We start from the raw sequence: 216,932 nt of genomic DNA, 5'->3' as shown, positions 1-216,932 counted from the left end.
ACCAGCACAACACCAAGATCAACTTAAGCTACGCGGCATTGGGTCTGGGGCCGGAGCCCCAGAAAGCAACAGGACCATCCGCCCGCAACGCGCCACCTACGGACAACAAACCGGCGCCCGCCAACGCAACAGGGGGACGACAACGGCAACCGGCGCGAATCAGTCTTCGTCTTCATCCTCACGAGGAGCCTTGTAAGGATCCGCCTCCCCAGCAGGAGAAGCCCCAGCCGCCAACCGAGCCACCTCAGCATCAGCAGCCTGAGCCTGCGCCAACAGCTCATCCATCTTCCGAGCCGTATCCGGCACGGTGTCAGTCATGAACGTCAACGTAGGCGTGAACCGAACCCCGGTCTGCGCCCCGACCATGGACCGCAGCACACCCTTGGCCTTCTCCAAAGCCGCAGCAGCCCCGGCGTAGTCGGGGTCGGAATCCAACCGCTCCCCGAGCACCGTGTAGTAAACGGTCGCATCGTGCAGATCGCCGGTCACCTTGGTGTCCGTGATGGTGACCCGAGCCAACCGAGGATCTTTGACCTCGTGCTCCAAAGCCGAAGCCACGATCTGCGAGATCCGCTTGGCGAGCTTGCGGGCACGTGCCGTGTCGGCCACGAGCCTCCCCTTCCTAGTCGTCCTCCGGCCCGACGAAACGCGTGCGGGCGGAGAGCAGTTCCAGTTCGGGTCGTCCGGCCACCAGCCTTTCACAGCCGGCCAGGACTTCCCTGACATGCGAAGCGTCAGCAGCCACCGCGGCGACGCCGATCAGCGCGCGCCGATGCAGATCCTGATGACCGGCTTCGGATGCGGCAACTTCGAAACGCCGGCGCAGTTCGGCCACCACGGGCCGGACCACCGAGCGCTTCTCCTTCAACGAGTGGACGTCGCCCAAAAGCACGTCCAGTTCCAGAGCCCCCACGTACATGCGCAAGATCCTCCAGAGAAAAAGGGTGCGGAGCCATCGATTAAATGGCTCCGCACCCCCATCAAGCCACTAGGCGCGCGGCTTCTCGCGCATCTCGTAGGTCTCGATGATGTCTTCCAGCTTGAGGTCGCTGTAGTTGCCGAGCGTGAGACCACACTCGAAACCTTCGCGGACCTCGGTGGCGTCGTCCTTGAACCGCTTGAGCGAGCTGATCGGGAGGTTCTCCGCGATCACCTTGCCGTCACGGAGCAGGCGCGCCCTGGCGTTGCGGCGGATCTCGCCCGACAGGACCATGCAACCCGCGATCGTGCCGACCTTGGAGGACTTGAAGACGTCGCGGATCTCGGCGCGGCCGAGCTGGACCTCTTCGTACTCCGGCTTGAGGAGACCCTTGAGGGCCGCCTCGATCTCGTCGATCGCCTGGTAGATGACCGTGTAGTAGCGGACGTCGATGCCCTCGCGGTTCGCGAGCTCGGTCGCCTTGCCCTCGGCCCGGACGTTGAAGCCCAGGACGATGGCGGAGCTGGCCACGGCGAGGTTGATGTCGCCTTCGGTGATGCCACCGACACCGCGGTGGACCACGCGCAGTTCGACGTCGTCGCCGACCTCGATCTTCATGAGCGCGTCCTCGAGGGCCTCGACGGTACCCGAGTTGTCACCCTTGATGATCAAGGTGAGCTGGCTGGTTTCCTTGAGCGCGGCGTCCAGGTCTTCCAGGCTGACGCGCTTGCGCTTCGCCGCGTTGGCGGCGTTGCGGGTGCGGGCCTGACGACGCTCGGCGATCTGGCGGGCCACGCGGTCCTCGTCGACGACGAGGAACGAGTCACCTGCACGCGGCACCGAGGTCAGACCGATGACCTGCACCGGACGCGACGGGGTCGCGTCGTGCACGTCCTCGCCGTGCTCGTCCACCATGCGGCGGACGCGGCCGTAGGCGTCGCCCGCGACGATCGAGTCGCCGACGCGGAGCGTGCCTCGCTGGACCAGCACCGTGGCGACCGGACCGCGACCGCGGTCGAGGTGCGCCTCGATCGCGACACCCTGGGCCTCCATGGCCGGGTTGGCCCGGAGGTCCAGCGACGCGTCGGCCGTCAACAGGATGGCCTCGAGGAGGCTGTCGATGTTGATGCCCTGCTTCGCGGAGATGTCGACGAACATCGTGTCGCCGCCGTACTCCTCGGCGACCAGGCCGTACTCCGTCAGCTGCTGACGGATCTTGGCCGGGTTGGCGCCTTCCTTGTCGATCTTGTTGACCGCGACCACGATCGGCGCCTCGGCGGCCTGGGCGTGGTTGATCGCCTCGACCGTCTGCGGCATCACGCCGTCGTCAGCGGCGACGACGATGACCGCGATGTCGGTCGCGTTCGCACCACGGGCACGCATGGCGGTGAACGCCTCGTGACCCGGGGTGTCGATGAAGGTGATGAGACGCGGGTTGCCCTCGAGCTCGGTCTGCACCTGGTACGCACCGATGTGCTGCGTGATGCCGCCGGCCTCGCCCTCGTGCACCTTCGCCTTGCGGATGGTGTCGAGGAGTCGCGTCTTACCGTGGTCGACGTGACCCATGACGGTGACGACCGGCGGGCGAACCTGCAGGTCACCCTCATCGCCGGCGTCCTCGCCGTAGGTGATGTCGAACGTCTCGAGCAGCTCGCGGTCCTCCTCCTCGGGGGACACGACCTGCACGACGTAGTTCATCTCGGAGCCGAGCAGCTCCAGGATCTCGTCGGACACCGACTGGGTCGCCGTGACCATCTCGCCCAGGTGGAACAGCACCTGCACGAGCGACGCCGGGTTGGCGTTGATCTTGTCGGCGAAGTCGGTCAGCGAGGCACCGCGCGGCAGGCGGATCGTCTCGCCCTGCCCCTTGGGCAGGCGGACGCCACCGACCGAAGGCGCCTGCATGTTGTCCATGTACTCCTGGCGCTTCTGCCGCTTGGACTTGCGTCCACGACGCGCCGGACCACCCGGACGACCGAAGGCACCAGCGGTACCACCGCGACCAGCGCCACCGCCGCCACCGGGACGACCGCGGAAACCGCCGCCGCCACCGCCGGCCGGGGCGCCGCCACCGGCACCGCCGCCACCGCCGGGACGGAAGCCACCGCCACCGCCACCGCCGCCACCGGGACGGAAGCCGCCGCCACCGCCGCCGCCTCCGCCACCGCGGAAGCCGCCACCGCCGCCGCCACCGCCGCCACCGCCGCGGAAGCCGCCACCGCCGCCGCCCCCACCGGGACGACCGCCACCGCCGCCACCGCCACCGGGACGGCCACCGCCGCCACCAGGGCCAGGACGGTTACCGGCCGGACGACCCGGCATCATGCCGGGGTTCGGGCGCGGGGGCATGTTGCCCGGGCTGGGGCGAGGACCGCCCTGACCGGGCGCGGGACGCGGGCCACCCTGGCCGGGGCCGGGACGGCCACCACCCTGAGCGGCAGCCGGGCGCTGACCACCCTGACCGGGCGCGCCACCGGGACGGGGGCTCGCCGGACGCGGGTCGCCGGGCTTCGGGCCGGAGGGGCGCTCGCCCTGCTCCTGGCGCGGGCCGGGACGAGGCCCAGGACGCGGGCCGGGAGCGTTGCCGCCACCGACGCCGAAGGGGTTGTTGCCCGGACGCGGGGCACGCGGACCAGCAGGCTTGGGAGCCTGCGTGCGCGGCGGCACCACGGACGGGGACTGCGTTCCACCCTGCGCACCAGCGGACGCGGCCGGAGCCTGCGGCTGCTGGGGCTGGGACTGCTGCTGCGGAGCCGGGCGCGGGCCCGGACGCGGACCGCCACCCGGCTTGGAGCCGGGAGCCGGGGCAGCCTTCGGAGCGGCCGGAGCCGACGCGGCGGGTGCCGGTGCGGCGGCGGCCGGAGCCTGGGGCTGTTCAGGTGCGGGCGCGGCAGGAGCCGGAGCCTGCGCGGCAGGAGCTGCCGGAGCGGGCTTGGGCGCCGGCGGGCGCGGCGCCGCGGGCTTCGGGCCGGGCATGGCCTTCGGCGCGGCGGGCTTGCTGTCGGTCGCGGCCGGGGCGGGCGCCGAAGCGGCGGGCGCGGCGGCTGCGGGGGCGGGTGCCTTGGGCTTCGGAGCGGCCGGCTTGGGCGCCGACGGCTTCGAGGACTTGGCTTCGTAGGCGTCACGAAGCCGCCGGGCCACGGGGGCCTCGACGGTCGAAGACGCGGACTTCACGTACTCGCCTTGCTCGGCGAGCTTGTTGAGAACTTCCTTGCTCGTGACTCCGAGCTCTTTCGCGAGCTCGTGCACGCGGGCCTTGCCTGCCACTGCTCTCCTCTGTTGTGAGGCCGGCGGGCAAGTCCCATCGACCTCGTCTTAACGTCGCGCGTTCATGTCTTCAGCTTCACGGCTGACTCATGACGGGTCGACCTGCTTCCTTGTTTCTTGCTGACCGCGGGGCTGTCCCGAAGTCGTGTTCCTGTGCTGCTGCTCCAGGTGCTCGCGCAACAGAGCGACGTCGAGTGATCCCTGGACCCGGAGGGCCCGCGAGAACGCCCGTCGCCGCTCGGCGTTGCGCAGACATTCGAGATCGAAATGCAACCAAGCACCCCGACCAGGAAGTCGCCTGCGGACGTCCGGAACCACCGAACCGTCCACCGCGACCACACGCAGCAGCTCAGAGGGCAACGTCCGGGTGCGGCATCCGATGCACGTACGAACAGGGCCGATGGCTTGGGTCACCGAACCCGACGTTGAACCGTTGATAAGTCTATCCCCTGGAACTCATTCGGCCGAACTGGATGTGACCGCACCGGCGGCCGGAGTCTCCGCGTCGCTGCGGATGTCGATGCGCCAGCCGGTCAGGCGGGCGGCCAGGCGGGCGTTCTGGCCCTCCTTGCCGATCGCCAGCGACAGCTGGAAGTCCGGCACCACGACGCGCGCCGTCTTGGCACGCTCGTCGAGCACCCGTACGGACACAACCTTCGCTGGTGACAATGCATTCCCGACGAAAGTGGCCGGGTCGTCGGAGAAGTCGATGATGTCGATCTTCTCGCCGCCGAGCTCGTGCATCACGTTGCGCACACGGGCACCCATCGGGCCGATGCAGGCGCCCTTGGCGTTCACTCCGGCAACCGTTGATTTCACCGCGATCTTGGAACGGTGACCTGCCTCACGTGCCACCGCGGGGATCTCCACGGTGCCGTCCGCGATCTCCGGGACCTCGAGGGCGAACAGCCGCCGCACGAGGTTCGGGTGCGTGCGCGAGAGAGCGATCTGCGGTCCGCGCGCACCGCGGGACACGCTCACGACGTAGCACTTGATGCGCTCGCCGTGGTTGTACTGCTCGCCCGGCACCTGCTCGGCCGGCGGCAGCACGCCCTCGGTGTCACCCACCTGGACGACGACCATGCCGCGGGCGTTCGCGCGGGCGTCGCGCTGCACGACACCGGCGATGATCTCGCCCTCCTTGGCGGCGAACTCGCCGAAGGTGCGCTCGTGCTCGGCGTCGCGCAGGCGCTGCAGGATGACCTGCCGCGCCGTGGTGGCCGCGATGCGGCCGAAGCCTTCAGGAGTGTCGTCCCACTCCTCCTGGACCGCGCCGTCCGGACCCAGGTCCTGCGCGAGCACGCGCACGACGCCGGTCTTGCGGTCGATCTCCACGCGCGAGTGCGCGTGGTGCCCTTCGGTGTGCTTGTAGGCGGTCAGCAGTGCTGACTCGATCGCCTCCAGGACCGTCTCGAAGGGGATGTCCTTTTCACGTTCGATCGCCCTCAGGGCGGCGATGTCGACGTTCACCTCGGCTCCTCCTTCGGTGCTTTCCGAGTGAGCCGAGCCAGTTCCTCGACCGGCGGCTGCTTGAACTCGATCTCCATGACCGCGCGTTCGATGTGGCGGTACTCCACGCGCTTCAGCTCGCCCTTGTGCAGCAGCTCGACCCCGGTCTCGTCGCACTCGCCGACCCGGCCGAACCACTCGGCCTGCTCGGCCTGCTTGACCTTCACGAGACGGAGGTGTGCGCGCTTCCAGTGGCGCGGGTGCGTGAGGGGCCGGTCGACACCCGGCGAGGTGACCTCGAGGGTGTACGGCCCGTTGATCAGGTGCTCGTGCGCGTCCAGCGCGGCGGAGACCACGCGGCTCGCCTCGGCGACCTCGTCGAGCCCGATGCCGTCCTCGCCGTCCACCACGACCTTGACCAGCCGGCGGCGCCCAGCCTGATTCACGTCGAGCGCGTCGAGGTCGAAGCCGATGGCTTCGAGAGCTTCCCGCACAACGGGTGCTAGCTGCGCGGCAAGCTCTCCGCGCGGCGGGCTGGACACGTGGTGTCTCCTTCAGTTCGAACGCATGGAAACCCCGGCCGACGGTGTTTCGGCGGCCGTGGACGACAAGACTATCTCCTTTGCCCGCCTCCCACCGCGCCGCACGGCTGCTGGCAATATGGGTTCACGTGATCTCCGAATCGGTCAGCCGCCGCCGCGTGCTGTTCGCGGTGGCCGCCGCACCGCTCGCCGTTGCGTGCACCACAGAGCCTCCGACACCACCGCCGCCGGACCCGTTGTCCGCGCTGGCGGCCCAGGCCCGTGCGGACGCCGCGCTGGCCAAGACGCTCTCGCAGGTGCCCGCGGCCGAGGAGATCGCGACGGCCCGCGAGACCCATGCCCGCCTGCTGCAGGCCGAGGTCGACCGCGAACGGCCCCCGCTGTCCTCCACCGCCCCGCCCGCGCCGACCGCCCCGCCGACGCCTCCAGACCCGTTGGCGGCGTTGCGGACGTCGCTCGACGACGCGGTGCGCGACGCTTCGATGATCGTCGCCTCGCTGCCGTCGTACCGGGCGGGGCTCGTCGGTTCGGTGGCCGCAGGCTGCGCGTCGCTGCGGGAGGTGCTCTCGTGAACGTGGACGCGGTGCAGACCGCGCTCGGCACCGAGCACGCGGCGTTGTGGACGTACGGACTGGTGTCGGCGTTCCTGGGCAACCAGGCCGCGGCCGTCGCGGAGGGTTCGAACGCGCACCGGGCGCGCAGGGACACGACCGAGCGCTGGCTGAAGGACCACGGCGCGACGCCGAACCCGCCCGCGGCCGCCTACCTGCCGCCGGCACCCGTGTCGGACGGACCTTCGGCACTGGCCGCTTTGGTGGCCGTCGAGCAGGACACCTGTGCCGCGTGGCGAGGTGTTCTGGAGCGCACGGACGACAGCGGGCTGCGGACGTCGGCGCTGGAGGCGTTGACGACGGCGGCGGTGCGGGCGACGCGCTGGCGCAAGGCCGCCGGCACGAACCCGGCATCGATCACGATGCCGGGTGTGGCGTCCGGCTGAAGGCTCAGGCGAAGGAGGAGGCCAGGCGGATCGCGTCCGCGGAGACCTTCTTCATCTCCTTGTTGTGGGACAACGCGTCGGCGCCCTTGACCGGCGAGTCCGACTCGACGATCACGACCTCCTGGTCGCGTTGCTCGGAGGCGTACCCGCCGTTGGCCAGCGTGGTCAGCGGCGGCACGCTGATGACCTTGTCCAGCACCAGGTCCTTGATGTTGCCGGTGCCGTCCTTCTGCGTGAGCTCACGCAACTGCCTGGCCTCGTCCGCGGTCCGCATCTTCACCACGGACACCGACGAGTACACGGTCCGGCCGTCGGGCATCTTGGCCGTGTAGAACGCCCGCGTCAGCTGCAGGCACGGGGTCGTCTTGAGGAAGGCCTGCGTCTGGCCCGTCGCGTGGGCCGCGCAGTCGCTGTCCTTCACCGGTTCCGGCAGCTGGTCCGCGGAGGTGAACTCGAACTCGCCCGCCGTCTTCTCCGGCTGCGACACCGGCTTGTCCACCGGATCCGTCGGCTGCAACACCCACCACACGAACCCCGACACCACCGCGACGGCGACGAGCGCCAGCGCTTTGCCCAGCCACGTCGTCTTCCGCGGGGGCGGAGGAGGCGGCGGCGCCTGGCGGTTGTCCATGATCGACTGGAGCTTCATCAGCTCGTCGGCCGGGTAGAGCGGTGCGGTGCCGGACGGCCTCGGTGGGAAGCGAGGCAGGTTCTGGGTCACCTCTTCAGGTGACTGGCGTGGTTCCGACACAAGGACCCACGGTAACGGACGGCGGTCAGCCAAGCGCTTTGAGCACCCGATCAACGTCCTCGATCGTGTTGTAGAGGTGACAGGCGAACCGCGTCCGACCTGCGCGAACCGATGACACGACGCCCGAAATGTGCGGTACGTCTACTGAGACGATCGCCGAACCAGTGGGCGCGAGTCCGAGGCCGGTCAGCAGGTGATCCGTCAGGTTCACGTTGTGCGCGCGCACGGCGTCGAGGTCCAAACTCGCCACCCACGGCACCGACACCGCCGCACCGACGTGCGCGAACCACGTCGGCGAGAGGTCGAACCGCCGTGCGTCCGAACGGAGCAGGAGCTTGGTCCCGTAGTTCTCCTCGGTGCTGTACCAGTTCGGTGCCGGCGCGCGGAGGAACTCCATCCGGTCGGGCCGGACCGCCATCCAGGCCGCGCCTTTCGGTGCCATCAGCCACTTGTAGCCGACTCCGACGACGAAATCGGCCCACGCCAACGACAACGGCATCCACCCGGCCGCCTGCGAGACGTCCAGCAGCACCGGTTTGCCGGACGCCTTCAGCGCTTCGAGATCCGCGATCGCGCCGTCCGCCGACTGCACGACGCTCACCGCGACGAGATCGGCTTCGTCCAGTGTGGACACGATCTCGTGGCCGGCGGCGACGAACGGCAGCGTGACGCTGGTGAACTCGCCCGGCTGGAGGTGGACCTTCGAGCCGGCCGGCAACGCCTGCGCCACCAGCGACACGAACTGCGAGACCGTGGCGCCGCACGCCACCGACGTCGCGGGCACCCCGATCAGCCGCCCCCACGCCTCCCGGGACGTCTCGACCGCCTCGTTGAACGTCGAGGAGGTGTCCCGGCCGCGCTCCCACCGTCCGACAGCGGCCGCGACCGCGTCGGCGACGTGTCGTGGCGGCACCCCGATGGACGCCGTGTTCAGGTACCCCGGCTCGACATCGAAGACCGCCCCGAACGCCTCACGCATGGGCGAGCTGCTTGTCGCGCTTGCGCCGCGCGTACACCTGCTTCTTCACCTTCGCGATCACGGTCCCATCCTGCCCGACGACGTCGGTGGTGAACCAGATCAACGCCTTCTCACCATCGCTGGTCTCCGACAGCACCTGCTCGACGTGCTCGTCGGTGAGCCGGAACTCGGCGAAGACGGTGCCGCGGCCGGGCGCCACGAACTCGATCTCACCGGCCTGGTCCCACACCACGTGCTCGCCCTTGAGCTGGTTGAACAGCAGGAGCACCCAGAACGGGTCGGTCATCGCGAACAGCGAACCTCCGAAGTGGGTGCCGAAGACGTTGCGGTTCCACGGGCGCAGACGCATCTTGACGCGCGCGTACCGGTAGTCCGGCGAGATCTCTTGCACTCTGATCCCGGCGAACAGGAACGGCGGCCACAGGTTCATCCCGAAGCGCAGGCGGCTTGCCTTCATAAAAAACAGTGTTACACAACGTCCTGCAGGCTGTCCGCAACTTCCTTCGGTGAAGGCATGTGACGTATCTCTTCTGCCACCTGACCTGCGGCTTCTCGGTACGAACCGTCCACGAGCAACAGTCGTGCGCTCTCCGCGATCGCCTCGGCACTCACCGCTCGCACTCCGGCGCCTTTCGCGACGAGCGCCGTCGCGTTGCCGAACTGGTCCGCGCCCTGCGGCAGCACGACCTGCGGGACGCCGTTGGCCAGCGCGGTCAGCATCGTGCCGCTGCCACCGTGATGGACGACGACGTCCGCCTGTTTGATCACTTCGGCCTGTGGGAGCCACTTCTGCGGTGTGGCGACGACGACCTGAGCGTCGAGCCGCACGAGCCCGGCCGCGGCTTTCGTGAGCAGGTCCTCGGAGCCGAACACGGTTCCGAACGTGAGGTAGATCAGCTTTTCGTGGGTGCGCTCCGGAACCTCACCGGGCGCCGAGTGCGGCACGGGCCGCAGCAGGATTCGTTCATCCAGGAAGTCCTTGTCCTGCAACGACGGCGGGCAGATGTCGAGGTGCCGGCCGACCGGCCGGGCCAGCCCGATGCCGTCCGGGAACATCCGCCCGAACCCGTGCCACAGCACCGGGAACGCCCGCCGGCGCGCCTCCCTGAACACCTCCGGCACGGCCCACCCGCTGATCACCAGGTCGGGCAGGACGCGTTCGAGTTCCGGCGCGATGTCCTCGGCGAAGATCTCGCCGAACACCAGCCCAGGACGGAACGGCCGCAGCCCCAACCGGTTCAGCTCGGGGTGCATCTCGTCGCCGACCGCGAAGTGCACCTCGTGCCCGGCGTCGCGCAGTGCGAGCGCCAGCGGGATCAACGGGTAGGTGTGGCCGACCGTGGCCATACCGGCGAAGAGCACGCGCATGGCGGCGAATCTACGCGTGCCACTGCCACTGGACGCGCCGCGGCACGTCCGGCAGTTCGCCCCGCCCGGTGCACCACAGCAGCAGCTCGAACGGGTCGGAATGCGTTGGGGCGTCAGGGAACAGCCGCTCGACGACGGGAGCGCACCGCTCCGGCCGCCAGTCCACGCCGTGCGCCCGGGTGATGTCGTGGGTGTGCATCATCAGCTCGGTGATGCCCATCGCCGCGAACCCGGACGCGTCCGAGGTGCCCCACGGGTGCCACGCCCGTGCGCCCGGATCAGCGGCGGTCACGTGGGACAGCAACGTGGCGGCGGTCGTGACACCTTCCAGGCAGTGTTCGATCGGCAGGCCCGGCCGCAACGAGCCGAGCAAGCTGGTCCAGCGGTGTTGAGCGCGGGTGGCCACCAGGGCGGTGTAGCCGAGCAGACCCTCGACGACGTGGTCGAGAGTCTCGCGGCACGACCACTCCAGGCCGTGGGCACGTCGGGAGAAGTCCGGCAGTTCGCCGAGCACCTGCACGCAGTCGCGGGCCGTTGAGTCGAGCAACTTCGACCAGTTCACGCCTTCGCTCGCAGCAGTTCGACGATCCGCGCCCAGCCGTCCGCACCGTGGCCGGCTTCGACCGCCCGGCGCGCGTAGTCGTGCAGCAGCCGCGGCAGCGTCGAGTCGATCTTGCGCACGTCGCTGGCGTGCACGAGGTGGTTCAACGTGGCCAGGTGGACGTCGATGGTGGCGTCCGAACCGGGGTAGCTGCCGGCGTCGACCTGCGAGGCGTAGGTGCTGATGAACCCGGCGATCGGGCCCAGCCAGCGGGTGGCCAGCGGCGTGAAGTGCGCTGCGGTGGCGCCGTCGGCGGTGACGAGTGCGCTGGCGTGCAGCCAGCCGGTGAGCGTCGCCCACATGATGCCCAGCAGTGCGGTGTCGTACAGCGCGGCCAGGCCGGGGTCCGCGCCGAGGTTGATCGGCTCGGCCAGTGCGGAGAGCAGCTTTTCCGTTTCGGCGAAGGCTTTCTGGTCGCCGCTGTAGAGGATCATCGAGCGTTCGTCGCCGACACCGGGCGGTGTCGTCATGATGCCGCCGTCGAGGTAGCGGACGCCGCGGGTGGCCATCTCGCGGGCCTGTTCCGGTGAGCCGGAGGTGAGGTTGACCAGGATGCCGTCAGGCATGTCCAGGATCTCGGTCAGCGCCGGGTAGTCGAGCACGCAGGCCACCACCACGGGTGCGGAGCGCTGGGCTTCCGCTGCCGTGGCTGCCGCCGTTGCGCCCTCGGCGACCAGCGGCGTGGCCTTGGCCGCGGTGCGGTTCCAGACGGTCACGCGGTATCCGGCGCGCAGGAACGCCGAGGCGAGTGCCGAGCCCATCTGACCGAGGCCGAGCACAGCTACGTCGGACTGCATTGTGTTGTCTCCCAAGGGTTGTTGATCGATGAACACAACCCTCGCAACCGCTGGCGTGAACCGACAGTGGCAGAAATGCCGACTGTCGAACGATTGCTGCCAGCTAACCTGATCACCATGAGCACGGTGGCGATCTTGGTGACGGACGACGACGCACCAGCGCTCTGGGACGTGTACGAAGCCGGGCTGGCGTGCGTGGTGTTCGGCATCGCCCACTTCGACCCCTGGTACGAGATGCGGCTGTGCGGCCTGAACCCGGCAAAGCCACGGGCACAGAGTGGTTGGGTGCTCAGCCCGGAGCACGGGCTGGAAGGCCTGCACGGCGCGGACACGATCATCGTCCCGTCCGTTCCACAGGCCGTGCTCGACGGCACCGAGCCGCTGGATCTGTTGCTGGTCAAGGAACTCCAGGACGCCGCGGAGAACGGCGTGCGCATCGCCGCGTTGTGCAACGGCGCGTTCGTGCTCGCCGAGGCCGGGCTGCTCAACGGCCGCCGCGCCACCGCGCACTGGTCCTACACCGACCGCCTGGCCCGCCGCTTTCCGGAGGTCGATGTCGACGACTCGGTGCTCTACATCGACGACGGCAACGTGCTGACCAGCGCGGGTGCCGCCGCCGGGCTCGACCTGTGCCTGCATCTGGTGCGCCAGGACCTCGGCGCGCACATCGCGAACCAGCTGGCCCGCAAGCTGTGCGTGCCCGCCCACCGCACGGGCGGGCAGGCCCAGTTCGTCACACGGCACGTGCCGGAGACCGACGACGACAGCATCGCGCCGGTGCTGGAGTGGGCGACCGAGCATCTGGACCGGCCGCTCACAGTCGCGCAGCTCGCCCGCCGTGCCGGGATGAGCCAGCGGACGTTCTTCCGCCGCCTGCACGACGCGACGGGCAGCACCCCGTTGCAGTGGCTGCTCGCCCAACGGGTCGCGCACGCCCAGGCGTTGCTGGAGACGACCTCGCTGTCCGTCGAGCAGGTCGCCGAGCGCTGTGGCCTGGGCACCGGCGCGAACCTGCGCCGCCACTTCACCGCTCATGTCGGCGTGCCGCCCACCGACTACCGTCGCGCGTATACCGCCTGAAGGGATCGCTTTGCTGACCAACCGCGAGAAGATGATCATCGGCGAGCCCTACCTGCCCGCGGACCCCGAACTGGACGCGGACCGGCGGCGCGCGTGGCGTGAGATGGCCCGTTTCAACGCGCACGACCCGGAGGACCTCGACGGGCAGTACGCCATCCTCAAGGGATTCGTCGCGGAGATCGGCGAGAACACAACGCTGATGCAGCGCCTGCAGATCGAGTACGGCTACAACACCCGCATCGGCGCGAACAGCTTCATGAACTACGACTGCATCATCCTCGACTGCGGCCCGGTCACCATCGGCGACAACACGATGATGGGCCCGCGCGTGCAGCTGCTGACGGCACAGCACCCGGTCGAGGACCACGAGGCGCGCATCGCGGGCTGGGAGACCACCGCGCCGATCGTCATCGGCGACCGGGTGTGGTTCGGCGGCGGCGTCATCGTCTGTCCCGGCGTGACGATCGGCAACAACACCGTCGTGGGCGCGGGCAGTGTCGTCACGCGCGATTTGCCTGATCACGTGCTCGCGGTCGGCAACCCCGCACGGATCGTTCGTAAGATCTGAAGCCATGCGCAGCGAGGAGATCCAGGTCCACACCGGTGCCGACGAGGTCGTGCACGACCTCACGCGTTCGTGCGAGGAGTTTCTCAACGGCCTCGACGGCGACGGCCTGCTGCACGTGTGGGTGCCGCACGCGACCGCCGGTGTCGCCATCATCGAGACCGGTGCGGGCAGCGACGACGACCTGCTGACCGCGTTGGAACGGATCCTGCCGCGCGACGTGAAGTGGCGGCACCGCCACGGAACCCCCGGCCACGGCCGTGACCACGTGATGCCCGCGCTGGTGCCGCCGTACGCGACGATTCCTGTTCTAGGCGGTGTGCTGGCGCTCGGGACGTGGCAGTCCATCTGCCTGGTCGACACCAACGTCGACAACCCCGTCCGGACGGTCCGCCTGAGCTTCCTTGCCGGCTAGCACCAGCACGAGCCCGACGAGTGCGATCCCGCCGAACACCCACCACTCGGTCGTGAGCGATCCGTCGTACATGAGGCTGCGCAGCCCTTCCGTGGAGAAGCGGAACGGCGTCCACGACCACAGCACCGCGCGATAGGCCGGGTTGAGCAGCTCCGGCACCTGCCCCGCGACGGCCGGCGCCATCAGGTAGAGCAGGCCGAGCACCCCCATCGCCCGGATCCCGAGGTGCTTGAACAGCCCGGCCTGCAGCAGCCCGAACGACACCGCGACCGCCAGCAGGAACCCGAGTGCGGACGCACTGAACGTGACACCCCACCAGGCCAGCAACCCGACCACGGAGCTCACGACGAGCACGGAAGCCGTGAGCGACGACAGCAACCGGAACCGCCGGCCCTTCAACACGACGAACAGCAGCCCGGCGACCATCCCACCGACCCACAACAGCGCGGAGGCGGCAAGGGGCGCGGTGCGTTCGGCGGCGGACACGGCCTGGGTCTCGACCTTCACCGGCAGCCCGGCACCCTGCGCGACGCCGGTCAGCACCTGCTGCGCGACCTGCGTGCCGGACGGGTTGACCGCCGGGTTGAGCCGGATCGTCGCGGCACCCGGTGCGATCTCCAGGACGCCGTAGACCTCCTTGTCCGCCAACAACGTCCTGGCCTCGTCGGCGGACACGACTCTGACGTCGACCTCGGCCGAGTCAGCGGCGGCGACGCGTTCGGCGATCGGCGGCGGCGCGACGACCGCGAGCGGGACGTCGTGCGGGTGCACGGTCGCCTGCACGCCGAAAGTCAGCAATCCCAACAGGAACGCCACCACCGCACCTGCGACGGCGGTGACCAGCGCGGTGCGCATCACGGGCCTCCAGAAGTTCATCATGCGTTGAATTCGATGAACAGCACCGTACGTCCGACACGCACCCGAAGTCAACGCTTGATGAATTAAGGACTGTCAGACCCACCAGGTACCGTTCAGCGCGTGACTTACCCAGGTGGCGGCGGACAGGGCGGCTGGAACGACCAGCAGGGCTGGGGCCAGCAGCAGGGTGACTACCAGAGCGGTGGCTACCAGGTCGGCGGCTACCCGCAGACTGGTGGCTTCCCCCAGCAGGGCGGTTTCCCCGAATCCGGCGGTTTCCCGCAGCAGGGCTACGGCCAGTACGGCGGTCTCGGCGTGTACGGCGGGTTCGGTGACGAGCCGCCGAAGAAGAGCAAGAAGACGCTGTGGCTCGTGATCAGCGCGGTCGTGGTCGTGCTGCTGATCGGCGGCGGCGTGACGTGGTTCGTGGCCTCGCGCGACTCCAACGCGCAGAACACCACCACTCCGACGAGCGCCTCGTCCGAGCCGACGGACAAGGCATGCCCCAAGAACGAGGGCATGCAGTGCGTCGAGACGTCGCTCGGGTTCACCTACGAGGTCCCGAAGACCTGGGACATCGTCGAGGACAAGATCCCGGTCGAGAAGTACCAGGGCATCTCGCTGTCCGGCGTCACCTCGTACGGCGACTACAGGTGTGAGAACAAGGCGTACACCAAGGGCACGAACGGTGGCGCGTTGCTGCCCAAGGGCGACATCAACCAGACCGCGACCGACTTCACCAAGGCCATCGCGACGCAGTACTACTCGTCGGGCGGCGAGCCGCAGGTCGCGCTGACGCAGCCGAAGCCGGTGAAGATCCAGCACACGCAGAAGGACGGCAAGAAGGTCGTCGTCGAGGGTGTGCAGGTCGACGCGACGGTCACCCAGACCGCCAACAAGTGCCTGGCGAGCAAGGGCATCGTGAAGGTGCTCATGCTCAACGGCAGCAACAAGCTGCACGTGTTCGTCGTGAACGGCGACCTGGAAGGTGGCGGAGGCGGCACCACCCCGCCGTTGCCCAAGGAGGCCGAGCTGCAGAAGATGATCGACTCGCTGGTGCCGACTACCTAGCCCCACCGTTGGAGGGCACGGCGGCGGGCAGCGGGTTCTCCGCCGTGATCTTCTCCAGCACGGCCAGGGCCTTGCTCTCCCACAGCGCGAGCCGGAGCTCCTGGAACGTCATCATCGCCTGCTCCACGATGGCGATCGCGTGGAACGTCTCACCGCGCTGCGACACCAGCTGCGCCAGGTCGAGCCGGATCCGCGCGGCACCGACCCGGTCGAGGTTCTCCTCGCACAACCGAATAGCGCGCCGCAGCAACCGGCCGGCCTCGGCGAACATCCGCATCCTGCCGTGGATCAGGCCGAGCGAGTGCAGCGCGTAGCTCTCGCCGACGGTGTCGCCGGAGCGTTGGACCATGCCCAGCACCGAAGTGATGAGCTGCTGCGCCTGTTCGTAACGGCCCTGCACGAGCATCGCGCCACCGAGCCGGTACAGCACCTGGGCCTCGACGCGCGGGCTGGAGATCTCCCGGCACATGCCCAGTGCGCCCCGCAGCTGCCCGACTGCGAGCTCGTGTTCGCCGCGGTCCAGGGAGAGCTGCGCGAGCTGGGACACCACGTACGCCTGGCCGACGACGTCGCCGACGCGTTTGAAGCCGGCCAGCGACTGCTCGAAGATCCGCAACGCCAGCTCGGAGCGGCCCTCGTAGTACTCCATCATGCCGATGGTGCGGCGGGCCAACGCCATCCCGTGCACGTCGTCGAGTTCGAGGAACAGCTCGAGCGCGGGCTCCAGCGACGCGCGCGTGACCTCCATCCGCCGTTGGCTCAGGTGCAGCGATCCGAGCGAACACAGCAGCGCAGCCGTGCCGCGCTTGTTGCCCGCCTTGCGCACCGCGTCCAACGCGCGTTCGTGCGTCTGCTGCCACTCGTCGAGGTAGCTGCGGGTCTCGAACAACGTCACCAGCGAGACCGCGAGGTCCCAGCTCAGCTCGTCCAGACCCGCGTCGGCGGCCTGCAGCACCGCCGCGCAGATGTTCGGCCGCTCGCTTTCCAGCCACCCCAACGGGTCCTGCAGCACCTGGTCCAGGTACTGCTGCTGCGGCTGCCAACGTTGACCACTGCCGTGCAGGACCGTGAAGTCACCGCCGTAGAGCCGTTGGTGAGCCTGCTCGGCCATCGCGAGCCAGCCGCCGGCGACGCGTTCCACGGCGGCGAGCTGGGTGGCCGGCGACTCGTGGACCGCGAGCTGTTCCTTGGCGAACAAGCGGATCAGGTCGTGGAAGCGGTAGCGCGGCAAACCCGTGACGTCACTGCCGACCACGTCGAGGAGCTGGGCGTCGACGAGGCGTTCCAGGAGGTCGAAGCCGCGGTGGCGGTCGTCGTCGGTGAGCGCGCTGGCCGTCCACACGGGCAGGCTTTCCGCTTCCAGCAACGACATCAGCCGCATCACCCGGCAGGTGTCGGGTTCCAGGCCGTCGTAGGTCAGCGACAGGCTGGCGCGCACGACCATGTCGCCGTGCACCAGCTCGTCGAGGCGGTGCCGTTCGTCGGCGAGGCGGCCGACCATCGAGGCCAGCGTCCAGTGCGGGCGGGCGGCGAGCCGGGCGCCGATGATGCGCAACGCCAGCGGTAAGCCGCCGACGACGTCCACCAGTGCCGATGCCGCGACGGGTTCGCTCGCCAGGCGTTGGGTGCCGATGATCCGGCCGAGGAGCTCCAGCGCGTCGTCGGAGTCCATGAAGTCGACGTCGACCAGATGAGACCCGGCGAGACCGGTCAGCCGCGTCCGGCTGGTGACGACGACACCGCACGTCGGCGAACCCGGAAGCAACTGGTGCACCTGCGACTCGCTGCCCGCGTCGTCGAGCACGACGAGGACGCGTCGGTTCGCGAGCATGCTGCGGTACATGTCCGCGCGCTCGTCGACACCGTCCGGCAACGTCGACCCGACCGCACCCAGGGCGGACAGGAACCGGCCGAGGACCTCGGCGGGAGTGGCCGGTTGGGCCTGGGTGCCGCGCAGGTCGCAGTAGAGCTGGCCGTCCGGGTAGGTCTCGGCCGCGACGCGGTGCGCCACGTGCACCGCGAGAGCGCTCTTACCGATGCCCGCCTTGCCGGAGATGTTCACCACCGGCATGGTCATGTGATCACCGGACAGCACGGTCTCCGCACGTGCGACGACGTCCTGGCGGCCGATGAAGTCCGAGATGGTCGCCGGGAGCTGGTGCGGTGACACGACGTTCTGGACGGTGACCGGGACCGACTTCTCCTGGTCGAGGCGCAGCACCTCGTCGTCGGTGAGGATCGCCGTCTCGAGTTTGCGCAACTGGTCACTCGGCTCCAGGCCGAGGTGTTCGATGAAGAGGTCGCGGCCGCTGCGGTAGACGTCGAGCGCCTCGGACTGCCGGCCGGACCGGTAGAGCGCGAGCATGAGCTGGCCGCGCGGGCGTTCCCGCAGCGGGTGTTCGGTCACCATGCTCTGCAATTCACCGATGAGAGCGTGATGCCTGCCGAGCAACAACTCGATGTCGATGCAGTTCTCCAGCACCGACAAGCGTTTCTCGTCCAGACGTAATGCTTTGTTCTGCAAGGTCGCCGCGGCGCCGCCGAGCGCGGGTCCGCGCCACAGGCCGAGCGCCCCTCGCAGGGTCGCGGACGCCTCCTCCATGCGGCCCTGGCGGACGGCGGCGTCGGAGTCGGCCACACGACGTTCGAAGAGGAAGGTGTCGATCTTGTCGCCGGCCACGCGCAGCAGGTAGCCGGGCTGGCGGGTCTCGATCTGGGCGTCGACGTCGACGCGCGCGAACTCCCGCCGGAGCGCTGACACGCAGATCTGGATCTGCGCCCGAGCGGTCGACGGCGGGGTGTGCTCCCAGACCAGGTCGATGAGCTGGTCCATGCTGACGACGCGGTTGGCCTCGAGCAGCAGAGCGCCCAGGATCGTCTGCTGACGTCCTGGCGGTACCTGTACCTGCTCCTCGGCGCCGATGACCTCGATCGGGCCGAGCAGCTTGAAAATCAGCTTCTCATCGGGGGCGGAGCTCATGACGGACGACCCCTCGCGCCTTTATCTCTCGCAAAGCCCCAACACCTCACGCTCCGGACGGCATCCGCTACGGAATTTCCGTGACGGAATTGCATTTACGATGCGGCTCACTCGCGTTCTTGCAATCCGGCCGAAGACGCGGAAAAAGGCACTCCCAGGGCGTCACCTCAAGATCGGGTTACAATATGAAGATGTTTCACTTCGCGTGCCTGACCTCCCGCTCAGATCAACTGGAGACGGTCACTCGGATGGGTGATGATCTCCAAAGTTAGTACCGGCCGGTAAAACTGTCAAGATCCTTCTTGTGTATCAGGCAACGATCCACCATAATGCGCCCGATCTCAATAGGCATCTCATTTGGAGATGATCCTGCCCGGAACAACGGCGCAGATCAAGCGGTACATGTGCCCGAGAATTCGGGTTGCGGCGGCCCGCTTCACGACGATCGTACGTCATACCGCCAAGCAGCCTGAACGTCTAGTCAGGACTACTCCGAGCGGCACAGGCCGTTCGTTCGGATTGCTAACCGCACCCAACCATTGCGGTACACCGCACCTAATTCTGCGGATAAGCCACCACCCTGCGTAGTAACACCTGTTTGCTGACCGGCCGATCAGCTATTCCAGCGTCTCAATTGGCAGGTTCGGTCCCGCCATCGTGGCCGATTGATACGCGGTGGGTGCGCGATAGAGCGGCGATGGGCGGCGCTCCTAACTTCGTTCCCAGACGCCGAACGAAGACGTCGACAGCAACTCAAGCCAAGGTCCGACCAAGCAATGAGGAGGCCGACATGATCCGCAAGACGACCGCTGCCGCTCTGGTTCTCTCCGCCGTCCCCGCTGCCCTGGCTCTCACACTCTTCGCCGGCACCGCGCAGGCCGAGGACACCCCCTGGGGCAGGTCGATCTCGTCCGACACCTCGTGGAGCGCGAGCATCGCCAACGACGACACCCCCTGGCCGCAGCGCATCAACTCCGATGACACCCCTTGGGGCCGTGAGATCACCGCGATCCCGCTGATCGACACCCCGTGGGACGACAAGCACGACACCCCCTGGGGCTGATCACTCCCCCTCCGTCCGGATTCACCCCTAATGGAGGCCAGAACCATGCGATTCCACCTGCTGGGCTCACTCGAAGTCCTCGACGACGACCTGCCCGTCCCACTGGGCGGCGTCAAGCAGCGCGCGGCTCTGGGTTTCCTCCTGCTGCACGCCAACCGGGTGGTGGCGACCAGCAAGCTGCTGCAGGCGCTGTGGTCGCGGGACGTCCCGCCCACCGCCCGCAAGATGCTCCAGAACGCGGTCTCCGGACTGCGTGGCGTGCTCACTCCCCACGGCAGCGGTCCTGAGGGATCCGCGCTGCTGCTCACCCACGCACCGGGCTACCTGCTGCGCGTGGACCCGAACTCCCTCGACCTGTCGCGCTTCCAGCAGCTGACCGAACAGGGTCGAGGTGAACTGTCCGCCGGCAACTGGCCCGCAGCCGCGAAGGTGCTCCGCAAGGCACTGAGCTTGTGGCGCGGACCGGTGCTCGCGGATCTTGCGGAGACCGGCATCAACTGGCCGGAGCTGACCGCCATCAAGGACTGGCGGCTGGCCACGCAGGAGGACTGCTTCGAAGCGGAACTGGCCTGCGGCAGGCACTACGAGATCATCGGCGAGCTGGAGTCGTTGATCGAGGTGGAGCCGTATCGCGAACGGCTCAACGGGCAGCTGATGCTCGCGCTGTACCGGTGTGGCCGGCAGGTGGACGCGCTGAGCGTCTACCGCCGAACGAGGGCGGCGCTGGTGGAGGAACTCGGTCTCGAACCGGGCCGCGAGCTCCAGGAGCTGGAGCGCGCGATCCTCGACCACGCCCCCGCGCTGGACCTCCCGCCGTCGGTGCAACGCAGGCACCTGCTCGCCGTCGGCCAGGCGTCTCCCCCTCCCGTTGTCATCCCGCCCGCTCCTCCGGTCGCTCCGATCGAAGTGCCGGCCGCAGACGTGGCGACCGTGGAGCGCAAGCTCGTGAGCGTCGTGATGGTGTCCGCTCAGCTCGGCCTCGCGGCACGCGACCCCGAAGACGTGGACGAGGTGCACCAGGAAGTCGCTTCTGCCGTGGCCGCTGAGGTTTCACGTCTTGGTGGCGTGGTCGGTGGCAACGTCGGCTCTGTTTTCCTCGCTCTGTTCGGTGTGCCGCGTACTTCTGAAGACGACGCCGACCGCGCCGTGCGTGCCGCGCTGGCGATCCGCTCGCGGTTGGCTTCCGTCGACGTGCAGATCGGCGTGGCCACCGGTGACGCTCTCGTGCGCCTGCCTGGTGCCGGTGTGCCGTCGGCGACGGGTGTGCTGCTCGACGAGTGCCGTCAGCTGATGACGCTGGCTCCCTTCGGTGCCGTCCGTGCGTGCACTTCTACCCGTGACGCTGCTGTCTCCGTGACGTGGTCCGCCGACCCCGCGCCCACCGGCGGATGGCAGGCGGTCTCCTGCGTGTCTCCGCGCGGCGCGACCCGCCGCGCGCAAGCCGCCGTGCCGTTCGTCGAGCGAGAGCGCGAACTCTCTGTGCTGCAAGGACTTCTGGACGACGTCGCAGCTCGCCGCCGTCCGCACTTCGTGACCGTGCTGGGCGAGGCGGGCGTCGGCAAGACCCGTCTCGTGTCCGAACTGGCCGCGTCCTGCTCTTCTTCTGTCCTGCACGGCACCGCAACCCCCTTCGGCGACGACCACGGCTACGGCCCGCTCTCCGACGTGGTGCGCGGCTTCGCGCCTCCCGCTCGTTTGCGCGCTGCTCTCGACTCGCTGGTCGCCGGGCTCGCGGATCGGCTGCACGCGAGCCTGGCCGGCTTGGCGTCACCGTCGCCGGAGGTCGTCGCGGACTTCCCGGCGTGGCGCCGTTTCCTGGAGGAGATCGCCGAAGCCGGCCCGTTGGTCGTGTTCCTGGAGGACGTGCACTGGGCCAACGACGTGGTGCTCGACTTCGTGGAGGAGCTCAGCGAACAGGCCGGCTCCGTGCCACTCCTGGTCATCGCCACCGCCCGCCCCGAACTGCTGCAGCGCCGCCCGTCGTGGTTCGGCGGCAAGCGCCACGCCACCACGATCAGCCTGGAACCGTTGTCCCACAACGGCACCCGCAGCCTGCTGAACTCGCTGCTGGAAACCCGCGAGCTGTCCGCCGACCTGTGGCAGGCCCTCGTCTCGTGCGTCGGCGGCAACCCGCTGTTCGCCACCGAGTACGCCCGCATGGTCGCCGACCCCCGCATGCCGTGCCTGCACAACGACGGCGGCGCGTTGCCGGTGCCGCCCTCGGTCCGCAGCGTGATCACGACCCAGCTCGACTCGCTGCCGTTCCCGGTGAAGGCCGTGCTCGGTGACGCTGCCGTCGTGGGCGATCTCGTCTCGCCCGGTGCGGTGGCGGCCACCGGTCAGCGCGACCTTCCGGACGTGTCCAAGGCGCTGGAGTTGTTGGAACAGCGTGATTTCCTGCGTCGGCAGGGGCGCAACAGCGAGACCGGTGAGATCGAGTACGGGTTCCGGCACGCGCTCGTCCGCGACGTCGTGGCCGACCAGCTACCGCGCGCCGAGCGTTCGCTCAAGCAGGAACGCGCCGCCGCTTGGTTCGCCGAGCCCGCGCTGGACCTGATGCTGGACCGCAGGGCGGGCTGACCCAGCCGATCTTGTCGGTGGTGCTGAGTACGTTGAGATGTAGGGGTTCCCAGCTCGGGGGGACCCCTGCGTCAGCGCGCCCAACGGCGAAGAGCCACTATCGTGCAGCGGTGACGGTAACCGCTGACGATCTTGACGCGGCCCTCTCCTGCCTTGCCGACACACTCGGCCCCGCGACCGGCCGGGACTGGGTGATCGCGCCCGGCACAGGAGAGTGGAACTGCTGGCACACCGCCGAACACATCGGCGACTGCCTGCTGTCCTACGCGGCACAGCTCGTCGCCCGGCCCGATGCCCGCTACGTGCGCTTCCTAGCCGTCGCGGACAAGGAGGCGAGCCCGGCCGAAGTGCTGGAGTTCGCGGTGACCGGTGGCGGGATCCTGGCCGCAGTCGTGCGGACAACGGCACCGTCCGTTCGCGCCTACCACCCCACCGGCATGGCCGACCCGGCGCACTTCGCCGGCATGGGCTGTGTCGAAGCACTGGTGCACGGCGAGGACATCGCCCGCGGCCTCGGCCTGAGGCTCGACCCGCCACGCGACGTCTGCGCTCGCGTTCTCGCGAGGATGTTCCCCCACGACGATCTCGATGTGGATCCCTGGACCGGCCTGCTCTGGGCCACCAACCGCGCCAGCCTGCCCGGGCGTGAGCCGCAGACCGGCTGGCGCTGGCAGGGCCCGCCAGACTGAGCCCGCCAGACTGAGCCCGCCAGGCAGAGCCCGCCACGCAGAGCCGAGGCCTGTCAGACCAGCTGAGGTACCTGCAGACACCACTGCCCCGCAGCGCCGGGTCAGGCGGAGCGGATTGTCGGTGGTGCTGAGTACGTTGAAATGCAGGGGTTCCCGGTTCGAGGAGACCCCTGCGCCAGCGCGCCCGACTGCCCCCGGACACGGCGAAGGCCGCCTCCCCCTGTGTGGAAGAGGCGGCCTTCGCCGTTGATCAGATCAGTGCTGCGGCGCCCGACGCGGACGACCGGGACGGTCGGTCCGGCCGAAGCCGCGACCACCTTCGGTGCGCTCCGAGCGACGCGGACCGCCGCCACCCTCGGACGAGCGACGCGGACCACCGCGGAACTCGCCGCCCTCGGAGCGACGACCGGAGCCGCCGCGGTACTCGCCGCGGCCGCCGGTGGCCGGGGCGCCGAAACGACGGCCGTTGCCGCCGCTGCGACGGGCCGGCTTCTCGCGTTCGACGATCGGCTCGCCGCTCGGGGTGCGAGCACCCGTGATGCGGATCAGGTCGTCGTCGCCGGGGCGCACCTTCGTGCTCTCCGGGCGGATGCCTGCGCGGGCGGCCATGCCCTGGACGGCGCGGCGCTGGTCGTGCGTGACCAGCGTGACGACCGTGCCGGACTGGCCTGCGCGAGCCGTGCGGCCCGCTCGGTGCAGGTAGTCCTTCGGGTCGGCCGGCGGGTCCACGTGGACGACCAGCGAGACGTCGTCGACGTGAATGCCGCGGGCAGCGACGTCCGTGGCGATCAGCACCGGGGTGGTGCCCTCGCGGAACTCGCCGAGCACGCGGGTGCGCGCGCTTTGAGCCTTGCCGCCGTGCAGGGCGCCGGCGTGGACGCCGACCGAGCGGAGCTTCTTGGCCAGGCGGTCGACGTGGTGCTTGGTGCGCACGAACATGATCGTGCGGCCCTCGCGCGCGGCCACCTCGGTCACCACGTTCTGCTTGTCCTCGGCGGACACGAACAGCAGGTGGTGCTCCATGGTCGTGACGCTCGCCGTGGCCGGGGCCACCGAGTGCGTCACCGGGTTGTGCAGGTACTGGCGGACCAGCTTGTCCACGTCGCCGTCGAGCGTCGCGGAGAACAGCAGGCGCTGGCCGTCCTGCGGGGTCAGGTCGAGGATCGCGCGGACCTGGGGCATGAAGCCCATGTCCGCCATCTGGTCGGCCTCGTCCAGCGCGGTGATCTCGACGGAGCCGAGGTCGCACGTGCCCTGGCGGACGTGGTCGGACAGACGACCCGGCGTGGCGATCAGCAGGTCGACGCCGCGGCGCAGGTGGTCGATCTGGCGCGGGAACGACGTGCCGCCCACGACCACGCGGCACCAGAGGCCCAGCGCGCGGGCGTGCGGCATGAGTGCCGTCTCCACCTGCATCGCGAGCTCACGGGTCGGGACGAGGATGAGGCCACGCGGCTTGTGCGGCACCGAGCGGCCGCTCGCGAGACGGGTAAGCATGGCGAGACCGAACGCGAGCGTCTTGCCCGAGCCCGTCTGGCCGCGGCCGAGGATGTCCCGCCCGGACATCGAGTCGGGCAGGGTGGCCGCCTGGATCGGGAACGGCTCGTTGATCTCGTTCGCGGCGAGCGAGCGGATCAGCGCGTCGGACAGGCCGATTTCAGCGAACGAGGGCAGCGGGCCTTCCGGCAGCGTGCTCTCGAACGGCTCGGCGACGATCGGTTCCTCGACCCGCTGCTGCGGACGCGAGGAGCTGCCCTGGCGACCCGAGCGACGCCGCGGTGACCTGCGGCTTTGTGCGCGCTCGGAACGACCTTCGGACATTGATGGCAAAACAAACCTCCGAGACATGGCACGTCTCAAGGCTGCCCCGCGCTTACCGCGGTGCCAGTTCACAAGGACGAGCCCGGCGTGGTGGTCACGCCTGAATGAGTGGGTGGACGCACCGGTCAACGGCGGTCAGGCCTTCATCGGTGCACTTAACAGTCTAGCTGATCATTGACAACGTGATGCGCGCCCGGCCGTGTCGTTGGACACGGCCGGGCACGTGGCTCACGACATACCGGCCGCGTCCAGCAGCGTTGCCACCAGCGCGGACGGGTCGCCGATCTCCGGCGGGAGCCCGCGCGCGGCGAACCACGCGCTGATGTTGCGGACGTCGCGGTCGAGGAACTCCACGCCACGAGGGTTCGCGACGAGGTCTACCACCTGCGGCAGGTCGATCACGACCAGCCTGCCGTCGTGGACCATGAGGTTGAACGCGGACAGGTCGCCGTGGGTGAGGCCCGCTTCCGCGAGCGTCCACAAAGTGCTGACCAGCTGACGCCACAGGTCGAGCAGCTCGTCCTCGTTCGGACGCAGCTGCGCGAGCCGCGGTGCCGCGTTGCCCTCGTCGTCCCCGATGAACTCCAGCAGGAGCTCGGTACCGCTGCGCTGCACCGGATACGGCACGGGTGCGCCGATCTGCCACAGCCTGGCGAGCGCGGCGAACTCCGCGACCGCCCACTGCTCCGCGATCAGGTTGCGTCCGAACGCGGTGCGGTTCTGGATCGCCCGCATCTCACGGGACTTCTTCATCCGGCGACCTTCGAGATAGCCCGCGTCGCGGTGGAACATCCGGTGATCACCGCTGCGGTAGCGCTTGGCGGCGAGCAGGCACGCCTTCTCGCCCATCGCGCGTTCCAGCAGGAAGACGTCCGCCTCCTTGCCGGTCTTCACGATGCCCAGCTCGCGGTCCACCGCGGCCAGCTCGGTGACGAGCCAGCTCGGGTGGGGCTTGGGGCCCTGGTCGGCGTCGCCCCACGTGGACCAGCGATCGCCGTCCTCGGGGGTGTCCTCCGTGCTGAGCTGGTCCTCACGCAGTCGTGCGACCCGCAGCTTTTCTTCTTCGGTCATGCGGCCGCGACGCGTCGGTTCCGCGTCGTCGGCGGTGCGCTTGCCGCGCTTTCCCATGCGCTGCTTGGTGTCAGCGCCGTCGAAAGAGGATTCGTAACGGTCGTAAAGATCGTGCTCGCGCACGGTGGGGTCTCCCGAAAAGATGAGGTGACCGCCCCACTGGCGCTCTGCGATCAAACGGTGCTGATCAGGCGCGAAGGGCGGAGGGACGGGTCCTGCGGCCACGTCCGAAGACAGGCTCTGACATGACGCACCTCCTCGTTCCTCACGCCGCGTATCGGCTGCGGTGAAGCTTGCCCGGTCGGCTTCCGGGCCCGCAACCGAATTAATCCGTGATCAGGTCCGCGGTCTTCGCACCGGTCGGCACGAGCTTGAGCCCGGCCTTCTGCGCGACCTTGACCAGGCCTTTCAGGTCACTCGGCTCCGCGCTGGTGGTCACGATGGCGCGGGCGAGCAGCCCCTTGTGCGCCTTGTTGAAGTGGCTGACGACCTTGCCCTCGCTGGTGATCACCCGGACCACGACGGCGTGCGGGATCTTCGCGAGGCTCGAGTACGCACCGCTGCGCAGGTCGACGACGAACTCGTCGGCCTCCCTGAGCACCGGCTCCAGCGACGGCTTCCACAACGTGCGCAGGCTGCCGTGCGACGGGAGCGTGCTGCCGCCGGACAGCCGGTACGCGGGCACCGGATCGCCGCCGCGGACCGCCCCGAACAGCGCCGACGCGACCGCGAGCCGCCTGTAGGCGCGTTCCTTCTCGGCCTTCTTGAGGCTGCCGAAGTCCAGGTTGTCGTACAGGACGCCGGTGTAGCGCAGGAGCGCGGGCGTCGTCTCGGACGTGCGCAGAGCGGCGTTGCGGTGCACTTCGTCTATTTGGCGCTCGGAGATGTCGAGGGCCTTGAGGCTCGCCGGGACGTCCTTCGCGAGGTCGGCCAGCGCGGACACGAGCTTGTCGCGCATCGGGTTGAGCTCGGGGAACGACAGCGCGTCGAGTTCGAGCGGCGCACCCTCGCCGCCGATCGCCTTGGTCTCCGACGGGGGAAGCAGCACCAGCACGGTTGGCAAGCGTAGGGCAACGGCCGAAAACCGCTGGACCTGCGTGGTGCTCTGGAGGACGTGGACGCCTTGGACCGCTTGTACGACTCGCTCGACGCACGGCTGCGCCCGGAGGACGTGGCCACCCTCGTGCTGGAGGCGCGGCCGTCGCTGCCCAATCGCGTGCATTTCCTGCTCCGTGACGTGGCCATGCACGGAAACCGCTGGCACGGCTTCTCCGGGATGAGCGCCGACTACGCCCGCCCGGTCGGTGCCGCACGCCAGGTCGCCGCGGCCCGTTTCCTGTTCGGAGTGGACGGCGGGGTTGTCGACGTGGACGACCCGATCTCCGTGCTGGAGTTCGCGGCGCTCGTCGGCTCCGAGATCAACTGGGACCCGGCGCGCACCGACTTCCTCGCCGACCGGCTGAACCGCGACGCCCGTGCCGCTGCGGGCATCGAGCTGTCGAAGCGCCAGTACAACCGGCGCTTCCGCATGCTGCGCAGGCTGTCCGCGAAGGCCGCGCGGCTGGAGCGCGTGCGGAAGATGCGCGGCATGACGCTGCTCGCGGCGGCCGGGTTCGTCGACGCGATCGACCGCGAGCGGTTCCGCGCCGATCCGGACGCGGCCTGCTTCATCGCCTACTTCACGGCACGGCGCAAGCTGCGCCGCGAGTTCACGCTCTCGGGCCGACAGAACCCGTTCGACCAGGTCGCGGACGCGCTGTTCGCGCACTGCACGGCGCGCGACGGCACCGACTGGCCGATGATCGCGCTGGCCTGCCCGACGTGGGACGTCCTGCGCCGGCTGCGGCCCGAGCAGGTCGGCGAACTGCTCGGCCGGTGGTCCGCGGCGACCAGGTCGGTGGCCGTGTCGCTGGGTGAGCTGTGGAGCTCGTCCGACATCGACCAGGCGACCATGGTGGTGCGGCGCGGCGTCGACTCGTCGACCTGGAACGCACTGGCCGGCGCCTACAACGCCGCCCGTGCCGGGTGGATCGCCTGCCTGCACGCCTCGGGCCTCACCTCGCTGGTCGAGGACGCGTGGCCGGGCAAGGTCATGCGGGTGGTGGCCGCCGACCTCGCCGGCTGGCACCAGATGTCGGGCGGTGGCCTGCACCCGGACACCTCGGTGTGGTCGCGCCTGCCGTTGCCGTGGAACGTGCTCGAAGGCACGGCTCCCTGCTCGCGCGCCGACATCGAGGCGGCCTGCCGCGAGCACCTCGTCGACCCTTCGAAGTCCGGCTGGACCGCACCGCGGACGCACGGCGCGATCGCACGCTTCCGTCCGACGCCGGAGCTCGTGCACGGTGTCGCCGTGTCCGATCCGTTGTGGGCCATGGCGTTGCGCCGCGCGCATGCGTTCAGCGGCAAGCCGGTGCGCACCGAGGTATTCGGTGGACAGGACACGCTCGACTGAGCAACGCTGGCCCCGTTCGAGTCCTTCGGCCGAACGCGTGGAACACGTAGCTCAGTGGTAGAGCGCCCGGCTCTTAATCCGGGGGGACGCCGGTTCGAGCCCGGTCGTGTTCTCTAGGGAGCTTGCAGCGTCAGGTACGCGAGGCCCATCGTGGCGCGCCACCCGTGCAAGCGCCATGTGCGCTGCCGGTCGGCCTTCGCCCGGATCTCGTCGGCGTGCGGCGAGTCCGGGTTGTCGACCAGCCAGCGTTCCCAGGCCTGGGCGTGCCCGTTCTCGAACACGTCCCACTCGTCCTGGCTCGCCTGCTCCGCCGCGAGCAGCCGGTAGCCGTGCTCGAGCGCGAGGTCCACCAGGCCGGCGAGCGACCGGTACTGGTCACGTGGGACCGGCATGGCGTCGAGTTGCTCGCTCGTGGGCTCGCGTTCCCAGAAACCCTCACCCAGCAACAACTTCCCGTGCGGGTTGAGCAGCTTCCTGGCTTCCCTCAGCGCGTTCTCCGTGTGCACCAACGGATCCCCGCCCCACACCTGGCTGGCGCCGTTGACGATCACGACGTCGGCCAGCTTCTCCGGTTGCCACTGCTGGACATCCGTTGCGATGAGCTCGACGCGGTCCGCGAGACCTCGTTTCTCCGCGTTGGCCTGTGCGTGCGCGATGTCTTCCGCTTTCAGGTCGACACCGGTGCCCGTGGCCGTTGGCGCGGCTTCGAGTGTGCGGAGGAGGAACTCCGCCCAGCCGCAACCGAGGTCGACCACGTGTTTTTCGTCGAGCGGGCCGAGCGAGCGGATCAGTCGGGCGGCCCGTTCCTCGGACAGAGGCCCGTGGAAGGTGACGTCCTCGTGCAGCGGGGTGATCTCTGGTTTCGTCATCGCACGCAGGATGGCTTGACCGGCCTGTTGCGGACAACGCGTTATTCGGTTGTTGGCCCCATCACCTCCCCGTAGCTTCGATTTCGTGGAACTCGTGTGGCGCCCGCTGACGACAGCGGACATCCCGGCGGTGACCGCGCTGTACACCGCGGCCGAGGCTGTCGACGACACCGGCGAACCGCTGTCCGAAGAGGACTTCGCCCAGTCGTTCGGCAAGGCGAACCTGCCCGAGGGCTCGATCGCCTGCTTTACCGACGGCATGCTCGCCGCCTACGGACTGGTGGAGCCACGCGAGGACCCGTCCGACGTGCACCGCGTACGCCTCGACGGCGCGGTGCACCCTGCGTTCCGCCGCCGAGGTGTCGGCACCGCGCTGATGCGCGAGCTGGTGACGCGGGCGCAGTCGCTGCACCTGGCCGCGCACCCGAGCTTGCCTTTGGTGGCGAGCACCATGGTCGAGAGTCGCGCGGCCGGACACATCGCACTCGTCTCGTCGCTCGGCTTCACGGCCGACCGCCACTTCTACGAGATGGAGGTGTCCCTGGGCGAGTCACTCGCCCAGGTCCCGATGCCTGCCGGCTACGAGATCGTGCCGTTCTCCGTTGCTCGCTCGGACGAGGTCCGCCAGGTGCTGAACGCGGCTTTCGCCGAGCACTGGGGTTCGACCGCGCGCACGCCGGAGGAGTTCGCGGCGTCCTTCACGGACAACAAGCGGTTCGTGCCTTCTGCCTCCTATCTCGCGCTGGATCGCGCGTCCGGTGCCGTGATCGGCTTCGTGCTGTCGCGGTACTACCCGGTGATCTTCGAGCAGACCGGCGTCCGTGAGCTTTGGATCGGGGATGTCGGCACGCTTTCCGAGCACCGCGGGCGTGGTGTGGGGTCGGCGTTGCTCGGCTGGACGCTGGCTCGGGGGCGGGAGCAGGGGTACCACCGGGCGGGGTTGTCCGTGGACTCGGCCAATTCGACTCGGGCGCTTGGGGTTTATGAGCGGGCTGGGTTCAAGGTGGGCCGGACTTGGGTCGACTACGGGTTGCCGGTCGAGCTGGGCTGACTCTGGGTTGGGCTCCGCTTCGCGCGCGGGTATCGCGGGCCGTGCGGGTATCGCGGGCCATGCGGGGTCTCGCAGGCCATGCGGGGTCTCGTGGGCTGCCCGAGGGTTCTTGCGGTGTGCGGGCTGCTCGCGGTGCGCGGGCTGCTCGCGGTATGCGCGCTGCTCGGCTGACTCTGGGTTGCGCCTGCTTCGCAGGCCGTGCGGGGTCCCGCAGGCCGTGCGGGTATCGCGGGCCGTTGGGGTTCTCGCAGGCCATGCGGGGTGCTCGCCGGTGTGCGGGGTGCTCGCGAGCGTGTGGCTTGCTCGCGAGCGTGCCGAGGTTGCGAGGGTTCGCTCTGCGATGCAGGCACGGCTTGTGGACGGTGCGCAGTGCGCGGTGTTCCGAGGCTCGCGGGGCGTGTTCGGCCACGGGAACTCGGACGACGACGCGCTGGGCCGCACCGGTACGCCGTGGTCGCGGAGGCGTTGTGTCCCAAGGGTTCGTGGGGACGCGCAATGCCCACGAGGGCTTGGGAAAGCTCGCCGTGCGCGGGGTCCTGAGGGCTCGTGGGATGCGCAACGCCACGAAGGCTCGGGGGGCGCGCTGTTCCGCGGGTTCACCACGGTGCCCGGTGCCACAGGTCAGGCCACGACGGGTGCGGCCGTGCAGGGTCGGCGGTGTCAGCCGTGGTCGTGCCGGTTCGGGGTGCGCGGGTCCGGACGTGGTCGCGCCTCGGGTGCCAAGTGCAGTGGCCAAGTGGTGCGCCTGGGCGTGGGCTGCGTGGGTTCCGGTGCTGTCGCGCTCGAACGAGCCGAGGGCGGGTCCTGTGGCGGTGCGGGTTTCAGGTGGTGGCCGGTGTGGCTCCCAACGGTTGGTGGTGCCGAACTCGGGGTGCGGGCTCAGGTAGCGACCAAAGCGGCTCCCGACGGTTAGCGGGTCGAGCTCGCGGTGCGGGCTCAGGCGCCGACCAAGGCGGCTCCCGAACGGGTTCGTGGGTCGGGCTCGCGGTGCGGTTCGGTGTTGGTCAGGGGCGGCTCCTCCGAGTGGTTGGCGGAGGGCCGAGGTGGCGGTGATCAGGCGCCATCCCCGGCCCTGGGCGCGCGGGCGAGGGCTTAGAGCTCCTCGTCTGCCTGGCCCACGCAGAACTGGTTGCCGTCCGGGTCGGCGAGGATCGACCAGACCAGGCCCGGGATGCTGTGCACGGCCACCTCGGTGGCGCCCAGCGACTCCAGCCTGGAGACCTCGGCCTTGCGGTCGGGCACGTGGGAGTCGAAGTGGATGCGGTTCTTGCCCGGCGTGGCGTCCGGCACCTGCTGGAAGCCCAGCGTCAGCCCGTGCTCAGTGTTCGGCGCGAGGATGATGAACTCGCCCCAGTCGTTCTGGATGGTCGTGTTCAGCGCGGCCGCCCAGAAGGTCGCGAGCTTGCGGGCGTCGCCCGTGTCGATGGTGATCATGGCGATGGTCAGGGACATGGGAGGGACGCTACTCAGGGGGTCTGACAATTTTGGTTCGCGCAGGTCAGGCACTACAAAACGGCAAATGCACGAAGCAAGAGACCGGCCAAATTCGTCAGCAGTGCAACCAGTAGGCTGCTCCAACAGCCCGTGAACGAGGAGTACCCACCGTGATCACCAGGATGTCGTCGCTGTTCCTCCGCACGCTTCGCGAGGACCCGGCCGACGCCGAAGTGCCCAGCCACAAGCTGCTGGTGCGTGCCGGCTACGTCCGCCGCGTCGCGCCGGGCGGGTACTCCTGGCTGCCGCTGGGACTCAAGGTTCTGCGCAACATCGAGGCCGTCGTCCGCGAGGAGATGGACGCGTTCGGTGCGCAGGAGATCCAGTTCCCCGCCCTGCTGCCCAAGGAGCCCTACGAGGCGACCAACCGGTGGGAGGAGTACGGGCCCAACATCTTCCGGCTCAAGGACCGCAAGGGTGCCGACTACCTGCTCGGGCCCACGCACGAGGAGCTGTTCACGCTCACCGTGAAGGGTGAGTACAGCTCGTACAAGGACTACCCCGTCACGCTGTACCAGATCCAGACCAAGTACCGCGACGAGGCGCGTCCCCGTGCGGGCATCCTGCGCGGGCGCGAGTTCCTCATGAAGGACTCGTACTCGTTCGACCTCACCGACGAGGGTCTGAGCAAGTCGTACCAGGACCACCGCGACGCCTACATCCGCATCTTCGACCGGCTCGGCCTCGAGTACGTGGTCGTGTCCGCGACGTCCGGTGCGATGGGCGGTTCCGCGTCCGAGGAGTTCCTCGCCGTCGCGGAGACCGGTGAGGACACGTTCGTGCGCAGCACCGAGTCCGGTTACGCGGCGAACGTCGAGGCCGTCACGACGCCCGCGCCCGCCGCGCAGTCGATCGACGACAAGCCCGCGGCGCAGGTGCACCACACGCCGAACACGCCCACCATCGAGACGTTGGTCGACTTCCTCAACGCGAACACCGACCGCAAGTTCACCGCGGCCGACACGTTGAAGAACGTCCTGGTCAAGACCAAGGTGCCCGGCAAGGAGTGGGAGCTGCTCGCCGTCGCCGTCCCCGGTGACCGCGAGGTCGACTTCAAGCGCCTCGAGGCCGCTCTGGAGCCCGCCGAGGTCGCGATGGTCGAGGAGTCGGACTTCGCCAAGAACTCGTTCCTGGTCAAGGGTTACATCGGCCCGGCTGCGATCCAGGCGAACGGCATCCGTTTCCTGGCCGACCCCCGCGTCGTCACGGGCACCGCGTGGGTCACCGGCGCGGACAAGGCCGACCACCACGTCGTCGACCTCGTGGCCGGCCGCGACTTCACGCCCGACGGCGTCATCGACGTCGCGGAGGTCCGCGAGGGCGACCCCTCGCCCGACGGCAAGGGTGTGCTGGTCGCCGCGCGCGGCATCGAGATCGGCCACATCTTCCAGCTCGGCCGCAAGTACGCGGACGCGTTCTCGCTCGACGCCCTCGGCCCGGACTCCAAGCCCGTCCGCATCACCATGGGTTCGTACGGCATCGGCGTCTCGCGTCTGGTCGCGGCCATCGCCGAGCAGTCGCACGACGACCGCGGCCTGATCTGGCCCCGCAACGTCGCCCCCGCCGACGTGCACGTGGTCATCGCGGGCAAGGACGAGACGCTGACCCAGGCGGGCGAGGACTTCGCGAAGCAGCTCAGCGCCAAGGGCCTCAAGGTCCTGCTGGACGACCGCAAGGCCAGCCCCGGCGTGAAGTTCGCGGACGCCGAGCTCGTCGGCATCCCGACGATCCTGGTGATCGGCCGTGGCCTGCAGAACGGCGTCGTCGAGGTCAAGGACCGCAAGTCCGGCGACCGCGTCGAGGTGCCGGTGGCCGAGGCCGTCGACCACCTGGTCGCCGTCGTCAACAGCTGAGAGCTCGCTGACACGCCCGGCCGGGTCTCCTGGCCGGGCGTTTATGCTGCGGCATGGGGCGGAACTGGTACCTGCTGTGGAGCGGAAGCGCCGTCTCGGCGTTGGGTGACGGGATCTTCCTGGCCGCACTTCCCCTGCTCGCCGCCACGCTCACGCAGGATCCCAAGCTCATCGCGGGCGTCAGCTTCTTCGGCGCGCTCCCCTGGCTGCTCGCCGCACTTCCTGCAGGCGCCGCCGCCGACCGCTACGACGGCCGCAAACTGCTCCTGGCAGCCCTGTGGGTCCAATGCGGGCTCATGGCCGCCCTCGCCGCCTTCCACAGCGCGCACATCGCGTTCATCTACGGCATGGCGTTCCTGATCGGCACTGCGGAGAACATCCCACGCGCCGTAGGACAGCCACTGATCAAAGCGACCGTGGAGAACCATCTGCTGGAGCGCGCGAACGGCAGGTTGTTCGCCTCTCAGGCCGTAGCGCTGCAGTTCGTGGGACCACCGTTGGGCGGCCTGCTGTTCGCGCTCGCCACACCAGCACCGTTCTGGGTCAACGCACTGACGTTCGCCATCGCAGCCGTACTGGTCACCAAGATGCGGACACAACGCCAACCACGACCAGCCCGGCCGAAGATCGCCGAAGGTCTCAAGTGGCTGATGAAGCACAAGGCACTAAGGACAGTCACGGTCGTGTCCGCGACCACAAACCTGTGCATAGCAATGACAATGGCGACCCTCGTGCTGTTCGCCCAACACAGGCTCGGGCTCACGAACGCAGGCTTCGGCGCGTTCCTGGCCACGCTCGCGTGCGGCGGTGTCGCAGGCGGACTGCTCGCCGAACGACTGCTCGCCAAGTACCGCAACACAGTCACCGCAACAGTCGTGCTGATTCCGTTGATGTGGCTGGGAATCGCAACGATCGCCCACGACCTGATAACGGTCGCGGCGTTCGCGGTGGTCAGTTCGTTCTGCACCGCGGTGTGGGGTGTGGCGACATCGGCACTACGACAACGAGCAGTGCCGACAGAACTGCTGGGCCGCGTCAGCAGCGCGCAGACCCTGATCACCTGGGGTGTTCAACCGGTCGGCGCGCTGCTGGGCGGGCTCATCGCGGACTACTTCGGGCTACTGGCACCGTGGTTCGTGGCGGTGGGACTGCGCACGATCGTCGGTTTGCTCAGCCTCAAGCCACTACGCGCTCACTGGCCGGGTGCGGCCTTGAACGTCCACTTGGCCGCGGCACCCGAGCACGACGCCGCTGTCACCTTGCCGGACGCATCGCGGTAGCACTTGGTGTTGTGCTGCATGTCCGAGATGGTCTTGTTCGGGTTGATGGACCACTGCTGAGCCGGACCACCGTCGCACTTCTTCAGCACGACCTTGCCCGAGGACAGCGTGGTGCACTGCTGGGGCGAACCCTGCTCCATGAACGCACCGTGGAACTTGAACTGCTGGTTCGCAGCACCGGTACAAGCAGCCGTCGTCAGCTGCGCACCAGGCGCACCCTGCAGGCACTTACCGGTCTGGTCGTTCTTGTACTCACCGTTGGTGGTCTTGGGCTTCGCACCGCCGTAGCACTCACCGGTCTGCGTGTTGAAGATCGGCGTCGGGTCCACGGTCAGGTTCGACGGCGGGTTGATGATGGTCTCCTCCATCACCGGCTTGCCGTTGTCGTGGTACTGCGTCAGGGCGTCCTCGCAGTCGATGGCGTTCATGGCGTTGCCGCCCTTGCCACCGATCCACGCGTCGAAGTGCCACAGCTTCGGGCCACCGTTGGGGCCCTCACCGACCCAGTCCTGCTCACAGGAGGAACACGAGTCCTCCATGATGAAGTACTTCTTCACGCGCGGGAAATAGATCTTCGTGCCCGGCTTGGCTTCCTTGCTGGACGTCGCGAACGTGATCGGGTCCGCGTACGTGCCCTTTCCGCCGGCCGTCTTGTGCAGGCCGGGGTAGGCGATGTTGCCGCCGGGCGGGGTGTTGTCCCACCAGCCGTAGAACGTCCAGAAGACCTGCTGCGGTGCCGGAGCGGCGCTCACAGGCGACGAAGCGAACAAACCGGACATCACAAGCAAAATGCCTGCCGCCACAGACAGGGCGCGTTTCATGCGTGCCTCCGCAAGAACCGGTGGACTTTGGCGGCGTGAATGCAGAGTCCACCGGCCTGGCGGTATTTGTAAAGAAACTTATCTAACTATTTGCGGACGCAATGTCGGCGACAGGACCCACCACGATGATCGCCGGCGGGCGAACTTCCCAGCGCTTCACGTCCGCGCCCAGCGAGTCCAAAGTGGACCGGAAAACGCGCTGAGAAGCCGTGCTGCCTTCCTGGATCACCGCGACCGGCGTCGAACCAGGGCGGCCTTCCATCAACGCCGTGGCGAACGCACCAGCGCGTTCGACGGCCATCATCAGCACGACGGTGCCCTGCAGGCGTGCGATCGCGGACCAGTCCACGAGCGAACGAGGGTCATCGGGTGCAACGTGACCGGAGACGACGACCACCTCGTGCGCCACACCTCGGTGCGTCACCGGCACACCGGCCAGAGCCGGCACACCGAACGCCGACGTCACGCCCGGCACGACGGTCACGGGAATCCCGGCCTCCGCACACGCCAGCAGCTCCTCGAAGCCGCGCCCGAAGACGTACGGATCGCCGCCCTTCAACCGGACGACGAACTTCCCCTCCTTGGCGCGGTCGATCAACGTCTTGTTGATGAACTCCTGCGTCGCGGCCCGCCCGTACGGGATCTTCGCCGCGTCCACGACCTCGACGTGCGCCGGCAGTTCCTCCAGCAGCTCACGCGGCGCCAACCGGTCGGCGACGACCACGTCCGCGTGCGCCAACAAACGCTTGCCCTTCACGGTGATCAGCTCCGCATCACCGGGACCGCCACCCACCAGCGCCACGCCGACAGGGCGAGCGGCCTGGTCCGCGATCCGCCCGTCGCGCAACGCCGCCACGAGCCCGTCCCGCACGGCGGCGGAACGCCGGTGCTCACCACCGGCCAGCACGCCCAGAACCAGCCCGTCGTGCGTGCCAACGGCCGGAGTCACGGCCGTGCCCTCGACGGCGATGTCCGCGCGCACGCAGAACACACGGTTAGCCAGCGCTTCGTCGCCGATCTGCGTGTTCACCTCGACGTTCGATGTGCACGCCACCACGTACCAGGCGCCCTCGACGTCGCCCGGCTGGAACCGCCGCTGGTGCCACGTCACCTCACCCGCGTCGACCATGCCCTGCACAGCGGGCGTGACGGACGGCGACACGAGCTCGACGGCGGCGCCACTGGCGATCAGACGAGGCAGGCGACGCTGGGCGACCGTGCCTCCGCCGACCACGAGGACGCGCCGGCCCCGCAGGTCGAGGCCGGCCAGGTAGTGCTGTTCAAAGGGCATGCGTAGAAGCATCCACACCGGACACGCCGTGTCCAGCCGAAGGGAACATGGTCACAGGCGCAGCAACTCGAAAGAGGTGGCGAGCACCCCGCCGAACCGCTGTCCGACCGCCTCTGCCATCGAGCGCAGGAACGGCTCCGGCTCGGCCATGTCGCCGCTCAGCGCAGCCAGATAGGCCTTGTGCGCGCGCAGCGACTCCACCGAAGCGTCGAACGAGTCGGTGATGTCGACCGCGTGCGTCGCCATCGGCGTGGACGCCGCCGCCACGTACCGAACACCGTTCCACGGCTCCAGCCCGAGGTCCTGGAAGACCCACCGGTTGCCGGCGTCGCGAACGGCGTCGACGGTCGCACGACCGACCGCGATGTGGTCGGCCATGTTCAGCCCGCCACCGGGCCACGTCTCGCGGAAGTTGCCGGTGATCACGACCTCCGGCTTGTGCCGCCGGATCGCCGCCGCGATGTCGCGCCGCAGCGGCACGCCGTACTCGATCACGCCGTCCGGGTGGTCCAGGAACTCGACGACGGACACTCCCACCGCCGCGCACGACGCGATCTGCTCTTCGACCCGCAACGGCGCGGCAACCGACGGTTCGAGAGAGTCGATGCCCGCCTCACCACGGCACGCCAGCACGTACGCGATGTTCTTGCCCTGAGCGGTCCAACGCGCGATAGCGCCCGCACCGCCGTACTCCATGTCATCGGGGTGAGCGACGACGACCAGCGCGCTCGACCAGTCTTCCGGCATCGCCTCTAGATCAGCCATGCCCCGCAGGATGCGCGTGAACGTGCGCGCGCTGCAACCGATGTACCGAGTGACGCAGCCGGTGCTCCACGTCGTGCGCGATCCGATGCGCCTCCGCAAGAGAGGTCTCCGGCGCCACCACCACCGTCAACTCCGCCAGCTGACCATGCCCGGACCAGCGCATCCGCAGATCCTCAACGGCCAGCACACCCGGCGTGGCACCCGCGACCTCCGACGCCTCCCCCACGGCTGACGGGTCCGCTGCGTCGAGCAACCGCCCGAACACCTGCCGCCCCGCGTCGACCAGCACGAGGCCGATCATCACCGCGACCACGAGCCCGACCAGCGGATCGACCCACCACCAGCCCATCCACGAACCGCCGGCCGCCGCCAACACGGCCAACGACGTGTATCCGTCCGTGCNCCCGAACACCTGCCGCCCCGCGTCGACCAGCACGAGGCCGATCATCACCGCGACCACGAGCCCGACCAGCGGATCGACCCACCACCAGCCCATCCACGAACCGCCGGCCGCCGCCAACACGGCCAACGACGTGTATCCGTCCGTGCGCGCGTGCAGCCCGTCCGCGACCAACGCCGCCGAACCGATCCGACGACCAACCCTGATCCGCCAACGCGCCACGAACTCGTTGCCCGCGAAACCCACGACCGCAGCCACCGCCACGGCCGGAAGAGCCGAGACAGCGCGGGGTTCGACCAGCCGCGAGACCGACTCGACGGCCGCGAACACGGCGGAGAACGCGATCAGCAGCACCACGATCACACCGGCGAGGTCCTCGACCCGCCCGTAGCCGTACGGGAAACGCGCCGACGCGGCCCGCCGGCTCAGCCAGAACGCGATGCCCAGCGGCACGGCCGTCAGCGCGTCCGCGAAGTTGTGCACGGTGTCGGCGAGCAACGCCACCGACCCGCTGAACACCACGACCACGGCCTGGATCAGCGCCGTCGTCATCAGAACGGCGAACGACCACCACACCGTTTGTTGAGGATCGGTGTGGTGGCCGTGCCCGTGCCCGTGTCCATGCCCGAAGCCCATGACAGGAGACGCTACCGTGAAATCGTCCACTGTGGACTAATGCACTGCTTTACCTACTGCCAAAGGCTAGTTACAACTAGAGCTGGGCGGTGATGACCGAGTAGTACGGCGCGATCCGGCCGTACACACCGGGGTAGCCGGCGGCCGCACAACCACGGCCCCACGACGTGTCACCGATGAGCTTGCCACCGAACACCAGCGGGCCACCGGAGTCGCCCTGGCAGGTGTCCACGCCACCCTGCGGGAAGCCCGCGCACACCATCGAGGTGTTGCTGTACTGCGGGTACGCGGTCTTGCAGGTCGCGTCCGAGGTCAGCGGCACGTTGGCCTTCAGCAGGTACCGGGACGCGGAACCGCCGGAGGACGTGGTGCCCCAGCCGAGGATCAGCGCGGAGTTGCCGGCCTGGTAGAGCGCGGTGTCGGCCGGGGTGGCGAGCGGCAGGGTGGCCGAGTTGAGGTTGCTGGCGAGAGTCAGCACCGCAACGTCGTAGCCGGAGGTCGCGGTCCGGTAGCTCGGGTGCACCCAGATGCGCGACACGTTGACCACGGTGCCCGCGGTGCTCTGCTTGTCGTCACGACCGTGCACGACGCGCGTGTTGGAGGGAGAGCGGCCAGAGACGCAGTGGGCGGCGGTGACGACCTTGTTGGCCTTCACCAGCGTTCCACCGCAGAACTGGCCACCAGAGGAGGACGCCAGGTAGACGACCCACGGGTACGTCGCAGTGCTGGCCCTCGTTCCACCGACGATCATCGGCGAAACGTCGTCGGCCGTGGCCGCGGGGGCTGTCATGAAGATGCTCGCGAGAGCGGACACCACGACGGACAAGATCAGGCGATGCAGGGTTTTCGCCATAGCTGCCAGTCCTTCCCGATGACGCTGTGTGTGCAGGGTGTCGAGCGGCGGCACACACAGCGTCACGGGCGGAGATTCAGCAGCACAACCGCCAGTTGTCTGTTACGGGCAGTTTGACTTTTGACTCAGAGGATTCCACGTGCCTTGAACGCGTCCGCGACCACAGCCGCGTCTGCGTCTCCGTACAGCTTCTTGGCTGCAGCGACGGTCGCCGTGGCGGCTGCCGCGAACGTGGTCGACGGCGAGTACGAGAACTGACCCTCGAGCACGATCTTCGCGGCCTTGTCCCGGCCGAACGCCTTGAAGACGTCGAACAGCGCCCGCGACCAGATCTGGCCGTCGTGGTGCACCGAGTTGTTCCGGTCCGCGTACTTCAGGTCGGTGTCGGTGCGACGCAGGCAGTGCGGCGTCTCCGTCGTGTACGACACCGCGTCCCAGTCCGCGATGCACGCCAGCGGCGTCGTGGCCGTGTCCTGCGAGTCGCGCGAGGACATGATCAACGCCCACCAGTCGCCGAAGCCCTCACCGATCGCACCGGCCTCCGTGGTGCTGCCGAATCCGGGCACCTGCGCGTCCTGGATCGCGTGGCCCAGCTCGTGCCACACCACCTCGACGTCCTCGGCGTCGTCCACGCCGCCGGTGCCGAACGTGATCAGGTCCTTGCGCGGGTTGTAGTTCGAGTTGTCCGCCGTCAGACCGATCGTCGTGAGGTCCTGCTGCTCGTTGTTCACGTTCGTGAAACCGAGGCTCTGGATGTACTTCTGCGACTCGGTCACACCCCAGTAGGCGTTGACCTGTTCGAAGAGATCGTTGGTGCGGGTGTACTCGAACTTGTTGTCCTTGTTGAACGCCAGCTTGTTCTTGGTGCCGGTCAGCTGGGCGTACTTGCCCTTCAGGTACCCGGATCCGTCCAGATCGGACAGCGTGACGGACCGGTAGGCCGCGGCGGGCACGGCCGAGTCCGCGTCGTTCGCGTCGACCAGGCCCTGGTTCTGCTGCGACGACACGGGATTCGGGCTGAACACCTTGCCCGTTCCGTCCACGTGCACCAGAAGGCTCTCGTTGCGCACGACCGCGCCGGTTTCCGCGTGCACGAGCGTGCGTTCGGTCGTGTCGTCGGAGATCACCTCGTAGACGAGGCCGGTGCCGGGCAACACGGAGAGCTTGGCGTCCTCCGGAGCGGTCGCCTTGCTCTTGGCGTGATCCGCGGTGACGGCGGGCGTGAGGTCGACCGCGCCGACCGCGATCCTGCCGTCGTCCACGGTCTTCGCGCCGGTCGCCTTGTCGACGTGCTCGACGTAGTAGGCGCCGAGCACGGGCTTGCCGTCGAAGGTCTGCTCGTACCAGGTGTGTGTGGCCGTTAGGGAGTCACGAACGGCGAGCAGGCGCAGGCCCTCCTTCGGGGCCGCGGCCTGGGCGTTGATCGCCAGCAGGGACAGGGCTACGCCGGCGGTGCAGGCGACAGCGACGAGACGACGCGCTCTCATGTCGGTCTCCAGTGCTTCGGGCCCGGGGCAGGGGGTGGGCCGTGTGCATGGCGACGCTAATCAACAAATCTTCGCTGAAGACCCTGCGAAAGTAGGAAAACCGTCAGTGGTCCCAGACTCCGGGAACAACAATTACGTCGGCTTCGACCGGATTGTCCAGTGTCGGGCCGGTGCCGAACGCGACGAAAGCGACGGCCGCACCCTGCGCCGCGAGGTCGCAGGCGCCCTCGTAACGGACCTCCGTGCCCGAACGCAACAGCGGCGACACCGCGTCGATCGCCTCGGGCGTGCCGACCACGAACGCCGCCCGCCGGATCTCCGCCTCGGCGCGGGGCGTGCGCTGCTCGGCCGCACCCGGACCGAGTCCGACGAGCGCCAGCCGGCCGCGCGGCAGCACCCGTGCCGCGGCCACGGTCACGTTGTCCCGCTTGAACTTCTCGGCCGCCAGCTCGACCAGCGCACCGTGCCCCAACGTCTGGGCGCCACGCAACGCCGCCGCTTCCGCCACGCTCGCGGTACCCATCGAGTTGCGCACCACCGAGCTCGGGTTCGGCACCCCGATCTCGGCGAGTTCCTCGGTCGGGAACGTCAGCAGCTCGGCCGTGTCGCCGTGCCAGAAACCCCAGTCCTCCACGGCATCCACGATGCCGGGTTCGTCCGCCTTGGCGTCCGCGGTCGCGAAAGCCTTGATGGCACGCAGATCCAGCCCGCCCTGCGCGTCCAGTTCCGCCAAAGCGGCACCCACGCTCGTCGCCGACGAACCGCGCGTCGAGCCCACACCGACGACGAGCGTGCGCGGCACGATCCGCAGCACGTTGTCCTTCGCACCGGCCGCACGGTCGTCGATGATGATCATCCACGCCGCGTCCTCGCCCGCCGCGATCACGTTGGGCGGTAAGGCGGGCAACGGGAAGCCCAACGGGTTGCGCAGCACGACCTTCTCGCCCGCCTCGATGGCGGCGGCACACCTCTCGACGTCGCCGTCCGCCGTGGCGTCGAGCTGTTCGACGAGCTCGTCGAGCACCGAGTCGATCGACGGGCCACCGGTGACGACGGCCGTGCGGTTCAGCGAGTCCGCGACGTGCCGGGCGAACGCGTCCGCATCACCGGCCAGCGCCACCACGAAATGCGCGTCCACGCACACCACTGCGGGATCGGATCGCCTGTCCCGCAACAGAGGCGCGATCAACCGGACCGCGGAGCCCGCGTCCAGGAACAGCACCACCGCGCCGAGCCGCGGCCACAACTGCTGCACGGCGGCCTTGACGGGACCGTCCGGCACGACCGCGTCCGCACCCAGCAGACCGGCGAGGTCGGCAGCGTCACCGCGCTGCGCCGCACCGGCGAAAACGCCGATCACTTCTTGGTTCCCCACAACACAGTCACCGGAACCGCGGGAGCGAACCCCGTGTCGAGCAGGCGCGAGGCGGTCCAGTGCACGCCCTCCACCTCGTACCCCGCGGCCACCAGCGCATCCCGCGCCGGCACGATCTCGTCCACGCTCTCTGTCACGACGACCAGGCGCCGGGCGTTCACCGCCGCGCACGCCTTCACCTCGGCCAGCTGGCCACGGCCGACGAACACCGCGTCCGGACGTGGCAACAAAGCCGTGTCCAGCTCGGCCTCCTCCACGCGGACGTCGACTCCGTGCGCAGACGCGTTCGCGATGATCCGCACGCACTGCACAGGGTCGGGCTCGACTGCCAGCACCGCGGCACCCAGCCGTGCGCACTCCACGGCCACCGCGCCGGAACCGGCCAGCACGTCCCACACCAGGACACCGGGCCGGGGCGCGAGCCTGGCCAGCACGAACGCGCGAACCTCGGCACCGAGGACGTGCGTGCGGCTCGCGAACGAGTCGTCCGGCAGCGCCCAGCCGTCGTTCGAGTGGAGAAACTCGTTGTCCGCCAAGCACAACACCGCGTCCGGCGCCGTCCAGCGACGGGTCACCGCGTCACGCGGGTCCACAGTGGACAGCTCGCCGGAGTCCGACACGACGAGCGAACGGCGCCAGCCCGCGAGGCCCGCCCCGATCTCGGCCGGGCCGATGCCCTCGGCCAGCTTGACGATCACCGCTGAGCGGGCACGGCACACGTTCAGCGCCGGGCGCAGGCCGTCCGCGGCGTCGACGATCTCGACGGGACGGCCCGCTGCCTCCAGCAGCTTCTCGACTGTCATCAGTTCGCGGGCCGCTTGGGCTTACGAGCCGCGGGCTTCTTCTTGGCCGTCGCCGTCGACGCGCGGACCGTCGGCGGCTTCGGCTTCTCGGCCGCGACCACGGTCAGCTTCGGCTTCGGCGCCGGCTCCTCGGCCGGCTTGCGCACCGACTGCTGTATTTCCTCGACCGCGGTCCACGCCGGGTTCGACTCGGCGGTCGCGGTGGCGGGAATCGGCTCGTCGGTGCGCGTCGCGATACGCGAGGCGGCACGGCGTGACCAGCGAGTCGGGCGGGCGGCTCGGATCGGCTCGTCCACCGAGGTGGTGGCCGAGGTCGAAACGCGCCGCGTCGGAGCCTTCACCGCAGTGCCGACCAGGAACAACGTCGGGCGGTACAGCTTGTGCTGCTTCACCACCGACTCCAGCTCGCCGATCGTGGTGTGCACGACCAGCTCGTCGGCCTGGCTCACCTTGTACGCGACGACGACCGGGGTCTCGGCCGAATACCCGCCCTGCAGCAGCTTCTCGACGAACTGCCCGGTGCGCGCACCCGAGACCGTCGCGGCCATCGTGGTCTGCAGCTGGGCGAACTCGGCGACCAGCTCGCTGCTCTCCGGCGAGATCAGCACGGTCGACGACGCCTCGGTCAGCGTGATCTCACGGCCGATCTTGGCGGCAGCGGCGGCAACGACCGACACACCCGGCACGACCTCGACCTCAAGGCCGAGACGCACGCACAGGTCGTGCTGCTCCTGCACACCACCACCGGTCGCGGCGTCGCCCGAGTGCAGACGCACGACCGTCTGACGTGACGCGGCGGCACGGCGGTAGATGTCCGTGATCTCCTCGGGCGTCACGCGCGAGAAGTCGACGAGGTCGGCATCGGCACGTGCGTGCTCACGAACGCACTCGGCGTCGACCGCCGTAGGAGCCCAGATGACGACGTCGGCTTCCGCGATGCGGCGCGCGCCTCGGAGAGTGATGAGGTCGGCGGCGCCCGGACCGGCGCCGACGAAGGAAACCCGACCGGTCGTCGTCACGACAGCTCCACAGGGGTTTGAACGAAGGCTTGAGCGAAGACCGTACCGCCTGCCGCCCCGGCCACGAACGGGTGGCAGGCCCGCACGAACCTGGCTACGGCTTCCGGATCACCCGCGGGGTGCGTGTGGAGGTACGACGCGTGCACTCCTCCGGCGACGAATCCTTCGGCGACAGGCCGGGAATCGACGCCGCGCCAGTGCCACGCGGGCGGCGTCGAGTGCGGTGTGGACAGCTGGGTCCGGTGGAACTCGTGGCCGGTCACGCGGCTGCCGGGCGGGTGCAGCGGCGAGCTCGTCGACGCGACCGCGTCGCGGTAGCCCAAGGTCAACTTCGGTGTCATGAACCCGTCGGCGTCGAGCACGCCGCACATCGGGTGCCCGTCAAGTGATCTTGCGAGGTACAGCAGCCCGCCGCACTCCGCGTGGACCGGCGCACCCGATCGAGCGAACCGCGCCACGGCGTCGCGCAACTTCGCGTTGGCCGACAGGGCTTCCGCGTGCTGTTCGGGGAATCCGCCGGGCAGCACAAGGCCGGCGGTGCCCTCCGGCAGCTCCTCGTCGTTGAGCGGATCGACGACGGCAACGGCCGCGCCTGCGGCTTTGAGGATCTCGACGTGTTCCGCGTAGCCGAACGTGAAAGCCGCTCCACCCGCGACCGCGACCAGCGGTTCGCCGGTCACGGGTTCGACCTGCGGTTCCCACCCGGCGACGGCCATCGCGGGCACGGACGACGCCAGTGCGCGCACCGCGTCAAGATCAACGTGCTGCGCCACGGCGGCGGCGATCGCGTCGACGGCCTGCACCGCCTCCTGGCCGTGCTCCGCTGCCGTCACGAGACCCAGATGCCTTGAGGGCAAAGAGAACTGCGGATCTCGCGGCAACACTCCGAGCACGTCGAGGCCGACCTCGTCGCAGGCCGACCGGAGGACCTGCTCGTGCCGTTCCGAGCCGACCTGGTTGAGGATCACGCCGCCGAGCCGGACCGTGGGGTCGTAGCCGCGGAAGCCGTGCAGCAGCGCGGCCAGTGATCGACTCTGGCCCCGCGCGTCCACGACGAACAGCACGGGCGCGTTGATCAGCTTGGCGACGTGCGCGGTCGAGCCCACGCCCGCGGTGTCGACGCGGCCGTCGAACAGGCCCATCACGCCTTCGACGACGGCGATGTCGCAGCCCTTGGAACCGTGCGCGAACAGGCCGGGGATCCGGTGCTCGCCGACGAGCACCGGATCGAGGTTGCGGCCCGGGCGACCGGTGGCGAGCGAGTGGTAGCCGGGGTCGATGTAGTCAGGTCCCACCTTGAACGGCGCGACCCGCGACCCGGCCCGGCGCAACGCGGCCATCAGGCCCGTCGCCACCGTGGTCTTGCCGCTGCCCGAGGCCGGGGCGGCGACGACCAGCCTGTTCACCACTCGATCCCCCGCTGGCCCTTCTGGCCCGCGTCCATCGGGTGCTTGACCTTGGTCATCTCCACCACGAGGTCGGCGGCGTCGATCAGCTTCTGCGGCGCGTACCGGCCGGTGATCACGACGTGCTGGTGGCCGGGGCGGCCGGCCAGCGTCTCGACCACTTCGTCCACGTCGATCCAGCCCCAGTGCAGCGGGTACGTGAACTCGTCGAGCACGTAGAAGCCGTGGCGTTCAGCCTGCAAACGCCTTGCGATCTCCTGCCAGCCCTCCAAAGCCGCGGTGGCGTGATCTTCCTCGGTGCCCTGCTTGCGGGTCCAGGACCAGCCTTCGCCCATCTTGTGCCACTCGACCGCGCCGCCCTCGCCGGTCTCGTCGTGCAGCCGACCGAGCGCCTTGAACGCGGACTCCTCGCCGACCTTCCACTTGGCGGACTTCACGAACTGGAACACGCCGATGTCCCAGCCCTGGTTCCAGCCGCGCAGCGCCATGCCGAACGCCGACGTCGACTTCCCCTTCATCTCACCGGTGTGCAGCATGAGCAACGGCCGGTTGCGGCGCTGGCGCGTCGTCAGGCCGTCCTTCGGCACCTCGGTGGGCTGTCCCTGTGGCACTTGGGTTTCTCCTTACGCGGCGCGGACGACGCCGGCGAGGTGGTCGGCGCTGAGCTGGTCGAGACGGACACAGGTGCCTTGCAACGCCTCGGCGATCTTCTGCGCGAGACCGAGCCGGATGTGGCCCTGTTCGCAGTCGACGACCACCACCGCGGTCTGTTCGAGCAGGCCGGCCGCCTTGATCGCGTCCTTGGTCGGGTCGCCGCCGAGTCCTGACGACGTCGCCCTGCCGTCCGTCAGCAGCACCACCAGCGGGCGCTTCTGCGGGTCGCGCAGCCGTTCGATCTCCAGGACCCGGTGGGCCTTCAGCAATCCGTCGGCCAGTGGCGTGCGGCCACCCGTGCGCATCTTCTTGAGCCGGGTAGCAGCCGCGTCGACGGAAGTCGTTGGGGGCAAAGCGACTTCGGCCTGGTTGCCGCGGAAGGTGATGACACCCACCTTGTCCCGGCGCTGGTACGCGTCACGCAGCAGCGACACCACCGCGCCACTCACCGCCGACATCCGCTGCCGGGCCGCCATCGAACCCGAGGCGTCGACGACGAACAGGATGAGGTTGGACTCCTTGCCCTCCCGAACCGCCTTGCGCAGATCCGCCGCCGTCAGAACGAGACCGGCACCCGTCCGCCCGCGCGCCGCCTGATGCGGCGCCGCGTTGGTGAGAGTGTCGACGAGGTGCAGTCCACTTCCATCCACTTTGGACGAACGGATGATCCGGCCGGTGCGGGCGCGGGCCCTGGAACGCTTGCCCGGCGCGCCTTCGCCGACTCCGGGGACCTCCAGCAGCCGCGCCTTGAACGCAGGCGCGGGCTCGGGCGCCGGACGGTCGTTGGGCGCGTTCCCGTTGCCCGCCGGGCCTTCCTGCGGTTCGGGCAGCTCGCCGCCGCCGGGGCCGTCGTCGTCAGGACCTTGGTCGTCGTCCGCGTGCTCGGCCGCCTGGCGCATCGCGTCCTCGAGCTGCTGCTCCTCGATGCCCGGCTCGTCGAACGGGTCACGCCGGCGCCGGTGCGGCAGGGCGAGCCGGACCGCGACCTCGACGTCCGACTCCTCGACGCGGTCGGCCCCTCGCCACGCGGCGTGCGCGGTGGCGGCACGGGCGACCACGAGGTCCGCGCGCATGCCGTCGACCTCGAAAGCCGCGCAGACAGCGGCGATCCGACGCAGCTCACCGTCCGGAAGGGACACCGCCTTGAGGTTCTCGCGCGCCTGCGTGATCTGTTGCTTCAACGCGGCGTCGTCGTCGGCCCACGCGGCGGCGAACCCGGCAGGATCGGCCTCGTACGCGAGCCGGCGCCGGATCACCTCGGTGCGGATGTTGACGTCCCGCGCCGCCTTCACCGCCACCGTCAGCCCGAACCGGTCGAGCAGCTGCGGCCGCAGCTCGCCCTCCTCCGGGTTCATGGTGCCGACCAGCAGGAACTGCGACGGGTGCGACACCGAGACGCCTTCGCGTTCCACGTGCGCCCGCCCCATCGCGGCGGCGTCCAGCAGCAGGTCGACCAGGTGGTCGTGCAGGAGGTTGACCTCGTCGACGTAGAGCACGCCCCGGTGCGCCGCGGCGAGCAGCCCGGGCTGGAACGCCCGCACGCCCTCGGTCAGCGCCTTCTCCAGGTCGAGCGACCCGACCAGCCGGTCCTCGGTGGCACCGACCGGCAGTTCGACGAGCCGGGCCGGACGCGTTTCGGTCCCGTCGTGCGGCGCGTCGGGGCAGTCGGTGGTGCCGGGAACGCAACCGAAGCGGCAGTGCGCGGAAACCTCGAGCTCGGGCAGCAGCGCGGCCAGGGCGCGCACGATGGTCGACTTCGCGGTCCCCTTCTCGCCGCGCACGAGTACGCCGCCGATCCCGGGGTGCACCGCGTTCAGCAGCAGGGCAAGCCGGAGGTCGTCATGTCCGACGACAGCCGAAAAGGGGAACATGCTCGGTGAAGTCCTTCCTCGGGTGTCCACGCCCGTGGCCGGTGATCAAGAGAGGGGCGAGTTCCTGACTCCCGGTCTCTCCAAGGACCGGTCACAGTCGCGGGACGGCGCCGGATTCGCACCGGCTTCCTCGCACTCCCCTCACAGCCCCGGCATCGTCGCATTTCGCCGCGAAGGGACCAACACCCAGGTGAGCGACGTCGCTATGGTTTCGGGCGGGGGTGAGGCGATTGCGGTTCGGAGACGTCGACCTGGGTGACTGGCACGCACTGCCACCGGAGGAGCTGGCCAAGAGGCCGGATCTGGTGCACGGCCAACCGGCGGGGGACGCGGCGGCGAAGGCGTTGACGTACGCCCGGCTCACCGGGCAGGTCGGCTACGACGAGATCGGGTTCCGCTCGATGGCGGCGAGTCCGGTCAAGGGCTACTTCCCGTTGCAGACGTTCGCCCAGGCACGGCTGGACGCGGAACGCGAACGCCGCCGCCGTGCTCCCGCCGACCTGGACCTGCTGCTGACGCAGACGCGCAAGCTGCGGCACCGCCCGATCGGTCTGCCCGAGGGGAGGATCAGCTTCACCATCCAGGACGACCTGCTCAACCTCACCCCGGTGGCGGAGCCGGGCGAGACCGGCGACGGGCTCGTGTGGTCGTACTCGCGGGGCGCACCGCCAGAGGCGTTCCTCGGCATGACGGACGACCGCGACGAGCCGTTGATCATGACCCAGTACTCCCCGCAGAACGTGCCGGCCACGTACTGGCTGCCGTTGCCCGCGCTGATCGCGCACGGGCGGTTCGGCCGGATGCAGGACATCTCCGCGGACCTCGTCCCGCGCACGTCGCCCGGCAACCACTACTGCTTCGTCTCGCACCGCTGGCTCACGCCGACCGCACCCGACCCCGACGGCGACCAGGCCAGACTGCTGGGCTGGCAGCTGGCCGCGGCGATGTGCGAGGCGGTGTACGTCGCCCACGAACGCGGCCTGCACACGCCGCGCAAGATCAGCAAGCTCGGCCAGCAGGCCTTCGGCGCCTACGGTTCGGACCTCGCCGAGTCCCTGATCGTCAACGTGCTGCGGTACGCGCTGGACCCGGCGGGTCTGGACGCGGTGCGGGCCGAGATCGACTCGTTGCAGAAGGAGACCGGCGACCGAGGCGTGCCCGCCGGTCTCACCGACACCGGCCTGCGCAGGCTGAGGGAGATCGTCGACGCGCATCCGCTGCTGCGGTCCCTGCTCACGCGCGTGCACGTCTGGTACGACTACAGCTGCATGCCGCAGGAACCGCGCACGCCAGAAGAGCAGGCGGTGTTCGAGGAAGGCCTGACCCACCTCGAGATCCACCAGTTGCTCAGCCGGACCGCGATCCTGCTGGACGACGCCGACGACTACCTCACGCGCGCCTGGTGCACGCTCGAAGCGCTGACCGCCGACGCCGCCAGGAGCTTCGACCTGCTCGTCGGCGCCGACCGCTCGACGGTGCACGCGGGACGCACGGAACAGCACCTGGGCAACCTCCTGCAGGACCGGCCGCACGTCGTGTGGCGTGGCCTGCTCGACACCGAGGTCTTCGGCGTGCAGACCCCGCTGGAGTGCCTGCGCAGGCTGGACCTCGCCGCGACGGACGGCCACGACCTCCCGGCCATCTACCGGGCGCTGTGCCGGCTCGGCATGCCGACCAAGATCCACATCGACGACAGCGAGATCCTCACCGGCGTCTTCCCCCTTCCTCTCGCCGAGGCCGGTCGCACGGTGTTCGTGCCCACGTCCGGCGACAAGGTGAGGACCGGGGCGCATCGCGGTTTCGGCACGACCACGCTGGACTGGACGGGCGTGCTGCGACTGGACGAACGACGTGGCGGAAACGTCCCGGCGTCGTTCGTGGAGACCGGCAGCGGCGGACTCGGCCACGCCGTGGTCGTCGGCTCCTGCGAGGGAGAGGCGGCACTGATCGCCGACTGGACGCTCGCACGCCTGGACGAGCTCGGACGCGCCGTTGGATCACCGGTCGGGTCGCTGTCGTGGCTCGCGACAGACATCGCGCCGGTCGGCCACTTCGCCGACGGCGACCTGCGCACCAAGGGGATCGACGCACGCACCTGGGCGGTGATCGCGAGCAGCGCCCGCTTCGCCAACTGCCCGATGACAACGGCGATCATCAACGCGATCACCGCCGCCGGCGTGCCCTACGTGACGATCGCCGTGGACGAGTCCGCGGACAACGTCGCCCGCTACGCACGTCCGGAACAGGTGAACTCCGACCAGGCCCGCCGCGCGGACGCTCGGGCCGGGGCGGCGCGCTGGCGAGGCGGCCTGTTCCGCGCGCACCTGTTCGCCGAGCTGAGCCGGGTGGAGCGAGCATGAGCGACCTGTGGCAGCGGCTGTACGCGGCCTTTCACAACGGCGACCAGCAGACGTTCATCGGGCTGTGCCAGGGCAACACCGAGCACGTCCTGCGGGTCTTCGACGACTGGGCCGTCGCACCCGTCGAGATCAGGCACGACCCGCAGGCGGTCAACGACTACCTGCGGCCGTTGCTCGCGGTCGCCCAGGTCATGGAGGCGCTCGGCCACCCCGGGCCGTTGCACCGGCTGTCCCCACCTGGCGCCGAGAGCCCGTTCAACCGCTGGATGTACGCCTACCAGCGAGCCCAGCAGCTCAGCGACGCCGGCGAACACACCGCGAGCACGGCGGAGCTGCGGACCCTGCTCGAGGACATGCGCGGGGCGACCGGCACCGGTGTCGACGAGATCCTCGCCAAGGTCGCCGGGCTGCTCGGCACCAACGCGCTGCGGCTCGGCCAGATCGACGACGCTCTGGCCCACACCGGGGAAGCGCTCCAGCGCTGCCGCGCGATGGACGATCTCGAAGGCGTGTGGATCTACACGGAGAACCTCGACACGCTGACCGTCGCCAAGGAGATCGCCGGCGGCACCCCGGCTGGCCGGGAGCTCACCGACACCCGCGACCGGCTCGCGTTCGCGCAGGACCTGAGCGACGCCAGGCGGTACTCGGCGAGCAACGAGGTGCTGCACGAGCTGCTCGGCACGGTCATCGGCACCGCGGGCGCCCGCTACCTGGGCAAGATCCACGGACTGCTCGGCCTGAACCACTTCCGGCTGGGCGACCGGGCCGAGGCGTTGCGGCGCACCGAGTTGGCGCTGGCCGAGTGCCGGGCCCGGCAGGACTACGCGGGCGAACGGATCTACACCGCGAACATCGCCGAGCTCCGGCGGTGATCAGCTCACCGGGACCCGTCGTTCCGCCGAGGCGCTGACAGCGATGATCACCGCCGTGATCGCGACCCCGATCAGGATCGCGGTCGAGGCGCTCGACAGCTCCAGCGCCACGGCGGAGATCGACGCGGACCCGCCGTACCCGATGCCGGCGAACGCGTACATGACCGAGTACGCGGCGGCGTGGGTGTGTGACGGCAGGCGTTCGCGCAGGGAGAGGCTGCGGGACACCATCGCGCCCGCCTGGAAGAGCCCCGCGACCAGCAGACCGGCTGCGATGCCCGGCAGACCCGGCAGGAAGACCGTGACGCCGATGCACGCGGTCATGCCGACCAGCAGCACGAGGCTGTGCTGCCGCGCCGTGCCGGGCCAGGTGCGCAGGCCGTAGATCACCGCGCCGGCCGCGCAGGCCAGTGCGAACCAGGTCAGCATCGGGCCGGACCACCCGTAGGCGATGTGCCGTTGTTCGAGCAGCGCGGGCAGCATCAGTTCGGTCGCCGCGAACAGGGCGTTCGACGCGGAGCTGGTGAGGAAGATCGGCCACGCGCTGAGCAGCGAGCGGCTGATCGGCGCGGTGACCCGTTCGGGTTCCGGCAGCCACCGCAGCAAGACCGCCGCCACCAGCAGGAACGCGGCCGCCACCAGCATCGGGGCGCCGGGGTGGATCAGCAACGACAGCGCCGTCGCCAGCGCGGGCGCCGCCGCCCAGACGATCTGCGACAGCACCGCCTCTGCGCTCAACGCCCGCGCGACCTGCGATTCGGGCACGAGCGCGGTCAGCATCGCGCGGGTGCCGCCGGGAGCCGCCGCGGGTGCCGCACCGGCGAGGAACACCAGCGCGAACAGTGCCGGTCCGTCCGCGAACGGCGTCACGGCGAAGGCGAGTGCACCAGCTGCCTGCCCCCACGGCAGCTGCCACCTGCCGCGGCCCAGTCGGGCGCCGAGCACGGAAGCGCCGACGATCTCGCCGATCACGTACACCGCTGTCGCGACGGCGCCGAACGAGTAGCCGCCGGTGCCCGCCCGACCGAAGAACACAAGCGCCATCGGGGCCATCGCGACCGGCAGCCGGGTGGCCACCGCGACGAGACCCCACAGCCAGAGCTGACGGGTCACAGCAGGCCCTGGAAATGTGCCCAGGCGTCGTGCACCTCGTCGAACGTCCACTCCAGCGCGGGTTCGGCGATGGTGATCTCGGTCTTGGCCAGGCGGCCGTCGCGCCAGAACTTGCCGAGGAACTTGCCGCTCAGCTCGGTCAGCCTGGCCGGATCTCCCGGCAGGTGCAGCGAGAACTGGTGGGTGTGCGGTTCGGGCAGGCCCATCGCGGCAGCCACGACCTTCGCGTGCTGCACGTAGGTGCCGAGCCGGGGCAGCACGGTGTCCAGGCCGTGCAACGCCGACAGAGCCGCGGGCCACTGCTGGAACAGCATGCCGCCGTAGCGGTGCCGCCAGACGCGCGCCTGGTCGACGAAGTCGGCGGAGCCGGCCAGTGCCGCGCCGGAGATTCCCTCCAGGGACTTGTAGAACGACACGTAGATCGAGTCGAACAAGCCGGCGATCTCGTCCAGCGGCTTGCCCAGCCCGTGCGTGCTCTCCCACAGCCGCGCGCCGTCGAGGTGCACGACCGCGTCCCGTTCACGAGCGGCGTCGACGACGGCACCGAGCTCGTCCCACGTCGGCAGGACGAACCCGGACTCGCGGTCCGGAACCTCGACCAGCAGCGTCCCGAACGGCTCGGGGCACGACGCGACCTCGTCGTTGGCGACCCTGATCGGGCGGAGACCGGTCAGCACGGTCAGCGCGTCGTCCTCGTGATGCAACGGGTGCGCCTGCGGGTGCATCGCCACGATCGGGTTGTGCGTGCGGTCCGCCCAGCACCTCAGCGCGATCTGCTGCGCCATCGTCCCCGTCGGCACGAACAGCGCCGCCTCGGTGCCCAGCAGCTGCGCGACCCGCGCCTCCAGGGCGGCTACCGGGCCACCCTCGCCGTAGCGGTCGGGGTCGACGTCCGGCACCGGGCCGAGCATCTCCAGCAATGACTTCTTCCGGACGCCCGAGAGCTGACGGTTCAACACCCCGGCATCAAACCTCAGCCGCGAGCGTGTCCGCGAGCGAGATAACGCCTGCCCTGATGTCGTACGCGGTCATGCCCTGGTCGAGCAGGAAGGCGATGTGCTCCCCGCGCAGCACGGCCAGCACGGTGTGCGCCTTGAAGGTCGACCCGACCAATGCGGCCAGGCGCTCGACGGTGATCCGGAAGTTGCCCTCACAGCTGCGGGTCGTGGTCCGCTCGACCGCGATGACCAGCGGCAGCGACGCCAGCACGTGGTCGAACAGCTTTCCGGCGAACTCCCCTGCGGTGCGGCACTCCAGCGACGCGACCTGGATCCACGACGCGGCGGTGGAGTCCACGACGGCCTGGATCAGCCCGGCCTTGTCGCCGAACCGGCGGAACACCGTGCCCTTGCCGACGCCCGCCGCCGTCGCGACGTCCTCGACCGACACCGCCTCGATGCCGCGCTCGCGGATCAGCTCGGTGGCCGCCGCCAGCACCGCGGCGTGGTTGCGGGCCGCGTCTGCTCGCACCATCGAAGCCTCCCTTGACGCAAGCGGACCGTTGGTCCGTATAGTAGCAACCGGACCGACGGTCCGCTTATTGGGGAGGAAGACGATGAAGGCAGTGCGGTTCCACGAGTTCGGCGGTCCCGAGGTGCTCCGGGTCGAGGAGGTGCCGGATCCGGTCGGCGACACGCTGGTCGACGTCACCGCGATCGGCCTCAACTACGGCGAGACCGTCATCCGCCGCGGCAAGGGGCGCGAGCTGTTCCCGTGGTACCCGGGACCTTCGTTCCCGGCGACCATCGGCTCGGAGGTCGTCGGCACGACAGCGGACGGCCGCCGGGTGATGGGTGTTCCCCGCGACGGCGCGTACGCCACGAAGGCCGTCGTCGAGAACCCGATCGACGTGCCCGGCGACGTGAGCGACCACGAAGCACTGGCACTGCTCCTGCAGGGCACCACCGCGGTCGCCGCGGCCAAGGCGGCCCGGATCCAGCCGGGTGACCGGGTGCTCGTCGAAGCCGCGTCCGGAGGTGTCGGCACCCTGCTCGTGCAGCTCGCGGAACGGGCGGGCGCGACCGTGCTCGCGGCGTCCAGCAAGGGCGGCATCGGCTACGACTGGGACGATCTGGAACCGGTCGACGTGGTCTTCGAGTCGATCGGCGGCGAGGTCGGGAAACGCGCGTTCGAGCTGCTCAGGAACGGCGTGGGCCGGATGGTCGTGTTCGGGTACGCGAGCGGCGAACCGCTGGACGTGACGGCGAGCGACATCTTCCGCAAGGGCGTCGCGGTCATGGGCCTGCCCCAGAACACCACGCCGGAGGAGGTGCTCGGCCTGAACCTGAAGCCCGTGCTCGGCGAGGTCTACCGGCTGGACGAGATCGCCGAGGCGCACCGCGCGCTCGAGGCCCGCACCACGAAGGGCAAGCTCATCGCCCGACCGTGACCGACTTCGGTGCGCGGAACGACAGCAGGTTGAGCCACTCCGGATCTGGACCGACCAGGTGCAGCGACGGTTCGTTCGCTGCGACGGTCTGCAGGACGACGGCGGCTTCGAGCCGGGCCAGTCCGGCGCCGAGGCAGAAGTGCCTGCCGTATCCGAAGGCCAGGTGCCGGGGGTCGTTCTCCTTGCCGCTCAACAACAACACGAGCTCCGCACCGGCGGGAACCGTTGTGCCGGACAGCACCACTTCACGAGCGGTCAGCCGCCGCCAGGTCACCACGGGCGTGTCGGTCCGCAGCACGTCCTCGACGAACGATTCAGCGACCTCGCGCTCACCGAGACGAGCCCACAACTGGCGGTCCTGCAAGGCACGGCGCAACGCCGTGGACAACAACTGAGTCGTCGTCTCCTGGCCGGCGATGAGCAGGAAGTAGCAAAGGCCCGCGGAGTCCTCTGCGGACACACCGGCGTCGTTGAGCGCGCAGAACAGCTCGCCGTCCCGGGCGTGGTAGCGCTTGATCAACCACTGGTGGAACTCTCCGACGTCGTCGACCAGCTCCATCTGGCGTTCGCGCGAGATGTTGCCCCAGAAGAACTCCAGCGACCCGGAGCTCCACCGCTTCAACATCGGGATGTCGACGTTGTCCAGCCCGAGCAGCTCCATCAGCACGATGGCCGGCAGGTCCCACGCCAGCGAGCGCACGAGATCCGCACCACCAAGGCGTTCCAAAACGAGCGAACGGATGCGAGGCTCAGCCGCCGCGACCCGCGCGGGTGTGAAGAACGACGCGACCAGGCGCCGCAACGCGGCGTGCGACTCCGAGCCGTTGTTCGCGAGGGTCGGCGGTAGCGAGAACCGGGCCCTGACCAGGGCACGGAGCGCAGCAGGTGCGACCGGCGTGACGGCGGTCAGGGCGTTGTCGGGCAGGTAAGTCACGGGATCCGCGAGGATCGCGCGCACGTCGTCGTAGTCCGACACCACCCAGCGGCCGTCGACGAACTGCACCGGCGAGGTGAGTTCGGCACGCGTGAAGGTGAACAGGTCCACGAGCGGCACGCTAGTCGGCGGATGGGAGACTCAGTCGGTGACCGTGAGCACAACTGAGGCGATTTCCAGTGGTGGTGAGTCGACGTTCGACTGGATCGACGTCCGCTCTGAAGCGCGCGCCAAGGCGGGTCTGACCCGGCGGGTGCGGCCGCGCCAGAGCGACTCCACGGACCTCGACCTCGCCAGCAACGACTACCTCGGGCTCGCGAAGGACAAGCGCGTCGCGGGTGCCGCGGCGGCGGCCACTCTCAAGTGGGGCGCCGGTTCCACGGGATCGCGCCTGGTCACGGGCTCGACGGAGCTGCACGCCGAGCTGGAGTACGAGCTCGCGAACTTCTGCGGCGCGCAGTCCGCACTGGTGTTCAGCAGCGGTTACATGGCGAACCTCGGCGCGCTCGTGGCACTCACGGGCCCCGGCACGGCGATCGTCGCGGACCAGCACATCCACGCGTCGCTCATCGACGGCACGCGCCTGTCCAAGGCCGACGTCGTCGTCGCGGACCACTGCGACGTCGGCAAGGTCCGGCACGCGCTGGAGACCCGCGGCAAGCGGCGCGCGATCGTCGTCACGGACTCGGTCTTCAGCGTCGACGGCGACATCGCCCCGCTCAACGAACTCCACGAGGTCTGCCGCTCCAATGGCGCCGCGCTGGTGGTCGACGACGCGCACGGCCTCGGTGTCGTCGGCCCCGGCGGCCGCGGTGCCGTGGCGGAGGCGGGCATCATCAGGGCGCCGGACGTGATCACCACGCTGACGCTCAGCAAGTCCCTCGGCGCGCAGGGCGGCGCGGTCCTCGGCCCGAGCCGCGTGATCAAGCACCTGATCGACACCGCGCGCACGTTCATCTTCGACACCGGCCTCGCCCCGAGCAGCGCCGCCGCGGCACTGACCGCGATCAAGATCCTGCGCGAGGAGCCGGACCGCCCCGAGCGCGCCCTGGCCGTCGCCCACGACCTGAGCAACCGCTTGAAGGAAGCCGGTTTCCAGGTGAGCACGCCGACCGCCGCGGTGGTCAGCGTGCGGGCGCCGTCGCCGGAGCAGGCGTTCCAGTGGGCCGAGAACTGCCGCACGAACGGCGTGATCGTCGGCTGCTTCCGCCCGCCGTCGGTGCCGGACCAGATCAGCAGGCTGCGGCTCACCGCGCGCGCTGATCTGACCGAGGCCGACATCGAGCGCGCGGTGCGCGTGATCAAGGAGTGCGCCGCATCCGCAGGTGTGGAATCCCGCCCTCGATGAACTCGTCGCCCTCGACGGTCAGCTGTGTCTCGGCGGCGCGGGCCGGTTCGAGCTGAGCCCGCGCGCCCATCGACGTCCTGCGGTGTCGTGGCGGAGCAATGCAGTCGGATACCGCCGTCGACGTTAGCCAGCGCCGCCCGCACGACAACCGAGACCAAACCGAGCGCGCGGTGCGCGTGATCAGGGAGTGCGCCGCATCCGCAGGTGTGGAATCCCGTCCTCGATGAACTCGTCGCCCTCGACGACGAAACCGAACGACCCGTAGAAGTCCGCCACGTAGGTCTGCGCGTCCAACACACACGGCGTGCTGCCGACGTCGGCCAGAGCCGCCTGCATGAGGCGACGGCTGAAGCCACGGCCACGGGCCATGCGTGCCGTGACGACGCGTCCGATGCGGAGCGTGCCGTCGGGTTCTTCGAGCAACCGCAGATAGGCCAGCGGGTCGTGCGATCCGTCGGCCTCCAGCCAGAAGTGCCGGGTCCCCTGTTCGAGGTCGCGGCCGTCCACGTCGCAGTAGACGGCGTTCTGCTCGACGACGAACACGTCCTGACGCAGCCGCAGGATCGCGTACAGCTGGGCTGGGCTCAGGTCGAGGCCCCACTGCCGACGCAGGGTGGCGGGAAACGGTGTGGTTCGCACCGCACCTTGGATATCAGAAGCCCAGCGTCGACCGGTAGTGCGCGAGCCGGGTGTAGACACCCGGTTCATCTGCCCGCGCGCACCCGCGGCCGAACGACACGACGCCCGCCAGCCGCCCACGCACCACCAAGGGGCCACCTGAGTCGCCCGTGCACGCGTCACGACCGCCACGTCCCGCGCACAACATCGAACCCGGCCGGAAATCCGGCTCCTTCAGCATGCACTCCTGGTCCGACAAGATCGGCACCGTCACCTTGCGCAGCGTCATCGCGGGCGGGGTGTTCTCCGCCGTGCGGCCCCAGCCGAGCACCACGCCGTCGTCGCCCGCGTCGCCGAGCGAGATCGTCCGGAACGGCAGCGAGCGGGCCAGCGTCAGCACCGCCACGTCGTCACCCCTGGTGACCTCGACGTAGTCCGGGTGCCGCCACACACCGGCGACGGCGGTCACGGTCCCCTCGCCGGAGTTCCGCAGGTCGGTGCGGCCTGCGACCACGCGCATCTGCTCGACCGGGCGCTGGTTCTTGCCCAGCACGCCCTTCAGCGTGGCGCAGTGCGCGGCGGTCACGACCTTGTCGGGAGCGACGAGCGCGCCACCGCAGATCAGCTGGCCGTCCGGGGTGGTGATCGCCACAACCCACGGGGTGTCCGCCACCCGCGCGGGTGTCCCACCAACGATCGCATCGGCCGGCGAACTACCGCTGACCAGCGCGATCACCGCGGCGAGCACGGCAAACCGCTTACCCCTCACGGACCACTCCCAGTTGCTCCAGGTGGACGATTGGTCACCAACGGTAGCGATCGCGCTAGGACGGCGTCAAAACCGAAGATTCTCGTGTTAGTGTCGCGTCAGGCCGGAGATTTTGCGGTCAGTGGCACAGATCACGGGGGTATGTACGGTGTTGTTCGACTTCGGCCAGGTTCCGGCCTTTCTCATCGCGTGCGCGGTTGTCATCGTGACCCCCGGTGTTGACGCGTTCTTGTTGTTGCGCACGTCGTTGCGCTCCGGCACCCGCGCCGGACTGCTGGCTCTGGCGGGCATCCACTCGGCCGCGGCGGTCCAGGTCGCACTGGTGATCTCGGGCCTCGGCGTGGTGCTCGCGCAGTACCCGATGGTGCTCACGGCACTGCGCTGGATCGGTGCCGGCTACCTGCTCTACCTGGCGATTTCCATCACGCGAGGCCTGCTCAAGCGCTCCGCGGACGAGCCGGAGGCGGTCATGAGCAACCGCCCGTTCCGGCAGGGCTTCCTGACCAACATCACGAACCCGAAGATGATCCTGTTCTCGCTGGCGTTCCTGCCGCAGTTCATCGGATCGGGTGAACCGGCTCCGCAGCTCGCGATGCTCGCCGTGCTGTTCCTCGGCCTCGCCGCGATCTGGGAGCTGATGATCGTGCTCGCGGCCTCCCGCGTCGCCGGCCGGCTCAAGCGGCCTGGCGTGACGACCGCGCTCGACGCGGTGTGCGCGGCCGTCTTCCTCACCATGTCCGTGGGCCTGGTGCTCTAGAAGATCTTGGGAGCGGCGCGCATCCCGATGTAGCAGTAGCCGTTCTCGAAGACGACCGGCATGAAGTCGTCCTGGAACGACGAACCCGCGCCGGTGGCCGCGAAGACGTTGCGGGACACGGGAACCAGCTCCATGTCCATGGACGGGTAGATCGCCATGTCGTCCACGAACTCGTACCGCGCCTTCGAGCCGTTGATGGTGATGACCACGCCCTCGCGCCGGTAGACACCGTTGTACGGCGCCATGTCGACCTCGATCGGGGTCACCGGCGGCGCGAACGGCGGCGGCGTCTGCACCCCGAACTCCCCGAGCAACGAGCGCAAGAGCGCTGACGACAACGGACGCGCGCCGCCGCCGTTGGTCAGCAGTGCGACGGCGATGCCCTTCTCCGGGATCACGCGGAGGTAGGCGTACTGGCCCGTGGCGGCGCCGTCGTGGCCGACACCGGGCGTGCCGGTGAAGTCGTAGAGCGTCCAGCCCAGGCCCCAGCCGTCCGCGTTGACGGTCCACTTGTCCGGCACGTCGACCTGGCGTTCCTGCATCAGGGCAACGGTTTCCGGCTTCAGGACGGTCTTCTCCAGGTGCGCCTGGGCCAGCCGGACCAGGTCGCCCGCGCTGGCGCAGACGGCAGCGGCCGGACCGGCGGCGCGCGGCATCAGGTCCCACACCGGTGCCGGCTCGCCGTTGAAGTGACCCATCGCGGCACGGAACCGCAGCACGTCCTCCGGCAGCGTCACGGTGTGCGTGAGGCCGAGCGGCGTGAGCACCCGGTCGGCGAGCGCCTGGTTCCAGGTCGTACCGGTGAGCACCTCGACGATGCGGCCGAGCACGACGTAGCCGGCGCCGCTGTAGGAGACGGTCGAACCGGGCGGGACGTCCTGGCCGAGCTTCTCGCACGCTTCGACGTACCGCTCGAGGCAGTCGTCGCCACGCCCGGTGTCGGGTTGGAAGTCGCCGCTGAGGCCGCTGGTGTGGCTGAGCAGCTGTCGCACGGTGATCCGGGCGGACGCCTCCGAGTCGGCGACCCGGAAGTCCGGCAGCACGTCGGCCACGCGGGCGTCGAGGTCGAGCAGGTCGTCCTCGACCAGCGACATCACCAGCGTCGCGGTGTAGATCTTCGCGATCGAGCCCAGCTGGAAGACGGAGTCGGTGGTCGCCTCGACGCCGGTGCCGGTGTGCAGCACGCCGCTGGCGAACTCGTGGATCTCGCCGTCGACCAGCACGGCGAGGGTGGCGCCGGGGACGTCGTGCTCCGCGCGGAGGGTGTCGAGGAGGTTCTGTGCGTACAGTGTTCGCGTCATGCGAACACTGTACGCAGATCGCGAAGCTGTACGCAAGTGCGTACGGTGGACGCATGGTTTCCTCGGTGTGGACGCGGCAACGCCCGCGCGCAGGCCTCAGCCAGGACCGGATCGTGACCGCGGCCGTGGCGCTGCTGGACGCGGACGGACTGGAGGCGTTGTCGATGCGCACGCTCGCGGCGCGCATGGACACGAAGGCGACCTCGCTCTACCGGCACGTGGCGAACAAGGACGAGCTGATCGAACTCGTCGTCGACGAGGTGTACGGCGAGATGGAGGTGCCACAGCAGGGGCCGTGGCGTTCCTCCGTCGCCGACGCGGCACGAAGCTTGCGGGCCATGGTGTTGCGGCATCCGTGGGTGGCGTCGGTGCTCGGCCAGGTCGGGTTGGCGGAGCTCGGGCCGAACCTGTCGGACCGGTCGGCGCGGCTGCTCACGCTGTTCACCGATGGCGGTTTTCCCGGCGAGGAAGCCGATCTGGCGATGAAGACCGTGCTCGGGTACGTGGTCGGGATGACCGTGAGCGAGGCCGCGTACGTGCAGATGCTCGCGCGCAGCGGCCAGTCCGAGGACGAGCTGACCGTGCGGGGCGTGAGCTCGAAGGCGTTGCGGGACAAGACTTTCGAGTACGGCCTGGAACGCGTGCTCGCGGGGCTGAGCCTCGGTGGCTGATCGGCTGCAGGCCCTGCGCGACGCACTGGCCGCACGCCCCGGCGAGCCCGTCCCGTTCGACGAGCTGGTCGCCGCGGTGTGGCCGGACGAGCCGCCGATGCACCCGCGCGGGGCGTTGCGCACGCTGGTCAGCAGGCTGCGGGCGACCGACCAGGTGATCACCGAGCCGACCGGCTACCGGCTCGTGCCGCGCCCGCCCGCGCCCTGCCAGCTGCCCGCCGACCTCCCGGATTTCGTCGGCAGGAAAGAAGAGATCACCAGGCTGGAGCTGATCAACTCGCCGGTGCGGGCGATCACCGGGCTTCCCGGTGTCGGCAAGACCGTGCTCGCGGTCAGGGAGGCGCATCGCCTGCGCGAGCGGTTCCCGGACGGGCAGCTGTACGTGAACCTGCGCGGATACTCCTCCGGGCCGTCGATGACGGTCGAGCAGGCGCTCGCGCGGTTCGTGAAAGCCCTCGGCGGCGGACCGGACGACGACTACCGCGAACTGCTCCGCAACCGCCGGGTGCTGGTGGTCCTCGACAACGCGACCGCAGAGGTGATCACGCCGCTGCTGCCGAACACACCGGGCTGCGCCGCGTTGATCACCAGCCGCTCGGACCTGCCGAAGTTCGCGCAGGTCAAGCTCGGTGTGCTGAACGACCAGGAGGCCCGCGAACTGCTCAAGGGCATGCGCGTCGACGGCGACACGACCGAGCTGATCGAGCTGTGCGCGAGGTTGCCGCTGGCGTTGCGGATCGCCGGCGCCAACCTCGCCGGGCGGCACCTGCCGGACTACGTCGAGGAGCTGCGCGAACACCGGCTCGCGGCGTTGGAGATCGAGGACGACGACACGGCCGTGCAGGCCACGTTCGACCTCTCCTACCGGAAGCTGTCACCGCAGGCGCGGCGGACGTTCGACTTCCTCGGCGCGGTGCCGGGCCCGGACATCCCCCGTGGCCTTGTCGACAAAGCGATCGATGAACTTGTCGTCGCGAACCTGGTGCAGCGCAACGACGACCGCTTCCAGCTGCACGACCTCCTGCGCCTGTACGCGCGGGCACGGGCGACGGACGAGGACCGGCGCGCGGTCTTCGACTGGTACGTGCGCAGGGCAGATGGCGCCGACGCCCAGTTGGGGATCGGCTTCACCCGAGTGCTGCCGCCGGTGGAGCACCCCGTGCCGTTCGCCTCCCGTGACGAGGCCGTGGCGTGGTTCGAGGCGGAACGGGCAAACCTCGTCGCGCTCGCCCAGGAACACCCGGACGCCGGGCTGGTCGCGGGCGTGCGCGGACACCTGTTGCTCACCGGGCACTTCGCCGACCTGCGCACGATCGCCCGCGCCGCGCTCGCCGTGGAGCGCACCGGGCAGCGGATGGCGGCGATGCGGGTGTGCCTGGGTTACCTCGACTACCGCTTCGGCGAGCACAGGTCCGCCATCCGGCACTGCGAGCAGGCGATCGCCGAGTTCCACGCGGCCGGGCGGCAGGCGGAGGAGTCGGTGGCGCTCAACATCCTCGCCGGCGCCTACCACGACCTCGGCGAGCTCGACCGCGCCCGCGAGCACCTGACCGCCGCGATCGACCTGTACATCGCGAACGACCTGCGCTCGCACCTGCCCGGCGGGCTCGGCAACCTCGGGCTGCTGGAGCTGGAGCTCGGGCGGCTGTCCTCCAGCGAGGACGCACTGCGCCGGTCGCTCGCGCTCGCGGAGGAGATCGGCGACCAGCATCGCGTCGCGCTCGGGCTCGGCAACCTCGGCACGGTGCTGGCGGCCCGCGGCAAGGACCCGGAGGCGGAGGAGGCGTTCCTCCAGTCGCTGGAACTGGCCCAGCGGCATGGTTTCCGGCCGACCGAGATGTCCGCGCGGGTCGAGTACGCGGAGTTCCTGACCGGAGTCGGCCGGCTGGAAGAAGCACGCGAGAACGCCGACCGCGCCCTCGAGCTCGCCGGCGACGACGACCTCTTCATCACCGTCGACGCCCAGCTCGTGCTCGCCGGCCTGAACCGGTCGCTCGCCGAGTTCGACGAGGTCGTGCACCGCGCCACCGAGGCCGAGTTCCGCATCATCGAGGTCCGCGCGCTCGCCGGCAAAGCCGCTCTGCTGCACGAGAATGGCGACACAGAGGCAGCGAAGGCGTTGTGTGACAAGGCGATCGAACGTGCCGAGGCGGCAGGACTCAGCTATCGCGCGGACCTCGTGCGAGAACTCAGGTCAGGAATGTCTTGACCCGCGTGTAAACGCCCGGCGCGTTCGGCCGTGCACAACCGATGCCCCACGACACGATGCCCGCGAGCCGGCCGCCGACCACGTACGGGCCGCCGGAGTCGTCGATGCACGCGTCGATCCCGCCCTCGGGATAACCCGCGCAGAACATGGACTTCGCGTCATAACGGGCGTACGCCGCCGCACACTGCTCGTCCGCCATCACCGGGATGGAAGCCTTGTGCAGCAAGGGACTCTTGGTCGTGTCGTGTTCGGACAGCCGGCCCCAGCCGTAGACGACACCGACGTTGCCCGCCGCGTACACCGCGGTCGTCTCCGCGATCGGCAACGTCTCGTACGGCATGCCCTCCACGAGCGTCAGCAACGCGATGTCGTTGCCACGCGAGGGAGTGGAGTACCCCTCCGCGACCTGGTGCTGCTTCACGACCGACGTGCTGCCGCCGTCCGTGCGCAGGTCGAGCTTGCCGCCGACCACGGTGATCGAGCTGGGCGCACGACCGTAGACGCAGTGCGCGGCCGTGGCGACGAGGTCGGGGCCGACGAGCGCTCCGCCGCAGAACTGGTAGCCCGACGACGTCGTCAACGCGACCATCCACGGCACCTCGGCGGGGTTGTCGACCACCACCCCGCCGACGACTCTGGGCTCGGCGTGAGCCGGGGTCACCGTGATCACGATCAGAGCCAGCACCACTGCCAGTAGCCGCATGCACCCCACTGAACCCAGGGGTCTACGGGTCGACAACTCCAGGCGGCAAAGCGTCCACGACCGAGTGAAGATCCTTCGCATAGCGGGAGATCCGGACGTAGACGCCCGGCTTGCCCTTCCGTGCGCAGCCCTCGCCCCACGACGTGACGCCCACGAGCTTGCCCTCGACGACGATCGGGCCGCCCGAGTCGCCCTGGCAGGTGTCGATCTTGCCGCCCTCGTAGCCGGCGCAGAACATGTCCGTCTTCACGAACTGCGGGTACGAGTCCGCGCAGTACGCGTCCGGCAGCACCGGCAAGGTCGCCTGCAGGAGATAGCGCGACGTCTTGCCGTTCTCGCTGGTGCGACCCCAGCCGAGCGCCCGGAGCTGGGTGCCGGGCTGGTAGAGCGCCCGGTCGGTCAGTTCCGCCATGGGCAGCGGGGTGTACGGCAGCGCCTTCTTCAGCGTCAGGACGGCCACGTCCTCACCCTCGTCGGCGGAGACGTACTGCTTGTGGATCCAGATGTCCTCAGGCGTCACGGACATCCCGGAGTCGCGGTCCTGCTTGTCCTCGCGACCGGCGATGACCCGCAGCTCACGGGGTGAGCGACCCAGGGCGCAGTGCGCCGCGGTGAGCACCTTCGTCGGCGCGACGATGGTGCCGCCGCAGAACTGGGCGCCGTGGTCGTCGGTCAGGTAGACGGCCCACGGGTTGGCCTCGATCGAGGCCCGCTCGCCGCCGATGATCTGCTCACCGGCGGCGGCGGTGCCCGTCGAAACCAGCCCACTCGAGGTCAGCACCGCGCAGAGAACCAACACCAGGAGTCGTCTCATGACTCCAGATGGTAGCTACTCCGATGCTCCGTTCGGAGCAACCTTGCTCCAGACCTTGCCCGCAGCGCCCATGACGGCCTCGCCGATGTCGTTGATCGTCTTGATCAACGGGTCGCCGGAGTTGCTCATGGACTCCTTGTACGAGCGGGCGGCGGCCTTCACGTCGTCCGTGAGGTTGGTCGTCGGCCGGTCGTCCTCGCGGCGCGCGTACGTGCCGGTCAGGATCTCGCGGTACTCCTCAGTCGCCGACCAGCGCTGCAGCTCGGCGGCCCGCACCACGACCAGCGGGTGCGTGCGCTCCTCGGTGTGCAGGAGCTTGAGGATGCTGTCGCGGATGTCCTCGACCTCCTCGTACTCCTTCGCCTGGGCGAGGAACTCGGCGATGTCGACCTGGCCGCCGAGGTCGCCGGCGAGCGCGACGTGCGCCCGCAGCGCCGCCTGCGGGTCCTGGCAAGCCAGCAGGCCCGCCCGGTCGCAGGACAGCTCGGTCTTGCGCTGCCACTCGCGCAACGCGGCGATGACCGCGCGCATCGCGAGCGCGCCCGCGGGCACCCACGCGAAGGACTGCTGGATGCCGATGAGGCGCCTGAGCAGCGTGTTGTAGAGCGCGTGGCCCGACATCACGTGGCCCATCTCGTGGCCGATGACGAACCGCAGGCTCTCGTTGTCCAGCAGGTTCACCAGGCCGGTGGTGAGCACGATGAACGGCGTGTCGATGCCGCTCGTCCAGGCCGCCTCGACCGGGTGACGTTGCACGTAGAGCTCGGGCACCGTGTCGAGGTCGAACGTGGCGGCGACCTCGTTGCGGATGCGGTCGAGCTGCGGGTACTGCTTCGGGCCGACTCGCACGGAGGAAGCCACCTGCAGCAGGCGCTCACCCCGTTCGGAGAAGGCCGCCGCGACCGCCTTGAGGATCGGTGCCACAGCGGGCACCGCCCTCAGCACCGCAAGGGCGCCTCGGTCGGCAGGATGTTCATAGGCGCGCGGGCTGATGCCCATGAAACGCACCCTCGATGACTGCTCGATATCCCCCGTCACACCACCCAGGTTAGACACGATCCGGACAAGGCTGCACGGAATCGGCGCCGAGTGGTTGCAAACTGGCGCGGTGAGCGACGAAGACACCACCGTTCTGCCGTTGCGCGGCGGGGCCACAGCGACCCTGGTCCGCCGCCGTGCCGTGGCCAACGACCGCGGCGCGATCCTCTACGTGCACGGATTCGCCGACTACTTCTTCCAGGAGCACGTCGCCGAGCACTACACCGCCCAGGGCTACGACTTCTACGCCGTGGACCTGCGCGGATACGGCCGGTCGTTGCGCGACGGCGAGGTGCCGAACTACACGACCGACATGGCGGTGTACTACGAGGAGATCGACGCCGCGGTCGCCGCCATCCGTGAAGAACACTCGCGGGTCGTGCTGATGGGCCACTCGACCGGTGGCCTCACCACGTCGTTGTGGGCGCACGAGCGGCGGGCCGACGAGTTGATCAGCGCGCTGGTGCTGAACAGCCCGTGGCTGGACGTGGTCGAGCCGCCTCTCGTGCAGCGGTTGGTGCGGCTGATCGGCAAGGTCGCGCCGAAGGCGAAGATCCGCGCGAACCTCGGCGAGGCCTACGGGTCGGCGATCCACAGCTCGCGCAACGGCGAGTGGGACTTCGACCTCACCTGGAAGCCGCTGGCCGGGTTCCCGGTGCTCGCGGGGTGGATCCGGGCGATCCTGCTCGCCCAGGAGAAGGTCCACAACGGTCTGGACGTGCGCGTGCCGGTGCTGTTGATGCACTCGGACCGCAGCGTGCTCAACGCCAAGGAGTGGAGCGAGGACGTGTCGAAGGCCGACGCGGTTCTCGACGTCGAGGGCATGAAGAAGTGGGGTCCGAAAATCGGACCGTCCGTCAAGGTCGTGGAGATCAAGGCGGGCATGCACGACCTCTTCCTGTCGGCTGAGCCAGTGCGTGCGGCGGCCTTGGCTGAGGTCGACGAGTTCTTGAAAACAGCTTGACCTTCACATAGGTCGAAGTTCGAGACTGGTCGTCATGAACATCGACTTCAACGCCTGGTACGCGCTCGAAAGCGCGATGCAGGACGAGAAAAATCGCCGAGTGAGCCGGGCGACGTTGAAGCGCGTCGCCCGGTTCGCCCACCCGCAGCGGCACGCGGTCTACGTGCTGCTGGCCATCAGTTCGGTGGCGGCCGTGCTCGCGGTGGCGTCGCCGGTGCTGGCCGGCCGGGTGGTCGACACGATCATCGCCGGACACGACGTGTCGCTCGTGGTGTGGCTGGCGCTCGCGATCGCGGGCGTCGCCGTGCTGGAGGCCGGCTTCTCACTGGCCGAGCGCTGGAAGTCGTCCAGCGTCGGCGAGGACCTGATCCTGCGGCTGCGCCAAGCCGTCTTCGACCACGTGCAGCGGATGCCGATCGCTTTCTTCACCCGCACGCGCACGGGCGCACTGGTCTCGCGGCTGAACAACGACGTGATCGCGGCGCAGCGCGCGTTCTCCGAGACGATCTCCGGTGTCGTCACGAACATCATCGCCCTGGTCCTGACGCTGGCGGTGATGCTGACGCTGTCGTGGCAGGTCACCGTGCTCGCGATGGCGCTGCTGCCGATCTTCCTGATCCCGGCGCGGCGAATGGGCAAGCGCCTGGCGGGCATGCACCGCGAGGCGGCGAACCTCGACTCCGCGATGACGACCCAGATGACCGAGCGGTTCTCCGCGCCGGGCGCGACGTTGATCAAGCTGTTCGGCCGCCCTCGGCTGGAGAGCCTGGAGTTCGGGACGCGGGCGAAGCGGGTGCGCGACATCGGCGTGCGCACGGCGGTCGCGCAGTGGTTGTTCCTGGTGGCACTGACCCTGGTGTCGTCGCTGGCGTTGGCGCTGGTCTACGGGCTGGGTGGGTACTTCGCGATCGCCGGGCAGATGGCACCGGGCACGATCGTGACGCTGGCGCTGCTGCTGACCCGGTTGTACGCGCCGTTGACGGCGTTGGCCGGCGCACGAGTCGACGTGATGACCGCGCTGGTGTCGTTCGAGCGGGTCTTCGAGGTGCTGGACCTGCCGCCGTTGATCAAGGAGAAGCCGGACGCCGTGGCGGTGCCGGACGGTCCGGTGCGGATCGAGTTCTCCGACGTGCGGTTCGCCTACCCGTCCGCGGACAAGGTGTCGCTGGCGTCGCTGGAAGAGGTCGCCGCACTCGACACTCGTGGTGGCGAGGAGATCCTCGGCGGAGTCTCCTTCGTGGCCGAGCCGGGTTCGCTGATCGCGCTGGTCGGTGCGTCGGGTGCCGGCAAGTCGACCATCGCGTCCCTGGTCCCCCGGTTGTACGACGCGGACTCCGGGTCGGTGCGACTGTCCGGTGTGGACGTGCGAGACCTGTCGTTCGACTCGATCCGCGACACCGTGGGCATGGTGACGCAGGACGGGCACCTGTTCCACGAGTCGATCGGCGCGAACCTGCGGCTGGCCGCACCGGACGCGACGGACGAGGAGATCTGGGACGCACTCTCCAAGGCTCGGCTCGCGGACCTGGTGTCGTCGTTGCCCGAGCAGCTGGACACCGTTGTGGGAGAACGGGGTTACCGGCTTTCCGGCGGTGAGCGGCAACGGTTGACGATCGCGCGTCTGCTGCTGGCCAAGCCACGCGTGGTGATCCTGGACGAGGCGACGGCGCACCTCGACTCGCGCTCGGAGGCGGCGGTGCAGGAGGCGTTCGTCGAGGCACTCGCCGGACGGACGTCGCTGGTGATCGCGCACCGGCTCTCCACGATCCGGGCAGCGGACCAGATCCTGGTCGTGGACAAGGGTCAGATCGTCGAGCGTGGTACGCATGAAGCGTTGCTGGCCCTGGAAGGCCACTACGCCAAGCTGTACCGCACGCAGTTCAGCGAAGAACCGATCGGAGCACCGTGACCATCCCCTCGCCCGACAACCTCTACCCGTTGCCGGACATCGCCCGCACGGTGCTGCTCAAGCCGTTGGTGAAGAACCCGCAGATCGAGATCGGCGAGTACACCTACTACGACGATCCGCACCACGCCGAGGAGTTCGAGCAGCGCAACGTGCTCTACAACTTCGGCGCCGAGAAGCTGGTGATCGGCCGCTACTGCGCGTTGGCTGCGGAAGTTCGGTTCATCATGTCCGGCGCGAACCACCGCGTTGACGGCGTCTCCACGTTCCCGTTCACGATCTTCGGCGGGCTGTGGGGCGAGAAGACCCTCGACATCGCGCTGGGGGCGCCTTCTCGCGGGGACACGGTGGTCGGCAACGACGTGTGGATCGGGTATCAGGCGTTGATCATGCCGGGCGTGCGCATCGGCAACGGGGCGATCATCGCGTCCGGCTCGGTGGTGGTGTCGGACGTGCCGGCGTACGGCGTGGTCGGCGGGAATCCGGCTCGGTTGTTGAAGAAGCGGTACAGCGACGAGGAGATCGAGCTGCTGGAGCGCGTCGCGTGGTGGGACTGGCCGGTGGAGAAGGTGACCGAGCACGTTCGCGTGATCATGCAGGGCACGCCGGCCGAGCTGGCCGAACTCGCCTGAGCGCGGCAACCAAATGACGCTCTCATGCCGTCCAACCATCGGGAGGCGGCATGAGACGCTCGATCGTGGTGGGTGCGGCGGTGACGATTGCCGCCGCCGGGGTGCTCCTGGTCGTCCTGCACGACGAGCCGGTCGTACCCGACGGCGCCGTGCGGGTCACGATGTCCGTCGACCGGTCCGCACTCGGTGGGCGGACCGAGACCTCCGCCCTCAACAGGGGCATCCCCGAAATCATCGCGGCGCTGAACTCGTTGCCGGGGAAAGCGCGTGGCGAAGGCTGCTTCCTGGCGCTGCGGCCCAGCTACCGGATGCGGTTCGAGTACCCGGACGGCTCCGACCGCACGGTCGTGTTCGACCTGAACTGCGCGTCGGTCAAGAGCCCCGACGCCGTGCGGTACGGGGACATCACCAAGGCGTTGGACGCCTACGCCCAGAACTACCGCGCTCAGGGTGGCACTCCGCCCGGCCCGCCGTGGTGATCAGAACAGGTGGAGATCGGTTCGGTGGCGTCCGAGTGAACTTTCCCGACGGACGGTGCTGATCGCGTCACCATGAGCACATGGAGTACGACCGCTACTGCGACCTGACGATGCGCGGCGGCACGACCAGCGGTGTCGTCTATCCGCTCGCTGTCGCATCGCTCGCGCGGCACTACGAGTTCAAGCAGATCGGTGGAGCGTCCGCGGGGGCGATCGCCGCGGCGTTCACGGCGGCCGCTGAGCGCGGTCGTGCTTCGGGTGGCTTCGAGAAGCTGGTCAAGCTGATCGACTGGTTCACGTCCGGCTCGGGTGCGGACCGGTGGCGGCTGGCGCAGCTGTTCCAGCCCACCGAGAAGACCCGTGCGCTGTACCGGTTCGTCGTGGCGACCATGCAGAAGCGGGAGACCACGGGCCGGACTGCCTTCTCGTGCCTGTTCTTCGCGTTGACCGGCGCCGTCGGGATGCGGGCGAAGTCCGTGCTGGCGCTGATGGCGTTGCTGTGGCTGGGCGGGCCTGTGCTGTTCTCGGCCTGGCTGGCGCCGTCGACGTATCCGGGGTGGATCGCGGCGCTGGTCGTGGTGCTCGCAATCGCTTGCCTGGTGATCGTGCTGTGGCCGTTGCGGTCGAGTTTGCCGTGGCCTGCCTGGGTGTTCGTCGCGGTACCACTTGTGCTGGGGTTGGCGTTCTCCCGGCACTACGCGACGGCGGCGATCGTGTTGCTGATCTGGCTGGTGCTCACCCTCGCCGCCGTCAGCGCGTTGACCATCACCTACGGGTATGCCATGCAGCAGTATCTGAAGCACAACGCGCGGTCCATCCACTTCGGACTCGTGCCGGGCACCGGTGACTTCACGCCGTCATGGCTCGATCGCCTCGCCGGTATTCCGAAGCCGACCGGGGTGCCGCCGTTGGCCGACTGGATCGCGGACCAGCTCGACGACCTGGCCGGGACCGAGCACGCGCTGACGTTCGGCGATCTCGGCGACATCAACCTGGTGCTGATGACGACCGACCTGTCCGAGGGACGGCCGTACCGGTTGCCGTTCAAGGAGAGTTGGCAGTACTGCGAGGAGTGTCTCGGGTACGTGTTGCCACGCCGGGTCGTCGAGCAGATGAACGGCCCCGAGACCGCGCAGAAGTGCCCGCAGCACGAGCACATGCCGTTGCGCTCACTGCCTCCGCGTGAGCAGCTTCCGGTCGTGCTCGCCGTGCGGATGAGCCTGTCGTTCCCCGGCCTGATCGCCGCCGTGCCGCTGTGCCGGGACGGGCGCGTGCACTGGTTCTCCGACGGTGGCATCACCAGCAACTTCCCGATCCACTTCTTCGACTCGCTGCTCCCCCGCTGGCCCACGTTCGGCCTGAGCCTGCAGCCGTACCCCAACGGCGACACCAACGAGGTCTGGCTGCCCGAGCAGGACGCCTCCGCAGAAGGCACGCCGTACTCGTCGCTGACCACCATGCCGCGGTTCCTGGTGTCCATTTTGAACACCTTCCTGGACTGGCGGGACACCATGCAGTCCGCGCTGCCCGGCTACCGCGGCCGCATCGCGCACGTGCGGCAGGCCGACGACGAGGGCGGCACGAACCTGTTCATGCCCCCGGCCACGATCAAGAAGCTGGCGTTGCGCGGTCAGCGAGCCGGAGACCTGTTGCGCGAACGGTTCGAGCAGCAGCAGAACACCGACCGCTACCGCTGGATCCGGCTGCGCATGGCGCTGCGCGAGTACCAGGAGCTCGGTGTGCAGGCGAGCGAGCGGGACGCGATGTACGAGGAGCTGCTCGACCGCTTCCAGATCCCCGAAGCGCTGCACGACTGGTTCCGCACGCCGCCCACGAACGGTGATCCGCACCAGGCCGAGATCGAGGTCGCACTGGACCACGTCGGTCGGCTGAAGGACGACGGGCCGTTCGACGGTGTGCCGCCGGTGGACCCGGATTTGCGGCTGACGCCACCGGAGTAAGAGAGCTAACCTGGGTTCATGACGCGATTTAGCCACCCCCGACCTGCGTGGGTGGCGCGCGCCTAGAACCTTCCCGTCGGTCGGGGGACTCCGCAATCAGGAACCCAGACCAGAAACGGGAAACCCCATGTACCGCACCGAAGAACTCGTGCACGCCCTGAACGTCCGCGACCTCACCGACCCCGCGCAGGGTCCGCACGCGATGCAACTCCTGATCGCCGACCTCAAAACAGCACTCGACAACCCGCAAGAGGTCCGCCACCACCCTCTCGTGCCGGTGGAGCACAACTACGAGCACCTCGGTTATCCCGCGGACGCGATCACCAGGGACGCCCGCTACACCAGGTACGTCAGCGAGACGTGCATGCTGCGCAGCCACACCACGGCGATGATCCCGCCTGCTCTCAAACACGCGACCCCGGACGTGACGCTGCTCTGCCCCGGCCTCGTCTACCGCCGCGACACGGTCGACCGCCTGCACACCGGCACCCCGCACCAGCTGGACCTCTGGCGGATCTCCGAACACCCGGAAGACCTCAACGACCTCATAGGCCGAGTCACGAACACCTTGCTCCCAGGCATGACCTACCGCACGATCGACGCGCAACACCCGTACACCACGCACGGCAAGCAGATCGACGTGTGGCACGACGGCCAGTGGGTCGAGATCGGCGAATGCGGACTAGCCGCGCGTCACGTCCTGAAACACCACCCGCACGGCCTCGCGATGGGTCTCGGGCTCGACCGAATCCTCATGCTGCGCAAGGGAATCCCGGACATTCGCCTGCTGCGCAACGATGATCCGCGCATCAAGCGCCAGATGCAGGACCTGAACCCGTACCGCGCGATCTCAAGGCACCCAGCCGCGATCAGGGACATCTCGATCATGGCGAACCGTCACGAGGACGCCGAGACGTTGGGCGATCAGATCCGCGCACTGGTACCGGAAGACGTGATCGAAGAGATCACGATCCTGAGCGAGACACCGGCAGAACACCTGCCGGAGCACGTTCAGCAACGGCTGGAAGCCAAGCCGGGCCAGAAGAACGTGCTCATCCGCGTGACGATGAGGGCGCCGGAACGCACCCTCACCGACCGCGAGACGAACGAGATCAGGGACCGCCTGCTTCAGGGCTTGCGGGCGACCGCGCCGTAGATGCCGGTGTGGTCCTCGGAGGAGTCCGGGCGCCAGTCGTTGACCGCGACCACGCCCGGCTCCAGCATCTCCAAGCCTTCGAAGAACCTGCTCACCTCGGCGTGTGAGCGCGCGGTGATCTGGTTGTCGGCGTTGCGGTAGACCTGCAGGATCCGATCCGCTTCCGCCTTCTGCTCCTCCGTGATGCCGTCCCTGGTGGCGTGCGTGATCACCAGGTACGAACCGGACGGAAGCGCCGCCACGTACTCGGCGACCGCCCCGTACGGGTTGTCGGAGTCGGGGACGAAGTGCAGGGCCGCGATGATCAGCACCGCGACCGGGCGGGAGAAGTCGAGGAGCTCGCGGGCGCCCGCCAGCACGGTGGAGGTCGCCCGCAGGTCGGCCAGCAGGGCGTGGGCGTGGTCGTTCTCGGCCAGCAGCGCGTTGCTGTGCGACACCGCGACCGGCTCCACGTCGACGTAGACCACGCGGGCGGACGGGTTGTCGTGCTGGGCGATCTCGTGGACGTTGCCCACGGTCGGGATGCCCGAGCCCAGGTCGAGGAACTGGTCGACGCCCTCGGCCACCAGGTGGCGGACGACGCGGCGCAGGAAGGAGCGGTTGGCCTGGGCGCTCTGCGCGACGCCGGGGAAGATCTGCTCCACCTGCTTGGCGGCAGCGCGGTCGGCTTCGAAGTTGTGCGAGCCGCCCAGGTAGTAGTCGTACATGCGCGCGACGCTCGGACGCGTGACGTCGACCGTGGCCGGCACCCACTTCAGCTCTTCCATCACGCGCGCATCCTTACTTGTGCGCCACACGGGTGTCCACCGCCACATGTGCGAACCGCCGTCGTGTCGCTCACGTGTCGGGACCATGCCCTCCACCACCGCGGAACGCCACGCCACGTTCCGCTTCCTCAGGGAACGCTCGCCGGTGCACTACGACGCCGACCTCGGCGGTTGGTGCATCACCCGTTACGACGACGTCCGCAAGGTCCTCGACATCGATCCAGGACATCTCGATCCACCACCCAGACGGGTGAGCCTCGCCGCCGCCGAAGCCGCCCGGCCCGCGATCTCGCGCCGCGCAGACGAACTGATCGACGCCGACGACGACACATTCGCGCAATCGCTTGCGGTCACGGCCGCCGAGGCGTTCGGCCTCCCCGACTTCACGGCCGCGGCGCTCGACGCCACGCGAGCGTTCCTGATCAACGCGTTGCAGGCGTTGCGAGAACACCCCGACCAGGCCGAGCTGCTCCGCAACGACCCGGCGCTCGCCCCGGACGCCGTCGAGGAGCTGCTGCGGTTCGACGCACCCGTCCCCATCGCGCTGCCCCGCCGGACGCACCGCCCGGTCGTGCTCAGCGGGCGTACGGTCGAGGCAGGTGAGGTGCTGCTGCCGGTCGTTGGCGCTGCCAACAGGTGCGCCGTCCGGTACCCCGGCGCGGACCGGCTGGACCTCCGCCGCAAGCCCGAGGGCGTGCTGGTCGCGTGCGAGACGAGCACTGCGATCGTGCGGGTCACCGGCGAGATCGCGCTGGTCGAACGCCTGAAGGCACCTGCTCGCTGACAGCGAACAGCAGAGGGGAACACCACCACGCTCCAGTTGGTTGAGCGGTAAAGACTCAACTTTGGAGGGTGACGAGATGGGCGAGACTCTGGCCCTGCCGGTACTGCCGCTGGACGACGTCGTGGTGCTGCCCGGCATGGTGGTGCCGATCCGCATCTCCGGTGCGGACGCGAGCGCCGAGGCCCGCGCGGCCGTAGACGCGGCCACGACCGCGGCAAATCATCAAGTGCTCCTGGTCCCACGGCTGGACGGGAAGTACGCAGCCGTGGGCACGTTGGCCGAGATCGAACAGGTCGGCCGTCTGCCCGGCGGCGAGCGCGCCGCCGTCGTGCGCGGCACCAAGCGCGTGCGCATCGGCACGGGCACCACGGGGCCGGGCGCGGCGCTGTGGGTGAACGCGACCGTCGCGGACGAGTCGCCGGTCACCGAGCGGACGCGGGAGCTCGCGAAGCAGTACCGCGCTCTCGTGACGAACATCCTGCAGACGCGCGGCGCGTGGCAGATGGTCGACTCGGTGCAGCAGATCAGCGACCCGTCGGCACTGGCCGACCTCGCCGGTTACGCCTCCTACCTCGACGAGAAGCAGAAGATCTGGCTGCTGGAGACGAGCGACGTCACCACCCGGCTGGAGAAACTGCTGGAGTGGGGCCAGGCGCACCTGACCGAGCTCGACGTCAACGAGACGATCGCCAAGGACGTCAAGGAAGGCGTCGAGAAGCAGCAGCGGGAGTTCCTGCTGCGCCAGCAGATGGCCGCGATCCGCAAGGAACTGGCCGAGCTCGACGGCAAGCCCGCCACCGAGCAGGAGGACTACCGGGCCCGCGTCGAAGCGGCCGAGCTGCCGGAGAAGGTCCTCAAGGCCGCGCTGGCCGAGGTCGACAAGCTGGAGCGCACCTCCGAGCAGTCGCCGGAGGTGGGCTGGATCCGGACGTGGCTCGACACCGTGCTCGAAATCCCGTGGAACGAGCGGACCGAGGACTCCTACGACATCAAGGCCGCGCGCGAGATCCTCGACGCGGACCACGCCGGCCTGGACGACGTGAAGCAGCGCATCACCGAGTACCTGGCCGTGCGCAAGCGCCGTGCCGACCGTGGCATGGGCGTTGTTGGTGGACGGCGTTCTGGCGCCGTGCTGGCACTGACGGGCCCTCCCGGCGTCGGCAAAACGTCGCTCGGTGAGTCCGTGGCGCGCGCGATGGGCCGCAAGTTCGTTCGTGTGGCGCTGGGTGGCGTGCGGGACGAGGCCGAGATCCGCGGTCACCGCCGCACGTACGTCGGCGCGCTGCCGGGCCGGATCGTCCGCGCGATCAGCGAGGCCGGTTCGATGAACCCGGTCGTGCTGCTCGACGAGATCGACAAGGTGGGCTCCGACTACCGCGGCGACCCCACGGCGGCGTTGCTCGAAGTACTCGACCCTGCGCAGAACCACACGTTCCGCGACCACTACCTGGAGGTCGAGCTCGACCTCTCGGACGTGGTGTTCCTCGCGACGGCGAACGTGCTGGAGTCGATCCCGGCGCCGCTGCTCGACCGCATGGAACTCGTGCAGCTCGACGGCTACACCGAGGACGAGAAGGTCACGATCGCCAGCGACCACCTGCTGCCGCGCCAGATCGAACGCGCCGGCCTCACCCCAGAGGACGTCACGTTCGACAAGCCCGCCCTGCACCAGCTGGCAGGCGAGTACACGCGGGAAGCCGGTGTGCGGCAACTGGAACGGGCCATCTCGCGCATCCTGCGCAAGGTGACCGCGAAGGTCGCCCTGGGTGACTCGGAGCTGCCGATCACGGTCGACCAGCCGTCGCTGAAGTCGTACCTGGGCAGTCCGAAGAACACGCCGGAGTCGGCCGAGCGCACCTCGGTTCCCGGTGTGGCAACGGGTCTGGCCGTCACGGGCGTCGGCGGCGACGTGCTGTTCATCGAAGCCTCGTTGGCCCCCAAGGACACCGGCGCGTCCGGCGTCACGCTGACGGGCCAGCTGGGTGACGTGATGAAGGAGTCCGCGCAGATCGCGTTGTCGTACCTGCGTTCGCACGACGACAAGGCGGCCACGCTGGAAGGCCGAGGCGTGCACATCCACGTCCCGGCGGGCGCGGTGCCGAAGGACGGCCCGTCCGCGGGCGTCACGATGACGACGGCACTGGCGTCGCTGCTGTCCGGCCGCCCGGTGCGCTCGGACGTGGCGATGACGGGCGAGATCTCGTTGACCGGCCGGGTTCTCCCGATCGGCGGCGTGAAGCAGAAGCTGCTCGCCGCGCACCGTGCGGGCATCACGACGGTGCTGCTGCCCCAGCGCAACGAGCCGGACCTGGACGACGTGCCGGAGTCGGTGCGCGAGCAGCTGACCGTGCACCTGGTCTCGGACGTGGCCGAGGTGCTGGAGCACGCGCTGTCGAAGGAGACCGCCGCAGTCGTTGCGGCGTAACGAAAAGACCCCTCGTGGGGGCGGTAGCGGCGACTACTGCCCCCACGAGGCTTTCCGTCTACTGGCCGACGTCGATGACGAGCCGGTTCGGACCCGTCAGCGTGAACACCCGGTGCCACGAGCTGGTGTTGCCGTAACCGACGGCAATCCCCAGCGTGGCCTCGAAGTCGCACGTGAGCGCGACCCCGCGGACGCTGGTCAGGCCAGGCGTCGGGAAGTTCCGCGACCCGGTGTAGGTCGGGTTCCCGGCGTCGTCGTGCGCGGCGGCGCCGATCAGCACGACCTCGAGAATCTCGTTGCCCGGCACGGCGATCGGGTTGCCGGAGCCGCAGTTCGCGACCCCGGTGACCTCTCTGACCCGGTGCTCGGTCGGCAGGCCGGACAAGTCCAGCACCACCCGGTCGAACCCGGCGTGCCGCCCGGTCCTGATGTCCGCCAGCGTCGGTGTGCTCTGCGCCGAAGCCACCGGCATGAACGTGAAGACCGTCAGCAACGCCAACAGCACTGCGGCAAGGCGCTTGTTCATCATTGCCCCCTCTCAGGGCGACTAGATGAACCTGTAGACGTGTGACCCAGGCCACAGTTGCTCGTTCTCAGTGACCGATGTCGATGACGACCCGATCCGGGTTGGTCAGCGTGAACACCCGATGCCACGAGTAGGTGTCGTCATAGCCGACCGCAACATCCAGCGTGCCTTCCCAGTCACACGTGATCGCGACACCCCGAACGTTCGCAAGCCCGGGCGTCTCGAAGAGCCGAGGCCCGGTGTACGTCGGGTTGCCGTTCTCATCGTGCGCGGCCGCCCCGATCAGCACGGTCAAGAGCACCTGGTTGCCCTTCACCGGAATCGGTTCGCCGGACGCGCAGTGCGACACGTCGGGACGCACCATCACCCGGTGCTCGGCAGGCTGGCCGGACATGTCCAGCACCACCCGGTCGAAATCGGCGTGCCGGCCGGTCCTGATGTCCGACAACGTGGGCGTGCTCTGCGCCGAAGCCGCCGGAGCCAGCGTGAAGACCGCCAACACCGCGAGCAGCACAGCCGCAATACGTCTGTTCATCCTGCTTCCCCCTCCTGAACTCCCCTTCAGTGCCCGATAAGACGCGTGACCGGGCTCACAGTTGCCTCAGCCCTGCCACACGTCGATGACAACCCGGTCGGGGTTCGTCAGCGTGTAGACCCGGTGCCACGAGTTCGGGTTGGTGTAACCGACCGCGATCCCGAGCGTCGCCTCGAAGTCACACGTGAGGGCAACACCCTTCACGTTGCTCAGGTTCGGCGTCGTGAAGTTCCGCGGTCCCTTGTACGTCGGCTGGTAGTTCTCGTCGTGCGCCGCAGCACCGTGGAACACCGACTCCAGGATCTCGTTGCCGGGCACGTTGATCGGGTTGCCAGGCCCGCAGTCCGTCACACCGGTGACCTCGCGAGACTGGAAGTCGCGCGGCAACCCGGTCATGTCGAGCACGATCCGCTCGAACCGGTCGTGCTTGCCGGTCCGGATGTCGTTGAGCTCAGCGGTCCCCTGCGCCGACGCGGCCGGGACATACGTGAACACCGCGAGCGCTGCGAACAGCACCGCGGCCAGACGCTTCTTCATTTGTCGCTCCCCAGTGAGCTTTCAGTGGTTGATCTCGACCACAACACGAGTCGGGTTGTCCTGCACCGAGACCCGGTACGGCGACCCCAACTTGGCGACCCCGATCCCGAACGCCAGGTGCGCCTCGAAGTCACACGTGTTCGTGACGCTCCGAACGTTCCCCAACCCAGGCGTCTCAAAGGCACGCGGCCCGGTGTAGCTGTGCGCGTTCGCACCCCACATGTTGACCTCGACGAACTCGGCCCCGGTGGCATCGATCGGCTTCCCGGACCCACAGCCCTCAAGCCCAGCAGCCCGCCCGTCCGTAACGGTCGGCCGCGCCCCCGCCAACTGGAACGTCACCCGGTCGAACCCGGCAAGCCGCTCAGTGGTGATGCCCGTGAGCTCCGTGCCTTCAGCAGCCTGAGCCACCGGCACCACGCTCACGGCCATGACCACCGCAGCGAGCACAGCAAGAAAACGCTTCATGTTCGGTCGTCCCCTCTCCGGCCGACCGGCCCCCACTACCCCAGAAAGTCCTCAAGCGGGACCGGCGTGAGTCCATCTTGCTTGGCCCGGTTCAAGAACGCCGTGAAATCCTCAACGAACGTTGTCCGGAAGTGCATCAGGACAACGTCCCCGGCCTTCAACTTGTCCCCCACCTGGAACTGCACCCGCCCGTCGTTGACCGCAGCAGTCCAGTTGACCAGCGCCTTGAACCCACAGCTGGCAGCAGCCTTGCGCGTGGTGGCGTCGTAGTTCCCGAACGGCGGCCGGAACAACGTCGGCCGCTTGCCGTAGTCCCCGGCCAGGAAATCCGCGTTGCCGCAGATCTCCTGCTTCTGGAACTCGAACCCCTTGCCGCTCAGGTTCGGGTGGTTCGTCGTGTGGCTGTGCACTGTCACCGGCAGCTGCTTGAAGTAGTCCTTGTGCCCCTCGGCGTACTTCGTGTTGAGGAACACCGACGGCCACACCCCGGCCTCGATCATCAGGTCACGAGCCTTCGGATGCTGCACCGCACCGTCATCGATCGTGATGAACACGTACGGCTTGTCCGTCGGAATGTGCGTCACAACCGGCACCATCCCGTCCACAACAGGCGGCGCCATCTGCTGCACGGTCCCGTACGTGTACGCAGGCTCGAACATCCGCTTGGGCCGTTCAGCAGTCGTCGTCGTAGGCACCGGCGACGAGGTCGTGAGAACGGGCCCACCGGGCTGCGCAGCAGGCGTCTCTCCGCACGAGACAACCCCGGCAACCAGCAAAAACGCAGCAAAAAGCCGCAACCTGGACATCGTATTTCCCCCTCTACGCGGAAGACGCCGCGCAGGCCTCCATGGTTGCACAGAGATAGGGTCGAACTGATCACAAAAAGGAGGAGTTCCATGAGCCTCGAGCGCCCAGTCGCTCCCGACCCCTACCAGCTGCTACCGCAGGTCGGCACGTTCACCGTCACCTCCACCGACGTGCGCGACGGCGAACAACTCCCCGACGCCCAGGTCTTCGAGGGCGGCAACACCTCACCCCAACTCTCCTGGTCAGGCTTCCCACCAGAAACCCGCAGTTTCGTGGTCACCTGCTACGACCCCGACGCCCCCACCCCCTCCGGCTTCTGGCACTGGCTGGCAGTGAACCTCCCCGCCGACATCACCTCATTGGACACCGGCGCAGGCACCTCCGACGCCACACTTCCGGGTGATGCCTTCCACGTCCGCTCCGACTTCGGCTCCAAAGCCTTCGGCGGCGCAGCCCCACCCAAGGGCGACCAGGTCCACCGCTACTACTTCGTCGTGCACGCGGTTGACGTCGACAAACTCGACGTGGACGGCGACGCCTCCCCCGCAGTGGTCAGCTTCAACCTCGCCTTCCACACCCTGGCCAGGGCAATCATCACCCCGACCTACCAGCACTGAGGCACGAGCGAGCTCACTCGAACGCGATGCCGAAGGCGAGCCGTCCTTCCCGAGCGGTCCCGGCGGTGGGGGTCCCGTCACGAGTCGCATGGATGCTGTCGCCATCCCTTGCGGCTCGTGACGGGACCCCCACCGCCCACACACCAACCAACGGACGCAAGCGCCTGCGGAACCGGCGGCCGCCCAACGCAACAGGCGTGCCATCAACCCCTACGGACCAGGCGCAATCCTCGTAAGCCCTCCGTAACAGCCACGACGGGAACACCACCCACCCTGAAATGGTTGGATCGAACCGTGAGGCACTTCGACCTGGTCATCATCGGCACCGGCTCCGGCAACTCCATCCCCAACGAGGCGATGGCAGGCTGGCAAATCGCCATCCTCGAAAAGGGAACCTTCGGCGGAACCTGCCTGAACGTGGGCTGCATCCCCACCAAGATGTTCGTCCACACGGCAGACCAAGCAGCCGCCCCGGCCAACGCCAAAAAACTAGGCGTAGACGCTCACCTGGACGCAGTCCACTGGCCAGCAATCAGGGACCGAATCTTCAACAGGATCGACCCGATCGCCGAAGGCGGCCGCAACTGGCGCGCCAACGAGAACGCGAACGTCACGGTCTACGAGGGCACCGCACGGTTCATCGACGCCCACACCATCGACACGGGAACCGGCGAAACGATCACCGCCGACCGAATCGTCGTCGCGGCCGGCAGCAGGCCGACGATCCCCGAGATCGCCGACATCGAGACCACCGGTTACCACACCAGCGACAGCATCATGCGCCTCGACCAACTCCCCGAGAGCCTGATCATCCTCGGCAGCGGCTTCATCGCCTCCGAGTTCGCTCACGTGTTCAGCAGCTTCGGCGTCAAGGTCACGATGATCGCCCGCTCGAACCTGTTGCTGCGGCACGAGGACCTGGAAATCGCCGAACGCTTCACCGAAATCGCCAAAACCAAGTGGGACGTCCGCCTCCAACGCAAAACGATCCGCGCGGAGAAGACCACCACCGGCGTCCGCCTGCACATGGAAGGCCCAGACGGCGCAGAAACCGTTGAGGCAGACCAACTCCTGATCGCTGTAGGCCGCCAGCCGAACACCGACCTGCTGGACGCCAAGAACGCCGACATCGACCTCCACGACGACGGCCGGATCAAGGTGGACGAGTACCAACGCACCAGCCAGAACCACATCCTGGCCCTGGGCGACATCAGCTCGGACTACCAGCTGAAGCACGTGGCCAACCACGAGGCAGAGATCGTCCAGCACAACCTGCTCAACCCGGACGCCCCCAAGCCCAGCGACCACCGCTTCGTCCCAGCAGCAGTCTTCTCCAGCCCCCAGATCGCCAGCGTCGGCCTGACCGAAGAAGAGGCCAAGGCACAAGGAATCCGCTACGTGACCGCGAGCCAGGCCTACGCCTCGATCGCCTACGGCTGGGCCATGGAAGACACCACGGGTTTCGCCAAGCTGATCGCCGACCCGGCAACGGGCCAACTCCTGGGAGCCCACATCATCGGCCCTCAAGCATCAACGGTGATCCAGCCCCTGATCCAGGCGATGAGCTTCGGCCTGGACGCGAAGTCCATGGCACAGGGCCAGTACTGGATCCACCCGGCGATGCCCGAGCTCGTGGAGAACGCTCTGCTGAACCTGCCGCTGGACTGAAGGCCTTAAACGACAGGGACTTCCGCCGCTGCCCAAATACAGGCCAACCGACAACGATGCAGCGATGACTGACAGAGTCCTCGTCGCGTACACCTCGAAAATCGCCGCCACCGACGAGATCGCCCAGATCATCGGCACCGAACTGGCCGGCTGCGGCCTGAGAGTCACGGTTCTCTCAGTGGCCGCCGCCGAGACGTTGCACGGGTTCGGTGCCGTGATCATGGGCGACGCCGCTGCGCGTGACGCGCATCGGTTTGTCAGGCGGCACAAGGCTTCCCTGAAACAGACGCCCATGTGGTTGTTCCACCGCGGCGCTCCGCCGGTGCCGAACGACGTCACCCGCATGGTGCGCAGGCTCGGCGCCAGCGGGCCGGTGAGTTTCGCCGGCGCGGCACCGGACTGGGATCGGGCGAAGGCATGGGCCCGCTACCTCGCCGATCAGCTCACGGTGCTGCACCGGGGGTTCGTCTCGAACTGAAACCGTCTCGACCCGAAACCGGGGCCTGAAACCTAGGCCTGCTGGATGCGGACGTTGTTCCCGGCCGGGTCGCGGAAGACGCAGTCACGCGACCCCCACGGCTGCGCGGTCGGCTCCTGCACGACGTCGGCGCCTCCGGCCTGAAGCTTGTCGAACACGCCGTCGAGATCCGGCGTCGACAGCTGGATGTACCCGTACGAGCCGGCCTCGATCATCTCGGTGATGGCGGTGCGCTGACCATCCGTCAGCCCCTCGCCCATGGCGGGCGGCTCCAGCACGACCGAGGAGCTCGACCCCACCGGTGCAACGGTGATCCAGCGCATCGTGCCCTGGCCGACGTCGAGGCGGACCTCCCAGCCGAGCAGGTCGCGGTAGAACGCCAGCGACGCCTCGGGGTCGGTGTGCGGGAGGAACGTGGCGTGAATGTCGATGTCCATGACGACAACGCTAGAAGCGCCGCAACGCGATCGCTTCTTGATTCCTGACCACCTCACCACACGCCGCTGACCAGGCGTTCCAGTGCCGTCCCAGCGCAGAACAGATCTTCCCCAGAGCCCCCGTGTCGACTTCGCCCCAGCGGTGTCCGAGCCGGGCACCGCACGACATGCGAGGGGCGAAGAAGAACGTGCGATCCATCAAGAAAGCCTTCACCGTGGGCGTGCTGTCCGCCGTTGTCAGCGCGCTGCTGCTGGGGTCATCCGCTGCCACCGCCGCGACCGAAGAGGTGGAGATCGCGGCCGCGGCCGACGTGGTCCGCGTCGCGACCGCCGAGGTGGGCTACAAGGAGCGGGCGAACAACTGCAACAAGTACAGCTCGGACTGCGCTGCCTGGTGCGGCATGTTCGCCAGGTGGGTGTGGAACAAGGCGGGCGTGAAGAAGCTCCCGCCGGCCGGTTACGGCAAGGCGTGGGTGGCGACGTACTGGGCAAAGTGGGGCGACGACAACAACCTGCTCAAGCGCCGCCCGGCGGGCACCCGCGGCGGCAGCCCGAAGGCCGGTGACGCGATCGTCTACGGCAACCCGGGCAGCCTCAACGGCCACGTCGGCATCGTGGTCAAGGTCCACGCGGACGGCAAGCTGACCACGATCGACGGCAACATCTCCGACAAGGTCACCAAGCGCACCATCGACCCGAAGACGGCCACCAGCAACGGCGGTGCGGTCTACGGGTACGTGAAGCCCACGTTCTAAATCCGTTCGACGGTGAACTCCTGATCGGCACCGCCGGTGCACTTCTCCAGCACCACCTCGGCACCCGGTGCCAGCGGCTCCTGCACCCCGACGCACAGGTCGGCGTGCAGGGGCCGCAGCCGGTACCGGTCCTCACCCACGCGCTCGAACCGGAACTGCTGGAACGTCATGTCGTCCCGGCACTTGTCCCACGGCTCCAGCCGCGCGCCCTCCTGGGCCGAACCACCCATCGCGCTGAGGCAGCCCAGCCCGTTCACCGGGTGGTCCCACCAGATCCTGTCGTTCTCGCCGCCCAGCGGTTCGATCAACGTCTGCGGCGGCTCGCCCGAACAAGCGCCCTGCACCGCGATCGGCGGCCCGTCGTGCGTCTGCCGGTCACGGCCCTCGGTCACGCACAACTCGCCCGACTTCAACCGGGCCGCGTACTTGCCCGTCGGCGCCGACGACGACGGCGTGGTGGGCATGCCCTGGTTGACCAGCACCGCGACCACGACAACAACCAGCGCGACCACCCCGGCCGCCGCGAACACCACCGCGTTCCGGCGCTTCAAAGGCTGTTCAGGCAACGAGACCCCGGACGGCTCGGCCTCGGTGAGGATCCGGTGGTGCAGGTCCCGCAGCACCACGCCGGGATCCGTCCCCAGCTCGTCAGCCAACGTGCGCCGCAACCGTTCGAACGACTCCAGCGCCTCCGCCGACCGCCCACTCCGGTGCAACGCGAGCATCAGCTGCCCCGCGACCCGCTCGTCCAACGGATGCTCAGCAGCACGAACGATCAACCCGGCGAGCACCTCACCGTGCCGCCCCTCCCGCAACGCGACCTCGGCCAGTTCGGTCTCGGCGACGTGCTTCTCCTGCACCAGCCGATCCCGCACGGAATCGAGCCGAGGTGACGACAACCCGGCAAAGGGCTCCCCACGCCACAACGCCAGCGCCTCCGCGTACCGGCCGGCACCCACGAACTCCGAGAACCGGTGCAGATCAACGATCGCGCCGACCAGCGTGTACCCGCCGGACGTCCGCACGATCGCGTCGTCCCCGAGCACCTGCCGCAAGCGGTAGAGGTACCCGTGCAGCGCGTCACGCGGCTTGGCGGGCGGATCGTCACCCCAGACCCGTTCGGTGAGCTGGTCCAGCGAAACCGGCCGACCGGCCTCGACCGCCAGCACGGCCAGCACGCACTGCTGACGCGCGTGCCCGACCTTCAGCTCCTGCCCGTCCAGCGAAACGACGACATCGCCGAGAAACCCGATCCCCAGTGCCACACGATCAAACGTAGCGGGGACGACCGGCGATCATGCCCAGAGCAGTGAGAGCGGCCAACAGGACCAGCTGCAGCACGAGCGACACCGTCCAGTCGCCGGTCGAGTCCCGCAGGATGCCGAACGCGAACGGCCCGGTCGCCGCGATCAGGTAGCCGAGGCTCTGCGCCATCGCCGAGAGTCGCGCGGTGTCCGAAGTGGACTTCGTGCGCAGCGACATGACCAGCAGCGCCAGCGGGAACATGCCCATGCCGAACCCGATCAGCACCACCCACAGCCCAGGCGCGGCGGCAGGCGCCACCAGCATGCCCAGGATGCCCGCGAACGACAGCACGCCCAGCGCCAGCACCATCGGCCCCTGGTTGGAGAACCGGGCGGCGATCGGCGGCACGAACAACGAGACCGGCACGCTGAGCAGCATCGAGACGGCGAGCAGCATGCCGGCGGTGTTCCGGTCGACGCCGGAGTCGACGAGCATCGCGGGCAGCCAGCCCATGACGGTGTAGGCGAACAGCGACTGCAGGCCGAAGAACACCGTGATCACCCACGCCAGCGGGCTGCGCAGCAACGACCGCTTCTCCAGCGGAGCGGCCGAGCGGACCACAGATGCTTCCGAACCGTGCCGTGCGCCGGCGAACCACACGATCACCGCACCGGCCGACAGCAGCGCCCACGCACCGACGGCGAGGCGCCACGAGCCGAGGTACTCCTCCAGCTGCGGCGTCAACGCAGCAGCGAGCGCGGCACCCGCGGAGAGCGTTCCCGTGTAGACACCGGTGATCAGGCCGACCTTCTTCGGGAAGGACGCCTTCACCACCACCGGGATCAGCACGTTGGACACCGCGATGCCCGCACACGCGATGAAAGTGCCGCCCAGCACGACCCACGGACCATCGATCACGCGCAGCACCAGGCCGAGCGTGAGCACCCCCAGAGAAAGTCCGATCGCACGGGCCATGCCGAGGCGGCGGCCCAGCCACGGCGCTGCGAACGCCGCGAAGCCGAAACAAAGCGCCGGAACGGCGGTCAGCGCACTGGTCCAAGCGGCCGAAACCCCAAGGGCGGCGCGGACATCGCCGAGCACCGAGGCCAGACTGGTGACCGCAGGGCGGAGATTCGCCGCCGCGAGGGCGACCCCGATCGCGAGCAGCGTGGACCCGACCAGCGGAACGTGACGATTCTTGACGACCGTCACCCTGCGACCCCGATCGGTGGCAGTCTGTGCGGCACTAGTCGTCTGCTGAATCGTCACGAGCAACACTATCGCAGACATGGGATGTTCGGATGAAAGGATGACGCTGTGCCGTTGGCCACTACCCGACGTGCTGGCCTCGTCGACCAGGTGATCGACCAGATGCGTGCTGCGATCACCAGCGGCGAATGGCCCGTCGGGCAGCGCATCCCGCCAGAGCCCGAGCTGGTCACCGCGCTCGGGGTGGGCAGGAACACGGTTCGCGAGGCGGTGCGCGCTCTTTCCCACGCCGGCCTGCTGGAGGTGCGCCAGGGGGACGGCACGTTCGTCCGCGCGACCAGCGAGATCTCCGGCGCGGTCCGCCGCATGTGCGGGACCGAGCTGAAGGAGGTGCTCGAGGTCCGCCGCACCCTTGAGATGGAGGGCGCGCGCCTGGCCGCCAAGCACCGCACCGACGCCGAACTGGCGCGCCTCACCGAGTTGCTGCGCAAGCGCGACGCGGCGATGGAGGCGGAGCAGTGGGCCGAGGTGATCGAGCACGACACCGCGTTCCACGTGCTGCTCGTCCAGTGCTCGCACAACACGCTTCTAGCGGAGCTCTACCAGGGCTTGACCGAAGCTGTTAAAGCTTCGGTGGCGGCATCTGTCGACACCACCCAGCCTGGTCAGGACCAGGTGTCGCACACCGGGCTGCTGCACGCGGTCCGGGACGGCGACCAGGAGAAGGCGGCGATCGAGGCAGGCGGGTTCTTCGAGGAGCTGATCGAGAAGTTCTGTTAGGGATTGCGGACCGAAAGTGTCCGCATCGGGTCATAGCGTGGGGGCCATGGAGATCACGCCGTTCCGCATCGAGATCCCGCAGGCCGAGGTCGACGACCTCCGTTCCCGCCTGGCCAACACGCGCTGGCCCGAGGAGGACCTGCCGGGTGTCGGCTGGTCCTACGGCATCCCGCTGAGCTACCTCCGCCCGCTCGCCGAGTACTGGGGCACCGGGTTCGACTGGCGCGCCCAGGAGGCGCGGATCAACTCCTACCCGCAGTTCACGACCGAGATCAGCGGGCAACGCATCCACTTCCTGCACATCAAGTCGAAGAAGCCGGACGCGTTGCCGTTGCTGCTGATCCACGGCTGGCCCGGCTCGTTCGTCGAGTTCCTCAACGTGATCGAGCCGCTGTCCGAGGACTACCACCTGGTCATCCCGTCGATCCCCGGTTTCGGGTTCTCGGGACCTGTGCGCAAGCCCGGCTGGAACGTCCTGCGCATCTCGTGGGCGTTCGCGAAGCTGATGGAGGGCCTCGGTTACGACCGCTACGGCACGCAGGGCGGCGACTGGGGTTCGGGCATCGCGCAGGAGATCGGCCGGGTGTTCCCCGAGCAGGTCGTCGGCGTGCACGTGAACATGCTGCAGACGTTCCGGCCGTCCGGGGTCAACGACCTCTCGCCCGAGGAACTGCGCGCGCTGGAGTCGCTGGACCACTACCAGAAGGAACTCTCCGGCTACATGCACATCCAGCGCACCCGGCCGCGCACGCTCGGGTACGGGCTGACCGACTCGCCGGTCGGGCAGCTGGCGTGGGTAGCGGAGAAGTTCCACGACTGGACGGACAACGAGGGCGCGCCCGAGGACGCGGTGGACCGCGACCACATGCTGACCAACGTGTCCGTCTACTGGTTCACCGGCACGGCGGGTTCCTCGGCGGCGCTCTACAAGGAGCAGTCGGCGTCGTGGGGCCAGCAGCAGCCGTCGACGGTGCCGACCGGCGTGGCGATCTTCCCGCACGACATCAGCGCGCCGGTGCGGTCGCTGGCGGAGAAGATGATCCCGTCGATCGTGCACTGGACGGAGTTCGACCGCGGCGGTCACTTCGCCGCGATGGAGGAACCGGACCTGCTGGTCCAAGACATCAGGAAGTTCTTCGGATCACTGTGAGCACAACGCTTTCGAACCGCACTCTCAACCGGACCCTCCTGGCGCGGCAGATGCTCCTGGAGCGGACGGACATGCCGATCGTGCAGGCCGTCGAACACCTCGGCGGCCTGCAGGCCCAGGCCCCGATCCCGCCGTACCTGGCGCTGTGGACGCGGCTCAAGCCGTACAAGGTCGACGCGCTCTCGAAACTGATCATCGACCGTTCGCTGGTCAGGATGACGTTGTGGCGCGGCACGTTGCACCTGATCTCGGCAAACGACGTCTACCTGATGCGCACGGCGTTGCAGCCGGAGCTGAACAAGTGGGCCCGCATCGTGATGCCACCGGCCCACCGGGTCGAGATCGACCTGGACAAGCTGGCGCGCATCACGCGTGAGTACATCGACACCGAACCGCGCACGGTGGCGGAGATCGGCACGTTCCTGGAGGAGCACTTCCCGGAGGCCAAGGCACGCGACCTGTCGACGCAGGCGCAGATGCTCGTGCCGATGATCCAGGTGCCGCCGCGCGGGATCTGGGGCGTCGGCGGGGTGCCGCAGAACGTCGCGATGGCGACGTGGCTGGGGCGTGAGCTGCCTTCGGAAGCCGCGGTGCCGGAGCTGATCCAGCGGTACCTGCGGGCGTTCGGGCCGGCGACGTTGGCGGACATGCAGGCCTGGTCCCGGTTGATCGGGTTGAAGGCGCACGCGGCCGATCTCGATCTGGTGCGGTACAAGAACGAGGACGGCAAGGAGCTGCTGGACGTCCCGGACGGCGTGATCGTGTCCGAGGACGTGCCGGCGCCCGCACGGCTGCTGCCCGCGTTCGACAACGTGTTGCTGGGACACGCGGACCGGACCCGGATCATGAGCGAGGACGCGCGGTCGCGGTGGGGTGCGGTGCGCAACGGCGTGTTCCCGCCGACGTTCCTCGTGGACGGGTTCCTGCGCGGCACCTGGAACGTCGTGGAGACGAAGGACACCGCGACGCTGACGATCGAGCCGTACTTCAAGACCACGAAGAAGGACCTGGCCGGTGTGGTCCGCGAGGCCAAGGCCGTGCTGAAGGTGCTGGCGCCCAAGAAGGCACACGTGGTCGCTGCCCCTTAGTGCGGACTTTCCTGCCCTTGCGGGTGTTCGGCGGTCGTGTTCTGAGTCTTCGCGCTCGCCCAGGCTCGTTCCATGGTCGCCGCACGCCGGTCTGCCGAGGTCACGGGCGCCCTTGAAGAGGGCAAACGCAAGGCCGGGCCTGCCGTTGGCATGCACGCCCTGCTCGCGCTGCAACGCGACGCGGGCAACGCCGCCGTGGGCGCGTTGATGGCGGCCAAGCAGAAGCAACCGGACTCGTCCGCGATCGACGCCGCGTTGAAGGAAGTCCGCCAGGGCGAGCCCGACGTCGACACCGTCGAAAAGGGCCTCAAGGCGGCCCAGTCGGCCGGTGTGCCGGTGACGTTGGAGGGGCCGAAACCACCGGCGTCCGCCCTCGCCGTGACGACGACCGGGTTCGGCCCGAACGCCGTGCCCGCCAAGAAACCCACGCCGCCAGCCAAGCCGGTGCCGGCGAAGTCGAAGCTCGCCAAGGCGGGTGCGAAACCGCCGGCTGTCGGCGGGAAGGCTGGTCCGAAAGCCGAACCGGCGCCCGCTGTTCCACCGGTGGCCGCGGCGGACCCGGCGTTCGCGCAGGTCGTCGCGAAGGTCAAGGGGTTCGCGGCGGCCAAGAAGGCGCACCCGCCCGCCTCCGCGAAGGCCAAGGAGGCGCAGAACGCGGCCCTCGCGCCCGCCGACGACCTGGCCGGGCAGGCGAAGGCGTCGAAGGTCGACTCGATGGACGCGCAGCAGGCGGGTTCGTTCGACAAGAAGGCGTTCATCGCGGCCGTGAAGACCGCGATCGAGGCCAAGTCGCCCAAGACGTTGCAGGAGGCGACCTCACCGCAGGGCAAGGCAGACGGCGTCGCGGCCGAGGTGAAGGGCATGGTCTCCCAGGGCGCCCAGGGCCAGGCCAAGGACATCGAGGCGGCCAGCGACGCGCCACCGGACCAGTCGAAGGCGGTGCCGAAGCCGGTCACGCCGATGGCACAGGAGAACCCCGGTGCGGCCGCGACGATCCCGGCCGCAGGTGCCGCGCCGAAACCCGTGCCGGCCGAGAAGACCGACCTGCAGGGCGGCAAGCAACAGGTCGCGCAGGAGCAGGGCGACGTCACCGACCAGCAGTTGCGCGAGTCGAACGAACCGCAGTTCCAGCAAGCGTTGGACGCCAAGCAGACCGCGGCCGCGCACGCCGACACCGCGCCCGGCCAGTTCCGCGCCCAGGAACAGCAGGTGATCGGCCAGGCCAAGGCCGACGCCGGCGCGGCCACGGCCTCCGGCGTCGCGTCGATGCAGAGCGCCAAGGGCTCGGCCCTCGCGAAACTGGTGGGGGACAAGGGCAAGACGAAGACCAAGGACGAGACCAAACGCGCCGAGGTGACGACTCGCGTCCAAAGCATCTTCGCGGCCACCGAGGCCGAGGTGAAGAAGCTCCTCGACGGCATCGATCCCAAGGTGGAAGCGGCGTTCGCAAAGGGCGAGGCTGACGCGCGGCGAGCGTTCGAGTCCTTTGTGGCCGCGAAGGTCGGCGCCTACAAGCAGGACCGCTACAGCGGCTGGCTCGGCGGATACCGCTGGGCCAAGGACAAGCTGCTCGGCATGCCGGACAAGGTGAACGAGTTCTACACCGCCGGCCGCGAGCTGTACCTGAAGCAGATGGACGGCGTGATCTCCCAGGTCGCCGACATCGTGGGCACCGACCTCTCCCTGGCCAAACAGAAGATCGCGGCCGGCAAGGCCGAGATCGCCGCCTACGTCAAGACTCTGTCCCCGGACCTGCAGAAGATCGGCGCCGAGGCGTCCGAGGAGATCAACTCCAAGTTCGAACAGCTCGAAAGCGACGTCACCGACAAGCAGAACGCCGTCGTCGAAACGCTGGCCACCAAGTACACCGAGGCGCGCCAGGGCTTGGACGAACGCATCGAAGCGTTGCAGGCCGAGAACAAGGGCCTCGTCGACGCCGCGATCGACGCCGTCAAGGGCGTGATCAACACGATCCGCGAGCTGGCCGCGATGCTGCGCGACGTCCTCTCGCGCGCCGCCGCGGTCGTCGGCGACATCATCAAGAAACCGGTGCAGTTCCTCGGCAACCTGATCGAGGGCGTGAAGGGCGGCATCCTCAAGTTCAAGGACAACATCCTCGACCACCTGCGCAAGGGCCTGATGGGCTGGCTGTTCGGCGCACTGGCCGAGGCGGGCATCGAGCTGCCCGAGAAGTTCGACCTGCGCGGCATCATCAAGCTGCTCGCGTCGATCTTCGGCCTGACGTGGTCGAACATCCGCAACCGCCTGGTCCGCCAGATCGGCGAGAAGGCCATGGCCGCGGCCGAGAAGGGCGTCGAGATCTTCCAGGTGCTGACCACCCAGGGCGTCGCGGGCCTGTGGCAGATGCTGATGGAGAAGCTCGGCGACATCAAGGAGATGATCCTGGAGCAGGTGAAGGACTTCGTGATCACGAAGATCATCACCGCCGGCATCACCTGGCTGATCGGCCTGCTGAACCCCGCGGCCGCGTTCATCAAGGCCTGCAAGCTGATCTACGACGTGATCATGTTCTTCGTCAACAACGCCGGCCGCATCATGAAGTTCGTCAACACCGTCATCGACTCGGTGGCGGACATCGTGCGCGGCAACGTGAGCGGCGTCGTCAACAAGATCAACGACGTGCTCGGCCAGATGGTCCCGATCATCATCGGCTTCCTCGCCAGTGCGATCGGACTGGGCGGGATCGGCGCGAAGATCCGGGCGATCATCGAGAAGCTGCAGAAGCCGGTGAACAAGGCGCTGGACTGGGTCATCAAGAAGGGGCTGCAGCTGGCGGGGCCGATCATCAAGGCCGCCAAGGGCATCAGCGGCAAGGTGAAGGCGAAGGTGGCCGCGGGCAAGGCCTGGGTGAAGGGCAAGGTCGAGGCCGGCAAGAAGTGGGTCAAGGGCAAAGCGGCCGCGGTCAAGGCGAAGGTCACCGGCGAACCCGCCGACCCGAAGGAGGCCGCGATCAAGGCCGCAGGAAAGGCGTTGCGCGCCAGCAAGTCCCACGCCGATGCCGACAAGCGCCTCGCGAGCATCCGCGACAAGTACAACGTGCCGCTCAACCTCGTGGTGGAACGCAAGGACGCCGCCTCCGAGCACGTGCACGTCCAGGCCATGAAGACCGACAGCTACGACATCCCCGCCGAGGAAGAAGACTCGGAGGCCGCGGCCACGCTGTTCGAGAGCGTGGCCGAGGAGACGACGAACGACTACCTCAACAACTTCGCGAACTGGCGGACACCACGTCGAGGCGCGGAGCTGGGCCAGACCAGGGCGGTGCCGACCCGTCTGTCCATGCACGCGGTCAAGTACAACAACAAGGCCGTGAAGAGCTTCGCGAACCAGAGCCCTGCCACGAGAGCCGAGAAGGCCGCCGCCGTCACCACGGCCAAGGCGCATATCGCAAGAGCCCGCGTGTCTCAGGCGGAGACCTCGATCTACTCGGCACTGCGGGCAGCGGCCTCGGCGATCCAGAACCTCTACGGCGGGCGCGAGGAGTTCGGCCTGGACGTCGAGCACCTCGACGAGGTGGCGAAGAACCCGGAGACGTACATCCGCACCAAGATCCGCCGCCGATACGGCTCAGTCGTCGAGCGCATCCGCAAGAAGACAGCCAAGGCCGGCAGCCCCGAGCAGCAGATCGCCGACATGAAGGTGCCGTTGGCACGCAAACGTGAGATCGCCCGCCTCTACGCGGAACAGAAGATCGACGACAAGGATCTCGGAGACGTCGGCGCGACCAGCCGCAGCACCGAGGCGGTCGAGATCGAGCTGCTCATCATCACGACGACCGCGCACAAGGCGGCCACCGCCCGCAGGGCCGGAGAGGAGGACGACGAGTGATCAAGCGTGCTGCTTGATCACATCCAAAGCCGCCGTGATCGCCGGTCGGCGCGAGGCTTGCGTGCGCCACACCGCGTAGAGCTGCCGCGTCGGCGTCGGCCGCAACGGCACGACCCGAACGTTGTCCGGCACGACTCCTCTGCCGAGCCGCGGGATCAGCGCGACCCCGATCCCCTTGGCCAGCAACGCGAACTGCGTGCGGTACTCGCTGATCCGGTACGCCAGCGTCGGCTGGATGCCCGCGCCGTGGAACGTCCGCACCAGCCAGTCGAAGCAGATCGACCCCTCCGGCTGGCACATCCACCGCTCCCCCGCCAGGTCGGCGGGTTCGAGGAAGGCCCGTTCCGACAACGGGTTCGTCGCCGGGATCAGCACCTCCGCGACGTCCGTGCAGATCTCCATGCGGGACAACGACTCCGGCACCGGCAGCGGTGTGTTCTGCCAGTCGTGCACGATCGCCATGTCGAGCTCGCCGCGGGCTACGGCCTCGGTGGCCTGGGGTGGGTCGATCTCCCTGATCCGGACGTCCAGGGCGGGGTGCTGCGAGGTCAGGCCGACCAGCACGTCCGGCAGGAGGCCGCGGGCCGCCGTGGCGAACGAGCCGATGCACAGCCGGCCGATCGCCGCGCCGCGCTGTTCCTCCAGGGCGACCTCGGCCTCTTCGACGAGCTTCAGGACCTGGCCCGCGGTGTCGGCGAGCAACCGGGCGGCATCGGTGAGGCGGACGCCGCGGCCTCGGCGTTCCAGCAGCGTGGTGCGGGTTTCGCGTTCGAGCTTGGCGATCTGCTGTGAGACCGCGGACGGCGTGTAGCCGAGCACCTCCGCTGCGGCGCCGACCGTGCCGTGCACGGCGACGGCGTGCAGTGCCTTCAGTCTTCCCAGATCGAGCATGTAGCGATGCTAAACCCATAACCTTAGGAAGCGGAACTAGTGCTAAATAGTTAGCGCCTGCAAGCTTAGAGCCATGAGTCCCCGACACATCCTGCTCGCCGTGCTGGTCGCCGCCATCTGGGGCTTCAACTTCGTCGTGCTCAAGGTCGGGCTGGACGAGTTCCCGCCGATTCTGCTGTCGGCGCTCCGGTTCCTCGCGGCGGCGGTGCCGGCGATCTTCTTCGTGGGACGGCCGCGAGTGGCGTGGCGCTGGATCCTCGCGGTCGGGCTGGTGCTGGGCGTCGCGAAGTTCAGCTTTCTGTTCATCGGCCTCAAGGTGGGCATGCCGGCCGGGCTCGCCTCGCTGGTGCTGCAGAGCCAGGTGATCTTCACGACCGTGTTCGCCGCCGTCGTCCTGCGCGAACGGCCGCGGCCCGTGCAGGTCACCGGGATCGCGCTCGCGGTCGTGGGCATCGGGGTGATCGCGTGGGACTACGGGCTGAGCTCGCCGCTGCTCGGCTTCCTGCTGCTGGTCGGGGCGGCGGCGTGCTGGGGCGTGTCGAACGTGATCATGCGGTACGCGCGGCCTGCGGACACGTTGCGGTTCATGGTGTGGGTGAGCGCTGTGGCGGTGCTGCCGTTGTTCGCGCTGTCGTTCCTGACCGAGGACGTCTCCGCGCTCGGGCGGCTCGACTGGGCCGGAGTGGGCGTGATCGGGTACGTCGCGTGGATCTCGACGCTGCTCGGGTTCGGCATCTGGGGGTTCCTGCTGCGCAAGTACGAGTCTTCGGTCGTGGCGCCGTTCTCGTTGCTGGTGCCGGTGTTCGGGATGTTCTCGGCGTGGGCGTTCCTCGGCGAGGACCTCACCGCATTGCAGGCGGCGGCCGGTGGCCTCGTGCTCGCCGGGCTGGCTGTCCCGCAGCTGGTGGGGCGCCGGGCGGCACGAACGGAAGTCCGGCCGGAGCCCCTCGTTCCAGCAGGTCGATGACGGCCTTGGTGTCGAGGTTCTCCGCCACCAGGTCGCCCAGCAGGTCCAGCTGGGCCTCGCGGGCGGCCTGGAAGCTCACCTCACCCGGCTCGAAGTCCCGTCCCGAACGCTCCGCCGCCCACCGCAGGAACTTGCGGCGGAACGTGTCGTTCTCCAGCAGGCCGTGCCAGTGCGTGCCCAGGACCCGGTCGGTCTGCGCGCCTTCGTCGGCGATGAGCGGGCTCTCGGCGCTGCGGACGACCTGGCCGTGGTGGATCTCGTAGCCGGTGACGGACTCGCCCCAGGCCGTGCTTTCCGGGTTTGCGAGGGTCTTCTGCTGCTGGAAGCGGATGTCGACGTCGAGCAGGCCGAGACCTTCGGTGATCCCGTGCTTGGACTCCACGTCGTCCTCGATGCGCTTCGACAGCATCTGGAAGCCGCCGCAGATGCCGAGAACCGGGCCGTCGAACCGTTGGATCGCTTGTGCCAGACCGGTTTCGCGCAACCACGCGAGGTCCGAGACGGTCGCCTTCGAACCCGGCAGCACCACCAGGTCCGCATCCGCCAGCCGTGATGGCTCGGTCACGAACCGCACGGAGACACCCGGCTCACAGGCCAACGCCTCGACATCGGTGGCGTTGGAGATGCGCGGCAACCGGATCACGGCGACTCGCAGCCAGTCCTTCAGCGGTGGCTGCGGCCGGCCGATCACACCGTCCGCGTTGTAGGACAACGAATCCTCGGCGTCGAGCCAGAGCTCCTCACGCCACGGCAGCACGCCGAGCACGGGCCGTCCGGTCAACGCCTTGATCTGATGCAGACCCGGTTCGAGCAGGCGCTGGTCACCGCGGAACTTGTTGACGACAAAGCCTGAGATCAACGCCTGGTCGGCCGCGTCGAGCACCGCCACCGTGCCGAAGAGGTGCGCGAACACACCACCGCGGTCGATGTCGCCGACGACGAGCACCGGGAGGTTCGCTCTTGTCGCCAGCCCCATGTTCGCGATGTCGTTGGGGCGCAGGTTGATCTCGGCCGGCGAGCCCGCGCCCTCGCAGATGACGACTTCGTGGTCCTTGCGCAGTCCATCCAAAGTGGACAGAACGGTGTCGAGCAGCTGCTGCTTGCGTTCGCGGTAGCTGAGCGCGGACACCTCGCCGACCGCCTGGCCGAGCACCACGACCTGCGACGTGCGGTCGCTCCCGGGCTTCAGCAGCACCGGGTTGAACCGGACGCTGGGCTCCTTGAACGCCGCCCGCGCCTGCAACGCCTGGGCGCGGCCGATCTCGCCTCCGTCAAGCGTGACGAACGAGTTGTTGGACATGTTCTGCGCCTTGAACGGCACGACGTCGACGCCCTGGCGTGCCAGAAAGCGGCAAAGTCCGGCGACCAGGACGCTCTTGCCCGCGTCCGAGGTCGTCCCACAGATCAACATCGCGCCCCGCATGGACGCCAATGCTGCCATCATCACCCCCATGGTCACCGTCGTGCTCATGCACAGCCCGTTCCTCGGCCCGTCGAGCATGCGTCCGCTCGCCGACGAACTGGCCTCCGACGGACTGGCCGTGCTGCTGGTCGACCTGCAGATGACCGTCAACGAGGCCCCGGTGCACCAGCGGCTGATCGGCGCGTTCGCCGACGCCTTGGAAGACGCCGGGGTCGGCGGCCCGCTGGTCCTGGTGGGCCACAGCGGTGCCGGGCCGTTGCTGCCGGGCTTCGCGGACGCCCTGGAACTGGACGTGGCCGGCCTGGTGTTCCTGGACTCGGACCTGCCGACGCCGGGCAAGGCGTGGCGCGACACCGTCGACCCCGTGCTCGTGCGCCAGGTCAAGGGCTCGGTGCGCGACGGCAGGCTGCCGCGCTGGGACCGGTGGTTCTCCGAGGACCCGTTGCGGCTGGTGCCCGCGGAGCTGCGCGAGGAGATGCGCGACGAGGCACCCGAGGTGCCGTGGGAGTTCCTGAAGGAGCAGCGCCCGGTCGTCGAGTGGTCCGGGGCGTGCGGGTACGTGCTGCTGTCCGCGGTCTACGAGGAGGCGGCGGCGAAGGCTGAGGAGCTGGGCTGGCCGGTGGAGCGGGTCGAGTCGCACCACCTGGCGGCCGCGACGTCACCCTCGGCGGTCGCGGCCGCGCTGAAGTCCGTGATCAGCAGGCTCTGACTTCCTTCGCCGCTAACCTGGCTCCATGTGCACGTACGCCACGACCACCTACAAGGTCCACTACGTGTGCGTGCCGTGCCGCAGAAGCAGCAAGCACCCGTGGGACGGCGCGGATCACCTCTGCCCGTACTGCCGAACGCCGATGGTCTTCGCCGGGCACGACTTCGCCGCACCCAGACGTCGGGACACCTCCGGCTGGACCGCCGTCGCCGCCGTGCTCACCGCCGGACTGCGCTACGAGGGTTTCGAGACGTGCGGCTGCTCGCGCAAGCCCGAGTTCCGCCCCCGCACCAGTGCGCAGGTGCGGGAACGACGCCGCCTCGCCGCCCGCAACGGGGTCACGGACGCACAGGCGCTTGCGGCACACGACCCCTACGAGACCACCTGATCCGAGGTCAGCAGACCGTGAGGATCTCCGCACCGTCGTTCGTCACGACGATGGTGTGCTCGAACTGAGCGGTCCAGCTCTTGTCCTTCGTGGTGACGGTCCAGTTGTCGGCCCACATGTCGTGCTCGTAGTCCCCGAGCGTGATCATCGGCTCGATCGTGAACGTCATGCCGGGCTCCAGCACGGTCTTCACCGACGGCTCGTCGTAGTGCAGGACCACGAGGCCGCTGTGGAACGAGCGGCCGATGCCGTGGCCGGTGAAGTCGCGCACGACGCCGTAGCCGAAGCGCTTGGCGTACGCCTCGATGACGCGGCCGATGACGTTGATCTCGCGGCCGGGTTTCACGGCCTTGATCGCGCGCATGGTCGCCTCGTGCGTGCGCTCGACCAGCAGGCGGTTCTCCTCGGCGACGTTGCCCGCGAGGAACGTCGCGTTCGTGTCGCCGTGCACGCCGCCGATGAACGCCGTCACGTCGATGTTCACGATGTCGCCGTCCTCGACGACCGTGGAGTCCGGGATGCCGTGGCAGATGACCTCGTTCAGCGAGGTGCAGCACGACTTCGGGAAGCCGCGGTAGCCCAGCGTCGACGGGTACGCGCCGTTGTCGCACAGGAACTCGTGCGCCACCGCGTCGATCTCGTCGGTCGTGACGCCGGGTACGACGACCTTGCCGGCCTCCTGCAGCGCCTGGGCGGCGAGGCGGCCCGCGATCCGCATGGCCTCGATGATCTCCGGCGTCTGCACCCACGGGTCGGTGCCGCGCTGCGGCGCGGGCTTGTCCACGTACTCGGGACGCACGATGCGCGAGGGCACCTGACGTCGCGGGGACTGGACACCGGGTTGCAACGGGGCACGAACAGCCATGCGGCCCAGCCTACTTGGCGACGACCGAACCGCCTCGGACCTGGTCCTTGCCGCGCATCCAGGGCGGCTCGGCGGGAATGTCCCATTCGCGCGACTCGCGGGGCGCGGGGAGCAGTACGCCCGCGCGAAGCAGGCGCTCCCGCAAGGTGAGCAGGTCGGGTTGAGTCATCACGGCACCGCCTTGAGGAACCTCGCCGCCACCTCCACGGCTGGAGTAGAAGTTTCTCCGCTCAGGACCAGCGTCGCGAACGCGAGATCGCCTCGATAGCCCATGAACCACCCGTGTGAGTGCACGCCGTCACCGAACTGTGCGGTACCAGTCTTGCCGCGCACGTCTCCGTACGGCTTGAGCTGTGGTGCAGTGCCGTAGTCGACGACCTCGCGCATCATCTGCCGCACCGGGTCGAGCGCCGTGGGCGCGGCAGGCTGTTTGTCTGCCTTGGTCTCCTTGCCGCGCACCAGCTGCGGCACCGGCATGGAGCCCTTGGCGATGGACGCTGAGACGAGCGCCATGCCGAACGGCGAGGCCAGCACCTTGCCCTGGCCGAACGCGTCCTCCGCTCGTTCCACCACGTCGGTCGCGGGCGGCACGGAGCCGGTGATCGTCGTCAGGCCCGGGATGTCGAAGTCGACGCCGAGGCCGAGCGACTGCCCGGCGTTCGTCAGCAGGTCGGCCGGCATGTCGACGGCGAGCTGGGCGAACGTGGTGTTGCAGGAGAACGCGAAGGCGCTGCGCAACGGAATGGTGCCCTTGTCGAACTCGCTGGAGTTCGGCACGATCCGGCGGCCGTCGATCGTGGTCTTGCCGGGGCACGGCAGCGGGGTGTCGGCGTTGACCTTGCCGGACTGGATCGCGGCGAGCGCTGAGACGGCCTTCATCGTGGAGCCCGGCGGGAAGCGGCCGGTCAACGAGATGGCGCCCTGGGCGTCGGCGGGGTCGTTCTGCGCCACGGCCAGGATGTCGCCTGTGGACGGCTGGATCGCGACCAGCACCGTGGGTTGCTGGACGGGCTCGACGGCGTCCTCAGCGGCGGCCTGGATGGCACGGGAGAGGGCGATGTTGACGGCCTTGGCGGGCTCTGGGGCCTTCGAGTGCAGTTCGTCGATCTCGGTGCCCTGCGCGTCGATGGAGGCCACGCGGAAGCCCGCGTTGCCCGCGATGTCGTTCTCGACGAGCTTGCGGACAGCCGGGAGCACCTGGGAGCCGAAGGTGCGGCTCGGGGCGAGCAGCGACGTCTGGGCGGTGAAGCGGACGCCGGGGAGTTCGTAGATCTTGGGCTTCACGGACTGGTAGTCGGGGTCCCGCAGCGCCGCGACCTGGTACGCCTGGCCTTCGGGGGTCTTGCCGACGCCCTCGGTGATCGTCTGCTGGGTGATGGCCTTGTCCAGCGGATTCAGCGCGTCCGCGAGCGCCTTGGTGACGGCGGCGACGTCACCGGCCTCCTTCGGGATGAGGAGCACCGAGACGACGCGTTCGGGGGCCAGCAGCGGCGTGCCGTCGCGGTCCAGCACCGGCGCCGGGTCGGGCTTGAGCTCGGTGACCTTGATGGACTGCTGCGGGGCGAGCTTCGGATGGACCACGGACGAGGCCCAGTGCACCTTCCAGGCGTCGCCCTCCTGCCTGACGTCGAACTTGGTCGAGTACGTCCAGTGGCGGTTCTTGTCGAGGTCCCAGTCCAGGCTGACGCTCGCCTCGGAGGCGGTCTCGCCGTTCTTGCGGATCTGGTCGACCTTGCTGGTCATGCCCTTGGGCTGCAGCGCGCCCCGGAACTTCTCCAGGGTCTCCTTGGCCTCGGCCGGGTTGTCGGTCAGGCCGGCCGCACCCTGCACGTCACCGGAGGCGAGCTTGGCCAGGAAGTCGTTGGTGATCTCCGGTGCTCCTGGCTCGGACTTGAACAGGCCGCAGCCGCTCAGCGTCACTGTCAGTACCGTGATCGTCGCGAGAAGGCGCACCCGCGCGAGTATGCCCGTTCAGAAGAGGACAGTGGCGTATTGCCCGACTTGTTCGAAGCCGATTTTGCGGTAGGACGCTTGGGCCACGTGGTTGTAGCCGTTGACGTAGAGGCTGGCGGTCCTGTTCAGAACCCTGGTCAGGCGGTCGGCTACGGCTGCTGTTCCTGCGGTGCCGATGCCTTCGCCTCTGCGGTCCGGGCGGACCCAGACGCCCTGGATCTGGCCGACCCGGCTCGACATGGCGCCGATTTCGGCTTTGAAGACGACTTCGCCGTGTTCGAACCTGGCGAAGGCTCGTCCGGCGGCGATCAACTCGCTGACCCTGGCTCGGTAGCCGGCTCCGCCGTCTTCTGCGCAGGGGTCTATGCCCACCTCCTCGATGAACATCGAGATGGCGGCGGGGAGGTATCTGGGGAGTTCGCTGGGGCGGACCTGGCGGACCAGGGGGTCCGGGGTGATTTTCGGGGCGGTGGAGATGGCCATCAACGGCTGGTCGCCGCGGACCTCTCGTGCTGGGCCCCAGTCTTGCTGGAGTTCGTCCCAGAGGGTTAAGACCTGTTCAGCCGGGCCCACCAGGCTGGAGCACATGCGGCCGCGGCGTCTCGCGCGGTCGGCGAACATGCGCATGGCTGACTGGGAGCCTTTCAGGGGGATGAGATTGGGGCCGGAGAAGCAGAGTCCGTCTACTCGGCCTCTCACCGGGCGGCTGTCCGAGCCCCACATTTCGCCGCCCAGGCGCCAGGGGTCCAGGCCGGCGTGTTCCACCCTCGCTGCGACCATGCACGCGGCTACGGGGTCGTTGTCCAGGACCCCGCGTACGTCGATCAGGTCGCGTTCGTCCAGGACGCGCGCTCCGGCCAGCCTCAGCACGCTGCCTAGCGTGCCAGATGAGACGTGTGTGTGGCATCAGCCAACGGTGGGGAGGGATCGTGACGGTCCGCACCGGTTGCCAAGACCGGCCGTCGCGAGAGATGGCGTCTGCAAGTACTGCCAACTCATGATCGAAACGCCTCTGACCACCACCAGCATGGACGAAGCCCCGGCGATGGCGCGCCGGGGCCTCGTGTCCACGTGTGTCAGCCGACGGTGACGGCTGGAGCGCCGCCTTCGACCGGCTCCATCTCCTCGGCGATTCGCATCGCCTCTTCGATGAGGGTCTCCACGATCGCGTGCTCGGGGACGGTCTTGATGACCTTGCCCTTCACGAAGATCTGGCCCTTGCCGTTGCCGGACGCGACGCCCAGGTCGGCCTCGCGGGCCTCGCCGGGGCCGTTCACGACGCAGCCCATGACTGCGACGCGCAGCGGGACCTCCATGCCCTCAAGACCGGCCGTGACCTGCTCGGCGAGCGTGTACACGTCGACCTGGGCGCGGCCGCAGGACGGGCAGGACACGATCTCCAGCTTGCGCGGGCGCAGGTTCAGGGACTGGAGGATCTGGTGGCCGACCTTGATCTCCTCGACCGGCGGGGCGGACAAGGAGACGCGGATCGTGTCGCCGATGCCCTGCCGGAGAAGGGCGCCGAAGGCCACTGCGGACTTGATGGTGCCCTGGAAGGCGGGGCCCGCCTCCGTGACGCCCAGGTGGAGCGGGTAGTCGCACTGCTCGGCGAGCAGTTCGTAGGCGCGGACCATGACCACGGGGTCGTTGTGCTTCACCGAGATCTTGATGTCGTGGAAGTCGTGCTCCGCGAAGAGCGAGGCTTCCCACATCGCCGACTCGGCGAGGGCCTCCGGGGTGGCCTTGCCGTACTTCTTGAGCAGGCGGGGGTCGAGGGAACCGGCGTTGACGCCGATGCGGATCGGGGTGCCGTGATCGCGAGCGGCGGCCGCGATTTCCTTGACCTGGTCGTCGAACTTGCGGATGTTGCCGGGGTTCACGCGGACGGCTGCGCAGCCAGCTTCGATGGCGGCGAAGACGTACTTCGGCTGGAAGTGGATGTCCGCGATCACCGGGATCTGCGATTTGCGAGCGATCGCCGGCAGGGCGTCCGCGTCGTCCTGCGAGGGGCAGGCGACTCGGACGATGTCGCAGCCGGACGCGGTCAGTTCCGCGATCTGCTGCAGCGTCGCGTTGACGTCCGACGTCAGGGTCGTCGTCATCGACTGGACGGAGACGGGGAACTCGCTGCCGACACCGACGCTGCCCACCATCAGCTGCCTGGTCTTGCGTCGTTCGGACAGCACCGGCGGCGGCAGTGCCGGCATTCCGAGCATCACGCCGTCACTCATGGGTTGTGCACCTTTCCGTTTTTCACTACTGCAACCTGATCGGGTTGACGATGTCGGCGGTCACGGTCAGCAGCGTGATGGCGCCGCCGATGAAGATGACCACGTAGGTGAGCGGCAACAGGCGCATGTAGTTGACCGGGGCGCCGGCGGGCTTCCCGCGCAGCTTCCTGATCCAGTCTCGCACCCGTTCGTAGAGGTTGACGGCGATGTGACCACCGTCTAGCGGGAGAAGCGGCAGGAGGTTGAACACACCCACGAAGAAGTTCAGGCCCGCCAGCATCAGGATGAAGAACGCCCAGAGGCCGCGCTCTGCCGCGTCGCCGCCCAGGCGGGAGGCGCCCACGACCGAGATCGGGGTGTCGAGGTCACGTTCGCCGCCGCCGATTGCCTTGACCACGGCCGGGATGCGCTCCGGGAAGCGCATGAGGCCCTTCCAGGTGTTCACGAACATCTCGCCGGTGAAGGAGATGGTGGCCGGGATCGCGTCGATCGGGCCGTAGGTGAAGGCCTGCTTGACGATCACGCCGATCGCGCCGACCTCCTTGACCTCCACGCCGCCCTTGCCGTCCGAGATCTGACGGGTGACCTTCAGCACGTCGACGGTGAGGGTGACCTCCTTGCCGTCGCGCAGCACCTTGAACTCGTTGGGGCCGCTGAGGTCGCGGGTCACCTTCTGCATGTCCGTCCACGTCGCGATCTGCTTGCCCGCGATCGACGTGATCTGGTCACCTGGCTGCAGGCCCGCGTTCTTCGCCGGGGCCGGGGCACCCGCCGCGCACGGGGCGTCGTAGGCAACGGTGTGGTTCTGCACGCAGTTCGAGACCTCGCCGAGCACCGGCAGGTCCTTGTTGTTCGGCAGACCCAGCGACACCGCGAGGATCAGCAGGATGAGGATGCCGAGCAGGAAGTGCGTGATCGAGCCCGCGGACAGCACGACGACGCGCTTCCACACCTTCTGGTTGTAGAAGGCGCGCTTGCGGTCGTCCGGGTGCACGTCCTCCAGCGCCGTCATGCCGGTGATCTCGCAGAAACCGCCGGCCGGGATCGCCTTCAGGCCGTACTCGGTCTCACCGCGGCGGAACGAGAAGATCTTCGGCCCGAAGCCGATGAAGTACCGCGTGACCTTCATGCCGAAGGCCTTGGCGGTCGCGAGGTGCCCCAGCTCGTGCAGCGCGATGGAGGCCGCGATGCCGAACGCGAACAACAGCACGCCGAGAATGTTGATGAATGTGTCCACCGGGGCTTCAGTTCCTTCCAACAAGCTCGCGGGCGCGTGCGCGTGCCCAATCCTCGGCGGCGAGGACCTCCGCGACGTCCGCGGGGTCACTGCGCCAGTCATTCGCCTCGCCGAGCACCTGGCCGATGGTGTCCACGATCGACAGGAACGACGTGTCGCCGGCGACGAAGGCGGCGAGTGCCTCCTCGTTCGCGGCGTTGTAGATCGCGGGCAGGCAACCGCCCGCGCTCCCTGCCTGCCTCGCGAGCTCGACCGCGGGGAACGTGACGTTGTCCAGCGGTTCGAACGTCCACGAGGTGGCGGTGTCAAAGGTACAGGCGGCCGCGGCACCGGCGACGCGCTCGGGCCACCCGAGACCCAGCGAGATCGGCAGCCGCATGTCCGGCGGCGACGCCTGCGCGAGCGTCGAGCCGTCGGTGAAGGTCACCATCGAGTGGATGATCGACTGCGGGTGCACCACCACGTCGACGCGGTCGTACGGCACCCCGAACAGCAGATGCGCCTCGATCAGCTCCAGGCCCTTGTTCACCAGGTTCGCCGAGTTGATCGTGACGACCTGGCCCATCGACCACGTCGGGTGCGCCATGGCCTGCTGCACGGTGACGTCCTGGAGTTCCTGGCGCGTCTTGCCGCGGAACGGCCCGCCGGACGCCGTCAGCACCAGCTTGTGCACCTCGTGCGCCGCCCCACCGCGCAGACACTGCGCGAGCGCCGAGTGCTCCGAGTCGACCGGCACGATCTGGTCCGGCTTGGCCGCCTTCAGCACGAGCGGCCCGCCCGCGATGAGCGACTCCTTGTTCGCGAGGGCGAGCGTGGCGCCGGTCTCCAGCGCCTTCAGCGACGGCTCCAGCCCCCTGGACCCGTCCATGCCGTTGAGGACCACGTCCGCGGGGCACGCCTCGATCAGGTCGACCATGCTGGTCAACGTCCGGACACCGGGCACCTCGGCGCCGTTGGCCACGGCCACGACGGGCACGTCGAACTCGGCTGCCTGCTGCTTGAGCAGGTCCAGCTGACGTCCACCCGCGCCGAGCCCGACGACCTGGAAGCGGTCGCGGTTGCGCCGGATGACGTCGAGCGCCTGGGTGCCGACAGAGCCGGTCGATCCCAGGATCAGGACAGTGCGTGGAGTACTCATCGCCCCTCATTGTTCCGGAGAGTGCCTGAGAGCCCGGCACAGCCCGTAACTTTGATAACGGACCGGTTTCGCCGCCGTGAAGTCGCCCCTTCGGGGCCAATCAATCCACGGTCGCCGCGTGATCAAAACTCTCCGTGGGCGTTACACAACAATTGGTGGCCGGGCCAGGAAACCACCGCCAGCTCACAGCACCAAATCGTGCCGAGACAGGCAGGGCCGTCCGGGTGACACCCGAACGACGAGCTAGTCCGCGAAGAACGCCGCGATGGCCTGCCGCGCGGTGTCGTCGACAGGACCTTCGATCGTCAGCCTCCTCTCCCCGTCCTTCACCACGACCTTGCGTCGACCGTGGTCCGCGAAGTCGCCCAGCACCCGGCCGAGGTCGGCCAGCACCGACGAGGTGGCGTCGGTGACGACGATCGTGTGGGACAGCTTCGGGTCGCCCTTGGCGTTCGCGGGGACGGGCGGAGCTGGTTCGAAGTCGACGTCGACGTCCAGGCCCCGGAGGTCGTCGCGGAGCAGACGCACCTGCCGTTCCAGCACCTCGGGATCTTCGTCGAGCAGTGTCACCGAGATCGTCGTCACGGGCCGAACGATAGCTGTACGGTCCGTCCGGTGGCCCGCAGAATCGCGCTGCTCATCGCGACCGACACCTACGCCGATGGCGAGTTCCCGAACCTGCGCACGCCCTGCACGGACGCCGCGGCTTTGGCTTCGTTGCTCGGTGACCCGGCGATCGGCGCGTTCGAGGTCACGACGCTGCAGAACCGGCCGGCCCAGGAAATCCGGCAGGTGCTCGACGAGACCTTCACCGACGCCCACCGCGACGACCTGGTGCTGCTGCACGTGTCCGGGCACGGGATCAAGGACGAGGCAGGGCGGCTGCACCTCGTCATGTCGGACACGCGCCGCAAGCTCTTACGTGCCTCCGCGATCGCCGCGACATGGGTGCGCGAGCTGATCGACCACAGCGCCGCGCGCCGGGTCGTCGTCTGGCTGGACTGCTGCTTCAGCGGTGCGTTCCCACCTGGCTTCACCCCGAAAGCGGCGGAGACCGTCGACGCGATCGACCAGCTGACCGGTCGCGGGTGTGCGGTGATGACCGCGTCGACGAGGATCCAGTACGCCTTCGAGCACGGTCAGATGTCGCTCTTCACACAGGCGATCGTGGAGGGGCTGCGCCACGGTGAGGCCGACCTCAACAAGGACGGCCGCGTCGATGTGAGCGAGCTGTACTCGTACGTCTTCGACTGGGTGCGTGAGCGCACGCCGGACCAGACACCGACGCGCAACGACATGCTCACCGGTGACATCTACATCGCGTACAGCCGGAACAACACTCTGCCTGAGCCGCCCCCGGCCCCCGTGGTGAACAAGCCGCTGCCGTTCCCAGCCTTCGAGCACATCTGCTCAGCCAGGGCGTTCACGAAGTTGTGGGGAGCCCTCACAGAGCCCTACATCACCGGGATGGCCATCGACCCGTCCAGTCCGCGCTACGTCTGCATCAGCAGGAACAGCGTCCTCGACTACCTCAACGTGGAAGACGGGAGGAAGGTCAGGATGCCGGTGCGCGGCACTTCCGGGGACCACATCCACGCCGTCGCGTTCAGCCCGGACGGACAGCTCCTGGCGATCGCGACCGATGCCATCAGCGAAGTGTGGTTCCTCGAGCCGGAGCCGGAACGGGCCATCATCACGTCGACCGGAGCAAGGGCCGTGGCTTTCAGCCCTGACGGGACGTTGTTCGCGACCGGGGATTCCACCATTCACGTGTGGGCGATGACGACGCGCCGGAAGGTCGGAACGATCTTCACCGCGGGGCACGTTCCCCTCAGGACGATCGCGATCAGTCCGGACAACAGACTGCTGGCGAGCGGCGGCTCGCGGGACCGGACTGCCCAGCTCTGGGATCGCCGCAACGGAACTCTGATCAGAGAACTGCAAGATCACGACGGCGAGGTGCGGTCGGTCAGGTTCAGCCCCGACGGCAGGTTGATCGCCACAGCGGGGTTCGGTGGCGCGGTGCACCTGTGGGACGTGGTTTCCGGACGACTGGTCCGGAAACTGTTCGGCCACCGGCAGACCGTGTCGTCGCTGGCTTTCAGTCCGGATGGCCGGGTCCTCGTCAGCGGCAGCGTGGATCGGACGGTCCGGGTCTGGAATCCGAGCGACGTCGAGCCGGCCGCCGTGCTCACCGAAGGCACCGATGCAGTGGTGGCGGTCGACTTCAACCCGGCCGGCGACACACTTGCCGCCGCCTGTTCAGACGGGCAGGTCCTCTTCTGGCAGCGGGTCTAGCTCGCCAGGCCCGCGTCTCGGGCGAGGAGCGCCGCCTGCACCCGGTTCGTCAGCCCCAGCTTGGCGAGCAACCGCGACACGTACGTCTTCACCGTCGCCTCGGACATGTGGAGCTTCGCGCCGACGTCCGCGTTCGACATCCCCTGCCCGAGCAACGCCAGCACCTCGACCTCGCGCTCGGTCAGCCCCGCAACGGCCTTCTGCGCCTCCTGCCGCTTCGGCTGCCCGGAAGTCGCGACCATGCCGACCACGCGCGAGGTGACCATCGGCGAGAGGTACGCCTCGCCGTTGTTGACGGCGCGCACGGCACGAAGGAGTTCCTCGGGCGCGGAGTCCTTGAGCAAGAACCCGGCAGCGCCGTCGGACAACGCGCGCACGATGTTCTCGTCCTCGCCGAACGTCGTCAGCATGACGACGCGCACGGACGGTGCGACGGTACGCAGCTCACGAGCGCATGCCAGGCCGTCCATGCGGGGCATGCGGATGTCCAGCACGGCCACGTCGACGCGGCGCTCGCGGACGATCTGCAGCGCCTCGCGGCCGTCGCCCGCCTCCGCCACGAGCTCGATGTCGTCGGCGGTGCCGAGGATGGCCTTGATGCCGGCGCGCATCAGCGGCTCGTCGTCGGCGATGAGCACCCGGATCATTGACCTGCCCTCTGCACGTGGATCTTCTTTTCGACCAGCTTGCCGTCCCGGAAGCAGAAACGCACCACCCGTGTGCCGTTGTCGCGGTAAGACTGCTCGTCGGTGACGTGATACACGCAGCGGGCGCCGGGTGGTTCCGGGGAGGCGTCGGACGTGCGGTCGCCGTCGCCGATCACCAGTTCGTCACCGGACGGCAGCAGGCGCAGCACGTCGGCCTCCAGCTGGCCCTCCTGGATCTTGTCGAGGTTCTCCTGCATCACGACGTCGGTCACCGGCTGCGCGCCGAGGTACGTGAAGCCGCCGATGATGATCGCCAGCACGACCGACGCGCCCGCGATCGAGCCGACGCCCGCCCACTTGCGGATGCGCCGGGGTGACTCGGACTCGTCCTGCTCGTCCTCGGGTTCGTCCGGCAGCGCGGTCTCCTCGTACGGCAGCACGGCCGCGATCCGGAAGCCACCCGACGGCAACGCGCCGACGTGCAGGATGCCGCCCGCCACGCGCACGCGTTCCGTCAGCCCGATGAGGCCGACACCGGGCTCACGGACCGATGAGCCGTTACGAGCGGGGTTGTTGCGCACCTCCACGACCAGGGCGTCCGGCTCGTACTTCACGGTGACCTGTACGGCCGCCCCCGGCGCGTGCTTGGCCGCGTTCGTGAGGCCCTCCTGCGCGACTCGATAGGCCGCGTGCGACACACGTGACGGCAACGGATGTGCCTGCCCGCCACGCACCAACGACACCAACACGCCGGCCTTGCGCGCGTCGCCCACCAACGAGTCGATGGACTCCACGGTCCGTGTCGCTGGGTCGTCGTCAGGACCGTCCTCGGCCCGCAACACGCCGATGATCGCCCGTAGCTCCTCCATGCCGGTCAACGCCGCCGAGCGCAGCACCCCGATCGCCTCGCGCTGCTTGTCCCCCAGCGACGGGTCCAAAGCCAGCGCGCCGGCGTGCACGGAGATCAACGAGAGCCGGTGGCCGAGGCTGTCGTGCATGTCCTGAGCGATGCGGCTGCGTTCGCGCAGGCGCACCTGCCGTGACACCAGCTTCTGCTCGCCCCGCATCCGCGCCTCGCGGTCCTGCATCGCCCGCACCAGCGCCTCGCGTTGCGCCAGGTACCGGCCGACGAGGAACGGCAGCGCCACGCCCACGCCGAAGATGGTGATCAGGATGAGCATCGCGTAGACCGGGTCGACGTCGATCGGCCTGGCGTCCCAGTCCCACAGCAGCACCACGACGACGAATGTGATCGTGGTCGACACCACCGCCTTGACCCACGACTCGATCCGGCGCCCGGCCGTGTAGCTCAGCACGACCATCGCCGCCGGCCCGCCGAACGGAATCGCCGCGCCGGCGACCATGGCCGTCGCCGGCAGCGCGTGCCGCACCGGCAACAGAACCAGGTAGACAGCGATGAACGCGACGAGCGCCCAGCCTGACGCCTTGTTCTCGGCCCATGGTCCCGGCCACAGGTCCAGCAGGATCGCGCCGACGATGACGATCACGTCACCGACGACGCGCACCGGCGTCAGCGCCTTGAGCCGGGCCAGGTTGTCGGCGCGGAACGCCTCGGCCCTGGCCCGCACAGCAGTAATCACACCGCTCAAGCTACGAGACGTCCCACCTCTCGCGCGGCACGCTGGAGTATCGAATCAACGCGACGAAAGTTGACTCTCAAACCAGCTGGGCGGTGGACCCAGCCTTGCGCGCGCGCCAGGACGCGATCACCACGCCGATGATCAGCAGCAGCGCGGTCGCCGTCACCATCAACGTCGACAACGCCACGATCTCCGGCGAAATCCCTCGCTTCGACGCCTGCGCGTAGACGAAGACCGGCAGCGTCGTCGACCCGACACCGGTCAGGTACGACGAGATCACCACGTCGTCGAACGACAGCAGGAACGCGAACGCCGCACCGGCCACCACCGCGGGGGCCACCAACGGCAGCGTCACGGTCCGGAAGGCGACGAACGGCGACGCCCCGAGATCGGCGGCGGCCTCCTCCATCCGGACGTCCATTCCGGACACCCTCGACCGCACCACGACGACCACGAAGCTCAGCGAGAACGCCACGTGCGCGAACAGCAGCGCCCCGAACCCGAGCGGGATGCCGGCGATCTTCACGAAGAACCCCAGCATCGCCACACCCATGACGACCTCGGGAATCACCAGCGGCAACGACAGCAGCACGGTCCACAGCCCGCGACCGGGGAACGCCCGCCGCAGCCCGAACGCCGCCAGCGTCCCGATCACCGTCGAGATCACCGCGGACGCCAGCGCGAGCTGCAGGGTCAGCTGCAACGACTCCAGCACCCGCGTGTCCTCGAACAGCTCGGCGTACCACTGCGTCGAGAACCCGCTGATGCGCGACAAAGACCGCGAGGAGTTGAAAGAGGCGATCGCCAGCCACGCGATCGGCGCGTACAGGAACACGAACACCAGGAAGGCGACGAGCCCGAGCGCCCACGGACGACGGTTCACAGCACGTCCTCCCCACGCCGCCCGCGCAACACGAGCACCAGCACCACCAGCACGAGCAGCAACACGGCCATCGCCGACCCCAAAGGCCAGTTGTTGCCGCCGCGGAACTGGTCGTCGATCACCGATCCGAACGTCGACTGGTCGACCCCACCGAGCAGGCGAGGCGTCACGAAGTCACCCGCCGACGGCACCAGGACCAGCAACGACCCGGCCAGCACGCCCGTGAACACACCCGGCAGCACCACCCGGAAGAACGTCGACGTACGCCCGTGCCCGAGGTCGTAGGACGCCTCCACGAGCCGGAAGTCGAACCGCTCGCACGCCACATAAAGCGGCAACACCATGAACGGCAGGAAGCCGTACGTCAGACCGAGGATCACCGCGCCGTGCGTGAGCAGAAAGCCGCCATCACGGTCGAGGCCAACCCATCCCAGAACCGAGTTCACCAGGCCTTCGCCGTCCAAGAGCGCCTTCCACGCGTAGATCCGCGCGAGATAGCTCGACCAGAACGGGATGAGCACCGCCGCGAGCAGCACGGTCCGGTACCTGCCGCCGTACCGCGCGATGAACCACGCCAGCGGAAACCCGAGCAACAGACAGGCGGCCGTCGTCGCCACCGCGTAGACCAGGGTCCGGCCGAAGATCGGCAGGAACGCCGGATCGAGCGCCGTCAGATAGGCCTGCGTCGTCCACGGCAGCACCGCGCGGGCGACACCCGTGTCGCGCGTGGCGAAGCTGAACTGGACCACCAGGGCCAACGGCGCGATCAGGAAAATCCCCAGCCACAGCCCGGTGGGCGTGAGCAGGGCGTTGGCCTTCAGCCAGCGTCGTGACACGGATGCACATCATGCCAGCTGAACATTCGTGTACCGTTGTGAACATGAGTGTTCACATCCTGCAAACGGCCACGTCGGTGCTGCTCAAGGACCCGACGGCCTCACTCGCCGACGTCGCGCATGCGGCCGGTGTCGGCAGGACCACACTCCACAAGCGCTTTCCCACCCGGACGGACCTGATCAGGGCACTCGCGAACGACGCGCTGGACCTCGTCGACGCGGTGATGTCCGAAGTGGACTTCACCGCCGACGACGCGATCGAGGACATCCTCACGCGGCTCGTCGCGCTGGGCCCCCGGATCGAGTTCCTGCTCCGCTTCCCCGGGCTGGACCAGGACGAGCAGCTGGCCGCGCGGATCCTCGCGATGGACCAGCCCGTGCTCGACCTGATCACCCGGCTGCAGGGCACGCGCCTGCGCAACGACCTGCCCGCGTGGTGGATCTTGAACACCCTCTACGCCGGGCTCTTCAACGCCTGGGAGGCGATCGTCGCCGGCCGACTGGCGCCGCTCGACGCTCCCCGGTTCGTCCTGACCACGGTGTTCGAGGGGGTAGGCAGTCGTGTTTGACAAGTTGAGCGGCAACGCGGATCCGAATCCCGTCTACGAGGCGATCCGGGCGAAGGGGCCGATCGCCGACCTGGACGGCACGTTCGTCACGACGTCGCACGTGGTGTGCAACAAGATCCTGCGCGACCGCCGGTTCGGCGTGCGGTTCAGCGACGGCTCGATCCCCGCGATGACGAGCGTCGGCCTGGCGCCACCGTCGTTCCTCGAGTCGGACCCGCCCGACCACACCCGGCTGCGCAGGCTGGCCGCGCCCGCGTTCAGCCCGAAGATGATCGACTCCTACCGGCCGCGGGTCGAGAAGCTCGCGGAGTCGTTGCTGGACAACGACTCCATGGATCTCATCCAGGGGCTCGCCACGCCGTTGCCGATCATGGTGATCAGCGACCTGCTCGGGATTCCGGACAAGGACACGAGGTCGTTCGCGGAGTACGGGATGCTCGTCGCGAGCAGCGACACCGCGCAGTCGCTGGGGCCGCTCAACGCCGCGACCGAGCGGATCATGGCGCTGTTCGAGCGGCTGATCGACGAACGCAGGCGCAGGCCGGGCGACGACGTGATCAGTCAGCTGGTCGCGGCCGAGGGCGAGCAGAAGCTCACCGTGCGGGAGTTGATGGGCACGCTGTTGTTGCTGCTGGTCGCCGGGTTCGAGACGACGGTGAACCTGATCGGCAACGGCACCATGGCGTTCCTCGACCACCCGGACCAGTGGGACCTGCTCAAGCGCAACCCCGACCTCGCACCCGCGGCGGTCGAGGAGGTGCTGCGCTGGGCACCACCGGTGCACTACACCGGCCGCGTGGCGCACCAGCACGTGCCGGACGTCCACCGCAGGTTGAAGCGGGACAACGGCATCTACCTCGTCCTGGCGGCCGGCAACCGCGATCCGGAGGTGTACCCGGACCCGAACCGGTTCGACATCACCAGGACCGGGCAGCCCGAGCACCTGGCGTTCTCCAGCGGCGTCCACTACTGCCTGGGCGCCTCGCTGGCCAGGATGGAGGGGGACGTCGTGTTCCGCGCGCTGGCGCGGAAGTGGCCGCACATCACGCAAACGGCGGCGGCCACGTTCCGCGACTCCACGACGATCAGAGGCTTCGCGTCGCTGCCGGTCAGCCGGTCTTGACCTTCGTCCAGGCGTCGGCGTAGCGCGCCTCGACGTCGCCGCCGAGGTCCTTGGTGAAGGGGAGCTTCTTCAGCTGGTCCTCCGAGGGGTAGACCAGCGGGTCGTTCAGCAGCTCCTTGTCGATCAACGGCTTGGCGGCGGCGTTGGGGCTGCCGTACCGCACCGCGTTGGACAGCGCCGCACCCGTTTCCGCGCCCAGGATGTAGTCGATGAACTTGTGGGCGTTCTCGGCGTGCGGCGCGTCCTTCGGGATGACCAGAAGGTCCACGTAGGACAGTCCGCCCTCGGTCGGGATGGCGTAGGCGACGTCGTCGTTGGTCTCGCGCGCCTGGAACGCGTCACCGGAGTACGCCTGCGCCAGCCGGACCTGGCCCGAGGTCAGCGGCTCGATCACGTCGGAGGTGATCTGCCCGAGCTTCTTCTTCAACGACAGCAGGAAGTTCGCCGCGTCGTCGATCTGCTTCGGGTCGGTGGTGTTCGGGTCGTGGCCGAGCTTCAGCAACCCCAGCGCCATGCCGTCGCGCGCCTCGTCCAGGATCGAGCTGCGGCCCTGGGCGTTCGGCAGGTCGTAGGCGGAGAACCCGGTGACCTCGCCGCCGATCTGCGACTTCGAGTACGCGAGGCCCGTGGTGCCCCAGGCCCACGGCACGGAGTACTTGTTGCCGGCGTCGTAGTCCGCCTCGACGAACCGCTTTTCGAGGTTCTTGAGGTTCGGCAGCAGCGAGTGGTCCAGCGGCTGCACCAGACCGCTGCGCAGGAACCGGCGCAGGAAGTTGTCGCTCGGCACCACCAGGTCGTAGCCCGCCGAGCCGGAAGCGATCTTGGCTTCCATCTCGTCGTTGGTGGAGAAGTTGTCGTACGTGACCTCGATGCCGGTCGCGGTCTTGAAGCCCGGCAACGTCTCCGGCGCGATGTAGTCGGTCCAGTTGTAGAAGTTGAGCTTGGGCTCGTTCTTCAGGTTCGTGGCCTTCGCGGCGGACGTCGGGCCGCTCGACGTGGGCGCCTCACCGACACCGCAGGCGGCGAGCGCGAAGAACGTCATCGAGCCCAGCATCGTGCGGCGGGTCACCCGCGGGCTGTCGACGTCCCACAACCGGGCGATCCGAACTTTCTCAGTCATCAGCCTTCTCCAGCAGCACGGTGAACTCGGGATCCCACGCCATCCGCACCGGCTGTCCCGGCGCGCCCGCGTCGTCGATGCGCTGGGCGTTCTGCACGAACGCGACCAGCTCGCCACCAGGGGTGTCCACGACGAACTGGGTCGACACGCCCGTGTAGACGACGTCGTGCACAACGCCCTGAAGCACGCACCAGCCCGTCGGCGGCTCGGCGGTCTCGTTGAAGAGGTGCACCTTCTCCGGGCGCACGGTCGCGGCGACCTTCTGGCCGTGGCTGACGCTGCCGGAGAACTTCGCGCGCAGGTTCGTCGCACCGGGTGCGGTCAGAGCGGCGAACTCACCGTCCACACCGGACACCTCGGCGTCCAGGATGTTCGACGTGCCGATGAAGCCGGCGACGAACCGGCTCGCGGGCCGCTCGTAGACGTCCTCGGGGTAGCCGACCTGTTCGATCTTGCCCGCGTTCATCACGGCGATGCGGTGCGAGAGGACCAGCGCCTCTTCCTGGTCGTGCGTGACGTAGAGGAACGTCGTGCCGACCTCGCGCTGGATGCGCATCAGCTCGATCTGCAGCTCTTTGCGCAGCTTGGCGTCGAGCGCACCCAGTGGTTCGTCGAGCAGAAGCAGCTGTGGGCCTGCAGCGAGCGCACGGGCGATGGCGACGCGCTGCTGCTGACCACCTGACAGCTGAGCGGGCCTGCGCTTCGCGAACTGGGAGAGCCTGACCAGTTCGAGGTGCTCGCCGACGCGATTCTTCAGCTCGTCACCACGGAACTTCTTGCGCTTGAGGCCGTAGGCGACGTTGTCCCACACCGACATGTGCGGGAACAGCGCGTACGACTGGAAGACGGTGTTGACGTCCCGCCGGTACGGAGGGACGCCCACCATGTCGTTGCCGTCGAGCTCGATGCGGCCCTCGTCGGGGTCGACGAACCCGGCGATCATGCGCAGGACCGTGGTCTTGCCGCAGCCGGACGGGCCGAGAACCGAGAAGAACTCGCCTTCGTGGACGTTCAGCGAGATGCCGTCGACCGCCACCTGGTCGGAGAAGCGCTTGCGCACCCCGTGGAGACCGATCTCGACGGGGGCGAACGTGTCCGGGGTGGAGGCCTCAGCGGGAGAGAAGCCGGTCAAGTCGAGGCGCCTTCAGAGATCGGATGGGTGTGGCCGCGCTGAGCGTAGACGCCGCACGACCTCGCCGGTAAGTCGTGCGCGCGCGACCTCACACCTCCGTGCTCACTCCGATGTGCGACGATGACCCCGTAATCCGGATGAGCAGTGGAGGAAACCGTGGCTTCGTCCTCGGAACTGGACAAGCGTCCTGCCGTCGACCCTCACGAGGAGCCGTCGCACGAGTGGGGCTGGCACGGCCAGCTGCCCAAGGCGACCCGCATCGCCGGCTGGGCCTCCGCGGTCTTCTGCTTCCTGATGCTGATCGGCAACCACCACGGTCAGACCGAGAACATCTGGCTCGTCGCCTCCGGCGTGACGATCATCGCTCTGCTCGTGTGGGACGCGGCCCGTCGCCGCACTTCCTGGCGCCGCTAGAGCGTCTCCAGCACGATCTTGCCCTGGGTGCGACCCGTCTCGCCCAGGGCATGTGCTTTTTCGGCGTCTTCCAGCGGGAACGTCGCGTCGACGTGGACCTTGAGCTCGCCGGACTCGACGAGCGCGGTGATCGCCTCCAGCCCCGCGCGGTCGGGCTCGACCAGGATCGGGCTGATCCTGATGTCCTCGCGCGTCACGCTGTCCACTCCGGACGGAACGCCGACGAACAGCCCGCCGCTCTTGACCGGCTGCGGTGACGCACCTCCGACCAGGTCGACGAGCACGTCGATGTCGTTGCGGTCGTAGTCGGCCTGCGTGTAGTCGACCACCTCGTCGGCGCCGAGGTCCTTGAGGAACGCGTGCTTGGGCTCGCGTGCGGTTCCGATCACGTACGCGCCGTGGGCCTTCGCGATCTGCACGGCGAGGTGGCCGACACCACCCGCAGCTGCCGTGACCAGCACCTTCTGCCCCGGCTGGACATCTGCCGTGTCGATCAGGATCTGCCACGCGGTGAGCGCCGCCAACGGCAGGGCTGCCGCCTCGACGTGGGTGAGGCTCTTCGGCTTCTTCGCGAAGTGGCGCGACGGTGCCGTGACGTACTCGGCGTAGGCGCTCGCGGCGTGCGGGAACCTGGGCATGCCGTAGACCTCGTCGCCGGGCTTGAGCGTCGTGACGCCGAAGCCGACCTCCTCGACGACACCCGAGACGTCCCAGCCGTTGATGAACGGGTAGGTCTGCATCCCCGCCATGCCGCTGCCCGCGCGGGTCTTCCAGTCGACCGGGTTCACGCCGGCCGCGTGCACCTTGACCAGCACCTCCGTCGGCAGTGGCGCGGGCTTGGGGACGTCGGTGAGGGTCAGAGGGCCGCCGAACTCGTTCTGGGTGATCGCTCGCATGCGTACAAGCTTCGGAGACCTGGTCTCTGTTGGCAATCAGGCACTACACAGTGCACTAGGTACCTGGTAGAAACTATGGCGTGATCAGGGACGTTTATCTGAAGATGTGCCCGTGCCGCGACCTGCTGGACATGGTCGCGTCGAAGTGGACGGCTTTGGCGATCGGAGCGTTGGAGGACGGACCCAAGCGGTTCGGCGAGCTGAAGCGACGGTTGGACGGTGTCAGCCAGAAGATGCTCACCCAGACGTTGCGCACGTTGGAGCGCGATGGGCTCGTCACGCGCACGGTCTACCCAACGGTGCCGTTGCGCGTCGAGTACGAGCTGACCGCGTTGGGGCGCAGTGTCACCGAGCCGCTGGCCGCGCTGCGGTCGTGGGCGCAGCGGAACTACGAGTCCGTTGCCGAGGCGCGCGAGATCTTCGACAACGCCGAGCCCCTGGAGCCCGTCACGGCCCGGTGAGCACCCAACCGAGCGGGAACTCGTTGACCTCACCCTCACAGGCCGCGTCGAGCGCGTCGAAGTGGCGGCCCATCTGGTCGCGGGCGCAGCGGAAGAGCTGGGTGACCTCGCCCTCGGCGGGCTTGTGGATGAAGATGTAGCCGAGCAGACCGTGCTTGGGGTTGCCCTCGCAGTCGGGTTCCGTCGAGGTGAAGTAGTCGCCGGAGCCGCTGCTGTTCTTGCAGGCGAACAACGGACGGGTGCCGGGCTCCTGCGTTTCGGCGAGCCAGCCCGCCGGGCCGTCCAGCGCGGTGAACTGCGGCGGGCGGCTCACCAACGGCGAGGCGGTGAAGTACCACTTGCCGTCGTTCCACCTGGCCAGCGCCACCGTCTTGCGCTTGGGCTTCGGGGCCGGCTGCTGTGCCTGCGGGGTGGACTTCGGCGTGCTGGCCTGGCTGGACGGAGCCGAACTGGACGAGCTCGGAGCTGCCGAGCTGCTGCTCGTGGTCTCGCTGGGCGACGTCGTGGTGGTGGTCGTCGCGGCCGCGCCCTGCTGGGCGGCGGGGGTGACGGGTTGGTCGCTCGGCCGCACGACCAGGAACGTGACCAGCCCGATCACCGCGACGGCTGCGATGGCGGCGCTCGCGATCAGGCCGGTGCGGCGTCTCTTCGGCTCTTCGAAGTCGTCGCGGGTCGGCTGGGGCGTCACGTAGGTGGTGACGGGCTCGATGACGACCGTGCGTTCGGACGGAGACCCGAGCTGGGCCCTCATCTGGGCGGCGGTGAGGCGCTGGGCCGGGTTCTGGTGCAGCAGCCCCATGATCACAGTCGCGAGCGGGCCCCTCGCACGCCTGATGACCGGCTCTTCGTACATGATCGCGTGCATGGTCGCCGCGGTCGTCTCGCGCTGGAACGGCGAGTGGCCCTCGATCGCGTGGAACATTGTGGCGCCCAACGCCCACAGGTCGCTGGCGGGCGACGGTGGCTGGCCCGCGAAGAGCTCCGGGGCCATGTAGCCGGGCGAGCCCATGATGCCGCCGGTGGCCGTGAGACCGGGGTCGTCCATCACGCGGGCGATGCCGAAGTCGGTCAGCTTCACCGTGCCGTCCGCGGCGACCATGATGTTGCTGGGCTTGACGTCCCGGTGCACGATCCCGGCCGCGTGCGCCGCTTCGAGCGCGTTGAGGGTCTGCAGGCCGATGGCCGCGACCTCATCCTCGGTGAACGTCCTGCGCGCCATCAGGTCGGTCAGCGTCGGCGCCTCGACCAGTTCCATCACGATGTACGTGACGCCGTTGTCGGTGATCACGTCGTGGATCGCGACGACGTTCGGGCTGTTCAGGCGGCCTGCGGTGCGGGCCTCGCTGAGCACCCGTTCTGTTTCGGTGGTCCGCAGCTCCTTCAGCGCGACCCTGCGGCCGATGACCTGGTCCTCGGCCAGCCAGACCACGCCCATGCCACCGCGGCCGAGCTCGCGGATCGTGCGGTAGCGACCGGCGATCACGCGACGACCCACCCGTGCTGGAACTCCTTGGTGTACTGGGAACCCTCGCAGTTGGTGTGCACCGAGTCGAAGTGGTGGCCGCCCGCGTTGCAGCGGAAGAGCGGCAGCACGTTCACGTCCGCCGGCTTCGCGGTGAAGATGTAGCCGAGCGGGTTGGCGTCGTAGACGATCTGGCCTTCGCAGTTGGACGACGACGAGGTCATCCGGTCTTCCGAGTTCGGGATTTTGCAGCTGTACAACGGCTTCGTGTTCGGCTCCTGCTTCGCGAGGAGCTTGCCGAGGCCGCCGGTGTTCTCCTTGTTGAAGCCCGCCGGCACCGGCACGCGCGAGGTGCCGCTGTAGTGCCAGCCGCCGCCGTTGAGGTAGCGGGACAACGCGACGGTCTCCAGTGGTGGCTTGGGTTGCGTCGTGGTCGGCTGCGGCTGGTTCGGCTTCGTCTGGCTCTGACTGGGCTTCTGGCTGCTGCTCGCGGCCTGACTGGACGACGGCGCTGCGCTGCTGCTGGACGCCGCACTGCTCGAAGGCGCGCTGGAGGAGGTCTGCGACGTCGTCTCCGCGCTGGAACCCGGCCCCTGCTGCGCCGAGGCCGTGCCCGGAGTCTGCGGCTTGATCAGGAAGACGGCGGCGAGCGCGATCACGACGACGGCTGCCGCAGCGCCGGCGAAGACGCCGATCTTCTTGCGGGACTTGGGTTTCTCGTCGTCCCAGTCGTCACGAGTCGTCTGGGGCGCCACGTAGGTCGTGACAGGTTCGATGACCACGGTCCGTTCGGACTGCGTGGGCGTGACGACCTGGGTGCGTTCGGTCAGCCGTTCACGCAGCTGAGCGGCCGTGGGGCGCTGCAACTCGTCGTGCGTGAGCAACGCCATGATCGTGGCGGCGAGCGGCCCGCGACACCGGTCGAGAACCGGCTGGTCGTACATGATCGCGTGCATCGTCGCCGCGGTCGTGTCGCGCTGGAACGGCGAGCGCCCCTCGACGGCGTGGAACATGGTGGCGCCCAACGCCCACAGGTCGCTCGCCGGTGAAGGCTGCTTACCTGCGAACAGTTCCGGCGCCATGTACCCGGGCGAGCCCATGATCCCGCCGGTGGCCGTCAGCCCGGGGTCGTCCATAGCGCGGGCGATGCCGAAGTCGGCGAGCTTCACCCGTCCGTCGGCCGCGACCATGATGTTGCTGGGCTTGACGTCCCGGTGCACGATCCCCGCGGCGTGGGCGGCTTCGAGGGCGTTGAGGACCTGCAGGCCGATGTCGGAGACCTCGTCCTCGGTGAGCTGCCTGCGGGTCATGACCTCGGAGAGCGTCGGGGCCTCGACGAGCTCCATGACCAGGTACGTGACGCCGTCCTCGACGATGACGTCGTAGAGGCCGACGACGTTCGGGCTGTTCAGCCTCCCGGCCGTGCGCGCTTCGCGGAGCACGCGCTCGGTCTCGGTGGTCCGCAGCTCCTTGAGCGCGACCTGCCGCCCGATGACCCGGTCCTCGGCGAGCCAGACGACCCCCATGCCGCCCCGGCCGAGTTCTCTGATCGTCGCGTATCTGCCCGCGACCAGCCTCGTCGGTTCCCCCACGACGCCGCATGGTAGCCGCACGCGCGTATCGGCTGGTTTCCTGTCCGGTTCTGTCCGCTGACAGCGCGTGTCCGCTTCGCTACCGTTTCTATTGGTCTAGACCGCTTACCCTGTCTTCACGTCAGAGGCGGTCCTGTCATGTCCTTTGGTGTCTTGCTGGTGGCGTTGTCCCTGCTCAGCCCGATCGTGGACGACCTGCCCTCCGAGTTCCGCGCGCCTTCTTCTTCGATGTCCGTCCAGTCCGTCGTGTGCGACGGCGACGGCGTCAGCGGCAAACGCGTCCAGGCGGTCTACGTGCGCGGCGACCAGTCCGCAGACCGATACCCGCAGTTGGTCGGCCAGTTCCAGACGTTCGCCGACCAGATCGACAACACGTTCGTCGAGGCCGCTTCTCGCCTGGGCGGCGGCGTCCGGCACGTGCGCTTCGTGACACAGACCGACTGTCGCGCGAAGGTCGACAACGTTGTCGTACCGCAGTCCGCGATGTCCTCCCCTTCCTCGATCGCAGACCAGCTCGCCGCGCGCGGCTACAACCGAACCGACCGCAAGTACCTGTTCTGGCACGACTCCGGCGGCTGCGGCCTGGCGTGGGGCGCGCCGGGCGACGACCGCCCAGGCGCCGACAACGGCTACAACTCCGGACCTTCTTACGCCGCAGTGGGCACAGGCTGCTGGACGTGGCAGGCCAGCGCCCACGAACTGCTGCACACGCTGGGCGCCGTGCAACGTTCGGCGCCGCACGCCACCGCGTACGGCCACTGCTGGGACGACCAGGACATCATGTGTTACGACGACGGCGGCATTCCTTCTCCGCCGGGTGGCCTGGTGAACGTGTGCCCCGGCGCGCCGGAGAACCAGATCGACTGCGGCGGCGACGACTACTTCCACACCAATCCCGCTGCCGGCTCCTATCTGGCCACGCACTGGAACGTCGCGCGCAGCCAGTACCTGATCGGTTCGCCGGCCGGCGGCGGCGCGATCGTGGGAATCGGCGGGAAGTGCGTTGATGTCAACGGTTCCTCCACCGCCGACGGCACCGCCGTGCAGCTGTGGTCCTGCAACGCGAGCGGTGCACAGCAGTGGACGCGCGTCGGCGACACGTTGCGCGCCTTGGGGAAGTGCATGGACGTCAACGGCTCCGGCACCGCGAACGGAACCCTGGTGCAGCTGTGGGGTTGCAACGGCACGGGCGCCCAAGTGTGGTCCCGCGTCGGCACCACGCTGCGCAATCCCCAGTCCGGCAAGTGCCTCGACGCGTCCGGCAACTCCTCCGCCGACGGCACCCGGCTCGTGATCTGGACGTGCACGGGCGGCGCGAACCAGAACTGGCAGCTCTAGTTGTTCCGGCCCCCGCTCGCACCTGAGCGGGGGCCATTCTCGCCCTGTGAGGAACGCACCACTCCAGTAGCATCTGCCGGGACTCGACTGGGGGCGAAGAACAATGGCGACACCGAATTGGCCGGTACCGGTCGCGCCCCGAAAAGGACTCAGCGCAGGCTGGATCGTGGCCATCGTCCTCACCGCGATCGCACTCCTGGCCGGCGCGGCAATCGGTACAACCGCCTTCGTCCTGCACAAACGCGACGCCGGAACCTACACCGCCGACAAGCTTCCAACCTGCGACGACATCGCAGCCAAGGACAAGACCCTGCCGGCCACACGCTCGGACGAGGCCATCCCGACCGGCCACCGCTGCAGGTTCACCAACACCGCGACCGGCAAAGTCGTCGAGTTCCAACTCGCCATCAGCACCATCTCGGAACAACGCGCCGAATTCGACAAGTACCTCGAATCCGGCTATGTCCGGGCAAACGAAGGTCGCCCCGGCGAAGCATCGGCGTGGAAGCGCCACTACGGCTATTGCTCGCTCGTCGTCCTCGACAGCAACGCGACGTTCAAAATCGACCTCCGAGATCCCGCACTGGTGGACGATCCCGAAAGCCCCGTCGACCCCGAGTGGCTGTGCGAGACCTCGGTCCGCCTGATGTGGCTGGACTACTTCCTGCTCGCCAAGGGAGCCTGACAGCTCACCGCGTGCTCACCCGATGCTCGTCGCAGTACACGACATGCAGCCACTCCCAGTGCTGCCGCCCTTCGGTGATCTCGGCACAACAGTGCGTCCCGGGGCTCTCGTGCATGTGCCGCGGACACTCCTCAACGAGCTCCCGCAACTTGACTCCCCCGAACTCGAACGCGGGCCTGCTCCCGACCACGAACACGGTGTCCGCCACAACACTGCCCCGAAGCCGATCCCGGTTGTCCTTCCAGTGCAAGCGCTCGTAATCAAGCTCTCGCGAAAACCCTTGGCACACAACGGTGTGCGGCCTGGAGTCCCGAAGCTTGGCGCGCACTTCCTTCCACCGCGACAGCCGAAACCCGAGACTGTGGTGCAACAGCACCAGATCCAACGGCGGCCCTTCACCGCGGCGGCACTCGCAATCGCTCTGCCGCAACGGCAGGTACACCAACGTGCGCGGCGACCGCATCGCAAACGCCCAGGCCATGGCGATCTCCCGCGCGGCAGCCTTGTCCACGCACACTTCAACACCCAGGAAGCCCTCCTGGAGCGGCGCGTGCGCCAACGGCCGTGCAGGCTGCACGACCCGGTACTCGTCACGGCCGAGCCGCACGGTGCTGACGAGCGTGCGCCAGCGTTCCCCCTCAAGTCTCATCGCGGGGAACGCTAGTGGCCCGGCGTGGCTCCGGCGACAGATTTCAGCGCCGAGACCCACTCACAACGAATCCACACACCGTCCACAGCGGTACCGAACCATCCGCACATGGCACCCAGCAGACCATTCTCGATCTACCTGCTCAAACCGCAGTTCAACGCCACGAATGCGCTCGATACCGAGCACTCGCTCAAGCAGGTGGCGGCGGACAACCTGCCTGCCGGGGCGACTCTGCTGGTGCACGACGGTGCCCGACACTCCCCGTGGTGGAAGGAGTACTTCGGAGTCCGACGCGAGCTCAGCCAGTCGAGCAAGGGAGCGCTGGTGTTCCTCCCGGTCGGCGAACGCGACTTCGCGCTCTGCTTCGGTCATGTGTCGCACAACCTGAAAGACGAGGCGTACGAGTACGACTTCGGCATCAGGACCACGCTGAACTGCGCGGATCCGCACAAGCTCAAGAACACGGACACTTTGGAACCCGGTTCCGCACGTCGGCGACGTACCCAGCACGCGATCGAGACCGCACTCACCGACTTCGACTTCGACGCGGACAGCGCCGTCCTCAAGAGCATCACCGGCAAGGTGAAGGACGAACACGCGGACATCGTGAGGAACGCGACCGGCGCGAGCAACCTCAGGATCACCACACCCGTCCCGCCAGACGAGCTGACCAAACTCTGCGCCCGGCTGCTGGAGCTCTACGAAGACGACTCGTACCTGACCAGCTTCCCGGACGTTCAGAAGATCACGCCCGTCCGCGAGCCCGGTCAGATCACCGCCCTCAACGAGGCGCTCATGGCCGAGATCCACGCGCAAAGCGACAGCGTGCGCCTCGCGGTGCCCGACATGGTCGACTACGAGCACGACAACGACAGCCTGTACGCCGGCTTCAGCGAGGCGAGACGAAGCCTGCTCTACGCGGACGTGTCGATCGAGCACTACTACCAGCACCTGGCCGGAGCGAATCTCCGCGTGAACGATCTGACCGTCGAGCGGCTGAAAGCACAGCGGCTGCTGCTCATGAACGACCGTGGCGAGGTTCGGCGCAGCTACAGCATCTTCAAGTCACTTCTCTTCGACACGACGCTCGCGAAAGGCGGGGCGACCTACTACCTCAACGAGGGCAACTGGTACGAGGTCGACCGCTCGTACGTCGAGAGCCTGCAGAGCAGACTCGACCCGTACTGGTCGGACCTGCGGTTCTTGGACGACTGCCCCCATCACCTCGAGGGCGACTACAACGCCGCGGTGGGGACCAAAGCCGGCTTCGTCTGCCTCGACAAGACGAACGTGAGCCCAAAAGGACAGACCGGCATCGAGCCGTGTGACATCTACACCATCAACAACGGCCGCGCGACGCTGATCCACGTCAAGATCTCCACCGGGTCAAGCCTGCTGAGCCACCTGTTCAACCAGGGCGCCAACGCGGTCGAGCTGCTCAAGAGCGAGGACGACGCACCGGAACGCCTGATCTCCCGCATCAGGGAACGAGCCAACGACAAAAGCGACGTCGAGTCACTGGTGTCGGCTGTCCGAACCGGAAACTACGAGGTCGTCTTCGCGATCATCACCGGCAAGGACCCCACCAGGAAGTCGCTCAACCTGCCACTCTTCTCGCGCATCAGCCTGGCGCGCAACGTCAAGGCACTGGACCGCGTGATGAACGTTCCCGTCAGTTTCGGGTTCATCAAACACACAGCGCCGCCCAAGCCACCTAAGCCGAAAACCTGACAGTCGTCTGCCATGGTTCAACTGGCTGAGGTGATCAGCCCTCGGCCGCGAGCTGCCCACAGGCCGCCGCGATCTCCTGCCCACGAGTGTCACGCACGGTGCACTCGACACCCTGCTCACGGACCCGCCGCACGAACTCCCGCTCGACGGGCTTCGGCGACGCGTCCCACTTGCTGCCCGGAGTCGGGTTCAGCGGGATCAGGTTCACGTGCACGAGCTGCCCAAGATGCTTGCGCAGCTTCTTCCCGAGCAGATCCGCACGCCATCCCTGGTCGTTGATGTCCCGGATCAACGCGTACTCGATAGACACCCGCCGCCCGGTCTGGTCCGCGTACCCACGCGCGGCCTCCAACACCTCAGCGACGTCCCACCGCGTGTTCACCGGCACCAGGGTGTTGCGCAGCTCGTCGTCCGGCGTGTGCAACGACACCGCCAACCGAACCTGCAGCTTCTCCTCGGTCAGCTTCCGGATCGCCGGCACCAACCCCACCGTCGACACGGTGACCGTGCGCTGCGAGATGCCCAGCCCGTCCGGCGCGGGTGCCGTGATGCGGTGCACCGCCTCGATCACGCGCTTGTAGTTCGCGAGCGGCTCGCCCATGCCCATGAAGACGATGTTCGACAACCGGCCGGGGCCGCCCGGCAGCTCGCCGTCGCGCATCGCCGCGGCACCCAGCCGCACCTGGTCCACGATCTCCGCGGTCGACAGGTTGCGCTGCAGGCCGCCCTGGCCGGTCGCGCAGAACGGGCACGCCATGCCGCAGCCCGCCTGCGACGAGATGCACAGCGTCGCGCGGTCCGGGTAGCGCATCAGCACGGACTCGATGAGCGTGCCGTCGTGGGCGCGCAGCAGCGTCTTCGACGTCGTCCCCTCGTCACACGTGACCTTGCGCACGACCGAGAAGAGCGGCGGCATCAGGTCGGCCACGAGCTTGTCGCGCGAGTCGGCCGGGATGTCGGTCATCTCGGCCGGGTCGACGGTCAGGCGGCCGAAGTAGTGGTTCGACAGCTGCTTGGCGCGGAACGGCTTTTCACCGAGGGCCACAACGGCTTCGGCACGTTCAACAGGCGACAGGTCGACGAGGTGGCGCGGCGGCAGGCCGCGCTTGGGCGCGTCGAAGACAAGGGGGAGGGAGGTCATAGCACATCTAGTGTGCCACGAACTTCACCGACACATGACCGTTGCATCGCGATAGATTCCGATATATCGTTAGCGACATGATGATGAGACCACACCACAGAGAGCACCACCACAGGCATCGCCACGGGCCCTTCGGGGGCGGTGGCAGGGGCGGCCGCCAGAGGCGCGGCAACGTCCGGGCGGCGGTTCTGTCCTTGCTGGCAGAACGGCCGATGCACGGTTACGAGATCATTCAGGAGATCGCCAGGCGCACCGGCGGCGCGTGGAGCCCGAGCCCCGGCTCGGTCTACCCGACGCTGCAGATGCTCGCCGACGAAGGCCTCATCTCCTCGGCCGAGGAAGGAGGCAAGAAGCTGTTCACAGTCACCGATCACGGCAGGACGGAGCACACGGCCCCGCCCTGGCGCGACATCGACATCCAGCTCGACCCGGTCGACGGCGAGCTGCGGTCGGCGGTCCGGCTGCTCGGCAGCGCGATGGAGCAGATCTCCCACGCGGGCACGCCCGAGCAGAAGGCACGCGCCGTCGAGCTCTACAACGAGCTGCGGCGCAAGCTGTACGCCATCCTCGCCGAGGAGTGACCTACCACCGGTCGTGCACGTGCGGCCGGATCAGTTCGTCGTAAACAGCCGCGACCGCCTCGCCGTCCACCGGCTCCAGGGCTGCCGCACCCGAGTTCGCCGCGGCCTGGGAAACGTTGCGCGCACCGGGAATCACGACCGTGACCCCGGGCTGGTCGACGATCCACCTGAGCGCGAACTGCGCCATCGTCGCACCCTCCGGCACCAGCGGCCGGAGCCGTTCAACGGCCTCCAGCCCGACCTCGTACGGGACCCCGGAGAAGGTCTCGCCGACGTCGAACGCCTCACCGTTGCGGTTGTAGTTGCGGTGATCGTCCGCGCCGAAAGTCGTTGCCTTGTCGTACTTCCCGGTCAACAGACCGGATGCGAGCGGCACCCGCGCGATGATCGCCACCCCGGCCTCGGCAGCCGCGGGCAGCACCTCCTCGAGGGGCTTGAGCCGGAACGCGTTCAGGATGATCTGCACGCTGGCCACGTGCGGACGCCTGATCGCCGCCAGCGCCTCCTCCACCTTCTCCACCGACACGCCGTAGGCAGCAATCCGTTGCTGCTCAACCATTTCGTCCAAGGTGTCGAACACCTCGTCCCGGCTGTAGACCGGCGTGGGCGGACAGTGCAGCTGCACGAGGTCCAACGTGTCGACACCCAGATTGCGGCGGCTCCGGTCGTTCCACGCGAGGAAGTTCTCCCGGTTGTACCCCTCCGTGGTCTGCGCCGGCAGCCGCCGCCCCATCTTCGTGGCGACGAACACGTCGTCCTCACGCTCCTTGAGGAACTTCCCGACGAGCGTCTCACTGCGACCGTCGCCGTAGACGTCCGCGGTGTCGAGGAAGTCGACACCCGTGTCGGCGGCGGCGTGCAGCAGCGCGAGCGCCTCGCTCTCGTCCACCTCGCCCCAGTCCGCACCGAGCTGCCAGCAGCCCAGCCCCACGACGCCGACCTGGCGGTTCAACCTGCCTGCGATTCGCTTCTCCACGAACCAGAGCCTAGTCCCGATTCACACGATCAACCCTTTGGGCTTGCGCCGCACGTGCAACCGGTACCCGACGGGAAAGCTCAGCCCGTCAACGGAAGCAATGGCCCGTTCTGCCACCTTCTCCGAGAACTCGATGCGCAGCACGGATTCCAGGTCCGCTCGGCTGGCGAACCGCCACTCCGCCGTGACTCGGGTGAGCGAAAACCCGTTGTCCGCGAAGAACTTTTCCACCGCCGCCGGGTCGTAACGCGGTTCGTCGGCACACAACCACGGCCCGTACAGCGAAGCCGCCCCGTCGAGATCAACGATCGCCAGCGCGCCGCCCGGCCGCAGCACGCGGTCCGCCTCGCGCAGGCCCGGTTCACAGCCCGGCCCGAAGAAGTAGGCGGTGCGGGCGTGCACGAGGTCTGCGGAGGCGTCGTCGAGCGGCAGCCGTTGTGCGGGACCGGAAATGACGCGAACGTTCGACAACGAAGCCGTGCGGTTCTTGGCGCGCACGACGAGCGGCGGGTGCGGTTCGACGCCGGTGACGGACTTCGCGGTGCGCGCGAAGATCGGCAGGTGGAAGCCGTCGCCACAACCGATGTCCACAACGTCCAGATCGCTAAACGGACATTCTTCGCTTAACGCCGCCCAAATCGCGCCGTGGACGTCCTGCGCGCGGTTCTCGACCTCGTAGATGTCGGGCCAGTGCCAGATGTTCGGGCTGGGCACGACGTCGACTGGGCGCACCGCGTTCAACGCCGCCCGCACGAATCCCCTCACGAAGACACTGTAGGGCCTCGATTTGCCCGTGACCGTTCGAATTCGTCCAACTACGGCGTAGCGTGACCGCATCTTCCCCCTGCAGGAGGCGGCAGTGTCGATCGCACCCAACACGCCCCAGCTCGCACCGTTGCTCGCAGGAAGTCCGTGCTGGGTCGAGCGCACCGTCGACGACCTCAAGGGCGCGATCGAGTTCTACACCGGCCTGTTCGGCTGGCACTACGCCGACGACGCCGGCTACACCGTGGCGATGGTCGACGGCATCCCCGTCGCCGGACTACCGCAGGGCGAACCGGAAGCGTGGCGGTTGTACCTGGTCACGCCACACGCGCGGGCCACCGCGGAGAAGGCTTTCCACCTCGGCGGGTCGGTGCTGCGCAACCCCGAGGACGGCGCCGACCACACGCAGACCACCCTGATCAGCGACCCGACCGGGGCCGTCGTCGGGTTCCGGCACGTGCCGCCGGACTGGCGGTTCGGGACGGGCGGGCACGGCGCGTACGCGTGGGCCGAGCTGAACACCCGCGACGGCGCGGCGTCCGACGAGTTCTTCGGTGAGCTGTGCCACTACGACATCACGCAGATCGGCGACGGGCACCGGCTGGACTACGCGTCGTGGTCCGTCGAGGGCACCGAGGTGATCGGGCGGCAGAAGATGGGGCGCGAGTTCCCGTACGCCGAACGGTCGCACTGGATGGTCTACTTCAACGCCGCGCCGGAGATCGGCACGGACTCGGTGGCGTACCGGGTGCTGGAACTCGGCGGACGGGTGACCGTCGAGCCCTACGACACCCCGTTCGGACGCATCACCGTCGTCGAGGACCACGCGGGAATGGCGTTCTCGGTGATCGACCAGTCCCGCGTGATCGAGGCCGAACCGCGCATCGAGGCGGACGACCCGTACGACGACTAACGCGGCCAGTCGGTGGGGATGCAGCTGGGTAGCCGGTCGCTCGGGTAGAAACCGCTGTACCCCATGACAGTGTTCGGTTCTGGTTCCGCGAGCACCCAGGTAGTACCCGGCGGGAAGCGGTCCGGCCTGATCTTGACCCGGAGCTCCAGCGTAGAACCGGGAGCGGTGCCGGAGACCTGGAACAGGAACTGGATCGGGTCGTTCTCCATGTCCTGCAAGAGGACCGGCTCGCGAGAAACCTTGGGCGGGATGTCCGGGCAGCCGTCCCGCCGCGGCACCGCGATCACCGGGATCCCCCGCTCCCGGAGCGCGGCCGCGGCCGCGTAGACCTGCTCCACCTCCTTGATGGTCAGTGTCACGGAGCCGTCCGGGTTGTCGACCACGCCGTACGCGGGTGGAGTGCCGCCGAAGTAGGAAGGTGCGACCACCGCGCCGGTTCCCAACACTGCAGCAACTGCTGCTGCAGCCATCCAACGACCGGCATTCCTGCGTCGGTGCGTGACAACGTTCTTCACCAGCGCAGGGCCGTGGTCGCGTTCCAACTGGACCCAGAGGTTGTCCTCAAACTTGCTCATCAGCTCGTGCCTCCTGTTCGTCGTCGACGACCGCGCGGAGACGTGCCATGGCGCGATACAGCCGGGTGCGCATCGCTCCCTTGGGCACGCCGAGCGCTTCGGCCGCTTCCTTGGGCGCGAGACCACTGAGGTGGACGAGCTCGACGGCTTCCCGTTCGAGCTCCGGCAACTCCGCGAGCCGTTCCAGGAGCGCGCGACCGGGCCGTTCGGCGTCGATGCGGGCCTCCAGCTCGGCCAGTTCGTCGCGGCCCAGCTCACGCCGGCCACCCGCCTTGAGCACCAGAACACGGTTGCGCGCCTTGGTTTCGAGGTGCGCGGCGAACGTGTGCCTGGCGATGCCGAAGAGCCAGCTCGTGGGCGAGCCTCTGGAGGCGTTGAAGGTGTGGAACGACGTCATCGCACGGACGAAGGTGTCCGCGGTCAGGTCGGCCACGACCTGCGGTTCTGTGCAACGGCGCGCGAAGAACCGGGTGATCGCGCCGACGTGGTCGCGGTAGATCCGCTCGAACGCCGCCAGTGCCTCGTGGTCTCTCACAACCACTACTTGCGGCGTAGCGCGGAAACCGTCACACGAACAGGTGTAGCAGCAGCCACGAGGCGACGGCAGACGGCAGGAGCGAGTCCATGCGGTCCATGATCCCGCCGTGGCCGGGCAGCAGCGTGCCCATGTCCTTGATGCCGAGGTCGCGCTTGATCAGCGACTCGACCAGGTCGCCCGCCGTGGCCGTGACGACGAGTGCGGCGCCGAACAGCACGCCGTGCCACCACTGGCCGTCCAGCAGCGTGGTGACCGTGATCGCGCCACCGACCATGCCGGCGATCAGCGAACCTGCGAAGCCCTCCCAGGACTTCTTCGGGCTGATCGTCGGCGCCATCGGGTGCTTGCCGAGGAAGACACCGGCCGCGTAGCCGCCGACGTCGGACAGCACCACGCCGATGAGGAACGCGAACGCGCGGCCCGCACCGTCCTCGGGGACGACGAGCATGGCCGCGAACGCCGCCATCAGCGGCACGTACGCGACCGTGAACACGGAAGCGCTGAGGTCGCGCAGATAGCCGTCGGAACCGGCGCGGAACCGCCAGGCCATGCACACCAGGATGGTGATCACGAACGCCGTCGTGATGCCCGCGCGTTCCCACGGCCAGGACAACCAGATGATCGCCTGGCCACCGATCAACGCGGGCCACAACGCGACGTTGTAGTCCTTCTTCTTCAGCTCGGTCGCGAGTTCCCACGTCGCCACCGCCGCGGCTGCCGCGACGATGGCGATGAAGGTCTGCCGCACGGTCAGCAGCGACACGATGATCACGGCGCCGAGCCCGACGCCGACCAGGATCGCCGCGCGCAGGTCACGTCCCGCGCGCGACGGCTTCGACGCGGGCACCTCCGCGGGTCCGCCTGCCACCTGTGCTCCCATCACGACCTCCGCCCGGCCAGGGCAATCACGCCTGCGGCGCGACTCGGCCGGGCGAAACCATCAGGAACATCAGACTTCGAGAAGCTCGGCTTCCTTGTGCTTCACGAGCTCGTCGACCTGCGCGGTGTACTTGTGGGTCAGAGCGTCGAGCTCCTTCTCACCACGCGCGCCGTCGTCCTCGCCGACCTCGCCGTCCTTGACGAGGCGGTCGATCTCTTCCTTCGCCTTGCGGCGGACACCCCGGACGGAGACGCGCGCGTCCTCGCCCTTCTGCTTCGCGACCTTCACCATCTCCCGGCGGCGCTCCTCGGAGAGCTGCGGGATGACGACGCGGATGATGTTGCCGTCGTTGCCGGGGTTGACGCCCAGGTCGGAGTCGCGGATCGCCTTCTCGATGGCGTTCAGCTGGCTCGCGTCGTACGGCTTGACGACCGCCATGCGCGCCTCGGGAACCGAGATGCTCGCCATCTGGTTCAGCGGCGTCGGCGCTCCGTAGTAGTCGACGTGGATGCGGTTGAACATCGAGGGAGTCGCACGACCGGTCCGAACGGAGGCGAGGTTCTCCTTCGCCACCGAAACCGCCTTTTCCATCTTCTCCTCGGCGTCGAGGAGGGTCTCGTCGATCACGACTGCTCCTTGCTCTGCGTGTGCTTCTTCCCGGTTCCGGTCAGATCCCAGCAGGTCTAGAAGGCCGGGCGGCCACCGGGGGTGCTGACCAGAGTTCCGATCTTCTCACCACGCACCGCGCGCGCGATGTTCCCCTCGGTGAGGAGGTTGAAGACGAGGATCGGCATGTTGTTGTCCATGCAGAGGCTGAAGGCCGTGGCATCGGCGACGTTGAGGCCGCGCTCCAGCACCTCGCGGTGGGTGATGTTGTCGAACATCAACGCGTCGGGGTCGATCTTGGGGTCGGCCGTGTAGACGCCGTCGACGGCCTTGGCCATCAGGACGATCTCGCAGCCGATCTCCAACGCGCGCTGGGCGGCGGTCGTGTCGGTGGAGAAGTACGGCAGGCCGGCGCCGCCACCGAAGATCACGACGCGCTCCTTCTCGAGGTGGCGCATCGCCCGGCGGGGGATGTAGGACTCGGCGACCTGCGTCATCTGGATGGAGGTCTGCACGCGCGTGTCGATGCCGTGCTCCCGCTCGAGGAAGTCCTGCAGCGCCAGGCAGTTCATGACCGTGCCGAGCATGCCCATGTAGTCGGCACGCGAGCGGTCCATGCCGCGTTGCTGCAGCTCCGACCCGCGGAAGAAGTTGCCACCACCGATCACGACGGCCACCTGCACGCCGGACTTGTGGACGGCCGCGATCTGCCGGGCGACTGTCTGGACCACGTCGGGATCAACGCCGACGCCACCGCCGCCGAACATCTCGCCACCGAGCTTGAGCATCACCCGGTTGTAGCCGTGGCTACCTTCTTCGCTCACAGGTCCTCTCCTCGCGCCTTTGGGAGCAGTCGTGGTCCGAACATGCTGAGGGCGGGGTCGCCGTTGTGCCGCAACCCCGCCCTCACCGCAATCAGCTCTGGCCGACCTCGAACCGGGCGAAACGGGTGACCGTCACGCCGGCCTCGTCCAGCAGGGCCTTGACCGTCTTCTTGCTGTCCGTCACGGAAGCCTGCTCCAGGAGCACGACGTCCTTGAAGAAGCCGTTGACGCGACCCTCGACGATCTTGGGGAGCGCGCCCTCGGGCTTGCCCTCCTCGCGAGCGGTCTCCTCGGCGATGCGGCGCTCGTTCGCGACGAGCTCCTCCGGGACGTCGTCACGGGTGACGAACTTCGGACGCATCGCGGCGATCTGCATCGCGGCGCCCTTGGCGGCCTCGGCGTTGTCACCGGTGTACTCGACCAGCACGCCGACGGCGGGCGGCAGGTCAGCGGCGCGCTTGTGCAGGTAGACCGAGACGGTGCCGTCGTAGTCGACGGCCTTCGCCAGCTCCAGCTTCTCGCCGATCTTGGCGGAGAACTCCTGGACCAGCGCGTCCACGGTCTTGCCGTCGACCTCGACGGCCTTGAGGGCCTCGACGTCGGCGACCTTGTTGGCCTTGGCGAGCGCGACGATGTCGTCGGCCAGGGCGATGAAGTCGGCGTTCTTGGCCACGAAGTCGGTCTCGCAGCGCAGCTCGACCATCGCGCCGTCCTTGACGGCGACGAGGCCGTTGGACGTGGTGCGCTCGGCGCGCTTGCCGACGTCCTTGGCGCCCTTGATGCGCAGGATCTCGACGGCCTTGTCGAAGTCGCCGTCAGCCTCGTCCAGCGCCTTCTTGCAGTCCATCATGCCGGCGGCGGTCAGCTCGCGGAGCTTCTTGACGTCCGCGGTGGTGTAGTTCGCCATCGTGTTCCTTCTGCGATGTACGCGCTTGAGTCACGCGGCGCCCGCTGGTGTGCGGGCGCCGCGTGGGGGAGATCAGGACTGGACGGGCTGCTCGGCCGGGGCCTCGGCCGTGGTGTTGGTCAGGAGCTCCTGCTCCCACTCCGCCAGCGGCTCGTCAGCGGCGACCTCGGGCTTGTCCTGGCCCTCGGCGGCGTCGCGGCGGGCACCGGAGCGCTGCATGAGACCGGCGGCGGCGGCCTCGGCCACGACCTTGGTCAGCAGGGCGGCGGAACGGATCGCGTCGTCGTTGCCCGGAATCGGGTAGTCGACCTCGTCCGGGTCGCAGTTCGTGTCGAGGATCGCCACGATCGGGATGTTCAGCTTGCGAGCCTCACCGACCGCGATGTGCTCCTTCTTGGTGTCCACGATCCACACGGCGCTGGGCACCTTGGACATGTCGCGGATACCGCCGAGCGTGCGCTCCAGCTTGTCCTTCTCGCGGTTCATCATCAGGATTTCCTTCTTGGTGAAACCCTGGAAGCCGCCGGTCTGCTCCATCGACTCCAGCTCCTTGAGCCGCTGAAGCCTCTTGTGGACCGTCGAGAAGTTGGTGAGCATGCCGCCCAGCCAGCGCTGGTTCACGTAGGGCATGCCGACGCGGAGCGCCTCGTTGGCGATGGCCTCCTGCGCCTGCTTCTTGGTGCCGATGAACAGGATCGACCCGCCGTGCGCGACCGTCTCCTTGACGAACTCGAAAGCCCTGTCAATGTAGGTCAGCGTCTGCTGCAGGTCGATGATGTAGATGCCGTTGCGCTCGGTGAAGATGTAGCGCTTCATCTTCGGGTTCCAGCGCCGCGTCTGGTGCCCGAAGTGCACGCCGCTGTCGAGCAGCTGCTTCATGGTTACGACGGCCATGGCCGGTTCGCACCTCATCTGTAGGACGCTTTGGGGGCGTCGTTCGGTTGACGCTCCGAGCCGGTGGCCCGAAGCCCTGGTGCCTATGCCGCCGCCCGCACCCGCGGAGGACTTCTCCACCGTCAGGACCGTCAGACGTCGTGACTCGACCTGGCTGGGATCAGCTGGTCGGATCTGCGTTGGCACGCGAAGTCGCCCCGCGATAGACGGGACGCGCCCAAAAGTCTACCCCCCACCCCCGACAAACCCCGAATCGCCCTCGCCCCACGCCCGGCAGTTGTCCACAACCGGCGAGTAATCCACAGCTCCACCATCACCGCTGGTCCCCGGGGTACCCCTTACCCGACCGTATGACCCATGCCCCTCCTCCCCACAGCCCTGCTGCTCACAACCCTGCTGGCTCCCTCACCCGCCCGCTTCTCCTGGCCGCTGCCGCCTCCGCACCCGGTAGTGCGCGCGTTCCAGGCCCCGGCCTCCCCGTTCGGTCCAGGCCATCGCGGCGTGGACCTGTCAGCAGCCGCCGGCACCACAGTCCTGGCCGCCCGCGACGGCGTGGTCGTCTACGCAGGCGCCGTAGCCGCTCGCACGCTGGTGTCCGTCCAGCACAGCAACGGCCTGCGAACGACCTACGAACCAGTGACACCCACCGTCACGCCCGGCCACGCCGTACGCCGCGGCGAAGTGCTCGGCCACCTCCAACCGGGCCACTGCCCCTCCCCGTGCCTGCACTGGGGCGTCCGCCGAGGCCACGAGTACCTCGACCCGCTACGCCTCGTCTCGTGGGGCCGAGTCCGCCTGCTACCGCTGCCCTCCACAGCACCCTCACGCGGCGGCTAGCCACCCGCCCCAGCGCCGTCTCGCGGGCAACTAGCCACCCATCCCTGCGCGCCGTCTCGCGGCCAGTGCCCAACCGTCTCTGCGCCGTCTCGCGGCCAGTAGCCACCCATCCCTGCGCCGCCTCGCGGCGGCTAACCACCGGTTCCTCCGCTGCGCCGCCCAGCAGCGGCTAGCGACGAACTCTTCTCCTGTGCCGTCTCCCAGCGGCCAGCGACCCACACCCCAGCTAGGTCGACCTCCCAGCGGCCAGCGACCCACACCTCCGCCGGACCCGCCTCCAGCGCCCCACACCTCCGCTAGGCCCGCCTCGCAGCAACCAGCGCCCCACACTCCCGTTGCGCCGCCTCACCGCAGCCAGCGGCTCACACACCCGCTGCGCCGCCTCACCGCGGCCAGCCATTCACACCTCCGCTGCGCCGGCGGACTTCCGGCCCGCCCGCAGCGGCTCGATCGGGCGTCCTTCCCGCCGCTCCCCTCACGGCGGTTGACGGCGACGCGTCCCCGTTGCGCGTCGCGGGCGCCCGACAGGCGCCGGGAGGCGGTAGTGCCCGCCAGCCACCGCCTCCCGGCCCACCTGTCCCCAGCCGACCCCCAGCCGACCCCCAGCCCACCTGACCTCAGCCGACCGCCGCACTACCCCTGCTGACCACCAGCGGCCGCGTCCTGCCCTTCCAGCCCACGACCTCCCGGCCCACCTGTCCTCAGCCGACCGCGACCACGCCCGCAGTTTCCCGACGAGCGACCTGGTTCCCGCCCAGCCCGCGCGCCAACGGCCGCCTGCTGCCTCTCCGGCCGCCTCGCCGCCCACATCCATCCCGGAGTCGGTGATTCGTCGGCACGGGCAGGCGGCGTCCTTGAAGCAGCTCCGACACCCCACGCCCCGCCCTCCAGCCGCCCACGCCCATCCCAGAGTCACTGACTCGACGACACGAGCACGCGCGGCGTCCTTGAAGCAGCTCCAACACCCACGCCCCGCCCTGCCGACCGCCCACGTCCACCCCCGAATCGCTGACCCAACGGCACGGGCACGCGATGTGCTTGGAGCGGCCCCAACACCCCACTTCCCTGGCTCCCGCCGTCCACATCCATCCCGGAGTCGGCGACTCGACAGGACGGGTACGCGGCGTGCTTGGAGCGGCTCCAACACCCACCCGTTCGAGTGAATTAGCCCTGGCAAGCGACGGAAAGAGGTTTGACGGCCATGTTCCGGAGGCTCGACGGCCTCGGCAGCGCACCGCGGCGGCGTGGCGGTGCGGGCGTGCGGCAGCCCGGCGCTCGCCGGGTTGCGGGTGAGGGAGGAGGCGCGGTCAGGCCTCGGACTGCTCGTTGAGCTTGGTGCGCAGGCGCAGGACGGCGCGGGTGTGCAGCTGGCAGACCCTGGACTCGGTGACGCCGAGGACCTTGCCGATCTCGGCGAGGGTCAGGTTCTCGAAGTAGTAGAGGGTCACGACCACACGGTCGCGTTCTGCCAGCTGGGCTATCGCGTCGGCCAGCTGACGGCGGCTGTCCTGGTCGACGAGTGATGCCACCGGGTCTTCGGCGGCGTCGTCGGGCAGCGACTCGGCCAGGGAGGAGCCGCCCTTGTTCGGGGCGATCAGCTCGTCCAGGGCTACGACGCTGGTGAGCTGGAGCTGGCCGTAGAGCTCGCGGAGCTCGGCCAGGCCGATCTTGAGCTCTGCGGCGAGCTCGCGGTCGGTGGGCGTGCGCTGCAGCTTGGCGCCGAGGCGTTCCAGGGCTCGCTCGACGTCGCGGGCGCGGCTGCGGACCGAGCGCGGCACCCAGTCCTGAGAGCGCAGGTCGTCGAGGATCGCGCCGCGGATGCGCTGCATGGCGTAGGTCTCGAACTTGAGGCCGCGTTCCGGCTCGAACTTCTCGATCGCGTCGACCAGGCCGAAGATGCCGGACTGGATCAGGTCGGCCACGTCCACGTGGGCGGGCAGGCCCGTGCCGACGCGGCCGGCGACGTACTTGACCAGCGGTGCGTAGTGCAGCACCAGGCGGTCGCGCTGGCCCTGGTCGTGGGACTCGCCGTAGCTGCGCCACAACGCGACGATGCCGGCCTCGACGTCGTCACCGGACCTGGCGTCCGCGCGCGTCACCGCGGCCTGGACGGCAGTCGGAACGGCCGCGGGCGTGCCGTTGACATGCGTGTCCACACCGGGCTCGGAGGTCGACCCGGTGCTCGCCTCGGCGTGCGGCGCGCCGTTCTGACGGTGCCCGTTGCTCGCCTGCTTCGAAGCTGGTGCGGGCACGACGGGATCAGGGGGCACGGTCGCCGTACGCGATCCTCCCCCTGCGGCGTCAGGAACGGGGGTGGGTTCGGTCATGGATCGCCTTCAGCCGTTCGACAGTGACGTGTGTGTAAAGCTGAGTCGTTGCGAGCGTAGCGTGACCAAGCAGTTCTTGGACGGTGCGCAGGTCCGCTCCTCCTTCCAGCAAATGGGTCGCAGCGGAGTGGCGCAACCCGTGCGGCCCGATGTCCGGCGCATCCGGTACCACGGCGACGACCTCGTGCACCAGCCTGCGAACGGCCCGCTGGTTCAGCCGGCCGCCACGGGCACCGAGGAACAGCGCCGCTGGCGAATCCGGTGCTACCAGGGCGTTTCGCCCCTCGTCCAGCCACCGCCGCAGCGCTCGCTCGGCCGGCACGCCGAACGGCGTGCTGCGCTCGCGTCCACCTTTGCCCAGAACTCGAATCACCCTTAGGGAGTAGTCCACGTCGTCGAGATCAAGACCACAGAGTTCGGCCACGCGGATACCTGTGGCGTACAGCAACTCCACCACGGCCTGATCACGCAGCGCAACCGGATCGCCCTGGGACGCGCCAGAGGATACGGCGTCCATCGCGTCCTTCGCCTGGTCCGCGCGCAACACGGACGGCAACGTCCGGTGCGGTCGCGGAGCAGCCAGCCGCGGCCCCGGATCTGCGGCCAAATGGCTCGCACGGTGCGCCCAAGCGGTGAACGTGCGCGCAGCCGCAGCCCTTCTCGCAAGTGTTGTGCGACTGGCACCTGCGGTGCGTTGCGCGGCAAGCCACGACCGCAAACTCGTCAGGTCGATACCGCTCACGTCGGCGTTTTCCGGGTTATTCCCCGCGACATGTCCAAGTAGCGCAACCGCATCTCCGATGTAAGCGCGCACGGTGTGCGGAGAGAGATCGCGCTCCAACTTCAGGTGCCGTTCGTACTGCCGCAACACGTCTTCAACGCACGCCGGCAGTTTTTCGCGCAGGCGAACGAGATCGACACGGCGTGTCCGACCATGCGGCGGCGGGGACATAGGCCAAGACGCTGCGCCAGTCGGGGCGTTTGGTCAAGTATCGCCACACCCTCGCGCCAGTTGAGAGCGCTCTCATGATCGCAAACGCGATAACGTTTCAACTCCCTGTGACGACCAGGGGTTTGGTGGCACGCACAGATCACCTTTCGGAGTAGCGATGGCAGCCAGCACCACCGTCCGAACAGCCGATGAGTTGGCCCGCCGGGTCGTGCGGAAGATCGCTCCCGAGGAGCTTCCTTCGTTCGACATCGTCGCAGCTCCCTACCTGGAGAGCCCCGAACCGGCCGAGCGCAGGCTGCGCCAGGCCCACGACGACCCGCTGGGCTTCGGCCTGGGCGACATCATCGCGATGGCCACCCCCGTGATCGCCCTCGTGTCCGGCAGCGTGATCACCGCGGTCTCCGACAGCCTGGGCAAGGCGGTGCACGACAGCACCGCGGGGGCCGTGCGCAAGGCGTGGCGCAAGATCCGCCGCAAGCCCCAGGAACCGCTCGAACTGCCCTCGACGCCGCTCACCAGGGAACAACTGGCCGAAGTGCGCCAGATCGCCCTGGAACGCGCGCTCTCCCTCGGCATGAAGCAGCAGAAGGCCGAAGCGCTCGCCGACGCGGTGGTCGCCGCCCTCGTGCTGCGCGACAACAACCCGGACACCGACGACGACATCAGACGCGAGGCCGGTGACACACCCAGATGACGGAAGCGAAGCCGCAGGTCAACCCCAGGGCACTACCGTCCGAGATGATCCTCCTGCTTCTCCTCCTCGCAGCGGCGGTGCTGCTGAACGCCTTCTTTCTCGCGAACTGGCTGGCCACGCTCGAAGGCGGCGGTTTCCTGAACCTGGTGCCGAAGCTGCAGATGCTCCTCGCGCCAGGCCTCGTCGCGTACTTCGTCATCACGCGGGTGCGCACCCGCGGCTCGGTACCACTCGCCACCACCGGGCTGCGCGACGCCAGCAAGGCGGTCACCGATCTCATCCTCGAGGTGCACCCACCACGCCGCACCGACATCCGGCTCGGCAAACACCTCGGCGCTCGCGCCTACGTCACCGGCATGCCGGCCAAACCTGTCATCGCGCTCGGCCCGGAACTGCTCGCCCTGCACGCAATGCCTGGCGAGCGCAGGGCCGTGTTCGACGCCGTGGTGCGCCACGAACTCGCCCACGTGCACGCGGGTGACCTGTGGTGGTACCAACTCGCCACGGTCTTGCGCGCGTGCAACGTCACCACAGGGCTCTTCGCGCTGTTCATCCTGTGGCTCGATCTCTCGGTCGACAAGAGCACGCCCGCCGTCTTCGCCGTGAGCACGCTTCGCCTGGTCGCCCTGGTACTTCTCGCCGAGCTGATCGCGCGCGCGTTCCTGCGCGCCCGTGAGCACGCCGCCGACCTGCACGCCGCCCAGTTCGGAGTGGAAGGCCTGTTGGCGGCCGTCCGGTCCCACGAGACCGAGCAGACCCGCTCGGTCGTGCGCGCCTGGCTGCGCCGCCATCCCGGGTCGGACGAACGTTCCCAGGCACTCACGAATCCCGTGCGACTGCTGGCCTCACCTATCGGTCAGGTCTTCCTCGGCGCCACGGCAGCGGGCATCGGTCTGGTGACGTTGCAGGACCTCCTTCTCAGCGGCGGCCCTGGCGACAGGTCGACCCCGGTCATCACAGCCGTGCTGATCGGCATTCCACTGACCCTGTTCACGGCGTTCGGACTGTGGCGCGGCACCTGGCAGGAAGACCGCAACCGCTTGCGCCCACTGCTGACCGCGGCCGCGTTGTTCGGCGGGCTGGTGATCGGTAGCCACCTGCCGCTCTACACCCGCATCTTCAACGAGTCCCCGATCGGCATCCCGATCACGCCGTCCACGCTCCTCGCACTCGCCCTGGGCAGCGCCGGCCTGTGCTGGTGGCTCGACGCGTTGGGCACCTCGTGGCGCCACACCGACCCGACCGCGGACCGCGTACCGACGTTCCTGAAGTACGCCGTGCCGTCGGCCGCCCTGGTCGGCGGCTGGCTGTTCGCCGTGCTCTGGACCTGGTCAGCCCGCCTGCGCGGCGTCTACCTCGCCTGCCCGACCGAGGAAGCCCAGGGCGTTCCGATCTGCCAGTCGTCGACCCAGCAGTCCGACATCGCCCTCGCCGTCGCCAAGGACTTCGGCTTCACCTTCTGGTCGATCGTCACGGTGCTGACGGTCGCGGCAACCCTCGCCATCCCGCACCACCTCCGCACCCGAACGCTCCGGCCGGCAGCGCTCACGGCGGTGGCGGCACTTGTGGTGCTGGCAGGACTGTGGACAACCGGCTCGTCCGCGCCACGCGATCGAGCCCGCGCCGAGTTCCGTCCGGTGCTGGACACCTCCTCTCCTGAAGCACTGGGAATCGCGAAGCGAGAACGACAGAGCACCAACCGCACCACACAACAGGAAGCCCTGGCAGCACACGACTGCACGGAACCAGACCCGTTGCGCGGCAAGGCAGACCCAGCTCTTCCGCTGGTGACGTGCGCCGCCGACGCCAGCGAGAAGTTCGTACTGGCCCCAACCGTCATGTCCACAGTGGACATCGCCGACGCCGAGGCTTCCCGAACCGCGACGGGCTACGCGATCCGGATCGAGCTCACCGCCGAGGGCCGGCAACGCTGGGAAGACCTCACCAAGGCGAACGTGGGCAAGCGAATCGCGTTCCTGGTCAACGACGAACTGCTCACGGCCCCCGAGATCATGCAACCCCTGACCGGCAAGTCGATAGAGCTACCGGCACCGTTCACCAGCCTCGACCAGGCGGAGGCGGTCGCGGAGTCCATCCGAGGCACCTGATCACCGCACCTCCAGCCGCTGCCAGCCCTCGTCGACCGCCAAAGCGAGCCCAGCCAGCTCCAACTCGGGCAACAACGCCCGCACCCGCTCCAACGGCACCCCGGACTCGACCGACACGACCTCGTCACTGACCCCGCACCGCAGGCCCAACGCCTCGTAGACCCGCATGGCCTCCCCCTGCGGCGCCCCGAGCGCGCTCTCCTTCTCGGCCGGCTCGGTGGCGAGGTCGTCGCCGAACCGCCCGACCGACTCCACGATCTCGGCCACCGAACTGACCGAAACCGCCTGCCCGTCCCGCAACAACTCGTGACACCCGACCGAACTGACCGACGTCACCGGCCCAGGCACCACCATCAACTGCCGCCCCAAGGCCAACGTGATCGCGGCCGTGTTCTTGGCCCCACTGCGCCGCCCGGCTTCCACAACAACAGTGCCCATCCCCAACGCCGCGATGAGCCGGTTGCGAGTGAGAAACCGATGCCGTGCCGGCGTGCCCTGGGGCGGATATTCGCTGACTACCAACCCTTCCCGCGCGATCTTGCCCAGCAACCCCTGGTGGCCGGCGGGATAGGCGATGTCGGCCCCACAGGCCAAAACCGCGATCGTCAAGCCGCCGGCCCCGAGCGCACCCCGGTGAGCAGCGCCGTCAATCCCATACGCCGCACCGGAAACGACAGTCACCCCAGCCGCCGCAAGCCCATACGCGAACTCAGCCGCAACGTGCTCGCCGTACCCGCTGGCGGCCCGGGACCCCACGATCGCCACCGCCTTCTCCGTGACCTCAGCCAGGTCGTGCGGCCCACGCACCCACAGCGCCAACGGCTCACAACCACCGCACCGCCGCCCGTGCTGGTCCAGCGCGACGAACGGCCACCGCGGCCACTCGTCGTCCTCCGGAATCACCAACCGCCCACCGCGCTGCGCAATCAGCGCGAGGTCTTCCTCAGCCCGCTCCGTCGCTCGCCGCGCCGAGGTCTGGCTCGCAACGTCGTTCGAGACCTCGCCTGTGCGCACGAGTTCCGCCGCCTGCACGGGCCCGAGCTGTGCGACCAGGCCCGCGAGCGCGAACGGGTAGGGCTCCGCGACTCGGGACAGGTACGCCCTGGCCAGGCGTACCTCGTCCGTTGGGGCGGCGGTCATCGGAACCACCACCAGGGCAGCCATCGGTGCCAGGGATTGGGCGGCCACGCGTTCGGAGGGCTGATTCCTGGCGACGGTCGGCGGACTGTGCAGGGCAGGCGGAGCAGCGCCGGAACCGTTGCGGCTGCGGCGAAGTCGGGGATGAGGAGTGGGGTCATGGTTGGCTCCTGAGGGTGGGGTTGAGGTGAGCGGGGCGCCCGCTGGGGATTTGGCGGGCGGCCCGCTCGGTGGCCGTTCACGGAGGTGGGAGTGGGGCCTCCGCGAACGGCGGTTCTGGGACGGCCGGGATTGGCCGTCGAAGGTGTCGCGGGTGGGCGGACACCGAAATTTCGCCGGGTGGGCCGGGGGCTGCCGGTGCGGACGTTGTCTGTCGGGTGAGCGGGCACCCGCGGGGGTGTGGCGGGTGCCCGCTCGGTGCGCCGGACGCGGAGCCGGGGCTCGAACGCTCTGCGTCCGGCGGTCTGGGGGCGGCTGTCGGCGATTTCGCGTGAGCTGCCGAGGGGGTAGCGGTGGTGGGGCCGGGCGTGGAGGAGGGGGTGGGCTCCGTGCCCGGCTGTTTGTGGGCGGTCTGGTTCTGCCGCGATGGGATGTGGCCATCGCCAGCGCCAACTGGGACCGCGGGGTCTGCGGCGACGGGGCTTAGGTGCTCCGTGCCCGGTTGGTTGCAGGCAGACGAGGCCGGCTGCAGTGGCAGGGCTTGGTGGTGAGCGGGTGCGGGGGCCGGGCGCGGAGGAGGGGGGCGGGCTCCTTGTCTGGCTGCTTGTGGGTCGCTGCCAGTGATTTCACGTGAGCAGCAGCGAGGGGTCGCGGGTGGTGGGGACGGGTGTGGAGGAGGGCTGGGCTCCACACCTGGCTGCTTGTGGGCGGCCTGGTTCTGCCGCGGTGGGGTGTAGGTCATCGCTGACTCCAACCAGGACCGCGAAGGTCTGCTGCGACGTCGGGCTGCGCGAACGTCTGCGGGGTAAGCGGGCGGCTCGCTCGATGTGGATTGGGCTGGGGGCCGGGCGCGGAGGAGGGGGTGGGCTCCGCGCCCGGCTGCTTGTGGGCTGCCGAGATCGGCTGCTGTGGTGGGGCTTGGGGTGGCTTGGCTTGGCGGTGGGCTTAGGTGCGCGGGCTTGGGACGGCTTGGCGGTAGGGCTTGGGTGCGCGGGGTTGGGGTGGGGCCTGGAGCGCGGGATGGGGTGGTTAGGGGGTTCGGCGTTCTCGGAATTGGAGGGCGGCTGCTACGTGGTCGGGGGTTGGGCGGTCGGATTCGGCTAGGTCGGCGAGGGTCCAGGCGACTCGTAAGCAGCGGTCGGCGCCTCTGCCTGTTAGGGCGCCTGTGGCCAGGGCGCGGTCTAGTAGGGCTGTGGTTTGGCGTGGTAGGGCGAACTCGCGGCGTAGGGCTGGGCCTGGGACTACGGCGTTTGTGGGCCAGGTGTGGCCGTGGGCGGACCAGCGGGTGGCGGCTCGGGATCTTGCCTTTAGGACGCGTTCTCGGACTACCTCGGTCGATTCGGGTGGGGCTGCGTCGGCGTTGGCCATGGCTGTGGTGGCTCGCATGCGGACGCGGAGGTCTACGCGGTCCAGGAGGGGGCCGGAGAGGCGGGACTGGTACCGGCGGCGGGCTGTGGTGGTGCAGATGCAGTCGATTTCTTTTGGTGGGGCGCAGGGGCAGGGGTTTGTGGCGAGGATCAGTTGGAAGCGGGCCGGGTAGCGGGCTATGCCGTCGCGGCGCGGGATGCGGACTTCGCCGTCTTCCAGGGCTGTGCGGAGGGTGTCGATGGTTTTTGGGCCGAACTCGCAGGCTTCGTCCAGGAACAGGACGCCCTTGTGGGCTCGGGAGGCTGCGCCTGGCTTTGCCATTCCGCTGCCGCCGCCTATCAGGGCGGCGATCGAGGTGGTGTGGTGGACGTTCACGAAAGGTGGGCTGGCGACCAGCGGGGAGGCTGAAGAGAGGAGGCCGGCTACCGAGTGGACCGCTGTCACGGACAGGGCGTCTTCGCGGGTCAGGGGTGGGAGCAGGCCCGGCAGGCGTTCGGCCAGCATCGTTTTGCCTGTGCCCGGTGGGCCGGTCAGGAACAGGTGGTGGGCGCCTGCTGCGGCTACCTCCAGGGCCCAGCGAGCCTCTGGCTGGCCCACCACGTCGGCCAGGTCCGGGAGTGGCGGAAGCGGCGGGTCGGTTGCTTGCGGGGGTGGTTGCAGGCCGTGGGGCTCGGAGCGGAGCCAGGCCAGGGCGTCGAGCAGGGTTGGCGCGCCGAGGATCTCCAGGTCGTCTACCAGGGAGGCTTCGGGCAGCGAGTCTGCCGGGACCACTGCCGTCTTCAGGCCTGCTCGGCGGGCTGCCACCAGGGCCGGGAGGATGCCCGTGACCGGGCGGACTCGGCCGTCCAGGGCCAGCTCGCCCAGGAAGACGGTGCCGGTCAGGCGCTCGGGCGGGACCGAGCCGGCCGCGGCCAGAGTTACGCAGGCGATGGCCAGGTCGTAGCTGCTGCCGACCTTGGGGAGGTTGGCCGGGGAGAGGGCCAGGACTATGCGCTGTTTAGGCCACTCTTCCTTGCTGTTGCGGACAGCGGCCTTGACTCGCTCCTTCCCCTCGCCCACGGAGGCGTCGGGGAGGCCCAGGAGGTGCGTGCGGGGTTGGCCCACCCCTACGTCGGCCTCTATCTCCACGGCCAGGCCGTCCACGCCGAAGAGGGCCACCGACCACGACTTCGCCAGGCCCACGTCAGGCTCCCCGCAGGTGGGTGAGCTCGGGCTCTCCGTCAACCGGCCAGGTGACCGAGATCAGGTCTACCCGGACCGGGCACCAGCCGACGCCGTGGGCGGCGAGCCAGCGCAGGGCTGTGCGGCGCAGGCGGGAGAGCTTGCGCTGGTCCACGGCCTCGTCCGGGCGACCCCAGACGGGGCCGGACCGGGTCTTGACCTCGCAGACGACCAAGCGGTCGCCTTGCACGGCCACGACGTCCAGTTCACCGTCGCGGCACGTCCAGTTGCGCGACAGGACGACCAGGCCCTGCCCCTCCAGGTACCTGCACGCCAGGTCCTCGCCCCTGCGGCCGAAGTCCTGCTGCCTCGTGACGGCCAGTGCCTGACCAACCATTGCCTCGCCTTCCTGCGGGTCGTTGGGTACGACCTTGCAGGGTGGGGCGGGGTGGGTGGCCGGGGTGAGGGGGATCTGTGGACAACTCGGGGGCTGTGGACAAGTCGGCCGTTGTCGATGTTGGAACGGCGGAATTGTCGGTGGGGTGTGCTAGTGGCCCGAAACGTCGCCGTGGGAGTCCCACCAACGTTCCGGGTCACGGGCACTACGTGGGGAACGGCCCGCTTTCCGGCAGGCGCAGGTCCGGTTTGTCCAGCTCCTCCACGTTCACGTCCTTGAACGTGATGACACGAACGTTCTTGACGAACCGTGCGGGGCGGTACATGTCCCACACCCACGCGTCCGACATGCGCACCTCGAAGTACACCTCGCCGTCGGCGTTGCGCACCTGCACGTCCACCGAGTTGGCCAGGTAGAAACGCCGTTCGGTCTCCACGACGAACGAGAACTGGCTGACGATGTCGCGGTACTCCTTGTACAGCGACAGCTCCATCTCGGTCTCGTACTTCTCGAGATCCTCTGCACTCATTACGCCTCCGCGCGGGTCATCTGCTCCGCGCCCTCACTCGTCGCGAGCTCCCCGGCGTCAGCCGGGGTTGCATCATTCTGGACCACGGTCGTCGCGGTCGTTCCGCGCGCCACCCTGTGCGGCGCGGCGAGACCGTGCTTCGCAGCCGCCGCTGCCACATTTACATACGACCAGCGGTGCTCCGCACACGGCCCGTGCTCCATCAACGCGGCCGTGTGCTCGGGCGTGCAATAGCCCTTGTGCACGTTGAACCCGTACTGCGGATACCGCGAGTGCAGATCCTCCATGATCCGGTCCCGCGTGACCTTGGCCAGCACAGATGCCGCCGCCACGCAGGCCGCCGCCTGGTCGCCCTTGATCACCGCGACGCTCGGCGCGGGCATCCCCGGCACCTTGAAGCCGTCGGTCAGCACGTACCCAGGATGCGTCGCCATCTGCGCCACCGCGCGCCGCATGCCCTCGAGGTTCATGACGTGAATGCCCAGCCAGTCGATCTCGGCGGGCGACACCACGATGACGGAGTGATCCAGCGCACGCTTCAGCACCAGGTCGTACATCCGGTCACGGGCCAGCGCGGTCATCAGCTTCGAGTCGTTCAGACCCTCGAACCGCGCCGCGTCACCCGGCTTCAGCACGCACGCCGCGATCACCAACGGCCCTGCACACGGCCCACGTCCGGCCTCGTCGACGCCGGCGACCGGCCCCAGTCCCCGGCGCTCCAGCGTGCTCTGCAGCGCCCAGTTCCCCGACGAGCCCCGCACCACCGCGCGGGGCGGCAACAGCATGGTCATCGGCGGAATCGGTCTCGCACTCGGCGTCCGAGCAGCAGAAGCGGCCACGCGGCGACGATACCCACGCCCAGCGGAACGTTCTCCTGCCATCCCGGCGCGCCCATCGAAACGGCCTGCGGGTTGTGGTCCGTCACCCCACCCCACCTCGACGGAGGCAGCACGATCACGCGCGCCTTGCCGATCACGTTGTCCACCGGCACGAGCCCGTTGAGCCCGCCCTGGCCCTGGCACCGCGAGTCGCACGAGTGGTTGCGGTTGTCGCCGAGCACGAACAACATCCCCTCGGGGACCTTGAGCTCCTCGAACGACTCCTGCACCGCCTCGGAGCCCTCGTCGTAGTGCTTGTACGGCTCGTCCAGCGCCTTGCCGTCGACCGTCACGCGGTTCTGCTCGTCGCAGCACTTCACGGTCTGCCCGCCGACGGCGATCACGCGTTTGACGAAGTCCTCCTCGTTCGCCGACGGCAGCCCGATCAACGACCCCAGCCACGACAACCCCTGCGAGATCGGGTTGCCCGGCTCGTCGGTGATGAAGTCGTTCTGCCACGACGGCGGCCCGCGGAACACGATCACGTCCCCAGGCGCCGGCTCGGTGAAGCGGTAGGTGACCTTGTCCACGAGCACCCGGTCGCCGTAGCAGTCGGTGCACCCGTGCAGCGTCGACTCCATCGACTCCGACGGGATCATGTAGACGCGGCCGAGGAAGATCTGGATGCCGATCGCGAGGCCGAACGCGACCAGGATGAGGACCGGCAGTTCCTTCCAGAAGTTGCCCTTTTTCTTCTTCTTCGAAGGTTTCTCCGAAGCGTCCGAACTCGGCTCGTCGCTGGACGGGTTCTGCTCTGGATCGACGTCAACCACGAGATCAGCCTAGGGGCTGCGGGTTGTGATCGGACACAACACTCCACCGATCTTTCGGGAAAACGACGTACCGCGCCTTCCCGATGACGTTCTCGATCGGGATCGTGCCCGCTACGCCCCCGCCGCCCTGTTTGCGGGAATCCGTGGAGTTCATCCGGTTGTCCCCCATGACGAACAGCCGCCCCTCCGGCACGCGCACAGGAGCGAACGGCTCGTGGTTCGCCGACGAACTTCCGGGCTGCCAGTACACATAGGGCTCATCGAGCGGTTTGCCGTCCACGACAAGACGGTGTTGCTCATCGCAGCACATCACGGTCTGGCCGGGCAGCGCGATGACGCGCTTGACGAAGTCACGCTCGTTCGCGGGCGCCAGGCCCAGCAACGAACCGATGTTCTGCACAACGCGCGCAACGGGGTTCGTCGACGGCGCGGCGCGGAAGTCGTTCGTCGTCCACGCCTCGGGACCGCGGAACACCACGACCTCGCCCGGCTCGATGTCGCTGAACCGGTACGTGAGCTTGTCGACGAGCACGCGGTCGTTCTCGCACCCCGTGCAGCCGTGCAACGTGCGCTCCATCGACGCCGAGGGGATCACGTAGACCCGCGCCACGAACGCCTGGATCAGCACCGTCAGCACGACGGCCGTCACGACGACGTAGAGAATTTCTCTCCAGACAGGAGTGCGCCTCCGCTCCGGTTCATCCGGTGCGGAGGCGTCCTCGAAGTCTTCTGGGCTCGAAGCCACCGATCAGGAGACCGGCTTGGCCTCGCGCTTCTCCTTGATCTTCGCAGCCTTGCCGCGCAGGTCGCGCAGGTAGTACAGCTTGGCGCGACGCACGTCACCGCGGGTGACGACCTCGATCTCGGAGATGTTCGGGGAGTGCACCGGGAAGGTGCGCTCGACGCCGACACCGAAGGAGACCTTGCGGACCGTGAAGGTCTCGCGGATGCCGCCGCCCTGGCGACGGATCACGACGCCCTGGAACACCTGGACGCGCTCGCGCGAGCCCTCGATGACGCGGACGTGAACCTTCAGCGTGTCACCCGCGCGGAAAGCCGGGATGTCAGAGCGCAGCGACTGGGCGTCGAGTGCGTCCAGGATGTTCATCGTGGTCCTCACGTGTGTCTGTGAACTCCCCAGAGCATGTTCCATGACTGTGCACGACATGATGGGGGTCGGCTTGGTGCGCATGCCGATAGGACAACCGGCTGCGGCAACTGGTCCAGTGTGCCAGACCAGGTACTCCGGAATGAAATCGGGCTACTCGTCGCCCTCGCGCAGGCGCGCGAGCAGGGCCCGGTCGTGCTTGTCGAACGAGTCCTCCGGCAACGCTTCCAGCAGGTCAGGACGCCTTTCGAACGTCCTCACGAGCGATTGGTCACGCCGCCAGCGGTTGATCAGCTTGTGGTTGCCCGAACGCAGCACGTCCGGGACGGCGAGCTCGCGCCACACCTCCGGCCGCGTGTAGCTCGGGCCTTCGAGCAGCCCGTCCTGGAACGAGTCCTCGGCGTGCGACTTCGGGTTGCCGAGCACGCCGGGCAGCAGTCGTGCGACCGCTTCCACGATCGCGAGCACCGCCACCTCGCCGCCGACCAGCACGTAGTCGCCGATCGACACCTCATCGACCCGCACGCGCCGACGAGCGTCATCGACAACACGCTGGTCGATGCCCTCGTAGCGACCGCACGCGAACACGAGATGCGACTCGCTCGCGTACTCGTGCGCGACCGCTTGCGTGAACGGGCGTCCGGCCGGCGTCGGCACGATGAGACGCGTCTCGTCCGTGCACACGTCATCCAGAGCAGGGCCCCAGATGTCGGCCTTCATGACCATGCCGGGCCCACCGCCGTACGGGCTGTCGTCGACGGCCTTGTGCACGTCCTGCGTCCAGTCCCGCAGGTCGTGGACGCCGACGCTGATCAGACCCTTGTCGATCGCCTTCCCGAGCAACGCGGCACGCAACGGCGCCAGGTACTCCGGGAAGATCGTGACGACGTCAATCTGCATCGAGCAGGCCCTCTGGCGGGTCGATCACGACACGGCCGCCGCGAACGTCCACAGTGGGCACGATCTCGCGCACGAACGGAATCAGCGCTTCCCCGCTGTCACGGATGACCACGAGCAGCTCGCCACCGGGACCGTGCAGGATCTCCTTGACCGTGCCGATCTTCGTGCCGTCGACGAGTTCGGCCGAGAGCCCTTCGAGCTCGTGGTCGTAGAACTCGTCGGGGTCGTCGGTCGGCGGCAGGTCGTCGGTGCTGCCCAGCAACAACGTGCCGCGCAACGACTCCGCGACGTCACGCGTCACGACTTCCTCGAAACGCACGAGCAGCCGCCCGGCATGAGGCCGGGCGGCTGTCACGGTGAGGCTTCGAGACGTGCCGTCACGCAGCTTGGCCTGCATCGTCGACCCGATCGCGAAACGCAGCTCGGGAGAGTCAGTGCGCACGTCAACGGCGAGTTCGCCGGTGATCCCGTGCGCCTTGGCCACACGGCCGACAACGACGTCCATTTGCCCTTTTGAAACTTCGCTCAGCGGTCGGTGTCGACGACGTCGACCCGCACACCACGACCGCCGATACCGGCCATCACGGTGCGCAGAGCCGTCGCGGTGCGACCGCCACGACCGATCACCTTGCCGAGGTCGTCCGGGTGGACGTGGACCTCGAGGGTGCGGCCGCGGCGGGTCGTGACGAGGTTCACCCGGACGTCGTCCGGGTGGTCGACGATGCCGCGAACGAGGTGTTCGAGGGCGTCAGCCAACAAACTCACGCCTCGTCCTTGGGCGCCTCGGCGTCAGCCTTGGGGGCGTCGTCGGCCTTCTTGGCCTTCTTCGCCTTCGGCGTGGTGGCCTCGGTCATCGGCTCCTCGTTCGCGGCGGCGAGCGCGGCGGCGAACAGGTCGGCCTTCGACGGCTTCGGCTCCTTGACCTTCAGGGTGCCCTCGGCGCCCGGCAGGCCCTTGAACTTCTGCCAGTCACCGGTGATCTCCAGCAGACGCTGGACCGACTCGGTCGGCTGCGCGCCGACACCCAGCCAGTACTGCGCACGCTCGGAGTCGACCGCGATGAACGACGGCTCTTCCTTCGGGTGGTACTTGCCGATCGTCTCGATGGCCTTGCCGTCGCGACGGGTGCGCGCGTCGGCGACCACGATGCGGTAGTACGGCTGGCGGATCTTGCCGAGACGCTGAAGCTTGATCTTGACGGCCATTGGCCTGGTACTCCTCGAACTCTGTGTTGGTGGTTCGCACAGTCGTGGCCCGGGCAGAGGGGCCGACCACGACGGACAGCGCGCAATTGTGCCAGATGGGAGCCAGTGCCTCCGAATCGGGGGCTTACGTGAACGACCGGACCACGCCCAGCGCCTCTTTCACGGCACGCGCGTGCTCCACCGCTCCGGGCGTGTCACCGTGCACGCACAACGACTCCGCGCTCGTTTTGATGATGCTGCCGTCCACCGCGACGATCTCGCCGGCCAGCAGTCTGGTGGCGCGTTCGATGATCTTCGCGGGGTCCGTGATCAGGGCGTCTGGCCGGCTGCGCGGGACCAGCGTGCCTTCCGGGGTGTAGCCGCGGTCCGCGAACGCCTCCTGGACCGGCCTCAGCCCGGCCTTCTCGGCCTTTTCGAGCAGTTGGGAGCCGGGGAGGCCGAGGATCGGCAGGTCCTTGAACGCCTTGGCGCCGTTGACCACGGCTTCTGCCTGCTTCTCGTGGTGCACCGTGGCGTTGTAGAGGGCGCCGTGCGGCTTCACGTACACGACCTCGGTGCCTGCCGCTCGTGCGCACGCGTCTAGTGCGCCGATTTGGTACAGGACCTCGTCGGCGAGTTCGATCGGATCGGCGTCGATGAACCGCCGGCCGAAGCCCGCCAGGTCGCGGTAGCTGACCTGGGCGCCGATCTTGACGTTGTTCTTGGCTGCTTCCTCGCAGACCTGGCGCATGGTCCTGGGGTCGCCGGCGTGGAAGCCGCACGCGACGTTCGCGCTGGTGATGATGCCCAGCAGGGCGGTGTCGTCGCCGAGTTTCCAGATGCCGAAGCCCTCGCCGAGGTCGCTGTTCAGGTCCATCACATGACCCCGACGGACACGAGCAGGAGGGTGAGACCGGGCAGGAAGTTGTTCATCACGTGCGCCACGATGCTCGCTCCGAGCCGTCGCGTGATCAGGCGGGCGATGCCGATCGGGATGGCGATCACGAGCAGCAGCGACGTGCGGAGCGGCTCGAAGTGGCCGATCGCGAACACCACCGTCGTCAGCCCGAACGCGGCCCAGCGGCTCCAGCCCTGGCGTTCGACGGCGCCCCACAGCAGGCCGCGGTAGATGATCTCCTCGCACACCGGCCCGATGAGGCTGACGTAGAGGAACATCGTGATCGCGGCGGCGATCGGCAGGTTCGCGCCGGTCAGGAGGTCGCCGACGGCGCTGGTGGCGTTCTCCTCGCCGACGAGCTTCGCCCAGATCGTGGCGGCGGAGTAGGTCAGGACGAGGCCGAGGATGCCCAGCTTCAGGCCCGTGGCCACGTCTTCCTTGGTCATGCTGAAACGGAGGTCGATCTTCGGGCCGTTGCCGCGCACATACGTGATCACCAGGGCTGCGGCGGCTGCGAGCACCGTGGGGACGATCGAGCCGATCAGCACGAACGTCACCGAGTTGACGAGGCTGACGCCCAGTTGGGTGGCGATGGCCGTGATGAAGACGGCGCTGAGGATGAAGATGGCCTCTACGAGTAGAAACGCGCCGAACCCCCAGCGCTGGCCGACCCGCTCGGGCTCCGGGTTGCGGCTGATGTCCCGCACGCTCTCGAGGAAGCCTCGCTTCGGCTTCAGGGACTCCGGCTCACTCACGCTCTGCAATCTAGTCACGCCACGGCTACCTGCGGCTGTGTAGCGGTCTGTGACACTCTCATGATCAGCTCACCTCGCGATCGACGGCTTCTGAAGCACCGATGCTCGGTCGGTGCCTCGCGATACGAGTGGAGTGGGGCGATCAGCTGCCCCCGCAATCCGAGGCTACTGTGCGGCACCGACGGAAACCGGGCCAAGCATCTGGCCAAAAGATGGTCAGATCGGGTCCCCGGCGGATGTCCTCTCCTGGCTAACGGGATCGGCGCCAGGGACCTGCGACTAAACCTGCTACGAACCTCGGCGGCCAGCGTCGTGGGCATGGGGCCGGACTGGTACTGCGATGAGGTCATCCCGGGCAACGTGCAGGTGGAGGTACTCGCCCGGACCGAGCACACGCTGGCGTTCCGGCCACCGATTCCCGGCTTCGGCACCGACCACGTCATCGTGATCCCCACCCGGCACGTCTCGTCGTTGCTGGACCTCGACTCCGATCTGGCCGCGGAACTGCTGGCCACGGTGCAGGAGGTCGCGGCGCAGGTCGTTGATCAGCACGGCGGGTGCCAGGTGCTCACGACGCTGGGCAACGAGCAGCACAACAAGCACCTGCACTGGCACATCGCGGTCGGTGAGGGCGTCGCGAGGTTCGTGGCGCGCTGACGGCTAACGGCGCAGAGTCGTCTCCTGCTGCATGTGCGAGAGCTTCTCGGGGTTGCGCACGGCGTAGAGCCCGCTGATCAGTCCGTCGTCGATGCGGAGAGCGATCACGGTGTCGAGCTCGCCGTCGAACCTGACGATCAACGCGGGGTGACCGTTGGCGCTGGCCGGTTCCATCGTCCAGCCGGTGACCTTGAGCAGGCCGCCGAGCAGCAGGCGGGCGACCTTGTCCGCGCCGACGATCGGGCGTGGGACGGCCTGCTTCACGCCGCCGCCGTCGCCGAGGAGCACGACGTCCGGCGCGAGGAGGTCGAGCAGGCCTTGCAGGTCACCCGTTTCGGTGGCGCGCTGGAACGCTGCCAGGGCGTCGCGGGTCTGGTCCTGGGAGACCGTGCCGCGAGGGCGGCGGGAGGCCACGTGGGAGCGGGCGCGGTGGGCGATCTGGCGGACTGCGGTGGCGTTCTTGTCGACGGCCGTAGCAATCTCGTCGTAGTCCAGGTCGAAGACCTCACGCAGGACGAAGACCGCGCGTTCGGTCGGGGTGAGGGTTTCGAGGACCAGCATCATCGCCATCGAGACGCTGTCGGCCAGTTCGACGTCCTCGGCCACGTCCGGGGTGGTCAGCAGGGGTTCGGGGAGCCAGGAGCCGACGTAGGACTCCTTGCGGCGGCCCAGGGTGCGCAGCCGTGAGAGAGCTTGGCGGGTGACGATGCGGACCAGGTAGGCGCGCGAGTTCTCGACGGTGCCGTGGTCCACGCCGGCCCAGCGCAGCCACGTCTCCTGCAGCACGTCCTCGGCGTCGGCGGCGGAGCCGAGCATCTCGTAGGCGATCGTGAAGAGCAGGTTGCGGTGGCTGACGAACGCATCGGTGGCGGCATCCATGGTCACAAGACACCAGCCAAAAGCGGTTTGTGACAGTGGGCTGGATCACAGTCACACGGAAAGCGGCGCCGGCGTCTCGTGGTCGTCAAGCAAGCCCACGAGGGAGGAACCCCAATGGAACCGCGCTTCAACCTCTTCGCCACCGAGACCGGCGCCAAGCTCGCGAAGCGGTTCGCCGGGCTGGGCCAGGCGGTGCACCAGGCGCCGCTGCCGACGATCGTGGCCGAGCTCGTCAGCCTGCGGGCCAGCCAGCTCAACGGCTGCGGCTTCTGCCTCGACATGCACGTCAAGGAAGCCGTGGCGGCCGGTGAGGACCCGCTGCGGTTGCACCTGGTGGCCGGGTGGCGCGAGACCACCGTGTTCACCGAGGCCGAGCAGGCCGCGCTGGCGTTCGCCGAAGAAGGCACCGTGCTCACGCGTGAGGGCGTGAGCGACGAGACCTGGGCGAACGTGCGCAAGCACTACGACGACGAGCAGACGGCCGCGCTCGTGTGCCTGGTCGGGCTGATCAACGCCGCCAACCGGATGGCCGTGATCACGCACCAGAAGGGCGGGTCGTACGAGGTCGGCGCGCTCGCCCAGCACGCCTAGTGGATCCGGCCCCTGAGCATGATCATGCGCGGCGACCGCAGGACGTCGAGGTCGAGGCGGGGATCCTCGTCGTAGACCACGATGTCCGCGGCCGCGCCCTCGGTCAGCGACGGGAAGCCGAGCCACGAACGGGCGTTCCACGACGCGGCGCCGATGGCGTCGACCGGGCTCATGCCCACGCGGTGCAGTGCGGCGATCTCGTCGACGATGCGGCCGTGCCGGATGCCGCCGCCCGCGTCGGTGCCCGCGTAGACCGGCACGCCCGCCTCGATCGCCGACGCCACGGTGGTCGAGACGCGGGCGTGCAACGCGCGCATGTGGTCCGCGTACTTCGGGTACTTGCTGGCCTTGTCCGCGATGCCGGGGAACGTCTCGATGTTGATCAGCGTGGGCACCAGCGCGGTGCCTCGTGAGGCCATCAGCGAGATCGTGTCGTCGGTCAGGCCGGTGCCGTGCTCGATGCAGTCGATGCCCGCGTTGATCAGGCCGGGCAACGCGTCCTCGCCGAACACGTGGGCCGTCACGCGCGCACCGGCGTCGTGCGCGACCTTGATCGCGTCGGCCAGCTCGGCGTCCGTCCACAGTGGAGCGAGATCTCCCTCGCCGCGGTCGATCCAGTCGCCGACGAGCTTGACCCAGCCGTCGCCCTGCGCGGCCTGCTCGGCCACCGCCGACACCAGGTCGTTCTCGACCTCGACGCTGATGTACGGGATGTAGCGCTTCGGCCGGGCGATGTGCTTGCCCGCGCGGATGATCCGCGGCAGGTCCAGACGCTCCTGCAGCGGCGTGGTGTCGATCGGCGAACCGCAGTCGCGGATCAGCAACGTGCCCGCGTCGCGGTCCGTCACCGCCTGTTCGACGGCCTCGGGCAGTTCGACGCCACCCTGCGGGCCCAGGCCGACGTGGCAGTGCGCGTCGACCAGGCCCGGGACCAGGAACCCGCCGTCGACAACGGTCGTCGCGCCCGGCACCGGCTGGGTGCGAACACGGCCGTTGACGACCCACAGGTCTCGCGGCTCGCCATCAGGCAGGACGACGCCGCGCAGGTGCATGGTCACTTCTTCTTGTCGTCCCCGTCGAACTTGAACTTCGACGGGTCGAATCCGGGCGGGAGCTCGTTCAAGCCGCCGAGGTTCGGCAGCCCGCCACCAGGAGGCATTCCGGGCATCCCGCCGGGAAGACCACCGGGCATGCCGCCGGGGAACATCCCGGGGAAGCCGCCCTTGATCTTCGGGGGCGTCGGGCCGCGTCCGCCCTTGCCCTTCTTCCCCTTCTTGCCCTTGCGGTTCTTGCTGCCGCCACCGCCGCCGAAGCCCATCCGGCCGGCCATCGAGGCCATCATCTTGCGGGCCTCGAAGAAGCGGTTGACCAGGTCGTTGACGTCGCTGACCTTGACGCCCGAACCGTTCGCGATGCGCAGCCGCCGCGAGGCGTTGATCATCTTGGGGTCGTCGCGCTCGGCCGGGGTCATGCCGCGGATGATCGCCTGGATGCGGTCGAGGTGCTTCTCGTCCAGCATCGCCAGCTGGTCCTTCATCTGACCGGCGCCGGGGAGCATGCCGAGCAGGTTCGCGATCGGGCCCATCTTGCGGATCGCGAGCATCTGCTCCAGGAAGTCCTCGAGCGTCAGCTGACCGGTGTGCAGCTTCTGCGCGGCCTTCTCGGCCTGCTCCTGGTCGAAGTGCTGCTCGGCCTGCTCGATCAACGTCAGGACGTCGCCCATGCCCAGGATGCGCGAGGCCATCCGGTCCGGGTGGAAGACGTCGAAGTCCTCGAGCTTCTCGCCGTTGGACGCGAAGAGGATCGGCTGGCCGGTGACCTCGCGAACGGACAGCGCCGCACCACCGCGCGCGTCACCGTCGAGCTTGGTCAGCACCACACCGGTGAAGCCGACGCCGTCGCGGAACGCCGTGGCCGTGTTGACCGCGTCCTGACCGACCATCGCGTCGACCACGAACAGGACCTCGTCCGGGTTGACCGCGGCCCGGATGTCGATGGCCTGCTTCATCATCTCCTCGTCGACACCCAGCCGACCGGCCGTGTCGACGAGAACGATGTCGTGCTGCTTGGCCTTGGCTTCCTCGATGCCGCGGCGCGACACCGCGACCGGGTCGCCGACGCCGTTGCCCGGCTCGGGAGCGAACACGGGCACGCCCGCGCGCTCACCGACGACCTGGAGCTGCGTCACCGCGTTCGGGCGCTGGAGGTCGGCCGCGACGAGCAGCGGCGTGTGGCCCTGGCTCTTCAGCCACTTGGCCAGCTTGCCGGCGAGCGTCGTCTTACCGGCACCCTGCAGACCCGCCAGCATGATCACCGACGGCGGGTTCTTGGCCAGGTTGAGCCGGCGCGTCTCGCCACCGAGGACGTTGACCAGTTCCTCGTTGACGATCTTCACGACCTGCTGCGCCGGGTTCAGCGCCTGGTGGACCTCGGAGCCCTTGGCGCGCTCCTTCACCTTGCCGATGAAGCCGCGCACGACGGGCAGCGCGACGTCGGCCTCGAGCAGGGCGACCCTGATCTCGCGCGCGGTCGCGTCGATGTCGGCGTCGCTGAGCCTGCCCTTGCCGCGAAGGCCCTGAAGGACGGTGGTCAGCCGGTCGGAAAGCGTGGAGAACACGCCTCCCAGACTAGCTAACCGCTATCCCGTAGCGGGCCAAGGCCTCCAGCAGCACCGGCGGCCGCCTCCCGACCGGAGCTGTGGAGATCTGCGCGAACCGCAGTCCGGCGGCCACCGCGGCCCCGTCCGACACCGGATCGTCGCCCACGTACAGACACTCGTCCGGAGCAACGTCGAGCCGGACGCAGGCCGCGTCGAACGCCCGGATGGAAGGTTTCGAGAAGCCGATCTCGTACGACAACGCGAAGGCGTCGACAGCCAACGACTCGCGAGCGAACACCGGCCGGATGTCCCACGAGATGTTCGAGAGCACTCCGACCTTCAACGGCCGAACGGCAGCCAGCGCCGAAGCAGCATCGGAGTACGGCAGCCAGAACGCCGGGTCGTGCAGCCGCTGGAACAGCGAGTCCGGCATGGTCAGCCCCGCCAGCCGGAACAACGTCCAGTAAGCCGACCGGTTCGCCAGCGCCGTCAGATCGCGTGCGTCCCACACGGCACGTTCGGCCGCGTTCATCCGTGCGATGTAAGGCGCCGGCGCACGCAGCACGGAGAGATGCGGCGGCGACAGCCATCGAGAGGTAGGACGCCCGAACAGGGTGCCTGCGAAGTCGAAGACGACAGCCTTGATCACGACACCATGATGCGCAGACCACCCGAGGTTCCCGCACGGGTGAGCAGCGTCACGCTCGCGAACCCGAAGGGCACCCAGCCCGCCTCGAACTGCGCGCGCATCGACGAACCACGGCGGACGTGACGTTCGAAGGCATGGGCCCGCACGACCCGCCGGCGGGCGATCTGGCCGTCCAGGGCCTGCGCCGCCGAGGCGTCGAGCCACAGGAAGTGACGTTGACGCCCCGACAGCAGACCGGCGAGCACGAGCATGAAACGCGTACCGGGACGGGTGGACGGCTCGTGCACGACCAGCAGGCCGGTCGAGAACAACGCCGCCCAGAACACCCTCAGACGGTGCGTGAGGTGCACGAACACGCGCCAGTACTTGTACGGCAGCGGCACACGCGGCTCCAGCCACATGCGCACTTGGTCGGAGTCGAGCACGGTGACCGGTTCATCCGCGTCCAGGCGCGTGAGCAGCGTCGTCTTGCCCGCGCCGGGAATCCCGGCGAGGACGACGAGTGAGCGCGGCTGCACTCGGACTGCGGTGGTCTGCGTGTTCAACACGGCGGTCATGTCCTAGAAGACGTTCTGACCATCCTTCTCGTTCAGTTTGGTCCGTTTTCACACCAAATGCACAGCGATCACCGCCACACGACGGCCCGGGCAGCGGCGTCCGCGTGCCGGAGGTGTCCCAGATCACGGCCCGCGCGGAGTTCCCGGCATCCGAGGTGTACGGGACGCCCGCAACGTGGTCAGCGCCAGAGAACCGCTTGCGGGTAACCGCCCTCCTGCACGGTCCCCGCGATCAACCCGGACCGGTTGACCTGCACGGCAGACCCCGAACCACCCGGCAGCACAACGGGTTTCGTATCGCCCTCGACCCACCGCACCGGCACGCCGCGCGACTCCCCGACCGCGACACCGGCGTTGTTGACCGACCACACCCGGCTGGCCCGCTCGTCGGTTCCCGGTGCCTCCTGCAGCGGAACGCTCGCCCCGTCCGCCTCCCAGGCCGCCGGCACCCGACGCGGCTGCTTCGTCTCGACATCGCCGACGACGTAGCCGAAGTCGTTGATGTCGTACGCGTGCGCGTCCCCGCCGTTGAGCGCCTCGATCCGGCCACCGTTGCTGCGGAACGCCCGCGTCTGCGTGGTCACCGGCTCGACAGACGACCCGACGACCACACCGCTTGCGTTGATCGCCCTGACCTCGGTGAACCCGCCGAACGTGCCGAGGTCCGACACACGACCGCGCGGGTCCCAGCGCACCACGTGGACGCTGTTGTCCGCGAACGTGGCGGTGCCGGCGATGAATCCGCGGTCGTTCACCTGCGACGCGTTGATCGTCCAGGCTCCCGGCAGCGTGGCCAGCACGGTGAGCTTGTTGCCGACCCACTTCACCGCACGACGTTCCTGACCGACGACCGCGTCACCGACGACGACACCGGTTTCGCTGATCGCCCACGCACGGGTCGCGGTGACACCCGGCGGTGTGGCCAGCACCGTGACCTGGTCGCCGTCCCACTGCACCGCGCGCCCACCGGCTCCACCGACGACAGTGCCGCTGTTGTTCAGGTCGGACACCGAGGAGTCACCGCTGCCGAGATCAGGCAACTGGGTGACCTTGCCGTCCCTGCTCCACCGCACGGCGTGCTGGGCGCCGCTGCCGACGGACACCCCGGCGGCCTCACCTGCGTCGTTCAACGCCACGGGTCGACTGCCGAGATCACCGGGCAGCGGACCCAGCTTCACGAGACCGGGACCGGCGTGAGCGGGTGTGACCACGCCCAACGCCAGCACGGCGGACAGCACTAGAACGGATCTGCGCACTGAGGCCCTCCCAAGCCTTTGGCGCGCAAGGGGAAACACCGGCCGGAGCTGCGGACGGCGGGGATTGCACGGTGCCTCCCCCGGCGCCGCGAATGATCACCGTCAGCCTGCCCCGGCCGGGCCTGCCCGTCCAGAAAGTGTTCCACCCCTCGAGGACGCTTTCCGGACAGGACAAAGACTGCCGGGTTCCGGAACCGCACAGGAGCGTGAGCACCCCAGGAGGTTGTGCGTAGAGCTACTCAACTCCTACCTAGCCGCCTCCAGCACGGCCCGTTCGATCCGCCGCCGATCCAGGTCGGTGCCGGTGATGCTGAACGAGTCGACGACGGTCGCGCCCAACGTGGACACGCGCGCCCACTGCACATCCACCCCGCACTGCTCCAACGCGCCGGCGACCCGGTGCAGCAGTCCGATCCGGTCGGCCGCACGCAGCTCCAGCACCACTGCGCCGGTCGCCTCGTCGTCGAACCACAGCACCTTCGCGGGCGGCGGGTCGAGCGGCGGGCCGCCGTAGTCGCGTTCCTTCGCGGCGAGCTTGTCCGCCAACGGCAGCGAGCCCTCGATCGCCCTCGACAGCTGTTCGCGCAGCAACGTCGCGTCCGGCAGCGAACCGAACCGCGGCGACACCGTGAACGCGTCCACCGTCGCACCGCCGTGCGAGCGCAACGTCGCCGCGTGCACCTCCAGCGAGTTCAAGGCCAGCACGCCGGCCGCCTTGGACAACATGCCCGGCCGGTCCGGCGCGAGCACCGTCACGACTGCCGCGTGGTCCTGCTTGTCCAGCAGCACGTCCGGTTTCCCCGACGCCGCAACACGTTCCGCCATCGCGATGAACGAAGGATCGAGCGGCTCCTGTTTGGGCAACGGCTCCCCGGCCATCGCCTTGCGGCACCGCTTGACCAGATCGGCCAGCAGAGCAGCCTTCCAGTCCGTCCACACGCCCGGCCCGGTCGCCAGAGAATCGGCCTCCGACAAGGCGTACAGCAGTTCGAGCAGCACGGTGTCGCCACCGAGCGTCTCCACCACCCGGTGGACAGTGGCCTCGTCCTCGACGTCACGCCGAGTCGCGGTGTGCGGCAGCAGCAGGTGGTGCCGGACCATCATCGAGAGCGTCTCGACGTCCTGCGGCCACAGCCCGATCCGCTCACCGATCTGGGTCGCCAGCGCCGCCCCCACCTCGGAGTGGTCCTGCGGCCGGCCCTTGCCGATGTCGTGGATCAACGCGCCCAGCAGCAACAGGTCCGGCCGCGAGACCGTCGTGGCCAGCCGGGCGGCGTGCGCGACCGTCTGCACCAGATGCCGGTCGACCGTCCACATGTGCGCGGCGTCGCGCGGCGGCAGGTCCCGCACCGCACCCCACTCGGGGAACAGCCGGCCCCACAGGTCCGTGCGGTCCAACGCTTCCACGACGTCCACGAGCCCACTACCGCTGCCCAGCAACGCCAGCAGCTCCTCGCGGGCCTCGCGCGGCCACGGCTGGCGCAGCTCCGGTGCCGAGTCCGCGAGCCGGGACAACGTGCCGGTCGCGATCGGATGCTTCGAACGCGCCGCCGCCGTGGCGACGCGCAACAACAACGCGGGATCACGGCTGGGAACCGCGTCACGGGCCAGAGAGACCTCAGACCCGTGCAGCACAACGCCTTCGTCCAACGGTCTGCGCGGCGGCTGCCCGCGCAAGAACGCGCCGAGCCCGCGCTTAGGTGCCGCAGCCCGAGCCGTCCTAAGTGCAACGTCGAACGCGTAGACGACCGTGCGTGCGGCAGAAGAAAGTGAACGGGCCAAAGCGAACCGATCGGCCAGGCCCAACGCCGAAGCCACCTCGTCACCGTCCTGCGCCCGCAGCACATCCCGAGGCTTACGAGCCACCCGGCGAAGTTCGGTCCGGACGTCCAACAGCAGCTTGCGAGCCTCGGCGACGTCAGCCGACGGCCGGTCCACGAGCTGCGCGACCGACAGCGCGTCCAGGATCGTGAGGTCCCGCAGGCCACCGCGTCCGTGCTTCAGGTCGGGTTCGACGCGGTGCGCGATCTCGCCACCACGGGCCCAGCGCTTCTGCGACGACTCGGCGATCTCGTCCAGCCGGTTGCGCACGTTGCCGCGCCACGCCTGCCGCGCGCCGTCCGCGAGCTTCTGGGTGACCTCCAGGTCACCGGCGACGTGCCGGATGTCCAGCAGCCCCAACGCGGTCCGCAGATCGCCGGCCGCGACGCGCAAGGCCTCCCCGACCGTGCGGACGGAGTGGTCGAGCCCGATCCCGGAGTTCCACAGCGGATACCAGAGCTTCTCGGCGATCTCGTCGATGTTCTTGACGCCGTTGTGCACCAGCACAAGGTCGAGGTCGGAGTAGGGCACGAGCTCACGCCGCCCCAGCCCGCCGACCGCCACGAGCGCGATACCCGATCCGGATATCCCCGCTCCCCCCGCGTGTTTGGTCAACCAGAACTCGTGCAGGTCCACGAGTGCCTCGCGCAAAGGTTCGGCGGCCAAGCGACGACGACCTGGTGCGAGCAGCCTTTCGCGCGCTCGCACCAGGTCGTCAGCCGTGACGACGGCCGTTTCGTTGTTCTCCACGGACCGTCTCCTTCAGTTATTTACAGAGCATCCGATCCACGTTCGCCCGTGCGGACCCGCACCACTGCGTCGACCGGAGTGACCCAGACCTTGCCGTCGCCGATCTTCCCGGTGCGGGCGGCCTCGACCACCGCGTCCAGCACCTTGTCGACCTGGTTGTCGTCGACGACGACCTCGATCTTGATCTTGGGCACGAAGTCCACCGAGTACTCGGCACCGCGGTAGACCTCGGTGTGGCCCTTCTGGCGGCCGTAGCCCTGCACCTCGCTGACGGTCATGCCCAGCACCCCGAGCTGTTCCAGGGAGCTCTTCACGTCGTCGAGCGTGAACGGCTTGATGATCGCGGTGACCAGCTTCATTTCTTGTTGCTCCCCTCAAGGACCGCAGTCGCGCCCGCGGTCACGCTCGGCTTGCCGGTACCACGCGCACTGGTGAGGCTGCCGTACTCGTAGGCGCGCTCAGCGTGCTCAGCTTCGTCGATCGAGGCGACCTCGGCCTCCTCAGACGCGCGGAACCCGACGGTGAACTTCACCAGGTAACCGAGCAGCAGGCTCAGCACGAACGAGTAGCCGAGGACCGCGAACGCACCGACGGCCTGGCGCCACAGCTGGTCGACACCGCCGCCGTAGAAGAGACCGTTGATCTTGGCCGGAGCCGCCTCGCTGGCGAACAGACCGATCAGGATCGTGCCGGACAGACCACCGACGAGGTGCACGCCGACGACGTCGAGCGAGTCGTCGTAGCCGAGGCGGTACTTGAGCGACACCGCGAGGGCGCAGAGGACACCGGTGATCGCGCCGATCGCGATGGCGCCGACCGGGGTGACCGAGGAACAGGCGGGCGTGATCGCGACCAGACCGGCGATGACACCGGACGCGGCACCGAGCGTGGTGGCCTTGCCGTCACGGATGCGCTCCGTGAGCAGCCAGCCGAGCATCGCGGCGCAGGTGGCGACCAGGGTGTTGATGAACGTGACACCGGCGAGGCCGTTCGCACCGAGCGCCGAACCGGCGTTGAACCCGAACCAGCCGAACCACAGCAGGCCGGCGCCGAGCACGACCAGCGGCAGGCTGTGCGGCTTCATGGGCTCCTTCGGCCAGCCGACGCGCTTGCCGAGCACGATCGCGAGCGCGAGACCAGCCGCACCGGCGTTGATGTGCACCGCGGTACCACCGGCGAAGTCGATCGCGAGGAGCTTGTTGGCGATCCAGCCACCGGGGTCGATGACGTTGCCGTCAGCGTCCTTGCCGTCGAAGTCGAAGACCCAGTGCGCGACCGGGAAGTACACGATCGTCGCCCACAGACCCGCGAACAGCAGCCACGGGCCGAACCGCGCGCGGTCGGCGATGGCGCCGGAGATCAGCGCGACCGTGATGATCGCGAACATGGCCTGGAACGCCACGAACACGGTGCTCGGGATCTTGCCCGACAACGAGTCGGCGGCCAGCAGCCCGTCGAGGCCGAAGAACTCGAACGGCTTGCCCAGCAGGCCCGCACCGATGTCCGCGCCGAATGCCGCCGAGTACCCGAACAGCACCCACAGGACACCGACCACGGCCATCGCGCCCAGGCTCATCATCATCATGTTGAGCACGCTCTTCGAACGGACCATACCTCCGTAGAAGAAGGCAAGGCCCGGCGTCATCAGCAGCACCAAGGCGGCGCTGGTGAGCACCCAGGCGGTGTCCCCTGTATCCACTTCGACCTCCACTGCACGTCGGTTGCAGGGAGCATCGGGATGTCCTGTTTCACCCGCTTACGTGGAACGTTTCGCGGAGGTGAACTGACGACCTGGACGTGTTACGTCTGCGTTTCGCGGCGTTCACGGTCTCGATTCGGCCACCTCACGGCGCCGGACTGGTTACCGTCGGCAGATGCGCGCGCTCGCGATCGTGTTGCTGGTCGTCGCCCTTTCGGCGTTCGGTGCTTACGTGTGGTTGATGTCGAACCTGTTCCCCAAGCCCTCGCCTTCGTCCTCACTTCCAGAGACCACCTACGCACCGACCACGTGGACGGAGCCCCAGGTTCTGGAGGCCAAGGTCGTGACCGCGAACGGGTTCGGCGTCGTCTCGCGAGGCCAGCAGGTCACGAGCGGGATCGTCAACGACACGGGGACCTGTACCGATCCGTTGAACGCGCTGGTCGCCGTCCAGCACACCGGACGCGCCAGGGTCACCCTCGAAGTCCGGCCGCACCCGAACCAGCAGCTCGTGATCAAGGCCGTCGAGGTGCACGTCGCCCGCACCTACGCACCGACCAGGAACCCGGCGTACCTGTACCACTGCGCCGGCACCGCCGCCGCTCCCGCGACCCGCGTGCAGGTCGAGTCTCGGGAGGGCGCGCGGTTCCCCGTGGAGGGCCCTTGGCCGCTCCCGGTGCCCGCCGACGGGTACCGGCAGGACATCGAGATCGAGCTGAACGGCACGGATGCCGTCGACCTGAGCGTCCGGCTCGACTACACGCTCGACGGCAACAGCGACTACACCATCAGCCGGCCGGCGGCATGGAGTCTGATCATCGAACCCCGGCCTGCCGACGTCACGGGGCACTGGACGTGGTGCGACCGGAAGTGGCGTGTGGGCGAACGCTGTTAGCGGCGCACCTCGCTGTACCCAGAAGCGTTGTTGAGCACGGTCAGCGGCAACGCGGCGATCAGCAACGCCACCACCAGCCCGCTAGCGACCACCGCCGCGAACCCGAGCGTCGGCAGCGGCCCCTTCGTCGCGAACAACGTGACCACGCCCAGCGCCACCCCGAGCCCGGTCATCGCCACCAACGGCACCCCGGTCTCCAGCAACACGACCTTCCGCAGCTGCCCGAGCGTGGTCCCGGCCGCCCGCAGCAACGCGAACGAGCGGCGCCGTTCGATCACGCCTCCCACCGCGCCGGCCGCGACACCGCACGCCGCGACCACCACCACTGCGGCGATGGCGAAGTGGACCGCGGACTCGACGTCGTCCCAGAACCGTTGTTCGCGCAGCACGAACTCGCGGCGGGTGTTGATGATCGCCCGCGGTGAGGCGACGGCCTCGCGGGTGCGGATGCGTTCCTCGTCCTCAACCGTGCCGTTGCTGATGATGTCGCGGTCACGGCTGTCGAACACGGTCACGACGCCGGGTTCGGTGCCGGTGCCTGGCTGGTCGCCGTACGCGCTGACCATGCCGCTCAGATAGGTCGCCGCGAAGGCCGCGAACACCAGCGCACTCGCCGCGCGGAACGACGCCTTCGGGTCGTGCTCGATCCGGCGGGCGGCCAGCACCGCGGTCGCACTGGAAGCACGCGCCAGCAACCGCCCGACCTGCAAGCACACCCACGGCCCAACGATCGCGACACCCACCAACGTCGCGATCACGAACAACGAAGTCAGCTCGTCGAAACCGGCCGACGACGTGTAGGTGACGACGAACAGCCCGCCCAGCCCGACTGCCAGCGGCAGGACGCGCAACGCCGTCGGCGGCCTCGAGGCGATCCGCCGGACGATCCCGAGCGGGCCGATGTTGACCTGGTGCAGCGAGATCACGGACACCGCGACCGCGAGCAACGGCACCAGGATCAGCACGAACCACGGCGCGCGCACGTCGGCCGCGTGGAAGTGGAAGCCCTGGTAGGTGGCCTCGGCGGCGAGCCACCGGCGTCCGCCCTCGTAGGCGAGCCAGCCGAGCAGAGTGCCCGCGATCGCCGCGATGCCGGTCTCCGCCGCCGCGATCAACGCGGTCTGCGTCCGGGTGGCGCCGATCAGCCGCAACGCCGCAAGGCGCCGTTCCCGTTGTGCCGCAGCGATTCTCGTCGCCATCGCCACGAACACCACGACCGGAACGAGCAGCACCAGCGCCGCGATCCCCAGGACGACCCGCGCGAACGCGAAGAAGGCGTGATCAGGCTCGGTCGCGATCCCGGACACCTTGAACATCCCGGGAACAGGCGCCTGCATGCCGACGACGGCGATGAGCTGATCCGGATGAGCCAGCACCTCGACCGGAACAGCTCCGACCACGCGGCCGGGATAGCGATCGTCGAGCTGATCGTCCGGAGTGGACTCGAACAACCGCTGCATCGCCGGTGACGCAACGACTTCACCGGGACCGGGCAGCGAGAAGCCGGGAGGCTGTGGCGAGTCGGGACCGACGTCGGTGACGTGGATCCGCAGCATCTCCTCGCCGCGGAAGTAGTCGGTGACCGTCAACCACATGACGTCGCCGGAACCAGGCGTGTCCTCGCGGGTGTACTGCCACGCCGAACGATCAGAACGGCCCTGCAGCGCGCTCTGAGCCGTGAGGCAGAGCATCAGAACCGTCACGCCGACGGCCACGCCTGCGGCCGTGAACGCGAAACGCGCCCACGCACCCTTCCCACGAGGCCACCACAGGCCAGCCATGGACGGACTATACCCCCGGCGTATACACCGGGGGTATAGTCATCGACCTGCTAGAACTTTAGAACGGGCCGGCCGGAACCTTCGGCTTGGCCGACTGGATCTGCGCCTGCGACGAGGGCTCGACCGCCGCACACGTGGTGCCGTTGCGCGGCAGCTTCAGCGAGACCAGGTACTCGTTGTTGATCTTGAGCGTGCACTCGCTGCGGTCGTACACGCCGTGGCCCCAGCCTTCGTAGGTCACGAAGACGGTGGTGTCACGGGACTGCTTGTGCGCGTTGACGGCCCACTCGTAGACGGTCGCCGTGTCGTAGCGCGCGTTCGTGAGCAGGATCTTCGGCGCGTTCTTGATCTTCAGCGGCCGCTGCGGGTTCGTGGCCTTCGGGAACCCGACGCAGCCCATCATGGCGCCGTGGCCGATCGACGAGCCACGCGTGTTCGGCGCGACCTTGTTCTCCATCGCGTTGAGCGCCTTGTACTCGCCGTACGAGCTGACGCGCAGGTTGTAGTCGTTGCAGAAGACACCCGCGAACGGGTTCTCGAACGTCTCGCCCTCGGCGAACTTCGCGGCCACCGGCGCACCGGAGACGAGCGTCGCGATGTAGTCCGCGAACGGCTTGAAGGCCGGGCCGTAGCCCATGCCGACCACGTTGGCGCCGAGGTTCTCGGCGGTGATCACGCGGCCGTTCTGGTCCTTCAGCTCACCGCGGTCGGCCTTGGCGAGCAGGTCCTTCCAGATCTTGCGGAGGTCCTTGCCGTAGAAGGGCGACGTCGGCGTGCGGTCGCTCCACTTGACCCACTCGTTGAACATGTCCTCCGCGCCACGCGCCTCGGTCTCGAGGAACTTCCACGTGCCGAGGCTGTGGTCCATGTTGGAGTCGATGATCATGGCGCGGATGTTCTTGCCGTACCGCTCCGCGTAGTGCTGGCCCATGATCGTGCCGTACGAGACGCCGTAGTAGTTGATCTTCTTCTCACCCAGCGCACGACGGATCGCGTCGATGTCCTGGGCCACCTCGGCGGTCGAGGCGTGGTCGAAGATCGCGCCGGACTGCTTGCGGCAGTCCGCCCGGAGCTCCTTGTTGAACGCGACCAGCTGGTCGTACTCGGCGGCGTTCTTCGGGTAGTCCGAAGGCGCCTTCTGCATCAGGTCGGCCGAGCACTTGATCGGCTGGCTGCGCGCGACACCACGCGGGTCGAACCCGATGACGTCGAACTTGTCGACGATCTCCTTGCTGAAGTAGCGGTCGGCGCCGAACGAGAAGTCGACGCCGGAACCGCCGGGGCCACCGGGGTTGATGACCATCGAGCCGATCTTGTTCGCCTGGTCGTTCGCCTTTCTCCGCGACACGGCCAGCTGGAACTTCTCGCCGTTGGGCTTGGCGTAGTCGATCGGCAGCTCCAAGAAGCCGCAGTCGACGGTCGGCACCTCGGCACACGGCTTCCAGTCGATCGCGCCGACCTTGAACTCCGGCTGCCCTTCCGGAGCTGCGGACACGAGCGGTGACATACCCAGTACCAATGCAGAACTCGCGAGCGCGACCCCGAAGACGCGCGTCATCGGTTGCATGGATTTCCTCCCGTAGATCCCCGATCTTGCGAGAGGGAACGCTTCCACCGATCGTGTGACGCAGACAACCAACCGAGGTAGGGAACAGAATCAGACCGTGGTCGGACAACCACGATCAGTTAGTCGTTTTGGCCCACATCGTGTGCAGGTGGGCTAGCCCGTCACTCGTAGGGGTTCCGAGCACTCGGAGCCTTGCCATCCCGCCGTCCGGATAGATGTCGAGCCTGACGTGCGTCGCCTCGGCACCGTCCACGACGAACCGGTGCCGCGTGTCGGGCTGCAGCCTCGTTCGCGGAAGGACGTCGAACCAGGCGTCGGGGTCCTTGCGCTCGTCACAACCGCTGACGGACGCCCAGCCCGGAGCGTTGCCCTTGAAGTGGCTGGTGTCGAGCTCGACGAGCTGCACGACGCCAGGTGCGGCGAGCCGGACGGACACCCAGTCGTTGCCGTCGTCACGCCGGCGCGCGGTCTCCCAGCCCTCGCCCATGACCGTGGCCTGACCAGGGGCGATGAGGTTGTTGGGCGAGCTGTAGAACATGTTGCTGCAGCCGGTGACGACCGCGCCGTTCTCCAACGCGGCCAGGTCGATGCCGCCGACGAGCAGACGCGGGTCCGCGATCGGTTCGCCGTGCACGCGCAGCCGGGCCACGCCGCCGTCCGGGTCGATCGTGAGCCGCACGTGCGTGACGCGGCGGCTCACGTCGACGTCGAAGAAGTGCTTGTCGTCGCCCTTCAACGCCGACCGCTCGACCAACGGGAACCACTCGGTGATCTCGTCGGCGGTCGGGTAACCCTCGACGCTCGCGCCCTCGACCCAGCAGAACGGCGGGTAGTTGCCCTTGAAGAACGCCGTGTCGACGACGATCCCGCGCACGACACCGGGCAACCCGAGCCGGATCACCGCCTGGTCGACGCCGGCCTCACGGCGGCGCCGGGTCTCCCAGCCGTCGTAGATCTGCCCTTTGTGACCGAAGGTGTAGGTCTGGTAGACCGGCTCGGCGGGCTTGATCAGGTTCTCCCGCTCGGCGAACAGCTCGTCGTTCGCCCACACCACACCACCTCCGACCGCACGTGAGGCGAGATCGGGCAGCCGAGTCCACTCCGTCATGCTTCTCCTCGTCTGAGCAACTTGCCTTGCGTTGTGCTGACTTCCTTGCCACGCAACCACGTCTGCCGCACGACGCCGTACAGCTCGCGCCCGTGATACGGCGTGACGGGGTTGCGGTGGTGGAGTGCGTTCTTGTCCACCACGAAAGTCTGATCCGGCGCGAACACCACGAGATCCGCGTCCTTGCCGACCTCAATGGCGCCCTTGGTCTCCAGCCCGACCTGCCGCGCCGGGTGCGTGGCCATCCAGCGGACGACGTCGGTGAGGTGGAAGTCGCGTTGGCGGGCGCCCGTCCACACCGCGGGCAGACCGAGTTGCAGCGACGCGATGCCGCCCCACGCCGTGGCGAAGTCGCCCTCCTTCAGCTCGACCGTGCTCGGCGAGTGGTCGCTCACCACGAGGTCGATGAGACCTTCCCGCAGTCCCCACCAGAGGGTTTCGCGGTTCTCCGCCTCGCGGATCGGCGGGCAGCACTTGAACTCCGTCTGCCCGTCGTGGATCTCCTCCGCCGTGAACGTGAGGTAGTGCGGGCAGGTCTCCGCGGTGATCGGCAGGCTCTCCCGTTTCGCGGCTTCCAGGATCGAGAGAGCGTCCGACGACGAGAGATGCAGGATGTGCGTGCGCGCGCCGGTCTTGCGGGTCAGCTCGACGACATCGCTGATCGCCCGGTTCTCGGCCTCACGCGGTCGTGACGCGAGGAAGCCCGCGTAGTCAGGTTCTGACTCACGGACGGTGTGCGCGTCCTCGGCGTGCACGATCGTCAACGCGTTGAGTGTCGCCAGTTCTCTCAGTGCCGCTTCCAGCTCGGCCTTCGTCACGGCCGGGAACTCGTCCACACCCGAGTGCAGCAGGAAGCACTTGAAGCCGAAGACGCCGGCCTCGTGCAACGGCTTCAGGTCGGCCAGGTTGCCGGGGATGATGCCGCCCCAGAACCCGACGTCCACGCTGACGTTGGCCGCGGCCTTGCGCTTGATCTCCAACGCGGCGGTCTCGACCGTCGGCGGAATGCTGTTGAGCGGCATGTCGATGATCGTCGTGACGCCACCGGCAGCGGCGGCGCGGGTCGCCGTCTCGAAGCCCTCCCACTCGCTGCGGCCCGGGTCGTTGACGTGCACGTGGGTGTCGACCAGACCGGGCAGCAGCACCTCGTCGTCGGCGAGGTGCACGACGTTCGGCGAGTCGATGTGCGGTTCGACGGCCACGATCCGGCCGTCGACCACACCGACGTCGCACGCGATCTCGCCCTGGGGGGTGATGACCCTGCGGGCGCGGAACACCAGGTCCATGTCCCTCACTCTGACACCCAGTCGCGGGCGATGCGACCGCCGAGCTCGGCCAGGAGCGGTTCGGCCTGAGCCATGCACCGCGTGACATCGGGCTCGATGTCCAGCAACGCGTAGGCGGCCTTCAACCCCAGGTCACCCGGCGCGACCGAGCACTGGCCCGCCACCGCGACCACCGGCACGTCACCGGAGGCCCTGACCACGCCGAACGGCGCTTTGCCGTGCCGGGTCTGCGCGTCCAGTGATCCTTCGCCTGTGATCACCAGACGCGCGTCGCGGACCGCCTCGGCGAACCCGACCAGTTCCAGCACCACCTCGATGCCTGGCCGGAACCTGGCACCCAGCACCGCGAGCGCCGCGAACCCGATCCCGCCGGCCGCACCCGCTCCCGGCTGTGAGGCGTACTCCACGCCGATCCGTTGGGAGAACGCTTCGAGCCGGGCTTCGAGGATCTCGACCTGGTCGGGTGAGGCACCCTTCTGCGGCCCGTAGACCGCCGCCGCGCCGGTCGGCCCGAGCAACGGGTTGTCCACGTCCGAGGCCAGCACGAGGTCGACGCCATCGAACGACGCCTTGCCGAGCGCCTCCAGCATCCCCGCGCCGCCGTCCGTGCACGCACTGCCGCCCAGCCCGAGCACGATCGTGGTGCAGCCGACGTCGAGCGCCGCCTTCAGCAGCTCACCGACGCCGTAGCTGGTGGCTTCGAGCGGTGCCGGCCGGTCGAGCAACGTCAGCCCGGCCGCCGCGGCCACCTCGACCACGGCGGTGGTGCCGCGAACCGCGAAGGACGCGGGCACGGGCTTGCCGATCGGGCCGGTGACCCAGCGCCCGACCTTCAGGAACCCGGCGGCGACGGCGGCGTCGACCGTGCCGTCGCCACCGTCTGCCACCGGGAGGAGGCGCACGTCCACGTCCGGGGCCGCCTCCCGCAGGCCGCGCGCGACGGCGGCAGCGACCTGCGGGGCGGTGAGCGATCCCTTGAACTTGTCCGGCGCAACGATCACGTGACTCACGGCAGCGGCTCGAATTCCTTCATCGCGGCGATCGACGTGCCGTTGGCCGTGTTGCCCTCGCGTTCGATCATGATCTCGACGAGGACCGGTCGTGACGTGCGGTCCGCTTCCTTCCGCGCCCACTCCAGCGAGCTGCGGATCTCGCCCGGATCGGCCACGCGGATGCCGGAGCAGCCGTAGGCCTCCATGATCTTGACGTTGTCCGAGCCCGTGGTGTCGTAGTGGATGTCGACCTCGTACTTCATGTCGTAGCCACCGTGGTCCTCGGCCATCCGGATCAGGCCCAGGTACTCGTTGTTCAGCATGATCAGCACGAACGGCACGTCGTACTGTGCGCCGACCGCGAGCTCCTCGACCAGGAACTGGAACGAGTAGTCGCCGACGATGCCCACGACCTCGGCGTCCGCCAAATCTGAATGTTGCAGTGCCTTCTTGACCCCGATGGCCGCCGGGATCTCCCAGCCGAGCGGGCCTGCCTGGCCGCAGACCTGGTAGTGCCGCGGCTTGTGCGCCTTCTGGTGCTGGCCGGACCAGATCTGGTAGAGCCCGATGGCCGTGACGAAGTAGGTGTCCGGGCCGTAGAACTCGTTGATCTCCTTGAACACCCGCGGCGCCTTGACCGGCACGGTGTCGAAGTCCTCGCGCCGCAACAGCGTCCGCTTGAGCTCCTGGCAGCGGTCGACCCACTCGCCCGCCGCGCGTGGCCCGTGCTTCTTCGCCTTTTCAAGCAGGGCCTGCAGGAAGAGCTTGGTGTCGGCGACGATGCCGAGGTCCGGTCCGAACACCTTGCCGATCTGGGTCGGCTCGATGTCGACGTGGATGAACTTGCGGTCGCCGCGGTAGGTCGCGAGGTCGCCGGTGTGCCGGTCGCCGAACCGTGCGCCCAGCGCCAGCACCAGGTCGCTCTCCAGGAACGACGCGTTGCCGTAGCGCTGCGAGGTCTGGATGCCGGTCATGCCCGCGTAGAGCGGGTGGTCCTCGTCGATCGCGCCCTTGCCCATCAGCGTGGCCTGGATCGGGATCTGCAGGAACTCAGCCAGGTCCAGCAGCTCGGTGGCCGCCTCGCCGAGGATGACACCGCCACCGGCGAGCAGCAGTGGGCGTTCGGCGGCCAGCAGCATCTCCAGCGCCCGTTCGACCCGTGCGTCGGAGGGCGCGCTTTTCACCACCGGCAACGGCTCGTCGATGGTCGAGTCCCACTCGATCTCCTGCTTCTGCACGTCGATCGGCAGGTCGATCAGCACCGGGCCAGGACGGCCCGAGCGGGCGATCCGGAACGCCTCGCGGAAGATCCACGGCATCTGCGCGGCTTCCTTGACCTGCACCGCCCACTTCGTGACGGGTGCGGCGATCGAGACGATGTCGACGGCCTGGAACGCCTCCTGGTGCAGCTTCGACACCGCGGCCTGGCCGGTGATGCACAGGATCGGCACGGAGTCGGCCTGCGCGGTGTACAAGCCGGTGATCATGTTCGTGCCGGCCGGGCCGGACGTGCCGATCGCGACACCGACGTTGCCGGTCGTGCGCGACCAGCCGTCGGCCATGTGCGTGGCGCCCTCCTCGTGCCGCACGATGAGGTGCTCGATCGAGCCGTCCTGCTCCATCGCCTTGTAGAGCGGCAGGATCGCGGCGCCGGGGCAGCCGAACACGGTGTCGATGCCCTCGGACTTGAGGACCTCGACGACCGCTTGCATGACTGGGATCTTCGGCATGTGTCAGGCCCTTCCCGCGAAGTTCTCGATGACCTTGAGCAGCGCGGAGTGGTCGAGCGACCCGTAACCCTGCGCGCGTCCCGCCGCGACCAGTGCGGCGATGAGGTTGGTGACCGGCAGCGCGACGTCGGCAGCGCGTGCCGCGTCCAGCGCGATGCCCATGTCCTTGTGGTGCAGGTCGATCCGGAAGCCCGGCTGGAACTCGCGCGCGATCATGGTTTCGCGCTTGAGGTCCAGGATCCGGTTCGCCGCGAGACCGCCCGCCAGCACGTCCAGGCCCGCCTTCGGGTCGACGCCGGACGCCTCCAGCAGCACGATCGACTCGGCGACCAGTGCGTAGATGCCGCCGACCATCAGCTGGTTCGCGGCCTTCACGACCTGGCCGGCGCCGTGCGGGCCGACGTGCACGATCGTCTTGCCGACGATCTCCAGGAACGGCCTGGCCGCCGCGAAGTCCTTCTCCTCGCCGCCGACCATGATGCTGAGCGACGCCTGGACGGCACCGGTCTGACCACCGCTGACCGGCGCGTCGAGCACGCGCACGTGGGAGAGCTTGCGAGCGATCTCGATCGACGTGGACGGGCGGATCGTGCTCATGTCGATCAGCAGCGTGCCGTCGTCGAACGTGACCTCGTTGACCACGGCCTCGACCTGCGGGTGGTTCGGCAGCATCGTGATGACGACCTCGGCGCCGCTCACGGCCTCCTGCGCCGACTTAGCCGCGGTGCCGCCGTCGGCGACCAGCTTCTCGAGAGAGGCCGAGCTGAGGTCGAAGCCCGTCACGTCGTGTCCGGCGGCTACGAGGTGGGCCGCCATCGGGCTGCCCATGATGCCGAGGCCGATGAATCCGATGCGGGTCATGCGTTGTCCCTCCAAGAGAAGGAGTGGGTGACGGGCTTGTACTCGGCGCCGACGAAGCCCGTGTAGCCGTTGGCGCGGAGCTTCGCGAGGTGCCCGAAGATGTCGAGCTCACCGGTGCCGGGCTCACCGCGTCCGGGAGCGTCGGCGATCTGCACGTGACCGATGAGGTCGACGTGGTCGGCGAGGGTGTCGAGGTCGTCGCCGTTGGTGGCGAGGTGGTACAGGTCCGCGAGCAGCTTCACGTTGCCGCGGTCGATCTCGTCGATCAGGTCCAACGCCTGTTGGGCGGTCTTGATCGGGTACAGCGGCGCACCGCTGAGGGGCTCGATGACGATCTGCGCTCCGATCTCCGCCGCGACATCTGCGGCGAAGCGGTAGTTCGAGATCGTCTGGGCGCTGGTCTCGTAGTTGCCGTGCAGCGCGTTGAGCGTGCGGCAGCCGAGGCGGGCCGCGATGGCCGCGGTGATCTCGACGTTCGTCCGGAACTCGGTCTCGCGGCCGGGCCAGCTCGCGAGCCCGCGGTCGCCCGCCGGCATGTCGCCCGCGAAGAAGTTGAGGCCGACCAGGCGCACACCGGCGTCCTGGATCGCGGCTTCGAACGCCTCGATCTCGCGTGTCTCGGGTACGGCGTCCGCGAACGGCCACCAGATCTCGACCGCGTCGAACCCGGCGGCGCGCGCCGCTTGCGGGCGTTCCAGCAACGGCAGCTCGGTGAAGAGCATGGACAGGTTTGCGTCGAACATCTCTGGGCCGTTCCTTCCACATTGCGGAAGTTCAATTTCGCTCTATGGAGACACTAGACATCTCGCTCGGCTCAGGTCAAGAATGTGGAAGTTAGATTCCGCGATACAGAAACTTGGAGAGCCGTGGAGAGCTTCAACAGCGCCCCGGAGGCCGAACTGCGACCTCTGCTCACCGAGTGCCTCGCGGTACCCCGCTGGGTCGACGCGATAGTGGCGGGCAGGCCGTACGCGTCGATGGATGCACTCCTCGCGGCTTCTCACGTTGCCGCACAAGGACTTTCCGACGAGGAGGTGCTCGGCGCCATCGCCGGGCACCCGCGCATCGGCGAACGACAGAAGACAGGTGGGGTGTCAGCGAAGTGGTCGCGGTCCGAACAGTCCGGTGTGGACAGCAGTCAGGCTGATCGCCTGGCGGCTGCGAACGCCGCGTACGAGGATCGGTTCGGGCACATCTACCTGGTGTGCGCGACCGGCCTGAGCGGTGCGGAGATGCTCGACAACCTGTCCAGCAGGATGGACAACCCGCCGGATGTCGAGGTCCGCGTCGTCAACGACGAACTCGCGAAGATCGCCGCCTTGCGGCTGCAGAAGCTGATCGGGAGCTGAACAACATGGCCATCGTCTTGGGCCCCAACCAGTACGGCAAGGCGGAGAACCGCCTCGTCACGGTGTCGCGCAACGGTTCCGTGCACACGATCAAGGACCTGACGGTCAGCACCTCGCTGCGGGGAGACCTCGCCGACACGCACCTGACCGGCGACAACGCCAAGGTGCTCGCGACGGACACGCAGAAGAACACCGTCTACGCGTTCGCCAAGGAAGCCCCGGTAGGTGAGATCGAGGACTTCGCGCTGCGCCTGGGCCGGCACTTCGTCTCGTCGCAGGAGGCGATCACGGGTGCGCGGGTGTTGATCGACGAGCACGGCTGGGACCGCATCGACGGCCACGACCACTCGTTCGTCCAGGGCTCGAACGAGAAGCGCACCACCGCCGTGACGATCGAGGGCTCGCAGGCGTGGGTGGTGTCGGGCGTACGCGACCTGGTGGTGCTGAAGTCGACCGGGTCGGAGTTCCACGGCTACCCCAAGGACCCGTACACGACGTTGAAGGAGACCAACGACCGCATCCTGGCGACGTCGGTGACGGCCCGCTGGCGTTACATCGGCACGGACGTGGACTGGGCGAAGTCGTTCACCGAGATCCGCTCGATCATGCTGAAGACGTTCGCGGACAAGCACTCCCTGTCGTTGCAGCAGACGCTGTACGCGATGGGTGAGGCCGTGCTGCAGTCCCGCCCCGAGGTCGCCGAGGTCCGGCTCTCCATGCCGAACAAGCACCACTTCCTGGTGGACCTCAGCGCGTTCGGCCTGGAGAACGACAACGAGGTCTTCTACGCCGCGGACCGCCCGTACGGCCTCATCGAGGGTTCGATCCTGCGGGACGACGCTCCTGACGCGGGTCTCGCCTGGAGTACTTTGCCAGCCTTCTGAACACGACCGGGTTCATGAGCGAGGCGGGTCCGTCGATCATGTGCAGTACGCGGAGAAAGCGGACGAACAACCCGGAGTCCCGGGTGATCGCGATCTGCCACTTCTTCATGTACCAGCCGAAGACGCGCGTGAGCGGGCCCGTCTTGCCACCGCCCTCCACCCACCCCTGGTCGGCGTTGCTGGACAACAACCACGACCCCTGCGCCGCCTTGGCGACCTTGCGCTGGAAGTCCCGGCACCCCTTGGCGGTGAAGTCGTCGTGCCGCCGGAACAACAGCGCCTCCAACGCGGCCACCGTCATCCCCTGTCCGTACACGGGGTTGAACGCGCACACCGAGTCGCCGACCGCGACGAGCCCGCCCGGCCAGTTCTCCACGGCCTCGAAGGCGTTGCGGCGACTGGCCGTCCGCGCGAACAGGTAGATCGGGGTGAGCGGCTCGGTCTCGCGCAGCAACTCCGCGATCGGCCCGCGCAACGACTCCAGGAACACCTGGTACTCGTCGGGGTCGCGCGGCGGGTGGTCCCCGCCCGATCCCTGGGCGGTGACCATCAGCCGGTCGCCCTCGATGCGCATCACCGCACATCCACGCGGGGTGTCCGGCGCCGACAACGACTCGGCGACCAGCGCGGGAAAACCTTCCGGCGCGGTGTGGATCCTGGTCGCGTACCCGGTGCGGGAGTCGACCACCTCTGGTTCGCCCGTCGTGATCCCCGCCTCCGCCAACCACTCCGGCAGCTTCGACGACCGCCCGGTGGCGACGACCACGAGATCGGCGTCGACCCGGCCGTCCTTGGTCAACACCCCGTCCACGGTCGAACCGCTGAACGACAGCCCGGTGACGTGCACGCCGTCGACGATCTTGGCCGTCACACGCCGTCGTATCCAGGTCTCCAGCAGCGGACGGCTCACCGAGAGCAGCCGCATACCGGTCCCGTCCGTCGAGGCCAGCCAGCCGAGCGGGTTGAGGATCCGCACCTCACCAGCGTCGATCAGCGCCGCTCCGGCCTGCACGAGCTCGTCGTACAGGCCGGGGAACAGCCCCTCCATGATCTCGCCACCGCGCACGAGCAACGCGTGCACGTGCCTGCCCTGCGGCACGCCCGCGCGGTACTCGGCCTCGTCGGAGAGCTTGTCCCGTTCCAGGACAACGACTTCATGAGACTCGCTCAGCACACGGGCCGCCAGCAAGCCGGCGATTCCCCCACCCACCACCACGGCCTTCATGCCGTCCAGTTAAGCGGAGATCTTCGCTTTCCTCAGCCTCCACAGCGCAGATGGTCCGATCAACGACGTGGGCGGCGCCTGCAGGTGCATCACGCTGAGGAACCTTCGCACCATGTCGACGTCCTGGGTGAGCGCGACCTGCCAGCGCCCCATCAGCTTGCCCATGAGGCCCGGCTTGAAGTCCGGCGCCCACTGCGCGTCCGCACCCGCCGACATGCCCCACGGCCCCGCGACGGCCTTGGCCAGTGCGGCCTGGAACGCCCTGACGCCCTCGGCGGAGAAGTCGGTGTGCTTGCTCAGCAGCTCGGCCTCCAGCGCGGCGACGGTCATGCCCTGGCCGTACAACGGGTTCAGCGTCACCACGGAGTCGCCGACGGCGATCAGCCCGGCAGGCCAGTCCGAGACCTTCTCATAGGCGCGCATCGACGACGCCGTCCGCGCGTAGAGGTAGATGGGCGTGAGCGGTTCGAGGCCGTCGAGGATCTCGGCGAGGCCCACGTCCAGCGACCGCGCGAACGCCATGAACTCCTCGGGGTCGTTGGACGGGTGATCGCCGTCCGCACCCTGCAGGGTCACCAGCAGCTTGCCGCCCTCGATGCGGGTGGCCGAGCAGCCGCGGCGCTGAACGGGTGCGCTGATCAACTGACCGATCGCGACCTTGTCGTTGTGCGGCAACGCGTACAGCCGCGTCGCATACCCCGTCCGAGAGTCGACGGACACGGGCTCGGGCACCTCGACGCCCGCGGCCTTGAGCCACTCCGGGAGCTTGGCGCTGCGACCGGCGGCCATGACGACCAGGTCGGCCTCGATCACCTCTTCGGCGCCGGTGTCCTTGGGACGGACGCGCACGCCGTCCACAGTGGACCCGTCGAAGCGGAAGCCGACGACGTTCGTGTTGTCGGCGAACTCGGCGGAGACGCGGTGGCGGATCGCGGTCTCCAGGAACGGCCGGCCCACGGACAGCATCGGCAGGCCGGTCTCGCCCTGCGCGGCCCAGCCGTACGGGGTCAGCACGCGGGCCTCACCGGCGTCCATCAGCTGTGCCCCGGCGGCGACGAGCTCGTCGCGCAGGCCGGGAAAGAAGTCCTCCATGATCTGGGCGCCGCGCAGCAACAACCCGTGCGCGTGCCTTCCCTGCGGAACACCAGAGCGGAATTCCGGCTCGGCGGGCAACCTGTCGCGTTCCACGACGATCACCCGGCTGTACTTGTCCTCCAACGCCTTCGCGGTCAACAGGCCGGCGATGCCCGCACCGATCACAACAGCAGTAGCCACGGGTGCGATAACGCTCGCCGTGCTCTCGTTGTTACCCGAACGAGACCGAGGTCACCGGTTCTCGGTACCGCGCAAGGACATCTGCTGGTCACGCCAGGAGTGGAAGAGATCTGCCTCGCAGTACCAGTCCACACCTGTCGGACGTTCGCCGGTCGTCATGAACTCGATCAGCAACTGCTTGTACAGGTCGAGTGGAACGCCCACGCCAGGAGGGAAGTCCGTGTACTTCTCGTTGACGTACGGCGCTTCTTCCGAACCTTTCGGCCACCCCATGAAGGTGTTGTCGACGTAGTACATGTAGCCCCACGCGCCGCGCACGGCGAGCACGACGTTGTGATCGGGATCGCCCTCGGAGGTGAGCGGCCGCCCGAAGTGGTCGAGCGACCCGTCGTTGCACTCCGGCCGGGCGAGCAGCCCGATCAACGTGTCCACATCCGCTGCGCACGCGACGACCTGGTACTTGTGCTCCGCCGCGTCGAGGTCGGGCAGCCCGGTCCAGAGGCCAGCTCGCATGCTCATGCGTGCCACCCTGCACCCATCGCCGGGAACATTCGACACCCATTGACAGAACCACACGAACGGGTGATGACCCGGTCAGCCGGATCGTGTGACGAGCCCCCTCAACGCTGACTCGTCCAGACCCGTGGCGACCTGCACTTCCACCGGATCGAGCGCACCGCAGTCCACCGCACGGAGGAAGAAGGCCGACAACGCCTGGGCGGTCGCAGGTTCGTCCAGAACGCCTCCTGAGACGTGCTGCACATAGGACTTCAACCGACCGGCGTCAGCGTCCAAACCCTCGCGGTAGAAGGCGTAAACCGCCGCATAACGTGTCACCAGTTGTGCCGGGTGAAGATCCCAACCCTGGTAGAACCCGTGTTCGAGTGATCGCCGCGTCAGCCGGTAGTGCGTCTCCCAGCCGAGCTTCTTCTGCTCCCCGACCGGCAGCACGTTGGTGGACCCGTCCGACAGCCGAACCCCGGTCCCAGCAGCGGAAACCTGCATGACGTGCCGCGCGAAGTCACACGCGCCGTGCGCCAGGTGCTGCTGCGCCGCGGACAACCCGCACCCAGCCGTGTAGTCGTAGGTGCCGAAGTGCAGACCTGTCACCCGGCCGTTGCCGGCCTCGATGAACCGCGGGATCGCGAGCCGCCCCTCGGAATCCACAATGGACTGCGTCGTCTCGACCTGGATCTCGAACTTCAACTCCTTGCCGAAGAGGTCCAGCACCTCGCCGAACACCTCGACCTGGTCGACTGATGTCACCTTCGGAAAGGTGATCACAAAACCTGGCGGAACCTCCCCCAATGCTGTCAGGAAGATGTCCAGCGTCCGCAGCCCGCGCTCCCGCAACGCCTTGGTGTCGAACGACTTGATCCGCACCCCGAACGAAGGCGGCGCCGTCCGCTCCTCCAGCCACCGTGACACGAGATGCGCCGTGCTCTCGGCATCCATGTCCTCGACGTCGTCCTCAGGCGCGCCGTACCCGTCCTCGAAGTCGATCCGCAGATCCTCGATCGGCTCCCGGACGAGCTTGGCCCGAACGCGGTCGAGCACCCCGTCCGGCAACTCCGGCAACAACTCGGGCTCGATCGACTCCAGGGCCTCGCGCCCCCAGTCACCGATCGTCGTACCGATGATCCGCCCGGCGGGCACGTAGCACGTGTGCACGGGCTGACGTCCCACCGGCCAGCTACGTTCCACAGTGGACAACCGCGCGGTCACCCGCGCGACGTCATCGGGCGACAGCGACGTCTGATACATCAGATGCGCTCGTACGCCGGCAGCGTGAGGAAGTCGACGAAGTCCTCGGACAACGCGACCTGCTCGAACAGCTCCACCGCCGCCGCCACGTGCGGCCCCTCAACTTGGCTGCCCACGCGCCCCAGAACCTCCCGGACCGCCTCAGGCGTGACCTGCGTGCCGTCGTCCAGCACAACCTTGTTGTTGATCCACTGCCAGATCTGCGACCGGCTGATCTCCGCTGTGGCCGCGTCCTCCATCAGGTTGTGAATCGCCGCCGCTCCGTTGCCCCCGAGCCACGACGCGATGTACCGAACACCAACGTCAACCGCCGACTCAAGCCCGGCACGCGTAGCCGCCCCGCCAGCCGACTTGAAGTCCAGCAACTGCTCGGCCGTCACCTCAACCTCGGGCCGCTGCTTGTCAACCTGGTTCGGCTTGTCCCCCAGCACCCCGTCGAAGATCTCCCGGCAAACCGGCACCAGGTCCGGGTGCGCCACCCACGACCCGTCGAACCCGTCGTTCGCCTCACGCGTCTTGTCCTCACGCACCTTGCGCAGCGCGTTCTCCGTGACCTCGGGATCACGCCGGTTCGGAATGAACGCCGCCATGCCACCCATGGCGAACGCCCCGCGCTTGTGACACGTCTTCACCAACAACTCGGTGTACGCCCGCATGAACGGCGCCGTCATCGTCACGCTGTTGCGGTCCGGCAGCACGTAGTCCGCCCCAGCGTCCCGGAAGTACTTGATGACGCTGAACAGGTAGTCCCACCGCCCAGCGTTGAGCCCAGACGCGTGATCCCGCAGCTCGTAGAGGATCTCTTCCATCTGGAACGCAGCCGGAATCGTCTCGATGAGCACCGTCGCCCGGATCGTGCCGTGCGGCACACCCTTCAGCTTCTGCGCCGTCGTGAACACGTCGTTCCACAGCCGCGCCTCAAGATGCGACTCCATCTTGGGCAAGTAGTAGTAGGGCTTCCCAAGCTCAGCGTTGTGGAAGAAGTGCAGCCCGAAGTCCACCAACGCCCCAACAGCGTTCTTCCCGCCGAACTGCAGGTTCCGCTCATCCAGGTGCCACCCACGCGGCCGCACGACAATCGTCGGGTAGGGCCCACCCTTGAGCGAGTAGTGCTTCCCCTCAGGCGACGTGAACTCGATCGTCCCGCGCGCCGCCTCGTACAGATTCACCTGCCCCTGCACGACGTTGTCCCAATGCGGCGTGTTCGCGTCCTCAAGATCAGCCAGCCACACCTTCGCCCCGGAGTTGAGCGCGTTGATCGTCATCTTGCGCTCGGTGGGCCCGGTGATCTCAACGCGCCGGTCCTGGAGCGGTTGCGGCGCTTGAGCGACCTGCCACTCCCCGTCACGCACCGACTGGGTCTCAGCCAAAAACCCGAGAGGCCTCCGCTCCTTGCGCAGGGCGAGCAACTCGTCCCGGCGGGCGGCGTGCGCCTCGTGCAGCTTCGCAACGAACTCAAGAGCCTCGTCAGTGAGGACCTGCACCTGGATCCACCTCTCTCGGTTTTGCTGTGTGGACTATAGTTTTTGCATTGCGGAACTGCAACGAGAGGAGTCGCACGTGTCGACAGGTGGCGTGCAGTCGTTGCAAAGGGCCTTCGACCTGCTAGAACGCCTAGCAGACGCAGGCGGCGAAGCCTCCCTCTCCGAGCTCGCCACGGTCTCGGGCCTACCCCTGCCCACAATCCACCGCCTGATCCGCACCCTCGTCACGCTGGGCTATGTACGCCAGAACAGCAACCGGCGCTACACCCTCGGCTCCCGCCTCATCCGCCTAGGCGAAACAGCATCCCGCCAATACGGCACATGGGCACGCCCGTTCCTCTCCCAACTAGTTGACTCAGTAGAGGAAACCGCAAACCTCGCGGTCCTGGACGGCGACGAGGTCGTCTACGTGGCACAGGTGCCCTCAAAGCACTCAATGCGCATGTTCACCGAGGTAGGCCGCCGCCTGCTCCCGCACGGCACAGGCGTGGGCAAGGCAATGCTGTCCCAACTCCCGCGCGACGAGGTGCGTCAACTCCTCGAACGCACGGGCCTACCCGCGTACACGCCGAACACGCTCACGGACCCGGTGGAACTGCTGGCCGAGCTGGACGAGATCCAGGAACGCGGCTACGCGCTGGACGAGTCCGAACAGGAACTGGGCGTGCGCTGCATCGCCGTGCCGGTGATCGGCGGCCCAACCCTGGCCGCGGTATCGGTGTCGGGCCCAGAGGGCCGCCTCACGAAGGACGCAGTAACCCGCATCCTCCCCGAGGTCCTAGCAGTCGCAAAGCGCCTAGCAGACCAGGCCGCAGCTCAGTAGGGCCGAAGCCGAAGGCGAGGCTGCGATGGCGAAGCCGAGCCGTCTTTTTCCATACGGGACCCCGTGTGGCGCAGGAACCCGCCGACTAAACCGGGGGGCGACCTACGAAACCGACGCGTCACCCGAGCAACGCGTCCACAAAGGCCCCAGGCTCAAACGGCGCAAGGTGGTCCGCACCCTCACCAAGCCCAACCAACTTCACCGGCACCCCAAGCTCCCGCTGAACCTGGAACACAATCCCACCCTTGGCCGTACCGTCCAACTTGGTCAGCACAATCCCAGTGATGTCGACCTGCTCAGCGAACACACGCGCCTGCGTGAGCCCGTTCTGCCCAGTCGTGGCATCCAAAACCAGCAGAACCTCATCCACAACAGCCTGCTTCTCCACGACCCGCTTCACCTTGCCGAGCTCATCCATCAGCCCAACCTTGGTGTGCAGCCGCCCAGCCGTGTCGATCAACACGGTGTCGACCCCAGCGTCCATCCCCCGCTTGACAGCATCGAACGCCACAGAGGCCGGATCCCCGCCCTCAGGCCCCCGAACAGTCTCAGCCCCAACCCGCTTGCCCCAGGTCTCCAACTGATCAGCAGCAGCAGCCCGGAACGTGTCAGCAGCCCCCAACAACACGGTCCGCCCATCGGCGACAAGCACCCGGGCAAGCTTGCCCGTGGTAGTCGTCTTCCCGACGCCGTTGACCCCGACCACCAGCAACACAGCAGGCTTCCCGGAGTGCGGCAACGCCTTCAGCGACCGATCCATCGAGGGGTGCAGAGCGTCGACCAACACCGACCGCAGCAACGCAGAAGCCTCAGCCTCGGTACGCACCCCAGCCCCGGCGATCTTGGAACGCAAAGTCTCAACGATCTCGGTGGTGGTAGCCGCCCCAAGATCAGCAATCAGCAGCGTGTCCTCAACGTCCTGCCACGAGTCCTCATCAAGGTCCCCGGCCCCGAGCAGCCCCAACAGTGACGACCCGAACGCGTTGCGCGACTTCGACAACTTCCCGCGCAACCGCTCCAACCGCCCAGCAGTCGGCTCGATCTCCTCAACCTCGGAAGCCTCTTCCGGCAGGTCGACCTCAACAAAGCCACGCTTGACGGAGTCACGCGGCACAGAGGCGTCATCCCCCACCCCGGGCTGCCCGTCGACCTCAGTCCGATCAGCAACCGGATGCTCGACAGGCGCGGTGTCCTCGACGGCGTCAGCCACCTCAGCCCCAGCCACCGCCTCAGCCGAGGAGGCCTCCGGAGCCGCCGGCGTCAGCGTGAACCCGGACGAGGCCTGGTAACCACCGGCCCGCGGCGCCTCCTCCTTCTGCGTGAGGCTGATGCGCCGGCGACGCGTCAGCACCACACCGGTCACCAGCGCAGCGATCAGCACGACCGCCACGACGACGAGGATCAGGACAAGGGAAGACGTCGACACGGGCTCATGGTTTCACAGGCCGCCATGTGACCTGCCAACCATCTATTGCTCATTTAGGCGAAGATTTCACCAAAGCTCTTGCGCACGACCACAGTGTGGAATAGACCACACGTCGTGAGGGTGATCGGACTGATTTCCGGCACGTCGATGGACGGCATCGACGTCGCCGTCGCCGACCTGTCGATCAACGGCGACGTGGTCGAGCTCGTGCCGGTGCAGCACGCCGAGCACCCCTTCCCCAAGGACCTGCTCGAGAAACCGAAGGACCTCGCCGAAGTGTGCGCCTTCGACACGTCGCTGGGGCAGGCTTTCGGTGAAGTTGCCGCCGGATACCTGCCGGCGGACCTGGTCTGCTCGCTGGGCCAGACCGTCCACCACGAGGTGCAGGACGGCGACTGCCTCGGCACGTTGCAGCTCGGGCAGCCCGCGTGGATCGCCGAACGCACCGGTGTCCCGGTCATCGCGGACCTGAGAGTGCGAGACGTGGCGGCAGGCGGCCAGGGCGCCCCGCTGGCGAGCACGCTCGACGCGCTCTGGCTGGCCGGCGAGAGTCCCGCGATCGCGCTCAACATCGGCGGCATCGCGAACATCACCGTCGTCAGACCGGGATCACCACCGATCGCCTACGACACGGGCCCCGGCAACGCGCTGATGGACGCCGTCATGGAGGTCATCTCCAACGGCCAGCGCCGCCAGGACACCAACGGCGAGTTCGCCAGGCGTGGCCACGTGCGAGAAGACGTCCTGAAGAAGCTGCTCGCCGACCCGTACTACGCCAAGCCGTGGCCGAAGTCGACCGGCAAGGAGCTCTTCAACGCCGAGTACCTGCAGGGGTTCCCGACGGTCCAGGCCGAGGACATGCTCAGAACACTCGTGGAGGTCACCGCGCGAACCATCGCGGACGCCTGCCGCGCGCACGACGCGAGTGTGGTGGTGGCGTCCGGAGGCGGGATGCGCAACCCGGTGCTGGTCGAGTCGCTCACGAAGGCGCTCGACCCGATTCCGCTCAAGCTGAGCGACTCGCTGGGCCTGCCGCGCGACGGCAAGGAGGCCTACCTCGCCGCGCTGCTCGGATTCCTGACGTGGCACGGGGTTCCGGGCAACACGCCGTCCGCCACCGGTGCGTCCGGGCCACGGCTGCTCGGCAGCATCACGCCCGGAAGCGGACCGCTCAGAATGCCCGAGCCCGTCACCACCGCGGTGACCAAGCTGAAAGTGGGGGAACCGACATGCGCGGACTAGATCTCGCGATCATCGCCCTCTTCCTCGTGGGCATGCCGTTGCTCGGCACGTGGATCGGCGGCAGGCAGAAGTCGTCCACCGACTACTTCGTCAGCGAGAAGCGCATCTCGTGGTGGGTGGTCTGCCTGAGCGTGGTGTCCGCGGAGACGTCGACGCTGACGGTGCTGAGCGTGCCGGTGATCGCCTACATGGCGACGCCCGCGCAGGGCGGCATGACGTACCTGACGCTCGCGCTGGGCTACATCGTGGGCCGCATCATCGTGAGTTTCGTGCTGCTGCCGCGGTACATCGCGGGTGATCTCGTCACGGCGTACGCGTTCCTGGGCAAGCGGTACGGCAACGGCATGCGTGCCACGGCGTCCGTCACGTTCCTCTTCACGCGCCTGCTCGCGGACGGCATCCGGTTGTTCGCGACGGCGATCCCGATCAAGCTGGTGCTGCAGCAATACGGAATCAACGCCTCGTACTGGACGATCATCGCGGCACTCGGCGTCGCGATGGTGTTCTACAGCTTCTTCGGCGGCGTGCGCGCGGTTGTGTGGGTCGACGCCATCCAGATGCTCTGGTACGTGCTCGGTGGCGTCGTGGTGATCTGGTTCCTGGCCGGCGAGCTGCCCGACGGCTGGTTCTCGAAGGCCGCGGACGTCAACAAGTTCCAGCTCTTCGACTTCGCCTCGTCACCGCTGACGGGCGCGTACCCGTTCATCGCCGCGTTCTTCGGCGGCGCGTTGCTGTCGATGGCCTCACACGGCGCGGACCAGCTGATCGTGCAACGGCTCATGGCCACTCGGGACGTGAAGTCCGCGCAGAAGGCGTTGATCGCCTCCGGTCTAGTGGTCTTCCTGCAGTTCGCGTTCTTCCTGTTCATCGGCGTGATGCTGTGGGCGTACTACAGCGGCGCCGACCCCGTGAAGGACATCGGTCTGGGCAACAAGGACGAGCTGTTCGGGTACTTCATCGTCAAAGTACTGCCGAGCGGCCTGTCCGGGTTCGTGATCGCCGGCATCCTCGCGGCCGCGCTGTCGTCCTCGTTGGGCGCCTTGGCCTCCAGCACGGTCACGGACATCTACGAACGCATCCGCAAGACCGCGATGACCGACGACGAACGCCTGCGCCACGGCCGGGCGTGGACCCTCGTGTGGGCCGGCTTGCTGATCGTCTGCGCGGGTCTGTTCGCCTCTTCGAACAAGACCACGGCCGACCCGATCGTGGTGCAGGCGCTGGGCATCGCCGGCTACACCTACGGCGCGCTGCTCGGGGCCTTCCTCCTCGGCCTCATCTTCAAGCGCGTCACGCAGGTGGACGCGATCATCGCGTTCGTGACGACGGTGCTGGTCGTCGGTTTCGTGATTCTCGGGGTCAAGTTCGCCGGCAGCACGCCGACGATCTACTTCGGCAAGGCCACGGCCGAGCTGAAGTCCTTGACCGGCTGGTGGAACACGCCCCTGGGGGTGGCGGTCACCTTGCTGGTGGGTGGGTTGCTGTCATTGCGTCATTCACGCCGGGTGCCGGTAGGCGACAAGCTCGACGTGGAGTCGAAAGCCTAGGCGCGCGAACATGTTCTGCGAGGACTCGTTGCCGGAGTAGATCGACGCGGCGGCCTGCGGTCGAGCACCGCGGGCCGCCGCGAGTTTCCACAGCAGTTCGGTGACGAGCGAGGCGCCCACGCCCTGACCGCGAACATCGGGTTCGACGGCCACGAAGTCGATGTAGTACTCCTCGGGTTGAGCCTTGCCGGCCGCGTACCCGATGACACGTTCGCCGTCCATCGCGACGACGACCGTGCGCGCCGTGGGATCGGACTCGACGAGTTGCTTGCCGGACAAGTACGTCCGCGGGAAACATCGCTCGTGCAGCACGGCTACGGCTTGGTGGACCTGCGGATCGGTGGGTAGAACGCGCATCTCGCGTTCGCTGGGACACTTCGCGTCCCGCAGCAACAACGAGCGCAGCTCCCCGTTGTCCAGTATGTGGATGGCGCTCGCCTTGCCGGCGCTGAAGGCGTGCCGTTCGGCGAACGCCGCCAGTCGTCGGTGGGCGGTGTGCCCGTAGAGCTCTAGGTCGGTGATGCCGGTGAGGAGCTCGGAGGCACGCCGGAACATCGCGTCGGCGGTCTGGTCCCAGATGCGGCTGCCCGCCGGGTGGTTGACCGGTACGTCGACGAACGGCCCGTGCAGCCACGCGCGGCCCAGCTCCGGGTCGATCTCCACGCTGAGCATGCCGGTGATGTTGTCGTCGGCGTCCACCGCGACCACCGTGCAGTCGGCCCAGCTGGGCTCGAACTCGGCGAGCTCCGCGCGGAGCTCTTCGACAGTCTCACCGAGGTAGCCGATGTGGTGCGCTGAGTCGGCCTGGAGCCGGACCAGGAGCGCCATCGTGGCGCCGAGGTCGCCAGGTTCGGCGAAACGGATGTCGTACATAGAAGGAATGGTTGCTCCCGCGACGCTCGGACGCGAGGGAGTTTTCGAACGAGTAAAATGGCGTGGATGTCCAGCCAGATCGGTGACGACCTGTCCGGTGCGCTCAGAACGCGGAACGACCTGGCCGAGGCGATGGCCCATGCGGGCGACTTCAAGCGAGCAGCCGCCGAGTTCAGGGCCCTCGCGAAGGACTACGAGGAGCTGGCCGGCGCGGACGACCCCCGCACGCTGGACGTCCGGCTGAGCCTCGTGAAGGTGCTCGGCACCGCGAAACAGCACGCCAAGGCCATCGCGGCCGGCGAACCACTGCTGCGCGACCAGCTCCGCGTGCTGGGTCCTGAGCACGACGACGTCCTGGAGACCAGGCAGCTGCTGGCCAACCTGCGCTACGCGGCCGGCGACCGCGAGGGCGCGGCCGAGGATCTTGAGCGGTTGCTGGGGGCTCTGTCACACGTGTTGATGCCCACCCACCAGCGGATCACGCGACTCAAGCGCGACATCGCGTTCTTGAAGCGCTCCACGTGACGTGGGGGACGACACTCGGGCCGACACCCAGATTCGGGCTTGCAGGGCTGGTGAGGGTGGGGGACTCTTCTACGGTGAGTGAGGAAACGATCCAACTCGATCTCAACGAATCCGGGGTGGCCGTCGACCTGCCCTTGCCGACGAACAACCGGGACCAGGTCCAGGGCGTTCCGTACCGGCCGGTCGAATTCCGTGACGATGATCTGCCCACTGCCCTCGAGCGCGCGGCCACCTGGCTGCGGCAGACGCAAGAGTGGCTGGGCGAGCCCGTGGATGTCATCGCAGTTCATCTCGACTACGACGACACACATGGCAACCCGTACTACGACCTCAAGCTGCTGTGCAACGACGAGGACCTCGCGGGTGTGCCAAGGGTCATGCGAGAACACGAAGGGGCCGCTACCGGCGAGTAGCTTTTACGGCTACCGTTCGGAAGCATGTCGGATCGCGTTTATCCCCCGGTGATCGCAGCAGCGAAGCTCATGTTCAAGGTGCTCGATCTGCGGATCACCATCGAAGGTGCGCACCACATCCCGAGCACGGGAGGAGCGGTGCTGGCGTCGAACCACGTCAGCTACCTCGACTTCATCTTCGCGGGCTATGGTGCGCGTCCCTCGGGGCGCCTCACGCGGTTCATGGCGAAGCACGAGATCTTCGCCAACAAGATCGCAGGCCCGCTCATGCGCGGCATGCACCACATCCCCGTCGACCGGAGCGCGGGCCAGGCCTCCTTCCAGCAGGCACTGTCCGCGCTCCGTAGCGGCGAGGTCGTCGGGATCTTCCCCGAGGCCACCATCAGCCGGTCGTTCACGGTCAAGGACATCAAGTCCGGCGCGAACCGCCTCGCGCACGAGGCCGGCGTGCCGCTCATCCCGGTCGCGCTGTGGGGCACGCAGCGGCTGTGGACCAAGGGCCGGCCCAAGAACCTGACCCAGCGGCACGTGCCGATCACGATCCTCATCGGCGAGCCGTTCGAGGCCTCCCCCGGCGACTCCGGCGACGCGTTGCTGCGCAAGCGGATGCAGGACCTGCTGGACTCCGCGCAGGCCAACTACCCCACCGAGCCCGGCGCGTGGTGGGCGCCCAGGCACCTCGGCGGCACCGCACCGACGCCGGAAGAGGCCGCCGAGCTCGACGCCCGCAGGGACTGAAACACGCCCTGACCTGGGGATACAAGGTTTTCACAAGGTCGATGGTGCAGAGTGGTCACTGCACCTGAAGTGGTGAGGTTGAACTGGGGGACTTCACCCCACCAGGTGCCCGGGCTGCGTCCATGCGGTGATTCTTGGGGGACCTTCCTCACCCGTTGGGGAAGGGCAACCGCATGCGGCGCCGCCCGGCGTAGAAGCCGCGGTCGGAGCTGGTCTTAGCCCCCCAGGCACCTGCTCCGATCGCCCTACTCGTCCGCCGGATCCGGCGAGGACTCAGCAGCCGGTTCAGGCGCGGACTCCGCAGCAGGCGCCCGCTCGTCGCCACGCGTGCGCAGCCGCTGCGAGATCACCTGCGAGATGCCGTCACCGCGCATCGAGACGCCGTACAGCGCGTCCGCGATCTCCATGGTCGGCTTCTGGTGCGTGATGATCAGCAGCTGCGACCGTTCCCGCAGCTGCTCGAACAGGCCGATCAGGCGGTGCAGGTTCGTGTCGTCCAACGCCGCCTCGACCTCGTCCATCACGTAGAACGGTGAGGGGCGGGCGCGGAAGATCGCGACCAGCATCGCGACGGCGGCCAGCGACTTCTCGCCACCGGAGAGCAGCGACAGGCGCTTGACCTTCTTGCCGGGCGGGCGCGCCTCCAGCTCGATGCCGGTGGTCAGCATGTCGTCGGGCTCGGTCAGCACCAGGCGGCCGTCGCCGCCGGGGAACAGGACCTTGAAGACGATCTCGAACTCGCGCGCCACGTCCTCGTAGGCCGACGTGAAGACCTCCAGGATCTTGTCGTCGACCTCCTTCACGACGGTGAGCAGGTCGCGGCGGGTGTCCTTGATGTCTTCCAGCTGGGTCGAGAGGAACTTGTAGCGCTCCTCCAGCGCGGCGAACTCCTCCAGCGCGAGCGGGTTCACCTTGCCCAGCAACGAGAGGTCGCGCTCGGCACGCTTGGCGCGGCGGGCCTGGGTGTCGCGGTCGTACGGCATCGGCTGCGGCTCGGAGACCTGCTCGCCGCGTTCCTTGGCGGCCTGGTACTCGGCCATCTCCGCGGCCGAGGCCGGCACGAGGCAGTCCGGGCCGTACTCGTTGACGAGGTCGTCGAGGCCGATGCCGAAGTCCTCGGCGATCTTGGTTTCCAGCTGCTCGATGCGCAGGCGCTGCTCGGCCCGCAGGACCTCGTCGCGGTGCACGGCGTCGACGAGCTTCTCCAGCTCACCGGACATCTCGCGCACCAGGTTGCGCACCTGGGTCAGCAGCAGCTCGTGCTGCTGACGGCGTTCCTGGGCCTGGTCGCGCTCGCGGGCGGCGCGGTCCAGAGAGATCGCGATGCGTTCCAGCGCCTGCTCGCCACCGCGGACGACAGCCTTCGCAACCACAGCACCACGCGCACGGTGCTGCGTCGCGCGGGCGTGGCGCTCGCGGGCCTCGCGTTCAGCACGCGCAGCACGACGAAGGCCGTCTGCCTTGCCCTGCAACGCTCGTGCGCGCTCCTCGGCCGTGCGCTGCACCAGGCGTGCGTCCATTTCGGCCTGACGTGCCTGGGCGAGCTCGGCGGCCAGCTGGTCGCGCTGCTCGGTGTCCGGCTCGTCGTCGAGGGTCTGCTCCTCCTCGGCCATCAGCAGTCGTTCTTCGAGCTCGCCCAGCTTCAGCAGGGCTTCCTCGCGCGACCGCTCGACCTTGTTGCGCTGCTCGGTGATGCGGTTGACCTCGGCCTCGGCGGAGCGCACCGCGGCAGCCATCCGGTTCAGCCGCTCACCGGAACGGGCCTGCCGAACCTTGGCCTCCTGCATGGCCTCCTTGACCGCGTCGAGCACCTTGCGGCGGGACTGCTGCTCGGCCCGAGCGCCTTCCAACGCGGCCGAGGCGTGCTCCAGCGCGCGTTCCGCGGTCGCCAGGGCTTCCTGCGCCTCGTCGACGGCCGCCTGGATCTCGATGACGCTCTGGCCCTGCGCACCCGAGCCACCGATGGCCCAGTCCGTGCCGAAGAGGTCGCCGTCACGGGTCACCGCGCGGCCGTTGAACCGTGCCGCGGAGTCCAGATCCTCAACCACGGCAAGGCGATCGAGGGCACGAGCCAGTGCCGGGCGCAACGCTTCCGGAGCGTGCACGACGTCGATGGCCCACCGCGCGCCGTGCGGGAGGTAGCCCCACTGCGAGGTGTCCACAGTGGACCCGTACGACCCGATCAGCACACCGGCGCGTCCGGCGTCCTTCTCCTTCAACAGCTTCAGCGCCTGCAGCGCGCCGTCGCCGGAGGAAACCGCTACAGCGTCGGCGATCGGGCCCAGTGCGGCCGCCAGCGCGACCTCGAAACCGGGCTCCACGGTCAGCAGCGCCGCGACGGAACCCAGCAGCCCCGGCACGTCCGACGCGAGCAGTGCGCCCGCGCCGTCCTTGCGAGTCAGGCCCAGCGACAGCGCGTCGACGCGGGCACGCCACGACGCGATGTCACGTTCCGCGGTGCGTTCAGCCTTCACGAGTTCTTCGACGCGTTGCCTGGCGGCGTCGTTGGACTGGACGGCGTGCCGGTGACGTTCGTCGAGGTCGTTGTCGCCCTCGTCCTCGTAGCCGGTGACCGCCTGCGCCTCAGCCAGTTCGATCGACGCGAACTCGACGCGTTCGGAGGCTTCTGCGACCGTGACGGAGAGGCGTTCGATCTCCTCGGCGGTCGCGTTCGTCTTGCTGCGCAACGCTTCCACCTGACCGGACAGCCGGGCCAGACCCTCCCGGCGGTCGGCGATCGCGCGGACGGCGGCCATGTGCGCCTTCTCCGCCTGCGACACCATGCGCTCCAGCTCGGACCGCGTCTCCACGGCCTCCGCGAGCGCGATGCGCGCCTCGGTCACGCCTTCCTGGAGCTCCAGCTCCATCTCGGCGGTCTCCTCGGCCTCGCGGTCGAGGTCGTCGGGGTCGCGGCCCCTGCTGGGTGCGTCCAGCTCGGCGGACAGGTGCCGGGCCCGTTCCGCCGCAAGCCTCACGGTGCCGCGGAGGCGTTCCTCCAAAGCGGACAGCCGGTACCAGGTGTCCTGCGCGGCCTGCAGCTTCGGCGTGTCGGCGGCGACGCGCTCCTCCAGCTCGTTCTGCTGGTACTGCGCCGCCTGCAACGACTTCTCGACCTCGGCGCGGCGCTCGCGGGCCTTCGCCTCGTCGTGCTCCTCCTGCGCGATGGCTTCCCGTTGCGTGACGAGGTCGTCCGCGAGCAGACGGAGTTTGCTGTCCCGCAGCTCGGACTGCACGACCTGGGCGCGGCGAGCGATCTCGGCCTGCTTGCCCAACGGCTTGAGCTGACGGCGGAGTTCGGCGGTGAGGTCGGTGAGGCGCGTCAGGTTCGCCTGCATCGCCTCCAGCTTGCGCAGCGCCTTTTCCTTGCGCTTGCGGTGCTTCAGGACGCCGGCGGCCTCTTCGATGAACGCGCGGCGTTCCTCCGGCTTGGACTCCAGGATCGCGGCGAGCTGGCCCTGACCGACGATCACGTGCATCTCGCGGCCGATGCCGGAGTCCGAGAGCAACTCCTGGATGTCCATGAGACGGCACGAGTTCCCGTTGATCTCGTACTCGGTGGCGCCCTCGCGGAACATCCGGCGGGTGATCGACACCTCGGTGTACTCGATCGGGAGCATGCCGTCGGAGTTGTCGATCGTCAGCGTCACCTCGGCGCGGCCGAGCGGCGCGCGGCCGGACGTGCCGGCGAAGATGACGTCCTCCATCTTGCCGCCGCGCAGGTCCTTGGCACCCTGCGTGCCCATCACCCAGCGCAGCGCGTCGAGCACGTTGGACTTGCCGGACCCGTTGGGGCCGACCACACAGGTGATGCCGGGCTCGAAGCGCAGCGTGGTAGCCGAGGCGAAGGACTTGAAGCCCTTCAGCGTCAGGCTCTTGAGATGCACGCCGGGCAGAGTACCCAAGCGCTTGCGTTGAACGCGTTAGGCGCCCCGTGACCTGCATTTCTATGGACGGAGAGTAACCAGGACTCCACTTTCGTCCGACACTTCCAGGTGATCTATCCGATCAAGGGAAAACGACGTGGAACCGGGAATCTCCTCGTCAGGTGCATGATCGGAACCCCACCAGCCACCGATCTCCCGCTGGCCCTCCCTGCTGAACACCACGACCTTGCAGCGCACTCCCGGCTTCACGTTGCCGAGCTTGAACCGCATCTCGGTGCCCCACGGCTTGGTGACCATGGAAACGGAGGCGTTCACACCCGTTGACTGATCTTGCGCGGCCCACGTCGGCGCAGGTCGGGGCTGCAGGGCCAAGACCCCGCCGGCGAGCGCCAGCGTCACGAGGACGGCCGCGCAGGCGATCAGCACCCGCCGGTGCCGACTGGGCTTGGGTGGGCACTCGGGGATCTCGTCGAGGTTCTCGACGTCCTCCAGGGTCAGGCGGCCGAGCAGGCCGGGCAGCGGGGCGAACCGCAGCATCTCGGCCCGGCAGGCGTCGCAGCCCGACAGATGACGTTCGAACGCGGACCGTTCCTTGGGGTCGAGCGATCCGAAGAGGTAGGCGCCGACGTCGACGGTGTGCTGACAGCTCACGCCTCGGTCACCCCTCTCTCCTCTAGTGCGTCGCGCAGCGCCCGTAGTGCGTAGAAGCAGCGCGACTTGACCGTGCCCGGCGGGATGCCGAGCGTTTTGGCCGCCTCCGCGACGGTGCGGCGCCGGTAGTAGAGCTCGATGACGACCGTCCGGTGCTCGGGCGTGAGCGCCCGCAGCGCCGACGCGATCTGCCACGTCTGCAGCACGTGTTCGACCTGGTCGCTGACCGGTGGCAGGTCCACCGGTTCGAGCGGCACCTCGGTCGCCCGTGCGCTGCGGCGGCGGTATCCGGAGATCACCAGGTTCTTGGCGACCGTGTAGAGCCACGGCGCCGCGTCGTCCGGTTTCAGCTCGTCGTGGTGCCGCCACGCGCGAAGCAACGTCTCCTGCACAACGTCCTCTGCCTGCTGAAAGTCGCCGTCGACCAGCCGCAGCACGTAGTGCAGCAACGGGCCTCGCCAGCGGTCGTAAAGCTGGATGAGGACGTCTTCGCCGGAGTCCACGCTCCCTTACTACGCCATCTCGTTCAGAAAGGTTCAGCGCTCGATGAAGCCGGTCAGATCACCCCTGGCCTCGGACCACTGCTCACCGACGGAGTCCACGTGTCCAGGCGTTTCACCCGAACGGAGAGCCTTCAGCAGTTGTTCACACTTCTCGCGCGGACCCTCGGCCACCACCTCGACCCGCCCGTCCGGCCGGTTCGAAGCGCTCCCGACCAGGCCCAGTTCTAGCGCCCTGGCTCGCGTCCACCAGCGAAAACCAACTCCCTGAACCCGTCCACGCACCCACGCGTTTAGTCGCACGTCCACCCCCGAATGGTTGCGTAGTCACCCAAGGTGACCGAAGACGCACTCTGGGGTTGTCACCCATTAGTGGTACGGTGCCGACCCGTGAGTGCCCGCAGCCTCTTACTCGGCCTGCTGATCGGTGCAACCGGTATCGGCGGTCTCGCCGTCACCGGTACCTCCCCTCTCGGCATCAGCTTCACCAATGCCGCACAGCAGGAGAGCACCGACGCAGCGAACCAGTTCGGTACGGGCAACGCGGCCGCCCCGAACAGACAGACGCCTTCTGAGAACACCGGTGTCGACGGCGCCCCCACGTCTTCGTCGTCTTCTTCCGCTCCCACCACCACGACGGCCAGCGCTACGTCTTCTTCTTCGACAGCGGCTCCCACCACCACGACGACGCCTCCCGAAGCGCCGAAGCCGCCCGCCCAGCCGCCGCAGCAGCCGGGCAACAAGACCCCCGAGCAGGCCGTGCTGGCGTTGGTGAACGACGCCCGTGCCGCGAAGGGCTGCCGCGCACTCGTGATCGACGACCGCATCACGACCGCCGCGCAGGCGCACAGCACGGACATGGCGACCAACAACTACTTCAGCCACGACTCGAAAGACGGGCGGGAGTTCGACGAGCGGATGCGCGACGCCGGCTACCCGAACCCGGGTGGCGAGAACATCGCGAAGGGCTACCGCACGCCCGAGCAGGTCATGGAGGGCTGGATGACTTCGTCCGGCCACCGGGCGAACATCGAGAACTGCAGCTTCACCACCATGGGCGTCGGCCTGGACACGCGTGGCTTCCTGTGGACCCAGAACTTCGGCCGTTGACGTTTTGAGCAGGGGAAACTTCGTGTACGAGAGCCCGGAACCGGACTCGCGCTCGCGCTTTCGCGGTGCACCGCAGATCATCCTCGCCGCTTCCGGCGTGGTGCTGGCGACGATCTTCGCCGCCGTCGCCTCGCTCGCGGCGGGCTCCGACACGGCCAGCGAGACCCCGTCGACACAGCCACCGCGCAAGGAGGCCGTGCGCGACGCCCTGAGCATCGTGCCGACGTCCGCGCCCTCTTCTTCGGTCGAGCTCACGACGTCGTCGTCCGCTGACACCACGACGTCGACCACCACGACGACGAAGAAGCCCCGCGTCACCACCATCACGCGCCCGGACGGCACCACCACCACGGTGACGACCGAAGAGCCGCCGCCGGTGACGACCAACCCGCCCGTGACGACGTCGTCGGAGACCACGACCACCACGACGACGACCACGACCACCACAACGAGCACGACCACAACGAATCCGACGCCTTAGGGTTACGCCAGTCACCGACACGTGACGCAGAGCTACACGAAGGTGTGGCTCCACTGAGGCTTTGGTGCGTTTCCGCCGATAACTCGAACGCAAGTCCATCCGACCGGGTTTCCCACGAGGAGATGGGTGTGTTCGAGGAAGATCATTCGCAGTCACCATCCGATCCCGCACCTTCGAAGAAGCGCGTGGGCACGGCCGTCATGCTGGCCGCGGGCGGTGTGGTGGTAGCGACGCTGTTCGCCACGGTCGCGTCGATGCTCGCCGCGTCCGGCAAACAGGCGAACCCGGAACCCAAGTCGGTAGAGGTCGTCCAGACCATCACCAGCGTGGCGCCGGACGGCAGCACCAGCACCGTGCTGGTCACCGTCTCGTCGAGCTCGGGCAAGCCGTCGGCCAAGGCGGAGGACCGCAAGCAGGCGGCGCGCCCCAACGAGCAGCCGAAGCCGGACGCCCCGCAGCCTCCGCAGCTGACGACGAACCCGGTGCAGCCGTCCCAGACGCAGAGCAACCCGCCCACGTCGTGGACCGAGCCGCCGTCGTCCTCTTCTTCGACGTCGACCACGACCACGCCGCCGTCGACCTCTTCGAGCTCCAGCACGTCCGCACCGGCCCCGAAGCCCTAGCTCGGCATCGGCCGCAGCACGGCCGGTTCCTGGACCTCGGCGAGCCGGAGCCGCAGCCAGTCGGACCACGTCGCACCGAGCTCCGAGGCTCGTCGCAGCATCCCGATCTCGTGGCTGCGGCACAGCGCGTATTGATCACCAGGCACCGGCTCCAGCCAGGGCTCGTGGTCGTCGACGAGCAGCAGCACCGCCAGAACGACCGGTTTGACCTCCTGCTCGTAGTCCCACAGCAGGTCGGTCAGCGCGTCCCGGTTGCGGCCGGCCCCGAAGCCCCAGCTCACAGCTCGAACCGGTAGCCCATCCCGGGCTCCGTCAGCAGGTGGCGCGGCCGTGCGGGCTCCGGCTCCAGCTTCCGCCGCAGCTGAGCCAGGTAGACCCGCAGGTAGTGCGTCTCCTTCTCGTACGCGGGCCCCCACACGTCGCGCAGCAGCTGCTTCTGCGCGACGAGCTTCCCGGCGTTGCGCGCCAGCACCTCCAGCAGCCCCCACTCGGTCGGCGTGAGGTGGACCTCGGCGCCGTCCTTGAGCACGCGCTTGGCCGCGAGATCCACCGTGAACGACGCGGTCTTCACGATCGGCTCGTCCTCGGGGCCGGCGACGGCCGAGCGGCGGACCGCGGCGCGCAGCCTGGCCAGGAGCTCGTCCATGCCGAAGGGTTTCGTCACGTAGTCGTCGGCGCCGGCGTCCAGGGCGTCGACCTTGTCGGTCGAGTCGGTGCGGGCGGACAGCACGATGATCGGCAAGGTGGTCCAGCCGCGCAGGCCCGCGATGACGTCCGTGCCGTCCATGTCCGGCAGGCCCAGGTCGAGGACCACGACGTCGGGCTTGCCGTCGGCGGCCAGCCGGAGAGCGGTTGCGCCGTCGTGGGCCGTGAGCACCTCGTAACCGCGGGCCGAGAGGTTGATCCGCAGGGCGCGCACGATCTGCGGCTCGTCGTCGACCACCAGTACCTTCGTCACGGAACCCTCGCATCTACCGGGAGTGAGATCACCACGGTGAGACCGCCACCTGGCGTGTCCTCCATGGTGATCGTGCCGTCCATCGCCTCGGTGAACCCCTTCGCCACGCTCAGACCGAGACCAACGCCACCCGGCGTGCGGTCGCCGAGTCGCTGGAACGGGGCGAAGACCTGGTCGGCCGTGTCGCGCGGCAGCCCGCGGCCATGATCGACCACGCGCAGCTCCACCTCGTTGCCGTGGGTCGAGGCGCGCAGGGCGACGGCGCCGGCGTAGCGGAGTGCGTTGCCGACGACGTTCGCGATCACTCGTTCGAGGAGTCCTACGTCGGCGCGCACGGGCGGTAGCGACTCGGGGACGTCGACCTCGATGTCACCGGTCAGGCCGGTCAACGCCCGTGCCACGGCCTCGTAGTAACCGACGGCGCGGAACTGCGGCTCCACCGCGCCCGTGGCGAGGCGCGACGAGTCGAGCAGGTTGTCCACCAGGCCGGTGAGCCGTTCCGCCGACTCGTCGACGGCCTCCAGCAGCTCGGCCGTGTCCTCGGGCGACAGCGTCAGCTCCGGATCGCGCAACGAGTCGACGGCGGCCCTGATCGAGGTCAGCGGCGTGCGGAGGTCGTGGCCGACGGCGGAGAGCAACGCGGTGCGCAGCTCGGTCCGCGACGCCTGCCGCTGGGTTTCGAGGGCCTGCTCGGCCGTCCGCTGCTGCCGCAACGCCAGCAACGCCTGGCCGGCGGCGGCCTCCAGCACCCGGCGGTCGGACGCGGGCAACGAACGGCCGCGCAGCGCCAGGTGCACGTCCGGGGTCACCGCGATGTCGATGTCCGCCTCGTCCGGCTCGTCGCACGGGCTCGCGCCGACGCACGCGACGCGTTCCCACTCGCCGTCGGCGCGTTCCAACAGCGCGACGGAGCTCAGACCGAAGTTCTCTCTCACCTTCTCCAACAGCCGTGCGAGCGGAAATGGGTTCGTCAGCACTGTGCGCGCGTACGAGGCGAGAAGGGTCGCTTCGGTGCGAGCGCGCGCTGCCTGGGTCGCACGGCGAGCGGCGTAGTCCACCACCAACGCGGTCGACACACCCACGATGATCATCGCGAAGAAGGTGAGCACGTTCTGCTGCGCGTCGATGGTGAACGTGTAGAAGGGCTCGGTGAAGAAGAAGTTCAGCAGCAACGCGTTGATGAGCGCCGCCGTGAGCGCCGGACCCAGTCCACCGACGATCGCCACCACTAGCGTGACCAGCAGATACGCGATGACGTTCGTGGAGAAGTTCAGGCTCCCCCGCATCGACGCGCCGGCCGCCGTCACCACCGCCGGACCGGCCACCGCGAGGAACCACCCCCACGCGAGGCGGCTGGGCTTCAACGGACTCCCCGCGAACCGCGCACGCCAGCCACCAGCGGTCGCGGCGTGCGTGACCATGTGGACGTCGATCGCGCCGGACTCCTGCACGACCGTGGTGCCGATTCCGGCCGAGAACACGCGCGCGAACCGTGAACGACGAGAAGTACCGACAACGAGCTGGGTGGCGTTCACCCCGCGCGAGAACTCCAGGAGCGCCGTCGGCACGTCATCACCAACGACCGTGTGAAACGTCGCGCCGAGGTCCTCCGCGAGTTTGCGGTACTTCGTCAGCGCGTGCGGGTCCGCGCCCGCAAGGCCGTCGCCTCGCAGCACGTGCACGACCAGCAAATCCCCGCCCGCGCGCGTGGCGATGCGACGCGCGCGCCGGATGAGCGTCTCGCTCTCCTGGCCGCCGGTGATGGCGACGACGACACGTTCGCGCGTCTCCCACGTGTCGGTGATCTGCTGTTCGGCTCGGTAGCGCAGCAACGCGACGTCGACCTGGTCGGCGACCCACAGCAACGCGAGCTCGCGCAGCGCCGTGAGGTTGCCGACGCGGAAGTAGTTGCCGAGGGCCGCGTCGATCTTGTTCGCGGCGTAGACGTCGCCGTGGGCGAGCCGGCGGCGCAGCGCTTCGGGGGTGAGGTCGACGAGCTGCATCTGGTCGGCTTTGCGCACGACCTCATCCGGCACCGTTTCCTGCTGCGCGACGCCCGTTATGCGTTGAACTACGTCGTTGAGCGATTCCAGGTGCTGCACGTTCACGGTGGAGAGGACGTCAATCCCGGCGTCGAGGAGTTCCTCAACGTCCTGCCACCTTTTTGCATTACGGGATCCGGGCACGTTCGTGTGCGCGAGTTCGTCGACCACGGCGACCTCGGGCGCACGGGCCAGGACCGCGTCGACGTCCATCTCGCTGAGTTCGACACCACGATGCGTGGAGTGACCGCGCGGCACGATTTCCAGACCTTCGACCAGTTCAGCGGTCTTGGCGCGGCCGTGGGTCTCCACAAATCCGATGACGACGTCCGTGCCGCGTTCCCGCCGCCGGTGTGCCTCGCCGAGCATCGAGAACGTCTTGCCGACACCGGGAGCGGCTCCGAGGAAGATGCGGAGCTCACCACGCCTGGGTTTCGCACTCACCTGACCAGTCTGCTCCTGGCCCGGCATCGGCTGTTCGGGGGTACGCACTGCGCCGCCCGGCCAGATGAGTGCTCCTTCCCACATCTTTGTCGTGAGATCTGACCTGCTGAATCATCCTTCAGCACGACGCCCGTTCGAGTGAGCCTCGCTGCGCTTTTTACGCCGTTTACCAGCACATTTAAGTGTGCCGGACGCGCGCCGTGACAGGTCCGGTCACCACAACGGCCGAATGGGTTATCGGCAGTTGGCGGATAGCGCGCGGAGCGTGAATGAGGGAAAGTGCCAGGGTTCGTGTCCTAATTAGGACAATCACATGCGCGCGGAGAAACGATGCCCACCACCGTCACCAACCACGAGGCACTTCAACTCGTGGTGGCCGTGCACCGGCTGGTGCGAAGTCTTCGACAGGCCGCTCCGGCCCGTCGTTTGCAACCCACCCAGTTATTGGTGCTGTCAGAACTGAGCGCCCACGGCCCGATGCGGATCGGCGAGATCGCGGTGCGCGCGCTGTGTTCGCAGCCGACCGCGACAACCGTCGTGACCAGCCTCGAGTCCACCGGTCTTGTCCGTCGCGAGCCAGATGCGGCCGACGGCAGAGCGACGATAGTCGTGCTCACCGAAGTCGGCCGCGAGACGATCCTGTCGCTCGCTCACGGCGAGGCCGAACTATTGAGTGAAAGAATGTCCGAACTTTCGCCGGAAGACAGAGACAGCCTGCGCTCGGCCATGCCGGTATTGCGCCACCTGGCCGAACCGCAGGAAAACAAGTAGGGGCGGGACCCCCCGACGGGTCCCGCCCCAAGTCATTACTTGCTTGGTGACACAGAAGTGGGTGCCACCGAGCTGGAAGGTGCGCTTCCAGAACTCGAAGGCGGCTCACTCGGCGTTGATGACGTTGATGACGGAGCGGACATGCTCGGTGCCACCGTGTAACAGACGCCGTTTTCATAGTCGATCTTCGGACGCGGATACCGGTTAGCCGGAATCATCGGCTCCGGGTCGCCACCACCGCAGCCGTAGTACCCCCGCGGCGCGTTGATGGGATTGCCGTCCTGGTCGTACAACAGCACGTTCGTGAGCAACTTGCCGTTCTCGTCGTACGCATAGATGTTCTGGTACGTCTCCATGACCGGCCCCTGCTGATACGACCGGTTGTTGTACGCGAGGTTGCTCGCCGTCACGTCGACCACCTGGAAGAGCAACCCGACCGCCAACGCGGACGCCGGCAGGCTGAACCACAGCCACCGCCGGTCGACCTTGGCGCGCGGCCCGGCGAACACCGACACCACCGCGACCGCCGCGATGCAGAGGAACCCGAGGATGTCGCGGCCGGCGAGCAACACGGCCCCGAGCCCGAGCAAGCCGGCCCGCACCAACCACCACGCGGGCTGCAACGTCTTCAGGTAGGTGATCGCCCGTTCCGCCGGCGTGCCCGCCTCCGGCGTCAGCCACTGCTGGATGCGGCGTGTCTCCGGCAGGTCCATGATCTCGGCCTGCGCGGCCCCGCGGTCGTTCACCAGCGCGAGGCTGAGCACCAGGATCACCGCGGGCAACAGCAGAATCGCCGGCTCCCGCAGCACCACGGCACCCGCGAGCAACGTGACGCCCGTGGCAGCCGCAAGCCCCCATGCCGCGATCCGAGGCCTGGTCAGCAAGCCCTTCTTGGTGGTGACCGGCAACCTCTCGGTCCGCGGCGGATACCCGGCGGCCTGCCTCAGCTCCTGCGCGTACTGCTCGGGCGGCCCCAGCCGTTGCTCGAGGGTCTCGTTCTCCCCGAGCTCGGTCGACAGCTCCGCGACGTGCGCGCTGACGTCCTCCATGATCTCGGCCACCTCGGCCGGCGGCAGGTCGTCGAGGGCGGCACGCATCCCGGCCAGGTAGTACTCGACGCCGAGTGCTTGCGTGTTCATGCTGCGACCTCCTCGAGCAGGCCGTCCAGCGTGCTGGCGAACGACCTCCACGTCTCCCTCGACTCAGCCAGGCGCACCCGCCCGGTCTCGTTGATGGCGTAGTACTTGCGGTGCGGCCCCTCTTCACTCGGCACCACGTACGAGGTCAGCATCCCCGCGTTGTAGAGCCTTCGCAGCGTTCCGTACACGGACGCATCCCCAACGTCGTTCAATCCCCCGGCGCGCAGTCTGCGCACCACGTCATACCCGTACCCGTCGTCCTTGCGCAGAACCGCAAGGACAGCCAGGTCCAGCACCCCTTTGAGCAGTTGACTGGTGTCCATGGCCCCTCCCGCACTGTTGCGCGGTGAACACTACTACGCACTGCGCAGTACTGTCTAACGCGGGGGTGCTTTCGAGATTTCGATCGTCCTGGGCCGAACGGCTGTGCCAGAAGACGCTCATGCGGCTGACGCGGATCGAGTTCAACGGCTACAAGCGCCTCGCTCGGGCGTCGTGCAACGTGGACGGCAAGCTCATCGCGTTCGTCGGCCCCAACGAGGCCGGGAAGAGCAGCGTCCTCGAAGCCCTCGCTTGGCTAGACGCGCCAGGCGGCGTTCCGTTGCCGAAGAGCTCACTCACCCGCGACACGTACATCCCGGAGCACCTGCCCCTCGTGACCGCGACGTACCTGCTCGACGATGGCGATCGCGAAGGCCTCGCGATGTTCAACATCGAGCCCCTCACCGCTTACCAAGTCAGCAAGTTCCGCGACGGTCGTGTAGAGGCCAAGACATTGCCTGAGGCGCGGTGGTCCTCGGCTCTGTTCACGCTGGCTGGAGACGAACTAGACCTGCAACTGCGAACCATGGCGGCTGACGACGAACACCGCCGGTATGTCGAACGGGCGATCAGGCACCTGGAAACCCGGCAAGACCGCCGTTGGACCCGCGGCGAGATCGACGAACTGTACGCCCAGGTCGGCATGTTTGGCCTGGAAGCGGTCGCTGACATCATCGACCTGCTGAACTCCGGCTCGGCCGGAGCCCAAGCACTGCGATGGTTGCACGACAACCGGCCGAAGTTCCGCCTGTTCACTGCGGAGGACCGCAGGCTCCAGCCGAGCTATGACATCCGCGAGGAGACGTTCCGCAACTCGCCGCCTGCCGCACTGGCCAACCTTCTCGCCATGGCGGACCTCGACATCTCCAGGCTATGGGCAACGGTGGTCGAGAACGACACGTTGAATCGCCACACGCTCCTCAAGCGGGCTAACCACGAGTTGGAGAGGACCATCCGCACAGGATGGCGGCAGTCCGCCCTCACCGTGCGGCTAGCGCTGGAGAGAACCGTGGTGCAGATCTTCGTCGAGGAGCTGTCACCTCACGGCAGCGTGACGTCGCTCGATGAACGCAGCGAAGGGTTGAGAACGTTCATCGCGCTGCTCGGCTTTCTACACCTTCCCGAAACACCGCTGGACGCGATCCTCCTGATCGACGAGGCCGAGACCAACTTGCACCTCGACGCGCAAGCCGACTTGGTCGAGATGTTGCTGCGACAAAAGTTCGTGAACCAGATCCTGTACACCACCCACTCACCCGGCTGCCTGCCACCGGATCTGGGCACCGGCATCCGGCTGATCACGTCGAGCACAGAGATCCCCGGTACGAGCAAGTTGCTCAACAACTTCTGGCTCAACGAGGGTCCCGGCTTCAGCTCGTTGCTGTTCAAGATGGGTGCGGGTGCGGCGGCGTTCTCGGCCTGCCGGCACGCGGTGATCGCCGAGGGTCCGAGCGAGATGATCCTGCTGCCCACCCTGATCAGGCTCGCCACCGGCGAACCGCACCTGCTCTACCAGGTCGCACCCGGCCTCGCGAACGCCACCACCGACGATCCGCAGCTCGGCGAGGTGGCCGCGCGGACCGCCTATCTGGTCGACGGCGACAAGGGCGGCGACACGAAGAAGGCTCAGTTGATCGAGGTGGGGGTCCCAGCCGACCACGTGCTGTCGCTGCCGGCGGGGCAGGCGGTAGAGGACCTGTTGACCGCCGACTCCCACCTGGGTGCGATCAACACGCACCTCGCGGACCTCGGCCTCGCACACCGGCTGACCGAGGCCGACCTCGACGCCACGAAGACGCGGGGCAAGGCGGTGAGTGACTGGTGCAGGGCGAACAAGATCGGCTCACCGGGCAAGCCTGTGATCGCCAGCCGCCTGGTCAACAACCCTGATCAGATCGAGCTGACGAGCGAAGGCGTCGGCTATCTGAAGGAGCTGCACGCCAAGCTGACGGAGGTCCTCAAGATCTAGGGCGAGGCTGGCAGCGAGGACATGAATACGAGGACCTGTTCATGAACGGCTCACGGATGATCGCCGCCCCGCACCTCTTGCAGGGCCGGTTCTCCTGGCCGTAGGCACTCAACGACCGGTCGAAGTACCCGGACTGCCCGTTCACGTTGACGTACAGGGCGTCGAACGACGTCCCACCCTGCCCGAGCGCCTCACGCATCACATCGGTGGCGTGATCCAGCAGCTCAGCGGCCTTCACCCGAGTCAGCTTGTCCGTCATGCGGGTGCCGTGGAGCTTGGCGCGCCACAGCGCCTCGTCGGCGTAGATGTTGCCGATGCCGGACACGAGGGTCTGGTCCAGCAACGCGCGTTTGATCTCCGTGTGGCGCAGGCGCAACGCGCGGACCGCAGCATCACGGGAGAAGAGAGGGTCCATCGAGTCGCGGGCGATGTGCGCGACCGAGTCGGGAACGAGGGTGCCGTCGACCTCGACGAGTTCGGCCAGAGCCAGGCCGCCGAAGGTTCTTTGGTCGACGAAGCGCAGCTCCGGGCCGCCGTCGGCGAACTGGAACCGTACGCGAAGATGTTTCTCGTCCGGAGCCGAGGAAGGCTGGACGAGCATTTGGCCGCTCATGCCCAGGTGGGCGAGCATGGCGGCTTTGTCGGCCAGTTCGACCCAGAGGTACTTGCCGCGGCGCCTGGCGGCGGCCATTGGCTGGCCCGCCAGGCGCGCGCAGAAGTCCAAGGAGCCCAGGTCGTGCCGGCGGATGGCGCGTGGGTGCAAGACCTCTACTGAGGAGATGACCCTGCCGGCGACGTGGGCTTCGAGGCCGAGGCGAACCACCTCGACCTCTGGGAGTTCGGGCACGTCAGGCTTCGGACTTGCCCTCGTCGACGGGCTGCGCCTCGATCACGGCGGCCTGCGGCTTGGTGGGCTTGAGCACCCACACGCCCGCACGGCTCGTGTCCCTGACCAGCACAAGTCCCTGGATGCCTCCGTTGCGGGAGGTGTTCACCGGGCCGCGAGCGGAGCGGCTGCGGCGGTTGGTGCGGTACCTGGTCGCATACATTGCGTGTCTCAGTCTTCCTCGGATGGGAGGGTCCCTGGCGTCACCGAGGCGCCGTTCTGTCCGTTGGTGGATCGGGCCGACTCCTGCTCGGCCTTGACCCTCTCCGACAGAACATGATAAGCCGCTTCGGCGGCTTTCTGCTCGGCTTCCTTCTTGGTGCGCCCATCACCCTTGCCGTAAGGCTGGCCACCGACGAGCACCGTGGCGGTGAACTCCTTGCGGTGGTCCGGCCCCTGGTCGTCCACGCGGTACTCCGGGACGCCGAGACTGGCTTGAGCGGTGAGCTCCTGCAGGCTTGTCTTCCAGTCCAGTCCAGCACCCAGAAGCGGAGCTTTGGCCAAGAGTGGATCGAACAGCCGGTGAACGAACGTTCGTGCGGTATCGATACCGAACTGCAGGTACACCGCACCGATGACGGCCTCGAGACCGTCGGCGAGGATGCTCGCCTTGTCCCTGCCGCCGGTCAGTTCTTCGCCACGACCGAGCAACAGGTGTGCACCCAGTCCGCCTTCTCCCAGGTCACGCGCCACGCCCGCCAGTGCGTGCATGTTGACCACGCTGGCACGGAGCTTCGCGAGCTGACCCTCGGGAAGATCGGGATGGGTGCGGTAGAGGTGGTCGGTGACGACCAGCCCCAGCACGACGTCTCCCAGGAACTCGAGACGCTCGTTCGGCGGTAGCCCGCCGTTCTCGTACGCGTAGGACCTGTGGGTGAGCGCAAGGCCGAGGAGCTCGGCGTCCAACTGGACGCCGAGCGCTTCGGACAAGTTCGCGCGGTCAGCTTGCGGAGCGCGCGGCGGCTTTCCCCCCACTGCGTAACCGAGGAGATCAGGCCGGCTGAGCGACCTGGCGGCCAGCGTACTGACCACAGGCCGGGCAGGCGACGTGCTGCGGCTTCGGCTGGCGGCAAGCCTTGTTGGAGCACGCCACCAGGTGCACGGCAGACGTCTTCCACTGGGAACGGCGCGCACGGGTGTTCGAGCGCGACATCTTCCGCTTCGGGACGGCCACGACTACTTCTCCTCGTTGTTGTCATCGCTGAGCCGCTCTTGCAACGCGGCCCACCGAGGGTCAATCGTCTCATGCCCGTGGTCGGGCCCGAGCTCCGCCCACCTGCCACCACACTCGGAGCAAAGCCCCTTGCAGTCCGGCTCGCAGAGCGGCGCCTGCGGCAGCGCGAGGACGATGGCGTCCCGCACCACAGGCTCGAGGTCGATCAGATCGTTCTCGATCCGACTGACCTCGTCTTCATCAGTGGTCTCGTCCGTGGTGCTGTCCGGCCACGCGTAGAGCTCCGTGATGCGGACTTCGACCTCATCGGCGATGGGCTCGAGACACCTCGCGCACTCGCCTTCGACCTTGGCGAACGCGGTCCCCGACACGAGCACGCCCTCAACGACCGACTCGACCAGGAGGTCGAGTTCGACCTCTCCGGCCTCCGGCACCGCGATCACCCCGAGCAACCCCACACCTGCGGCGGGAACCGACCGGACGAAGGGTCGGCTCGACCCGGCGCGACGGCCGATGTCCCTGGTGTCGATGACCCAGGGACCGGATGCTGTGGGACGCGTGGACGCGTGACGATGCTCAGTCATGATCAGATTGGTTGCCGGCGGGGACCTACCACGTCCAGCCGGTCCAGGGTACGGGACGACGGCCTCACGCGTGAAATCCGCAGGTGATCGCACCTGCTAGACGTAGCGTGAATCACACGTTCAGGCGCCCGTGGACACAGCTGGTTCGTTAAGCACCGTAGTCGAAGGGCGCCGAGGCCCCCGCGACGGCCGGCCCGCGCAGGTGCGAACGGCCCTTGCCGACCGACCTGAGCGTGTGCGCGAGCAGGTCCTCGAAGTCCGCGAGCTTGCCGTCCACGTACGCGTCGCACTCCGAACGCAGCCGGATGGACTCGCTCTGGGCGGCGTCGAGGATGCGCGCCGACTCGGCGTGCGCCGCCCGGACGACCTCCTGCTCGTTGACGAGCCTGGCCTGCTCGGCGCGGCCGTCCTCGGTGGCACGCTCGTAGTTGGCGCGACCCGCCTGGATCATCCGCTCCGCCTCGGCGTGCGAACGGCCCACCAGGTCGTCGTACTCCTGCCGGCCGGCGGCGACGGTGCGCTCGGCCTGGTCTTCCGCCTCGGCGATCATGCGCTCGGCGCGGGCCCGTGCGTCGGACAGCATCGCCTCCGCCTCGGCCTGCGCTTCCGCGAGCATCCGCTCAGCGTCCGCGCGCGCCTTCGACACGCCCGCTTCCGCGTCGTGCTTCGCCTTGCCGACCAGTTCGTCCTTGTGGTCCAGCACGTCCTGCGCGTCGTCGAGCTCCGCGGGGATCGCGTCGCGCACGTCGTCGAGCAGTTCGAGCACATCTCCACGCGGTACGACGCAGCCCGAGGTCATCGGAACTCCGCGCGCTTCCTCGACGATCGTGACGAGCTCGTCGAGTGCCTCGAACACCCGGTACACGTCTCACTCCCTAACCCCTGTGGCTCCCACCCACAAGTGTGCCCTGCCGATCTCCCCGAAAGAGGGAGATCGGCAGGGCGTGTCAGGATTTGCCGTGACCATCACGATCAGGCGGGCTGTTGCCGCCGACATCGACCCGATCGTGGCCATGCTGGCCGACGATCCGCTCGGCGCCACCCGCGAACGACCGGGCGACCCGGCCTATCTGAAGGCCTTCGAGGTGATCGACGCCGACCCGCACCAGTACCTCGCGGTGGCCGAGTCCGACGGCGAGGTGGTGGGCACGCTGCAGCTCACGTTCACGTCCGGACTCTCGCGGCTGGGCATGACCCGCGCGACCGTCGAGGCCGTCCGCGTGCGGTCCGACCAGCGCGGCAACCGCCTCGGCGAACAGCTGATCCGCTGGGCGGTCGACGAGGCCCGCGCACGAGGCTGCGGCCTGGTCCAGCTCACGACGGACGCGTCACGCGTGGACGCACACCGCTTCTACGAACGACTCGGCTTCACCGCGTCGCACGTGGGGATGAAGCTCTCGCTCTAGCGCGTCTCCGCAAGGCGCTGCTGCAGCCGCTTTTCGATGGAGGCCGGCAGCAGCGTCGACACGTCACCGCCGTACGTCGCAACCTCCTTGACCAGCGAAGACGCCAGGAAGGAGTACTGCGGGCTGGCCTGCATGAACAGCGTGTCGACCCCGGTGAGCTGGTGGTTCATCTGCGCCATCTGCAGCTCGTAGTCGTAGTCGCTGACCGCGCGCAGACCCTTCACGATGGCCTTGATGTTGTTCTCACGGCAGTAGTCGACCAACAGCCCGTGCCACGAGTCCACGCGCACGTTGTCCCACTGCGACGTGACCTCGCGCAGCATGTCCTGACGCTCCTCGACGGAGAACAGGGTGCGCTTGTTCTTGTTGATGAGCACGGCCACGACGACCTCATCGAACAGGTGCGCGGCTCTCCCGATGATGTCCAGGTGGCCGTTGGTTACCGGGTCGTAGGAGCCGGGGTACACGGCACGCGTCATGAAGCGGACGTTAGCACCCGATCGGACGCCTCCAGGCGTGTCCGTGGTTCTCGTCACCCATCAGCACGCACCTGGCCCCAGTACACCGCCGTGTCGCCATATCGCTTGGCGCGCAAGGCTTCTACCTGCTCAGGCCACTCTGGTTCGCCACTCTTCGAACCACGTTCCACGATCAAGACGGCGTCCTCGGCGAGTCGCCCGGCCAGCGCGCGCAGAACTTTCGCCAGTTCGTCGTCCGTCACCGCGTACGGCGGATCGGCGAATACGACGTCGAACTTCTCCCCCTCGGTCGCCGCGTACGCCTCAGCCGTGCGGTTCGCGATCAGGACGTCCTCGAACCCGAGCTCGCGGGCGTTGGCCTTGAGCACCTCGGCCGCCCGCTTGTCCGACTCGACGAACGTCGCGTGCTCGGCGCCCCTGCTCAGCGCCTCGAACCCGAGGGCACCCGAGCCCGCGTACAGGTCCAGCACTTTCGCGCCGTCGAGGTCCATCATCGCTTCGAGGGAGCTGAAGAGGGCCTCGCGGACGCGCTCGGACGTGGGCCTGGTGCCCTTCGGCGGCACCTTCAGCCTGCGGCCTCCCGCGCTCCCGGCAACGATTCGTGTCACCCGCTCATCGTCCCAGGTGGGCTCCGCCGTTCACCGCGAGCACCTGCCCGGTGATGTGGCCCGCGTGCTCCGAGGCGAGGAACGCCACCAGCGCGGCCACGTCCTGCGGTGTGCCCGCGCGCCCGTTCTTGGTCTGACCGATGAGCGTGTTCAGCCGTTCTTCGGTCATCGAGTCGCCGAAGAACTCCGTGTCGACGATCAACCCGGGCGAGACGACGTTCGCCGTGATCTGACGTTTGCCCAGCTCACCGGCCAGGTCTGCGGTCCACGCCTCAACAGCGGCCTTCGCAGCCCCGTAACTGCCGCCACCCCGGCGGCCCGCGATGGAGCCGATGTTGATCACGCGGCCGTGGTCGGCGAGCCTCGGCGCCAACGCCTCCGTGACGAGGACCGTGCTGATCACGTTCGACTCGTAGTTCGCGAGCCACCGCGACTTGGTGTCCGGGCCGCTGACGGCGCCACCGGCGTTGTTGACCAACACATCCACAGTGGACGGAAGGCTGTCGAGCGCGGCCTCGACGGCGGCCGGGTCGGTGGCGTCGAACGCCACGTGCTTCACGTTCGGAACCTGGGCCAGGACCTCGGCGCGGCGACCGGTGACGGTCACGTCCAGGCCCTGGTCGACGAGTGCGAGGGCGATGGCCCGGCCGATCCCGGTGCCGCCGCCCGTCACCACTGCAGTGCGCATGCTCTCCCCCAACAGAAGTCGTCAGGCGAGAGCCTGCCACCACCCGTCAACCTCATTTGGCGCGTCCACGTCGACCCGCTCGCCCGGCCGCGGCACCGCGAGCTTCAGCCCGCTCGCCTTGGCCTCCCGCCAGATGCGGTCGATCGGCTCGCCCCACGGGTGGAACCCGAGGTTGAACGTCGCCCAGTGCACCGGGATCAGCAGCCCGCCACCGAGGTCGTCGAACGCACGAACACCTTCCTCAGGCGTCATGTGGATGTCCGGCCAGGCCTGGTCGTACGCGCCGACCTGCATCAGCACCGCGTCGAACGGACCGTGCTCCGTGCCGATCTTCTTGTAGCCCTCGAAGTAGCCGGTGTCGCCGCTGTAGAACACCGAGCGCTCACCGCGCTTGATCACCCAGGACGCCCACAACGTGACGTTGCGCTGCACCGAACGCCCGGAGAAGTGCTGCGCCGCGGTGCAGGTGAGCGTGAACCCGTCGACCGAGTGCGACTCGTCCCAGTCCAGCTCGACGATCCGCGCGGCCGGCACGTCCCACCGGGCCAGGTGCGCGCCGAGCCCCAGCGGGACCACGAACACCGCGGACGTGCTCGTCGTCAGCGCCTGCACGGTCTGCATGTCGAGGTGGTCGTAGTGGTCGTGGGAGATCACCACGGCACTGATGCCGGGCAGATCAGACAACTGGTGCGGAACCGGGTGCAGCCGCTTCGGGCCCACTCGCGTCGAGGGCGAGACGCGGTCGCTCCACACAGGATCGACGAGCACTGCGGCGCCGTCGATCTCGATCAGCGCGGAAGCGTGGCCGTACCAGGTGATGTGCACGCCCTCGGACACCGGCGCGGCAGGCCCCACCAGCGGAACCGCCAGCGACGGCTTGCGGTCCTCGCCGCCGAAGATGAAGTCGCGGATGGAGAACGAGTCGCGGTCGGGGACCGTGCGGACTTCCTTGTCGTTGTGGAACTTCCCGTCGCGATAACGCGGCGACCGCGCCATCTCGACCGGATCCGGCTTGCCGCCCAACTGCCGCGGCACGTCCCGCAGTGCCCACGCCACGCCCGCCAGGCCGAGCAGGCCGGCCAACGCCTTCTTCATGTGCGAAACCCTCTTCCCTGACTCCGTGCCCGGTGCAACGCAGGGAATGGTCGTTGAGTTCCACAACGCCCGCAGAACGAAGAGGGCCCGGCCGAAGCCGGGCCCTCGAGCTCACTCCAGGACGATCAGGAGGTCGCCACCTTCGACCTGCTGGGCGCCGCGCAACGCCAGGCGCTGCACCTTGCCCGCCTTCGGGGCGGTGATCGCGGCCTCCATCTTCATGGCCTCGATCGTCGCGACGGTCTGGCCGGCGTCGACCGAGTCGCCCTCGGCCACCACCGCCGTCACCACGCCCGCGAACGGCGCCGCGACGTGGTTCGGGTTGCTCCTGTCGGCCTTCTCCGCGGCCGGGATGTCGGCGGCCACGGACCGGTCACGCACCTGGATCGGCCGGAGCTGGCCGTTCAGGGTCGCCATGACCGTGCGGATGCCGCGCGCGTCGGCTTCGGAGATGGCTTCCAGGCCGATCAACAGCCGAACGCCCTGCTCCAGGTCGACGGAGTACTCCTCGCCCGGACGCAGGCCGTAGAAGAAGTCCTTGGAGCGCAACACGGACGTGTCGCCGTACGCGTCGCGGTGAGTGCGGAACTCCTTCGTGGGCGCCGGGAACAGCAGCCGGTTCAGCGTCGCGCGGCGGTCGTCGACCAGGCCGGCCTCGTCCTCCGCGGAGAGCTCTTCGATCGGCTTCGGGGCCGGGCGGCCTTCGAGAGCCTTGCTGCGGAACGGCTCCGGCCAGCCGCCGGGCGGGTCGCCCAGCTCGCCGTGCAGGAAGCCGATCACCGAGGCCGGGATGTCGAACTTGCCGGGGTTCTCCTCGAACTCCTTGGGCGAGACGCCCGCGCCCACCAGGTGCAGCGCGAGGTCACCGACGACCTTGGACGACGGCGTCACCTTCACGAGGTGGCCGAGCATGCGGTCGGCGGCCGCGTACATCGACTCGATCTCCTCGAACTTCTCGCCCAGGCCCAGAGCGACGGCCTGGGTGCGGAGGTTCGAGAGCTGACCACCGGGGATCTCGTGGTGGTAGACGCGGCCGGTCGGGCCTGGGATGCCGGACTCGAACGGCGCGTAGATCTTGCGCACCGACTCCCAGTACGGCTCCAGGTCGCACACCGCCTGCAGGTTCAGGCCCGTGGAGTGTTCCGTGTGGTCCGTCAGCGCCACGATCGACGACAGCGGCGGCTGCGAGGTCGTGCCGGCCATCGACGCGGTCGCGCCGTCGATCGCGTCGACGCCCGCCTGGATCGCGGCGAGGTAGGTCGCCAGCTGGCCACCGGCCGTGTCGTGCGTGTGGAGGTGGACCGGGAGGTCGAACTCCTTGCGCAGCGCGGTGATCAGGCGTGATGCGGCAGGAGCGCGCAGCAGACCCGCCATGTCCTTGACGCACAGCACGTGCGCGCCGGCGCCGACGATCTGCTCGGCGAGCTTGAGGTAGTAGTCCAGTGTGTACAGACGTTCGTCCGGGTTGGACAGATCGCTGGTGTAGCACAGCGCGACCTCGGCGACCGCCGTCCCGGTCTCGCGCACGGCCTCGATCGCCGGGCGCATCTGCTCGACGTCGTTGAGGGCGTCGAAGATCCGGAAGATGTCGATGCCGGTGTTCGTCGCCTCCTCCACGAACGCCTTGGTGACCGCCTCGGGGTACGGCGTGTAGCCGACCGTGTTGCGGCCGCGCAGCAGCATCTGCAGGTTGATGTTCGGCACGGCCTCGCGCAGCGAGGCCAGCCGCTCCCACGGGTCCTCCGCGAGGAACCGCAGCGCCACGTCGTACGTCGCGCCGCCCCAGCACTCCAGGGACAGCAGCTGCGGCGTCATACGCGCGACGTGCGGCGCCACGGCGAGCAGGTCCTTGGTGCGTACTCGGGTGGCGAGCAGCGACTGGTGGGCGTCGCGGAACGTCGTGTCCGTGACGCCGACGGCCTTGCTCTCGCGCAGCCACCGCGCGAAGCCCTCGGGGCCGAGCTCGGTGAGCTTCTGCTTGGAGCCCGCGAGCGGTTCGGCGTTGAGGTCGACGACCGGCAGCTTCTCGCGCGGGTCCACCGCGGTCGGGCGGGTGCCGTTCGGGTGGTTGACCGTCACGTCCGCGAGGTAGGTCAGCAGGCGCGTGCCGCGGTCGGCCGAGTGGCGCGCCGTCAGCAGGTGCGGGCGCCGTTCGATGAACGACGTGGTGACGCGGCCCTCGTAGAAGTCCGGGTCGTCCAGAACCGCCTGGAGGAACGGGATGTTCGTGGAGACACCGCGAATGCGGAACTCCGCGATCGCACGGCGCGCACGCGAGACGGCGAGCTCGAAGTTGCGCCCGCGGCAGGTGAGCTTCACGAGCATCGAGTCGAAGTGCGCGCTGATGGCCATGCCCGCGCCGGCCGTGCCGCCGTCGAGACGGATGCCGGAGCCACCGGGCGAGCGGTAGGCGCTGATCGTGCCGGTGTCCGGGCGGAAGCCGTTGGCCGGGTCCTCGGTGGTGATGCGGCACTGCAGCGCCGCGCCGCGCAGCTGGACGGTGTCCTGGCTGAGCCCGAGGTCCTCCAGCGTCTCGCCGGACGCGATGCGCATCTGGGACTGCACGAGGTCGACGTCGGTCACCTCCTCGGTGACCGTGTGCTCGACCTGGATGCGCGGGTTCATCTCGATGAAGACGTAGTGGCCCTGCGGGTCGAGCAGGAACTCGACGGTGCCGGCGTTGCGGTACCCGATGTGCTTCGCGAACTTCACCGCGTCGGCACAGATCCGGTCGCGCAGCTCGGGCGCGAGGTTCGGCGCGGGCGCGATCTCGATGACCTTCTGGTGGCGCCGCTGCACCGAGCAGTCACGCTCGAACAGGTGAATCACGTTGCCCTGGCCGTCGGCGAGGATCTGCACCTCGATGTGGCGCGGCTCGACCACGGCCTGTTCGAGGAACACGGTCGGGTCGCCGAACGCCGACTCGGCCTCGCGCGACGCCGCTTCGAGCGCCTCGCGCAACGCGGCGGGGTCGTCGACCTTGCGCATGCCTCGGCCACCACCACCGGCGACGGCCTTCACGAACACGGGGAAACGCATCGACTTCGACGCTTCGAGCAGCTGCTCGATGTCGCTCGACGGTGCGCTCGACTCCAGCACCGGCAGCCCGGCCTCGCGGGCGGCGGCGATGGCGCGCGCCTTGTTGCCCGTCAGCTCCAGCACCTCGGCCACGGGACCGATGAACGTCAGACCTGCCTCACGGCAGGCCATGGCGAGTTCCGGGTTTTCGGACAGGAAGCCGTAACCGGGGTAGATCGCGTCGGCACCCGCCTTGCGGGCCGCCTTGATGATCTCTTCGACGGAGAGGTAGGCGCGGACCGGGTGGCCGGCCTCGCCGATCTCGTAAGACTCGTCCGCCTTCAACCGGTGCAGGGAGTTTCGGTCTTCGTGAGGGAAAACGGCGACCGTTCCCGCGCCCAGTTCGTAGGCGGCTCGGAACGCGCGAATCGCGATCTCGCCGCGGTTGGCGACAAGAACCTTGCGGAACATCCGTAGCCCTCCCGGTATTGCTCGGCGGTCAGTTCGGGCACGTTACCGTGCGACTCTTGCCTGTTGGGAGGACTGTCTCACGTGATGGGTGTCATCGTGATCGGTCTTGCTCGTGAGCATTCTCGCGGTTTGGGAGCTAGGGGGATACCCACCACCCGGTCAGACTCCGGCCGGTAGTGGGTTTAACCAGATCGAGTGACGATCTTGGGAACTATCTCGGTAGGGTGAGCCATATGGCCGGGGCTGATGGAGCCGGGCAGCCTACTGCCCGCACACCGCATTTCGACGTTGTCCTTCGTGGTTACAACCAGCGACAAGTGAACGAACGCGTCACCCGCTTGGAGTTCGACCTCAAGAACTCGAACCGCTCCCGAGACGCCGCCGCCGCGCAGGTGGGCGAGCTGACGAAGCTCTTGAACTCGATGCGCGCCGATCTCGACAAGACCAAGATGCAGCTCCAGAACCTGGCCAACAGTCCCGTGAGCGCGTCGAACGTCACCGAGCGTGTGCGCGTGATGATGTCGCTGGCCGAGGAAGAGATCGCGGACATCCGCAAGGACGCCCTCGACAAGGCCGCCGCGACCCGCGGCGAGGCCGAGAAGTGGGCGGCGGACCAGCGCGAGAGCCACAACCGCCTGCTCGCCGAGACCGAGGCCCGCCGCAAGCAGCTGGAAGTGGCCCACCAGCAGCGCACGGCCGAGCTGGAAAAGCAGTTCGCCGAACGCAAGTCCGAACTGGAGGCCGCGCACGAGGCGTTGCGCGCTCGCCTGGTCTCCGAGCACGAGGCCCTGGTCGCCGAGGTCCGCGCCTCCGGGGAACGCGTGACGGCCGAGTTCGACAAGAAGTCCGCCGACCTCGACGCGCACCGCGTCGAGCTGGACGCGAAGTACAAGGGCTACCACGACGAGCTCGACAAGGAGTACGACGCTCTCAAGGCGACGCTGACCGCGGAGCACCAGAAGGTGCTGGCGGACGCCAAGGCCGAGGCCGCGCGGATCGCCGACGAGTCCGAGGCCACGCGGGTCGAGGCGCTGGCGAAGCTCGACGAGGCTCTGCGCTCGAAGCAGGCCGAGGCCGAGAAGGCGCTCGCCGACCTGGAGTCCGAGTCGCTGGCGCGCGCCGAGCAGGTCACGTCGGAGGCGTCGGCCAAGGCTGCCGCGCTGGTCAGTGCCGCCGAGGAGAAGGCGGCCACGACGCTGCGCGAGGCCGAGGACACGGCCACGACGGCCGTCGCGCTGGCTGAGGAGAAGGCCGCGACCACGATCCGCTCGGCTGAGGAGAAGGCGGCGGCGACCGTGGCTGCGGCGGACGAGAAAGCGGCGGCGACCGTGGCCGCAGCGGACGAGAAAGCCACCACGCTGGTTCGGGATGCCGAAGCCAAGACGTCGGCGCTCGTGCGTGAAGCCCAGGAGAAGTCGGCGGCCGCAGTGGCCGAGGCAGACCAGCGGGCGGCAGCGGCGGCGGAGCGCGAGGCTTCCCTGCTGGCGGCGCACGACAACCTCGCCACGCAGTTCCACGCGGCACAGGCGGCGGTGGAGGCGGCGATGTCGGTGCTCAAGCCGCTGGAGGACGGGAACGGCGACGAGAAGGCGGACGAGCCGGTCGACGCCGACAAGACGCAGCAGCTGCCGAAGCCGCGCTAGCACTGGGTTCGCTGAGGACTGGCCGCTGGCCGGGGGACTTCGGTTCTCCGGCCTGCGGTGTTTTCGGGGGTGGGGTGACGTCGCGGCCGGTGGGGTCTTGTCCAGCCGGTGGGGTGTTGTGAAGGAGGACGACGTTCTCTGCGGCAAGACGCGCGACGAGGGCTCGCCTCTCCGGAGACACGGCGTCTCCTCTGAGAGACCCGACTTCTACAGGAAGTCTGTGTTCGTCCTCGCCGAGAAGCGCGACGACCTAGGTCCTCCCCGGAAACGCGGCGTCCTTCACGGCGAGACCCGCCATGACCCCGGCGCCCTGCAGAAACGCGGCGACCTAGTAGTGCTTTGTTAGGTTAGTCGGTGGTTGTTGTGGCGTAG

210 protein-coding genes, 1 tRNA gene, 1 pseudogene and 1 riboswitch are annotated in these 216,932 nt (G+C 68.4%); of the genes and pseudogenes, 72 read left to right on the top strand and 140 right to left on the bottom strand.

Features of this window, described 5'->3' with window-relative positions:
• Positions 1-159 precede the first annotated feature (159 nt).
• The 6 genes from rbfA to rimP form a co-directional block, all read right to left on the bottom strand.
• The gene (gene rbfA, locus LFM09_RS29205; protein WP_414099770.1) at positions 160-609 is read right to left on the bottom strand and encodes a 30S ribosome-binding factor RbfA; all 450 of its coding nucleotides are present in this window, start codon (positions 607-609) and stop codon (positions 160-162) included.
• Between the two features lie 13 nt (positions 610-622).
• Entirely contained in the window at positions 623-919 is a 297-nt protein-coding gene (locus LFM09_RS29200) for a DUF503 domain-containing protein (protein WP_414099769.1), read from the bottom strand.
• Between the two features lie 69 nt (positions 920-988).
• Entirely contained in the window at positions 989-4,186 is a 3,198-nt protein-coding gene (gene infB / locus LFM09_RS29195) for a translation initiation factor IF-2 (protein WP_414099768.1), read from the bottom strand.
• A gap of 87 nt (positions 4,187-4,273) precedes the next feature.
• Positions 4,274-4,516: a YlxR family protein gene (locus LFM09_RS29190; protein ID WP_414099781.1), complete on the bottom strand. Its 243-nt coding sequence runs from the start codon at positions 4,514-4,516 to the stop codon at positions 4,274-4,276.
• Positions 4,517-4,642: 126 nt separating this feature from the next.
• Complete coding sequence (gene nusA / locus LFM09_RS29185) at positions 4,643-5,656, bottom strand: transcription termination factor NusA (protein WP_414099767.1); 1,014 nt, start codon at positions 5,654-5,656, stop codon at positions 4,643-4,645.
• Positions 5,653-6,177, bottom strand: a complete 525-nt coding sequence (gene rimP / locus LFM09_RS29180) for a ribosome maturation factor RimP (RefSeq protein ID WP_414099766.1) — start codon at positions 6,175-6,177, stop codon at positions 5,653-5,655. Before rimP ends, nusA begins: the two co-directional genes overlap by 4 nt.
• 128 nt (positions 6,178-6,305) lie before the next feature.
• Here rimP and LFM09_RS29175 point away from each other — a divergent pair, with 128 nt between their 5' ends.
• Positions 6,306-6,749 carry a hypothetical protein gene (locus LFM09_RS29175; protein WP_414099765.1) on the top strand — a complete coding sequence of 148 codons (444 nt, stop codon included), beginning with the start codon at positions 6,306-6,308 and terminating at the stop codon, positions 6,747-6,749.
• The gene (locus LFM09_RS29170; RefSeq protein ID WP_414099763.1) at positions 6,746-7,174 is read left to right on the top strand and encodes a ferritin-like domain-containing protein; all 429 of its coding nucleotides are present in this window, start codon (positions 6,746-6,748) and stop codon (positions 7,172-7,174) included. Before LFM09_RS29175 ends, LFM09_RS29170 begins: the two co-directional genes overlap by 4 nt.
• 4 nt (positions 7,175-7,178) lie before the next feature.
• Here LFM09_RS29170 and LFM09_RS29165 read toward each other — a convergent pair whose 3' ends face one another.
• Genes LFM09_RS29165 through LFM09_RS29140 form a run of 6 tightly spaced genes read right to left on the bottom strand, consistent with a single transcriptional unit; the run spans position 7,179 to position 11,670 of the window.
• On the bottom strand, positions 7,179-7,925 hold the full coding sequence (locus LFM09_RS29165) for a hypothetical protein (RefSeq protein ID WP_414099762.1): 747 nt from the start codon (positions 7,923-7,925) through the stop codon (positions 7,179-7,181).
• A 25-nt stretch (positions 7,926-7,950) separates the two neighbouring features.
• Positions 7,951-8,904 (bottom strand): aminotransferase class V-fold PLP-dependent enzyme, encoded by a 954-nt coding sequence (locus tag LFM09_RS29160; protein WP_414099761.1) that lies wholly within the window; start codon positions 8,902-8,904, stop codon positions 7,951-7,953.
• Positions 8,897-9,361: a DUF4442 domain-containing protein gene (locus LFM09_RS29155; RefSeq protein ID WP_414099760.1), complete on the bottom strand. Its 465-nt coding sequence runs from the start codon at positions 9,359-9,361 to the stop codon at positions 8,897-8,899. Before LFM09_RS29155 ends, LFM09_RS29160 begins: the two co-directional genes overlap by 8 nt.
• An 11-nt stretch (positions 9,362-9,372) precedes the next feature.
• On the bottom strand, positions 9,373-10,272 hold the full coding sequence (locus tag LFM09_RS29150; protein WP_414099759.1) for a glycosyltransferase: 900 nt from the start codon (positions 10,270-10,272) through the stop codon (positions 9,373-9,375).
• A 10-nt stretch (positions 10,273-10,282) separates the two neighbouring features.
• Complete coding sequence (locus LFM09_RS29145) at positions 10,283-10,834, bottom strand: hypothetical protein (RefSeq protein ID WP_414099758.1); 552 nt, start codon at positions 10,832-10,834, stop codon at positions 10,283-10,285.
• The gene (locus LFM09_RS29140; protein ID WP_414099757.1) at positions 10,831-11,670 is read right to left on the bottom strand and encodes an NAD(P)-dependent oxidoreductase; all 840 of its coding nucleotides are present in this window, start codon (positions 11,668-11,670) and stop codon (positions 10,831-10,833) included. Before LFM09_RS29140 ends, LFM09_RS29145 begins: the two co-directional genes overlap by 4 nt.
• A gap of 117 nt (positions 11,671-11,787) precedes the next feature.
• On the opposite strand from LFM09_RS29140, the gene LFM09_RS29135 reads away from it, so the two are divergent.
• The 3 genes from LFM09_RS29135 to LFM09_RS29125 are packed head-to-tail and all read left to right on the top strand — an operon-like array spanning position 11,788 to position 13,730.
• Positions 11,788-12,750 (top strand): GlxA family transcriptional regulator, encoded by a 963-nt coding sequence (locus tag LFM09_RS29135; RefSeq protein WP_414099756.1) that lies wholly within the window; start codon positions 11,788-11,790, stop codon positions 12,748-12,750.
• Between the two features lie 31 nt (positions 12,751-12,781).
• Positions 12,782-13,318 carry a sugar O-acetyltransferase gene (locus LFM09_RS29130; RefSeq protein ID WP_414099780.1) on the top strand — a complete coding sequence of 179 codons (537 nt, stop codon included), beginning with the start codon at positions 12,782-12,784 and terminating at the stop codon, positions 13,316-13,318.
• A gap of 4 nt (positions 13,319-13,322) precedes the next feature.
• Entirely contained in the window at positions 13,323-13,730 is a 408-nt protein-coding gene (locus tag LFM09_RS29125; RefSeq protein WP_414099755.1) for a YjbQ family protein, read from the top strand.
• On the opposite strand, the gene LFM09_RS29120 is transcribed toward LFM09_RS29125, so the two are convergent.
• The gene (locus LFM09_RS29120; RefSeq protein WP_414099754.1) at positions 13,626-14,609 is read right to left on the bottom strand and encodes an ABC transporter permease; all 984 of its coding nucleotides are present in this window, start codon (positions 14,607-14,609) and stop codon (positions 13,626-13,628) included. The genes LFM09_RS29125 and LFM09_RS29120 overlap by 105 nt on opposite strands.
• Before the next feature lie 99 nt (positions 14,610-14,708).
• Here LFM09_RS29120 and fliL point away from each other — a divergent pair, with 99 nt between their 5' ends.
• Positions 14,709-15,659: a flagellar basal body-associated protein FliL gene (gene fliL / locus LFM09_RS29115; protein WP_414099753.1), complete on the top strand. Its 951-nt coding sequence runs from the start codon at positions 14,709-14,711 to the stop codon at positions 15,657-15,659.
• Here the strand turns inward: fliL and LFM09_RS29110 are convergent.
• Positions 15,652-18,639 (bottom strand): BTAD domain-containing putative transcriptional regulator, encoded by a 2,988-nt coding sequence (locus LFM09_RS29110; protein ID WP_414099752.1) that lies wholly within the window; start codon positions 18,637-18,639, stop codon positions 15,652-15,654. The genes fliL and LFM09_RS29110 overlap by 8 nt on opposite strands.
• A gap of 790 nt (positions 18,640-19,429) precedes the next feature.
• Here LFM09_RS29110 and LFM09_RS29105 point away from each other — a divergent pair.
• From LFM09_RS29105 to LFM09_RS29095, 3 genes are all read left to right on the top strand, one after another.
• Positions 19,430-19,702 (top strand): hypothetical protein, encoded by a 273-nt coding sequence (locus tag LFM09_RS29105; RefSeq protein WP_414099751.1) that lies wholly within the window; start codon positions 19,430-19,432, stop codon positions 19,700-19,702.
• 45 nt (positions 19,703-19,747) lie between these two features.
• Positions 19,748-22,282: a BTAD domain-containing putative transcriptional regulator gene (locus LFM09_RS29100; protein ID WP_414099750.1), complete on the top strand. Its 2,535-nt coding sequence runs from the start codon at positions 19,748-19,750 to the stop codon at positions 22,280-22,282.
• 110 nt (positions 22,283-22,392) lie between these two features.
• A complete protein-coding gene (locus tag LFM09_RS29095; RefSeq protein ID WP_414099749.1) occupies positions 22,393-22,971 on the top strand; it encodes a hypothetical protein in 579 nt (192 codons plus the stop codon).
• Between the two features lie 255 nt (positions 22,972-23,226).
• Here LFM09_RS29095 and LFM09_RS29090 read toward each other — a convergent pair whose 3' ends face one another.
• The 3 genes from LFM09_RS29090 to yaaA all read right to left on the bottom strand — a co-directional run bounded on the left by LFM09_RS29090 (position 23,227) and on the right by yaaA (position 26,917).
• Positions 23,227-24,792: a DEAD/DEAH box helicase gene (locus tag LFM09_RS29090; protein ID WP_414099748.1), complete on the bottom strand. Its 1,566-nt coding sequence runs from the start codon at positions 24,790-24,792 to the stop codon at positions 23,227-23,229.
• Positions 24,793-25,020: 228 nt separating this feature from the next.
• Positions 25,021-25,986, bottom strand: a complete 966-nt coding sequence (locus tag LFM09_RS29085; protein WP_414099747.1) for a serine protein kinase RIO — start codon at positions 25,984-25,986, stop codon at positions 25,021-25,023.
• Positions 25,987-26,188: 202 nt separating this feature from the next.
• Positions 26,189-26,917: a peroxide stress protein YaaA gene (gene yaaA / locus LFM09_RS29080; protein ID WP_414099746.1), complete on the bottom strand. Its 729-nt coding sequence runs from the start codon at positions 26,915-26,917 to the stop codon at positions 26,189-26,191.
• 60 nt (positions 26,918-26,977) lie between these two features.
• On the opposite strand from yaaA, the gene LFM09_RS29075 reads away from it, so the two are divergent.
• Positions 26,978-28,315, top strand: a complete 1,338-nt coding sequence (locus tag LFM09_RS29075; protein WP_414099745.1) for a hypothetical protein — start codon at positions 26,978-26,980, stop codon at positions 28,313-28,315.
• Between the two features lie 40 nt (positions 28,316-28,355).
• Positions 28,356-28,428: transfer RNA gene (locus tag LFM09_RS29070), tRNA-Lys, on the top strand.
• Here LFM09_RS29070 and LFM09_RS29065 read toward each other — a convergent pair.
• Positions 28,429-29,184, bottom strand: coding sequence for an SAM-dependent methyltransferase (locus LFM09_RS29065; RefSeq protein WP_414099744.1), 756 nt, complete (start codon positions 29,182-29,184; stop codon positions 28,429-28,431). It lies immediately after the preceding tRNA gene.
• An 85-nt stretch (positions 29,185-29,269) separates the two neighbouring features.
• On the opposite strand from LFM09_RS29065, the gene LFM09_RS29060 reads away from it, so the two are divergent.
• Positions 29,270-30,235 (top strand): GNAT family N-acetyltransferase, encoded by a 966-nt coding sequence (locus LFM09_RS29060; RefSeq protein WP_414099743.1) that lies wholly within the window; start codon positions 29,270-29,272, stop codon positions 30,233-30,235.
• A 1,092-nt stretch (positions 30,236-31,327) separates the two neighbouring features.
• Here the strand turns inward: LFM09_RS29060 and LFM09_RS29055 are convergent.
• Positions 31,328-31,687: a VOC family protein gene (locus LFM09_RS29055; protein ID WP_414099742.1), complete on the bottom strand. Its 360-nt coding sequence runs from the start codon at positions 31,685-31,687 to the stop codon at positions 31,328-31,330.
• Positions 31,688-31,839: 152 nt separating this feature from the next.
• On the opposite strand from LFM09_RS29055, the gene LFM09_RS29050 reads away from it, so the two are divergent.
• Positions 31,840-33,582, top strand: coding sequence for a proline--tRNA ligase (locus tag LFM09_RS29050; protein WP_414099741.1), 1,743 nt, complete (start codon positions 31,840-31,842; stop codon positions 33,580-33,582).
• A gap of 53 nt (positions 33,583-33,635) precedes the next feature.
• A complete protein-coding gene (locus tag LFM09_RS29045) occupies positions 33,636-34,862 on the top strand; it encodes an MFS transporter (RefSeq protein ID WP_414099740.1) in 1,227 nt (408 codons plus the stop codon).
• Here LFM09_RS29045 and LFM09_RS29040 read toward each other — a convergent pair.
• The 12 genes from LFM09_RS29040 to LFM09_RS28985 all read right to left on the bottom strand — a co-directional run bounded on the left by LFM09_RS29040 (position 34,775) and on the right by LFM09_RS28985 (position 48,243).
• Positions 34,775-35,641, bottom strand: coding sequence for a hypothetical protein (locus tag LFM09_RS29040; protein WP_414099739.1), 867 nt, complete (start codon positions 35,639-35,641; stop codon positions 34,775-34,777). The genes LFM09_RS29045 and LFM09_RS29040 overlap by 88 nt on opposite strands.
• Before the next feature lie 124 nt (positions 35,642-35,765).
• Positions 35,766-36,974: a uroporphyrinogen-III C-methyltransferase gene (cobA, locus tag LFM09_RS29035; RefSeq protein ID WP_414099738.1), complete on the bottom strand. Its 1,209-nt coding sequence runs from the start codon at positions 36,972-36,974 to the stop codon at positions 35,766-35,768.
• Positions 36,975-37,025: 51 nt separating this feature from the next.
• Positions 37,026-37,739 carry a PIG-L deacetylase family protein gene (locus tag LFM09_RS29030; protein WP_414099737.1) on the bottom strand — a complete coding sequence of 238 codons (714 nt, stop codon included), beginning with the start codon at positions 37,737-37,739 and terminating at the stop codon, positions 37,026-37,028.
• Positions 37,732-38,775 carry a cation diffusion facilitator family transporter gene (locus LFM09_RS29025; RefSeq protein ID WP_414099736.1) on the bottom strand — a complete coding sequence of 348 codons (1,044 nt, stop codon included), beginning with the start codon at positions 38,773-38,775 and terminating at the stop codon, positions 37,732-37,734. The genes LFM09_RS29030 and LFM09_RS29025 overlap by 8 nt, the downstream gene beginning before the upstream one ends.
• Positions 38,776-38,851: 76 nt before the next feature.
• A complete protein-coding gene (locus tag LFM09_RS29020) occupies positions 38,852-39,628 on the bottom strand; it encodes a S1 family peptidase (RefSeq protein ID WP_414099735.1) in 777 nt (258 codons plus the stop codon).
• A 125-nt stretch (positions 39,629-39,753) separates the two neighbouring features.
• Entirely contained in the window at positions 39,754-41,115 is a 1,362-nt protein-coding gene (locus tag LFM09_RS29015; RefSeq protein ID WP_414099734.1) for a M36 family metallopeptidase, read from the bottom strand.
• Between the two features lie 103 nt (positions 41,116-41,218).
• Positions 41,219-42,475, bottom strand: a complete 1,257-nt coding sequence (locus tag LFM09_RS29010) for a cobalamin biosynthesis protein (RefSeq protein WP_414099733.1) — start codon at positions 42,473-42,475, stop codon at positions 41,219-41,221.
• Entirely contained in the window at positions 42,472-43,293 is an 822-nt protein-coding gene (locus LFM09_RS29005; protein ID WP_414099732.1) for a hypothetical protein, read from the bottom strand. Before LFM09_RS29005 ends, LFM09_RS29010 begins: the two co-directional genes overlap by 4 nt.
• Positions 43,293-44,312, bottom strand: a complete 1,020-nt coding sequence (locus tag LFM09_RS29000) for a cobalt-precorrin-4/precorrin-4 C(11)-methyltransferase (RefSeq protein WP_414099731.1) — start codon at positions 44,310-44,312, stop codon at positions 43,293-43,295. The genes LFM09_RS29005 and LFM09_RS29000 overlap by 1 nt, the downstream gene beginning before the upstream one ends.
• Positions 44,309-45,718, bottom strand: coding sequence for a cobyrinate a,c-diamide synthase (locus LFM09_RS28995; RefSeq protein ID WP_414099730.1), 1,410 nt, complete (start codon positions 45,716-45,718; stop codon positions 44,309-44,311). Before LFM09_RS28995 ends, LFM09_RS29000 begins: the two co-directional genes overlap by 4 nt.
• The gene (gene cobO / locus LFM09_RS28990; protein WP_414099729.1) at positions 45,715-46,329 is read right to left on the bottom strand and encodes a cob(I)yrinic acid a,c-diamide adenosyltransferase; all 615 of its coding nucleotides are present in this window, start codon (positions 46,327-46,329) and stop codon (positions 45,715-45,717) included. Before cobO ends, LFM09_RS28995 begins: the two co-directional genes overlap by 4 nt.
• Positions 46,330-46,341: 12 nt before the next feature.
• Positions 46,342-48,243 (bottom strand): putative cobaltochelatase, encoded by a 1,902-nt coding sequence (locus LFM09_RS28985; RefSeq protein WP_414099728.1) that lies wholly within the window; start codon positions 48,241-48,243, stop codon positions 46,342-46,344.
• A 37-nt stretch (positions 48,244-48,280) separates the two neighbouring features.
• Positions 48,281-48,410, bottom strand: a riboswitch (cobalamin riboswitch).
• Between the two features lie 63 nt (positions 48,411-48,473).
• On the opposite strand from LFM09_RS28985, the gene LFM09_RS28980 reads away from it, so the two are divergent.
• Together LFM09_RS28980 and LFM09_RS28975 are read left to right on the top strand one after the other, a co-directional pair.
• Positions 48,474-50,603, top strand: a complete 2,130-nt coding sequence (locus tag LFM09_RS28980; RefSeq protein WP_414099727.1) for a hypothetical protein — start codon at positions 48,474-48,476, stop codon at positions 50,601-50,603.
• Positions 50,600-51,478, top strand: a complete 879-nt coding sequence (locus LFM09_RS28975) for a hypothetical protein (protein WP_414099726.1) — start codon at positions 50,600-50,602, stop codon at positions 51,476-51,478. The genes LFM09_RS28980 and LFM09_RS28975 overlap by 4 nt, the downstream gene beginning before the upstream one ends.
• On the opposite strand, the gene LFM09_RS28970 is transcribed toward LFM09_RS28975, so the two are convergent.
• Genes LFM09_RS28970 through LFM09_RS28960 form a run of 3 tightly spaced genes read right to left on the bottom strand, consistent with a single transcriptional unit; the run spans position 51,479 to position 54,064 of the window.
• Positions 51,479-52,591, bottom strand: a complete 1,113-nt coding sequence (locus tag LFM09_RS28970) for an MFS transporter (RefSeq protein ID WP_414099724.1) — start codon at positions 52,589-52,591, stop codon at positions 51,479-51,481.
• Positions 52,588-53,550 carry a threonine aldolase family protein gene (locus LFM09_RS28965; RefSeq protein WP_414099723.1) on the bottom strand — a complete coding sequence of 321 codons (963 nt, stop codon included), beginning with the start codon at positions 53,548-53,550 and terminating at the stop codon, positions 52,588-52,590. Before LFM09_RS28965 ends, LFM09_RS28970 begins: the two co-directional genes overlap by 4 nt.
• 7 nt (positions 53,551-53,557) lie before the next feature.
• Positions 53,558-54,064, bottom strand: a complete 507-nt coding sequence (locus tag LFM09_RS28960) for a TetR/AcrR family transcriptional regulator (RefSeq protein ID WP_414099722.1) — start codon at positions 54,062-54,064, stop codon at positions 53,558-53,560.
• 82 nt (positions 54,065-54,146) lie between these two features.
• On the opposite strand from LFM09_RS28960, the gene LFM09_RS28955 reads away from it, so the two are divergent.
• On the top strand, positions 54,147-54,980 hold the full coding sequence (locus LFM09_RS28955; RefSeq protein WP_414099721.1) for a quinone oxidoreductase family protein: 834 nt from the start codon (positions 54,147-54,149) through the stop codon (positions 54,978-54,980).
• Here the strand turns inward: LFM09_RS28955 and LFM09_RS28950 are convergent.
• Positions 54,964-56,025: a cytochrome P450 gene (locus tag LFM09_RS28950; RefSeq protein ID WP_414099720.1), complete on the bottom strand. Its 1,062-nt coding sequence runs from the start codon at positions 56,023-56,025 to the stop codon at positions 54,964-54,966. The two genes, LFM09_RS28955 and LFM09_RS28950, sit on opposite strands and share 17 nt — an antisense overlap.
• A 37-nt stretch (positions 56,026-56,062) precedes the next feature.
• Between LFM09_RS28950 and LFM09_RS28945 the strand changes: the two genes are divergently transcribed.
• On the top strand, positions 56,063-57,262 hold the full coding sequence (locus LFM09_RS28945) for an 8-amino-7-oxononanoate synthase (protein WP_414099719.1): 1,200 nt from the start codon (positions 56,063-56,065) through the stop codon (positions 57,260-57,262).
• Between the two features lie 180 nt (positions 57,263-57,442).
• Here the strand turns inward: LFM09_RS28945 and LFM09_RS28940 are convergent, their stop codons facing one another.
• On the bottom strand, positions 57,443-57,901 hold the full coding sequence (locus LFM09_RS28940) for a GNAT family N-acetyltransferase (protein WP_414099718.1): 459 nt from the start codon (positions 57,899-57,901) through the stop codon (positions 57,443-57,445).
• A 13-nt stretch (positions 57,902-57,914) separates the two neighbouring features.
• Positions 57,915-58,649 (bottom strand): serine protease, encoded by a 735-nt coding sequence (locus tag LFM09_RS28935; RefSeq protein WP_414099717.1) that lies wholly within the window; start codon positions 58,647-58,649, stop codon positions 57,915-57,917.
• 205 nt (positions 58,650-58,854) lie between these two features.
• On the opposite strand from LFM09_RS28935, the gene LFM09_RS28930 reads away from it, so the two are divergent.
• Positions 58,855-59,406 carry a LysE family translocator gene (locus tag LFM09_RS28930; protein WP_414099716.1) on the top strand — a complete coding sequence of 184 codons (552 nt, stop codon included), beginning with the start codon at positions 58,855-58,857 and terminating at the stop codon, positions 59,404-59,406.
• On the opposite strand, the gene LFM09_RS28925 is transcribed toward LFM09_RS28930, so the two are convergent.
• Positions 59,403-60,707 carry a serine hydrolase domain-containing protein gene (locus tag LFM09_RS28925; RefSeq protein ID WP_414099715.1) on the bottom strand — a complete coding sequence of 435 codons (1,305 nt, stop codon included), beginning with the start codon at positions 60,705-60,707 and terminating at the stop codon, positions 59,403-59,405. The genes LFM09_RS28930 and LFM09_RS28925 overlap by 4 nt on opposite strands.
• A gap of 53 nt (positions 60,708-60,760) precedes the next feature.
• On the opposite strand from LFM09_RS28925, the gene LFM09_RS28920 reads away from it, so the two are divergent.
• The gene (locus LFM09_RS28920; RefSeq protein ID WP_414099714.1) at positions 60,761-61,378 is read left to right on the top strand and encodes a TetR/AcrR family transcriptional regulator; all 618 of its coding nucleotides are present in this window, start codon (positions 60,761-60,763) and stop codon (positions 61,376-61,378) included.
• Positions 61,371-63,587, top strand: a complete 2,217-nt coding sequence (locus LFM09_RS28915; RefSeq protein WP_414099713.1) for a tetratricopeptide repeat protein — start codon at positions 61,371-61,373, stop codon at positions 63,585-63,587. The genes LFM09_RS28920 and LFM09_RS28915 overlap by 8 nt, the downstream gene beginning before the upstream one ends.
• Here the strand turns inward: LFM09_RS28915 and LFM09_RS28910 are convergent.
• Genes LFM09_RS28910 through LFM09_RS28900 form a run of 3 tightly spaced genes read right to left on the bottom strand, consistent with a single transcriptional unit; the run spans position 63,568 to position 66,103 of the window.
• Positions 63,568-64,290, bottom strand: a complete 723-nt coding sequence (locus LFM09_RS28910) for a S1 family peptidase (protein ID WP_414099712.1) — start codon at positions 64,288-64,290, stop codon at positions 63,568-63,570. The genes LFM09_RS28915 and LFM09_RS28910 overlap by 20 nt on opposite strands.
• Before the next feature lie 22 nt (positions 64,291-64,312).
• Positions 64,313-65,104 carry a S1 family peptidase gene (locus LFM09_RS28905; protein WP_414099711.1) on the bottom strand — a complete coding sequence of 264 codons (792 nt, stop codon included), beginning with the start codon at positions 65,102-65,104 and terminating at the stop codon, positions 64,313-64,315.
• Positions 65,105-65,119: 15 nt separating this feature from the next.
• Complete coding sequence (locus LFM09_RS28900; protein WP_414099710.1) at positions 65,120-66,103, bottom strand: M48 family metallopeptidase; 984 nt, start codon at positions 66,101-66,103, stop codon at positions 65,120-65,122.
• A gap of 109 nt (positions 66,104-66,212) precedes the next feature.
• On the opposite strand from LFM09_RS28900, the gene LFM09_RS28895 reads away from it, so the two are divergent.
• From LFM09_RS28895 to LFM09_RS28870, 6 genes are all read left to right on the top strand, one after another.
• Positions 66,213-67,106, top strand: coding sequence for an alpha/beta hydrolase (locus tag LFM09_RS28895; RefSeq protein ID WP_414099709.1), 894 nt, complete (start codon positions 66,213-66,215; stop codon positions 67,104-67,106).
• A 34-nt stretch (positions 67,107-67,140) separates the two neighbouring features.
• Complete coding sequence (locus LFM09_RS28890; protein ID WP_414099708.1) at positions 67,141-69,015, top strand: ABC transporter ATP-binding protein; 1,875 nt, start codon at positions 67,141-67,143, stop codon at positions 69,013-69,015.
• Positions 69,012-69,644 (top strand): CatB-related O-acetyltransferase, encoded by a 633-nt coding sequence (locus LFM09_RS28885; RefSeq protein WP_414099707.1) that lies wholly within the window; start codon positions 69,012-69,014, stop codon positions 69,642-69,644. The genes LFM09_RS28890 and LFM09_RS28885 overlap by 4 nt, the downstream gene beginning before the upstream one ends.
• A gap of 50 nt (positions 69,645-69,694) precedes the next feature.
• Complete coding sequence (locus LFM09_RS28880; RefSeq protein WP_414099706.1) at positions 69,695-70,123, top strand: hypothetical protein; 429 nt, start codon at positions 69,695-69,697, stop codon at positions 70,121-70,123.
• 80 nt (positions 70,124-70,203) lie between these two features.
• Entirely contained in the window at positions 70,204-72,084 is a 1,881-nt protein-coding gene (locus LFM09_RS28875; protein ID WP_414099705.1) for a patatin, read from the top strand.
• A 127-nt stretch (positions 72,085-72,211) separates the two neighbouring features.
• Positions 72,212-73,240, top strand: coding sequence for a hypothetical protein (locus LFM09_RS28870; protein WP_414099704.1), 1,029 nt, complete (start codon positions 72,212-72,214; stop codon positions 73,238-73,240).
• On the opposite strand, the gene LFM09_RS28865 is transcribed toward LFM09_RS28870, so the two are convergent.
• Entirely contained in the window at positions 73,213-74,007 is a 795-nt protein-coding gene (locus LFM09_RS28865) for an SAM-dependent methyltransferase (protein ID WP_414099779.1), read from the bottom strand. The two genes, LFM09_RS28870 and LFM09_RS28865, sit on opposite strands and share 28 nt — an antisense overlap.
• Positions 74,008-74,092: 85 nt before the next feature.
• Here LFM09_RS28865 and LFM09_RS28860 point away from each other — a divergent pair, with 85 nt between their 5' ends.
• Together LFM09_RS28860 and lon are read left to right on the top strand one after the other, a co-directional pair.
• Complete coding sequence (locus LFM09_RS28860) at positions 74,093-74,791, top strand: hypothetical protein (protein ID WP_414099703.1); 699 nt, start codon at positions 74,093-74,095, stop codon at positions 74,789-74,791.
• 76 nt (positions 74,792-74,867) lie between these two features.
• Positions 74,868-77,216 carry an endopeptidase La gene (gene lon, locus LFM09_RS28855; RefSeq protein ID WP_414099702.1) on the top strand — a complete coding sequence of 783 codons (2,349 nt, stop codon included), beginning with the start codon at positions 74,868-74,870 and terminating at the stop codon, positions 77,214-77,216.
• 58 nt (positions 77,217-77,274) lie between these two features.
• Here lon and LFM09_RS28850 read toward each other — a convergent pair whose 3' ends face one another.
• The 5 genes from LFM09_RS28850 to LFM09_RS28830 form a co-directional block, all read right to left on the bottom strand.
• Positions 77,275-77,742, bottom strand: coding sequence for a hypothetical protein (locus tag LFM09_RS28850; protein WP_414099701.1), 468 nt, complete (start codon positions 77,740-77,742; stop codon positions 77,275-77,277).
• A 67-nt stretch (positions 77,743-77,809) separates the two neighbouring features.
• Positions 77,810-78,277, bottom strand: a complete 468-nt coding sequence (locus LFM09_RS28845; protein WP_414099700.1) for a hypothetical protein — start codon at positions 78,275-78,277, stop codon at positions 77,810-77,812.
• A gap of 66 nt (positions 78,278-78,343) precedes the next feature.
• On the bottom strand, positions 78,344-78,814 hold the full coding sequence (locus tag LFM09_RS28840; RefSeq protein WP_414099699.1) for a hypothetical protein: 471 nt from the start codon (positions 78,812-78,814) through the stop codon (positions 78,344-78,346).
• Between the two features lie 21 nt (positions 78,815-78,835).
• The gene (locus LFM09_RS28835) at positions 78,836-79,282 is read right to left on the bottom strand and encodes a hypothetical protein (protein WP_414099698.1); all 447 of its coding nucleotides are present in this window, start codon (positions 79,280-79,282) and stop codon (positions 78,836-78,838) included.
• 35 nt (positions 79,283-79,317) lie between these two features.
• Positions 79,318-79,941, bottom strand: coding sequence for a polysaccharide deacetylase family protein (locus LFM09_RS28830; protein ID WP_414099697.1), 624 nt, complete (start codon positions 79,939-79,941; stop codon positions 79,318-79,320).
• A 237-nt stretch (positions 79,942-80,178) separates the two neighbouring features.
• Here LFM09_RS28830 and LFM09_RS28825 point away from each other — a divergent pair, with 237 nt between their 5' ends.
• The 3 genes from LFM09_RS28825 to LFM09_RS28815 all read left to right on the top strand — a co-directional run bounded on the left by LFM09_RS28825 (position 80,179) and on the right by LFM09_RS28815 (position 82,852).
• Positions 80,179-80,706: a YbhB/YbcL family Raf kinase inhibitor-like protein gene (locus tag LFM09_RS28825; RefSeq protein ID WP_414099696.1), complete on the top strand. Its 528-nt coding sequence runs from the start codon at positions 80,179-80,181 to the stop codon at positions 80,704-80,706.
• A 294-nt stretch (positions 80,707-81,000) separates the two neighbouring features.
• Positions 81,001-82,374 (top strand): mycothione reductase, encoded by a 1,374-nt coding sequence (locus LFM09_RS28820; protein ID WP_414099778.1) that lies wholly within the window; start codon positions 81,001-81,003, stop codon positions 82,372-82,374.
• Between the two features lie 64 nt (positions 82,375-82,438).
• Entirely contained in the window at positions 82,439-82,852 is a 414-nt protein-coding gene (locus LFM09_RS28815) for a hypothetical protein (protein WP_414099695.1), read from the top strand.
• 32 nt (positions 82,853-82,884) lie between these two features.
• On the opposite strand, the gene LFM09_RS28810 is transcribed toward LFM09_RS28815, so the two are convergent.
• A complete protein-coding gene (locus LFM09_RS28810; protein WP_414099694.1) occupies positions 82,885-83,289 on the bottom strand; it encodes a VOC family protein in 405 nt (134 codons plus the stop codon).
• Positions 83,290-83,477: 188 nt separating this feature from the next.
• On the opposite strand from LFM09_RS28810, the gene LFM09_RS28805 reads away from it, so the two are divergent.
• Entirely contained in the window at positions 83,478-84,044 is a 567-nt protein-coding gene (locus LFM09_RS28805; RefSeq protein ID WP_414099693.1) for a CHAP domain-containing protein, read from the top strand.
• Here the strand turns inward: LFM09_RS28805 and LFM09_RS28800 are convergent.
• Together LFM09_RS28800 and LFM09_RS28795 are read right to left on the bottom strand one after the other, a co-directional pair.
• Positions 84,041-85,309 (bottom strand): BTAD domain-containing putative transcriptional regulator, encoded by a 1,269-nt coding sequence (locus LFM09_RS28800; RefSeq protein WP_414099692.1) that lies wholly within the window; start codon positions 85,307-85,309, stop codon positions 84,041-84,043. The genes LFM09_RS28805 and LFM09_RS28800 overlap by 4 nt on opposite strands.
• 4 nt (positions 85,310-85,313) lie before the next feature.
• Positions 85,314-86,501 (bottom strand): CynX/NimT family MFS transporter, encoded by a 1,188-nt coding sequence (locus LFM09_RS28795; protein ID WP_414099691.1) that lies wholly within the window; start codon positions 86,499-86,501, stop codon positions 85,314-85,316.
• 105 nt (positions 86,502-86,606) lie between these two features.
• On the opposite strand from LFM09_RS28795, the gene LFM09_RS28790 reads away from it, so the two are divergent.
• From LFM09_RS28790 to LFM09_RS28775, 4 genes are all read left to right on the top strand, one after another.
• Positions 86,607-87,278: a FadR/GntR family transcriptional regulator gene (locus LFM09_RS28790; protein ID WP_414099690.1), complete on the top strand. Its 672-nt coding sequence runs from the start codon at positions 86,607-86,609 to the stop codon at positions 87,276-87,278.
• 46 nt (positions 87,279-87,324) lie between these two features.
• Complete coding sequence (locus tag LFM09_RS28785) at positions 87,325-88,428, top strand: epoxide hydrolase family protein (RefSeq protein ID WP_414099689.1); 1,104 nt, start codon at positions 87,325-87,327, stop codon at positions 88,426-88,428.
• Entirely contained in the window at positions 88,425-89,516 is a 1,092-nt protein-coding gene (locus LFM09_RS28780; protein ID WP_414099688.1) for a winged helix DNA-binding domain-containing protein, read from the top strand. The genes LFM09_RS28785 and LFM09_RS28780 overlap by 4 nt, the downstream gene beginning before the upstream one ends.
• Positions 89,517-89,588: 72 nt before the next feature.
• Positions 89,589-93,365 carry a phage tail protein gene (locus tag LFM09_RS28775; RefSeq protein WP_414099687.1) on the top strand — a complete coding sequence of 1,259 codons (3,777 nt, stop codon included), beginning with the start codon at positions 89,589-89,591 and terminating at the stop codon, positions 93,363-93,365.
• On the opposite strand, the gene LFM09_RS28770 is transcribed toward LFM09_RS28775, so the two are convergent.
• Positions 93,366-94,256: a LysR family transcriptional regulator gene (locus LFM09_RS28770; RefSeq protein ID WP_414099686.1), complete on the bottom strand. Its 891-nt coding sequence runs from the start codon at positions 94,254-94,256 to the stop codon at positions 93,366-93,368.
• Positions 94,257-94,329: 73 nt separating this feature from the next.
• Between LFM09_RS28770 and LFM09_RS28765 the strand changes: the two are divergent.
• Positions 94,330-95,088: pseudogene (locus tag LFM09_RS28765) on the top strand (EamA family transporter); the annotation flags it as partial.
• Between the two features lie 10 nt (positions 95,089-95,098).
• Here LFM09_RS28765 and LFM09_RS28760 read toward each other — a convergent pair.
• The gene (locus LFM09_RS28760) at positions 95,099-96,646 is read right to left on the bottom strand and encodes a cobyric acid synthase (protein ID WP_414099776.1); all 1,548 of its coding nucleotides are present in this window, start codon (positions 96,644-96,646) and stop codon (positions 95,099-95,101) included.
• Between the two features lie 28 nt (positions 96,647-96,674).
• Between LFM09_RS28760 and LFM09_RS28755 the strand changes: the two genes are divergently transcribed.
• Together LFM09_RS28755 and LFM09_RS28750 are read left to right on the top strand one after the other, a co-directional pair.
• Complete coding sequence (locus LFM09_RS28755; RefSeq protein ID WP_414099685.1) at positions 96,675-97,355, top strand: hypothetical protein; 681 nt, start codon at positions 96,675-96,677, stop codon at positions 97,353-97,355.
• 25 nt (positions 97,356-97,380) lie between these two features.
• Positions 97,381-97,743 carry a hypothetical protein gene (locus tag LFM09_RS28750; RefSeq protein ID WP_414099684.1) on the top strand — a complete coding sequence of 121 codons (363 nt, stop codon included), beginning with the start codon at positions 97,381-97,383 and terminating at the stop codon, positions 97,741-97,743.
• 7 nt (positions 97,744-97,750) lie between these two features.
• Here LFM09_RS28750 and map read toward each other — a convergent pair whose 3' ends face one another.
• From map to LFM09_RS28710, 8 genes are all read right to left on the bottom strand, one after another.
• On the bottom strand, positions 97,751-98,608 hold the full coding sequence (map, locus tag LFM09_RS28745) for a type I methionyl aminopeptidase (RefSeq protein ID WP_414099683.1): 858 nt from the start codon (positions 98,606-98,608) through the stop codon (positions 97,751-97,753).
• 10 nt (positions 98,609-98,618) lie between these two features.
• Positions 98,619-98,777: a hypothetical protein gene (locus LFM09_RS28740; protein ID WP_414099682.1), complete on the bottom strand. Its 159-nt coding sequence runs from the start codon at positions 98,775-98,777 to the stop codon at positions 98,619-98,621.
• Entirely contained in the window at positions 98,777-100,561 is a 1,785-nt protein-coding gene (locus LFM09_RS28735; protein ID WP_414099681.1) for a penicillin-binding transpeptidase domain-containing protein, read from the bottom strand. Before LFM09_RS28735 ends, LFM09_RS28740 begins: the two co-directional genes overlap by 1 nt.
• Before the next feature lie 18 nt (positions 100,562-100,579).
• On the bottom strand, positions 100,580-101,431 hold the full coding sequence (locus LFM09_RS28730) for a GNAT family N-acetyltransferase (RefSeq protein WP_414099680.1): 852 nt from the start codon (positions 101,429-101,431) through the stop codon (positions 100,580-100,582).
• Between the two features lie 206 nt (positions 101,432-101,637).
• Positions 101,638-102,768, bottom strand: coding sequence for a flavodoxin-dependent (E)-4-hydroxy-3-methylbut-2-enyl-diphosphate synthase (gene ispG, locus LFM09_RS28725; RefSeq protein ID WP_414099775.1), 1,131 nt, complete (start codon positions 102,766-102,768; stop codon positions 101,638-101,640).
• 49 nt (positions 102,769-102,817) lie between these two features.
• Positions 102,818-104,029, bottom strand: a complete 1,212-nt coding sequence (locus LFM09_RS28720) for a M50 family metallopeptidase (protein ID WP_414099679.1) — start codon at positions 104,027-104,029, stop codon at positions 102,818-102,820.
• A gap of 7 nt (positions 104,030-104,036) precedes the next feature.
• The gene (dxr, locus tag LFM09_RS28715; protein WP_414099678.1) at positions 104,037-105,167 is read right to left on the bottom strand and encodes a 1-deoxy-D-xylulose-5-phosphate reductoisomerase; all 1,131 of its coding nucleotides are present in this window, start codon (positions 105,165-105,167) and stop codon (positions 104,037-104,039) included.
• A 243-nt stretch (positions 105,168-105,410) separates the two neighbouring features.
• Positions 105,411-105,752 carry a hypothetical protein gene (locus tag LFM09_RS28710; RefSeq protein ID WP_414099677.1) on the bottom strand — a complete coding sequence of 114 codons (342 nt, stop codon included), beginning with the start codon at positions 105,750-105,752 and terminating at the stop codon, positions 105,411-105,413.
• Between the two features lie 30 nt (positions 105,753-105,782).
• On the opposite strand from LFM09_RS28710, the gene LFM09_RS28705 reads away from it, so the two are divergent.
• Positions 105,783-107,465 carry a caspase, EACC1-associated type gene (locus tag LFM09_RS28705; protein ID WP_414099676.1) on the top strand — a complete coding sequence of 561 codons (1,683 nt, stop codon included), beginning with the start codon at positions 105,783-105,785 and terminating at the stop codon, positions 107,463-107,465.
• Here LFM09_RS28705 and LFM09_RS28700 read toward each other — a convergent pair.
• From LFM09_RS28700 to LFM09_RS28685, 4 genes are all read right to left on the bottom strand, one after another.
• Complete coding sequence (locus LFM09_RS28700; RefSeq protein WP_414099675.1) at positions 107,462-108,112, bottom strand: response regulator; 651 nt, start codon at positions 108,110-108,112, stop codon at positions 107,462-107,464. The genes LFM09_RS28705 and LFM09_RS28700 overlap by 4 nt on opposite strands.
• A complete protein-coding gene (locus LFM09_RS28695) occupies positions 108,109-109,713 on the bottom strand; it encodes a sensor histidine kinase (RefSeq protein WP_414099674.1) in 1,605 nt (534 codons plus the stop codon). The genes LFM09_RS28700 and LFM09_RS28695 overlap by 4 nt, the downstream gene beginning before the upstream one ends.
• 76 nt (positions 109,714-109,789) lie before the next feature.
• Positions 109,790-110,596, bottom strand: a complete 807-nt coding sequence (locus LFM09_RS28690) for an ABC transporter permease (protein WP_414099673.1) — start codon at positions 110,594-110,596, stop codon at positions 109,790-109,792.
• The gene (locus tag LFM09_RS28685; RefSeq protein WP_414099672.1) at positions 110,593-111,432 is read right to left on the bottom strand and encodes an ABC transporter permease; all 840 of its coding nucleotides are present in this window, start codon (positions 111,430-111,432) and stop codon (positions 110,593-110,595) included. The genes LFM09_RS28690 and LFM09_RS28685 overlap by 4 nt, the downstream gene beginning before the upstream one ends.
• 44 nt (positions 111,433-111,476) lie before the next feature.
• On the opposite strand from LFM09_RS28685, the gene LFM09_RS28680 reads away from it, so the two are divergent.
• Both LFM09_RS28680 and LFM09_RS28675 read left to right on the top strand, forming a co-directional pair.
• On the top strand, positions 111,477-112,001 hold the full coding sequence (locus LFM09_RS28680) for a TetR/AcrR family transcriptional regulator (RefSeq protein WP_414099671.1): 525 nt from the start codon (positions 111,477-111,479) through the stop codon (positions 111,999-112,001).
• Positions 111,994-113,124 (top strand): cytochrome P450, encoded by a 1,131-nt coding sequence (locus LFM09_RS28675; protein WP_414099670.1) that lies wholly within the window; start codon positions 111,994-111,996, stop codon positions 113,122-113,124. Before LFM09_RS28680 ends, LFM09_RS28675 begins: the two co-directional genes overlap by 8 nt.
• On the opposite strand, the gene LFM09_RS28670 is transcribed toward LFM09_RS28675, so the two are convergent.
• A complete protein-coding gene (locus LFM09_RS28670) occupies positions 113,111-114,244 on the bottom strand; it encodes an ABC transporter substrate-binding protein (RefSeq protein ID WP_414099669.1) in 1,134 nt (377 codons plus the stop codon). The genes LFM09_RS28675 and LFM09_RS28670 overlap by 14 nt on opposite strands.
• On the bottom strand, positions 114,237-115,376 hold the full coding sequence (locus LFM09_RS28665; protein ID WP_414099668.1) for an ABC transporter ATP-binding protein: 1,140 nt from the start codon (positions 115,374-115,376) through the stop codon (positions 114,237-114,239). Before LFM09_RS28665 ends, LFM09_RS28670 begins: the two co-directional genes overlap by 8 nt.
• A gap of 156 nt (positions 115,377-115,532) precedes the next feature.
• On the opposite strand from LFM09_RS28665, the gene LFM09_RS28660 reads away from it, so the two are divergent.
• Positions 115,533-115,790 (top strand): DUF2631 domain-containing protein, encoded by a 258-nt coding sequence (locus tag LFM09_RS28660; protein ID WP_414099667.1) that lies wholly within the window; start codon positions 115,533-115,535, stop codon positions 115,788-115,790.
• Here LFM09_RS28660 and LFM09_RS28655 read toward each other — a convergent pair.
• Complete coding sequence (locus tag LFM09_RS28655) at positions 115,787-116,686, bottom strand: NADP-dependent oxidoreductase (RefSeq protein WP_414099666.1); 900 nt, start codon at positions 116,684-116,686, stop codon at positions 115,787-115,789. The genes LFM09_RS28660 and LFM09_RS28655 overlap by 4 nt on opposite strands.
• 104 nt (positions 116,687-116,790) lie before the next feature.
• On the opposite strand from LFM09_RS28655, the gene LFM09_RS28650 reads away from it, so the two are divergent.
• Positions 116,791-117,147, top strand: coding sequence for a winged helix-turn-helix transcriptional regulator (locus LFM09_RS28650; protein ID WP_414099774.1), 357 nt, complete (start codon positions 116,791-116,793; stop codon positions 117,145-117,147).
• On the opposite strand, the gene LFM09_RS28645 is transcribed toward LFM09_RS28650, so the two are convergent.
• Positions 117,134-118,642: a serine/threonine-protein kinase gene (locus LFM09_RS28645; protein ID WP_414099665.1), complete on the bottom strand. Its 1,509-nt coding sequence runs from the start codon at positions 118,640-118,642 to the stop codon at positions 117,134-117,136. The genes LFM09_RS28650 and LFM09_RS28645 overlap by 14 nt on opposite strands.
• A complete protein-coding gene (locus LFM09_RS28640) occupies positions 118,627-120,201 on the bottom strand; it encodes a serine/threonine-protein kinase (RefSeq protein WP_414099664.1) in 1,575 nt (524 codons plus the stop codon). Before LFM09_RS28640 ends, LFM09_RS28645 begins: the two co-directional genes overlap by 16 nt.
• A 138-nt stretch (positions 120,202-120,339) precedes the next feature.
• On the opposite strand from LFM09_RS28640, the gene LFM09_RS28635 reads away from it, so the two are divergent.
• Together LFM09_RS28635 and LFM09_RS28630 are read left to right on the top strand one after the other, a co-directional pair.
• Complete coding sequence (locus LFM09_RS28635; protein ID WP_414099663.1) at positions 120,340-121,539, top strand: ricin-type beta-trefoil lectin domain protein; 1,200 nt, start codon at positions 120,340-120,342, stop codon at positions 121,537-121,539.
• A gap of 166 nt (positions 121,540-121,705) precedes the next feature.
• Positions 121,706-122,224 (top strand): hypothetical protein, encoded by a 519-nt coding sequence (locus tag LFM09_RS28630; RefSeq protein ID WP_414099662.1) that lies wholly within the window; start codon positions 121,706-121,708, stop codon positions 122,222-122,224.
• 4 nt (positions 122,225-122,228) lie between these two features.
• Here the strand turns inward: LFM09_RS28630 and LFM09_RS28625 are convergent, their stop codons facing one another.
• Positions 122,229-122,873 (bottom strand): hypothetical protein, encoded by a 645-nt coding sequence (locus LFM09_RS28625; protein WP_414099661.1) that lies wholly within the window; start codon positions 122,871-122,873, stop codon positions 122,229-122,231.
• A gap of 108 nt (positions 122,874-122,981) precedes the next feature.
• Here LFM09_RS28625 and LFM09_RS28620 point away from each other — a divergent pair, with 108 nt between their 5' ends.
• The gene (locus LFM09_RS28620; protein ID WP_414099660.1) at positions 122,982-124,604 is read left to right on the top strand and encodes a DUF6119 family protein; all 1,623 of its coding nucleotides are present in this window, start codon (positions 122,982-122,984) and stop codon (positions 124,602-124,604) included.
• A gap of 34 nt (positions 124,605-124,638) precedes the next feature.
• Here the strand turns inward: LFM09_RS28620 and rlmN are convergent, their stop codons facing one another.
• Entirely contained in the window at positions 124,639-125,745 is a 1,107-nt protein-coding gene (gene rlmN, locus LFM09_RS28615; protein ID WP_414099659.1) for a 23S rRNA (adenine(2503)-C(2))-methyltransferase RlmN, read from the bottom strand.
• Between the two features lie 194 nt (positions 125,746-125,939).
• Here rlmN and LFM09_RS28610 point away from each other — a divergent pair, with 194 nt between their 5' ends.
• The gene (locus LFM09_RS28610; protein ID WP_414099658.1) at positions 125,940-126,326 is read left to right on the top strand and encodes a PadR family transcriptional regulator; all 387 of its coding nucleotides are present in this window, start codon (positions 125,940-125,942) and stop codon (positions 126,324-126,326) included.
• A 1-nt stretch (position 126,327) separates the two neighbouring features.
• Here the strand turns inward: LFM09_RS28610 and LFM09_RS28605 are convergent, their stop codons facing one another.
• Together LFM09_RS28605 and LFM09_RS28600 are read right to left on the bottom strand one after the other, a co-directional pair.
• Positions 126,328-127,302: an aldo/keto reductase gene (locus LFM09_RS28605; protein WP_414099657.1), complete on the bottom strand. Its 975-nt coding sequence runs from the start codon at positions 127,300-127,302 to the stop codon at positions 126,328-126,330.
• Between the two features lie 21 nt (positions 127,303-127,323).
• Positions 127,324-128,067 carry a class I SAM-dependent methyltransferase gene (locus LFM09_RS28600; protein WP_414099656.1) on the bottom strand — a complete coding sequence of 248 codons (744 nt, stop codon included), beginning with the start codon at positions 128,065-128,067 and terminating at the stop codon, positions 127,324-127,326.
• A gap of 94 nt (positions 128,068-128,161) precedes the next feature.
• Here LFM09_RS28600 and LFM09_RS28595 point away from each other — a divergent pair, with 94 nt between their 5' ends.
• On the top strand, positions 128,162-128,980 hold the full coding sequence (locus tag LFM09_RS28595; protein ID WP_414099655.1) for a VOC family protein: 819 nt from the start codon (positions 128,162-128,164) through the stop codon (positions 128,978-128,980).
• Here LFM09_RS28595 and LFM09_RS28590 read toward each other — a convergent pair.
• From LFM09_RS28590 to rpsB, 7 genes are all read right to left on the bottom strand, one after another.
• A complete protein-coding gene (locus LFM09_RS28590; RefSeq protein ID WP_414099654.1) occupies positions 128,977-129,555 on the bottom strand; it encodes a hypothetical protein in 579 nt (192 codons plus the stop codon). The genes LFM09_RS28595 and LFM09_RS28590 overlap by 4 nt on opposite strands.
• Entirely contained in the window at positions 129,542-130,090 is a 549-nt protein-coding gene (locus tag LFM09_RS28585; RefSeq protein WP_414099653.1) for an RNA polymerase sigma factor, read from the bottom strand. Before LFM09_RS28585 ends, LFM09_RS28590 begins: the two co-directional genes overlap by 14 nt.
• 31 nt (positions 130,091-130,121) lie before the next feature.
• A complete protein-coding gene (locus LFM09_RS28580) occupies positions 130,122-130,973 on the bottom strand; it encodes a phosphatidate cytidylyltransferase (protein WP_414099652.1) in 852 nt (283 codons plus the stop codon).
• A 69-nt stretch (positions 130,974-131,042) separates the two neighbouring features.
• On the bottom strand, positions 131,043-131,600 hold the full coding sequence (gene frr, locus LFM09_RS28575; RefSeq protein WP_414099651.1) for a ribosome recycling factor: 558 nt from the start codon (positions 131,598-131,600) through the stop codon (positions 131,043-131,045).
• Between the two features lie 56 nt (positions 131,601-131,656).
• Positions 131,657-132,367, bottom strand: a complete 711-nt coding sequence (gene pyrH, locus LFM09_RS28570) for a UMP kinase (RefSeq protein ID WP_414099773.1) — start codon at positions 132,365-132,367, stop codon at positions 131,657-131,659.
• Positions 132,368-132,494: 127 nt separating this feature from the next.
• On the bottom strand, positions 132,495-133,310 hold the full coding sequence (tsf, locus tag LFM09_RS28565) for a translation elongation factor Ts (protein ID WP_414099650.1): 816 nt from the start codon (positions 133,308-133,310) through the stop codon (positions 132,495-132,497).
• A 72-nt stretch (positions 133,311-133,382) separates the two neighbouring features.
• Positions 133,383-134,204, bottom strand: a complete 822-nt coding sequence (gene rpsB / locus LFM09_RS28560) for a 30S ribosomal protein S2 (protein ID WP_112261862.1) — start codon at positions 134,202-134,204, stop codon at positions 133,383-133,385.
• A 357-nt stretch (positions 134,205-134,561) separates the two neighbouring features.
• Here rpsB and LFM09_RS28555 point away from each other — a divergent pair, with 357 nt between their 5' ends.
• Positions 134,562-135,041, top strand: a complete 480-nt coding sequence (locus LFM09_RS28555; RefSeq protein ID WP_414099649.1) for a M23 family metallopeptidase — start codon at positions 134,562-134,564, stop codon at positions 135,039-135,041.
• 1,307 nt (positions 135,042-136,348) lie between these two features.
• Here the strand turns inward: LFM09_RS28555 and LFM09_RS28550 are convergent.
• Together LFM09_RS28550 and LFM09_RS28545 are read right to left on the bottom strand one after the other, a co-directional pair.
• Entirely contained in the window at positions 136,349-137,368 is a 1,020-nt protein-coding gene (locus tag LFM09_RS28550) for a FliA/WhiG family RNA polymerase sigma factor (RefSeq protein WP_414099648.1), read from the bottom strand.
• Positions 137,343-138,320: a tyrosine recombinase XerC gene (locus LFM09_RS28545; RefSeq protein WP_414099647.1), complete on the bottom strand. Its 978-nt coding sequence runs from the start codon at positions 138,318-138,320 to the stop codon at positions 137,343-137,345. Before LFM09_RS28545 ends, LFM09_RS28550 begins: the two co-directional genes overlap by 26 nt.
• A gap of 157 nt (positions 138,321-138,477) precedes the next feature.
• Between LFM09_RS28545 and LFM09_RS28540 the strand changes: the two genes are divergently transcribed.
• Together LFM09_RS28540 and LFM09_RS28535 are read left to right on the top strand one after the other, a co-directional pair.
• Complete coding sequence (locus LFM09_RS28540; protein WP_414099646.1) at positions 138,478-139,014, top strand: hypothetical protein; 537 nt, start codon at positions 138,478-138,480, stop codon at positions 139,012-139,014.
• A gap of 44 nt (positions 139,015-139,058) precedes the next feature.
• Positions 139,059-141,122: a SecDF P1 head subdomain-containing protein gene (locus tag LFM09_RS28535; protein WP_414099645.1), complete on the top strand. Its 2,064-nt coding sequence runs from the start codon at positions 139,059-139,061 to the stop codon at positions 141,120-141,122.
• Here the strand turns inward: LFM09_RS28535 and dprA are convergent, their stop codons facing one another.
• The 14 genes from dprA to LFM09_RS28465 all read right to left on the bottom strand — a co-directional run bounded on the left by dprA (position 141,123) and on the right by LFM09_RS28465 (position 152,369).
• A complete protein-coding gene (dprA, locus tag LFM09_RS28530) occupies positions 141,123-142,262 on the bottom strand; it encodes a DNA-processing protein DprA (protein WP_414099644.1) in 1,140 nt (379 codons plus the stop codon).
• 1,185 nt (positions 142,263-143,447) lie between these two features.
• Complete coding sequence (locus LFM09_RS28525) at positions 143,448-144,968, bottom strand: YifB family Mg chelatase-like AAA ATPase (protein ID WP_414099643.1); 1,521 nt, start codon at positions 144,966-144,968, stop codon at positions 143,448-143,450.
• A gap of 1 nt (position 144,969) precedes the next feature.
• Positions 144,970-145,344 (bottom strand): YraN family protein, encoded by a 375-nt coding sequence (locus tag LFM09_RS28520; protein ID WP_414099642.1) that lies wholly within the window; start codon positions 145,342-145,344, stop codon positions 144,970-144,972.
• A gap of 205 nt (positions 145,345-145,549) precedes the next feature.
• On the bottom strand, positions 145,550-145,873 hold the full coding sequence (locus LFM09_RS28515) for a DUF2469 domain-containing protein (RefSeq protein ID WP_030468024.1): 324 nt from the start codon (positions 145,871-145,873) through the stop codon (positions 145,550-145,552).
• Positions 145,873-146,664, bottom strand: a complete 792-nt coding sequence (locus LFM09_RS28510) for a ribonuclease HII (RefSeq protein WP_414099641.1) — start codon at positions 146,662-146,664, stop codon at positions 145,873-145,875. Before LFM09_RS28510 ends, LFM09_RS28515 begins: the two co-directional genes overlap by 1 nt.
• On the bottom strand, positions 146,661-147,524 hold the full coding sequence (lepB, locus tag LFM09_RS28505; RefSeq protein ID WP_414099640.1) for a signal peptidase I: 864 nt from the start codon (positions 147,522-147,524) through the stop codon (positions 146,661-146,663). Before lepB (LFM09_RS28505) ends, LFM09_RS28510 begins: the two co-directional genes overlap by 4 nt.
• A 4-nt stretch (positions 147,525-147,528) precedes the next feature.
• Complete coding sequence (lepB, locus tag LFM09_RS28500) at positions 147,529-148,173, bottom strand: signal peptidase I (protein WP_414099639.1); 645 nt, start codon at positions 148,171-148,173, stop codon at positions 147,529-147,531.
• A 99-nt stretch (positions 148,174-148,272) separates the two neighbouring features.
• On the bottom strand, positions 148,273-148,632 hold the full coding sequence (gene rplS / locus LFM09_RS28495; RefSeq protein ID WP_112261870.1) for a 50S ribosomal protein L19: 360 nt from the start codon (positions 148,630-148,632) through the stop codon (positions 148,273-148,275).
• Between the two features lie 153 nt (positions 148,633-148,785).
• Positions 148,786-149,532, bottom strand: a complete 747-nt coding sequence (gene trmD, locus LFM09_RS28490; RefSeq protein WP_414099638.1) for a tRNA (guanosine(37)-N1)-methyltransferase TrmD — start codon at positions 149,530-149,532, stop codon at positions 148,786-148,788.
• Entirely contained in the window at positions 149,522-150,037 is a 516-nt protein-coding gene (gene rimM, locus LFM09_RS28485) for a ribosome maturation factor RimM (RefSeq protein ID WP_414099637.1), read from the bottom strand. Before rimM ends, trmD begins: the two co-directional genes overlap by 11 nt.
• A 20-nt stretch (positions 150,038-150,057) precedes the next feature.
• A complete protein-coding gene (locus LFM09_RS28480) occupies positions 150,058-150,297 on the bottom strand; it encodes an RNA-binding protein (RefSeq protein ID WP_030468017.1) in 240 nt (79 codons plus the stop codon).
• Positions 150,294-150,737 (bottom strand): 30S ribosomal protein S16, encoded by a 444-nt coding sequence (gene rpsP, locus LFM09_RS28475; protein WP_086663382.1) that lies wholly within the window; start codon positions 150,735-150,737, stop codon positions 150,294-150,296. The genes LFM09_RS28480 and rpsP overlap by 4 nt, the downstream gene beginning before the upstream one ends.
• Positions 150,738-150,861: 124 nt before the next feature.
• On the bottom strand, positions 150,862-151,593 hold the full coding sequence (locus LFM09_RS28470; protein ID WP_414099636.1) for a LamB/YcsF family protein: 732 nt from the start codon (positions 151,591-151,593) through the stop codon (positions 150,862-150,864).
• On the bottom strand, positions 151,593-152,369 hold the full coding sequence (locus LFM09_RS28465) for a lysostaphin resistance A-like protein (RefSeq protein WP_414099635.1): 777 nt from the start codon (positions 152,367-152,369) through the stop codon (positions 151,593-151,595). Before LFM09_RS28465 ends, LFM09_RS28470 begins: the two co-directional genes overlap by 1 nt.
• A gap of 318 nt (positions 152,370-152,687) precedes the next feature.
• On the opposite strand from LFM09_RS28465, the gene LFM09_RS28460 reads away from it, so the two are divergent.
• Positions 152,688-153,026: an HIT family protein gene (locus LFM09_RS28460; protein WP_414099634.1), complete on the top strand. Its 339-nt coding sequence runs from the start codon at positions 152,688-152,690 to the stop codon at positions 153,024-153,026.
• Positions 153,027-153,029: 3 nt separating this feature from the next.
• On the opposite strand, the gene LFM09_RS28455 is transcribed toward LFM09_RS28460, so the two are convergent.
• Positions 153,030-153,905, bottom strand: coding sequence for an RNA polymerase sigma-70 factor (locus LFM09_RS28455; RefSeq protein WP_414099632.1), 876 nt, complete (start codon positions 153,903-153,905; stop codon positions 153,030-153,032).
• Between the two features lie 114 nt (positions 153,906-154,019).
• Between LFM09_RS28455 and LFM09_RS28450 the strand changes: the two genes are divergently transcribed.
• Positions 154,020-154,496, top strand: a complete 477-nt coding sequence (locus tag LFM09_RS28450) for a carboxymuconolactone decarboxylase family protein (RefSeq protein ID WP_414099631.1) — start codon at positions 154,020-154,022, stop codon at positions 154,494-154,496.
• Here LFM09_RS28450 and LFM09_RS28445 read toward each other — a convergent pair.
• From LFM09_RS28445 to LFM09_RS28410, 8 genes are all read right to left on the bottom strand, one after another.
• Positions 154,493-155,548, bottom strand: coding sequence for an amidohydrolase family protein (locus tag LFM09_RS28445; RefSeq protein WP_414099630.1), 1,056 nt, complete (start codon positions 155,546-155,548; stop codon positions 154,493-154,495). The two genes, LFM09_RS28450 and LFM09_RS28445, sit on opposite strands and share 4 nt — an antisense overlap.
• Positions 155,549-155,550: 2 nt before the next feature.
• The gene (ffh, locus tag LFM09_RS28440; protein ID WP_414099629.1) at positions 155,551-157,113 is read right to left on the bottom strand and encodes a signal recognition particle protein; all 1,563 of its coding nucleotides are present in this window, start codon (positions 157,111-157,113) and stop codon (positions 155,551-155,553) included.
• 10 nt (positions 157,114-157,123) lie between these two features.
• Positions 157,124-157,744: an HAD family hydrolase gene (locus LFM09_RS28435; RefSeq protein WP_414099628.1), complete on the bottom strand. Its 621-nt coding sequence runs from the start codon at positions 157,742-157,744 to the stop codon at positions 157,124-157,126.
• The gene (locus LFM09_RS28430; protein ID WP_414099627.1) at positions 157,741-158,301 is read right to left on the bottom strand and encodes an AAA family ATPase; all 561 of its coding nucleotides are present in this window, start codon (positions 158,299-158,301) and stop codon (positions 157,741-157,743) included. Before LFM09_RS28430 ends, LFM09_RS28435 begins: the two co-directional genes overlap by 4 nt.
• 179 nt (positions 158,302-158,480) lie before the next feature.
• Complete coding sequence (locus tag LFM09_RS28425) at positions 158,481-159,557, bottom strand: hypothetical protein (protein WP_414099626.1); 1,077 nt, start codon at positions 159,555-159,557, stop codon at positions 158,481-158,483.
• Between the two features lie 246 nt (positions 159,558-159,803).
• Positions 159,804-162,128, bottom strand: a complete 2,325-nt coding sequence (locus LFM09_RS28420; RefSeq protein WP_414099625.1) for a [protein-PII] uridylyltransferase — start codon at positions 162,126-162,128, stop codon at positions 159,804-159,806.
• A gap of 20 nt (positions 162,129-162,148) precedes the next feature.
• Entirely contained in the window at positions 162,149-162,487 is a 339-nt protein-coding gene (locus LFM09_RS28415; protein WP_414099624.1) for a P-II family nitrogen regulator, read from the bottom strand.
• Positions 162,484-163,827, bottom strand: coding sequence for an ammonium transporter (locus LFM09_RS28410; protein ID WP_414099623.1), 1,344 nt, complete (start codon positions 163,825-163,827; stop codon positions 162,484-162,486). The genes LFM09_RS28415 and LFM09_RS28410 overlap by 4 nt, the downstream gene beginning before the upstream one ends.
• Before the next feature lie 175 nt (positions 163,828-164,002).
• On the opposite strand from LFM09_RS28410, the gene LFM09_RS28405 reads away from it, so the two are divergent.
• Complete coding sequence (locus tag LFM09_RS28405; RefSeq protein WP_414099622.1) at positions 164,003-164,722, top strand: hypothetical protein; 720 nt, start codon at positions 164,003-164,005, stop codon at positions 164,720-164,722.
• Here the strand turns inward: LFM09_RS28405 and LFM09_RS28400 are convergent.
• From LFM09_RS28400 to LFM09_RS28365, 8 genes are all read right to left on the bottom strand, one after another.
• On the bottom strand, positions 164,719-166,503 hold the full coding sequence (locus LFM09_RS28400; protein ID WP_414099621.1) for an FtsX-like permease family protein: 1,785 nt from the start codon (positions 166,501-166,503) through the stop codon (positions 164,719-164,721). The genes LFM09_RS28405 and LFM09_RS28400 overlap by 4 nt on opposite strands.
• Before the next feature lie 58 nt (positions 166,504-166,561).
• The gene (locus LFM09_RS28395) at positions 166,562-168,070 is read right to left on the bottom strand and encodes an alpha/beta fold hydrolase (protein WP_414099620.1); all 1,509 of its coding nucleotides are present in this window, start codon (positions 168,068-168,070) and stop codon (positions 166,562-166,564) included.
• A gap of 115 nt (positions 168,071-168,185) precedes the next feature.
• On the bottom strand, positions 168,186-169,178 hold the full coding sequence (gene alc / locus LFM09_RS28390; RefSeq protein ID WP_414099619.1) for an allantoicase: 993 nt from the start codon (positions 169,176-169,178) through the stop codon (positions 168,186-168,188).
• On the bottom strand, positions 169,175-170,464 hold the full coding sequence (allB, locus tag LFM09_RS28385) for an allantoinase AllB (RefSeq protein WP_414099618.1): 1,290 nt from the start codon (positions 170,462-170,464) through the stop codon (positions 169,175-169,177). Before allB ends, alc begins: the two co-directional genes overlap by 4 nt.
• A 5-nt stretch (positions 170,465-170,469) precedes the next feature.
• The gene (locus tag LFM09_RS28380; protein ID WP_414099617.1) at positions 170,470-171,474 is read right to left on the bottom strand and encodes a glycerate kinase; all 1,005 of its coding nucleotides are present in this window, start codon (positions 171,472-171,474) and stop codon (positions 170,470-170,472) included.
• Complete coding sequence (gene gcl, locus LFM09_RS28375) at positions 171,471-173,186, bottom strand: glyoxylate carboligase (protein ID WP_414099616.1); 1,716 nt, start codon at positions 173,184-173,186, stop codon at positions 171,471-171,473. The genes LFM09_RS28380 and gcl overlap by 4 nt, the downstream gene beginning before the upstream one ends.
• A 3-nt stretch (positions 173,187-173,189) precedes the next feature.
• Positions 173,190-174,047, bottom strand: a complete 858-nt coding sequence (locus LFM09_RS28370; protein WP_414099615.1) for an NAD(P)-dependent oxidoreductase — start codon at positions 174,045-174,047, stop codon at positions 173,190-173,192.
• Positions 174,044-174,790, bottom strand: coding sequence for a hydroxypyruvate isomerase family protein (locus tag LFM09_RS28365; RefSeq protein WP_414099614.1), 747 nt, complete (start codon positions 174,788-174,790; stop codon positions 174,044-174,046). The genes LFM09_RS28370 and LFM09_RS28365 overlap by 4 nt, the downstream gene beginning before the upstream one ends.
• An 84-nt stretch (positions 174,791-174,874) precedes the next feature.
• On the opposite strand from LFM09_RS28365, the gene uraD reads away from it, so the two are divergent.
• Together uraD and pucL are read left to right on the top strand one after the other, a co-directional pair.
• Positions 174,875-175,396: a 2-oxo-4-hydroxy-4-carboxy-5-ureidoimidazoline decarboxylase gene (uraD, locus tag LFM09_RS28360; protein ID WP_414099613.1), complete on the top strand. Its 522-nt coding sequence runs from the start codon at positions 174,875-174,877 to the stop codon at positions 175,394-175,396.
• A 5-nt stretch (positions 175,397-175,401) separates the two neighbouring features.
• Positions 175,402-176,280: a factor-independent urate hydroxylase gene (gene pucL, locus LFM09_RS28355; RefSeq protein WP_414099612.1), complete on the top strand. Its 879-nt coding sequence runs from the start codon at positions 175,402-175,404 to the stop codon at positions 176,278-176,280.
• On the opposite strand, the gene LFM09_RS28350 is transcribed toward pucL, so the two are convergent.
• The 5 genes from LFM09_RS28350 to aceB all read right to left on the bottom strand — a co-directional run bounded on the left by LFM09_RS28350 (position 176,207) and on the right by aceB (position 182,028).
• Positions 176,207-177,505: an FAD-dependent oxidoreductase gene (locus LFM09_RS28350; protein WP_414099611.1), complete on the bottom strand. Its 1,299-nt coding sequence runs from the start codon at positions 177,503-177,505 to the stop codon at positions 176,207-176,209. The two genes, pucL and LFM09_RS28350, sit on opposite strands and share 74 nt — an antisense overlap.
• A gap of 9 nt (positions 177,506-177,514) precedes the next feature.
• Positions 177,515-178,780 (bottom strand): FAD-dependent oxidoreductase, encoded by a 1,266-nt coding sequence (locus LFM09_RS28345; RefSeq protein ID WP_414099610.1) that lies wholly within the window; start codon positions 178,778-178,780, stop codon positions 177,515-177,517.
• Positions 178,781-178,831: 51 nt separating this feature from the next.
• Entirely contained in the window at positions 178,832-179,299 is a 468-nt protein-coding gene (locus tag LFM09_RS28340) for an Imm1 family immunity protein (protein WP_414099609.1), read from the bottom strand.
• 75 nt (positions 179,300-179,374) lie between these two features.
• Entirely contained in the window at positions 179,375-180,544 is a 1,170-nt protein-coding gene (locus LFM09_RS28335; protein WP_414099608.1) for a DUF6986 family protein, read from the bottom strand.
• Positions 180,544-182,028 (bottom strand): malate synthase A, encoded by a 1,485-nt coding sequence (gene aceB / locus LFM09_RS28330; RefSeq protein ID WP_414099607.1) that lies wholly within the window; start codon positions 182,026-182,028, stop codon positions 180,544-180,546. Before aceB ends, LFM09_RS28335 begins: the two co-directional genes overlap by 1 nt.
• A gap of 76 nt (positions 182,029-182,104) precedes the next feature.
• On the opposite strand from aceB, the gene LFM09_RS28325 reads away from it, so the two are divergent.
• The gene (locus tag LFM09_RS28325) at positions 182,105-182,851 is read left to right on the top strand and encodes an IclR family transcriptional regulator (RefSeq protein WP_414099606.1); all 747 of its coding nucleotides are present in this window, start codon (positions 182,105-182,107) and stop codon (positions 182,849-182,851) included.
• A 118-nt stretch (positions 182,852-182,969) separates the two neighbouring features.
• Here LFM09_RS28325 and ftsY read toward each other — a convergent pair whose 3' ends face one another.
• Positions 182,970-184,277: a signal recognition particle-docking protein FtsY gene (gene ftsY / locus LFM09_RS28320; RefSeq protein WP_414099605.1), complete on the bottom strand. Its 1,308-nt coding sequence runs from the start codon at positions 184,275-184,277 to the stop codon at positions 182,970-182,972.
• A gap of 114 nt (positions 184,278-184,391) precedes the next feature.
• On the opposite strand from ftsY, the gene LFM09_RS28315 reads away from it, so the two are divergent.
• Together LFM09_RS28315 and LFM09_RS28310 are read left to right on the top strand one after the other, a co-directional pair.
• A complete protein-coding gene (locus LFM09_RS28315) occupies positions 184,392-185,519 on the top strand; it encodes an anhydro-N-acetylmuramic acid kinase (protein ID WP_414099604.1) in 1,128 nt (375 codons plus the stop codon).
• Positions 185,507-187,066 (top strand): sodium:solute symporter, encoded by a 1,560-nt coding sequence (locus tag LFM09_RS28310; protein WP_414099603.1) that lies wholly within the window; start codon positions 185,507-185,509, stop codon positions 187,064-187,066. The genes LFM09_RS28315 and LFM09_RS28310 overlap by 13 nt, the downstream gene beginning before the upstream one ends.
• Here LFM09_RS28310 and LFM09_RS28305 read toward each other — a convergent pair.
• Complete coding sequence (locus LFM09_RS28305) at positions 187,016-187,939, bottom strand: GNAT family N-acetyltransferase (RefSeq protein WP_414099602.1); 924 nt, start codon at positions 187,937-187,939, stop codon at positions 187,016-187,018. The genes LFM09_RS28310 and LFM09_RS28305 overlap by 51 nt on opposite strands.
• A gap of 66 nt (positions 187,940-188,005) precedes the next feature.
• On the opposite strand from LFM09_RS28305, the gene LFM09_RS28300 reads away from it, so the two are divergent.
• The 3 genes from LFM09_RS28300 (at position 188,006) to LFM09_RS28290 (ending at position 189,615) form a co-directional block, all read left to right on the top strand.
• Positions 188,006-188,464, top strand: a complete 459-nt coding sequence (locus tag LFM09_RS28300) for a hypothetical protein (protein WP_414099601.1) — start codon at positions 188,006-188,008, stop codon at positions 188,462-188,464.
• 74 nt (positions 188,465-188,538) lie between these two features.
• Positions 188,539-188,877 carry a hypothetical protein gene (locus LFM09_RS28295; protein WP_414099600.1) on the top strand — a complete coding sequence of 113 codons (339 nt, stop codon included), beginning with the start codon at positions 188,539-188,541 and terminating at the stop codon, positions 188,875-188,877.
• Positions 188,878-188,901: 24 nt separating this feature from the next.
• Complete coding sequence (locus LFM09_RS28290) at positions 188,902-189,615, top strand: lysophospholipid acyltransferase family protein (RefSeq protein ID WP_414099599.1); 714 nt, start codon at positions 188,902-188,904, stop codon at positions 189,613-189,615.
• A 245-nt stretch (positions 189,616-189,860) separates the two neighbouring features.
• On the opposite strand, the gene smc is transcribed toward LFM09_RS28290, so the two are convergent.
• From smc to LFM09_RS28270, 4 genes are read right to left on the bottom strand one after another with little or no spacing between them, the layout of a single operon-like run.
• Entirely contained in the window at positions 189,861-193,499 is a 3,639-nt protein-coding gene (gene smc / locus LFM09_RS28285; protein WP_414099598.1) for a chromosome segregation protein SMC, read from the bottom strand.
• Between the two features lie 60 nt (positions 193,500-193,559).
• Positions 193,560-194,150 carry an anti-sigma factor family protein gene (locus tag LFM09_RS28280; protein WP_414099597.1) on the bottom strand — a complete coding sequence of 197 codons (591 nt, stop codon included), beginning with the start codon at positions 194,148-194,150 and terminating at the stop codon, positions 193,560-193,562.
• On the bottom strand, positions 194,147-194,653 hold the full coding sequence (locus LFM09_RS28275; protein ID WP_414099596.1) for a sigma-70 family RNA polymerase sigma factor: 507 nt from the start codon (positions 194,651-194,653) through the stop codon (positions 194,147-194,149). Before LFM09_RS28275 ends, LFM09_RS28280 begins: the two co-directional genes overlap by 4 nt.
• Positions 194,654-194,686: 33 nt before the next feature.
• Positions 194,687-194,959: an acylphosphatase gene (locus LFM09_RS28270; protein WP_414099595.1), complete on the bottom strand. Its 273-nt coding sequence runs from the start codon at positions 194,957-194,959 to the stop codon at positions 194,687-194,689.
• An 81-nt stretch (positions 194,960-195,040) separates the two neighbouring features.
• Here LFM09_RS28270 and LFM09_RS28265 point away from each other — a divergent pair, with 81 nt between their 5' ends.
• The 3 genes from LFM09_RS28265 (at position 195,041) to LFM09_RS28255 (ending at position 196,864) form a co-directional block, all read left to right on the top strand.
• Complete coding sequence (locus LFM09_RS28265) at positions 195,041-195,760, top strand: CAP domain-containing protein (protein WP_414099594.1); 720 nt, start codon at positions 195,041-195,043, stop codon at positions 195,758-195,760.
• 22 nt (positions 195,761-195,782) lie between these two features.
• On the top strand, positions 195,783-196,241 hold the full coding sequence (locus tag LFM09_RS28260) for a hypothetical protein (RefSeq protein ID WP_414099593.1): 459 nt from the start codon (positions 195,783-195,785) through the stop codon (positions 196,239-196,241).
• Between the two features lie 128 nt (positions 196,242-196,369).
• Positions 196,370-196,864, top strand: a complete 495-nt coding sequence (locus LFM09_RS28255; protein ID WP_414099592.1) for a hypothetical protein — start codon at positions 196,370-196,372, stop codon at positions 196,862-196,864.
• Here the strand turns inward: LFM09_RS28255 and LFM09_RS28250 are convergent.
• The 3 genes from LFM09_RS28250 to LFM09_RS28240 are packed head-to-tail and all read right to left on the bottom strand — an operon-like array spanning position 196,861 to position 200,335.
• Positions 196,861-197,145, bottom strand: a complete 285-nt coding sequence (locus tag LFM09_RS28250; RefSeq protein WP_414099591.1) for a hypothetical protein — start codon at positions 197,143-197,145, stop codon at positions 196,861-196,863. The two genes, LFM09_RS28255 and LFM09_RS28250, sit on opposite strands and share 4 nt — an antisense overlap.
• On the bottom strand, positions 197,142-197,822 hold the full coding sequence (locus LFM09_RS28245; protein ID WP_414099590.1) for a response regulator: 681 nt from the start codon (positions 197,820-197,822) through the stop codon (positions 197,142-197,144). The genes LFM09_RS28250 and LFM09_RS28245 overlap by 4 nt, the downstream gene beginning before the upstream one ends.
• Positions 197,819-200,335, bottom strand: coding sequence for a DUF4118 domain-containing protein (locus tag LFM09_RS28240; RefSeq protein ID WP_414099772.1), 2,517 nt, complete (start codon positions 200,333-200,335; stop codon positions 197,819-197,821). The genes LFM09_RS28245 and LFM09_RS28240 overlap by 4 nt, the downstream gene beginning before the upstream one ends.
• Before the next feature lie 303 nt (positions 200,336-200,638).
• On the opposite strand from LFM09_RS28240, the gene LFM09_RS28235 reads away from it, so the two are divergent.
• The gene (locus LFM09_RS28235) at positions 200,639-201,079 is read left to right on the top strand and encodes a MarR family winged helix-turn-helix transcriptional regulator (protein WP_414099589.1); all 441 of its coding nucleotides are present in this window, start codon (positions 200,639-200,641) and stop codon (positions 201,077-201,079) included.
• Positions 201,080-201,114: 35 nt separating this feature from the next.
• Here the strand turns inward: LFM09_RS28235 and LFM09_RS28230 are convergent, their stop codons facing one another.
• Both LFM09_RS28230 and LFM09_RS28225 read right to left on the bottom strand, forming a co-directional pair.
• Positions 201,115-202,218 carry an HAAS signaling domain-containing protein gene (locus LFM09_RS28230; RefSeq protein WP_414099588.1) on the bottom strand — a complete coding sequence of 368 codons (1,104 nt, stop codon included), beginning with the start codon at positions 202,216-202,218 and terminating at the stop codon, positions 201,115-201,117.
• On the bottom strand, positions 202,215-202,541 hold the full coding sequence (locus LFM09_RS28225) for a PadR family transcriptional regulator (protein ID WP_414099587.1): 327 nt from the start codon (positions 202,539-202,541) through the stop codon (positions 202,215-202,217). The genes LFM09_RS28230 and LFM09_RS28225 overlap by 4 nt, the downstream gene beginning before the upstream one ends.
• 119 nt (positions 202,542-202,660) lie before the next feature.
• Here LFM09_RS28225 and LFM09_RS28220 point away from each other — a divergent pair, with 119 nt between their 5' ends.
• On the top strand, positions 202,661-204,508 hold the full coding sequence (locus LFM09_RS28220) for an ATP-dependent nuclease (RefSeq protein ID WP_414099586.1): 1,848 nt from the start codon (positions 202,661-202,663) through the stop codon (positions 204,506-204,508).
• Here the strand turns inward: LFM09_RS28220 and mutM are convergent.
• From mutM to LFM09_RS28190, 6 genes are all read right to left on the bottom strand, one after another.
• The gene (gene mutM / locus LFM09_RS28215) at positions 204,498-205,355 is read right to left on the bottom strand and encodes a bifunctional DNA-formamidopyrimidine glycosylase/DNA-(apurinic or apyrimidinic site) lyase (protein ID WP_414099585.1); all 858 of its coding nucleotides are present in this window, start codon (positions 205,353-205,355) and stop codon (positions 204,498-204,500) included. The genes LFM09_RS28220 and mutM overlap by 11 nt on opposite strands.
• A 1-nt stretch (position 205,356) precedes the next feature.
• Complete coding sequence (locus LFM09_RS28210; RefSeq protein WP_109634163.1) at positions 205,357-205,557, bottom strand: hypothetical protein; 201 nt, start codon at positions 205,555-205,557, stop codon at positions 205,357-205,359.
• An 8-nt stretch (positions 205,558-205,565) separates the two neighbouring features.
• Positions 205,566-206,369, bottom strand: coding sequence for a ribonuclease III (gene rnc, locus LFM09_RS28205; protein WP_414099584.1), 804 nt, complete (start codon positions 206,367-206,369; stop codon positions 205,566-205,568).
• 16 nt (positions 206,370-206,385) lie between these two features.
• Positions 206,386-206,568: a 50S ribosomal protein L32 gene (gene rpmF / locus LFM09_RS28200; protein ID WP_030467958.1), complete on the bottom strand. Its 183-nt coding sequence runs from the start codon at positions 206,566-206,568 to the stop codon at positions 206,386-206,388.
• A gap of 2 nt (positions 206,569-206,570) precedes the next feature.
• Positions 206,571-207,152: a YceD family protein gene (locus tag LFM09_RS28195; RefSeq protein WP_414099583.1), complete on the bottom strand. Its 582-nt coding sequence runs from the start codon at positions 207,150-207,152 to the stop codon at positions 206,571-206,573.
• Positions 207,153-207,300: 148 nt separating this feature from the next.
• Positions 207,301-208,017 (bottom strand): DivIVA domain-containing protein, encoded by a 717-nt coding sequence (locus LFM09_RS28190; protein ID WP_414099582.1) that lies wholly within the window; start codon positions 208,015-208,017, stop codon positions 207,301-207,303.
• 100 nt (positions 208,018-208,117) lie between these two features.
• On the opposite strand from LFM09_RS28190, the gene LFM09_RS28185 reads away from it, so the two are divergent.
• Entirely contained in the window at positions 208,118-208,558 is a 441-nt protein-coding gene (locus tag LFM09_RS28185) for an N-acetyltransferase family protein (protein WP_414099771.1), read from the top strand.
• Here the strand turns inward: LFM09_RS28185 and coaD are convergent.
• The 5 genes from coaD to LFM09_RS28160 form a co-directional block, all read right to left on the bottom strand.
• The gene (gene coaD, locus LFM09_RS28180; protein WP_414099581.1) at positions 208,555-209,037 is read right to left on the bottom strand and encodes a pantetheine-phosphate adenylyltransferase; all 483 of its coding nucleotides are present in this window, start codon (positions 209,035-209,037) and stop codon (positions 208,555-208,557) included. The two genes, LFM09_RS28185 and coaD, sit on opposite strands and share 4 nt — an antisense overlap.
• Before the next feature lie 53 nt (positions 209,038-209,090).
• On the bottom strand, positions 209,091-209,645 hold the full coding sequence (rsmD, locus tag LFM09_RS28175; protein WP_414099580.1) for a 16S rRNA (guanine(966)-N(2))-methyltransferase RsmD: 555 nt from the start codon (positions 209,643-209,645) through the stop codon (positions 209,091-209,093).
• A 4-nt stretch (positions 209,646-209,649) separates the two neighbouring features.
• Positions 209,650-210,333: an SDR family NAD(P)-dependent oxidoreductase gene (locus tag LFM09_RS28170; RefSeq protein WP_414099579.1), complete on the bottom strand. Its 684-nt coding sequence runs from the start codon at positions 210,331-210,333 to the stop codon at positions 209,650-209,652.
• A gap of 21 nt (positions 210,334-210,354) precedes the next feature.
• Complete coding sequence (locus tag LFM09_RS28165) at positions 210,355-211,428, bottom strand: MBL fold metallo-hydrolase (RefSeq protein ID WP_414099578.1); 1,074 nt, start codon at positions 211,426-211,428, stop codon at positions 210,355-210,357.
• A 111-nt stretch (positions 211,429-211,539) separates the two neighbouring features.
• Positions 211,540-214,917, bottom strand: coding sequence for a pyruvate carboxylase (locus tag LFM09_RS28160; protein ID WP_414099577.1), 3,378 nt, complete (start codon positions 214,915-214,917; stop codon positions 211,540-211,542).
• 317 nt (positions 214,918-215,234) lie between these two features.
• Here LFM09_RS28160 and LFM09_RS28155 point away from each other — a divergent pair, with 317 nt between their 5' ends.
• Positions 215,235-216,560 carry a hypothetical protein gene (locus LFM09_RS28155; RefSeq protein ID WP_414099576.1) on the top strand — a complete coding sequence of 442 codons (1,326 nt, stop codon included), beginning with the start codon at positions 215,235-215,237 and terminating at the stop codon, positions 216,558-216,560.
• Between the two features lie 118 nt (positions 216,561-216,678).
• Positions 216,679-216,906 (top strand): hypothetical protein, encoded by a 228-nt coding sequence (locus LFM09_RS28150; RefSeq protein WP_414099575.1) that lies wholly within the window; start codon positions 216,679-216,681, stop codon positions 216,904-216,906.
• Positions 216,907-216,932: the final 26 nt, after the last annotated feature.

The sequence above is a fragment of the Lentzea alba genome, assembly GCF_047445655.1.
Lineage (GTDB): Bacteria > Actinomycetota > Actinomycetes > Mycobacteriales > Pseudonocardiaceae > Lentzea > Lentzea alba_A.
This window is presented reverse-complemented; position numbering and strand designations above follow the sequence as displayed.

Excerpts from the sequence above, each read along its gene's own strand:
- LFM09_RS29200 (WP_414099769.1), bottom strand. The coding sequence starts at position 919 with ATGTACGTGGGGGCTCTGGAACTGGACGTGCTTTTGGGCGACGTCCAC.
- LFM09_RS29160 (WP_414099761.1), bottom strand. The coding sequence starts at position 8,904 with ATGCGTGAGGCGTTCGGGGCGGTCTTCGATGTCGAGCCGGGGTACCTG.
- LFM09_RS29155 (WP_414099760.1), bottom strand. The coding sequence starts at position 9,361 with ATGAAGGCAAGCCGCCTGCGCTTCGGGATGAACCTGTGGCCGCCGTTC.
- LFM09_RS29150 (WP_414099759.1), bottom strand. The coding sequence starts at position 10,272 with ATGCGCGTGCTCTTCGCCGGTATGGCCACGGTCGGCCACACCTACCCG.
- LFM09_RS29140 (WP_414099757.1), bottom strand. The coding sequence starts at position 11,670 with ATGCAGTCCGACGTAGCTGTGCTCGGCCTCGGTCAGATGGGCTCGGCA.
- LFM09_RS29135 (WP_414099756.1), top strand. The coding sequence starts at position 11,788 with ATGAGCACGGTGGCGATCTTGGTGACGGACGACGACGCACCAGCGCTC.
- LFM09_RS29130 (WP_414099780.1), top strand. The coding sequence starts at position 12,782 with ATGATCATCGGCGAGCCCTACCTGCCCGCGGACCCCGAACTGGACGCG.
- LFM09_RS29125 (WP_414099755.1), top strand. The coding sequence starts at position 13,323 with ATGCGCAGCGAGGAGATCCAGGTCCACACCGGTGCCGACGAGGTCGTG.
- LFM09_RS29120 (WP_414099754.1), bottom strand. The coding sequence starts at position 14,609 with ATGATGAACTTCTGGAGGCCCGTGATGCGCACCGCGCTGGTCACCGCC.
- LFM09_RS29110 (WP_414099752.1), bottom strand. The coding sequence starts at position 18,639 with ATGAGCTCCGCCCCCGATGAGAAGCTGATTTTCAAGCTGCTCGGCCCG.
- LFM09_RS29105 (WP_414099751.1), top strand. The coding sequence starts at position 19,430 with ATGATCCGCAAGACGACCGCTGCCGCTCTGGTTCTCTCCGCCGTCCCC.
- LFM09_RS29100 (WP_414099750.1), top strand. The coding sequence starts at position 19,748 with ATGCGATTCCACCTGCTGGGCTCACTCGAAGTCCTCGACGACGACCTG.
- LFM09_RS29090 (WP_414099748.1), bottom strand. The coding sequence starts at position 24,792 with ATGTCCGAAGGTCGTTCCGAGCGCGCACAAAGCCGCAGGTCACCGCGG.
- LFM09_RS29065 (WP_414099744.1), bottom strand. The coding sequence starts at position 29,184 with ATGACGAAACCAGAGATCACCCCGCTGCACGAGGACGTCACCTTCCAC.
- LFM09_RS29055 (WP_414099742.1), bottom strand. The coding sequence starts at position 31,687 with ATGTCCCTGACCATCGCCATGATCACCATCGACACGGGCGACGCCCGC.
- LFM09_RS29045 (WP_414099740.1), top strand. The coding sequence starts at position 33,636 with ATGGGGCGGAACTGGTACCTGCTGTGGAGCGGAAGCGCCGTCTCGGCG.
- LFM09_RS29040 (WP_414099739.1), bottom strand. The coding sequence starts at position 35,641 with ATGTCCGGTTTGTTCGCTTCGTCGCCTGTGAGCGCCGCTCCGGCACCG.
- cobA (WP_414099738.1), bottom strand. The coding sequence starts at position 36,974 with ATGCCCTTTGAACAGCACTACCTGGCCGGCCTCGACCTGCGGGGCCGG.
- LFM09_RS29030 (WP_414099737.1), bottom strand. The coding sequence starts at position 37,739 with ATGGCTGATCTAGAGGCGATGCCGGAAGACTGGTCGAGCGCGCTGGTC.
- LFM09_RS29020 (WP_414099735.1), bottom strand. The coding sequence starts at position 39,628 with ATGGCGAAAACCCTGCATCGCCTGATCTTGTCCGTCGTGGTGTCCGCT.
- LFM09_RS29015 (WP_414099734.1), bottom strand. The coding sequence starts at position 41,115 with ATGAGAGCGCGTCGTCTCGTCGCTGTCGCCTGCACCGCCGGCGTAGCC.
- LFM09_RS29005 (WP_414099732.1), bottom strand. The coding sequence starts at position 43,293 with ATGACAGTCGAGAAGCTGCTGGAGGCAGCGGGCCGTCCCGTCGAGATC.
- LFM09_RS28985 (WP_414099728.1), bottom strand. The coding sequence starts at position 48,243 with ATGTTCCCCTTTTCGGCTGTCGTCGGACATGACGACCTCCGGCTTGCC.
- LFM09_RS28975 (WP_414099726.1), top strand. The coding sequence starts at position 50,600 with ATGAGCGACCTGTGGCAGCGGCTGTACGCGGCCTTTCACAACGGCGAC.
- LFM09_RS28960 (WP_414099722.1), bottom strand. The coding sequence starts at position 54,064 with ATGGTGCGAGCAGACGCGGCCCGCAACCACGCCGCGGTGCTGGCGGCG.
- LFM09_RS28955 (WP_414099721.1), top strand. The coding sequence starts at position 54,147 with ATGAAGGCAGTGCGGTTCCACGAGTTCGGCGGTCCCGAGGTGCTCCGG.
- LFM09_RS28925 (WP_414099715.1), bottom strand. The coding sequence starts at position 60,707 with ATGACGCGAACACTGTACGCACAGAACCTCCTCGACACCCTCCGCGCG.
- LFM09_RS28920 (WP_414099714.1), top strand. The coding sequence starts at position 60,761 with ATGGTTTCCTCGGTGTGGACGCGGCAACGCCCGCGCGCAGGCCTCAGC.
- LFM09_RS28910 (WP_414099712.1), bottom strand. The coding sequence starts at position 64,290 with ATGCGGCTACTGGCAGTGGTGCTGGCTCTGATCGTGATCACGGTGACC.
- LFM09_RS28905 (WP_414099711.1), bottom strand. The coding sequence starts at position 65,104 with ATGAGACGACTCCTGGTGTTGGTTCTCTGCGCGGTGCTGACCTCGAGT.
- LFM09_RS28900 (WP_414099710.1), bottom strand. The coding sequence starts at position 66,103 with ATGGGCATCAGCCCGCGCGCCTATGAACATCCTGCCGACCGAGGCGCC.
- LFM09_RS28890 (WP_414099708.1), top strand. The coding sequence starts at position 67,141 with ATGAACATCGACTTCAACGCCTGGTACGCGCTCGAAAGCGCGATGCAG.
- LFM09_RS28880 (WP_414099706.1), top strand. The coding sequence starts at position 69,695 with ATGAGACGCTCGATCGTGGTGGGTGCGGCGGTGACGATTGCCGCCGCC.
- LFM09_RS28875 (WP_414099705.1), top strand. The coding sequence starts at position 70,204 with ATGGAGTACGACCGCTACTGCGACCTGACGATGCGCGGCGGCACGACC.
- LFM09_RS28870 (WP_414099704.1), top strand. The coding sequence starts at position 72,212 with ATGTACCGCACCGAAGAACTCGTGCACGCCCTGAACGTCCGCGACCTC.
- LFM09_RS28865 (WP_414099779.1), bottom strand. The coding sequence starts at position 74,007 with ATGGAAGAGCTGAAGTGGGTGCCGGCCACGGTCGACGTCACGCGTCCG.
- LFM09_RS28860 (WP_414099703.1), top strand. The coding sequence starts at position 74,093 with ATGCCCTCCACCACCGCGGAACGCCACGCCACGTTCCGCTTCCTCAGG.
- lon (WP_414099702.1), top strand. The coding sequence starts at position 74,868 with ATGGGCGAGACTCTGGCCCTGCCGGTACTGCCGCTGGACGACGTCGTG.
- LFM09_RS28850 (WP_414099701.1), bottom strand. The coding sequence starts at position 77,742 with ATGAACAAGCGCCTTGCCGCAGTGCTGTTGGCGTTGCTGACGGTCTTC.
- LFM09_RS28845 (WP_414099700.1), bottom strand. The coding sequence starts at position 78,277 with ATGAACAGACGTATTGCGGCTGTGCTGCTCGCGGTGTTGGCGGTCTTC.
- LFM09_RS28840 (WP_414099699.1), bottom strand. The coding sequence starts at position 78,814 with ATGAAGAAGCGTCTGGCCGCGGTGCTGTTCGCAGCGCTCGCGGTGTTC.
- LFM09_RS28835 (WP_414099698.1), bottom strand. The coding sequence starts at position 79,282 with ATGAAGCGTTTTCTTGCTGTGCTCGCTGCGGTGGTCATGGCCGTGAGC.
- LFM09_RS28830 (WP_414099697.1), bottom strand. The coding sequence starts at position 79,941 with ATGTTCGAGCCTGCGTACACGTACGGGACCGTGCAGCAGATGGCGCCG.
- LFM09_RS28825 (WP_414099696.1), top strand. The coding sequence starts at position 80,179 with ATGAGCCTCGAGCGCCCAGTCGCTCCCGACCCCTACCAGCTGCTACCG.
- LFM09_RS28815 (WP_414099695.1), top strand. The coding sequence starts at position 82,439 with ATGACTGACAGAGTCCTCGTCGCGTACACCTCGAAAATCGCCGCCACC.
- LFM09_RS28810 (WP_414099694.1), bottom strand. The coding sequence starts at position 83,289 with ATGGACATCGACATTCACGCCACGTTCCTCCCGCACACCGACCCCGAG.
- LFM09_RS28785 (WP_414099689.1), top strand. The coding sequence starts at position 87,325 with ATGGAGATCACGCCGTTCCGCATCGAGATCCCGCAGGCCGAGGTCGAC.
- LFM09_RS28775 (WP_414099687.1), top strand. The coding sequence starts at position 89,589 with ATGGTCGCCGCACGCCGGTCTGCCGAGGTCACGGGCGCCCTTGAAGAG.
- LFM09_RS28770 (WP_414099686.1), bottom strand. The coding sequence starts at position 94,256 with ATGCTCGATCTGGGAAGACTGAAGGCACTGCACGCCGTCGCCGTGCAC.
- LFM09_RS28760 (WP_414099776.1), bottom strand. The coding sequence starts at position 96,646 with ATGCGGGGCGCGATGTTGATCTGTGGGACGACCTCGGACGCGGGCAAG.
- LFM09_RS28755 (WP_414099685.1), top strand. The coding sequence starts at position 96,675 with ATGGTCACCGTCGTGCTCATGCACAGCCCGTTCCTCGGCCCGTCGAGC.
- LFM09_RS28750 (WP_414099684.1), top strand. The coding sequence starts at position 97,381 with ATGTGCACGTACGCCACGACCACCTACAAGGTCCACTACGTGTGCGTG.
- map (WP_414099683.1), bottom strand. The coding sequence starts at position 98,608 with ATGGCTGTTCGTGCCCCGTTGCAACCCGGTGTCCAGTCCCCGCGACGT.
- LFM09_RS28740 (WP_414099682.1), bottom strand. The coding sequence starts at position 98,777 with ATGACTCAACCCGACCTGCTCACCTTGCGGGAGCGCCTGCTTCGCGCG.
- ispG (WP_414099775.1), bottom strand. The coding sequence starts at position 102,768 with ATGCCGGCACTGCCGCCGCCGGTGCTGTCCGAACGACGCAAGACCAGG.
- dxr (WP_414099678.1), bottom strand. The coding sequence starts at position 105,167 with ATGAGTACTCCACGCACTGTCCTGATCCTGGGATCGACCGGCTCTGTC.
- LFM09_RS28700 (WP_414099675.1), bottom strand. The coding sequence starts at position 108,112 with ATGATCCGGGTGCTCATCGCCGACGACGAGCCGCTGATGCGCGCCGGC.
- LFM09_RS28680 (WP_414099671.1), top strand. The coding sequence starts at position 111,477 with ATGAGTGTTCACATCCTGCAAACGGCCACGTCGGTGCTGCTCAAGGAC.
- LFM09_RS28670 (WP_414099669.1), bottom strand. The coding sequence starts at position 114,244 with ATGACTGAGAAAGTTCGGATCGCCCGGTTGTGGGACGTCGACAGCCCG.
- LFM09_RS28655 (WP_414099666.1), bottom strand. The coding sequence starts at position 116,686 with ATGCGAGCGATCACCCAGAACGAGTTCGGCGGCCCTCTGACCCTCACC.
- LFM09_RS28650 (WP_414099774.1), top strand. The coding sequence starts at position 116,791 with ATGTGCCCGTGCCGCGACCTGCTGGACATGGTCGCGTCGAAGTGGACG.
- LFM09_RS28635 (WP_414099663.1), top strand. The coding sequence starts at position 120,340 with ATGTCCTTTGGTGTCTTGCTGGTGGCGTTGTCCCTGCTCAGCCCGATC.
- LFM09_RS28625 (WP_414099661.1), bottom strand. The coding sequence starts at position 122,873 with ATGAGACTTGAGGGGGAACGCTGGCGCACGCTCGTCAGCACCGTGCGG.
- LFM09_RS28620 (WP_414099660.1), top strand. The coding sequence starts at position 122,982 with ATGGCACCCAGCAGACCATTCTCGATCTACCTGCTCAAACCGCAGTTC.
- rlmN (WP_414099659.1), bottom strand. The coding sequence starts at position 125,745 with ATGACCTCCCTCCCCCTTGTCTTCGACGCGCCCAAGCGCGGCCTGCCG.
- LFM09_RS28590 (WP_414099654.1), bottom strand. The coding sequence starts at position 129,555 with ATGAGCAAGTTTGAGGACAACCTCTGGGTCCAGTTGGAACGCGACCAC.
- LFM09_RS28580 (WP_414099652.1), bottom strand. The coding sequence starts at position 130,973 with ATGGGAGCACAGGTGGCAGGCGGACCCGCGGAGGTGCCCGCGTCGAAG.
- pyrH (WP_414099773.1), bottom strand. The coding sequence starts at position 132,367 with ATGCTCAAGCTCGGTGGCGAGATGTTCGGCGGCGGTGGCGTCGGCGTT.
- tsf (WP_414099650.1), bottom strand. The coding sequence starts at position 133,310 with ATGGCGAACTACACCACCGCGGACGTCAAGAAGCTCCGCGAGCTGACC.
- rpsB (WP_112261862.1), bottom strand. The coding sequence starts at position 134,204 with ATGGCCGTCGTAACCATGAAGCAGCTGCTCGACAGCGGCGTGCACTTC.
- LFM09_RS28555 (WP_414099649.1), top strand. The coding sequence starts at position 134,562 with ATGCCCCTCCTCCCCACAGCCCTGCTGCTCACAACCCTGCTGGCTCCC.
- LFM09_RS28550 (WP_414099648.1), bottom strand. The coding sequence starts at position 137,368 with ATGACCGAACCCACCCCCGTTCCTGACGCCGCAGGGGGAGGATCGCGT.
- LFM09_RS28545 (WP_414099647.1), bottom strand. The coding sequence starts at position 138,320 with ATGTCCCCGCCGCCGCATGGTCGGACACGCCGTGTCGATCTCGTTCGC.
- LFM09_RS28540 (WP_414099646.1), top strand. The coding sequence starts at position 138,478 with ATGGCAGCCAGCACCACCGTCCGAACAGCCGATGAGTTGGCCCGCCGG.
- LFM09_RS28535 (WP_414099645.1), top strand. The coding sequence starts at position 139,059 with ATGATCCTCCTGCTTCTCCTCCTCGCAGCGGCGGTGCTGCTGAACGCC.
- dprA (WP_414099644.1), bottom strand. The coding sequence starts at position 142,262 with ATGACCGCCGCCCCAACGGACGAGGTACGCCTGGCCAGGGCGTACCTG.
- LFM09_RS28520 (WP_414099642.1), bottom strand. The coding sequence starts at position 145,344 with ATGGTTGGTCAGGCACTGGCCGTCACGAGGCAGCAGGACTTCGGCCGC.
- LFM09_RS28515 (WP_030468024.1), bottom strand. The coding sequence starts at position 145,873 with ATGAGTGCAGAGGATCTCGAGAAGTACGAGACCGAGATGGAGCTGTCG.
- LFM09_RS28510 (WP_414099641.1), bottom strand. The coding sequence starts at position 146,664 with ATGACCATGCTGTTGCCGCCCCGCGCGGTGGTGCGGGGCTCGTCGGGG.
- rplS (WP_112261870.1), bottom strand. The coding sequence starts at position 148,632 with ATGAACATCCTGGACGCACTCGACGCCCAGTCGCTGCGCTCTGACATC.
- trmD (WP_414099638.1), bottom strand. The coding sequence starts at position 149,532 with ATGCAGATTGACGTCGTCACGATCTTCCCGGAGTACCTGGCGCCGTTG.
- rimM (WP_414099637.1), bottom strand. The coding sequence starts at position 150,037 with ATGGACGTCGTTGTCGGCCGTGTGGCCAAGGCGCACGGGATCACCGGC.
- rpsP (WP_086663382.1), bottom strand. The coding sequence starts at position 150,737 with ATGGCCGTCAAGATCAAGCTTCAGCGTCTCGGCAAGATCCGCCAGCCG.
- LFM09_RS28470 (WP_414099636.1), bottom strand. The coding sequence starts at position 151,593 with ATGGACCTGAACAGCGACCTCGGCGAGGGCTTCGGCATCTGGAAACTC.
- LFM09_RS28460 (WP_414099634.1), top strand. The coding sequence starts at position 152,688 with ATGGGGCCGGACTGGTACTGCGATGAGGTCATCCCGGGCAACGTGCAG.
- LFM09_RS28455 (WP_414099632.1), bottom strand. The coding sequence starts at position 153,905 with ATGGATGCCGCCACCGATGCGTTCGTCAGCCACCGCAACCTGCTCTTC.
- LFM09_RS28450 (WP_414099631.1), top strand. The coding sequence starts at position 154,020 with ATGGAACCGCGCTTCAACCTCTTCGCCACCGAGACCGGCGCCAAGCTC.
- LFM09_RS28445 (WP_414099630.1), bottom strand. The coding sequence starts at position 155,548 with ATGCACCTGCGCGGCGTCGTCCTGCCTGATGGCGAGCCGCGAGACCTG.
- LFM09_RS28430 (WP_414099627.1), bottom strand. The coding sequence starts at position 158,301 with ATGACCGCCGTGTTGAACACGCAGACCACCGCAGTCCGAGTGCAGCCG.
- LFM09_RS28415 (WP_414099624.1), bottom strand. The coding sequence starts at position 162,487 with ATGAAGCTGGTCACCGCGATCATCAAGCCGTTCACGCTCGACGACGTG.
- LFM09_RS28405 (WP_414099622.1), top strand. The coding sequence starts at position 164,003 with ATGCGCGCGCTCGCGATCGTGTTGCTGGTCGTCGCCCTTTCGGCGTTC.
- LFM09_RS28400 (WP_414099621.1), bottom strand. The coding sequence starts at position 166,503 with ATGGCTGGCCTGTGGTGGCCTCGTGGGAAGGGTGCGTGGGCGCGTTTC.
- LFM09_RS28395 (WP_414099620.1), bottom strand. The coding sequence starts at position 168,070 with ATGCAACCGATGACGCGCGTCTTCGGGGTCGCGCTCGCGAGTTCTGCA.
- alc (WP_414099619.1), bottom strand. The coding sequence starts at position 169,178 with ATGACGGAGTGGACTCGGCTGCCCGATCTCGCCTCACGTGCGGTCGGA.
- allB (WP_414099618.1), bottom strand. The coding sequence starts at position 170,464 with ATGGACCTGGTGTTCCGCGCCCGCAGGGTCATCACCCCCCAGGGCGAG.
- gcl (WP_414099616.1), bottom strand. The coding sequence starts at position 173,186 with ATGCCGAAGATCCCAGTCATGCAAGCGGTCGTCGAGGTCCTCAAGTCC.
- LFM09_RS28370 (WP_414099615.1), bottom strand. The coding sequence starts at position 174,047 with ATGACCCGCATCGGATTCATCGGCCTCGGCATCATGGGCAGCCCGATG.
- LFM09_RS28365 (WP_414099614.1), bottom strand. The coding sequence starts at position 174,790 with ATGTTCGACGCAAACCTGTCCATGCTCTTCACCGAGCTGCCGTTGCTG.
- pucL (WP_414099612.1), top strand. The coding sequence starts at position 175,402 with ATGGCCATCGTCTTGGGCCCCAACCAGTACGGCAAGGCGGAGAACCGC.
- LFM09_RS28350 (WP_414099611.1), bottom strand. The coding sequence starts at position 177,505 with ATGAAGGCCGTGGTGGTGGGTGGGGGAATCGCCGGCTTGCTGGCGGCC.
- LFM09_RS28340 (WP_414099609.1), bottom strand. The coding sequence starts at position 179,299 with ATGAGCATGCGAGCTGGCCTCTGGACCGGGCTGCCCGACCTCGACGCG.
- LFM09_RS28335 (WP_414099608.1), bottom strand. The coding sequence starts at position 180,544 with ATGTATCAGACGTCGCTGTCGCCCGATGACGTCGCGCGGGTGACCGCG.
- LFM09_RS28310 (WP_414099603.1), top strand. The coding sequence starts at position 185,507 with ATGCGCGGACTAGATCTCGCGATCATCGCCCTCTTCCTCGTGGGCATG.
- LFM09_RS28305 (WP_414099602.1), bottom strand. The coding sequence starts at position 187,939 with ATGTACGACATCCGTTTCGCCGAACCTGGCGACCTCGGCGCCACGATG.
- LFM09_RS28300 (WP_414099601.1), top strand. The coding sequence starts at position 188,006 with ATGTCCAGCCAGATCGGTGACGACCTGTCCGGTGCGCTCAGAACGCGG.
- LFM09_RS28290 (WP_414099599.1), top strand. The coding sequence starts at position 188,902 with ATGTCGGATCGCGTTTATCCCCCGGTGATCGCAGCAGCGAAGCTCATG.
- LFM09_RS28240 (WP_414099772.1), bottom strand. The coding sequence starts at position 200,335 with ATGCCGGGCCAGGAGCAGACTGGTCAGGTGAGTGCGAAACCCAGGCGT.
- LFM09_RS28235 (WP_414099589.1), top strand. The coding sequence starts at position 200,639 with ATGCCCACCACCGTCACCAACCACGAGGCACTTCAACTCGTGGTGGCC.
- LFM09_RS28230 (WP_414099588.1), bottom strand. The coding sequence starts at position 202,218 with ATGAACACGCAAGCACTCGGCGTCGAGTACTACCTGGCCGGGATGCGT.
- LFM09_RS28225 (WP_414099587.1), bottom strand. The coding sequence starts at position 202,541 with ATGGACACCAGTCAACTGCTCAAAGGGGTGCTGGACCTGGCTGTCCTT.
- LFM09_RS28220 (WP_414099586.1), top strand. The coding sequence starts at position 202,661 with ATGCGGCTGACGCGGATCGAGTTCAACGGCTACAAGCGCCTCGCTCGG.
- LFM09_RS28210 (WP_109634163.1), bottom strand. The coding sequence starts at position 205,557 with ATGTATGCGACCAGGTACCGCACCAACCGCCGCAGCCGCTCCGCTCGC.
- LFM09_RS28195 (WP_414099583.1), bottom strand. The coding sequence starts at position 207,152 with ATGACTGAGCATCGTCACGCGTCCACGCGTCCCACAGCATCCGGTCCC.
- coaD (WP_414099581.1), bottom strand. The coding sequence starts at position 209,037 with ATGACGCGTGCCGTGTACCCCGGCTCCTACGACCCGGTAACCAACGGC.
- LFM09_RS28170 (WP_414099579.1), bottom strand. The coding sequence starts at position 210,333 with ATGCGCACTGCAGTGGTGACGGGCGGCGGCACCGGGATCGGCCGGGCC.
- LFM09_RS28165 (WP_414099578.1), bottom strand. The coding sequence starts at position 211,428 with ATGAAGAAGGCGTTGGCCGGCCTGCTCGGCCTGGCGGGCGTGGCGTGG.
- LFM09_RS28160 (WP_414099577.1), bottom strand. The coding sequence starts at position 214,917 with ATGTTCCGCAAGGTTCTTGTCGCCAACCGCGGCGAGATCGCGATTCGC.